This window comes from Kerstersia gyiorum (genome assembly GCF_048595715.1).
GTDB lineage: Bacteria > Pseudomonadota > Gammaproteobacteria > Burkholderiales > Burkholderiaceae_B > Kerstersia > Kerstersia gyiorum.
The window spans coordinates 3,658,787-3,884,372 of record NZ_CP169556.1 but is presented as its reverse complement, the minus strand read 5'-3'; the positions used below and the strand labels follow the sequence as shown (position 1 = coordinate 3,884,372).

207 protein-coding genes, 5 tRNA genes, 3 pseudogenes and 2 riboswitches (1 of these 217 only partly in view) are annotated in these 225,586 nt (G+C 62.1%); of the genes and pseudogenes, 132 read left to right on the top strand and 83 right to left on the bottom strand.

Going from position 1 to position 225,586, the window contains the following annotated elements; translation table 11 throughout:
• Window positions 1-556: 556 nt before the first annotated feature.
• The 4 genes and pseudogenes from rpmH (at window position 557) to yidC (ending at window position 3,237) form a co-directional block, all read left to right on the top strand.
• Complete coding sequence (gene rpmH / locus ACEW7X_RS17065) at window positions 557-691, top strand: 50S ribosomal protein L34 (RefSeq protein ID WP_068373545.1); 135 nt, start codon at window positions 557-559, stop codon at window positions 689-691.
• Between the two features lie 16 nt (window positions 692-707).
• On the top strand, window positions 708-1,145 hold the full coding sequence (gene rnpA / locus ACEW7X_RS17060) for a ribonuclease P protein component (RefSeq protein ID WP_083969718.1): 438 nt from the start codon (window positions 708-710) through the stop codon (window positions 1,143-1,145).
• A pseudogene (gene yidD / locus ACEW7X_RS17055) lies at window positions 1,127-1,366 on the top strand (membrane protein insertion efficiency factor YidD); the annotation flags it as partial. The gene rnpA and the pseudogene yidD, both read left to right, overlap by 19 nt.
• Window positions 1,367-1,551: 185 nt before the next feature.
• Window positions 1,552-3,237, top strand: a complete 1,686-nt coding sequence (gene yidC, locus ACEW7X_RS17050) for a membrane protein insertase YidC (RefSeq protein ID WP_068373540.1) — start codon at window positions 1,552-1,554, stop codon at window positions 3,235-3,237.
• 148 nt (window positions 3,238-3,385) lie between these two features.
• Here the strand turns inward: yidC and nfsB are convergent, their stop codons facing one another.
• Window positions 3,386-4,093: an oxygen-insensitive NAD(P)H nitroreductase gene (gene nfsB, locus ACEW7X_RS17045; protein ID WP_083969703.1), complete on the bottom strand. Its 708-nt coding sequence runs from the start codon at window positions 4,091-4,093 to the stop codon at window positions 3,386-3,388.
• A 186-nt stretch (window positions 4,094-4,279) separates the two neighbouring features.
• A riboswitch (TPP riboswitch) is annotated at window positions 4,280-4,380 on the top strand.
• A 52-nt stretch (window positions 4,381-4,432) separates the two neighbouring features.
• On the opposite strand from nfsB, the gene ACEW7X_RS17040 reads away from it, so the two are divergent.
• The 8 genes from ACEW7X_RS17040 (at window position 4,433) to ACEW7X_RS17005 (ending at window position 16,516) form a co-directional block, all read left to right on the top strand.
• A complete protein-coding gene (locus ACEW7X_RS17040) occupies window positions 4,433-5,218 on the top strand; it encodes a 3-oxoacyl-ACP reductase (protein WP_068373537.1) in 786 nt (261 codons plus the stop codon).
• A 14-nt stretch (window positions 5,219-5,232) separates the two neighbouring features.
• A complete protein-coding gene (locus ACEW7X_RS17035) occupies window positions 5,233-6,519 on the top strand; it encodes an LLM class flavin-dependent oxidoreductase (RefSeq protein ID WP_068373534.1) in 1,287 nt (428 codons plus the stop codon).
• 378 nt (window positions 6,520-6,897) lie between these two features.
• Window positions 6,898-7,413: a sigma-70 family RNA polymerase sigma factor gene (locus ACEW7X_RS17030; protein ID WP_068373745.1), complete on the top strand. Its 516-nt coding sequence runs from the start codon at window positions 6,898-6,900 to the stop codon at window positions 7,411-7,413.
• Between the two features lie 3 nt (window positions 7,414-7,416).
• The gene (locus ACEW7X_RS17025; RefSeq protein ID WP_068373531.1) at window positions 7,417-8,424 is read left to right on the top strand and encodes a FecR domain-containing protein; all 1,008 of its coding nucleotides are present in this window, start codon (window positions 7,417-7,419) and stop codon (window positions 8,422-8,424) included.
• A gap of 250 nt (window positions 8,425-8,674) precedes the next feature.
• The gene (locus tag ACEW7X_RS17020; RefSeq protein ID WP_420177458.1) at window positions 8,675-11,434 is read left to right on the top strand and encodes a TonB-dependent receptor domain-containing protein; all 2,760 of its coding nucleotides are present in this window, start codon (window positions 8,675-8,677) and stop codon (window positions 11,432-11,434) included.
• Between the two features lie 158 nt (window positions 11,435-11,592).
• A complete protein-coding gene (locus ACEW7X_RS17015; protein ID WP_420177457.1) occupies window positions 11,593-14,001 on the top strand; it encodes a PKD domain-containing protein in 2,409 nt (802 codons plus the stop codon).
• Between the two features lie 121 nt (window positions 14,002-14,122).
• Window positions 14,123-14,908, top strand: a complete 786-nt coding sequence (locus tag ACEW7X_RS17010; protein WP_134837881.1) for a hypothetical protein — start codon at window positions 14,123-14,125, stop codon at window positions 14,906-14,908.
• Between the two features lie 204 nt (window positions 14,909-15,112).
• On the top strand, window positions 15,113-16,516 hold the full coding sequence (locus tag ACEW7X_RS17005) for a surface lipoprotein assembly modifier (RefSeq protein ID WP_420177456.1): 1,404 nt from the start codon (window positions 15,113-15,115) through the stop codon (window positions 16,514-16,516).
• Between the two features lie 142 nt (window positions 16,517-16,658).
• On the opposite strand, the gene ACEW7X_RS17000 is transcribed toward ACEW7X_RS17005, so the two are convergent.
• The 4 genes from ACEW7X_RS17000 to ACEW7X_RS16985 all read right to left on the bottom strand — a co-directional run bounded on the left by ACEW7X_RS17000 (window position 16,659) and on the right by ACEW7X_RS16985 (window position 20,685).
• Entirely contained in the window at window positions 16,659-17,705 is a 1,047-nt protein-coding gene (locus ACEW7X_RS17000) for a Gfo/Idh/MocA family protein (RefSeq protein WP_420177455.1), read from the bottom strand.
• 61 nt (window positions 17,706-17,766) lie between these two features.
• Complete coding sequence (locus tag ACEW7X_RS16995; protein ID WP_068373512.1) at window positions 17,767-18,780, bottom strand: TRAP transporter substrate-binding protein; 1,014 nt, start codon at window positions 18,778-18,780, stop codon at window positions 17,767-17,769.
• Between the two features lie 94 nt (window positions 18,781-18,874).
• Window positions 18,875-20,155 (bottom strand): TRAP transporter large permease subunit, encoded by a 1,281-nt coding sequence (locus ACEW7X_RS16990; RefSeq protein ID WP_068373510.1) that lies wholly within the window; start codon window positions 20,153-20,155, stop codon window positions 18,875-18,877.
• Window positions 20,152-20,685, bottom strand: coding sequence for a TRAP transporter small permease (locus ACEW7X_RS16985; RefSeq protein ID WP_134837878.1), 534 nt, complete (start codon window positions 20,683-20,685; stop codon window positions 20,152-20,154). The genes ACEW7X_RS16990 and ACEW7X_RS16985 overlap by 4 nt, the downstream gene beginning before the upstream one ends.
• Before the next feature lie 252 nt (window positions 20,686-20,937).
• Window positions 20,938-21,046: riboswitch (TPP riboswitch) on the top strand.
• A gap of 135 nt (window positions 21,047-21,181) precedes the next feature.
• On the opposite strand from ACEW7X_RS16985, the gene ACEW7X_RS16980 reads away from it, so the two are divergent.
• The 4 genes from ACEW7X_RS16980 to tnpC all read left to right on the top strand — a co-directional run bounded on the left by ACEW7X_RS16980 (window position 21,182) and on the right by tnpC (window position 25,118).
• Entirely contained in the window at window positions 21,182-22,627 is a 1,446-nt protein-coding gene (locus ACEW7X_RS16980; RefSeq protein WP_127775479.1) for a sodium:solute symporter family protein, read from the top strand.
• A 150-nt stretch (window positions 22,628-22,777) separates the two neighbouring features.
• Entirely contained in the window at window positions 22,778-23,185 is a 408-nt protein-coding gene (tnpA, locus tag ACEW7X_RS16975; RefSeq protein WP_420177454.1) for an IS66-like element accessory protein TnpA, read from the top strand.
• Entirely contained in the window at window positions 23,182-23,511 is a 330-nt protein-coding gene (gene tnpB / locus ACEW7X_RS16970) for an IS66 family insertion sequence element accessory protein TnpB (RefSeq protein ID WP_253104750.1), read from the top strand. The genes tnpA and tnpB overlap by 4 nt, the downstream gene beginning before the upstream one ends.
• 65 nt (window positions 23,512-23,576) lie before the next feature.
• Window positions 23,577-25,118, top strand: coding sequence for an IS66 family transposase (tnpC, locus tag ACEW7X_RS16965; RefSeq protein ID WP_420177910.1), 1,542 nt, complete (start codon window positions 23,577-23,579; stop codon window positions 25,116-25,118).
• Between the two features lie 182 nt (window positions 25,119-25,300).
• Here the strand turns inward: tnpC and ACEW7X_RS16960 are convergent, their stop codons facing one another.
• The 9 genes from ACEW7X_RS16960 to ACEW7X_RS16920 form a co-directional block, all read right to left on the bottom strand.
• A complete protein-coding gene (locus tag ACEW7X_RS16960; protein WP_130486341.1) occupies window positions 25,301-27,061 on the bottom strand; it encodes a hypothetical protein in 1,761 nt (586 codons plus the stop codon).
• A gap of 124 nt (window positions 27,062-27,185) precedes the next feature.
• Window positions 27,186-31,394, bottom strand: a complete 4,209-nt coding sequence (locus tag ACEW7X_RS16955; protein WP_420177453.1) for a cellulose synthase subunit BcsC-related outer membrane protein — start codon at window positions 31,392-31,394, stop codon at window positions 27,186-27,188.
• Window positions 31,395-31,551: 157 nt separating this feature from the next.
• A complete protein-coding gene (gene bcsZ / locus ACEW7X_RS16950; RefSeq protein WP_130486343.1) occupies window positions 31,552-32,796 on the bottom strand; it encodes a cellulose synthase complex periplasmic endoglucanase BcsZ in 1,245 nt (414 codons plus the stop codon).
• A 2-nt stretch (window positions 32,797-32,798) separates the two neighbouring features.
• The gene (gene bcsB / locus ACEW7X_RS16945) at window positions 32,799-35,105 is read right to left on the bottom strand and encodes a cellulose biosynthesis cyclic di-GMP-binding regulatory protein BcsB (protein ID WP_420177452.1); all 2,307 of its coding nucleotides are present in this window, start codon (window positions 35,103-35,105) and stop codon (window positions 32,799-32,801) included.
• A gap of 49 nt (window positions 35,106-35,154) precedes the next feature.
• Window positions 35,155-37,395, bottom strand: a complete 2,241-nt coding sequence (bcsA, locus tag ACEW7X_RS16940; protein WP_130486345.1) for a UDP-forming cellulose synthase catalytic subunit — start codon at window positions 37,393-37,395, stop codon at window positions 35,155-35,157.
• Window positions 37,396-37,410: 15 nt separating this feature from the next.
• On the bottom strand, window positions 37,411-38,181 hold the full coding sequence (gene bcsQ, locus ACEW7X_RS16935; RefSeq protein WP_068373490.1) for a cellulose biosynthesis protein BcsQ: 771 nt from the start codon (window positions 38,179-38,181) through the stop codon (window positions 37,411-37,413).
• On the bottom strand, window positions 38,178-38,972 hold the full coding sequence (bcsP, locus tag ACEW7X_RS16930) for a cellulose biosynthesis protein BcsP (RefSeq protein ID WP_420177451.1): 795 nt from the start codon (window positions 38,970-38,972) through the stop codon (window positions 38,178-38,180). Before bcsP ends, bcsQ begins: the two co-directional genes overlap by 4 nt.
• A 35-nt stretch (window positions 38,973-39,007) precedes the next feature.
• A complete protein-coding gene (gene bcsD / locus ACEW7X_RS16925) occupies window positions 39,008-39,505 on the bottom strand; it encodes a cellulose biosynthesis protein BcsD (protein WP_068373483.1) in 498 nt (165 codons plus the stop codon).
• A gap of 562 nt (window positions 39,506-40,067) precedes the next feature.
• Entirely contained in the window at window positions 40,068-41,234 is a 1,167-nt protein-coding gene (locus tag ACEW7X_RS16920; RefSeq protein WP_068373481.1) for a nucleotide sugar dehydrogenase, read from the bottom strand.
• Between the two features lie 1,385 nt (window positions 41,235-42,619).
• Here ACEW7X_RS16920 and ACEW7X_RS16915 point away from each other — a divergent pair.
• From ACEW7X_RS16915 to ACEW7X_RS16890, 6 genes and pseudogenes are all read left to right on the top strand, one after another.
• On the top strand, window positions 42,620-42,826 hold the full coding sequence (locus ACEW7X_RS16915; RefSeq protein WP_068373478.1) for a cold-shock protein: 207 nt from the start codon (window positions 42,620-42,622) through the stop codon (window positions 42,824-42,826).
• Between the two features lie 658 nt (window positions 42,827-43,484).
• Window positions 43,485-45,404, top strand: coding sequence for a tRNA uridine-5-carboxymethylaminomethyl(34) synthesis enzyme MnmG (gene mnmG, locus ACEW7X_RS16910; RefSeq protein ID WP_068373475.1), 1,920 nt, complete (start codon window positions 43,485-43,487; stop codon window positions 45,402-45,404).
• Window positions 45,404-46,072 (top strand): annotated as a pseudogene (gene rsmG, locus ACEW7X_RS16905) (16S rRNA (guanine(527)-N(7))-methyltransferase RsmG); the annotation flags it as partial. The gene mnmG and the pseudogene rsmG, both read left to right, overlap by 1 nt.
• A 134-nt stretch (window positions 46,073-46,206) precedes the next feature.
• Window positions 46,207-47,004, top strand: coding sequence for a ParA family protein (locus ACEW7X_RS16900; RefSeq protein ID WP_130486348.1), 798 nt, complete (start codon window positions 46,207-46,209; stop codon window positions 47,002-47,004).
• A 13-nt stretch (window positions 47,005-47,017) separates the two neighbouring features.
• On the top strand, window positions 47,018-48,076 hold the full coding sequence (locus ACEW7X_RS16895) for a ParB/RepB/Spo0J family partition protein (RefSeq protein WP_083969699.1): 1,059 nt from the start codon (window positions 47,018-47,020) through the stop codon (window positions 48,074-48,076).
• A 4-nt stretch (window positions 48,077-48,080) separates the two neighbouring features.
• Window positions 48,081-49,058, top strand: coding sequence for an asparaginase (locus ACEW7X_RS16890; protein WP_167731927.1), 978 nt, complete (start codon window positions 48,081-48,083; stop codon window positions 49,056-49,058).
• Between the two features lie 93 nt (window positions 49,059-49,151).
• Here the strand turns inward: ACEW7X_RS16890 and ACEW7X_RS16885 are convergent, their stop codons facing one another.
• Entirely contained in the window at window positions 49,152-50,078 is a 927-nt protein-coding gene (locus tag ACEW7X_RS16885) for a LysR family transcriptional regulator (protein ID WP_068373466.1), read from the bottom strand.
• 281 nt (window positions 50,079-50,359) lie between these two features.
• On the opposite strand from ACEW7X_RS16885, the gene aroQ reads away from it, so the two are divergent.
• The 20 genes from aroQ (at window position 50,360) to ACEW7X_RS16785 (ending at window position 72,297) form a co-directional block, all read left to right on the top strand.
• A complete protein-coding gene (gene aroQ, locus ACEW7X_RS16880; protein WP_068373463.1) occupies window positions 50,360-50,812 on the top strand; it encodes a type II 3-dehydroquinate dehydratase in 453 nt (150 codons plus the stop codon).
• Window positions 50,813-50,861: 49 nt separating this feature from the next.
• Window positions 50,862-52,784 carry a bifunctional sugar phosphate isomerase/epimerase/4-hydroxyphenylpyruvate dioxygenase family protein gene (locus ACEW7X_RS16875; protein ID WP_068373459.1) on the top strand — a complete coding sequence of 641 codons (1,923 nt, stop codon included), beginning with the start codon at window positions 50,862-50,864 and terminating at the stop codon, window positions 52,782-52,784.
• Window positions 52,785-52,880: 96 nt separating this feature from the next.
• Window positions 52,881-53,657, top strand: a complete 777-nt coding sequence (locus ACEW7X_RS16870) for a transporter substrate-binding domain-containing protein (protein ID WP_068373456.1) — start codon at window positions 52,881-52,883, stop codon at window positions 53,655-53,657.
• A 193-nt stretch (window positions 53,658-53,850) separates the two neighbouring features.
• Window positions 53,851-53,936 (top strand) — tRNA-Tyr (locus ACEW7X_RS16865).
• Between the two features lie 117 nt (window positions 53,937-54,053).
• Window positions 54,054-54,127, top strand: a tRNA-Gly gene (locus ACEW7X_RS16860).
• A 41-nt stretch (window positions 54,128-54,168) separates the two neighbouring features.
• Window positions 54,169-54,243 (top strand) — tRNA-Thr (locus ACEW7X_RS16855).
• Window positions 54,244-54,299: 56 nt separating this feature from the next.
• Entirely contained in the window at window positions 54,300-55,490 is a 1,191-nt protein-coding gene (gene tuf, locus ACEW7X_RS16850; protein ID WP_068375540.1) for an elongation factor Tu, read from the top strand.
• A 110-nt stretch (window positions 55,491-55,600) separates the two neighbouring features.
• Window positions 55,601-55,676, top strand: a tRNA-Trp gene (locus tag ACEW7X_RS16845).
• A 46-nt stretch (window positions 55,677-55,722) separates the two neighbouring features.
• On the top strand, window positions 55,723-56,106 hold the full coding sequence (gene secE / locus ACEW7X_RS16840) for a preprotein translocase subunit SecE (RefSeq protein ID WP_068373390.1): 384 nt from the start codon (window positions 55,723-55,725) through the stop codon (window positions 56,104-56,106).
• A 9-nt stretch (window positions 56,107-56,115) separates the two neighbouring features.
• Entirely contained in the window at window positions 56,116-56,649 is a 534-nt protein-coding gene (gene nusG / locus ACEW7X_RS16835) for a transcription termination/antitermination protein NusG (protein ID WP_068373387.1), read from the top strand.
• Window positions 56,650-56,750: 101 nt separating this feature from the next.
• On the top strand, window positions 56,751-57,185 hold the full coding sequence (gene rplK, locus ACEW7X_RS16830; RefSeq protein WP_068373384.1) for a 50S ribosomal protein L11: 435 nt from the start codon (window positions 56,751-56,753) through the stop codon (window positions 57,183-57,185).
• A 1-nt stretch (window position 57,186) separates the two neighbouring features.
• The gene (gene rplA, locus ACEW7X_RS16825) at window positions 57,187-57,888 is read left to right on the top strand and encodes a 50S ribosomal protein L1 (RefSeq protein ID WP_127775462.1); all 702 of its coding nucleotides are present in this window, start codon (window positions 57,187-57,189) and stop codon (window positions 57,886-57,888) included.
• Between the two features lie 264 nt (window positions 57,889-58,152).
• Complete coding sequence (gene rplJ / locus ACEW7X_RS16820) at window positions 58,153-58,677, top strand: 50S ribosomal protein L10 (RefSeq protein WP_127775461.1); 525 nt, start codon at window positions 58,153-58,155, stop codon at window positions 58,675-58,677.
• Between the two features lie 91 nt (window positions 58,678-58,768).
• The gene (gene rplL / locus ACEW7X_RS16815; RefSeq protein WP_068373374.1) at window positions 58,769-59,149 is read left to right on the top strand and encodes a 50S ribosomal protein L7/L12; all 381 of its coding nucleotides are present in this window, start codon (window positions 58,769-58,771) and stop codon (window positions 59,147-59,149) included.
• 163 nt (window positions 59,150-59,312) lie between these two features.
• Window positions 59,313-63,428: a DNA-directed RNA polymerase subunit beta gene (gene rpoB, locus ACEW7X_RS16810; protein ID WP_068373371.1), complete on the top strand. Its 4,116-nt coding sequence runs from the start codon at window positions 59,313-59,315 to the stop codon at window positions 63,426-63,428.
• Window positions 63,428-67,678, top strand: coding sequence for a DNA-directed RNA polymerase subunit beta' (gene rpoC / locus ACEW7X_RS16805; RefSeq protein ID WP_068373368.1), 4,251 nt, complete (start codon window positions 63,428-63,430; stop codon window positions 67,676-67,678). The genes rpoB and rpoC overlap by 1 nt, the downstream gene beginning before the upstream one ends.
• Window positions 67,679-67,769: 91 nt before the next feature.
• Window positions 67,770-68,285 carry a GNAT family N-acetyltransferase gene (locus ACEW7X_RS16800; RefSeq protein WP_372726424.1) on the top strand — a complete coding sequence of 172 codons (516 nt, stop codon included), beginning with the start codon at window positions 67,770-67,772 and terminating at the stop codon, window positions 68,283-68,285.
• Between the two features lie 326 nt (window positions 68,286-68,611).
• Window positions 68,612-69,445, top strand: coding sequence for a dioxygenase (locus tag ACEW7X_RS16795; protein WP_420177450.1), 834 nt, complete (start codon window positions 68,612-68,614; stop codon window positions 69,443-69,445).
• A 98-nt stretch (window positions 69,446-69,543) separates the two neighbouring features.
• The gene (locus ACEW7X_RS16790; protein ID WP_068373449.1) at window positions 69,544-69,960 is read left to right on the top strand and encodes a DoxX family protein; all 417 of its coding nucleotides are present in this window, start codon (window positions 69,544-69,546) and stop codon (window positions 69,958-69,960) included.
• A gap of 933 nt (window positions 69,961-70,893) precedes the next feature.
• Window positions 70,894-72,297 (top strand): MFS transporter, encoded by a 1,404-nt coding sequence (locus ACEW7X_RS16785; protein WP_068373362.1) that lies wholly within the window; start codon window positions 70,894-70,896, stop codon window positions 72,295-72,297.
• A gap of 100 nt (window positions 72,298-72,397) precedes the next feature.
• Here the strand turns inward: ACEW7X_RS16785 and ACEW7X_RS16780 are convergent, their stop codons facing one another.
• Complete coding sequence (locus ACEW7X_RS16780; RefSeq protein ID WP_420177449.1) at window positions 72,398-73,183, bottom strand: IclR family transcriptional regulator; 786 nt, start codon at window positions 73,181-73,183, stop codon at window positions 72,398-72,400.
• Window positions 73,184-73,468: 285 nt separating this feature from the next.
• On the opposite strand from ACEW7X_RS16780, the gene ACEW7X_RS16775 reads away from it, so the two are divergent.
• The 4 genes from ACEW7X_RS16775 to ACEW7X_RS16760 all read left to right on the top strand — a co-directional run bounded on the left by ACEW7X_RS16775 (window position 73,469) and on the right by ACEW7X_RS16760 (window position 78,031).
• Window positions 73,469-74,473 (top strand): tripartite tricarboxylate transporter substrate binding protein, encoded by a 1,005-nt coding sequence (locus ACEW7X_RS16775; RefSeq protein ID WP_420177448.1) that lies wholly within the window; start codon window positions 73,469-73,471, stop codon window positions 74,471-74,473.
• Between the two features lie 140 nt (window positions 74,474-74,613).
• Complete coding sequence (locus ACEW7X_RS16770; RefSeq protein WP_134838948.1) at window positions 74,614-75,099, top strand: tripartite tricarboxylate transporter TctB family protein; 486 nt, start codon at window positions 74,614-74,616, stop codon at window positions 75,097-75,099.
• Between the two features lies 1 nt (window position 75,100).
• A complete protein-coding gene (locus ACEW7X_RS16765) occupies window positions 75,101-76,609 on the top strand; it encodes a tripartite tricarboxylate transporter permease (RefSeq protein ID WP_420177447.1) in 1,509 nt (502 codons plus the stop codon).
• Window positions 76,610-77,161: 552 nt separating this feature from the next.
• Window positions 77,162-78,031: a hypothetical protein gene (locus tag ACEW7X_RS16760; RefSeq protein ID WP_068373349.1), complete on the top strand. Its 870-nt coding sequence runs from the start codon at window positions 77,162-77,164 to the stop codon at window positions 78,029-78,031.
• A 30-nt stretch (window positions 78,032-78,061) separates the two neighbouring features.
• On the opposite strand, the gene queC is transcribed toward ACEW7X_RS16760, so the two are convergent.
• Entirely contained in the window at window positions 78,062-78,781 is a 720-nt protein-coding gene (gene queC / locus ACEW7X_RS16755; protein ID WP_068373346.1) for a 7-cyano-7-deazaguanine synthase QueC, read from the bottom strand.
• 303 nt (window positions 78,782-79,084) lie between these two features.
• Between queC and oppB the strand changes: the two genes are divergently transcribed.
• From oppB to ACEW7X_RS16685, 14 genes are all read left to right on the top strand, one after another.
• Window positions 79,085-80,011, top strand: a complete 927-nt coding sequence (oppB, locus tag ACEW7X_RS16750; protein WP_068373443.1) for an oligopeptide ABC transporter permease OppB — start codon at window positions 79,085-79,087, stop codon at window positions 80,009-80,011.
• 5 nt (window positions 80,012-80,016) lie between these two features.
• Entirely contained in the window at window positions 80,017-80,916 is a 900-nt protein-coding gene (locus ACEW7X_RS16745) for an ABC transporter permease subunit (protein WP_127775454.1), read from the top strand.
• 26 nt (window positions 80,917-80,942) lie between these two features.
• Window positions 80,943-82,628: an ABC transporter ATP-binding protein gene (locus ACEW7X_RS16740; protein WP_416054066.1), complete on the top strand. Its 1,686-nt coding sequence runs from the start codon at window positions 80,943-80,945 to the stop codon at window positions 82,626-82,628.
• Between the two features lie 2 nt (window positions 82,629-82,630).
• Window positions 82,631-82,897: a YkgJ family cysteine cluster protein gene (locus ACEW7X_RS16735; protein ID WP_068373343.1), complete on the top strand. Its 267-nt coding sequence runs from the start codon at window positions 82,631-82,633 to the stop codon at window positions 82,895-82,897.
• 250 nt (window positions 82,898-83,147) lie between these two features.
• Window positions 83,148-84,311, top strand: a complete 1,164-nt coding sequence (locus ACEW7X_RS16730; protein WP_068373338.1) for an ABC transporter substrate-binding protein — start codon at window positions 83,148-83,150, stop codon at window positions 84,309-84,311.
• A gap of 291 nt (window positions 84,312-84,602) precedes the next feature.
• Window positions 84,603-85,640 (top strand): branched-chain amino acid ABC transporter permease, encoded by a 1,038-nt coding sequence (locus ACEW7X_RS16725; protein ID WP_068373335.1) that lies wholly within the window; start codon window positions 84,603-84,605, stop codon window positions 85,638-85,640.
• Between the two features lie 4 nt (window positions 85,641-85,644).
• On the top strand, window positions 85,645-87,480 hold the full coding sequence (locus ACEW7X_RS16720) for an ABC transporter permease subunit (RefSeq protein WP_068373332.1): 1,836 nt from the start codon (window positions 85,645-85,647) through the stop codon (window positions 87,478-87,480).
• The gene (locus ACEW7X_RS16715; protein WP_068373328.1) at window positions 87,477-88,229 is read left to right on the top strand and encodes an ABC transporter ATP-binding protein; all 753 of its coding nucleotides are present in this window, start codon (window positions 87,477-87,479) and stop codon (window positions 88,227-88,229) included. The genes ACEW7X_RS16720 and ACEW7X_RS16715 overlap by 4 nt, the downstream gene beginning before the upstream one ends.
• Window positions 88,230-88,464: 235 nt before the next feature.
• Window positions 88,465-90,033, top strand: coding sequence for a peptide ABC transporter substrate-binding protein (locus tag ACEW7X_RS16710; protein ID WP_068373325.1), 1,569 nt, complete (start codon window positions 88,465-88,467; stop codon window positions 90,031-90,033).
• A gap of 148 nt (window positions 90,034-90,181) precedes the next feature.
• Complete coding sequence (locus tag ACEW7X_RS16705) at window positions 90,182-90,676, top strand: sigma-70 family RNA polymerase sigma factor (RefSeq protein ID WP_420177446.1); 495 nt, start codon at window positions 90,182-90,184, stop codon at window positions 90,674-90,676.
• A gap of 2 nt (window positions 90,677-90,678) precedes the next feature.
• The gene (locus ACEW7X_RS16700; RefSeq protein ID WP_068373319.1) at window positions 90,679-91,647 is read left to right on the top strand and encodes a FecR domain-containing protein; all 969 of its coding nucleotides are present in this window, start codon (window positions 90,679-90,681) and stop codon (window positions 91,645-91,647) included.
• A 311-nt stretch (window positions 91,648-91,958) separates the two neighbouring features.
• Complete coding sequence (locus tag ACEW7X_RS16695) at window positions 91,959-94,448, top strand: TonB-dependent receptor (protein ID WP_068373316.1); 2,490 nt, start codon at window positions 91,959-91,961, stop codon at window positions 94,446-94,448.
• 75 nt (window positions 94,449-94,523) lie between these two features.
• Window positions 94,524-96,308, top strand: coding sequence for a choice-of-anchor tandem repeat GloVer-containing protein (locus ACEW7X_RS16690; protein ID WP_420177445.1), 1,785 nt, complete (start codon window positions 94,524-94,526; stop codon window positions 96,306-96,308).
• 19 nt (window positions 96,309-96,327) lie between these two features.
• A complete protein-coding gene (locus ACEW7X_RS16685; protein WP_420177444.1) occupies window positions 96,328-98,409 on the top strand; it encodes a choice-of-anchor tandem repeat GloVer-containing protein in 2,082 nt (693 codons plus the stop codon).
• 124 nt (window positions 98,410-98,533) lie between these two features.
• Here ACEW7X_RS16685 and ACEW7X_RS16680 read toward each other — a convergent pair whose 3' ends face one another.
• Window positions 98,534-98,923 (bottom strand): hypothetical protein, encoded by a 390-nt coding sequence (locus tag ACEW7X_RS16680; RefSeq protein WP_130486363.1) that lies wholly within the window; start codon window positions 98,921-98,923, stop codon window positions 98,534-98,536.
• Between the two features lie 102 nt (window positions 98,924-99,025).
• Here ACEW7X_RS16680 and infA (ACEW7X_RS16675) point away from each other — a divergent pair, with 102 nt between their 5' ends.
• The 3 genes from infA (ACEW7X_RS16675) (at window position 99,026) to ACEW7X_RS16665 (ending at window position 101,449) form a co-directional block, all read left to right on the top strand.
• The gene (infA, locus tag ACEW7X_RS16675; RefSeq protein ID WP_068373303.1) at window positions 99,026-99,292 is read left to right on the top strand and encodes a translation initiation factor IF-1; all 267 of its coding nucleotides are present in this window, start codon (window positions 99,026-99,028) and stop codon (window positions 99,290-99,292) included.
• Between the two features lie 51 nt (window positions 99,293-99,343).
• A complete protein-coding gene (locus tag ACEW7X_RS16670; RefSeq protein ID WP_130486364.1) occupies window positions 99,344-99,850 on the top strand; it encodes a nucleoside 2-deoxyribosyltransferase in 507 nt (168 codons plus the stop codon).
• A 306-nt stretch (window positions 99,851-100,156) separates the two neighbouring features.
• On the top strand, window positions 100,157-101,449 hold the full coding sequence (locus ACEW7X_RS16665) for an O-acetylhomoserine aminocarboxypropyltransferase/cysteine synthase family protein (RefSeq protein ID WP_068373297.1): 1,293 nt from the start codon (window positions 100,157-100,159) through the stop codon (window positions 101,447-101,449).
• A 152-nt stretch (window positions 101,450-101,601) separates the two neighbouring features.
• Here the strand turns inward: ACEW7X_RS16665 and ACEW7X_RS16660 are convergent, their stop codons facing one another.
• Together ACEW7X_RS16660 and ACEW7X_RS16655 are read right to left on the bottom strand one after the other, a co-directional pair.
• Entirely contained in the window at window positions 101,602-102,057 is a 456-nt protein-coding gene (locus ACEW7X_RS16660) for a nuclear transport factor 2 family protein (protein WP_068373293.1), read from the bottom strand.
• Between the two features lie 105 nt (window positions 102,058-102,162).
• On the bottom strand, window positions 102,163-103,032 hold the full coding sequence (locus ACEW7X_RS16655; protein WP_068373288.1) for a methylenetetrahydrofolate reductase: 870 nt from the start codon (window positions 103,030-103,032) through the stop codon (window positions 102,163-102,165).
• Between the two features lie 388 nt (window positions 103,033-103,420).
• On the opposite strand from ACEW7X_RS16655, the gene ACEW7X_RS16650 reads away from it, so the two are divergent.
• From ACEW7X_RS16650 to aspT, 3 genes are all read left to right on the top strand, one after another.
• Complete coding sequence (locus ACEW7X_RS16650; protein WP_238591418.1) at window positions 103,421-104,788, top strand: metal-dependent hydrolase family protein; 1,368 nt, start codon at window positions 103,421-103,423, stop codon at window positions 104,786-104,788.
• A gap of 159 nt (window positions 104,789-104,947) precedes the next feature.
• On the top strand, window positions 104,948-106,348 hold the full coding sequence (locus ACEW7X_RS16645; protein WP_130486368.1) for a glutamate decarboxylase: 1,401 nt from the start codon (window positions 104,948-104,950) through the stop codon (window positions 106,346-106,348).
• Between the two features lie 100 nt (window positions 106,349-106,448).
• Window positions 106,449-108,149: an aspartate-alanine antiporter gene (aspT, locus tag ACEW7X_RS16640; RefSeq protein WP_068373430.1), complete on the top strand. Its 1,701-nt coding sequence runs from the start codon at window positions 106,449-106,451 to the stop codon at window positions 108,147-108,149.
• Between the two features lie 92 nt (window positions 108,150-108,241).
• Here the strand turns inward: aspT and ACEW7X_RS16635 are convergent, their stop codons facing one another.
• The 5 genes from ACEW7X_RS16635 to ACEW7X_RS16615 form a co-directional block, all read right to left on the bottom strand.
• Window positions 108,242-108,922 (bottom strand): MarC family NAAT transporter, encoded by a 681-nt coding sequence (locus ACEW7X_RS16635; protein WP_068373282.1) that lies wholly within the window; start codon window positions 108,920-108,922, stop codon window positions 108,242-108,244.
• A gap of 112 nt (window positions 108,923-109,034) precedes the next feature.
• Entirely contained in the window at window positions 109,035-110,651 is a 1,617-nt protein-coding gene (locus ACEW7X_RS16630) for a TolC family protein (RefSeq protein WP_134838946.1), read from the bottom strand.
• Window positions 110,641-112,557 (bottom strand): FUSC family protein, encoded by a 1,917-nt coding sequence (locus ACEW7X_RS16625; RefSeq protein WP_127775437.1) that lies wholly within the window; start codon window positions 112,555-112,557, stop codon window positions 110,641-110,643. The genes ACEW7X_RS16630 and ACEW7X_RS16625 overlap by 11 nt, the downstream gene beginning before the upstream one ends.
• Window positions 112,541-113,593 (bottom strand): multidrug transporter subunit MdtN, encoded by a 1,053-nt coding sequence (gene mdtN / locus ACEW7X_RS16620; RefSeq protein ID WP_068373274.1) that lies wholly within the window; start codon window positions 113,591-113,593, stop codon window positions 112,541-112,543. The genes ACEW7X_RS16625 and mdtN overlap by 17 nt, the downstream gene beginning before the upstream one ends.
• A 1-nt stretch (window position 113,594) precedes the next feature.
• Window positions 113,595-113,864 (bottom strand): hypothetical protein, encoded by a 270-nt coding sequence (locus ACEW7X_RS16615; RefSeq protein WP_068373271.1) that lies wholly within the window; start codon window positions 113,862-113,864, stop codon window positions 113,595-113,597.
• A 291-nt stretch (window positions 113,865-114,155) separates the two neighbouring features.
• Here ACEW7X_RS16615 and ACEW7X_RS16610 point away from each other — a divergent pair, with 291 nt between their 5' ends.
• Entirely contained in the window at window positions 114,156-115,034 is an 879-nt protein-coding gene (locus ACEW7X_RS16610; protein WP_257740173.1) for a LysR substrate-binding domain-containing protein, read from the top strand.
• A gap of 27 nt (window positions 115,035-115,061) precedes the next feature.
• Here the strand turns inward: ACEW7X_RS16610 and phnX are convergent, their stop codons facing one another.
• Together phnX and ACEW7X_RS16600 are read right to left on the bottom strand one after the other, a co-directional pair.
• Complete coding sequence (phnX, locus tag ACEW7X_RS16605; RefSeq protein ID WP_068373265.1) at window positions 115,062-115,895, bottom strand: phosphonoacetaldehyde hydrolase; 834 nt, start codon at window positions 115,893-115,895, stop codon at window positions 115,062-115,064.
• Window positions 115,856-116,047, bottom strand: coding sequence for a hypothetical protein (locus ACEW7X_RS16600; RefSeq protein ID WP_134838944.1), 192 nt, complete (start codon window positions 116,045-116,047; stop codon window positions 115,856-115,858). Before ACEW7X_RS16600 ends, phnX begins: the two co-directional genes overlap by 40 nt.
• A 173-nt stretch (window positions 116,048-116,220) precedes the next feature.
• Between ACEW7X_RS16600 and ACEW7X_RS16595 the strand changes: the two genes are divergently transcribed.
• The 15 genes from ACEW7X_RS16595 to ACEW7X_RS16525 all read left to right on the top strand — a co-directional run bounded on the left by ACEW7X_RS16595 (window position 116,221) and on the right by ACEW7X_RS16525 (window position 130,218).
• Window positions 116,221-116,511 carry a DUF333 domain-containing protein gene (locus ACEW7X_RS16595; protein ID WP_130486372.1) on the top strand — a complete coding sequence of 97 codons (291 nt, stop codon included), beginning with the start codon at window positions 116,221-116,223 and terminating at the stop codon, window positions 116,509-116,511.
• A gap of 286 nt (window positions 116,512-116,797) precedes the next feature.
• Window positions 116,798-117,400, top strand: coding sequence for a TetR/AcrR family transcriptional regulator (locus ACEW7X_RS16590; RefSeq protein WP_068373259.1), 603 nt, complete (start codon window positions 116,798-116,800; stop codon window positions 117,398-117,400).
• 12 nt (window positions 117,401-117,412) lie between these two features.
• Entirely contained in the window at window positions 117,413-118,654 is a 1,242-nt protein-coding gene (locus ACEW7X_RS16585; RefSeq protein ID WP_420177443.1) for a multidrug effflux MFS transporter, read from the top strand.
• Between the two features lie 95 nt (window positions 118,655-118,749).
• A complete protein-coding gene (locus tag ACEW7X_RS16580) occupies window positions 118,750-119,676 on the top strand; it encodes a LysR substrate-binding domain-containing protein (RefSeq protein WP_068373427.1) in 927 nt (308 codons plus the stop codon).
• Between the two features lie 188 nt (window positions 119,677-119,864).
• Complete coding sequence (locus ACEW7X_RS16575; protein ID WP_068373253.1) at window positions 119,865-121,346, top strand: 2-hydroxymuconic semialdehyde dehydrogenase; 1,482 nt, start codon at window positions 119,865-119,867, stop codon at window positions 121,344-121,346.
• 38 nt (window positions 121,347-121,384) lie between these two features.
• Window positions 121,385-122,188 carry a 2-keto-4-pentenoate hydratase gene (locus ACEW7X_RS16570; protein ID WP_068373249.1) on the top strand — a complete coding sequence of 268 codons (804 nt, stop codon included), beginning with the start codon at window positions 121,385-121,387 and terminating at the stop codon, window positions 122,186-122,188.
• A gap of 86 nt (window positions 122,189-122,274) precedes the next feature.
• Window positions 122,275-123,054, top strand: a complete 780-nt coding sequence (locus tag ACEW7X_RS16565; protein ID WP_127775429.1) for a 2-keto-4-pentenoate hydratase — start codon at window positions 122,275-122,277, stop codon at window positions 123,052-123,054.
• Window positions 123,047-123,481, top strand: a complete 435-nt coding sequence (locus tag ACEW7X_RS16560; protein WP_068373243.1) for a RidA family protein — start codon at window positions 123,047-123,049, stop codon at window positions 123,479-123,481. The genes ACEW7X_RS16565 and ACEW7X_RS16560 overlap by 8 nt, the downstream gene beginning before the upstream one ends.
• Window positions 123,482-123,485: 4 nt before the next feature.
• Complete coding sequence (locus ACEW7X_RS16555) at window positions 123,486-124,061, top strand: 3-hydroxyanthranilate 3,4-dioxygenase (RefSeq protein ID WP_068373239.1); 576 nt, start codon at window positions 123,486-123,488, stop codon at window positions 124,059-124,061.
• 6 nt (window positions 124,062-124,067) lie between these two features.
• Entirely contained in the window at window positions 124,068-125,060 is a 993-nt protein-coding gene (locus ACEW7X_RS16550) for an amidohydrolase family protein (RefSeq protein WP_068373236.1), read from the top strand.
• 527 nt (window positions 125,061-125,587) lie between these two features.
• Window positions 125,588-126,772 carry an ABC transporter substrate-binding protein gene (locus ACEW7X_RS16545; protein ID WP_415777461.1) on the top strand — a complete coding sequence of 395 codons (1,185 nt, stop codon included), beginning with the start codon at window positions 125,588-125,590 and terminating at the stop codon, window positions 126,770-126,772.
• An 18-nt stretch (window positions 126,773-126,790) separates the two neighbouring features.
• Entirely contained in the window at window positions 126,791-127,711 is a 921-nt protein-coding gene (locus ACEW7X_RS16540; RefSeq protein WP_068373233.1) for a branched-chain amino acid ABC transporter permease, read from the top strand.
• A 7-nt stretch (window positions 127,712-127,718) separates the two neighbouring features.
• Window positions 127,719-128,702 carry a branched-chain amino acid ABC transporter permease gene (locus ACEW7X_RS16535; RefSeq protein ID WP_127775427.1) on the top strand — a complete coding sequence of 328 codons (984 nt, stop codon included), beginning with the start codon at window positions 127,719-127,721 and terminating at the stop codon, window positions 128,700-128,702.
• Window positions 128,699-129,505 carry an ABC transporter ATP-binding protein gene (locus tag ACEW7X_RS16530; RefSeq protein ID WP_130486373.1) on the top strand — a complete coding sequence of 269 codons (807 nt, stop codon included), beginning with the start codon at window positions 128,699-128,701 and terminating at the stop codon, window positions 129,503-129,505. Before ACEW7X_RS16535 ends, ACEW7X_RS16530 begins: the two co-directional genes overlap by 4 nt.
• A complete protein-coding gene (locus tag ACEW7X_RS16525; protein ID WP_068373224.1) occupies window positions 129,502-130,218 on the top strand; it encodes an ABC transporter ATP-binding protein in 717 nt (238 codons plus the stop codon). The genes ACEW7X_RS16530 and ACEW7X_RS16525 overlap by 4 nt, the downstream gene beginning before the upstream one ends.
• 53 nt (window positions 130,219-130,271) lie before the next feature.
• On the opposite strand, the gene ACEW7X_RS16520 is transcribed toward ACEW7X_RS16525, so the two are convergent.
• From ACEW7X_RS16520 to ACEW7X_RS16490, 7 genes are all read right to left on the bottom strand, one after another.
• Window positions 130,272-130,976 carry an ABC transporter ATP-binding protein gene (locus tag ACEW7X_RS16520; protein ID WP_068373221.1) on the bottom strand — a complete coding sequence of 235 codons (705 nt, stop codon included), beginning with the start codon at window positions 130,974-130,976 and terminating at the stop codon, window positions 130,272-130,274.
• Window positions 130,969-131,793: an ABC transporter ATP-binding protein gene (locus ACEW7X_RS16515; RefSeq protein ID WP_127775424.1), complete on the bottom strand. Its 825-nt coding sequence runs from the start codon at window positions 131,791-131,793 to the stop codon at window positions 130,969-130,971. Before ACEW7X_RS16515 ends, ACEW7X_RS16520 begins: the two co-directional genes overlap by 8 nt.
• Window positions 131,790-132,782, bottom strand: a complete 993-nt coding sequence (locus ACEW7X_RS16510; protein WP_278859278.1) for a branched-chain amino acid ABC transporter permease — start codon at window positions 132,780-132,782, stop codon at window positions 131,790-131,792. Before ACEW7X_RS16510 ends, ACEW7X_RS16515 begins: the two co-directional genes overlap by 4 nt.
• Window positions 132,779-133,657, bottom strand: a complete 879-nt coding sequence (locus tag ACEW7X_RS16505; protein WP_238591417.1) for a branched-chain amino acid ABC transporter permease — start codon at window positions 133,655-133,657, stop codon at window positions 132,779-132,781. The genes ACEW7X_RS16510 and ACEW7X_RS16505 overlap by 4 nt, the downstream gene beginning before the upstream one ends.
• A gap of 91 nt (window positions 133,658-133,748) precedes the next feature.
• Window positions 133,749-134,903 (bottom strand): ABC transporter substrate-binding protein, encoded by a 1,155-nt coding sequence (locus ACEW7X_RS16500; RefSeq protein WP_165389928.1) that lies wholly within the window; start codon window positions 134,901-134,903, stop codon window positions 133,749-133,751.
• Window positions 134,904-134,949: 46 nt separating this feature from the next.
• A complete protein-coding gene (locus ACEW7X_RS16495) occupies window positions 134,950-135,357 on the bottom strand; it encodes an OsmC family protein (protein ID WP_068373207.1) in 408 nt (135 codons plus the stop codon).
• A 14-nt stretch (window positions 135,358-135,371) separates the two neighbouring features.
• The gene (locus tag ACEW7X_RS16490) at window positions 135,372-136,709 is read right to left on the bottom strand and encodes an LLM class flavin-dependent oxidoreductase (RefSeq protein ID WP_415359060.1); all 1,338 of its coding nucleotides are present in this window, start codon (window positions 136,707-136,709) and stop codon (window positions 135,372-135,374) included.
• Window positions 136,710-137,802: 1,093 nt separating this feature from the next.
• Between ACEW7X_RS16490 and mdlC the strand changes: the two genes are divergently transcribed.
• Window positions 137,803-139,437, top strand: a complete 1,635-nt coding sequence (gene mdlC, locus ACEW7X_RS16485; protein ID WP_127775420.1) for a benzoylformate decarboxylase — start codon at window positions 137,803-137,805, stop codon at window positions 139,435-139,437.
• A gap of 144 nt (window positions 139,438-139,581) precedes the next feature.
• The gene (locus ACEW7X_RS16480; protein ID WP_127775419.1) at window positions 139,582-140,526 is read left to right on the top strand and encodes an AEC family transporter; all 945 of its coding nucleotides are present in this window, start codon (window positions 139,582-139,584) and stop codon (window positions 140,524-140,526) included.
• Between the two features lie 214 nt (window positions 140,527-140,740).
• On the opposite strand, the gene ACEW7X_RS16475 is transcribed toward ACEW7X_RS16480, so the two are convergent.
• From ACEW7X_RS16475 to ACEW7X_RS16460, 4 genes are all read right to left on the bottom strand, one after another.
• A complete protein-coding gene (locus ACEW7X_RS16475) occupies window positions 140,741-141,112 on the bottom strand; it encodes a hypothetical protein (protein ID WP_068373200.1) in 372 nt (123 codons plus the stop codon).
• A gap of 115 nt (window positions 141,113-141,227) precedes the next feature.
• Window positions 141,228-141,303: transfer RNA gene (locus ACEW7X_RS16470), tRNA-Thr, on the bottom strand.
• A 58-nt stretch (window positions 141,304-141,361) separates the two neighbouring features.
• On the bottom strand, window positions 141,362-141,811 hold the full coding sequence (locus tag ACEW7X_RS16465; protein WP_127775716.1) for a ClpXP protease specificity-enhancing factor: 450 nt from the start codon (window positions 141,809-141,811) through the stop codon (window positions 141,362-141,364).
• An 11-nt stretch (window positions 141,812-141,822) separates the two neighbouring features.
• Window positions 141,823-142,434: a glutathione S-transferase N-terminal domain-containing protein gene (locus ACEW7X_RS16460; protein ID WP_068373197.1), complete on the bottom strand. Its 612-nt coding sequence runs from the start codon at window positions 142,432-142,434 to the stop codon at window positions 141,823-141,825.
• 221 nt (window positions 142,435-142,655) lie between these two features.
• Here ACEW7X_RS16460 and mscL point away from each other — a divergent pair, with 221 nt between their 5' ends.
• Complete coding sequence (mscL, locus tag ACEW7X_RS16455; RefSeq protein ID WP_068373194.1) at window positions 142,656-143,114, top strand: large conductance mechanosensitive channel protein MscL; 459 nt, start codon at window positions 142,656-142,658, stop codon at window positions 143,112-143,114.
• 372 nt (window positions 143,115-143,486) lie between these two features.
• Here the strand turns inward: mscL and ACEW7X_RS16450 are convergent, their stop codons facing one another.
• Window positions 143,487-144,263 carry a Nif3-like dinuclear metal center hexameric protein gene (locus ACEW7X_RS16450; RefSeq protein ID WP_130486396.1) on the bottom strand — a complete coding sequence of 259 codons (777 nt, stop codon included), beginning with the start codon at window positions 144,261-144,263 and terminating at the stop codon, window positions 143,487-143,489.
• A gap of 22 nt (window positions 144,264-144,285) precedes the next feature.
• Here ACEW7X_RS16450 and ACEW7X_RS16445 point away from each other — a divergent pair, with 22 nt between their 5' ends.
• Entirely contained in the window at window positions 144,286-145,428 is a 1,143-nt protein-coding gene (locus ACEW7X_RS16445; RefSeq protein WP_068373416.1) for a trypsin-like peptidase domain-containing protein, read from the top strand.
• A 53-nt stretch (window positions 145,429-145,481) separates the two neighbouring features.
• On the opposite strand, the gene ACEW7X_RS16440 is transcribed toward ACEW7X_RS16445, so the two are convergent.
• The 23 genes and pseudogenes from ACEW7X_RS16440 to ACEW7X_RS16330 form a co-directional block, all read right to left on the bottom strand.
• Window positions 145,482-145,898, bottom strand: coding sequence for a helix-turn-helix domain-containing protein (locus ACEW7X_RS16440; RefSeq protein ID WP_130486397.1), 417 nt, complete (start codon window positions 145,896-145,898; stop codon window positions 145,482-145,484).
• 517 nt (window positions 145,899-146,415) lie between these two features.
• Entirely contained in the window at window positions 146,416-147,111 is a 696-nt protein-coding gene (gene tatC / locus ACEW7X_RS16435; RefSeq protein ID WP_238591425.1) for a twin-arginine translocase subunit TatC, read from the bottom strand.
• Window positions 147,112-147,724: 613 nt separating this feature from the next.
• Window positions 147,725-147,971 (bottom strand): annotated as a pseudogene (gene tatB / locus ACEW7X_RS16430) (Sec-independent protein translocase protein TatB); the annotation flags it as partial.
• A 57-nt stretch (window positions 147,972-148,028) separates the two neighbouring features.
• Window positions 148,029-148,265: a Sec-independent protein translocase subunit TatA gene (tatA, locus tag ACEW7X_RS16425; protein ID WP_068373179.1), complete on the bottom strand. Its 237-nt coding sequence runs from the start codon at window positions 148,263-148,265 to the stop codon at window positions 148,029-148,031.
• 97 nt (window positions 148,266-148,362) lie between these two features.
• Window positions 148,363-148,704, bottom strand: coding sequence for a phosphoribosyl-ATP diphosphatase (locus ACEW7X_RS16420; protein WP_068373176.1), 342 nt, complete (start codon window positions 148,702-148,704; stop codon window positions 148,363-148,365).
• On the bottom strand, window positions 148,701-149,111 hold the full coding sequence (gene hisI, locus ACEW7X_RS16415; RefSeq protein WP_068373173.1) for a phosphoribosyl-AMP cyclohydrolase: 411 nt from the start codon (window positions 149,109-149,111) through the stop codon (window positions 148,701-148,703). Before hisI ends, ACEW7X_RS16420 begins: the two co-directional genes overlap by 4 nt.
• Window positions 149,108-149,926: an imidazole glycerol phosphate synthase subunit HisF gene (gene hisF / locus ACEW7X_RS16410; protein ID WP_068373170.1), complete on the bottom strand. Its 819-nt coding sequence runs from the start codon at window positions 149,924-149,926 to the stop codon at window positions 149,108-149,110. Before hisF ends, hisI begins: the two co-directional genes overlap by 4 nt.
• Entirely contained in the window at window positions 149,923-150,663 is a 741-nt protein-coding gene (gene hisA / locus ACEW7X_RS16405; RefSeq protein WP_068373167.1) for a 1-(5-phosphoribosyl)-5-[(5-phosphoribosylamino)methylideneamino]imidazole-4-carboxamide isomerase, read from the bottom strand. The genes hisF and hisA overlap by 4 nt, the downstream gene beginning before the upstream one ends.
• Window positions 150,664-150,720: 57 nt before the next feature.
• Window positions 150,721-151,386 carry an imidazole glycerol phosphate synthase subunit HisH gene (hisH, locus tag ACEW7X_RS16400; protein WP_420177442.1) on the bottom strand — a complete coding sequence of 222 codons (666 nt, stop codon included), beginning with the start codon at window positions 151,384-151,386 and terminating at the stop codon, window positions 150,721-150,723.
• A 61-nt stretch (window positions 151,387-151,447) separates the two neighbouring features.
• Window positions 151,448-152,035 (bottom strand): imidazoleglycerol-phosphate dehydratase HisB, encoded by a 588-nt coding sequence (hisB, locus tag ACEW7X_RS16395; RefSeq protein ID WP_068373162.1) that lies wholly within the window; start codon window positions 152,033-152,035, stop codon window positions 151,448-151,450.
• Between the two features lie 28 nt (window positions 152,036-152,063).
• Window positions 152,064-153,374: a histidinol dehydrogenase gene (gene hisD, locus ACEW7X_RS16390; RefSeq protein ID WP_420177441.1), complete on the bottom strand. Its 1,311-nt coding sequence runs from the start codon at window positions 153,372-153,374 to the stop codon at window positions 152,064-152,066.
• Window positions 153,375-153,463: 89 nt separating this feature from the next.
• Window positions 153,464-154,546 (bottom strand): fatty acid desaturase, encoded by a 1,083-nt coding sequence (locus ACEW7X_RS16385; protein WP_238591414.1) that lies wholly within the window; start codon window positions 154,544-154,546, stop codon window positions 153,464-153,466.
• A 273-nt stretch (window positions 154,547-154,819) separates the two neighbouring features.
• Window positions 154,820-155,503 (bottom strand): ATP phosphoribosyltransferase, encoded by a 684-nt coding sequence (hisG, locus tag ACEW7X_RS16380; protein ID WP_068373159.1) that lies wholly within the window; start codon window positions 155,501-155,503, stop codon window positions 154,820-154,822.
• Window positions 155,500-156,771, bottom strand: a complete 1,272-nt coding sequence (murA, locus tag ACEW7X_RS16375) for a UDP-N-acetylglucosamine 1-carboxyvinyltransferase (RefSeq protein ID WP_068373156.1) — start codon at window positions 156,769-156,771, stop codon at window positions 155,500-155,502. The genes hisG and murA overlap by 4 nt, the downstream gene beginning before the upstream one ends.
• Window position 156,772: 1 nt before the next feature.
• Entirely contained in the window at window positions 156,773-157,024 is a 252-nt protein-coding gene (locus tag ACEW7X_RS16370) for a BolA family protein (protein WP_068373153.1), read from the bottom strand.
• A gap of 1 nt (window position 157,025) precedes the next feature.
• Entirely contained in the window at window positions 157,026-157,817 is a 792-nt protein-coding gene (locus ACEW7X_RS16365; RefSeq protein ID WP_068373150.1) for an ABC transporter permease, read from the bottom strand.
• Window positions 157,814-158,611, bottom strand: coding sequence for an ABC transporter ATP-binding protein (locus tag ACEW7X_RS16360; protein WP_068373147.1), 798 nt, complete (start codon window positions 158,609-158,611; stop codon window positions 157,814-157,816). Before ACEW7X_RS16360 ends, ACEW7X_RS16365 begins: the two co-directional genes overlap by 4 nt.
• Before the next feature lie 8 nt (window positions 158,612-158,619).
• A complete protein-coding gene (locus tag ACEW7X_RS16355) occupies window positions 158,620-159,303 on the bottom strand; it encodes an MlaC/ttg2D family ABC transporter substrate-binding protein (RefSeq protein ID WP_127775714.1) in 684 nt (227 codons plus the stop codon).
• 29 nt (window positions 159,304-159,332) lie between these two features.
• Window positions 159,333-160,142, bottom strand: a complete 810-nt coding sequence (locus tag ACEW7X_RS16350; protein WP_068373144.1) for an MlaA family lipoprotein — start codon at window positions 160,140-160,142, stop codon at window positions 159,333-159,335.
• Window positions 160,139-160,609, bottom strand: a complete 471-nt coding sequence (gene mlaD / locus ACEW7X_RS16345; RefSeq protein ID WP_068373141.1) for an outer membrane lipid asymmetry maintenance protein MlaD — start codon at window positions 160,607-160,609, stop codon at window positions 160,139-160,141. The genes ACEW7X_RS16350 and mlaD overlap by 4 nt, the downstream gene beginning before the upstream one ends.
• 18 nt (window positions 160,610-160,627) lie before the next feature.
• Window positions 160,628-161,413, bottom strand: a complete 786-nt coding sequence (gene mlaE / locus ACEW7X_RS16340; RefSeq protein WP_068373138.1) for a lipid asymmetry maintenance ABC transporter permease subunit MlaE — start codon at window positions 161,411-161,413, stop codon at window positions 160,628-160,630.
• Complete coding sequence (locus ACEW7X_RS16335) at window positions 161,410-162,249, bottom strand: ABC transporter ATP-binding protein (protein WP_068373135.1); 840 nt, start codon at window positions 162,247-162,249, stop codon at window positions 161,410-161,412. Before ACEW7X_RS16335 ends, mlaE begins: the two co-directional genes overlap by 4 nt.
• Window positions 162,250-162,582: 333 nt before the next feature.
• Window positions 162,583-163,494, bottom strand: a complete 912-nt coding sequence (locus ACEW7X_RS16330; RefSeq protein WP_068373132.1) for a DnaJ C-terminal domain-containing protein — start codon at window positions 163,492-163,494, stop codon at window positions 162,583-162,585.
• 278 nt (window positions 163,495-163,772) lie between these two features.
• Here ACEW7X_RS16330 and ACEW7X_RS16325 point away from each other — a divergent pair, with 278 nt between their 5' ends.
• Complete coding sequence (locus ACEW7X_RS16325) at window positions 163,773-164,204, top strand: Hsp20/alpha crystallin family protein (RefSeq protein WP_068373129.1); 432 nt, start codon at window positions 163,773-163,775, stop codon at window positions 164,202-164,204.
• 25 nt (window positions 164,205-164,229) lie between these two features.
• Window positions 164,230-164,619 carry an Hsp20/alpha crystallin family protein gene (locus ACEW7X_RS16320; RefSeq protein ID WP_420177440.1) on the top strand — a complete coding sequence of 130 codons (390 nt, stop codon included), beginning with the start codon at window positions 164,230-164,232 and terminating at the stop codon, window positions 164,617-164,619.
• Window positions 164,620-164,704: 85 nt separating this feature from the next.
• Here the strand turns inward: ACEW7X_RS16320 and ACEW7X_RS16315 are convergent, their stop codons facing one another.
• The 10 genes from ACEW7X_RS16315 to ACEW7X_RS16270 all read right to left on the bottom strand — a co-directional run bounded on the left by ACEW7X_RS16315 (window position 164,705) and on the right by ACEW7X_RS16270 (window position 182,609).
• Entirely contained in the window at window positions 164,705-165,700 is a 996-nt protein-coding gene (locus ACEW7X_RS16315; RefSeq protein WP_420177439.1) for a linear amide C-N hydrolase, read from the bottom strand.
• A 312-nt stretch (window positions 165,701-166,012) separates the two neighbouring features.
• Window positions 166,013-166,651 carry an OmpW/AlkL family protein gene (locus ACEW7X_RS16310; protein ID WP_068373122.1) on the bottom strand — a complete coding sequence of 213 codons (639 nt, stop codon included), beginning with the start codon at window positions 166,649-166,651 and terminating at the stop codon, window positions 166,013-166,015.
• Window positions 166,652-166,855: 204 nt separating this feature from the next.
• Window positions 166,856-167,812: a hypothetical protein gene (locus tag ACEW7X_RS16305; RefSeq protein ID WP_420177438.1), complete on the bottom strand. Its 957-nt coding sequence runs from the start codon at window positions 167,810-167,812 to the stop codon at window positions 166,856-166,858.
• A 108-nt stretch (window positions 167,813-167,920) separates the two neighbouring features.
• Complete coding sequence (locus ACEW7X_RS16300; protein WP_420177437.1) at window positions 167,921-170,527, bottom strand: PKD domain-containing protein; 2,607 nt, start codon at window positions 170,525-170,527, stop codon at window positions 167,921-167,923.
• 66 nt (window positions 170,528-170,593) lie between these two features.
• On the bottom strand, window positions 170,594-173,302 hold the full coding sequence (locus tag ACEW7X_RS16295) for a TonB-dependent receptor (protein ID WP_165389931.1): 2,709 nt from the start codon (window positions 173,300-173,302) through the stop codon (window positions 170,594-170,596).
• 235 nt (window positions 173,303-173,537) lie between these two features.
• Window positions 173,538-174,443: a FecR domain-containing protein gene (locus tag ACEW7X_RS16290; RefSeq protein ID WP_420177436.1), complete on the bottom strand. Its 906-nt coding sequence runs from the start codon at window positions 174,441-174,443 to the stop codon at window positions 173,538-173,540.
• Between the two features lie 82 nt (window positions 174,444-174,525).
• Window positions 174,526-175,041, bottom strand: a complete 516-nt coding sequence (locus tag ACEW7X_RS16285; RefSeq protein ID WP_068373110.1) for a sigma-70 family RNA polymerase sigma factor — start codon at window positions 175,039-175,041, stop codon at window positions 174,526-174,528.
• A gap of 209 nt (window positions 175,042-175,250) precedes the next feature.
• Complete coding sequence (locus ACEW7X_RS16280) at window positions 175,251-176,720, bottom strand: glutamate synthase subunit beta (protein WP_130486406.1); 1,470 nt, start codon at window positions 176,718-176,720, stop codon at window positions 175,251-175,253.
• Window positions 176,721-176,743: 23 nt separating this feature from the next.
• Window positions 176,744-181,483: a glutamate synthase-related protein gene (locus ACEW7X_RS16275; protein ID WP_130486407.1), complete on the bottom strand. Its 4,740-nt coding sequence runs from the start codon at window positions 181,481-181,483 to the stop codon at window positions 176,744-176,746.
• 421 nt (window positions 181,484-181,904) lie between these two features.
• Window positions 181,905-182,609, bottom strand: coding sequence for a hypothetical protein (locus ACEW7X_RS16270; protein ID WP_068373101.1), 705 nt, complete (start codon window positions 182,607-182,609; stop codon window positions 181,905-181,907).
• 236 nt (window positions 182,610-182,845) lie between these two features.
• Here ACEW7X_RS16270 and rpoH point away from each other — a divergent pair, with 236 nt between their 5' ends.
• Entirely contained in the window at window positions 182,846-183,745 is a 900-nt protein-coding gene (gene rpoH, locus ACEW7X_RS16265) for an RNA polymerase sigma factor RpoH (protein ID WP_068373399.1), read from the top strand.
• A gap of 157 nt (window positions 183,746-183,902) precedes the next feature.
• On the opposite strand, the gene ACEW7X_RS16260 is transcribed toward rpoH, so the two are convergent.
• A complete protein-coding gene (locus tag ACEW7X_RS16260) occupies window positions 183,903-184,733 on the bottom strand; it encodes an NUDIX hydrolase (RefSeq protein ID WP_068373098.1) in 831 nt (276 codons plus the stop codon).
• 297 nt (window positions 184,734-185,030) lie between these two features.
• Between ACEW7X_RS16260 and ACEW7X_RS16255 the strand changes: the two genes are divergently transcribed.
• The 3 genes from ACEW7X_RS16255 to ACEW7X_RS16245 all read left to right on the top strand — a co-directional run bounded on the left by ACEW7X_RS16255 (window position 185,031) and on the right by ACEW7X_RS16245 (window position 187,988).
• On the top strand, window positions 185,031-185,630 hold the full coding sequence (locus tag ACEW7X_RS16255; protein ID WP_420177435.1) for a PhaM family polyhydroxyalkanoate granule multifunctional regulatory protein: 600 nt from the start codon (window positions 185,031-185,033) through the stop codon (window positions 185,628-185,630).
• A gap of 84 nt (window positions 185,631-185,714) precedes the next feature.
• Window positions 185,715-187,088 (top strand): bifunctional UDP-N-acetylglucosamine diphosphorylase/glucosamine-1-phosphate N-acetyltransferase GlmU, encoded by a 1,374-nt coding sequence (gene glmU / locus ACEW7X_RS16250; protein ID WP_068373092.1) that lies wholly within the window; start codon window positions 185,715-185,717, stop codon window positions 187,086-187,088.
• A 57-nt stretch (window positions 187,089-187,145) separates the two neighbouring features.
• Window positions 187,146-187,988, top strand: coding sequence for a polysaccharide deacetylase family protein (locus ACEW7X_RS16245; protein ID WP_134838922.1), 843 nt, complete (start codon window positions 187,146-187,148; stop codon window positions 187,986-187,988).
• Window positions 187,989-188,063: 75 nt separating this feature from the next.
• Here ACEW7X_RS16245 and ACEW7X_RS16240 read toward each other — a convergent pair whose 3' ends face one another.
• Window positions 188,064-188,873 (bottom strand): glycosyltransferase family 2 protein, encoded by an 810-nt coding sequence (locus ACEW7X_RS16240; RefSeq protein WP_238591413.1) that lies wholly within the window; start codon window positions 188,871-188,873, stop codon window positions 188,064-188,066.
• The gene (locus ACEW7X_RS16235) at window positions 188,870-189,943 is read right to left on the bottom strand and encodes a glycosyltransferase family 4 protein (protein WP_420177434.1); all 1,074 of its coding nucleotides are present in this window, start codon (window positions 189,941-189,943) and stop codon (window positions 188,870-188,872) included. Before ACEW7X_RS16235 ends, ACEW7X_RS16240 begins: the two co-directional genes overlap by 4 nt.
• 378 nt (window positions 189,944-190,321) lie before the next feature.
• On the opposite strand from ACEW7X_RS16235, the gene ACEW7X_RS16230 reads away from it, so the two are divergent.
• The 3 genes from ACEW7X_RS16230 to ACEW7X_RS16220 are packed head-to-tail and all read left to right on the top strand — an operon-like array spanning window position 190,322 to window position 193,566.
• On the top strand, window positions 190,322-191,428 hold the full coding sequence (locus ACEW7X_RS16230) for a glycosyltransferase family 4 protein (RefSeq protein WP_068373081.1): 1,107 nt from the start codon (window positions 190,322-190,324) through the stop codon (window positions 191,426-191,428).
• Window positions 191,415-192,263 carry a polysaccharide deacetylase family protein gene (locus tag ACEW7X_RS16225; protein WP_068373078.1) on the top strand — a complete coding sequence of 283 codons (849 nt, stop codon included), beginning with the start codon at window positions 191,415-191,417 and terminating at the stop codon, window positions 192,261-192,263. The genes ACEW7X_RS16230 and ACEW7X_RS16225 overlap by 14 nt, the downstream gene beginning before the upstream one ends.
• Window positions 192,264-192,318: 55 nt before the next feature.
• A complete protein-coding gene (locus tag ACEW7X_RS16220; RefSeq protein ID WP_083969681.1) occupies window positions 192,319-193,566 on the top strand; it encodes an O-antigen ligase family protein in 1,248 nt (415 codons plus the stop codon).
• Here ACEW7X_RS16220 and ACEW7X_RS16215 read toward each other — a convergent pair whose 3' ends face one another.
• Window positions 193,567-194,055, bottom strand: coding sequence for an Lrp/AsnC family transcriptional regulator (locus ACEW7X_RS16215; protein ID WP_068373075.1), 489 nt, complete (start codon window positions 194,053-194,055; stop codon window positions 193,567-193,569).
• A gap of 189 nt (window positions 194,056-194,244) precedes the next feature.
• Between ACEW7X_RS16215 and glmS the strand changes: the two genes are divergently transcribed.
• A complete protein-coding gene (gene glmS / locus ACEW7X_RS16210) occupies window positions 194,245-196,077 on the top strand; it encodes a glutamine--fructose-6-phosphate transaminase (isomerizing) (RefSeq protein ID WP_068373073.1) in 1,833 nt (610 codons plus the stop codon).
• A 149-nt stretch (window positions 196,078-196,226) separates the two neighbouring features.
• Here glmS and ACEW7X_RS16205 read toward each other — a convergent pair whose 3' ends face one another.
• The 4 genes from ACEW7X_RS16205 to ACEW7X_RS16190 all read right to left on the bottom strand — a co-directional run bounded on the left by ACEW7X_RS16205 (window position 196,227) and on the right by ACEW7X_RS16190 (window position 200,252).
• Window positions 196,227-197,981 carry a SulP family inorganic anion transporter gene (locus ACEW7X_RS16205; RefSeq protein ID WP_068373070.1) on the bottom strand — a complete coding sequence of 585 codons (1,755 nt, stop codon included), beginning with the start codon at window positions 197,979-197,981 and terminating at the stop codon, window positions 196,227-196,229.
• 114 nt (window positions 197,982-198,095) lie between these two features.
• Window positions 198,096-199,265 carry a YncE family protein gene (locus tag ACEW7X_RS16200; protein ID WP_068373068.1) on the bottom strand — a complete coding sequence of 390 codons (1,170 nt, stop codon included), beginning with the start codon at window positions 199,263-199,265 and terminating at the stop codon, window positions 198,096-198,098.
• 212 nt (window positions 199,266-199,477) lie between these two features.
• Entirely contained in the window at window positions 199,478-199,912 is a 435-nt protein-coding gene (locus ACEW7X_RS16195; protein ID WP_420177939.1) for a DNA-deoxyinosine glycosylase, read from the bottom strand.
• 70 nt (window positions 199,913-199,982) lie between these two features.
• Window positions 199,983-200,252 (bottom strand): acylphosphatase, encoded by a 270-nt coding sequence (locus tag ACEW7X_RS16190; RefSeq protein ID WP_083969680.1) that lies wholly within the window; start codon window positions 200,250-200,252, stop codon window positions 199,983-199,985.
• Between the two features lie 218 nt (window positions 200,253-200,470).
• Between ACEW7X_RS16190 and ACEW7X_RS16185 the strand changes: the two genes are divergently transcribed.
• Window positions 200,471-201,793, top strand: a complete 1,323-nt coding sequence (locus ACEW7X_RS16185; protein WP_134838916.1) for an MFS transporter — start codon at window positions 200,471-200,473, stop codon at window positions 201,791-201,793.
• A gap of 19 nt (window positions 201,794-201,812) precedes the next feature.
• Here ACEW7X_RS16185 and ACEW7X_RS16180 read toward each other — a convergent pair whose 3' ends face one another.
• On the bottom strand, window positions 201,813-202,157 hold the full coding sequence (locus ACEW7X_RS16180; protein WP_068373057.1) for a YegP family protein: 345 nt from the start codon (window positions 202,155-202,157) through the stop codon (window positions 201,813-201,815).
• A 312-nt stretch (window positions 202,158-202,469) separates the two neighbouring features.
• Here ACEW7X_RS16180 and ACEW7X_RS16175 point away from each other — a divergent pair, with 312 nt between their 5' ends.
• The 8 genes from ACEW7X_RS16175 to rpsJ all read left to right on the top strand — a co-directional run bounded on the left by ACEW7X_RS16175 (window position 202,470) and on the right by rpsJ (window position 209,241).
• The gene (locus ACEW7X_RS16175; RefSeq protein ID WP_253596651.1) at window positions 202,470-203,429 is read left to right on the top strand and encodes an AEC family transporter; all 960 of its coding nucleotides are present in this window, start codon (window positions 202,470-202,472) and stop codon (window positions 203,427-203,429) included.
• Between the two features lie 102 nt (window positions 203,430-203,531).
• Window positions 203,532-203,723: a hypothetical protein gene (locus ACEW7X_RS16170; protein WP_068373051.1), complete on the top strand. Its 192-nt coding sequence runs from the start codon at window positions 203,532-203,534 to the stop codon at window positions 203,721-203,723.
• A complete protein-coding gene (locus ACEW7X_RS16165) occupies window positions 203,720-204,130 on the top strand; it encodes a YchJ family protein (protein ID WP_068373048.1) in 411 nt (136 codons plus the stop codon). Before ACEW7X_RS16170 ends, ACEW7X_RS16165 begins: the two co-directional genes overlap by 4 nt.
• A 344-nt stretch (window positions 204,131-204,474) precedes the next feature.
• The gene (rpsL, locus tag ACEW7X_RS16160) at window positions 204,475-204,855 is read left to right on the top strand and encodes a 30S ribosomal protein S12 (RefSeq protein ID WP_068373045.1); all 381 of its coding nucleotides are present in this window, start codon (window positions 204,475-204,477) and stop codon (window positions 204,853-204,855) included.
• 146 nt (window positions 204,856-205,001) lie between these two features.
• Window positions 205,002-205,472, top strand: coding sequence for a 30S ribosomal protein S7 (rpsG, locus tag ACEW7X_RS16155; protein WP_068373042.1), 471 nt, complete (start codon window positions 205,002-205,004; stop codon window positions 205,470-205,472).
• A 27-nt stretch (window positions 205,473-205,499) separates the two neighbouring features.
• Entirely contained in the window at window positions 205,500-207,602 is a 2,103-nt protein-coding gene (gene fusA, locus ACEW7X_RS16150; RefSeq protein WP_068373039.1) for an elongation factor G, read from the top strand.
• A gap of 74 nt (window positions 207,603-207,676) precedes the next feature.
• Complete coding sequence (gene tuf / locus ACEW7X_RS16145; RefSeq protein WP_068375540.1) at window positions 207,677-208,867, top strand: elongation factor Tu; 1,191 nt, start codon at window positions 207,677-207,679, stop codon at window positions 208,865-208,867.
• A 65-nt stretch (window positions 208,868-208,932) separates the two neighbouring features.
• On the top strand, window positions 208,933-209,241 hold the full coding sequence (gene rpsJ, locus ACEW7X_RS16140) for a 30S ribosomal protein S10 (RefSeq protein ID WP_068375295.1): 309 nt from the start codon (window positions 208,933-208,935) through the stop codon (window positions 209,239-209,241).
• Between the two features lie 138 nt (window positions 209,242-209,379).
• On the opposite strand, the gene ACEW7X_RS16135 is transcribed toward rpsJ, so the two are convergent.
• Window positions 209,380-210,276 (bottom strand): glutamate racemase, encoded by an 897-nt coding sequence (locus ACEW7X_RS16135; RefSeq protein ID WP_420177433.1) that lies wholly within the window; start codon window positions 210,274-210,276, stop codon window positions 209,380-209,382.
• Between the two features lie 91 nt (window positions 210,277-210,367).
• Window positions 210,368-210,988: a trimeric intracellular cation channel family protein gene (locus tag ACEW7X_RS16130; protein ID WP_068375302.1), complete on the bottom strand. Its 621-nt coding sequence runs from the start codon at window positions 210,986-210,988 to the stop codon at window positions 210,368-210,370.
• 185 nt (window positions 210,989-211,173) lie between these two features.
• Between ACEW7X_RS16130 and ACEW7X_RS16125 the strand changes: the two genes are divergently transcribed.
• From ACEW7X_RS16125 to ACEW7X_RS15995, 27 genes are all read left to right on the top strand, one after another.
• Window positions 211,174-212,082, top strand: a complete 909-nt coding sequence (locus tag ACEW7X_RS16125; protein ID WP_068375305.1) for a LysR family transcriptional regulator — start codon at window positions 211,174-211,176, stop codon at window positions 212,080-212,082.
• Between the two features lie 277 nt (window positions 212,083-212,359).
• Window positions 212,360-213,049: a 50S ribosomal protein L3 gene (gene rplC / locus ACEW7X_RS16120; RefSeq protein WP_068375308.1), complete on the top strand. Its 690-nt coding sequence runs from the start codon at window positions 212,360-212,362 to the stop codon at window positions 213,047-213,049.
• 3 nt (window positions 213,050-213,052) lie between these two features.
• Window positions 213,053-213,673, top strand: a complete 621-nt coding sequence (gene rplD, locus ACEW7X_RS16115; protein ID WP_068375310.1) for a 50S ribosomal protein L4 — start codon at window positions 213,053-213,055, stop codon at window positions 213,671-213,673.
• The gene (gene rplW / locus ACEW7X_RS16110; protein ID WP_068375313.1) at window positions 213,670-213,966 is read left to right on the top strand and encodes a 50S ribosomal protein L23; all 297 of its coding nucleotides are present in this window, start codon (window positions 213,670-213,672) and stop codon (window positions 213,964-213,966) included. Before rplD ends, rplW begins: the two co-directional genes overlap by 4 nt.
• Complete coding sequence (rplB, locus tag ACEW7X_RS16105; protein ID WP_068375316.1) at window positions 213,967-214,794, top strand: 50S ribosomal protein L2; 828 nt, start codon at window positions 213,967-213,969, stop codon at window positions 214,792-214,794.
• Between the two features lie 12 nt (window positions 214,795-214,806).
• The gene (gene rpsS / locus ACEW7X_RS16100) at window positions 214,807-215,082 is read left to right on the top strand and encodes a 30S ribosomal protein S19 (RefSeq protein ID WP_068375319.1); all 276 of its coding nucleotides are present in this window, start codon (window positions 214,807-214,809) and stop codon (window positions 215,080-215,082) included.
• A gap of 3 nt (window positions 215,083-215,085) precedes the next feature.
• The gene (rplV, locus tag ACEW7X_RS16095; protein WP_068375321.1) at window positions 215,086-215,415 is read left to right on the top strand and encodes a 50S ribosomal protein L22; all 330 of its coding nucleotides are present in this window, start codon (window positions 215,086-215,088) and stop codon (window positions 215,413-215,415) included.
• 9 nt (window positions 215,416-215,424) lie between these two features.
• Window positions 215,425-216,213, top strand: a complete 789-nt coding sequence (rpsC, locus tag ACEW7X_RS16090) for a 30S ribosomal protein S3 (RefSeq protein ID WP_068375323.1) — start codon at window positions 215,425-215,427, stop codon at window positions 216,211-216,213.
• Window positions 216,214-216,215: 2 nt separating this feature from the next.
• Window positions 216,216-216,632: a 50S ribosomal protein L16 gene (gene rplP, locus ACEW7X_RS16085; RefSeq protein WP_068375326.1), complete on the top strand. Its 417-nt coding sequence runs from the start codon at window positions 216,216-216,218 to the stop codon at window positions 216,630-216,632.
• Between the two features lie 10 nt (window positions 216,633-216,642).
• A complete protein-coding gene (gene rpmC / locus ACEW7X_RS16080; protein ID WP_068375329.1) occupies window positions 216,643-216,834 on the top strand; it encodes a 50S ribosomal protein L29 in 192 nt (63 codons plus the stop codon).
• Window position 216,835: 1 nt separating this feature from the next.
• Window positions 216,836-217,117 carry a 30S ribosomal protein S17 gene (gene rpsQ / locus ACEW7X_RS16075; RefSeq protein ID WP_068375338.1) on the top strand — a complete coding sequence of 94 codons (282 nt, stop codon included), beginning with the start codon at window positions 216,836-216,838 and terminating at the stop codon, window positions 217,115-217,117.
• 367 nt (window positions 217,118-217,484) lie between these two features.
• A complete protein-coding gene (gene rplN, locus ACEW7X_RS16070; protein ID WP_068375341.1) occupies window positions 217,485-217,853 on the top strand; it encodes a 50S ribosomal protein L14 in 369 nt (122 codons plus the stop codon).
• A 10-nt stretch (window positions 217,854-217,863) separates the two neighbouring features.
• Entirely contained in the window at window positions 217,864-218,184 is a 321-nt protein-coding gene (gene rplX / locus ACEW7X_RS16065; protein WP_068375344.1) for a 50S ribosomal protein L24, read from the top strand.
• A gap of 9 nt (window positions 218,185-218,193) precedes the next feature.
• On the top strand, window positions 218,194-218,733 hold the full coding sequence (gene rplE / locus ACEW7X_RS16060; protein WP_068375347.1) for a 50S ribosomal protein L5: 540 nt from the start codon (window positions 218,194-218,196) through the stop codon (window positions 218,731-218,733).
• A 10-nt stretch (window positions 218,734-218,743) separates the two neighbouring features.
• Window positions 218,744-219,049, top strand: coding sequence for a 30S ribosomal protein S14 (gene rpsN / locus ACEW7X_RS16055; protein ID WP_068375350.1), 306 nt, complete (start codon window positions 218,744-218,746; stop codon window positions 219,047-219,049).
• 11 nt (window positions 219,050-219,060) lie between these two features.
• Window positions 219,061-219,456: a 30S ribosomal protein S8 gene (gene rpsH / locus ACEW7X_RS16050; protein WP_068375353.1), complete on the top strand. Its 396-nt coding sequence runs from the start codon at window positions 219,061-219,063 to the stop codon at window positions 219,454-219,456.
• A 12-nt stretch (window positions 219,457-219,468) separates the two neighbouring features.
• On the top strand, window positions 219,469-220,002 hold the full coding sequence (gene rplF, locus ACEW7X_RS16045) for a 50S ribosomal protein L6 (protein ID WP_068375356.1): 534 nt from the start codon (window positions 219,469-219,471) through the stop codon (window positions 220,000-220,002).
• A 21-nt stretch (window positions 220,003-220,023) separates the two neighbouring features.
• Window positions 220,024-220,380 (top strand): 50S ribosomal protein L18, encoded by a 357-nt coding sequence (rplR, locus tag ACEW7X_RS16040; RefSeq protein ID WP_068375359.1) that lies wholly within the window; start codon window positions 220,024-220,026, stop codon window positions 220,378-220,380.
• Window positions 220,381-220,395: 15 nt separating this feature from the next.
• Window positions 220,396-220,917 (top strand): 30S ribosomal protein S5, encoded by a 522-nt coding sequence (gene rpsE, locus ACEW7X_RS16035; protein ID WP_068375360.1) that lies wholly within the window; start codon window positions 220,396-220,398, stop codon window positions 220,915-220,917.
• Between the two features lie 3 nt (window positions 220,918-220,920).
• Window positions 220,921-221,106, top strand: coding sequence for a 50S ribosomal protein L30 (gene rpmD, locus ACEW7X_RS16030; RefSeq protein ID WP_068375364.1), 186 nt, complete (start codon window positions 220,921-220,923; stop codon window positions 221,104-221,106).
• 9 nt (window positions 221,107-221,115) lie between these two features.
• Window positions 221,116-221,556 carry a 50S ribosomal protein L15 gene (rplO, locus tag ACEW7X_RS16025; protein ID WP_068375367.1) on the top strand — a complete coding sequence of 147 codons (441 nt, stop codon included), beginning with the start codon at window positions 221,116-221,118 and terminating at the stop codon, window positions 221,554-221,556.
• Window positions 221,557-221,570: 14 nt separating this feature from the next.
• The gene (gene secY, locus ACEW7X_RS16020; protein ID WP_068375370.1) at window positions 221,571-222,902 is read left to right on the top strand and encodes a preprotein translocase subunit SecY; all 1,332 of its coding nucleotides are present in this window, start codon (window positions 221,571-221,573) and stop codon (window positions 222,900-222,902) included.
• Window positions 222,903-222,919: 17 nt separating this feature from the next.
• The gene (gene infA, locus ACEW7X_RS16015; protein WP_068375372.1) at window positions 222,920-223,138 is read left to right on the top strand and encodes a translation initiation factor IF-1; all 219 of its coding nucleotides are present in this window, start codon (window positions 222,920-222,922) and stop codon (window positions 223,136-223,138) included.
• 77 nt (window positions 223,139-223,215) lie between these two features.
• Entirely contained in the window at window positions 223,216-223,581 is a 366-nt protein-coding gene (gene rpsM / locus ACEW7X_RS16010) for a 30S ribosomal protein S13 (RefSeq protein WP_068375374.1), read from the top strand.
• Window positions 223,582-223,596: 15 nt separating this feature from the next.
• Window positions 223,597-223,995: a 30S ribosomal protein S11 gene (gene rpsK, locus ACEW7X_RS16005; protein ID WP_068375377.1), complete on the top strand. Its 399-nt coding sequence runs from the start codon at window positions 223,597-223,599 to the stop codon at window positions 223,993-223,995.
• An 11-nt stretch (window positions 223,996-224,006) separates the two neighbouring features.
• Window positions 224,007-224,630, top strand: a complete 624-nt coding sequence (gene rpsD, locus ACEW7X_RS16000; RefSeq protein WP_068375379.1) for a 30S ribosomal protein S4 — start codon at window positions 224,007-224,009, stop codon at window positions 224,628-224,630.
• Between the two features lie 305 nt (window positions 224,631-224,935).
• Window positions 224,936-225,586: the 5' portion of a DNA-directed RNA polymerase subunit alpha gene (locus ACEW7X_RS15995; protein ID WP_068375382.1), read on the top strand. Its footprint extends 342 nt past the window's final position; the window shows 651 of its 993 coding nt (coding positions 1-651); the start codon lies at window positions 224,936-224,938; its stop codon lies off the right edge, out of view.

Below are 225,586 nucleotides of genomic sequence, written 5' to 3'. Positions count from 1 at the left end.
TTCATTTGCGATCCAAACCTCGATTCTAGCGCGTCACGACGAAGTTATCCACAGGATGATGTGCATAGGGCAGTGGCTTTCCTTTGGATAAGGTTTGCCGCCAGTGTTTTTACCGTGCAATCCCGCCCCATGCCAGCCTTGGGCGCAAGATTCCGGCCCCTCTCGTAAATCATCGACCTGTCATTGATTTTCCCAATCCGCGGCCGCGCCGATGCGAAAAATTCAGCCCGGCGCCATGGCCAGCCAACGCCACCGCAGCGAAAAAATGCGCCAAGGCTCAATAAATGAGCAACTGCGTCCTGACGGCCTGTCCGCCTGGCCCGCCGCAACCCGTCCGCCGCCCGGGACTCAAGGCAAATCCCCTGACCCAACAGGTATCTGCGGCAGGGCAACGCATCACTCGAACAACAGCCCCCAGCCTAAAAGCCACCAACCCATTGACTCCCAACGCATTCTTTGCTGAAATAGTGGGCTTTTCCGAATTCCATTTTCCAGACTGCCGGTTTCCATGGGTGTTTTCCTTCAATCCGGCCGCTGCTCTTTTTAGGTTCCGACCATGAAACGCACCTTCCAGCCTTCCGTTACCCGCCGCAAGCGCACCCACGGCTTCCGTGTCCGCATGAAGACGCGTGCTGGCCGCGCTGTCATCAATGCACGCCGTGCGCGCGGCCGCAAGCGCCTCGCCGTCTAAGGTGACGCAAGCCGGCATGGCCGGCGCGCCTCGCGGCGCTGACTGCGCAGCGGCCCAGGCCGCGCCAGCCCGATTCGCAGCGGAGCTTTCCGCCAGCTTTCCCCCCTCAGCCAGACTGCACAGCCCTGAAGAGTTCGCTCCGGCGCTCAAGGGCAGACGGGTGGCGCGGGGGGCTTTGCTCGTCCTGACGTCGGTGGATTCATCGGCTGGCCAGGGCAGGCTCGGCCTGGTGGTACCCAAGCGCCATGCTGCCCGGGCAGTCACGCGCAATGCCATCAAGCGGGTCGTGCGCGAGGCGTTCCGACATCTGCGCCAGCAACTGCCGCCGCGGGATTTCGTGGTGCGCCTGCATAGCAAGGCGCCCGCCGTTTCGCTGAGCGAACTCAAGCGGCAGGTACGCGCAGAGGCTGACGCGCATTTCCAGCGAGCCGTCCCATGCTCAAGAAACTCCTGATTGCACCGATCAGGTTCTACCGTTTCTTCCTGAGCCCCTGGATCGGCCGGCAGTGCCGCTTCACCCCCAGTTGTTCGGCCTATGCCATCGAAGCCATCGAAACCCATGGCGCCCTCAAGGGCCTGTGGATGGCCATACGCCGCATCGGCCGCTGCAACCCATGGTCGCACGGCGGCCTGGACCCGGTTCCCCCGCGCCACGGACATGGGCACTGCTCCTGTCATGCGCCCGATCCGTCCCAGGATGCCGTCTCCCATTCATCCGGCGCAGTGCCGGATGCCGCCCCGGCACGCAATGAGCCGGCATCTTCCGCACAAAGTCCGCCATAAAGGCCTGCCCAGGCATCAAGCTACGTTAAACTGGCACGCTTTGCTGCGATTCGCACCCACCCTTTCTGCATGCGCCAATGGATATCCGACGTACCATCCTGTGGATGATTTTCCTGTTCTCGCTGCTGCTGTTATGGAATAACTGGCAGGTTCACAACGGCAAGCCTTCGCTGTTTTCGCCTTCTCAGAGCGAAACGGCGGCAGCGGCTCCTGACGCTTCGGCGCCTGCCACGCCTGCCGACGCCAGCGTCCCTGTCAGCGCACCGCCTGCCGCGCCGGCCACTGCCAGCCTGCCGGGCGCTGCTCCGGTTGCAGCAGCCACCGACAGCAAGCCTTTCACGATCGACAACGGCGTGCTGCGCCTGGACTTCGACCTGAATGGCGCGCAGATCGTGCGCGGCGCCCTGCTGAAGTTCCAGGACTCCGAAGACGAGACCCGTCCTGAAATGCTGCTGGACAACGTCCAGGGCAACTATTACGTGGTCCAGACCGGTGCAGTCGGCAGCGCCAATGGCACGCCGTTCCCCAACCACCTGACGCCGTTCTCGCTGGTCAGCCATACCCAGGCTGCCGACGGTTCGCAAATCGTGGTCTTCGAAGCCGAGTCCGGCGGTGCAGTGCTGCGCAAGACCTATACGCTGCAGCAAGGCCGCTACGACATCCACGTGCGCCATGAAGTGATCAACCGATCCGAGCAGGCGATCACGCCCTCGCTGTATCTGCAGATCACCCGCGACGGCAACAATCCGCCCAATACCTCGAGCTTCTACAGCACCTTTACCGGCCCGGCGGTCTACTCCGACGCCGAGAAGTTCCAGAAGGTGACCTTCTCCGACATCGAGAAGAGCAAGGCCAAGTACGAGCGCGAGACCAATAACGGCTGGATCGGCATGGTGCAGCACTACTTCGTCACGGCCTGGGTGCCGCCGCAAGGCACGCTGCGCAAGAACGAACTGGTGCAAATCCAGCCCAACCTGTACGCCGCCCGTACCATCGAATCGCTGGGCGCCGTGGCACCGGGCGCCTCCGCCAGCATGGATGCCCAGCTGTGGGTGGGCCCGCAGGACCAGAAAGCGCTGTCGGAAGTCGCGCCTGGCCTGGACCTCGTGGTGGACTACGGCTGGCTGACCATCATCGCCAAGCCGCTGTTCGTGCTGCTGACCTGGCTGCACAGTCTGCTGCACAACTGGGGCTGGTCCATCGTCGCGCTGACGGTGCTGATCAAGCTGCTGTTCTTCCCGCTGGCTTCGGCAAGCTACCGCTCCATGGCCCGCATGAAGAATGTGGCACCGCGCCTGCAGGCGCTCAAGCAGAAGTACGGCGACGACCGTGCCAAGCTGAACGCCGCCATGATGGAGCTGTACCGCACCGAGAAGATCAACCCGCTGGGCGGTTGCCTGCCCATGGTGGTGCAGATCCCCGTGTTCATCGCCCTCTACTGGGTACTGCTGGCCAGCGTGGAAATGCGTGATGCGCCGTGGATTCTGTGGGTGCACAACCTGGCCGCGCCGGACCCCTTCTTCATCCTGCCTGCCGTCATGATGCTCACCATGTTCGTGCAGATCAAGCTGAACCCCACGCCTCCGGACCCCATCCAGGCCAAGGTCATGATGATCATGCCGCTGGTGTTCGGCGGGATGATGTTCTTCTTCCCGGCAGGTCTGGTGCTGTACTGGTGCGTCAATAACGCCCTGTCCATTGCCCAGCAATGGGTCATCACCCGCAAGATCAACCAGGCAGCCTCCAAGGCAGCCAACAGCTGATCGAATTGAAAGGCGCCTTGCATGTCCAAGGCGTCCCTGTAGCAAAACGGGCTGGAGAATATCTCCAGCCCGTTTTTTCATTCCAGCAGCAGACCCACCAACAGCTCTGCCAGCCTGACCGATCTCGCACCAGGCATCCCAACAGCGGTCAGAGCAACGTGAACACCTGCTCTCGGGGCAAACGCGATTTCGGCAACTGCGCATTGAAATCCGCATCGCTGTGGTAACCCAGCGCGACCATGACAACGCTGCTGTAGCCCTGGGCGCGCAGGCCGAATTCCTCGTCTATGGTACGGAAATCGAATCCTTCGATCGGTGTGGCATCCACGCCCAGCGTGGCAGCGCCCAGCAGCAGGGCGCCGGTGGCCAGGTAGACTTGCTTTTCCATCCAGTGACGCTCGTCCTTCAAATCGTAGCGGTGCAGATTCACATAGGACAGGCGTGATTTACGCTGATTTTCACGCGCTTCGTCACTGGCAAAGCGGCCGTCTTCCTGCTCCTGCTTCAGGATGCCGGCAAGATGCTCTTCATCCATGCGCTCCCGGGCGCACAGAATAACGACATGGGAAGCATCGCGCACTTTGCCGGCGTTGTAGGCAAAGTTCCCTTCCAGCCGGGCCGCAATACGGTCCCGGGCTTCGTCACTGGCCGCCACCACGAAATGCCAGGGCTGGGAATTAACGGACGAAGCGTTGTAGCGCAGCAGCGTCAACAAGGCATCTACGGTTTCCGGAGACAGGCGCCGCGTGGCGTCGTAGGCCTTGGTGGCATACCGGGTGCGTACGGCATCGGCCAGGGCCTGGGCGGCTTCGGACAAGGGCACAGACGTGGAATCAGTATCAATAGAAGCAGACATCGGCAAACTCCTGGAAGGATCCGAAAGAGGGAATGGGAAATCAGCAACAACGCGCATCCATCGTAGCGGGCTGCCGGCGCCGGGGAAAGACCCGGCGGCGTTTTAACCGCTGCGGCACGGGTTATATGCCGGGCTTGCATGTGCGGCGAATTTCGCGCTGTCCCTGTTCCATGCTATGTTGATGGACTATGTGACACGGGGTGTCCCTGGCGATGACAGGGGCTGAGATGACACCCGTAGAACCTGATCCAGTTCACACTGGCGAAGGGATGTCCAGGCGCATCCGGCCCAGCGGGCCCCACGCCGTCGTCCTCTTCGCCCTTTCCGGAGGAGAGGGCCATGCCCCACCACAACAATACGGCTCCCAGCCTAGACCAGCAGATCGTCCTTGTCACGGGCGGCGCGCGCGGGCTGGGTGCAGCCATCAGCCAGGCCTTCCTGGCCGCAGGCGCCAAGGTTGTCATCAATTACCACAATAGCCGTGCGGCAGCCGAAACCCTGGCCGCCAGCGCTCCGCAGCAAGCCTTGGCGCTGCAGGCAGATGTACGCGATCCCGCAGCGGTGCGCCGACTGTTCGAGCAGGCCCAGGCGCATTTTGGCAGCAACATCACCACCGTCATCAATAACGCCTTGCCCAGCTTCAGCTTCAACGGCGACGCGCGGCCACACGCAGACCAACTTACCTGGGAACAGTTGCAGCAACAGGCCGAAGGCGCGTTGCGGGGCTCGCTGAACACTACCCAGGCCGCCTTGCCCGGCATGCGTGCGGCGCGTTTCGGCCGCATCGTGAATATCGGCACCAATCTCGTGCAGAATCCGGTGGTGCCTTACCACGACTACACCGCCGCCAAGGCGGCCTTGCTGGCCTTCACCCGCACGCTGTCGCAAGACCTGGGCCCGGACGGTATCACCGTCAATATGGTTTCCGGGGGCTTGCTGCGCACGACAGATGCCTCGTCCGCCACTCCTGAGGCCGTGTTCGACCTGATTGCCGCCAATACCCCGCTGCGCAGTGTCACTGAACCTGCCGAACTGGCGGATGCCGTGCTGTTCTTCGCATCACCCTGGGCCCGAGCCATCACCGGGCAGAACCTGGTGGTCGATGGCGGCCTGGTGAAGAACTGAGGCCGGCACGAATCATGATGCACCTGAACCTGTTCATTCTTGGCTGCGGCCACCACCGCGCAGCGTGGCGCCACCCGGCTTCGTCGGTCGAACGCATGGGCGATATCCGCTATTACGAAGAGTTGGCGCAACTGGCCGAGCGCGGCAAGCTGGATGCCGTATTCTTTGCGGATGGCCAGGCCGCCGGCAACGTGGCAGATGGCCCCTACTGGTTCCTCGAACCGCTGACCATGCTGTCTGCCATGAGCCGCGCCACGGAGCGCATCGGCCTCATCAGCACAGTTTCCAGCACCTTTTTCACGCCGTTCCATGCCGCCCGCATGGTAGCTTCGCTGGACCATATCTCCGGCGGCCGCATCGGTTGGAACGTGGTGACGTCCATGTTCGACACCGAAGCCCGCAATCACGGCTACGAAGCCATGCCGCCGCATGAATGGCGCTATGAACGCGCCGAGGAATTCGTCGATGCCGTGCTGGCCTTGTGGAATTCCTGGGATACCGACGCCCTGAAATTCGACCGCCAGGGCGATTTCGCCGATGCCGGCAAAGTCCGGCCCGTCAATCACCATGGCAAGCATTTCCTGGTCGACGGCCCGCTGACGGTGCCGCCAATGCCACAGCGCCATCCGGTCCTGTTCCAGGCTGGTGCCTCGGATCAGGGCAGGGACCTGGCGGCGCGCCGCGCCGAAGCCATCTACGCCGTCGCCTATGACCTGCCTGCGGCGCAATCGTACTACCGGGACATCAAGCGCCGCGTACGCGAGGCCGGGCGCACCGAAAACGTGCCCATCATGCCGGGCCTGGTCACCTATGTCGGCTCGACCGAAGCGGAGGCCCGTGCCAAACAGCGCGCGCTGGATGAACTGCTGCCCAGCGAAGCCTCCCTGCGCCAGCTCGAGACCTTCATCTACCAGGACTGCATGAACTGGGAACTGGACGCCCCCGTTCCTCCCCTGCCTCCGTTGGAGACCTTCCCCGGGCCCAAGGGGCGCTATGGCACCATCCTGCGCATCATCGAAAAAGAGCAGCCCACCCTGCGCCAATTGCTGGGCCGCCTGGCTGCCGGCGGCGGTCACTGCACCATGATCGGCACCCCTGAAAGCATCGCTGACGAAATGGAACACTGGTTCCGCAACGAAGGCGCCGATGGTTTCAACCTGATGCCGCCAGCGCTGCCCGCCAGCATCGAGGACTTCATCGAACATGTGGTCCCAGTGCTGCAAAAACGCGGCCTGTTCCGCACGGAATATGAAGGCAGCACCTTGCGCGATCACCTGGGGCTGGCCAAGCCGGCCTGCTGAGCCGGCGCTGCTCCCGAGCCTGGGCCAGCTGTCCGCAATCGAAAGCGGCAGCCCGTTGCAAGCACGGGCTGCCGCTTTTTTAGGCCTGTACCCAGAAAAGTCCCGTCGCCGCAGCCTGCCGCAAACTTGCCCACAGCTTATACACAGCCTGCCCACAGCCTTTTCACAGCCTTGCCAACAGGGAATACACAGGCAATTCCACAGGCTTATCAACAGGCCGCCGATCCTCGGCGGCAAGCCAGTGATCCCGCTGAGGGAAAGGCAAAGAAAGAAAATACCGTTGCAGTACCCGCACTACCGTATCAAATAATGTTGAGATCGTGTCTTATTTTCATGTATCTTAATATGCAGCGTTGGCTTCCCTTTGCGAATACTGCCATGACACCCATTGATTCGCTGCGCCAGCAGACCCTGTCAGATCTCTATCATGCGCATCACAGCTGGCTGGTATCGCTGCTGAGACGCAAACTGGGACGCGACGGTGATGCCGCGGCAGATCTGGCACAGGACACCTTCCTGCGCCTGATGCGCATCGACCTGGCCCCCGTGCTGGAGGCGCCGCGGTCGTACCTTACCGTCGTGGCCGACAACCTGGTCGTCAGCCGCCACCGGCGCGCACGGCTGGAACGCGCCTATCTGGAAGCCCTGGCTGCCCAACCCGATCAATATGCGCCGTCTGTCGAAGCCCGCTGCATCCTGCTCGAAACGCTGGAAGCGCTGTGCACCATGGTGGAAGCCTTCGAGCCGCGCACGCGGCGCATCTTCCTGCTGGCGCAACTCGAAGGCCTGAACTACCCGGAAATCGCCGAACGCATGGGCCTGCATCTCAGCACCGTCAAACGGGACATGAGCAAGGCTTACCTGCAGTGCTATCGCATTGCCTACGGCATTTGAACCATGCGCGCCTCACTCTACCTGCCCAGCGCTCCCTCGCAGCCTAACGAAGCCATCGTCGCAACCGCCATCGACTGGCTGATCCGGCTGCGCTGCGATGATTGCGCCAATGTCCGCGCCGCCTGTCAGCGCTGGCGCGCCCAGCACCCGGACCACGAACTTGCATGGCAGCGCATCTGTACGCTGGACGCCGATTTCAGCCGGCGCCGCCAGCAGATCGACGGGCAGGCCGCAAGCAGCGCGGTTGAACAGGTACTGCGCCGCGACAGGCGCAGGCAGGTACTGAAAAAAGGCGGCATAGGGCTATCTTGCCTGCTGTTGCTGGCTGCATGGCAGCGCCGGCCCCTGGAGAACCAGTGGCATATCCTGCAGGCCGACCTGCGCACGCCCACCGGCGGCCAGCGCCAGGTTACCCTGCCTGACGGCACCCAAATGCTGCTCAACACCGGGACTGCCGTCGATATCCGCTATGACGATACCGCTCGCACCCTGCTTCTGCACCAGGGGGAAATCCACATTGCCACGGCCCCGGATGCCCGCCAGCGGCCCTTTGCCGTCATCACCGCCGAAGGGCGGGTCATGCCGATCGGCACCCGTTTCACCGTGCGCAGCAACCCGGAAACCGACCGTACGGCCGTGCAGGTGCTGGCCGGCGCGGTAGAACTCTACCCGGCAGACGCGCCTGACCGCACCACGCGCCTGGAAGCCGGGCAGGGTGCCAGCTTCAACCGCCAGGGAGCGACCCACGCGGCGGCCCTGCCCAACACGGCCGCTGCGTGGGTCGATGGCATCCTGGCTGCCGAAGACATGCGGCTTGATGACTTTCTTGATGAGCTGGGCCGATATCGCAATGGCTGGCTGCGGTGCCATCCCGACGTGGCAGCCCTGCGCCTTACCGGCACGTTCCCGTTGCAGGACACCGATCGCATCCTGGCCAGCCTGCCGCGCTTCCTGCCGGTGCGCATCCAGCGCAAAAGCCGCTATTGGATCAGCGTGGTGCCACGCGCCTGATTTCGGCCTGCTTTGCCGGCCGGCGCAGGTCCGGCTGCGCTCACCATCCCGCCCTGGGCAGGCTACTGCTGCCGCAGGTTTTTAAATAATTATGTAACAAGCGCGAACCGATTTCATTCTCAAGCGTTAAGTCCTGTGAAAGCAGCAGATCCGAACATGGAATCCGCGCCGTCCTTTTGCTTGAGAACTGTTCATGTCCTTGTGCCGTCCCTTCCGCCCGTGCCGCATCCTGGCCGCCAGCCAGCCTCGCATGACACGGACTCTCCTATGCTGCGCCTTGCTGGGCCTGCTATCCCAGCCCTTGTGGTCGATTCATAATGCCCATGCCGCCCAGGCCGTGGCGCAGGCCGATCCAGCCCGCGTTGACTACGCCATTCCCGCTGGCCCCCTGAGCCAGGCGCTGATCCAATTCGGGCGCACCTCTGGCAGCCTGGTCACGGTAGACCCGGCACTGACCGCGGGGGAACACAGCCTGGGTGTTCATGGCAGCTATCGTCCTGCAGAGGCACTCACACTGCTGCTGGCCGGCACCCGCCTGGAAGCCATCGCCACCCCGGAAGGCGGCTGGCGCCTGCGTGCCCGCCCTGAAAACAATGGCCGTGGCGTGGCCGAACTCAGCAGCGTGGAAGTCATCGGCCAGGCACAGGACGCCAAGGACATGCCTTACCAGAGCGCCTTATCAGCCAGCGTCCTCACCCGCGACGACATCGAGCGCTTCCGTGGCACCTCCGTCGGTGACATCTTCCAGGGCGTGCCCGGCGTGCTGGTCGGCGAAAACCGCAACTCCGGCGGGCTGGACATCAACATTCGTGGCATGCAGGGGCAGGGACGGGTACCCATCCTCGTCGACGGCGCGCGCCAGGAAACCACCGTCAACCGCGGCTACTCCGGCGTCATTTCACGCAGCTACGTCGACCCAGACCTGATCGGCGGCATCACCATCGAAAAGGGCCCCGTCATGAGCGCCCAGGGCACAGGCGCCACCGGCGGCCTGGTTACCATGCGCACCCTGGATGCCGCCGACATCGTCAAGGATGGCGAAAGCTTCGGCATGCGGGTGCGGGGGCAGGCGATAGGGAATAACAGCGGTTCGCCCATCGAACCAGGCACGCCCGCTGGGCTGTTTACGGGGAATTTTCAGGGAGCGGCTCCGGTATACCGTCAGGATTGCCTGACTGAGGATATTTGCAGCGGCGAATACGCCATGCCTGATGATTGGGGGTATGCCGAGGGCATGGACCGCCCCGGTACCTTCAAACCCAAAAGCTGGTCTGGCAGCCTGGCCATCGCCAAGCGGCTGGATCATGTCGACCTGGTCGCGGCATATTCCCAACGCCACCAAGGCAATTACTATGCCGGCACCCATGGCCCCTCAGCCTGGATGGATCTATCCAACACGAAGAAAAAACCCTTCTATACCGAGGTCTACCCGGTCATTCAGGGCGCATCTCGCTTCCAAGCAGGCGAACGCATTTCTGGCACAAACTACGAAGCTAAATCCGGATTATTGAAAGCAAAAATCTATTTGCCTGCCGACCAGGAGTTGGAATTGAGCTGGTTGCGCTACAGCAGCAGCTATGCCGAGCTGATGCCAGGCACGATCTTCCGTACTGAAAACTTCGTCCCGATCACTCAGCCGGAAAACAGCGAGGTTGTCGCCAATACCTACACCAGCCGTTACCGCTGGGTACCGGCCGACAACCCCTGGCTGGATCTGCGCGCCAACCTCTGGCATACCCGCACAAAATCTACCAACAACAGCCCCAGCGCAACCCAGGTCAACGTCTACAACAACGAACGGGAAACCTATAAACGCACAGGGCTGGATCTCAGCAATACCACTACGCTGGATCTTGGCCGCCTTGGGGAAAGCCAGTTCCGCTATGGTGTGGCCGGGCAATGGGAAGACGTCTACACCATCCCCCTGACTGAAGATTTCCGTGACAAGGCAGGGCGCAATGGCGATCGCAAGGAGTACAGCGCATTCATCGCCTTGCAGTACAAACCCGTCAACAGCCTGACACTGGATGCCGGCTTGCGCTACAGCCGTTTCCATTCCCAGGATGACAAACCCATCACCATCTACAGCAACGATAGCCCTTATTGTGTGGATGCCGATGGCGACGGCAAATGCGACCCGCTGGAAAACAGCAACCGCTCCAGCGGCAGTACCCCCATCGTCAGCCTAACCTGGGAACCGGTCTCAGGACTGCAGTTCTATGGCCGTTATGCCGAAGCCATGCGCATGCCCAGCCTGTTCGAAAGCACCAGCGGGTTCTCTTTCGAATCGGTCCCGGATGTCCCGTTGAAACCGGAACGGGCCAGGAATCGGGAAATCGGCCTGAATTTCATGAGCAACGGCCTCTTGGGCAGCCATGACCAACTGCGCCTGAAAGCCGCGTATTTTCGTAATTTCACCAAAGACTACCTGACCCGTACCACCCCCAACGCCGGGGAATGGGGCGTAGGCGGAGAACAGATCACGGCAGACACGCTGGTCATGCGCAATATCGACAGCGCCCGCTTCCACGGCATGGAATTTGCCGGCAGCTATGACGCCGGCGTGTTCTTCACCGAGTTCGGCGTCACCAAATACAACGAGATCGAGATCTGCTACGCCGGCAGCTACCGTGTCAACGAATGCAACGATTACGGCATTGCCGCCAGCTACATCAACAACATGATTCCGCCGAAATGGCATGGCAGCCTCATGCTGGGCACACGGCTATTGCAGCGCAAGCTCACCCTGGGCCTGCGCGGCACCTTCATGGGGCAACGCACCAATGCGCCCGAATACAACAACGATACCAACCGTGCCTTCCTCAAAATCGTGCCCTGGCACAAATACAAAGTCTTCGATTTCTTCGCCAGCTACAAAGTCAACGACAGTGTCACCGTCGATTTCAACCTAGATAACTTCACCGACCGCTTTTACCTGGATGCCCTGGGGCTGGGCCTGGTTCCTGCTCCGGGGCGTACCGCCAAACTGGGCGTCACGCTGCAATTTTAAGAACCGTCATCGAGACCTGCACAGCCATTCATGCGCACTTTTCATATGAATATTTCTCAATTTCATTTTCATTACATAAATTAACCCGGGCGACCTGATTGAATCGCAACGGCACAGAACCCGGGCACACCAACGATCACGAAGGGAGAACTCAAACAATGACACCCACAGTATTTCGCAAACTGCTGTTGACCAGCCTGGCCAGCGCCACCACGCTGCTGGCCGCCTGCGGCGGCGGCGGGGGCAGCGATGGCGACGATACCGTCAACAAACCGACAGCAAAAATCTCAGCCAGCCAGACCCGCATTCCATTGGGTACGGCCGTCACCCTGGACGGTAGCGCCAGCAGCAGCCCCAATAGCGGCACGCTGAGCTATGCATGGGAACTGGGGCCTAAACCAGAATCCAGCCTGGCTGCCTTGACCAGCACAACAGCTTCCAGCACCGGGTTCACCCCGGACCGGGCCGGCGAATATACCGCCACGCTGGTGGTCAACGATGGCACCGCCAGCAGCAACAATGCCAGCGTTGTCATCACAGCCACCAATCCGGATCCGGTGGCAGTTATCAAGTCACCCGAACAAGCAGTGTTGCTCAACAGCACCGTTACGCTTGATGGCAGTGCCAGTCAGCCGCCCACCGATGCTGACCCCAGCAAACTCCGCTATGAATGGACGCTGGTCACCCAGCCCGGAGACGGAGCCGTCATCGAACTCCAGCACGCAGATCAACCCATTGCCAGCTTTGTTGCCAGCAAGATCGGCGAATATAAAGTCCGACTGGTTGTCACCCATGGCGACAAGCGCTCTGCACCGGTAGATGCTGTCATCAAAGCCAATGTCTCGAACAGCAGCCCCGTTGCTGTCATCAAGACAGATGGCGAACCGGCGTACCTTGGCAATGAGCTGGCACTGACCGGTACGGTAGGCAAAGCGGTAAAGCTGGATGGCAGCGACAGCTACGACCCTGATGGCGATACCTTGCACTACCGCTGGCGCTTCAATCCGGGATACGCGCCACGATTCAAACCCGCTATTTCCTCTAGCAGCATTAGCAATGCCAATCAGGCCATTGCCGAAATCATTCCCGATGCGGTCGGGCGCTATCGCATGCAACTCGTGGTTTATGACCAAAGCGTAGAAACGATCAAGGATATCGTACTCACGGTTAGCGCCGCTTCGGATACGCCTGATACCGCTCCTGTTGCCAGGATCAACTATGGCAATGATATGGAATGCGAACACAATGGCCCCTACCCCTACTATCAAGTTTGCAGCGTCTCATCGCTAGGAACAGGAGATGTCAAGGATGATACCAATCTCACTTACACCTGGAGTTGGTGGAACCTGGAGACACCCGGGCAGAAAACCACAACCACCTCTGCCTCTAACTACGTGGGTATCCCATCCACCACTGCCGGCAAATTCGGCGTCAGCCTGGTTGTCAAGAACAGTGCCGGCCTGAGCAGCGCGGAAGCCTATCAAGTCCTGCATATCAAGGCGGGCGCGAACGCTGTGCCGGAGGCTGTTGCCTCTACAGAATTCGCTCGAGTCATGGTGAACACGACCGCATCGCTGAGCGCCAAAGGTAGCACCGATGCCAACGGAGACCCCTTGCAATACAAATGGACATGGGCGGATCGGCCCGATGGCAGCCAGGCCACCCTTGTGGGAGATACCAGCGTAGAGGCCAGCTTCATTCCAGACCAGCCAGGCATGTATACGGCGCAATTACACGTCAGCGACGGCAAGGCCGACGCTGAACTCAGACGTGACTCCTTCGTCAGCGTTTTTGCAAAAACAAAAAACAACCCGCCAGTGGGGACACTGAATACCGCACCGGTAACAACAAACATCATCTCTTCTGTCACGGCTGCTCCGGACCAGGCGATCTGCCTTGAATGTACAACGATGTTCTTCGCGCGCCTCAGCGATCCGGACAACGACAGGCCCCTGTATTACTTGCTGACCCAGACACGCCACACGGGCGACCCTGAGTTGGCAATAGCAAGCATCAGCGGGCAGACAAACGGTACCATCGGAGAACTAGGTTTCATTAACAGGACATTCGCCAAGGTTCCTGGAAATTACGAGTTCCGTCTTCTGACCAGCGACGGCATTGATAGTCACGAGCATGTCTACAACTTCAATGTCGTGAAACAGAATGATTACCCCTCGTTGTTGTTCGTTCGTGCGACACCTGAAGGCGAGCCCACCCCTTATCAGCTATTTTTCCCATACCAACGAACCTCGCATACCAATGTTGAGACCGCCGGAGAGTACGGCTATGTCGAGCGCTATTACCTCAAGGCGTATGACCGCGACTACACGATCACTGATGTGAAGACTACAGGTAAGGATGGCCTGGTGGCTTCATTCCAGGGATTGGAGGAAGGCAAAGTCATACGCAAAGGTGAAAGCCTGGCTGTCACGCTTGTCCGGCCACTGATACCCGATGAATTGTCGCTTTCCCAGGCAGAGCGGGACGCACAGGTTAAGTCATACGGCTTTTCGTGGTCTTTCCGCTTCAAGGAAAGAAACGACTTCAGCGTTCTGGTCAATCACTGAGCGCTGAATCATGAATTCACGCCATCCGGCGTGATAACCGGCACGGAATAACAGCCTGTCCCTGGCTGCCATTCCGTGCCCCAGCAAACGATGTGAATGCACATCATTCTAGGAGCTTTTCATGTTTACATTGAAGCAAGTGTTTGTTGGTATTTCCCTGGCAACCGCTGTTGGTGCCGTCCATGCGCAAAGCATTGGCAGCGTTACCAGCAACGACGTCTTCCTGCGCGCCGGCGCAACCACCTCCACCGGCTTCCATGGCCCGGTCGGCGCGCCCGGCATCGGGCTGGGCGAAGGTGAAACGTGGGTGATCAGCCTGCAAAGCATCTCGCTGCCTTTCACCAAGCAAGATACGTTCAACGGCTTCACCCGCTACCAGTTGAAGGATTACGCTCACTCCAGCCCGGGGCCTACCCCTGACACGAAGGACTACAACTTCAACTGGGTACAAGTGCCGACGGCTTCCAACGGCGCGCTCAAGGTTTACTTCGGCCTGGTGACGAAGAAAGACACTACGAACGTGACCCAGGCCTTCGAAACCGGCGATCGTACCGGCTTCGCTGCACCGGCTGGCGGTACTTCCTATAACGCCGCCGGTTTGCTGGTCGCAGGCGCTGTTGACGGCAGCAGCCCGGTCAAACTGACCGGTACGCTCAACCTGAATGGAGCGCAGACCGTTTTGAGCGGTTCCCTGGCGGATGCTGCGGCGGCACATACGCTGGCGATCAACGCCAATAACGTCAATGCCACGGCGGGTACGTTTGATGGCCACTCGACCTATAAAGGCACGTCGTACAACAACAGCGTGAACGGTCACTTCTACGGTGCAGGCGCCAACAGCGCGCTGGCTGGCACGGTCAATGGCGGCAGCGACTTCCAGGCCGCCTTCGGCGGTATTGCGCAATAAACAGGCCTGCCATGATTAACCTTACGGTCAACACATCCAGGGACTTCGGACACGCCTGAGGCGTGTCCGTCCGGAACCTGTCCGCAAGGGCAGGTTCCGCGTTTATTGGCAGCACCGAACTGGAACGACCCCATGCGCTTTCTGTTATTTCACCCGCACAAGCCATTGCGATCCCACCTGGCCCTGCTTTTAATTGGATTTGCCTTGCCCGCTGCCAGTTGGGCGCAACAGGACACCAGTGACCGTCTTTGGCAAGGCACCGAACAACGCGCCCGGCAATTGCAGCAGGAGGCAGCGCCCTCCGATGCCGACGAAAGAAGAACCAACGCAGGGTTGACCGAGCTGAGCCAGAATCCGTATGACCGTCTGCAAACCCTGACGCTCGGTATTCTCGATGCAGTGAATCAGCAAGACTGGTTCGGCGCAGACAGACTGCTGCGTCAATATGCGCAAGTGCCACGCCATGATCCCGCACTGTTCGATTTCGTGAAGGCCAGCCGCCTGGCTGCCGACGAACGCTATACCGAAGCCATCGAAACCTATCAGGCAGTATTACGCACCAACCCCGGCTTCTTGCGCGGCCTGTTGGACCTTGGCCAGATCCTCTACCTGGACGGACGCCTGAAAGAGGCTGACACCACCTTCCGGCAATTGCGATCTCAATCTCTGCCCAATGAGATCCAGCAATTCATCAACGAATACATCGGCGCCATCGAGCGCCGCCAGCAATGGCAATTTTCGCTCTCTGCCGACTGGGTTCATGAAGACAATCTAAATCAAGCGTCTACATATGTAGACGCTTGCGCCCTGGTATTGGCCGGCTCCTGCTTCAGCAACAAACCCGGCGAAAAAATCAGCGACAGCGGCACCTATTTTGAAGCCAGCGCCAACAAACTGTGGGCGCTTTCCGGACACCATGGCCTGCTGTTCCGCAGCATCAACTATGGCAACCAGTATTATCACGAAGACGATTACAACAATCTGGTTTCCATTAATTCCCTAGGGTATCAATACAGTTCCGCACGCAATCAGTTTCAGCTCCTGCCTACCTTCGAATATGACAATGAAGGGGGACATCGCGCCTATCATTCGTTCGGTCTGCGCGCGAGCTTCAGCCGCCAGTTAACGCCACGCGCGCAACTGGAAGCCAGCCTGGAATACAAGGACCGGCACTTTTCGGATCGCTTCAATTTCCTGCAAGGCAATTATCGCAGTGCGTCATTATTTGGTACCTACATGCTTCAACCCAGCATGCAGCTCTACGGCATGCTGACATGGCGCGACAGCGATGCTGAATCGAAAACGCTGGCCTACCATGAAAACATTGCCCGCGTCGGTATCTATAAAGTCTTTGGTGACCAACTGACTGTCAACCTTGCCTATGGCCACCGCCGTAAACATGCCGAAGCCGCCAACTTTCTTTTTAATGGCCGCCGCCAGAAAGACCGCGAAAACACGATCTACCTAGGCATCACCGTGCCACGCCTGGCCTGGCAGGGGCTAACGCCCTCATTCAGCTATGAATACCGCAACAACCACAGCAATATTCCACATGCTTATTCATACGAGAAGAACCGCGTCACACTGGGCCTGAGAAAGATATTCTAAGACTGGATTTTTCTGCCGCATGCTCTCGCTGTGCGGCAGAAAACTCATAGACAGACCCTGTCATCCACAACCTTTCAACATACTTATACCCATACTTATCAACAGGCCGTAAGCATGCAGAACAGGCTTCCAGGCAGGTGGTTCAACCCAGCTTCACCACCTTCCCCGTCGCCGCTGCCTGGACTATCGCTTCGGTCACGCGCAGGTTCTGCACGCCGTCGCGCACCGTGACCAGCGGTTCGGCTTCGCCGCGCACCACGGCAGCAAAGTGGGCCAGCTGGAAGTCGATGGGGTCGCCACGGCGCACGTCTTCGCCGCCAACTTCAAACGGCTTCCACCACGAACGGTCAGCCTCGCGCGCGTAGGTTTTCATGCGCATGGTGGGGACGGCCAGCGAACCCATGGTGCCCGCCAGGGTGTAGCAGTCTTCGTCGCCATAGGTGGAGTAGGCCGGGTTTTCCTGGCTGGTCTGTTCCCAGCTGCTGGCGCTGGCGGCCGTGTCGGACAGCATGAACACACCCAGCACGCCATTGGCAAAACGCAGGTTGATGGCTGCCGTGTCTTCCACCGCGAAGCCGCGCACCGCGTTCGATGCGAAGGCCTGCACGGCAATGATTTCGCCGCACAGCATGCGCAGGTTGTGCACTTCGTGAATCATGTTCAGCAGCACCGGGCCCGCGCCCGGTTCCTTGCGCCAGGGCGCGCTGGCGTAATATTCGTCCGGCTTGAAGAATTGCGCGCTGCCCATGACGGAAACCAGGCGCCCCAGGCGCCCGGATTGCACGATTTCACGCGCCTGCGCCATGATGGGGCTGTGCGTGCGGTGGTGGCCAACCAGCACCTTGGCGCCTTCGGCTTCCACGCGCTGCATCAGGGCTTCGCCTTCTTCCACCGTGGCTGTCACCGGCTTTTCCAGCAAAATGGGCAGGCCCGCGTCCAGGCACTCATTGGCATGCGCCAGGTGCAACTGGTTGGGGGTGGCCAGGATGACGCCATCAGGACGCTCAACCGCCAGCATGGCGGCCAGGGAAGGGTAGCAGGGCACGCCGGCCTGGCGCGCCACTTCCTGCGCCGCAGGCGACGGATCCACAATCGCTGCCAATTCGCAGGTTTCATTACGACGAATACTGTCCATATGCGCCTGGCCGATATATCCGGCGCCGGCCACCGCTATGCGGGTCTTGCTCATCACTGACTGCTCCTGTTGCTAACCATATCCCGGCCGGCGCCTTGCCGGCCGGGCATCTTCTTTACTCGCCACGCAGGCCGGCGAGCTCCGCCTGTACTGCATCAACGGTTTCCTGGCCAACGATGGCGGCGTGCTTGGCAATCACCGGCTTCATCAGCTCACGCAAGTGCTGTTGCTGCTCATCCGACAGCTCCGTTACCTGCATCCCGCCCTGTTTCAATTTCTCCAGCGCAGCCCCTTCGCTTTCACGCTGGTACTGGCGCTGAAACACGGCCGTTTCCTTGGCCGCGTCACTCACAATCGTCTGCTCCGCCTCCGACAGTTTGTCCCAGGTGCGCTTGCTCATCACCAGGGATTGCGGGTTATAGACGTGCCGTGTCATCACCATGTGTTTCTGCACTTCATCCAGACGGTTGGCCGAAATGATGGTGACCGGATTTTCCTGGCCGTCGATGGCACGCTGTTCCAGCGCTGCATATACCTCGGGCCAGGCAAGCGGCGTCGGGTTGCCGCCCACCGCGCGCACCCAATCCAGGTTGATGGTGCTGGGAATCACGCGCAGTTTCAGGCCGTCGATATCCTCAACCGTCTGAATCGGGCGCCGGTTGTTGGTAATGTTCCGGAAACCCAGTTCCCAGTAAGCTAGGCCCACCATGCCCTTGTCTTCGAACTTCTTGTGGATGGCTTGCCCAACCGGGCCGTCCACCACCTTGTCGGCTTCTTCCGCGCTGGCAAACAGGAACGGGAAATCAAAAATTCCGGCTTCCTTCACCTGGTTGGAAAAAATCCCGGTATTGACCAGAACGAAGTCGATAGTACCGCCTTGCGTGGCAGAGATGGTTTGCGCATCGCCCCCCAGGACGCCGCCTGGAAACAGATTCACTTTCATTTTGCCGCCGGATTTCTCCGCCACCAGATCCGCAAACCGGTGCGCGCCAACGACGCCGGCATGCCCCTCCGGGCTGGCCGTCGCCAGCTTGAGCGTACGCGCCTGTATATCCTGCGCCAGCGCCGCACTGGATGCGGCCAGTCCTGCGGCCAGCAGGGCGGCTTTGATGAATTGCTTTGCAAACATGAAGTTCTCCTCGTTTTTTTTATTGGCCCGGCTGGGCGGGCCTGCTGCCGGTCACCCAGGTTTGGGTGGCCGGCGTCGTAAAAGCCTGCCGAACTCAGCCGTACAGCCAGGCTCCGGGTACTGTGATGATTCCTGGGAAAGCCACCAGCAGCATCAGCAGCGCAATCATGGCGAGCAGGAACGGCCCGATTCCGCGGATGACACTGTCTATGCCGACTTTGCCTACCCCTGCCACGGTGTTCAGCACCGTTCCCACAGGCGGGGTAATCAGGCTGATGGATGTATTCAGCACAAACATCACGCCGAAATACACCGGATCAATCCCCGCCGCCTTGACGACTGGCATCAGCACAGGCGTCAGCAACAGAATGCAGGGCGTCTGATCCAGCGCCGTGCCTATCACCAGTACCAGCAGCATGATCGCCAGCATCAGCAGTTTGGGGTGATCCAGCACCGGCTGCAGCAGCGTGACGATTTGCGCCGGCAACTGGGCAATCGTGATCAGCCAGGCGGACACCATGGCAGCCGCCACCAGGAACATAATGATGGAACTGGTGCGGGCCGCCCCGACAAACACATCGCAAAGCGCGCGCCAGGACAGTTCGCGGTACACCAGCATGGAAACCAGCAGGGCATAGACTGCCGCCGCCACGGCGGCCTCCGTGGGCGTAAAGACGCCAAAGCGCAAGCCCACCACAACCAATACCGGCAGGCCCAGCGCCCAGGCGGATTCGCGCAGTGCTTCGCGGACCTCTGCACGCGAGCGGCGCGCCCCAATTTCCACAGTTTCACGGCGGACCAGCCACCACCACGCCAGCCACAAGGCAATGCCCAGCAACAGCCCGGGCACAATGCCCGCCATGAACAGCCGGGCAATGGACACATTGCCGGCCACACCGAAAATGACGAGGGCGATGGAAGGCGGCAAGACAGGGGCAATAATGCCGGCGGAAGCAATCAGGCCAGCCGAACGCGCTTTATCGTGCCCGGCGGCGACCATCATCGGCAGCATCAAGGCAGTCAGGGCAGCCGCGTCCGCCACGGCGGAACCCGACAACGCGCCCATGATGCAGCCCGCCATGATGGTCACATAGCCCAGGCCGCCGCGAATATGCCCGACCAGCGCCATGGCCAGCGTCACAATCCGCCGCGACAGACCGCCGGCATTCATGATTTCCCCGGCCAGCATGAAGAACGGCACGGCCAGCAACGGAAAGCTATCCGCGCCATTGACCAGGTTCTGGGCCAGGATCTGCGCATCGAACAAGTCCAGATGCCACATCAGGGCCACGCCACTCAGCAGCAGCGAAAACGCGATGGGAATGCCCAGCGCCATGGCGCCAATCAGGGCACCAACAAAGACCAGAATGGTCATGAGCGGGCCTCCTTCACCAGGCGTTCACCCGCCTGCTCGGCCGCAAACCCCAGTTCTTCCTGTGTTGCCTTGCCCGTTACCAGACGCAAGAACTGCAGCAGCAGCGTCAAGCCCGCCAACAGGGCGAACAGGGCGCCAGCGCCATAGAACCAGGCCGTGGAAATTTCCATGGCCGCGCTATTGGTATCCCAATTGATGATCATCTGTTCCCAGCTGCCTTGCAGCAAAAGGCTGCAGACATACATCATCAGCAACTGCCCCAGCCCCAGGCAACAGCAGCGCAGACGGCGCGGCAACAGGCGCACGAACAAGTCCGTGCCCATATGCGTGCGCTGCTGCACCGCGACCGCCGCCCCCATGAACGTGATCCAGATAAACAGCCAGCGCGACATTTCTTCCGAAATGGCGATGCCTGAATTAAATGCGTACCGCAACACCACATTGCTGAACACCAGAACCACCATCACCGCCAAGGCAATTCCGATGAGCATGTCTATCAAACGGCAAAGCCGCTCCACCCATTGCATCATTTTTTTGTCTCCATTCTCATGCCTTGCCTGCCTCGGTTCCTATGCAGACCAGCCGGACGGGACAAGGGCAGGCTAAGTGTAGATTTGCAGGCAAACCACATCAGCCCCCTTTGCATGGATTCAAAAAACACGAATTGTTGATAATTCCTCCGAATCAGGCGCTTAATTCCCGCGCCTGGCATCCGGCCTAGGAACCCGACATAAAAATGCCTATCATTCATTGACAAATCCCCCCTGGCCCTCTACGCTTGCCAGCGTTCCTGGGGGGGCCCACTCAATGGGCTGAGATTCCGCTGTATCGCGGTGACCCTTAGAACCTGATCCGGATCATGCCGGCGAAGGGAAGGGAGTCTGCCCACGCGCGCGCCTGTCCGCTTCTTCAACCCATGGTTGCGCGCCGGGTTGCTGTGCCTTTCCGGTACACGCCTGTTCCCCTTTTTGCGCGCAGCCAGATTTTGCGGCCATCCTGAAGGATCGCCGCAGGAGATGCGCTGTCATGCTCACTGAAAACGCCACCCTGGCCTGGCTGCTGGGTTTTTCGGCGCTTTATGCCCTGGCTGGCGTGTTTTATGCCCGCCGCCAGCGCGATAACCTCGAAGACTTCATCGTTGCTCGCAACAGCCAGGGTTCCTTTGCCACCATCCTGACGCTGATGGCCTCCTCGCTGGGCGCCTGGATTCTGTTCTCGCCCCCGCAAGCTGCCACCTGGGGGGGCCTGGCCGCAGTGATCGGCTATGCCCTGGGCTCGATGTCCCCACGACTGATCATGATTCCGCTGGGCCAGCGCATGCGTGAACTCAGCCCGCGCGGCCACACGCTGACCGAGTTCCTGATCGTACGCTATGGCCGTCCGATGTACGTGCTGACGCTGTTGATCATGCTGTTCTATATGTTCATCTCGCTGACGGCGGAAATCACGGCCATCGCCAAGCTGGTCACGCTGCTCGCCCCCATCCCGCTGTGGGTCACTGCGGCCATCGTCATGGGCTTCACGCTGCTTTATACGGCCTATGGCGGCTTGCGCGCCTCCATCTTTACCGACAAGGTGCAGATCGTCATCATCGTGCCGCTGTTACTGGTCATGCTGTGGCTGGGCTGGAAGGCCACGGGCGGCATCAGCGCCACGGCCGAGATACTGCGCCAGCAGGCGCCGCAACTGCTGGATCTGACCAACGCCACCGGCCTCAAGGCAGGCGTCACGTTCTTCGTCGCCATCCTGCTGACCGGCATCTTCCACCAGGGCAACTGGCAGCGTGTTTATTCCGCCAAGGATATCCCGTCCATGCGGCGCGGTTTCCTGCTGGGCGGCGTGCTGGTGGTGCCCTTCATTTTCGTGATGGGCCTGTTCGGCCTGGCCTTCGTCGCCTACCACCCCCAGGGCGATAGTTCGATCGCGCTCTTCACCATCATCATGCCGGATGTGCCGCTCTGGTTCGCCATTGCGCTCATCCCGCTGGGGCTGGCGCTGGTCATGAGCAGCGCCGATACCGTGATCAGCGCGGTCTCCAGCATTATTGCCGTGGATGTCAAACGCCTGGCCCCCAATACCAGCACGACCACGCTGCTGCGCCTGGCCCGCTGGCTCATCATGCTGCTGGCCATTCCCGTGATGATTGTCTCGGCGCAAGGCTATAGCGTGCTGTACCTGTTCCTGCTGGCAGACCTGCTGTGCGCCGCCGCCGCATTCCCGGTGTTCTATGGCCTCTACAGCCGCCGCCACGACGGCCGCACGGCCACGCTGGGCACCCTTGCCGGCCTGGCGGCTGGCCTGACCTATTTCCCGTCACCCAGCGGCAACATGAACACGCTGCTGGAATCCTTCCTGCTGGCCGCATTGGTGCCGGTCGCCGTGGTCTGGCTGTTGCAATTCGTGCTGCCGAAGCGGCAAGAGTTCAAATTGGAGGACTTGCATCTGGCGGTGCAGCGGCTGGACCAGGATTGATGACTGCCAGACGGGCGGGCCCGCCACCAGCCCGGCCGGCTACCAAAAACTGTCCCTAACGCTGCACCTTCGTAACCGTCCGGCGAACCCACCTTGAATGGTTGCCAGAGATCGAAGAGCATACGTGTCCACTTAAACAGGTGGACACGTATGCTCTTAAAGTTAGAAGAAAGCCCAGGCCGTCGGCGTCGCCGTCGGTACACGGACGAATACAAGGCGGAATTGGTCGCGCAATGTCAGCAGCCACATGTCTCGGTAGCGGCGATAGCGCAGGCGCATGGCGTCAATGCCAATCTGCTGCGCAAGTGGATACGGGAGCCATATCTGGCAGTAGCATCAGCATCGAGACTGGACGTCACAATGATCCGCCCGGCGCCTGACTTCATCGAGTTGAAACCTGCCACGATGACGGATCCATCGCTCGCCCCTATGCATGCCTCCTCAGTCCGGGGGCAGATCACAGTAGAACTGCCGTCGAGCAAAGGCCCTGTTCGCCTTCACTGGCCCGCCGAGTACGCCGACCGCTTGGCAGTGTGTCTGAAGGTGTTGCTGACATGATTCGCATCGACCACATCTGGCTGGGCGTGGAGCCGGTGGACATGCGCAGCGGCATGGACAGGTTGCTGATGCAGGTGGTGGCGGTGTTCGGTCGAGCGCAGCCGCATCACGCGTACCTGTTCGCCAACCGTCGTGGTACACGCATGAAAGTGCTGATCCACGATGGCTTCGGTATCTGGATGGCGGTACGCCGCCTGCACCAGGGCCAGTTCGCATGGCCGACGCTGGGCAGTCACGTGAACCTGTCGGTGGAACAGGCATGCGCCCTGGTGGTGGGTCTGCCGTGGCAGCGCATGAATGCGGATGGCAGCCTGAGCGTGCTGTAGCCACAGCGCGCAATCGGGGGCATCGGCAATGGCGTGATGGCATGCTGCATGGCATCATTGGCGCCATGTCTCAATTGCCCGTTCCCGACCTGACCCAACTGGATAACGCTGCCTTGCAAGCGTTGGTGCAGCAGTTGACGGGCCAGGTCGAACGGCTGAACCAGGACAATCTCTACAAAGAAACGCGCATCGGGCAACTGACGCACGAGCTGGCGATCCTCAAGCGTTACCGCTACGGCAAGAAGAGTGAGCGCCTGGCGGGCGAACAAGGCAGTCTGCTGGATGATGCGGTGGATGCTGATCTGGCGGCGATAGAACAGGAGCTGTTGCAGCTGAGCAGCACGCGACCGTCGGCTCCAACAGCTACAGCACCCAAGCGCCAGGCGTTGCCGCCGGCGCTGCCGCGCACCGAGATCCGCCACGAGCCGGACAACACAACCTGCCAGTGCGGCTGCCAGTTGCAACGCATTGGCGAAGACGTGACCGAGAAGCTGGACTATGTACCGGGCACTTTTACGGTCGAGCGTCACATCCGTGGCAAGTGGGCCTGCCGCCAGTGCGAGACGATCACCCAGGCGCCGGTGCCCGCGCAGGTGATCGACAAAGGTCTGGCAACAACGGGCCTGTTGGCCCAGGTGCTGGTCGCCAAATACGCGGATCACCTGCCGCTGTACCGTCAGGAAACGATCTATGCACGGGCTGGCGTCAAACTGGCGCGCTCCACACTGGCAGAATGGGTGGGCGTCTGCGGGGTGCGGCTGCAACCGCTGGTTGATGCCCTGCGTGCCGAGGTGCTAGCGCAGCCCGTACTGCATGCCGACGAAACGCCGGTACAAGTGCTGCAGCCTGGCAGCAAGGCCACGCATCGCGGCTACCTCTGGGCCTATGCGCCAGGCGTGTTCCAGGACTTGCGAGCGGTGGTGTATGACTTTACCGAGGGCCGGTCCGGGTCTCATGCCCGTGCGTTCCTGGGCGACTGGCAAGGCAGCCTGATCTGTGATGACTACGCGGGCTACAAAGCCAGCTTCGGCCTAGGCGTGACGGAAGTGGGTTGCATGGCACATGCCCGGCGCAAGTTCCACGAACTGCACCAGGCGAATAAAAGCCAGATCGCCGAACAGGCGCTGGCCTCGATCCAGGCGCTGTATGCCATCGAGGCCCAGGCCAAAACCTTGACGCCGGAAGCACGGCAGCGATTACGGCAACAACAAGCGCGGCCCCTGGCTGATGCGCTGCACGCCTGGCTGCTGGCGCATCGGGAAAAGGTGCCGGGCAATAGCGGCATCAGCCGTGCCCTGGACTACAGCCTAAAACGCTGGGCAGCGCTGACGCGCTACCTGGATGATGGGCGCTTGCCCATCGACAACAACTGGATCGAGAACCAGATCCGGCCGGTGGCGCTTGGGCGCAAGAACTGGTTGTTCGCAGGATCGCTGCGGGCGGGACGGCGGGCGGCTGCCGTGATGAGCCTGATCCAGTCGGCCAAGCTCAATGGGCATGATCCGTATGCTTATCTGAAGGATGTGCTCACGCGCTTGCCGACGCAGCCCAACAGTCGGATCGAGGAGTTGCTGCCGCATCGGTGGCAACCTGACACGACAAGCTAAAAGATAACGGCCGCTAACGCGGCCGTTCGTCAATGTGCGTTGACCGGACGGTTACGCACCTTCGGCTTGCTGCCCCCAGGAGGGAGTTGTCTTGGGGAGGCCCGGCGACAAAAAACAGCCTGGAGGCGTGGCCTCCAGGCTGTTTTCACTTCATCAGCCGGCCGCATATGCTCAGCCGGCACTCAGTTCTTCTGCGCTGCCTTGAAGATGGTGAAGCCGTCGTTGGCTGCCACCAGCAAACGGATGTCCTTTGCCACCAGCTTGCCGCCGGAGGTAGTAACGGTATCGACGATCAATACGCCGTTCTGCGCCAGGTGACCCTTGTAAGAGCAGCTGCCTTCGGTCACGTCGGAATACTGCAGGCTATCCACGCCGAACATGTTCTTGGCTTCGCTGGAAGGCTGGTTGTTCAACAACGCCACCGCCTTGCAACCCTTGGTCGCATCACCGACGATACGATAGCGGCCAGTCCCGACCGGCTCGTCATCGTCATTGGTCGTCATGATTTCCTCTACTGTCAGCGACGTCAGCACCGGACGGCTGCCGAACGACAGCCAACCGCCTTCCCCTTCATAGCGGCCACCGTTTCGTACCGCCTGGAACAATTCCGTGCCGGTTTCCTGCGGCGGCTGCACATAGCTCATTTCCGTGGCGGTCGGCAGGCCGCGAATTGCCGTCGACGAGAAGTTATTGGACGGATCATCGTACAGGCCACGCAGCTTGACCGTATTGCCGACGTTCTCGTTACGCAGCGTGCCCGCAAAATGAATGCCGCTGTAGATCGTATCGTTGTAGCGGCGCCAGAACAGCGCGTCGTCGGCATAGAACTGGCCATTGCTGCCTTCCATGCCCAGGCGCGTGATGCTGTAGAGCACGTCGCCATCACCACTGCCCCGGTACATCAAATATTCATGATTGGGCAGCACCACCATGTTGACGGCCTGGCCGGTGAAGGGGTCCGTACCGCTCCATGAGCCTATCGGGTTGGTCGCGGCGCTCGCGGTATTGCTGGCAAAGGTATTGAACGTGCGGGGAATCGCTGCAGTATTGCCCGGCTTGAGGTAAGTACCGTCCAGAATATAGGTATTGATATTGCCCAGGCGCGTTGCCAGCCAGATGCCGGATTTCTGGTAACTGTCGTCGTAGCGCACGATGGCAGTGCCCGTCAGCGCATTGCCTGCCTGTTCGCAGGTATTGCTGGTGGTAGAACCGAAGTCGTTGTACAGCGTCATGCTGACGGAATAGAACGGGCTGGTGGCACCGGAATTGGCCGCGTCGCTACGAGGCGTCACCATGCCATAAAAACGGCAGTTGCCGCTGCGGCCGCTCAAGCGGCCTGCCCAGTCCACATACAGGGCCCAGCCGCCACCATCAGAAGTATCGCCGCGATATGCCCCCTGAATGCCGTTGGTGATCAACAGGTTCGAATCCTGGCTCGACAGCAGGTTGTCGTATTCCATGCCGAAGGTAATGAACGTCGACGCGGAATAGGGCGAGGTAAAGCGACCGTCCATGGTGCCGGAATCCGTGTTCCAGGCGGCAGTGGTGCGTCCAGCGACCGTTGCCGTCACCGACGCAATGGAGCGGAACGAACCTGTGCCGGTGGAAACGGCAGGGCGCATGTAATACGTGGCATTGGTGGCGGAGAAACGGCCACCGGACTGCGTCCAGTTGCCATACAGGCCGTCATAGCCGGTTTCATCGGTACCGCCACGGGCAAAGAAGAAATTCCCGTTGCTGCCCGTCACACCCGCACTGCCGGGGTCGACGATACCGAACATCGTTTGGCCATCACCGCTTTTGCCCGACCAGACGCCGGCAGGATACTGGCTCGTGGTTGAAATAGGCCCTTCGCCGATATCGCTGTCATCGCCATCGCCGCCACCACAAGCAGCCAGCGCGAAGGCGCAAAGGGATAGGGCGGCGCTTCGGCTTGCTGCCATACGGAAAATTTCCAGTCCGCTCACATTGACTCCAGATTTTGCTGTGTCCCACCGTCCGGTTGCATGAGCGACGGCGGGACTGAGTTTTCACAAGAAAATGCCTACTGCTTTCGGTGACGCGGCTTCAATCGCTATAGATTGACCGGATCTGTTCCACCGGCAACGCCAGCGGACGATTCTGCGGCTCGAAGGCATAGCGCAGATACAGGCCGCCGGTGAACTGGCGATAGTCCTTGGCGTTATCCAGCCCAAGATGGCCGCCGAAGAAAAGCTGTGGCGCCACCTGGTACTCCATCGCCCCGGAGAAGTTGTATCCCACGCCAGTCTTGGACTGTCCGGCATAGCGCGCCCGGGCCGCGTCGTCACTCAGGTCTGCCAGCGATGCCATGTTCTGCGCCGCCTCGTAGGCAGCCAGCTGCCGCGCGCTGCTGGTCGGGAAGTAGTTGGCCGGGTCTTCCTTGAAGTGCTGCAGGCCGATGCTGCCGGCCACCCGATAGCTGAGCCGCTCGGTACGCTGCGACCAGTCTATCGGCACGGACACGGATACGAAGTTCTGCGGGCTGAAGTACCCTCCATGGCCATAGGTGAAGAAGCGCCGGTTCTTGCCATAGCCCATGCCGGTGACGTTCACACCGGTGGTCAGGCGCGCATCCTCTTCGTCCATCAGGTGCACGTACATGCCGCCGCCGCCCTCGATGCGCGTGTTGCTCGCCACGTTGTGACCAGTCAGGTAATGATACGAACCATAGCCATAGAAACCATAGCCGGGCTCGGGTTCGTAGGTCAGATCCACCCGTCCGCCGGTTGCCACGACGCCCCCCCATTTGTCGCCAGTGCGCTCGTCCTTGGTACCGGCATAGGACAGCACACTATCCGTGACCGGACGGCGCGATGCCGTGGCCTTGTAGGCGAACTCGTCCCCCAGCGGCCCCTGGACCGACAGGCCTCCGACAATATTGTTCTCCTGGAAGCCCAGCGGCGTCGTGCCAATATCAGCCTTCAGGTAATCATTTTCATACTTCAGCGCCAGGCCGACCCCTTCCTGGCTCTGAGAACCAGGCGAAACCGGACGGCCGCCGGATTCCGCGATCAGATAGGACTCATAGGCCGCCTGCGGGCCCCCGCCAAAGCGGCTGCTGGCATCATAGGTCGCCAGGCTACGCGCCGTTTCCGGCGTGCCGGCGTCTATGCTGACCATCGTGGCGTTGACGGAAATCTTGCCGTCGCCCAAGGGCATGCTGGCTTCGATGGGAACGCTGTATTCGTCCATCTTGCCCAGGCCTTTTTCGCCATCGCGCTGGCGTGTCGATACTCCCATGGCAATGGTTGGCGTGCGCTCCTGCTTGAGTTCTTCGAACTCTTCGTTCAACGAGCGCGGCCGTCGTGCGGCAACCGGCGCTGCGCCGGGCGCTTCGTCGTATTGCCAGCCTGAATCCTGCCCCTGGCCGGCGGATGCGCCATAGGAACTATAAGCACCATAGGCGCCGGCCGGTGCCATCGCCGGGGCATTATTCATGGCCAGTGGCTGCGATGCCGGCACCTGGGATGGCGCCTGTGCCGCCCGTGCCGCTTGCGCCGGCAGGGCAACGGCGGCATTGGCGGGCAGGTTGCGGGTACCCGGGGCACTGGCCGCACGGCTTGCCGCAGGCGCAGCTGCCTGGGCCTGGCCGCCCGCACCATAATTCCAGCCCGGGTTACCTGCCACGGCAGCACCAGCCTGCACCGGTGGCGGAATATAGGCTGCGCCGGCAGCATAGGGCACGCCCTGGAAGGCAGGCGCGCCGCCAGTCCGCGCGCCCTGGTTATAGCCGGGAGCCGGCACGGCCATCGCCGTTGCCGCAGCGCCGCGGCGGAACGGATTGCCGCCGGTACCGCCCTGGGCATTCGCGAAGCGATTGCCCGCCGCTGACCCCGAATTGCCACGCCGCTGCGCGGCGACAGCCTGGTCGTAGTATTTGACTGCCTGGGAATTCTTGCCCCGGGAACGGTAATAGCGTGCGGCCGTAGACAGCACGTCATAATCATCAGGCGCCTGCTTGAGCGCGTTTTTCAGCGCGGATTCCGCATAACGGTAATCCTTGGCCTGCTCGGCCACCATGGTAACCGCCAGCAAGGTTGGCACGTCTGCCGCATTGATCTCCAACTCGTCCTTATAGATGGCCAATGCATCGTTGTAGTCGCCGTTGTCAGCGTACATGCGCGCCAACGCGCTGCGGGCATCCTTGCTGACGGGCTGTTCCTGCAACAGGGGCTGCAGCACGTCGTAAGCCCCTGCCAGGTCACCGGACAGTCGCAAGGCATCCGCCTGGCGCACCACATAGGCATCACGCAGGGATTTGAAGCTGGCCTGGTCGGCACGCGACAACGGCTGCGACGACAACTGCTGCAAAATGCCCGCCAATTCCGCATCCTGCCCAGTCTTCAACAACACCGCTGCGTATTGCAGCCACAAGCCGGGCGGCGGTGCGACCGACCCCACGATGGCCTGGCGCAGCAGTTCCGTCGCCACAGCCGGCTGACCGACATCGGCATAGGCGCTGGCAATCACCCCCAATAAATCCGTGTCACGCCCGGCCACGCCGCGCAGCTCCGAAAGCAGTTGTTCAGCCTGCTGTTGCTGGCCTTGCCCGGCCAGCGCCAGGGCACGCTTGCTTTGTTCATGAACCCAGGCCTGCTTGTGCAGGTTGGCCAGATCCGTATTGCGTTCGTTGCCCGGCACGCGCTCCAGCAGTTGCAATACCGTGCGCCAATCTTCCTGGGCAGCGGCAAACAAGGCGCAGGCATGCAAGGCATCCGCGGTCGGCGTTCCGCTGCTCAGCAAGGCCTGCATCAGGCCCTGGGCCTGCTCGGCCTGGCCGATGTCCATATAGAGCCGCGCCAGTTCAAGCCGTATCCACGGATTCGTCGGGTCATTCGCAATGGCGCGTTCCAGTGCAACCTTGGCGCTTTGCACATCGTTCTGCTGCAAGGCCAGACGTGCCTGCCGCATGGCTTCCTCGGCGCGCAGCGCCCCCAAGTTGCCCATGCCTTCCTGCTGTTCCGGTGTCAGCCGAGCCACCAACTGCATGGCTTCCTCGGATTTGCCGACCTGCGGCAACACGGTAATCAGGCCACGCAAGGCATCGGGCTGGTCCGGTGTCTGCTTGAGAACGTTGCGGTACAGTGTTTCGGCAGCGGGATAATCTCCCTGGATGTACAGCACATCTGCCAGATTATTCTGACCAGTGGGTTCCTGGCGGTCTATGCGCACGGCCTGGGTCAGCAGGCGCTGCGCCTCGGACAGGCGATTGTCGGCGCGTGCCTTGTCGGCCCCCCGCACCAGGGACCAATACGTTGCGCTATCCAGGGCCTCTTTCCAGCGCCCCGCGTTGCCACGCTTGGATGCCTGGGCAAGCAAGACCTGAGCTTCCTCGAAATTCTTCTGCTTGAGACGCACCAGCCCCAGCCCGCCCTGGGCATCGGCATCATTGGGGCGCGCGCCCAGCACGGACTTGAATTCGATTTCCGCATTGACCAGGTCATCCTGGTCCAGCAAGCGGAAACCGGCAGTCGTGCGGTCGCGGTAGGGATCGCGGTTGACGCGCTGCGCCGCCTGCTGCGACTGCTGGCGCTCACGGCCAGCCTCTGCCACCTTCTGGCGTATGCCCTGGTCATCCGGATAGGCGGACAGGTAGGCGTTGTACAGACGCACGTCGGCCGGACTGCCGCCCAACCATTCAAGCGCCTGACGCCAGGCCTGGCGGGCCTCATCGCGCACGGCGGGCTGACGCGTCAGTTCTGACAGGCGGCGTATGCCTTCGGCACGGGTAGAGTTGCGGTAGGTCAGATGACGCGCCAGCGCCAGGGCCTTGACCGGATCATTGGGGTTGGCCTGCGCCAGCCGCTCGAAGCCACGCCGGGCTTCTTCCCAGCCATCGGCGCTGCCGCCCAGTGCCTGGTAATACTCCATGGCCAGTTCGCCGCTGGGCGCCTGGCCGCCAAACACCTGACGGTATTCGTTGGCGGCTTCTTCCACGCGCCCCTGTTGCGCCAGGTTGCGCGCCGCTTCCAGCTGGCCACGGCTGCCAGCCAACTGAATGCTCTGTTCCAACTGACGCACCAGGGCGCTGCGCGGGTGGGCGCTGCGCAACTGGCGCAGATAATCTTCGGCCAGGGGCACATCATTGTCATCCAACGCGAGTTGAGCCATACCCGCCAGCGCATCCGGTTGTGTCGGGTCGATGCGCAACAGCTTTTCCCAGCTTTCCTTGGCTCGCACAGTATCGTGGCGGCCCTGCCAATAGCGGCTCTGCTCTATCAGCACCTGCACCGGATCCGTGGCCTGCTGCGCCATTCCGGGCACGGCATACCCAAGGACGGCTGCAACGCAGAGGCGACTGGCCAAGCCGGTGGCACGCCTGTTTTTCCTGGGTTTGTTCTTGACAGACATCGTCATACGCTCAAAGAAAGAGGGATTGATCTGACACTATAGACGCGGTGCTGGCGCTGGCTTATTTCCGGGCCAGGACCAAAGTGCCATCGGCCGAAAAATGATACCGCTGATCCACCCAGCCCAATGCGAACAATGCCAGCACCATATCGTAGTAGGGCGGGAAGTTCGCGGGAGTGCCGTCGGCCTGCGGAATCTGCTGCTGCACCCGTTGCCACTGGCGCTGGTAGGCCGGTTCATCCTTGAAGGCCCGCAGGTAGGGGAGCAAGGCGGCCGAGAAACCTACCGGGCCATCGCCTGACACCTCGCCAGTCAGCGCACGCACCTGTTCCGGCGGCCACTCCCGTGATGCCAGGACCCGCCGCATTCCCCCCAGCGCATCAAGCGCCTCCTGGAAGAACGGGTCCCGGGGCGAAGTCATGCCCGCCCACATGTAGCACCGTATGGCATCATAGCTGCCCAGGTCGCCTTTGTAGGGGTCCAGGATGAACATGCCGCCATCCGGCGCACTCGCCTGGTAAGCCACCCAATCAGCAATGAAACCCTGCCGGCAGCACTGCCGCAACAGGGTCATGGAATTGTTGGCGATACCACGCCACGGGCCGGTCGGGTCCGCCCCCGCCAGCCGCCGTAGTTGCGGCAACATCAGATAGCTGGGGTTGAGCCGCCATACCCCTTGTTCGGGATAAGCAAAACCCGTCGGGCCGGGCAACAGCATCTCGCCCAGACCGGGCAAGGTGGCAACTTCCTTTTTCCGCACATTCGCCAGCAACTGCTCGGCAGGCTTGCGCAGCGCCGGGCGCCGCCACAGGCGCGCAGCTTCCAGCAGCGCATAGGCAAACCAGAGATCGGCATCCGAGGCAGAGTTCGGGTCCAGGATGCCCCAGGTGCCATCTTCCCTGCGTCCCCACTGCCAGGCTGGCAGGCGTTCATCCACGCCGCCTTCGAAAAGATTGGCCACACTCCAGTTCCAGATGGCATCGAAACGCGCCTGGTCGCCCGCCACCAACGCAAAGAACATGCCGTATGACTGGCCTTCAGATGTCGAATGCATCTGCGGCACACTGAAATCCACCACTCGCCCATCCGCCTGAACGAAGGTTTCCGCAAAGTGCTGCCACAGCGGCCAGCCTGCGCCTGCCGCTGCCTGGGCGCGGGCTGCCGGCGGCATTGCCAGCCATGGCAAGGCCGCCAGGACAAGCCCCTGGCCCAGGAAATGGCGCCGGCCTGTCCCTGCCGTGGCAGGGCTTCCGTCCTGCCCGATCGCGCCCGCCAGGGCACGCCCAACACGATGGCCCGCGCTCATGGTCAATCTCCCTTCAGTCTGGCCTTGGCCTTCGCCCGCAAAACGGCATAGATCAGGAAGGCCAGCAGCAGGGCGCAGCCCAGTGCCAGCAGCAACATCAACAATGGCCGTGACGACAGATACCACTGGATGTGCAGCAGGAACGGCAGACTGCCCGTGTAGTAGCTGGGTTCGGCCAGCAGGCTGACCACGTCCTTGTCCTTCACGACAACCAGGCTACCCTGGATCTTCGGAATCAGGTCGGTATCCAGCAGGGCTTCCGCCGTCTGCTGCACGGTTCCATTGCGGCCGCTGGAAACCAGCACGACGCTGCGGCCTGCACTGAGCGGGGATTCAAAACCGGCAATGACGCCATCGGTGGAGTCACTGCGATAGGACAGATTGGCGTTCACATCGCGCCGCACCGCTTCCCCGTCACGGTTCCACCAGGCCAGGGCATCGTTGACGAAATCCGCGATGCCGAACCGGCTGGCCTTGCCGTCTTCGGCGGCTGGAATATGGGACGCCCATTCACTCAGCAGCGGCTGGTTCGCGCTATTGCCCAACACCAGCAAATCGCGATCCTGCAGGATGCCAAGGTTATTGCCCTGCGCCACCGTCACACCCACCACTGGATAGCCCGTGGATTCCCCCATGCGGCCCATCAGCGTCAGGTAAGCGGAGAAATCGGAAACCCCGGGCTTCTCCGGCATGACCACCACGGTTTCCGAAAGATCCGCCAGACGCGTGAACGGGAAACCGGTATTGCTGAAAGCCGCCAGGTCCGGCATGGCGATAAAGTGCGAGAAGCCGGAAATATCAATGGTCGAATCCGGCTCTACACTGCCCTTGACGTTATCCAGCACAACGTCGCGGCAGCTGCCCTCTTTCAACGGATCGTAGTAATAGTGGAACTGCAGCTGCGCGCGCGACGGCAGCTTGAACAACGGAATGTCGAACTGTTCCTGAACCGGCTGACCATCTGCCGGCAGGATGCGGTTCACCAACCGATCCAGCGAACTTTCCCCTACCTGGCCGGCTGCGGCCAGGGGATAGGACTTCAGGAACTGATCGCTGACATTGACGTTCAGGCTGGCCTTGTGCGACGACATGCGCGGGGTATAGCGGTACTTGAGATCTACCGGAATCCCTTTGTCGCGCCAGGCAAACAGATCCGGCGGCAAGCGGAAATCAACCCGGATGAGATCCGGCGAATAGCCGCTGACCTGCAGCTCGTCGAGTTCGGTCACCAGTTCACCGAACTTCACCGCACGGTCGGAGCGCAGCCAGTTGGGCGCGTCGTAGGGCAGGCGCGGCTTGACTTGGTCGATGGACGTAATGGTTGCCGTCTGTCCGGACAAGGACACGCCACCCAGCGTCAGCGCCTGGGCGGCCAGCTTGATTTCATTGCTGTCCCGGCCCATCACCAGCAGCAGCTTGCCCGTGCTGTCCCTGGGGTTGGTCACTACCGAGAGCGTAGGGCCGCTGATGTTGGACGGTACGGAAACGCCAGCCAGGCGCTCGCGGCCCGTCATGAAGACGACGGCATTGCCTTGCTCGGGCACGCTGCGTGCAACGTTGAAGCGCGCACCACGATAGGATGCCAGCGCGCCAAACCAGGACGCCGTCGCCCCCGCCGCTTCCAGCACGCCGTTATCAGGCATTTCCGGGAACACGAACGGCAGGTCCAGCATATTGATGTCGCGCCGGTCGAAGAACGGCAAGGGCAGCAGGCTCAGGTCATTCTTGAGCGCCACCGGGATGACATCCAGTGTCAGCACGCTGTTGTTACTGACATTGGCCCACAGGGTCGAATTCAGCGGGTCTTCGCATTCCAGCGTGTAGTGTCCGATCAACTGCACCGCCAGGCGGTTGTAGTCGGCGAAGTTCTGCACAGGAATCGGTATCTGGCGGTCCAGCGCCTGGCCCGCCGTATTCCTGGGCACGGGAATGGTATCGATGACGTCGTCATTGACGATGACCTTCAAGTGCGACAGGTCCGGCAGCAGTGCAGGGGAATACGTATACGACAGGTCGACCTTCGCGCCGACGATGACTTCATCGGAACGGACGGAAAACGGCACGCTGTTGATACCGTCCACGCCACGCAACTGCATGGGATACAGCAGGCCCAGGTCCTTCAGCGTCAGCTTGTAGGTCTTCGTGCGCGTGCTGGAAACCGCACGGGCAACCGGCGTGGCGGCATCCTCCGCAACGGTCGGCGGCACAAAGGGTCCCTGCTGAGCCTGAGCGGCCAGCGACGCTGTCGCCAGCGCCATGGTGGCCAACAGACGGCGGACATTGCTGCGTGAATCAAATTTCATAGACATGGGCGATGGGCCTGCGGCAGGTAAACATTCGGACGGGCGACGATGATGCTCAATCACCGGTTTCCAGCTTGGTGCGCTTGGTTTCGACCCGGTTTCCTTTCACCAGATCGACCAACATATTCTTGGAATGGATGAACAGCAGGGCAATGCCCCTCATGCTGACCCGCAACAACGAGGCCAGCGAAGATAAGGGTTTGTCGCGCTTGAGCTTGCCCCAGAACGTGGTCCAGATATCTGCACGCGCGAACGTCATACGGGCAAATTCCACCTCTTGCTGCGGCGTCAGGTCCACGAACTGCAAGCCAATATTGCGGCCGCGACTGAACACAACCTTGGCGGGCAGGGTGGCTTCTTCATCGTTGCGGTAAATAGACACCATCAGGCGTTCATGCAAGGGCACATCGACGTCATCCGGCAAGCGGATGCCCAGGCCGCCCTGGGAAAAATCGACCGTTTCGCAGGCAATCGTGCCGCCCGACGCAAGCTTGAGCATGGATTTGATCCGCATCGACACACGGTGGCTTTCCCGTACCTGCCTGGTCTCGCTGGCGGCCGCCACGCAGGCGGCCAGCAGCAGCGTGTTGTAGACGATCCAGAACAGGTTGATGGTCAATGTCGCCGTCACGCCGTGCTCGGCGAAGCTGGCGCCGGTGACCAGGTGATAAACGCCGAAGCCCACACCCAGCAGATTGAGCGCCAGCAACACCAGGTAGGGCTTGGCCATGGTCCAGTCGAAATAGGCCTTATCGATCACGCCGCCCTTGGCCGTCACGTTGAACTTGCCCAGTTTGGGATCGATAAAGAAGGCCACCAGCACTGGCCGCAGGATGTACCAGGCCAGGACGGACTCATAGACTTCATTCCAGAAGGAATGCCGGAACTTCCCCTGCACCTGAGAGTTGGTCACCGTAGCCAGCAAAATGTGCGGCACGGCATAGGCAGTAATCATCAGCGCCGAGGCATTGAAAACGTGAATGCCGAACAGCAGGTACGCCAGGGGCGCCGTCAGAAAGATCAGCCGCGGCAAACCATAGAAGAAATGCAGTGCTGCATTGGTATAGCAAAGCCGCTGGGCCAGCTTCAGCCCCTTGCCCAACAAGGGGCAATCCATGCGGAAGATCTGCGCCATGCCGCGCGCCCAGCGAATACGCTGACCAATGTGGCCGGACAGGCTTTCCGTCGCCAACCCGGCTGCCTGGGGAATTCCCAGGTAGGCGGTGTTGTAGCCCAGGCGCTGCATCTTCAGCGCCGTGTGTGCATCTTCCGTCACCGTTTCCACGGCAATGCCGCCGACTTCCAGCAACGGGGCACGTTTGATGACCGCGCACGAACCGCAGAAAAAGGTCGCATTCCAGAGGTCATTGCCATCCTGCAGCAATCCGTAGAACAGTTCGCCTTCGTTGGGCGTCACCCGGAACGTCTGCAAATTGCGCTCGAAGGGATCGGGCGAATAGAACACGTGGGGGGTCTGGATCATCGATAGCTTCGGGTCCTTGAGGAACCAGCCCATCGTGATCTGCAGGAAAGAGCGCGTCGGAATGTGATCGCAATCGAAAATTGCGATGTAGTCGCCCGTCGTATGTTCCAGCGCAGCGTTGATGTTGCCGGCCTTCGCGTGGAAATTATTGTTGCGCGTTACGTGCGTTACGCCAGCTTCGGCGCAGAACTCGCGGAATTCTTCCCGGCGCCCATCATCGAGCACATAGATTTTTATCTTGTCGCGCGGCCAGTCCAGGGCCATGGCGTTGAACACGGTCTGGCGCACGATGGCCAGGGGTTCGTTGTACGTCGGGATGAAAATATCCACCGTCGGCCATTGCGAAACATCGTCCGGCAGGGGCACTGGCTTGCGGTGCAGCGGCCAGGCCGACTGGAAGTAACCCAGCAACAGGGTCACCAGCGCATACAGCTCAGCGATCAGCAGCGTAAAGCCGAAGATGATATCGAGGATATGCTCGAACCCCAGCGTGGAAGTCAGCCGCCAATACATGTACCGCAGCGACGCGGCAATCGACAGCATGATCATCGCAAACAGCGCGATGCGGCCCGGTACCCGACGCAACAGCAGCGACAACGTGATGCTCGCCACTGCGAAAAACGCCTGCTGCCCCAGAGAGAGCGGCACGGTAATGACGAGATAGAACAGGAAGACCGACAGCGCCACAATCGCGTAGCGGACCGGTCGGCTGTTCCACAACGGCAGATCCGCCGCCCGTTCACCCCACGCCGACAGCCTGTCGGCTAGGCTCGGAGTGCTGGGTTTATCGTGAGAAGACGGAGTCGCGTTCATGCGTCAAACTTCCATTCATTCAGGCTGGATCGCAGCCAAGCGGCCGTTAAGCCATTGCGCGCATTCCAGGAAATCATTGGTCGCCTGGCTGTGAGGGGCATAGTCCAGGACACTGCGGCGACAGGCGATGGCCTCGCTCACCGCGGCATCCTTGTGCACGACCCCGATCACGGCACGGCCAAAATTCTGGCGCATCAGGCCAGTAACGTCCTGAGCCAGCTGATTGGCAGCGTCGAACTGGTTCACCAGGTAGCCAGCCGTATCAAAATCGGCCCGATGCTCGCAGTACTGCTCCAGCATATGCTCCATGCTCGGCAAGGTGGCATAACTGGCGGCATCGGCCAGCGTCACCACGACTGCCGCATGGCAGGCCTGCAGGGCATGGCGCATGTAGACGGACGCACCCGGCGGCGTATCCAGCAGCACGACCGCATCATCTTGCAGACCCATCTGGGCCAGCCGGGTACGCAGCCAATCGCCGCCATGCTGCATTTCCGCTTCCAGCAGTTCACGTGCACCATCTTCGATGTAGCCGAACGGCAGCAGGGCAACCCCCGCCTCGGTACTGAGACAGACATCGCGCCAGGGCCGATGCGACAACGCAGCGGTTGCCAGTCCATCGGGAACCGAAAGGTCTACGCCCAGGTGAAAACGTAGGGCGCTTTGCGGGTCCATGTCGACAAGCAACACCTGGTGTCCTGCCCGTTGCAGGGCAACGCCGAGGTTGACGGTGACGGTTGTCTTGCCTACCCCCCCTTTGGGAGATACAACAGAGACTATCTTCATAAGCGATTCAACCGTTGCGCCAGCGAAAACGACGCTTGCCCCTGGGGCTGCGCGTCATCGCTGTCATTCCGGGAAGCCTGCGGCTCCCGCTGAAAAACGTTACGCAGGCCATCCCCCTGTGATACGGGGCCTGCAGCATTCAGGAAAGCAGCGGGCAGGGCAGGTTCACTGCGGGTAGCCGCACCCATGCCATTGTCAACATCGCCAAGAATGCGTGAAAAAACATCCTGCAGCCCATTTCCCTGGGGCCTAGCCGGCGCACCAGCCTTGACCGGTGCAGTCACGGCCTCTTCCTGGCGCAACGCCAGCTTGGCGGCCAGGGAAAAACCGGCAGCACGCGCATCCGGTTCCACCTCCTGGGCAACCGGCTCGCTGGCTGCGGCCAACACCGAAGCAGGCTGTTGCCGCAATTCGGGTTCGGCAGCCCAGACAGCCTGGCGCAGCCCGGGCTGCGGTTCCGTTTCCGGAGCGGCCCAGGCGCCCAAGGATGAAGGCCTGGCGGCAACCGGAGACGTCATTTCAGCCAAGGGAGCTTCAGCCAGCCGGGCAGCGGCGCCATCCTCGCGCACGACGCGGGGCAACTGCGGCTCCTGCCGGCGGCCCAGTGGAATATTCAGCAAAGAGGCGTCCTCGGGCGACCCCGACTTAGCAATGTCCTCTTGCAGGGAAGACAGCAGCGGCCAACGAGCCAATGCCTCACCCGCGCGCTCGGCGCGGTTGATTTCCCTGTAGGCTTTGGCACTGCCGCCAATTTCCTCGAACAGTTTGCTTACGTCGTTGGTATCTTTCATAAGTCGACTTGCCTCTTTGCACTGCAACCGCTGCCTCAGCGAAACAAGCCCGGCGAACGGGCAGGCGCTTGTTGCGCCGCACGCTCCAGCCGGAATTCAACGCTGCCGGTCACATCTATGTCGGACGCCTGCTTGACCATCAGGCGCGGATCCAGCCGCAGGGAAAGGAACCATTGCTGATAAACGCCTTCCAGGAAGGCGGGGCTCCATGAAGCGCTTTTTTCTCCCAGGGCGGCAACCAGCGGCGAAAACCGATGCACGATGCGCAACGCACCGGCAGTTTCCTCGAGCGTAGTTTGCCCCCATTTGAGCTGGGACCAGAACAGATTCATCTGATTCTGCAACGCATCCAGCGTTGTCGCTTCCCCCAACGGTTGGGACTCGGCGAAGCTCTGGCCCACCCGCCGTGCAAACACCCTGGCGTCAGCGACACCAAGCTGTTCAGACAACGCATTGCCAAAAGCTTCCAGCAGCGGACGTACCGAGACCTCCGACTGCAATTCCCTGAAATACTGGACGAACTTAGCTTCCATCTCGCCTAACCTTCTTCTGTATCGTTGCATCTGGCCACATGGCACGTTGCGCCACGCGGTGTTGGAGCGTTTATGGCAGCAACGTTTTCTTCAGCAACGAATCCTGCGAAGAAAGGGAAGCCCCTGCGAGGCTGCCATGAAGCGGCCATCAAAGCAGCATGCTTTCCATGCTTGCGCTTGATCGCCCATCGTGTCTGATGCCAGCCCGTCAAAGTTCACCTGATTACCAGGACAACCTTCACGGAATTATCGACGTTATTTCCTTATTTCCATCATTCATGACGTTAAAACCATGCAAATCATTGCAAAATTACTATAAAAGTAACAATAAATCACATGTAAACGCCAGTCTGCACAAAAAAACGAAGATTTTCCTGGCGATCATGCCAATCTGCGCATAGTCACTAATTGTAAAAGACCGCTATGAATGACGATACGAAACGGCGATAGTTTTGGTTCAGAATCACAGGATTCTGCAAATTGACAACACTTTGAGGCGCTTCCGTTACATTCAAAGTGAAGAAAAGACGTGCCATACCGCACCGGAAATCTGGATATATCTCTAGTCCAATCCGAATACGTCGCGCGTATAGACCTTGCCGGCGACATCAGCCAGTTGCTCCGACCATCGATTGGCCACGATCACATCGCTGCGCGCCTTGAAGCGCGCAAGCATGGGTTCGTTTTCACATCCCATGTAGCTGTCCTGAACCAGTTTGGGTTCGTGAATCAGGACTGATACGCCGGCAGCCTGCAGGCCGCGGATAATATCCTGCACCGCCGACTCGCGGAAATTGTCCGCTCCTTCCTTCATGACCAGGCGGTGAACCCCTACGCACGTCGGCCGGCGCGCCAGGACCGTTTCCAGCACAAACTGCTTGCGCATGGTATTGGCGTCTACGATGGCCCGCATCAGGCAGTTGGGTACATCGGCATAATTAGCCAGCAACTGGCGGGTATCCTTGGGCAGGCAGTATCCACCATAGCCAAAGGACGGATTGTTGTAATACATCCCGATACGGGGATCCAGGCCTATCCCTTCAATGATCTGCCGTGTCTCCAGGCCCTTGATCTGGGCATAGGTATCGAGCTCGTTGAAAAATGCGATACGCATGGCCAGGTAGGTATTGGCGAACAACTTGATCGCCTCGGCCTCGGTGGAATCGGTATAGAGCTCCGGCACATCCTTGCGGCTCGCGCCTTCGCGTAACAAACGTCCGAACTGACGGGCAGCATCGGTACGCGCGCCCACGATAATGCGGGACGGATGCAGGTTGTCGTACAGCGCCCGTCCTTCGCGCAGGAATTCTGGCGAGAAAGTGATGCGCTCATACCCGAATTCCTGGCGCAGCCCTGCAGTAAAGCCCACGGGTACCGTCGACTTGATGATGATTTCAGCGGCCGTGTTGCACCCCAGCACTGTCCGAACCACCTGCTTGACGCTGCGGGTATCAAAACCATTGGTATGGGGATCGTAATCGGTGGGTGTCGCCACGATCACGTAGTCGGCGCTCCGGAATGCCTCGCTGGCATCGCTCGTCGCGCGCAGGGATAGCTTCCTGCTTGCCAGGAAGTCCCTGATATCCGGGTCTTCGATCGGGGAGCGGCCCTGGTTGATGGCCTGGACCTTGCCTGCATCGATATCGTAGGCCATCACTTCGTTGGCCTGCGCCAGCAACACTGCATTGGACAAGCCAACATAGCCAGTCCCGGCTACCGCGATTTTCATAAGCCTCGCCGCCTTTCATCAAGCACCCAACCGGCGGCCGGCCCATGCGGGGACCAACCACCGGTTGTCCTCCCGAAGTTATATCCGTGGCCGATGACGTCAGCATGACCGCGCCAGTGCCGGCGCAACAGACCTATGTGGGGACGGCTGCCACCAGAAAAATGCGGCCTGCTGCCCCAAATGGCTTGCCAGGGCGCTGGATGCTGAACAAGTCCGTGCACAAGCTGTGCATCGATTCTGGATAACTCGGCATCGATGCCTTATCCGAAAATCCATCCACTTTTCATGCCAGACCTATGCATGAAGTTGCGCACATCGATAACGGCATCCAAGTCATTGTTTTTACTGGAATAACACCCATCGATGCACATATCCCCAGGCCTTATCCATTATTACCATCTATATATATAAACATTTATAAACAACAACACCCTGTCTTTTCGGCCCCTGTGAGCCCCTTTACACAGCCAGGAAAAGCTCATAACAGTCATCGACACCACACAAGACATGTACATGCATGCGTTTCAGATCTGGAACACCAACGATGTTGACCCACCGATGGCAAAGCATTCGTTCCAATGAAGCCACTGATATTTTTTCAACCCGTTACGAATACCTTTATTCATGTCTTCAGCTTTTCATGAATCACTCCAACCTCAAAACAGGTATTTCAATGTCCGCTGTATTACCTGAGTGTTACTCGATTGATGACACACATAAAAAGCAAGACAGGTCATTCTCTATTCGATTTATTTGAGATAGATCAAACATGCATCACTCATCCTGGGGAAAAGCCTGTTGACAACCCGTTCATCGATTCTGGACAACTGACGAAAAACGCAAGGATGAAAATTCTATCCAGAATCGATGAACAGGCTGCCAAGTGACTTAGCAACAGCCAGAATGAAGCCTTAAGATGATGATTTAATTGATAAATATCATCTTCGTAGAGTTATCCACAGACACCCATCATTAACCATCAGTTATATATAAAGATATATACAAAACAAGAAAGAACAGGTGCCTCGGCAAAACTGTGCAAGTTAAGGATATGGTTGGTTCAGCACCCGCTGTATGAACAACAGCAGCTGAATACCGTAATAACTATTTCAAGTTAATTTCAATTCTTGACTGTTATCACGGTATTTCATATAGTGAAATAATAAATCGTCAATTTGTGACGCGTCACCGCAAAGATTAATGCTATATTCGGGAAAACGCGGAGTGGATTTTTATTTATATTCTCTGTATTCTGCGTTTGCTGATGTTGTCAGCCGTTTTAAACCCGTTCCCAATTCGATGCTTATTGGGTCTGACTTTATATGGGGCTTTCCTATATAAAAGCATTGGTTTGTTGTATATATTTTTTAATCAGGATACTTATCATGGCTCAAACGGGCAAAGTGAAGTGGTTTAACGCGGAAAAGGGATTTGGTTTCATTACGCCCGATGCTGGTGGTAGCGATGTATTCGCCCATTTTTCCGCCATTCAAGGCCGCGGCTATCGCAGCTTGAATGAAGGTCAAGCGGTTGAATTTGATGTCAAGGACGGCCCCAAGGGTCTTCAGGCAGAAAATATTCAGCCTCTCTGACGTGTCACTTTGAACCGTTTGCCTATTAGGGAGACTGGTTCACTATGCAAACCCATGTTCTCTTGGACATGGGTTTTTTATTTTGGCGCCCAAGGCTTGCCGGAGAATTACGTTCCTGATTCAGGCGCATGTCTTCCGGGTTAGTGTGTGAAACCTAAACCTGGCGATCGATATCGATACCAGGGGTTCTTCTGCTCAAGAACAGCAGGTATCGGTCAGTGCCCAGGAATGTGGTTACTTGCCATCTTTCACATCGGTTGTTCCACGTGAAACATCATCGATAGCTTGATGTGTGTGTATCTGCATTGCCAAGAAATTTTTCTTGCGTGAATGCTGCCATTTTCAATAGCTCGACTTGCTGTAGCAGCTTTTCTCGATTTCTCGCCAAAAGTTTTCACTTACCGATACAGAACCGTTGCAGTGGCTTTTGGGACCCACTTAGGGTTAGGGGGAGTCACGTACGCAACACTGTAGCCACGAAAAGCAATAATTATCTGTACTTGCTGAGTACAGCAGGAAAGGGCCGGCCGCTGTTGCTGCGTGTTGGCTATTTGCCGCATACCTAGGGGTGGGCCCGATATTTTTGTTTTTATGTTTCACGTGAAACACCCGTTACGAGCGACGCGTCTATAATTATTTTTTTAGGATGCTTGTCGCCATGTTCTACCCCACCGAATTTGACGTGATTGTCGTGGGCGGAGGCCATGCTGGCACTGAAGCGGCAATGGCTGCCGCTCGTGCTGGCTGTGCCACGCTGTTACTGACGCACAATATTGAGACTCTTGGACAGATGTCCTGCAATCCCTCTATCGGTGGTATAGGTAAAGGACACCTGGTCAAGGAAGTTGATGCCCTGGGTGGCATCATGGGGATCTGTGCCGACGAAGCAGGCATCCAGTTCCGCACATTGAACAGTTCCAAGGGGCCGGCTGTCCGCGCCACACGTGCGCAGATAGATCGGGTGCTATACCGGCGTGCCGTACGTTATCGCCTGGAAAATCAAGCCAACCTGTGGTTGTTCCAGCAAGCAGTGGACGATTTGATGGTGGAAGGTGACAAGGTTGTGGGAGCGGTTACCCAGCTTGGCATCAAGTTTCGTGCACGAAGTGTGGTGCTGACTACTGGCACTTTCCTGAACGGCCTGGTTCATGTTGGCCTGAGCAATTATTCCGCCGGCCGTGCAGGTGATCCTCCGGCTATTACCCTGGGGCAACGGCTGAAGGAACTGAAGTTGCCCCAAGGGCGCTTGAAGACTGGCACGCCGCCACGCATCGATGGTCGGAGTATTGATTTTTCACGTCTGGAAAGACAAGACGGTGATAGCAATCCCATACCGGTGTTTTCCTATCTCGGAAATGCTGGCTTGCATCCGCAGCAGTTGCCTTGCTGGATCACGCATACGAATAGCCGGACGCATGACATCATCCGTGGTGGTCTGGATCGTTCGCCGATGTACAGCGGCGTGATCGAAGGAATCGGGCCACGGTACTGCCCGTCGATAGAAGACAAAATCCATCGTTTCGCTGACAAGGATTCCCACCAGGTATTCCTGGAACCCGAGGGTCTGGACACAAACGAGTATTACCCTAACGGCGTATCTACCAGCCTGCCTTTCGATGTTCAGCTGGATTTGGTGCATAGCCTGCCTGGTCTGGAAAATGCGCATATCCTGCGTCCTGGCTACGCTATCGAATACGATTACTTCGATCCGCGTGGTTTGCATGCCAGTCTGGAAAGCAAACATATACAGGGGCTGTTTTTTGCCGGGCAGATCAACGGCACAACTGGCTACGAAGAAGCTGCGGCCCAGGGGCTGCTGGCCGGGATCAATGCGTCGCTGAAGGTGAAAGGGGAAGAGGCGTGGGTTCCTCGCCGTGATGAAGCCTATCTTGGCGTGTTGGTCGATGATCTCGTTACCCGCGGGGTGACGGAACCCTATCGCATGTTTACCTCGCGGGCCGAGTATCGCCTGAGCATGCGGGAAGATAATGCCGACATGCGCTTGACCGAAATCGGGCGACACCTGGGCGTGGTTGATGATGAACGCTGGCAGCGTTTTTCCGACAAGCGCGACGCTGTTTCACGTGAAACAATGCGGCTGCGCAAGACGGTCATTACTCCTCGCATCCTCACGCCAGAAATTGCCGAGCCTTTGCTGGGCAAGCCCATTGAAAAGGAATACACGCTGGCAGAATTGTTGCGTCGCCCTGATGTGGACTATCAACGTTTGATGGCTGTGACTGCTGCCGATGGCACTGCCTTTGCGCCGGCCGAACCCTTGACCGAAGACGAAGCCGAGCAAGTATCCATCCAGGTCAAGTACGAGGGCTATATCAATCGACAGCAGGATGAGATACGTCGTCTGTCTACCTATGAAAGCCAGCCTATCCCTGTTGAACTGGATTATGACGCTGTGTCGGGCCTGTCCTTTGAGGTCCGGCAACGCCTGCGCGAAGCTCGCCCGGCCACGCTGGGGCAGGCAGCCCGCATATCCAGTGTGACGCCTGCCGCCATTTCCTTGTTGATGGTGCATCTCAAGCGCATGCATTACCAGAAGAACAAAGCGGAGAAACAGTAATGGTGTCCATGAGTCTGTCTGCGGGAACGGCTGGGCAGGTGATTGCGGTTGGACGCGCACTGGGGCTGGATATCACCGGGCTCCAGGCAGAAACCCTGTGCCGCTATATCGAACTGATGGCGCGGTGGAACAAGACCTACAACCTGACGGCTATCCGCGATCCTCAGAAAATGCTGGTGCAGCATCTGTACGACAGCCTGAGTGTGGTTTCACCGTTGATCCGTCATGCTGGCAGTCAATCCCTGTCCATCATGGATGTCGGTTCCGGTGGCGGTTTGCCCGGCGTGGTGCTGGCCATCATGAGGCCGGACTGGAATGTCGTCTGTGTTGACGCCGTAGAGAAAAAAACAGCGTTCATCCGGCAGGTCTCTGGTACGCTGAAACTCGCGAACTTGTCATCCCGACATGCCCGCATCGAAAGCTTGCCGGCCCAGGCATGCGATATCGTTATCTCTCGGGCTTTTGCTTCGCTTGTGGATTTCACCAGCTGGTCCGGCCATCATGTACGTGATGGTGGCTACATGGTGGCGATGAAAGGCAAAATACCTGTCGAAGAAATCAGAGCCCTGGAGGACAAGGGCGATTGGCTGGTCAAAAGAACGGAAGCGCTGACGGTACCGGAACTGGAGGGTGAGCGTTGCCTGCTGTGGCTACAGGCCGCTCGCGGCATGTCCTCCATGGCCGATCAGGGCACAGCACAAGGAAGTCTCCAATCAGAGCCGCAGGCTCCCCATGATGGTGGTGCCAGCGCCCAGGCTGCGATGCCTGCGTTTGCCACTCGTTCCAGCAAGGAAATCGTTGAATGAAAACAGTGAAGAAAGTCCGGGCGGCGAAAATATTCTGCATCGCCAACCAGAAAGGCGGGGTAGGCAAGACTACCACTGCCATCAACCTTGCCGCAGGCCTGGCGCAGCACAAGAAGAAGGTACTGCTGGTTGACCTGGACCCGCAGGGAAATGCCACCATGGGTAGTGGCGTTGATAAGAATACGCTGAATGAAACGCTGTACCAGGTGCTGATCGGAACGGCTGATATCAAGGCAACCATTGTCTCGGCTGGCGACAGCGGCTATGACGTCCTGCCTTCCAACCGTGAACTGGCTGGCGCCGAGATGGACCTCATGGAAATGAGCGACCGCGAGCAGCGCCTCAAGCAGGCCCTTGCGCAGGTGTCTGGCGATTACGACTTCATTCTGATCGACTGCCCGCCGACCTTGTCCCTGCTGACGCTCAACGGGCTGGCCTGCGCCAATGGCGTGGTGATTCCGATGCAGTGTGAATACTTCGCGCTTGAAGGACTTTCCGATCTGGTGAATACCGTCAAGCGGGTGCATCACAACATCAACCCCGAGTTGCGCCTGATTGGTTTGCTGCGGGTCATGTTCGATCCACGTGTCACGCTGCAGCAGCAAGTTTCGGCGCAATTGGTATCGCACTTTGGCGATAAGGTATTCACTACCGTCATTCCGCGCAATGTGCGTCTGGCTGAAGCGCCCAGTTACGGCCTGCCTGGTGTGGTCTATGACCGCAACTCGCGTGGTGCCAAGGCCTATGTGGCCTTCGGTGCAGAAATGATCAAGCGTGTGAACGCGAAGAGCTAAACAGGAGTTGAGGATGGCCAGCAAAGCTGAGAAGAACGGTGCAGTGAAAACGGTGGCGAAAGCGCCCGCCAAGCGTGCCGCGGCTCGTCCGGCGGCTGCAGCCAAGGCTGCTGCGAAACCCGGGTCCAAGGCTGTTGCGGCAGCCAAGAAGAGCCGAGGGCTGGGGCGCGGCCTGGATGCGCTGCTGGGCGGCGATATACCTGCTCTGGCGGCCATCACCGAGGCGGCTGCACAACCGGCCGCCAAGGCCAGCACGGCGCCGTCTGTGCTGGCCCTGGCCCAGTTGGTGCCTGGCAAGTATCAGCCGCGCACGCGTATGGATGAAGGCGCCTTGAATGAGTTGGCGGCGTCTATTCGCGAGCAGGGCATCATGCAGCCGGTACTGGTGCGGCCCCTGACAGGTGAAAACGCAGGCAAGTATGAAATCATTGCCGGTGAACGCCGCTTCCGCGCTGCAGGCATTGCCGGGCTTGCGGAGGTACCGGTCTTGGTCCGGGAGGTGCCGGATGAGCATGCTGCCATCATGGCGCTGGTGGAAAACATCCAGCGCGAGGACCTGAACCCTTTGGAAGAGGCTCATGGCGTCCGACGTCTGCTCGACGAGTTCGGGCTGACGCATGAGCTGGCTGCCCAGGCAATCGGCCGTTCGCGTTCTGCCACCAGCAATCTGCTGCGTTTGCTGAACCTGGCCGGCCCGGTGCAAACCATGTTGCTGGCGGGCGATATCGACATGGGGCATGCGCGGGCCTTGTTGTCGCTGGATGCCGCGCGACAGATCCAGTTGGCGAATTTCATCGTGGCCAAGGGCCTGACCGTGCGCGAAGCGGAAAAGCTGGTTGCCCGCACGCTGCAGGAAGATGATGGCACCATTCCGGATGCCCGGCGTGCGCGCCAGTCTCCCAGCCGGGATGTGCTGCGCCTGGAAGAGGCACTGTCGGACCAACTTGGTACCAAGGTGACGCTCAAACTCGGCGCGCGCGAACGCGGCAAGATCGTCATTGATTTCCATGGCTGGGATCACCTGTCTTCCTTGCTGGAGAAGCAAGGCCTGGGCAGCGTGTTGGATGCCTGATTCCATGCGCAGGCTTCTGGTGTTGGCCACTGGCGGTACTATCGCGGGTCGCCAGACTGCCGGCGGAGGCTACCGGGCAGGGCAGATCGAGGGCCAGGAATTGCTGGCGCATTCCGGGCTGGATGGCAGCGGTTTGCATATCGACGTGGAAGATATCGCCAGCGTAGGCAGCCAGGATATGAACCAGGCAATATGGCTGCGCTTGGCCCGTCGTATCGAGGCTGCTGCCGTGTCAGGCGGTTTTGATGGGGTCGTGGTGACCCACGGTACCGATACGATGGAAGAAACTGCCTTCTTCCTGTCGCGCGTGTTGGCAGTCCCTTTTCCTGTGGTCCTGACTGGCGCCATGCGTCCGGCTGATGCGCCGGATGCCGATGGTCCGGTGAATCTGCGTCACGCCTTGTTGCTGGCTGCACAACCCGTGCCAGACAGCGCAGGCAATGTGCTGGTTGCGTTCAATGGCAATGTCCATGCGGCGCAGTGGCTCAGGAAAGTATCGGCAAGTGGCCTGGTGGCGTTCGCTTCACCTGGCGCATGTCCGTTGGGCACGTTTATCGGGGATCATATTCGCTGGACGCCTGGCGTGGCCGCGCCTGCAAGCCGCCGCTACAGTTTGCCTGCCAGCGCCGGGGCCTGGCCCAAGGTGGGCGTGATCTATGCCCATGCAGGCATGGAGCCGGAGCAGGTCCGTGCCTGCACGGAGCTGGGATGGGACGGATGGGTGCTGGCAGGGGTAGGCAACGGCAATGCGTCTGGTGCCTGCCTGGCTGTTCTGGCCGAAGCGGCAGAGCGGGGGGCTGTGGTGGTGCGTTCGCGCCGGTGCATCGATGGCTGGGTGACGCGTGCCGCTGAAGTGGATGATGATGCGCTGGGTTTTGTTGCCGCAGGCATTTACGATGTGCCGCAATCGCGCATCCTGTTGATGCTGGCGTTGGCGGAAACGCGCCAGCGCGAGCTCATCCAGCAGCATTTTCTCCAGTGAGCCGGCGCTGCATGCTAAAGGCATGAGCAGGCCGAGTCGCGCAGGGCATACGAGGCCATTACCCGGGGCCAGCGTTTATTGGCTTCGGGCGTATCAGGGAACGACGCGGGTATTCAGGGCATAGGGCCCGTCGCAAAGTTGTTCCTTGAGAAACTCGATGGCGACTTTTACCTTGGCGGAGTTGGCCGATCGGTTGCTGGTGGTGGCCCAGACATCCGCGAATTCCTGGTAGGCCGGCAGTATCTGGATAACGCTGCCGTCTTCGATGTAGCGCGCGATATCCCATACCGAGAGCATGAAAATGCCCAGCCCCCGGATGCCCCAGGTGCGCACGACGTCGCTGTGGTTGGAACCATAGCGGCCATTGACCTTGACGGTTTCCAGCCCCTTGGGGCCGTGCAGGCGCCAGACGCCGAATGCCTGTTCGCGGTCGCGGAACACCAGGCATTCATGCTGGGCAAGATCCGCGAGGCTCTGGGGCATGCCGCGCTTGGCAATGTAGGAAGGCGCGGCGCACAGGATGCGGCGGCTGGGGGTGATGCGATGCGCGATCAGGTGAGGCTGCTTGGGATCGCCGACACGGATATCGATGTCATAGCCTTCTTCCAGGATATCGACGTGGCGGTCCAGCAGTTCCAGCCAGATTTCCAGCTTGGGATAACGCTCTTCCAGCATGGCCAGAATGTGTGCGACATGATGGCGTCCCAGGCGCATGCTGGTGGCGATGCGCAGCAGGCCGGATGGCTCCAGCTTGCTGCTGGCAACCAGCTCCGTCATGGACGTCATGTTTTCTATGATGCGGCGCGCATAGTCGTAAACCATCTCGCCTTCTTCCGTGATATGGATGCGGCGGGTGGTACGATGGAACAGGCGGATTCCCAGCTGCTGTTCCAGTATGGCGATACGCTTGCTGACATAGGCGGGCGACTTCCCGATGTCCTTGGCGGCTGCGGCGAAGCTACCCAGGCGGGCCGCGATGGAAAAAACACGCAGATCCATAAGGGCTGGTTCATTATTCATGATTCGTGTCTTTTGAATTAATGAATTTGGTAATTATATTCGCTTGGGTAGCTATTACACTGGCCTGTTTCCTGATTTTGCATCTGGTTCTGCGCCAGCGCTGCCAGCGCTTATTGCCGCGCCTGGTCCAGACGCTATGCTTACGCGCCAGGCGCCGGCCAGGACCGGCATCCGTTGGCGATCCGGCTTTCCGATAATGGCATGTGCACTGGCGCCGGACTGCGCCCGGTCTCCGGGCCTGGGCTTTTCATTTTTCCTTCACTGAATTCTGGATTTCACTCATGGCAAGCATCCTTGTTATCAATGGCCCCAACCTGAACCTGTTGGGTACGCGTGAACCTGCCGTCTATGGCCATGAAACGCTCGCTGACGTCGAGCGCCTGTGCCGCGAGGAGGGCGCGAAGCTGGGGGTGGAGGTCGAGTGCCGCCAGAGCAACCATGAAGGCGTGCTGGTCGACTGGATTCAGGAAGCGGGCCGCGAGATTGCTGCCGGCCGTTGCATTGGGGTGGTGATGAACCCTGGTGCCTATACGCATACTTCCATTGCGCTGCACGATGCCATCAAGGGCGCTGCCGTGCGCCTGATCGAACTGCACATCTCCAATGTGCATGCACGGGAATCGTTCCGCCACCATTCCTATATTTCGCCCGCGGCGCGCGGCATCATCGTCGGCATGGGCGTTGATGGCTACGCATTGGCCATTCAGGCCCTGGTGCGTTTGCAGGACAAGTAATTCCCGTTCGGGCGAGTGTTGCCGGCTGTCGTTGTAGAGAAAACCCAATATGCGTAGATCGATTGCAACCGTCTCCCTGAGCGGAACCTTGCGGGAAAAGCTGGAAGCCATTTCCGCAGCCGGTTTCGATGGCATCGAATTGTTCGAGAACGATTTCATTCATTTCAATGGCTCGGCGCGCGATCTGCGCAACATGGCTGCTGACCTGGGCCTGACGATTGATCTCTACCAGCCATTCCGGGATTTCGAGGCCATGCCGGCTGAGTTGTTGCCGCGTGGGTTGGAGCGTGCCGAACGCAAGTTCGACATCATGCAGGAAATGGGATGCGGGCTGGTGCTGTGCTGCTCCAATACCTCACCCCATGCCATCGATGATCCAGCCCTGGCCGCAGACCAGCTGGCGCTTTTGGCGGACCGTGCTGCACGCCGCAATCTGCGCATCGGCTATGAAGCGCTTTCCTGGGGGCGCCACGTCAAACTGTACGGGCAGGCCTGGGATATTGTGCAGCGCGCCGCGCATCCGCATCTGGGACTGATACTGGACAGTTTCCATACGCTGTCGCTCAAGGACGATCCCAGTGGTATTGCGGCCATCCCCGGCGACAAGATCTTTTTCCTGCAGATGGCCGACGCTCCGCTACTGACGCTGGATGTCATAGACTGGGCCCGCCATCACCGTTGCTTCCCTGGGCAGGGCCAGCTGGATGTGGAAAACTTCTTCCTGCAGACCTTGCTGGCGGGCTACAGCGGGCCGTTGTCACTGGAAATTTTCAATGACATCTTCCGCGAGACGCCCAATCGCCGTACTGCGCTGGATGCCATGCGTTCGCTGTTGTATCTCGAAAGCTGGGGGCGCGAACGCCTGGCCCGGCCCGAGGCGGACGAAGACCCCGAGAAGTTGAAAGCAACGGCGGCGCGCATCGAGTTGTTCAATCCGCCGCCTGCGCCTGTATTTTCCGGCGTGAGTTTCGTCGAGTTTGCCGTGGATGAAGCGTCGGCGGCCGGGCTGGGGAAAATGTTCGAACGCATGGGCTTCCGGCGCGCCGGCAAGCACCGCTCCAAGCAGGCTATCCTGTATCGCCAGGGCGATGTGGCCTTGATCCTCAATTCCCAGCCCGGCTCTTTTGCTCGCGAGCGTTTTGGCAGTTTCGGCGCCTCGGTGTGTGCCCTGGGCCTGTATACGCAGGACCCGGTAGGCGCGCTCAGCCGTGGCCAGGCCCTGCAATCCGCGCGTTTTGAAAGTCCGGTGGGGGCGGGGGAAATGGTATTGCCGGCGATTGTTTCACCGGGCGGTATCGTCGTGTATTTCGTATCGTCCAGCCTGGCGCCCAATGGCCTGTTCGAGGCCGATTTCGTGCTGGAGCAGGCATCCCAGGCGGAAGCCGGCTCGGCCGCCGCTATTAACGGACTGGATTACCTGGCCCTGGGCATGAATGTCGGCCAGCGCGATACCTGGACCTTGTTTGCACGCTCGGTGCTGGGGTTGAACCAGGGAGACAACCTGCAGTTTGCCGACCCCTATGGCCTGGTGGACATTACCACTGCGGCCAATACGGATGGCAGTCTGAGGCTGGTGCTGAATGTTTCGCAAAGCCTGAGCACCGATACCGCCAGGGCCGCCCAGCAGCAGGGCGGGGTGGCGGTGCATCACCTGGCTTTTTCCAGCCACGACATCTTTGCGACGGTACGTGCCTGGAAGACGGCAGGGGTTGCCATTACGCCCGTGTCGCCGAACTATTACGACGACCTGGCCAGCCGGCTGGATCTGGCGCCGGACTTGCTGGCGCAACTGCGCGAGCACGGTGTGCTGTACGATCGGGATGCCGGCGGCGAGTACCTGCATTGCTACACCGATAACATTGCAGGGCATTTCTTCTGCGAGGCCGTACAGCGCCTGGGCAGTTATGCCGGCGTCGGGGCGCTCAACGCAGCGGCGCGGGTGGCGGCCAGGGCCCAAGCCGGCAACGACTGATAAAGAGCGGCGCTGGCCAGCGGCCCGATTCGGCGTTTGTCGCCGGGCCGGGCCGTTTATTTTTCCAACAACCACAATAAAACAGAGGGTAGCCTCATGAGACAAGTTTCCCGAGTTCTGGCCGGCCTTGCCGCCGGCCTGGCGCTTTGTACATCTGCGACTGCCGGCCCCCGGCTGGACGCCATCATGGAGAGCAAGGTGTTGCGTGTGGGTACGCCAGGCGATTACCGGCCCTTTGCGATGAAGACAGCCGATGGCGGCTACGAGGGCCATGATATCGACGTCATCGAGCAGATCGCCAAGGAACTGGGGCTGCGGGTGGAATACGTGCAGACTTCCTGGCCCCAGCTGATGCCTGACCTGCAGGCCAATCATTTCGATGTGGCGGTGGGCGGCATCACGCGCAATGCCGCACGTATCGGCAAGGTCGAGATGCTGCCGGGCTATGCGCCCTTCGGCAAGGTCGCGCTGGTACGCAGCAGTGAAGCCGGCCGCTACCAGTCGGTGGCTGACCTGAACCAGCCCGGCGTGAAGGTCATCAAGAATCCCGGCGGGACCAACGAGGCTTTCGTGCTGGCCAACCTGGGCAAGGCCCAGATCAGCACGCATGACAAAAATGCGGAAATTCCTGCGCTGATTGCTGAAGGCAAGGGCGACGTGATGATCACGGAAACCTATGAAGCGTTGCACTACAGCAAGGCGGACCCGCGCCTGAGCGCGCAATTCATCGACACGCCGCTGACGCCCAAGAACTACCTGGGCTTCATGCTTCCGGTGGATGACCCGGATTACATCCGCGTGATGGAATTTGCCTGGGATCTGGTCGACAAGCGCGGGGGCGTCGAAGAAGCCGGCCGGCACTGGCTGAAGTAAACCATCTGGAGGGCCGTGCGGCCGCCTCGGCTGGCGCCCTGTCCGGTTCGCCGTCGGGGCGCCAGCCCTGGACCCAGGCAGGGCTGGTGAGGACAATTTCGTTGTAGCCAGCGCACGATTTCAACTATTTTATTCTTTTTAGTTGATAGCGCTTGACACTAGTAAAGAAGAGGTCCATAATTTTGAATTCTACGGAGAGGTGCCCGAGTGGTTAAAGGGGGCAGACTGTAAATCTGTTGGCTAACGCCTACGTTGGTTCGAATCCAACCCTCTCCACCAAGTTTGCTGAAGCGCCCGCACAATCGTTCAAGGACGAAGCGGGCGTTGATGTAGCGGGTAAGGTGGTCGCGTAAGCCCTCGGCAAGTGAGGCTGATCAGCCTGGCTGATTCGTGATTGCGGGTGTAGCTCAATGGTAGAGCAGAAGCCTTCCAAGCTTACGACGAGGGTTCGATTCCCTTCACCCGCTCCAGTAGTTGATTGTTTCGCCGTCGCAAGTACGGTGGAATCAATGCCCATGTGGCTCAGTGGTAGAGCACTCCCTTGGTAAGGGAGAGGTCACGCGTTCGATCCGCGTCATGGGCACCACTCTCCTTTCGTTGTTAAACACTCATACGCTTCTTATTCCAGGGCAGGAGTCCGTCATGGCAAAAGGTAAGTTTGAACGCACCAAGCCGCACGTGAACGTCGGCACGATCGGTCACGTTGACCACGGCAAGACGACGCTGACGGCGGCAATCGCCACGGTGCTGTCCAAGCAATTTGGCGGCGAAGCCAAGGGCTACGACCAGATCGACAACGCGCCGGAAGAAAAGGCTCGTGGTATCACGATCAACACCTCGCACGTGGAATACGAGACGAAGTCGCGCCACTATGCGCACGTTGACTGCCCGGGCCACGCGGACTATGTGAAGAACATGATCACGGGTGCAGCGCAGATGGACGGCGCGATCCTGGTGGTGTCGTCGGCTGACGGTCCCATGCCGCAAACGCGCGAGCACATTCTGCTGAGCCGTCAGGTTGGCGTGCCGTACATCATCGTGTTCCTGAACAAGGCCGACATGGTTGATGACGCCGAGCTGCTGGAACTGGTCGAAATGGAAGTGCGCGAGCTGCTGTCCAAGTACGACTTCCCGGGCGACGATACCCCGATCATCAAGGGTTCGGCCAAGCTGGCGCTGGAAGGCGACCAATCGGAAATGGGCGAGCCGGCCATTCTGCGTCTGGCCGAAGCGCTGGATTCGTACATCCCGACGCCTGAGCGCGCCGTGGACGGCACGTTCCTGATGCCTGTGGAAGACGTGTTCTCGATCTCGGGCCGTGGCACGGTGGTGACGGGTCGCGTTGAGCGCGGCATCATCAAGGTCGGCGAAGAAATCGAAATCGTCGGTATCCGCGACACCGTGAAGACGACTTGCACGGGCGTGGAAATGTTCCGCAAGCTGCTGGACCAAGGTCAGGCTGGCGACAACGTCGGTATCCTGCTGCGCGGCACCAAGCGTGAAGAAGTCGAGCGCGGCCAAGTGCTGGCCAAGCCCGGTTCGATCAAGCCGCACACGGAATTCACCGCCGAGGTGTACATCCTGTCGAAGGAAGAAGGCGGCCGCCACACCCCGTTCTTCAACGGCTATCGTCCACAGTTCTACTTCCGTACCACGGACGTGACGGGCACGATCGACCTGCCGGCTGACAAGGAAATGGTTCTGCCGGGCGACAACGTCTCCATCGTTGTGAAGCTGCTGGCCCCCATCGCCATGGAAGAAGGTCTGCGTTTCGCCATCCGTGAAGGCGGTCGTACCGTCGGCGCCGGCGTCGTTGCCAGCATCATCAAGTAAGTTGTCTCGTAAATGCAGCTGGTGTTAAAATGCCAGCTGCATTTTTTGCTGTCTTGTAGTAATATATAAGGCTATCCATTTCCCGGGTGGTCTTGCTGCCAGGTAATCGTAGGGGCATAGCTCAATTGGCAGAGCGTCGGTCTCCAAAACCGAAGGTTGTGGGTTCGATTCCTACTGCCCCTGCCACACTCCCATGTGTGGTTTCCTCCTATCTGGCTCGCGGCGTCAGAAAATGTCCAATACCAATGTAGAAACCGTTAGCCGTACCGCTGATCGCGTCAAGCTCGTCTTGGCCGTTCTGGTCGTTGCTGCTGGCATTTACGGATTTTCGGCGCTGAGCGCGCAGCCTCTGGTGGCGCGGGTGTCCGTTTTCCTGGGTTCGCTGGTTCTGGCTGCTGTCATCGCCTGGTTCAGTGAGCCGGGCCGTCGTTTCGGTGCCTTCGCGCAAGCTTCCTACGAGGAAGTGCGTCGCCGCGTAACCTGGCCGACCCGCAAGGAAACGGTACAGATGACGGGCGTGGTGTTCGCGTTCGTGATTGTCATGTCCATCCTGCTGTGGTTTGTGGACAAGATTATTCAGTGGGGTCTGTATGACCTCCTCATGGGCTGGAACTAAGGACGCGTAATGAGCAAGCGTTGGTATGTCGTCCATGTGTATTCCGGCATGGAAAAAAGTGTTAATCGTGCGCTGGTGGAACGTATCCAGCGTGCGGATCTGGAAAACTCCTTTGGCCGCATCCTCGTTCCTTCCGAAGAAGTCGTGGAAGTGAAGGGCGGCCAGAAGTCCATCACCGAGCGCCGTATTTATCCGGGCTATGTGCTGGTCGAAATGGAGTTGACGGATGAAACCTGGCACCTGGTGAAGAGCACGCCTCGCGTGACTGGCTTCCTGGGTGGCACCGGTAACCGGCCCACGCCGATTTCCGAGCGCGAAGTCCAGGGCATCCTGTCGCAAATGGAAGAGGGTGGTGAAAAGCCCCGTCCCAAGATTCTGTTCGAAGTGGGCGAAATGGTGCGTGTCAAAGAAGGTCCGTTCGCGGATTTCAATGGCAGCGTCGAAGACGTCAACTACGAGAAAAGCAAGGTCCGTGTCACGGTCACGATTTTCGGTCGTGCCACACCGGTCGAGCTGGATTTCAGCCAGGTCGAAAAGACCTGAGCTTCTGACGGAAGCCGCCGGCCAGTCTGGCGGCATTTCCGATTTTCAACCTCGGGGAGTTTCCCGTCCTGGGAAACGTTTGTACCCGTCTGGAGTTAAAGATGGCGAAGAAAATCGTCGGCTTTATCAAGCTGCAGGTCCCGGCTGGTAAGGCTAATCCTTCCCCCCCCATCGGTCCGGCGCTGGGTCAGCGCGGTCTGAACATCATGGAATTCTGCAAGGCGTTCAACGCCAAGACGCAGAGCCTGGAGCCGGGTCTGCCCATCCCCGTGGTCATCACAGCCTACGCGGACAAGAGCTTCACCTTCATCATGAAGACCCCGCCCGCGACCATTCTGATCAAGAAGGCCGCTGGTGTGCAAAAGGGTTCGCCCAAGCCCCATACCGACAAGGTCGGCACGCTGACGCGCGCCCAGGCTGAAGAAATCGCCAAGACCAAGGCGCCTGACCTGACCGCTGCCGATCTGGACGCCGCCGTGCGCACGATCGCCGGTAGCGCTGCCAGCATGGGTATTACGGTTGAAGGAGTGATCTGATATGGCTAAGCTTTCCAAGCGCACCGCTGCTCTGCGTGCCAAGATCGACCGCACCAAGCTGTACCCCGTCGCTGACGCGCTGGCCCTGATCAAGGAAACCGCGACTGCCAAGTTCAACGAATCCGTTGACGTGGCCGTGCAGCTGGGTATCGACCCCCGCAAGTCGGACCAACTGGTCCGTGGCTCCGTGGTTCTGCCTGCCGGTACCGGCAAGAGCGTCCGCGTCGCTGTTTTCGCCCAAGGCGAAAAAGCGGAAGCCGCCAAGGCTGCTGGCGCCGACATCGTCGGCCTGGAAGACCTGGCCGAGCGCATCAAGGGCGGTCAGATCGACTTCGACGTGGTCATTGCTTCGCCCGACACGATGCGTGTCGTCGGTGCCCTGGGTCAAGTCCTGGGCCCCCGGGGCCTGATGCCGAACCCGAAGGTCGGCACCGTGACCCCGGACGTCGTCACCGCTGTCAAGAATGCCAAGGCTGGCCAAGTGCAATACCGTACCGACAAGGCCGGTATCATCCACGCCACCATCGGCCGTGCTTCGTTCGACGTGGCTCAGCTGCAGACCAACCTGGCTGCCCTGATCGACGCGCTGAACAAGGCTCGTCCCGCTGCCGCCAAGGGCGTTTACCTGCGCAAGGTTGCCGTGTCCTCCACCATGGGTGGCGGCGCGCGTGTTGAAGTCGCTTCGCTGACTTCGGCCGCCTGATAGCAGGTTTGTTGTAAAGACTTTGGGCTTCATCCGGGCCCCCTGGGCCTGGATGCTGCTGTCAAAGACCGCTGGAATGCCCGGCAGCCGCCATATCGCTTGCGATACGGACGTCAACCGGGGATTTAATGATGCAGGTAGCTGCGTCTCCAGCGTAGACGGCGTCCCACGGAAGATTTCTTGTAGTTCAAGAACTCGTCCAGGTTCGCCGCATTCGGTACGACATCGGGATTTTCCTGGTGTCCTTTGATGGAGTGTTCAACCGTGAGTCTCAATCGTCAAGAGAAAGCGGCAGTTATCGAAGAAGTTTCGGCCGAGCTGGTCGAAGCCAAGTCGATCGTTGTTGCTGAGTATCGTGGTCTGGACGTCGCCTCCGTCACCGTACTGCGCAAGAATGCGCGCCAATCGGGCGTCTATCTGCGTGTTCTGAAGAACACGCTGGTGCGTCGCGCTGTTGCCGGCACGGCTTTCGAGCCGCTGTCCGAGCAACTGACCGGTCCGCTGATGTACGCCATCAGCAATGATCCGGTTGCGGCCGCCAAGGTGCTGAGTGACTTCGCTAAGACCAACGACAAGCTGGTCATCAAGGGCGGTTCGCTGCCCAACAGCGTGCTCGACGTTGAAGGCGTGAAGGCCCTGGCCTCCCTGCCGTCGCGTGAAGAGCTGCTGGCGAAGCTGCTGGGCACCATGCAAGCCCCGATTACGCAATTTGCCCGTACGCTCAACGAAGTGCCGACCAAGTTCGTGCGTGGCCTCGCGGCCGTGCGCGACCAGAAGGCCGAAGCCTGATCAGGCTTCCCCTCTGGAAATGGTCGGTATCAATTGAACGACTGAGCGACAACCATACCCTGGCATTATCCAATTTTGGAGTTCTTTGAAAATGGCACTGAATAAAGCTGAAATCCTCGAAGCCATCGCTGGCCTCACCGTGCTCGAACTGTCCGAGCTGATCAAGGATCTGGAAGAAAAGTTTGGCGTGTCGGCTGCTGCCGCCGCTGTTGCTGTGGCCGCTCCGGCTGCTGGCGCTGCTGCTCCCGCAGCTGAAGAAAAGACCGAATTTGACGTCGTGCTGCTCGAAGCCGGCGCCAACAAGGTCAGCGTCATCAAGGCCGTGCGCGAACTGACGGGCCTGGGCCTGAAGGAAGCCAAGGACCTGGTCGACGGCGCTCCCAAGACCGTGAAGGAAGCGCTGGCCAAGGCTGACGCCGAAGCCGCCAAGAAGAAGCTGGAAGAAGCCGGCGCCAAGGTCGAACTGAAGTAAGACCTGCGTTTTGCTGCCCGGAGAGGTCTTGGTGCCTCCTCCGGGCTTTTGCGTTTCCAGGAAACCCATCTGGCCAGCTGGGTTTTGTCCCGCAGTCGGATTTCCTGGAGTCGTACCTGGGGCCGTGGTTTGACGGTCCATGCAACCTCGAGTCGGAGTGCTCATGCCTTACTCGTTTACCGAAAAAAAGCGCATCCGCAAAAATTTTGCCAAGCGGGAAGACGTTCAGAACGTGCCGTATCTGCTGGCAACGCAGCTGCAGTCCTTCCGGACTTTTCTGCAGTCGGAAGTGCCCTCATCCGAACGCAAGGATGAAGGCCTCCAAGCCGCTTTTTCTTCTATTTTCCCGATCGTCAGCCACAATCAGATGGCTCGTCTGGAATTCGTCAGCTACACGCTCGGCGAACCGGTCTTCGACGTCAAGGAATGCCAGCAACGTGGTCTGACCTATGCGTCGCCGCTACGCGCCAAAGTCCGCCTGGTGCTGCTCGACCGTGAAGTGAGCAAACCGACAGTCAAGGAAGTGAAGGAACAGGAAGTCTACATGGGCGAAATTCCGCTCATGACCGACACCGGTTCGTTCGTCATCAACGGTACCGAGCGCGTCATCGTGTCGCAGCTGCACCGTTCGCCTGGCGTGTTCTTTGAGCACGACCGCGGCAAGACTCACAGTTCCGGCAAGCTGCTGTTCTCTGCCCGCGTGATTCCTTACCGTGGCTCCTGGCTGGACTTCGAGTTCGACCCCAAGGATCTGCTGTTCTTCCGCGTTGACCGCCGCCGCAAGATGCCGGTGTCGATCCTGCTGAAGGCGATCGGCATGACGCCGGAATCCATCCTGGCCTACTTCTTCGATTTCGACCACTTCGACCTGAAGAGCGAAGGCGGCATGATGGAGTTCGTGCCGGAACGCTGGAAGGGTGAAGTGGCCCGTTTCGACATCACCGACCGCGAAGGCACGGTGCTGGTCGAGAAGGACAAGCGCATCAATGCCAAGCATCTGCGCGATATCGCCAAGGCGGGTATCGAGTGGATTTCCGTGCCCGAGGACTTCCTCGTGGGCCGTGTGCTGGCCAAGAACATCGTTGATCCGGATACCGGCGAAGTGCTGGCCAACGCCAACGACGAAATCACCGAGAGCCTGCTGGAAAACCTGCGCAGCGCCGGCGTGCCGTCCATCCAGACGCTGTACACCAACGACCTGGATCGCGGCCCCTACATCTCGATGACGCTGCGTACCGACGACACTGCGGACCAGAACGCCGCCCGCGTCGCGATCTACCGCATGATGCGTCCTGGCGAGCCGCCTACGGAAGAAGCCGTCGAGGCCCTGTTCAACCGTCTGTTCTACAGCGAAGAGTCGTATGACCTGTCGCGCGTGGGCCGGATGAAGGTCAACAGCCGCTTGAACCGCGAAAACGTGCTGGAAGGCCCGACCACGCTGACCAACGAAGATATCGTTGAAACCATCAAGCTGCTGGTCGAGCTGCGTAACGGCCGTGGCCAGATCGACGATATCGACCACTTGGGCAATCGTCGCGTGCGCTGTGTGGGTGAACTGGCCGAGAACCAGTTCCGCGCCGGCCTGGTGCGCGTCGAGCGCGCCGTCAAGGAACGTCTGGGCCAGGCCGAGACCGAAAACCTGATGCCGCACGACCTGATCAACTCCAAGCCGATTTCCGCGGCGATCAAGGAGTTCTTCGGTTCCAGCCAGCTGTCGCAGTTCATGGACCAGACCAACCCGCTGTCGGAAATCACGCACAAGCGTCGTGTTTCCGCTTTGGGCCCGGGCGGTCTGACGCGTGAGCGCGCCGGCTTCGAAGTGCGCGACGTGCACCCGACCCACTACGGCCGCGTGTGTCCCATCGAAACGCCTGAAGGTCCGAACATCGGCCTGATCAACTCGATGGCTCTGTACGCCCGCCTGAACGAATACGGCTTCCTGGAAACGCCTTATCGCAAGGTCGAGAACGGCCGCGTGACCGACACGATCGACTATCTGTCGGCCATCGAGGAAAACCGTTACGTCATCGCTCAGGCCAACGCGCGCCTGGACGAGGAAAACCGTTTCGTCGACGATCTGGTTGCCTGCCGCGAAGATGGCGAAACCATGATGACGTCCGGTGCCAACGTGCACTACATGGACGTTGCCCCGTCGCAGATCGTGTCCGTGGCTGCCTCGCTGATTCCGTTCCTGGAGCATGATGACGCCAACCGTGCACTGATGGGCGCCAACATGCAACGCCAGGCTGTGCCTTGCCTGCGTCCGGAGAAGCCTCTGGTCGGTACCGGCATCGAGCGCACCGTCGCCGTTGACTCGGGTACGACCGTGCAGGCCCGCCGTGGCGGTATCGTCGATTACGTCGATGCCGAGCGCGTGGTGATTCGCGTCAATGATGAAGAAAACATCGCTGGCGAAGTCGGCGTTGATATCTACAACCTGATCAAGTACACGCGTTCCAACCAGAACACCAACATCAACCAGCGCCCCATCGTGCGCCGTGGTGACCTGGTGGCTCGTGGCGACGTGCTGGCTGATGGCGCTTCGACCGATCTGGGCGAACTGGCGCTGGGCCAGAACATGCTGATCGCGTTCATGCCCTGGAACGGCTACAACTTCGAGGATTCGATCCTGATCTCCGAGAACGTTGTTGCCAATGATCGCTATACCTCGGTGCACATCGAGGAACTGACGGTCGTGGCGCGCGATACCAAGCTGGGTGCGGAAGAAATCACCCGCGATATCAGCAACCTGCCCGAAGTGCAGTTGAACCGCCTGGATGATTCCGGCATCGTGCACATCGGCGCGGAAGTCCGTGCCGATGACGTGCTGGTCGGCAAGGTGACGCCCAAGGGCGAAACCCAGCTGACGCCGGAAGAAAAGCTGCTGCGCGCGATTTTCGGCGAGAAGGCTTCCGACGTTAAGGACACCTCGCTGCGCGTGCCGTCCGGCATGGTCGGCACCGTCATCGACGTGCAGGTGTTCACGCGTGAAGGCATCGTGCGCGACAAGCGCGCCCAGTCCATCATCGACGACGAACTGCGCCGCTATCGCCAGGACCTGAACGACCAGCTGCGTATCGTCGAAAACGATACCTTCGACCGTATCGAGAAGCTGCTGGTCGGCAAGACCGTCAACGGCGGTCCGCGCAAGCTGGCCAAGGGTTCCGTGCTGAGCAAGGAATACCTGGCTGACCTGACCGATCGCTGGCAGTGGTTCGACATCCGCCTGGCCGACGAGCAACATGCGCTGGTGCTGGAGCAGGCCAAGGAATCGCTGGAGCAGAAACGCCACCAGTTCGACCTGGCCTTCGAAGAAAAGCGCAAGAAGCTGACGCAAGGCGACGAGCTGCCTCCGGGCGTGCTGAAGATGGTCAAGGTCTACCTGGCCGTCAAGCGCCGCCTGCAGCCTGGCGACAAGATGGCAGGCCGTCACGGTAACAAGGGTGTGGTGTCCCGCATCCTGCCGGTGGAAGACATGCCCCACATGGCTGACGGTACGCCGGCCGACATCGTTCTGAACCCGCTGGGCGTGCCTTCGCGGATGAACGTGGGTCAGGTGCTGGAAGTTCACCTGGGCTGGGCTGCCAAAGGCCTGGGCCATCGCGTGGCCGAGATGCTGGCCGACGAGCGCAAGATCGAAGTGGCCAAGCTGCGCGCCTTCTTCGACAAGGTGTACAACGGTTCCGGTACGCCGGCCGCGCTGGACACCCTGACGGATGATGAGATCATCACGATGGCGTACAACCTGAAGAACGGCGTGCCTCTGGCAACGCCAGTGTTCGACGGCGCCAGCGAGGAAGACATCGAACAGATGCTGCGTCTGGCCTATCCGGACGAGATCGCGCAGAAGCTGCGCCTGACCGACAGCCGCACGCAAGCGTGGCTGATCGACGGCCGCACCGGCGAACCGTTCGAGCGTCCCGTCACCGTTGGCTACATGCACTATCTGAAGCTGCACCACTTGGTCGATGACAAGATGCACGCGCGTTCGACCGGCCCGTACTCGCTGGTGACCCAGCAGCCGCTGGGTGGTAAGGCTCAGTTCGGTGGCCAGCGTTTCGGGGAGATGGAAGTGTGGGCGCTGGAAGCCTATGGCGCCTCCTACACCCTGCAGGAAATGCTGACGGTGAAGTCCGACGATATCAACGGCCGGACCAAGATCTACGAAAACATCGTCAAGGGCGATCACACCATCGACGCCGGCATGCCCGAGTCGTTCAACGTGCTGGTCAAGGAAATTCGTTCCCTGGCCATCGACATGGATTTGGAGCGTAACTAATGAAAGCGCTACTCGACCTTTTCAAACAGGTTTCGCAGGATGATCAGTTCGACGCGATCAAGGTCGGCCTGGCGTCGCCCGAAAAGATCCGTTCCTGGTCCTTCGGCGAGGTGCGCAAGCCCGAAACCATCAACTACCGCACGTTCAAGCCTGAACGCGATGGCCTGTTCTGCGCCAAGATCTTTGGCCCGGTCAAGGACTACGAGTGCTTGTGCGGCAAGTACAAGCGCCTGAAGCATCGTGGCGTGATCTGCGAGAAGTGCGGTGTTGAAGTCACCGTGGCCAAGGTGCGCCGTGAGCGCATGGGCCACATCGAGCTGGCCAGCCCGGTCGCGCACATCTGGTTCCTGAAGAGCCTGCCGTCCCGTCTGGGCATGGTGCTCGACATGACGCTGCGCGACATCGAGCGCGTGCTGTACTTCGAAGCCTGGTGCGTGATCGAACCCGGCATGACGCCGCTCAAGCGCGGCCAGATCATGTCGGACGACGATTACCTCGCCAAGACCGAGGAATACGGTGACGACTTCCGTGCCCTGATGGGCGCGGAAGCCGTGCGCGAACTGCTGCGCTCCATCGACATCGACCGCGAAGTGGAAACGCTGCGCGGCGAGTTGAAGGCCACTTCGTCCGACGCCAAGATCAAGAAGATTTCCAAGCGCCTGAAGGTGCTGGAAGGCTTCCAGAAGTCCGGCATCAAGCCTGACTGGATGATCATGGAAGTGCTGCCCGTGCTGCCGCCGGACCTGCGTCCGCTGGTGCCGCTGGATGGCGGCCGCTTCGCGACCTCCGATCTGAACGATCTGTACCGCCGCGTCATCAACCGCAACAACCGCCTGAAGCGCCTGCTGGAACTGAAGGCGCCGGAAATCATCCTGCGCAACGAAAAGCGCATGCTGCAGGAAGCGGTGGATTCGCTGCTGGATAACGGCCGTCGCGGCAAGGCCATGACGGGCGCCAACAAGCGCCAGCTGAAGTCGCTGGCCGACATGATCAAGGGCAAGGGCGGTCGTTTCCGTCAGAACCTGCTGGGCAAGCGTGTGGACTACTCGGGCCGTTCGGTCATCGTGGTGGGTCCGCAGCTGCGTCTGCACCAGTGCGGTCTGCCCAAGCTGATGGCGCTGGAACTGTTCAAGCCGTTCATCTTCAACCGCCTGGAAGCGATGGGTCTCACGACCACCATCAAGGCAGCCAAGAAGATGGTCGAAAGCCATGAGCCGGTGGTGTGGGATATCCTCGAAGAAGTCATCCGCGAACACCCGGTGATGCTCAACCGTGCGCCTACGCTGCACCGTCTGGGTATTCAGGCATTCGAACCGACGCTGATCGAAGGCAAGGCCATCCAGCTGCACCCGCTGGTTTGCGCGGCGTTCAACGCCGACTTCGACGGTGACCAGATGGCCGTGCACGTGCCGCTCTCGCTGGAAGCACAGCTGGAAGCACGCACCCTGATGCTGGCCTCGAACAACGTGCTGTTCCCCGCCAGCGGCGAGCCGTCCATCGTGCCGTCGCAGGATATCGTGCTGGGTCTGTATTACGCGACTCGCGAGCGTATCAACGGCAAGGGCGAAGGCATGTTCCTGACGGACATCGCTGAAGTCCAGCGTGCCTACGACAACGGTGAAGTCGAGCTGCACAGCCGCATCACCGTGCGCCTGAACGAGTATGTGAAGGACGAGAACGGCGAGTTCCAGCCGGTGCTGCGCCGCTTCCAGACGACCGTCGGCCGCGCGCTGCTGTCCGAGATCCTGCCCAAGGGCCTGCCTTTCGAGTCGCTCAACCGCGCCTTGAAGAAGAAGGAAATCTCGCGCCTGATCAACCAGTCGTTCCGCCGCTGCGGCCTGCGCGCCACGGTGATCTTCGCTGACAAGCTGATGCAGTCGGGTTTCCGCCTTTCGACGCGCGCCGGTATCTCCATCGCCATGGGCGACATGGTGATCCCGGACGTCAAGGTGAAGATCCTGGACGAAGCCAGCGCCGAAGTGAAGGAAATCGACAAGCAGTATTCCTCCGGTCTGGTGACGGCGCAGGAACGCTACAACAACGTCGTGGACATCTGGGGCAAGGCTGGCGATAAAGTCGGCAAGGCGATGATGGAGCAGCTGGCCACCGAGCCTGTGATCGACCGCCATGGCAAGGAAGTGCGCCAGGAATCGTTCAACTCCATCTACATGATGGCCGACTCCGGCGCCCGGGGTTCCGCTGCCCAGATCCGCCAGCTGGCAGGTATGCGCGGCCTGATGGCCAAGCCTGACGGCTCGATCATCGAAACGCCCATTACCGCCAACTTCCGTGAAGGCCTGAACGTACTCCAGTACTTCATCTCCACTCACGGTGCGCGTAAGGGTCTGGCTGATACGGCACTGAAGACGGCAAACTCGGGTTACCTGACGCGCCGTCTGGTGGACGTGACGCAGGATCTGGTGATTCGCGGTGACGATTGCGGTACCTCGCACGGTTACGTCATGCGCGCGCTGGTCGAAGGCGGTGAAGTCATCGAAGCCCTGCGCGACCGCGTGCTGGGCCGCGTGGCTGCCATTGACATCGTCAACCCGGACACCCAGGAAACCGTGATCCCGGCCGGCACCATGCTGGACGAAGATGCGGTCGAACTGATCGACGCCGTGGGTGTGGACGAGATCAAGGTCCGCACGCCGCTGACCTGCGAAACCCGTCACGGCCTGTGCGCCAAGTGCTATGGCCGCGACCTGGGCCGTGGCTCGCTGGTCAACGTCGGCGAAGCTGTCGGCGTCATCGCGGCACAGTCCATCGGTGAACCCGGCACGCAGCTGACGATGCGTACCTTCCACATCGGTGGCGCGGCATCGCGTGCGGCGCTGGCCAGCGGCGTGGAAACGAAGGTGAGCGGCAGGGTCGCATTCGCCAGTTCCATGCGCTATGTCACCAACGTCAAGGGCGAGCGCGTGGCGATCTCCCGTTCCGGTGAAATCGTCATCTCGGATGACAACGGCCGCGAACGCGAACGCCACAAGGTGCCGTATGGCGCCACCGTGCTGGTGGGTGACGGCGACGTCATCCAGGCCGGTACGCGCCTGGCGTCGTGGGATCCGCTGACCCGCCCCATCGTGTCGGAATATGTCGGCAAGGTGCGCTTCGAGAACATCGAAGAAGGCGTGACCGTTGCCAAGCAGGTCGACGAAGTGACCGGCCTGTCAACGCTGGTTGTCATTACGCCCAAAACGCGTGGCGGCAAGCAGGCGCTGCGTCCGCAGATCAAGCTGCTCAATGAGCAGAATGAGGAAGTCCGCATCCCCGGCACTGATCACCTGGTGAACATTTCGTTCCCGGTGGGCGCGCTGATCACGGTGCGCGACGGCCAGGACGTTTCCATCGGTGAAGTGCTGGCGCGTATTCCCCAGGAATCGCAGAAGACCCGCGATATTACCGGGGGTCTGCCGCGCGTGGCCGAGCTGTTCGAAGCCCGTTCGCCCAAGGACGCCGGTCTGCTGGCCGAAGTCACGGGTACGGTTTCGTTCGGCAAGGACACCAAGGGCAAGCAGCGCCTGGTCATCACCGACATGGAAGGCGTGGCGCACGAGTTCCTGATTCCGAAGGAAAAGCAGGTGCTGGTGCACGATGGCCAAGTCGTGAACAAGGGCGAAATGATCGTCGACGGTCCGGCCGACCCGCACGATATCCTGCGTCTGCAAGGGATCGAAGCGCTGGCGTCCTACATCGTCGACGAAGTCCAGGACGTGTACCGTCTGCAAGGCGTGAAGATCAACGACAAGCACATTGAAGTGATCGTGCGCCAAATGCTGCGCCGCGTGCATGTCGTCGACGCCGGTGATACCGACTTCATTCCTGGCGAACAGGTCGAGCGTTCGGAACTGCTCAACGCCAACGATCGCATGGATGCGGAAGGCCTGCGCCCCGCTACCTACGAAAACGTGCTGTTGGGGATTACCAAGGCGTCGCTGTCTACCGACTCGTTCATCTCCGCGGCTTCCTTCCAGGAAACCACCCGGGTGCTGACCGAAGCGGCCATCATGGGCAAGCGCGACGACCTGCGTGGCCTGAAGGAAAACGTCATTGTGGGTCGCCTGATCCCGGCCGGTACCGGTCTGGCTTACCACGGCGCTCGCAAGGAAAAGGAAAGCTTCGAGGCTGCAGAGCGCGAAGCCGCCCGTGCGCTGGCCAACCCGTTCGAGGACGATCCGCTGCCGCCCAGCGGCAACCCGTTCGAAAACGTGTCGCTGCACGCCAGCAATCCGGAAACGCCCGAGGAGTAATCCCCGCGAGATCCCGCCGCGCTCCTGGTGCGGCGGACTTGACTCCCCCATGTTGCCTCGGGCGGCATGGGGGTTTGTTTTTTTATGGAGTGTGATGATGTCGGTTCAGATCGAGACCATGAGTCTGGCAGACCTGGATGCCGTGCTGGCTTTGCAGGCGCAGGTCTATGACGCCGATCTGCTGGAAGATGCTGATTTCTATGCCAATCGCCTGGCACTGGCGCAGGCAAGTTGCTGGGTGGCGCGCGCCGATGATGCGCAAGTGTGCGGCTATCTGATTTCCTATCCTTGGGATGCAGGCCTGCCCCCGGCGCTCAATGCGCGGCTGGAGACGCTGCCCCAGCCGGCGGACACCTGGTTCCTGCATGATTGCGCGGTTGCGCCCCGCATGGCCGGACGCGGCGTGGCAAGCAGCATGCTGGCCTTTGGCCGGCAATGGGCGCGCATGGCCGGCATGCGCCGTGCTGCCCTGGTATCGCTGGCCCATGCCTGCCGCTACTGGTCGCGCCACGGATTCGAACCCGTGACTGTCACGCCGGGCAGCCCTGTTGCGGACAAGCTGGCTGGGTATGGTACGGGCGCCAGTTGGATGACGCTGGCGCTCTGATGGTTGCCTGGCGGCTGGCGCTTCCTGGGGGGCGTCAGCCGCGCAATGGTAGGCACAGGCACGCGGCTGACAGCTTGCCTCCTCAGGCATGGAAAGCGGGGATTGAACCGCGCAATTGTCTCGAAAATAGAGACATTGAATTGTTTTAATGCATATTTATTGCCAGTTCCTTCATATCTACAATTCACTTCATTGGTCCTGCACTGTATGAACCCTGTTTCGGCAGCGCCAGGACACCGGTGATTGCACCGGTGATTGCCACCCGCCCGGTACGTTGCGCCTTGTCATAGAAGGCCAGTGGCATCGGGCTGACAAAGGAGTGAATCATGTCTGCCAAACAAGCCGTGCTGTTCGTTTCCCACGGATCGCCGACGTTTGCCGTGGAACCCGGCCTGGCTGGCCCGCAACTGCAGGCGTTGGGGGCGAGTATGCCGCGTCCGGCCGCCATCGTGGTTATTTCCCCGCATTGGATGACCCGCGGGGGCGCTTTGATCAGTGCTGCGCGGCAACAGGAAACCATCCATGATTTCGGCGGATTTCCGGCTGAACTGTATACCCTGCAGTATCCCGCCCAGGGAGCGCCGGAATTGGCGGCGCGGGTGGCTGGCCTGCTGGGTGAGGCGGGCTTCGCTACCGGCCTGGACGAAGCACGCGGTCTTGATCACGGCGCCTGGGTGCCTTTGCGTTATCTGTACCCGAATGCCGATGTGCCCGTGTTCCAGATTGCCATGCCTTATCCGCTGGATACGCGTGCAGCGCTGGCCCTGGGCCGGGCCTTGCGGCCGCTGCGCGATGAAGGTGTGTTGATCCTGGCTTCCGGCAGCCTGACCCATAATTTATATGAGATCAGGCGCGAGGCCAGTGCATCCGGCACCGGTGATGCCGAGATGTATGCGCTGGCCTTCACCAGCTGGGTGCGTGCGGCGGTACAGGCGCGCAACTGGGACCGCCTGGCCGATTACCGGCGCCTGGCACCGGACGCCGTGCGCTCGCATCCGACCGAAGAGCACTTCCTGCCACTGCTGATTGCGGCCGGTGCGACGGATGATGACGAAGCGGCGCAGGTTTTCGATGGCGGTGTTACGTATGGCGTGCTGGCGATGGAATCCTATGCCTGGGGAGCGCCGTTGGTGAATGTCGCCGGTGCGGCAGGCAAGTAAGTCAGGTACGTCTGTCGTCGCAGGCGGCGGAAGAGCAACAAGAGGCGGGCGCCGGCAGGGTGCCGGGGCCCCCGGAAAATCACATCAAGGAAGAAATCATGAATGATCGTCAACAAACCGCCGTGGCACTGAATACGGCACCGTACGCCGCCCTGTTGCTGCGTTTGGCCCTGGGGGCCATGTATCTGGCCCATGGCCTGACCAAGCTGCTGGTTTTCACGCTGCCTGGGACGGCCGGATTTTTCGAATCGGTGGGGTTCCCCGGCTGGATGGCCTATCCGGTCACTGCGTTTGAATTGCTTGGCGGCGTTGCGCTCATCCTCGGCATCTTCCCGCGTTGGGTGGCCGCCCTGGCGGCTGTGCAACTGTTCGCGGCGGCCAGTGTGCATTTTGCCAATGGCTGGAGCTTCAGCAATCCCAATGGGGGCTGGGAATATCCGGTGTTCCTGGCTGTCGCGGCAGCGACGCTGGCGCTGCTGGGAGATGGTGCCTACGCGCTGAAACGCTCCCGCTGATCAGTACTGCGCGGGCGCAGCTTATGCCGATGGCCGGGCTTATCGCAGGATAAGCCCGGCCATTCCTAATGATGCGTCTATATGTCGGGGCCGCGGGATAAGAGCGGCGCTGAGACAGACTGAGCTGGCCCGCCTGGAATATGCCGTCCCGTTTCAACGGGCCGGCATTTTTTTAGCTTGCCGTGAAGTTATCCACAGATCAGGCAGATATTGCTGCGTTTCTGCACCCCGCCTGTTGATAACTTTTTTCTTCGTGTGCCGGTAGCACCTGGAAGCCATGAATATCGTGCAGGCAATGCGTCATTTTGCGTGCAAGACCGGACAACTGGCCTCATTGGCTGGCCGCTGCAAGTGGTAGCTTCCGGCGCCGGGGGCAACTGGTGGTGTCGGCCGGTATATCGAAAGAAAGCCATATTCCATGCGGGTTTTCAGGCCTTGGTGTAAGTCCCGATAGCAAATCTTGAGGGAGCAGGGCCAGCATGGAAGGGGCGGAACGGGCTTGCCGGTGCGATGCATTGGGGGCCGGTGCGGCGGTTCAGGGCCGGGTGCCGGAACCGGCTGTTTCCTGTCCGGCGGGATGGGAGCAGCGCGCGACCGATACCTGCTGTTGGCATGGAGCCAGGATACTGTACGGACTTCCAGCGTTGTCTGCGGACAAGGTTCTTCACACTTTTATCCACAGGCGGAAGTCGCGCTGATGAATTCCCGGCATAACTGATAGTGGAATTTGTTGGGAACGGATTCAGCCTCCTGCAAGCTTCGTAATTTAGAATCCAGTTCCAATTTCCAAAAATAAGGAAAAATCCGGAAATAGGAATCTTATTCCGGATTTTGTCAGGCGTGACATAGCCCCGGCCTGGCATAAAAATGGGTATAGACGCTGGCACTGACCAGCAGGTCCGGCCCTCGAGAGGGTGGAACACAGGAGCACATATGACAAAACGCGACACCGGGCATACCGAGCATGCTGTTCAGACCCGCCGTGCAACGGCCAGTGGCTGGCTGGGATCGGTACTCGAATACTACGATTTTTTCATCTATGCCACGGCAGCGGCATTGGTATTTCCGCAAATCTTCTTTCCTAGTACTGACCCCAAGGTCGCCATCGTTGCTTCGCTGGCGACTTATGGCGTGGGCTATGTCGCCCGTCCCATCGGCGCTTTCGTGCTGGGCCACTGGGGAGATACGCGGGGCCGCAAGAATGTGCTCTTGACGTGCATGTTCCTCATGGGCTTCTCGACCATCGCCGTAGGCTTGCTGCCGACGTATGACCAGGCTGGCCTGTTGGCGCCTACGCTGCTGGTGCTGCTGCGCCTGGTGCAGGGCTTTGCGGTGGCGGGCGAGATTTCCGGGGCCAGCTCCATGATTCTCGAGCACTCGCCCTTCGGCCGGCGCGGCTTTTTTGCCAGCTTCACGCTGCAGGGCGTGCAGGTTGGTCAGATCCTGGCGGCTGCCGTCTTCCTGCCGCTGGCGCACTATATGCCGGACGAGGCCTTTAACAGCTGGGGCTGGCGGATTCCGTTCCTGCTGAGCTTCGTCGTGATCATCCTGGGTTACGTGATACGCCGCAAGGTTGCCGAAACGCCGATCTTCCGTGCAGAAACCAAGGATGGCGCCCCGCCGCGTGCGCCTATCGTGGAGGCCTTCAAGCATTACTGGCGCGACATGGTGCGCGTGGCTTGCATGGCGCTCATGAACGTCATTCCGGTGATCGCCACGATTTTCGGCGCCGCCTACGCGGTGCAGCCGGCCTATGGCATCGGTTTCGCGAAGGACGTCTACCTGTGGATTCCCGTGCTCGGTAACTGTCTGGCTGTCCTGATCATTCCGTTCGTGGGCAACCTGTCCGACCGTATCGGCCGCCGTCCGCCTATCATCATCGGTGCCCTGGTGTCCGGCCTGCTGGCTTTCGCCTACCTGTATGCCATCAGCATCAAGAGCGTGCCGCTGGCCATTACTTTCTCGCTGTTGATGTGGGGCGTGGTCTATCAGGGTTACAACGCCATCTTCCCGAGCTTCTTTCCCGAGCTGTTCCCGGCCCGTACCCGTGTGTCGGCCATGGCGATTGCGCAGAACACCGGCACGACCATCTCGGCCCTGCTGCCTGCGCTGTTCACCATGGTGGCTCCGCCCGAGTCGCGCAGTATTCCGATGATCGTCGGTTCCATCACGTTTGCCGTGACGGTGATCGCAGCCATGGCAGCCTGGACGGCGCGTGAAACCTATCGCATCCGCAGTCAGGAACTGGGTGAGCCGGACGCCAAGCCGGTGCCCAAGGATGAATACGACCGCCTGCGTGCCCAGGCCATTGCCGAAGGGCGGGCTGCCAAGGGTTGAAGCATGTCGTTGCCTGCATGAATGAAGAGGCCAGCCGCGAGGCTGGCCTCTTTTTTGCGCGCCGGGTGCGTGGAAGGTACCCGGGCGCGTGCGGGCAAGGCTAGGCCGGTCCGCGGCCCATCAAGGGTGATTCGCGGCTGGCCCGGCTCAGGGCTGCGGCGGTAGCCAGGGCGGCGGGGATCAGCGCCTGCATCTCGTCGGTGGTGAAGCGGAAGGACGGGCCGGTAATGCACAGCGAACCCAGCGCATGGCCTCCGGCGGCGGCGAAGACCGGTACGGCCAGCGCGCTCATGCCGTTTTCGTTGGCATCGCATACGGTGGCGTAGCCCTGGGTACGCACGATGTCCAGGCGTGCCAGCACGTCCTGGATGGAGCGGGGCGCGCACGGCCCCTGGGCCGGTTCGGGGGCCAGGCCCTGCTCGGCGATCAGCCGTAGTGCCTGGTCTTCCGGCAGGGTAGCCAGCCATGCCAGGCCGGTTGCCGTGGCCGACAGGTTCACCACGCAGCCGGGCCCTGGCTCGTAGCGCAGGCCGGGGCCCGCGCCCTGGGCCTTGGCAATCCAGATCAGTTGTTCACCGTTAACCAGCGCCAGGCGGGCCAGTTCGCCACTTTGCTGCGCAATGCGGTCCAGCGGGGGTTGCACGGCATCGGTCAGGCCGGTGGCTGCCAGGTAATCCAGGGCGATGGAAATGATCTTCACGGTCAGGCAGAAGCGGCCATCATGCAGGTGGCTGACATAGCCCATCTGCTGCAGGTCGCCCAGCAGCCTGTGGATGGCTGTTTTGGGGATGGCAAGGGTTTCCGCGATTTCCGACATCGGCAGCCCATCGGGGGCGTGGGCCAGCAGTTCGACGACTCGCAGGGCTCGGTCGCGGGAGGGAAGCATGTGCAACGATCCTATCAAATAAGGCTTTCTCACAGCGGAGAAACGGCATCTTACGTATGCGGTCCGGCGTTTTGCAAGGCTGTGTGGCGGAAGTCTGATGGCGGCAGCGCCGCACGCGGCGCTATCCGCTCAAGCTGAAAATACGCTGAATTAGGGCAATCCCGGATGGTTGCTTGGGTGAATCTTGTTTCAAATAGAATCCAATTCCAAATATTAACAAGGTTCCGCTTCCATCGGTATCCAGGCGGCGAGCCATTACATGCAAAGGGGATGAGAGGAATGGCAATGTTCAAACGCTGTTTGGGCGCATTTGCGCTGGCAGGTATCCTGGGCGCGGCCGCTGCGCCGGCACAGGCCGATGATTATCCGCGCCGTGACATTACGGCCATCGTGCCATGGGGGGCCGGGGGCGCCACCGACGTGGCCATGCGCGCGCTGGCGCCGCTGGCCGAGGACGAACTGGGCAAGAAGCTGGTGATCCAGAACCGCACAGGCGGATCGGGCGCAGTGGGGGCGAACTTCGTGCTGCGCCAGCAGCCCGACGGCTATACCGTGCTGATGGCGGCCGAGCCCCAGGCGCTGTTCCGCGTCTTGAATCTGGCGCCATTCGACTTCCAGGAGTTCACGCCGATCAATATCGTGTCGATCAACGACTCCATCCTGCTGGTGGCCAATCCCAAGGTGCCTGCCAATACCACGCAGGAGCTGTTCGACTACGTCAAGGCCAACCCGAAGAAGCTCAAACAGTACATCGCGGGCCAGGGGACAGTGCCGTTTACGATCAACGCGATGATCAACGATGTCACGCCGTTTGAAACGACGCTGGTGCCGTTCGACGGGGACGGCCCTGCCATTGCGGCGCTGCAGGGGGGCCATGCCGACATCGGCTTCATTGCCTCGGGCGCAGTGCTGGAGCACGTCAAGGCCGGACGACTGAAAGCGCTGGGAGTGTTGCGCACCGAACCGTTCGGCGACATTCCTCCGATGACCGAAGCACCGGCGCTGGCTGGCCTGGAGCGGCACCTGCCCTGGGGGCCGTTCTACGGGGTATTCGTCCGCAAGGAAACGCCTGACGCGGTCAAGGCAAAGCTTTCCGATGCATTTGCCAAGGCTGCCGCGTCCCCGGATTACCTCAAGTTCAACGAGGACCGCGGCACGCGCGTCCTGAACCTGAGCGGCGCCGAGGCCCAGGATTTCCTCGACAAGTGGCAATCCACCACGGCCTGGTTGTATGACTCGGTCGGCGCTGCCAAAACCAGCCCCGGAGCCCTGGGCATTCCGAAACCCTGAGCCTGGCTTTGCGGCCGTGCTCGCCATGCCTGGCGGGCGCTGTCGCCTGTGTTCCGGCAACAGGCCAGCAGCCCATCCGGCAAGTGCATCGAACGCTTGCCGGATGTCTTGTCTGGCCGCCCGGAAAAGAGAGATATCTGATGAAGCAACAAGCACAACGCCAGGCGGGCGAACTGGTATTCGTCGTCCTGCTGCTGGGACTCGCAGTCTTCCTGTTGTGGCATGCCTACGAGATTTCCGGCTTTGAATCGCTGGCGTCCGCCGGTTCGTTCCCGATGGCTGCCGCTTTCCTGATGGTGGTCTGCGCGCTGCAATTCGTCTGGCGCGCCTTCAAGGCAAAGCCGGCGTTCAGCGGCTCCGTGGTCGCGGTCTTCCGCAGCAAGGTACTGCCGCCCGTCGTGCTGTGGGTCAGCCTGGCCATGCTGGTCTATATGGTGCTGATGGAGCGCATGGGCTTTCTGGCGTCGTCCTACCTGTTCCTGGTAAGCACCATGCTGCTGCTGGGCAGCCGACGGTTGTGGGTCACGCTGCTGGTTCCGGCGCTATTCCTGGGCGTGATCCATCTGGTATTCGAAACGCTGTTCTCCGTCATCCTGCCGGCCGGAACCTGGTGGCAAGGAGCCTGAAATGAATGATGCTCTGCAATATTTCCTGATTTCCTGGACGGACCCCAAGCTGCTGATGATGGCAGCCATAGGCACGTTCGCGGGCATCTACATTGGTGCGATTCCCGGGCTGTCGGTCACCATGGCCGTTTCCATCCTGATTTCCTTCACCTTCAAGTGGCCGGTGAATGAAGCCCTGGTCTTGATCGCCGGTATCTACCTGGGCGGTGTCTATGGCGGTTCGCGCGCGTCCATCCTGTTGAACATTCCTGGCGGTCCGGCACAGATCGCCACCTCGCTGGACGGTTACCCCATTGCCAAGCGTGGCGAGGCTGGGCTGGCCATCGGCCTGACGACGGTCGTGTCGGTGATCGGCGGTTTCATCGCCATCGCCGTGCTGGCCATTGCCGCGCCCGTCGTGTCGGAGTTCGCGCTGACCTTCGGGCCGCGTGAATACCTGCTGCTGGCTGCCTGGGGCCTGTTGCTGGTGGGCAGCCTGTCTGGCGGGTCGCTGTCCAAGGGCATGTTCGCCGGAGCGTTGGGCGTGCTGATCGGTTCGGTGGGGCTGGACCCCTTGACGGCACAACCGCGCTTTACTTTCGGCAGCCTGGAACTGACCGCCGGAATTTCCTACATCGCGGCGATGATCGGTTTCTTCGGGGTAGCGGAAATCCTGGCGCAGCTGCATGAATTGCATGTGAAGACGGTCAAGCAGAATGTCAGCAAGGTCATTCCGCCCTGGAAAATGATCCGCAAGTACCTGCCGCTGACGGTGCGCAGTTCTGCCGTGGGCATAGGCGTGGGCGTCCTGCCCGGCGCGGGCGGGGACATTGCGGCGCTGATGGCCTATGACCATGCCCGCCGGGTGGTGAAGAATCCGGAAGTGCCATTCGGCCAAGGTGCCTACGAAGGTATTGTCGCGCCGGAAACCGCCAACAATTCAGCCGTTCCTGCGGCCTATATTCCCATGCTGACGCTGGGCATTCCCGGCGATGCCGTGACGGCCATCATTATCGGGGCGCTCTACATCCATGGCCTCAAGCCCGGCCCCATGCTGATGATAGAAACGCCGCACCTGTTCTGGTTCACGGTGGGCAGCCTCGTGCTGGCCAACATCTTCCTGCTCATTTTCGGGCTGTCCGGCATCAAGCTGTTTGCCAAGGTGGTCGAAACGCCCAAGCGTATCCTGCTGCCTATCATCCTGGTGCTGTCCGTGGTGGGGGCTTACTCCATCAACAACAACCCGATGGATGTGTACTGGATGCTGGGCTTTGGCGTACTGGGCTATTTCCTGAAAATCTACGGCTTCCAGGTCGGGCCGGTGATCCTCGGCATGGTGCTGGGACCGCTGATGGACCGCTCATATCGCCAGGCCATGCTGTCGGCCGGTGAAAACCCGGGCGAGTTCCTGATGGGTTTCGTCACTTCGCCGCTATCGGCGGGCATTGCACTGGCGCTGCTGTTCACCATTGTGTCGCAAACACAGTGGTGGAAGAGCCGTCGCAGCGGACACCGTCCGCTGCCGGCCTGAGCCTTGCAGGCGCCTGGCCGCTTGCGGCCGGCGGCCGGCGGCCAGCCACTGCCAGGCATGGGCTGGCAGTGGCGTCTCCGCCACGGTCAGTTCCCAGGCTTGCTTGTGAAGATATCCACAAGCCTGCTACGATATCCGCATCTGCAGCAGCCGCCCATTGCCCATCCGCGCAATTCTGGCGGCTGTGTAGTTTCTGCCCTCCGGTTCACCGTCTTCCTCTTTCCGTTCTTCCGGTTCCCGTGTCTGCGCTTGCGGTTCGCCGCTCTTCGACTTCGTTCAAACATCGTTATGCCGGCCGTGGCAGGTTCACGCCGGGCGTTGTTGCGCAAACTCGCTGGTGGCCGGAAGACCCGCAGGAACTGGCGTTCCGCTCCACCTTTGCCCGTGCCAAGCCTGGCTGACGCGCCACGCGCGACCTGCCGTGGCGCCTTGCTGGCGTCATTCCCCTGATTCGCTGCCGCCGGCCTGGATGCCGGGCCTGGGCCGCTTATTCTCGCAAGCACATCTATGGGCTGCCATTTCGCACAGGCGCGATGCGGCAGCACGGGCACTATGCAACTCACCAAGAATTTCGTCAAAGCCAAGCAACCCTGCGCCGCCGGCTATCGCTGGTTCATCCGTGATCACAATGGGCAGGGGGAATACCAGCAATTGCTTGATGCGCTGGTGGCCGCGGGCCGCATCGAGGACGCCTGCTGGTTGCTGGATCAATTCGGTCCCATAGATGCCGTGCGCAGCGTCGACGCGGTGGAAGCCAATGCGATGATTTTCGCGGGCGACCTGATCGTGCGCCAGGGCATAGAAGTCGATGCGATCGTGCGTACCGGACGCAGTATCCGCACGCAGGGCAGCATCCGCGCGGATATCGTGCAGGCGGGGGGCGATGTCATGGCCGAGGGCGGTATCCGCTGCGCGGGCGATATGCGCGTGACGGGGGATGTGAAGGCCGGCTGGGGCCTGGAAGTGGGCGGCAAGCTGCAATGCGGCGGCCAGTTGCGTGCGCAGTGGGATTTCAATGTGACGGGCGAGGCCCAGGTGGGCGGCGATCTGCAGGTCGGGGCGGATCTTGAAGCCGGCGCCGGCCTGGTTTGCCAGCAGGGCGTCAAGGTGGGCGGCAGGATTGCGGTGGCGGGTTCCCTGAAGATCACGCGCGGTTTGATTGCCGGTGCAGGCATCGACGTGGCGGATTACCTGGATGCCGGCTGGGGCATCAAGGCTGGGGATGACATCCGCGCCGGTAGTGCCATCCGCGCCGGGGAAGGCATAGAAACCCCCGGGATACTGGAAGCCGGCGAAGGCCATGGCGTCTATGCGGGCCTCTGCGTGCGTTTCGACGCCTGGGATGTGTCGGCTCGCGTGCAGGCCATGCGCCGTCCGGCGGAACTGATCAGTGGCTACTGGGTGGAACTGGACGCTGCCTGAGCGGCGTCCAGCGACGTCTCGCGGTGGTTGTCAGGCGACCAGCCGGTTGGCCGCCCAGCGCACATAGCCGCGTGCCCGCAAGGTGCAGGCCGGGCAGCTGCCGCAGCCGTAGCCCCAGCTGTGCAGGGTGTCGCGGGTGCCCAGGTAGCAGGTATGGGATTCCTGGCGGATGGTTTCCACCAGCACGTCGCCGCCCAGGCGCCAGGCCAGATCCCAGATTTCCGTCTTGTCCAGCCACATCAGCGGGGTTTCGATGGTGAGCTGTCGGTCTATGCCCAGGCTGAGCGCCACTTGCAGGGCTTTCATGGTGTTGTCGCGGCAATCGGGATAGCCGGAATAGTCGGCTTCCGTCATGCCGCCTATGAGCACATTCAGGTTGCGCCGGTAGGCCAGGGCCGCCGCCAGCGTCAGGAACAGTAGATTGCGCCCGGGTACGAAGGTATTGGGCAGGCCATCAGCCTGCATGGTGATGGCGACGTCATCCGTCATGGCGGTCTGGCCCAGGTGCCGGAAAAAGTCTACCGGCAGCAGATGGTCTTCCGCCAGGCGCGGTGCCCAGTCCGGATTCATGTCGGCGACGAGCTTGCGCAGCCGGGTACGGCAGTCGAGTTCCACCCGGTGGCGCTGACCGTAGTCGAAGCCCAGGGTCTCGACATGCTGATAGCGGCTCAGCGCCCATGCCAGGCAAGTGGCCGAATCCTGTCCTCCCGAGAAGAGAACCAGTGCGCGTTTTTCCCGGAGAGGAATCATGTTTGTCATCCTAGGATTATCTTCACATTTTTTGGTTTATTTTAGCTGAAACTACTTATATGGGCGCATCCGGTTTGGCAGCCGCCGCCGGCCTGCCGCGCCGTGTACGGGCAACGCATGGCTGGCGCTGCGCCGGGTTTGCGCTTCGTGGTGTAATGGCCCTGTTTTCCAGGCAGAAGTGTCAACAGGGCCCCAGGCACGCTGGCGCGGAAAACCAACCAGGGGGCGTTGGCGCCCGCACTGGCGGCAGGCAGCCGCCAGTGGCAGGCGACGCCCTGGGCAGGTTCCCTCAAGGCGACGTACATGGTTCTTTATATTTTCAGGCGGTTGCTGCAGGCCGTGCCCACGCTGCTGCTCGTCATTACTCTCTCTTTCTTCCTGATGCGGCTGGCACCCGGCGGGCCGTTCGACAGCGACATCCAGGCGCCACCGGAAATCGAGGCGAACCTGAAGGCGGCCTATCACCTGGACCAGCCGCTGCTGACGCAGTACTTCCTTTATCTGGGCAACCTGGCGCAAGGCGATCTCGGGCCTTCGTTCAAGTATCGCGACCGCAGCGTCAATGACCTGATCGCGACCGGTTTTCCCGTGAGCGCGCGCCTGGGGCTGTGGGCCATGGCGCTGGCGCTGTTGGTGGGTGTGCCATTGGGCATCTGGGCCGCCATGCGTCATAACCGGGCGACCGACCATGCGGTCATGGGGGTAGCGCTGGCCGGCATTGCCGTCCCGAATTTTGTCGTCGCCCCGGTCCTGGCGCTGCTGTTCAGCGTGACCTTGGGCTGGTTGCCGGCCGGAGGCTGGGGCGACGGCCAGTGGCGCTACATCCTGCTGCCCGTCGTGGCGCTGGCGATTCCGCAAGTCGCGTATATCGCCAGGCTGATGCGCGGCAGCATGATAGAAACCATGAACAGCCCGCATATCCGCACGGCACGCGCCAAGGGCCTGTCGGCCATTGAGGTGGTGCTGCATCATGCCCTGCGCCCGGCGCTGGCGCCATTGCTGTCCTATCTCGGGCCGGCCATGGTGGGCATCGTGACGGGGTCGGTGGTGATCGAGCAGATTTTCGGGCTGCCCGGCATCGGCCGCTATTTTGTCCAGGCGGCGCTCAGCCGCGATTACACGCTGGTCATGGGCGTCGTGGTGTTCTACGGCGTGCTGATCGTGCTGTTCAACCTGCTGGTGGATTTGCTGTATGGCCTGCTCAATCCGCAGATACGCTATGAGGACTGATGCATATGATGGCAAATGATTCCACGCAGGAAACCGCCGCGCTGCCGCCAGCGCCGGTGGGCCGGAGCCTGGCGCATGACGCCTGGCGGCGCTTGCGCGCCAACCGTGCGGCCATGGTCAGCCTGGGCTTGCTGTGCCTGATCGCCGTGGTATGCGTGGTCGGCCCCTGGCTGACCGGCTGGCAACTGGATGAAGTCGATTGGGCCGCGTTCCGCGCGCCGCCTTCCTGGGATAGCGGGCACCTGGCGGGTACCGATGCCAATGGCCGGGATCTGCTCACGCGCACGTTCTATGGTGGCCAGGTGTCTTTGTCGGTGGCGCTGGTGGCCAGCATCGTGGCGTTGCTGGTCGGCGTATTGTACGGAGCGGTGGCCGGGTTTGCCGGCGGGCGTGTGGATACCTTGATGATGCGTTTTGTCGACATCCTGTATTCCTTGCCGTTCCTGTTCCTGGTCATCCTGATGATGGTGGTGTTCGGCCGCAATATCCTGCTGATCTATGTGGCCATCGGGGCGGTCGAGTGGCTGGATATGGCGCGTATCGTGCGCGGCCAGACCCTGTCGCTCAAGCGCCGCGAGTTTGTCGAAGCGGCCCAGGCGCTGGGGGTACGCAGCCGGGACATCATCCTGCGTCACATCATTCCTAATCTGCTGGGGCCGGTCATGATCTACCTGACGCTCACGGTGCCCAAGGTCATCCTGCTGGAAAGCTTTCTGTCGTTCCTGGGCCTGGGCGTGCAGGAACCGCTGACCAGCTGGGGAGCGCTCATCAGCGAGGGCAAGGACATGATGGCGCGCGCGCCCTGGATGCTGCTGGTGCCGTCCGCTTTCCTGACGACGACTCTGTTCTGCCTCAATTTTCTCGGGGACGGTCTGCGCGACGCGCTGGACCCCCGCAGCCGCTGATGGAGGCGCACGAAACCATGGAAGGCATGCTTGATCGGGAGGGCAAGCCCTGCGGTGGGGCAGCGCAGTCTTCGGCGGACGGGTTGGGCGACGTGCTGGTGCGGGTGCGTGGCCTGGGCGTGACCTTCAATACGGCGGACGGCCCGGTACAGGCGGTGCGTTCCGTTGGCTTCGACCTGCGTGCCGGACAGACGCTGGCGCTGGTGGGCGAATCCGGCTCGGGAAAATCAGTGACGGCCTATGCGCTCATGCGCCTGCTGCCCGACAGCGCTGCCCTGACCGGCCGCATCGAATACCAGGGCGAACTGCTGCTGAAATTGCCGGAAGCCCGTATGCGCCAGCTGCGTGGCAACGAAATCGCCATGGTGTTCCAGGAACCCATGACGGCACTCAACCCCATGATGCGCATCGGCTTGCAGATCCGTGAGTCGCTCTATCGGCATACCGCGCTGCGCGGCCAGGCGGCGCGGGCGCGGGTCATCGAATTATTGCAGCAGGTCGGCATTCCGGAACCGGAGCGGCGCTACCGCAGCTATCCGCATGAGTTGTCGGGCGGCCAGCGCCAGCGCGTGGTTATTGCCATGGCATTGGCCTGCGGCCCCAAGGTACTGGTTGCGGACGAGCCGACCACGGCGCTGGATGTCACGGTACAGGCGCAGATCCTGGCATTGCTGCGCGACTTGCAGCAAAGGCTGGGCCTGGCGGTGTTGCTGATTACCCATGACCTTGGCATGGTGCGCCATGTCGCGGATACGGTTTGCGTCATGCGTGGCGGCGAGATGGTCGAGCAGGGGCCCTGTGCACGGGTGTTCAGCCAGCCGCGCCAGGCGTACACGCGCATGTTGCTGGCGGCGGAACCGCATGGCACGAAGCCGCCGGTCGATCCCGATGCGCCGGTATTGCTGCAAGCGCGCGATATCGAAGTGGCATTTCCGCTGCGGCGTGGCCTGTTCCGCCGGCCGGAGCGCTTCGTTGCGGTGCATGGCGTCAGCCTGGATGTGCGCCGGGGGGAAACCGTGGGCATTGTCGGCGAATCGGGTTCGGGCAAGTCCACGCTGGGCCGGGCCTTGCTGAACCTGCTGCCGGCGCAGGGCACCCGGCGTTTCGATACTGCCGACCTGGCCCGCCTGAGCCCTGCCGCGATGCGGCCCTTGCGGCGGCGCATGCAGGTAGTGTTCCAGGACCCCTTTGGTTCACTGTCGCCGCGCATGACGGTGGGCGATATCATCGGTGAAGGACTGCGCGTGCACGAGCCGCAGCTGGGCCGGGCGGAACGCGAGCGCAGCATTGCCCAGGCCATGAGCGACGTGCGTCTGGACCCGGCGATGCGCAATCGCTATCCGCATGAGTTCTCGGGCGGGCAGCGCCAGCGCATTGCCATCGCCCGGGCCGTGATCCTGCGGCCGGAATTCCTGTTGCTCGATGAGCCCACCTCGGCGCTGGACCGTTCCGTCCAGGCCGAGGTGCTGGACCTGCTGCGCGACTTGCAGCAGCGCTACCGGATGTCCTACCTGTTCATCAGCCATGACCTTGCCGTGGTCCGCGCCATGGCCGACACCTTGCTGGTCATGCGTGCCGGCGCAGTGGTCGAGCAGGGGACGGCCAGCGAAATCTTTGCCGCGCCCCAGCATGCCTACACGAAGGCTCTGCTGGCTGCCGCGTTCTGGCGCGACGGCGCGCAGGAACACCGAGTTTCCGGACAGGAGCAATAACCATGGAATGTCGCCCGGATTGCGGCGCGTGTTGTACCGCGCCCTCCATCAGCAGCCCGATTCCCGGCATGCCGCAAGGCAAGCCCGCCGGCGTGCGTTGCGTACAGCTCGACGAACGCGAGCGCTGCCGGATTTTTGGACAGCCCGGCCGTCCGGCTGTCTGTGCCTCGCTGATGCCGAGCGCGCAAATGTGTGGCAATTCACGCGAAGCAGCCATGCAATGGCTGCTCTGGCTGGAATACCAGACCCAGCCGTCCTGTACGGCCTGAAGGATGGGCCATGCTGCGGATGCAGCATGATAAATAACTGAAAAACCAGCGGAATGCATATTCCTGCCAGCGTTGCCGTCCTCGCGCATCTTTATCCCATCTAGGTGTTTCCGATAGGAGGAATGGAGCGATTTTCCGTCAAATATCGCTTCCCAAACCCAGTGGGCCTGATTAACCTATTAACAACATCAAAAAAACAGCCGGTTGCCTTCGGAAACAGAGGTAAACAGCCGGTACAGGAGACAAAACCATGCGTAAGCCTTTCACTATGCATGCGGCGGCTGCCGCGATTTTCCTGAGCCTGCCTATGATCGCAGGCGCGCAAGTCAAAGTGGGCGTGACGGTTTCCAGCACCGGCCCGGCCGCGTCGCTGGGTATCCCCGAGCGCAATACCGTGGCTTTGCTGCCCAAGGAAGTGGCTGGCCAGACCATTGAATGGATCGTTCTGGACGATGCGACCGATACCACGCAGTCGGTGAAGAACTCCCGCAAGCTGGTGTCCGAAGACAAGGTGGACGTGCTGGTCGGTACGTCCGTCACTCCGGGTTCGCTGGCCATGGTGGATGTGGCGGCCGAATCCCAGGTGCCCATGATCAGCGTGGCGGCCAGCGCCAAGATCGTCGAGCCGCAGGATGACAAGCGCCGCTGGGTCTTCAAGACGCCGCAGAATGATGCGCTGATGGCCGAAGCCCTGGCCGATGCCATGGTCAAGGCCAACGTCAAGACGCTGGGCTTCATCGGTTTTGCCGACGCCTATGGCGACGGCTGGCTGGACGTGATGAAGCAGGCTGCCGAAGCCAAGGGCATCAAGTTGACGGCAGTTGAGAAATACGGCCGTACCGACACCAGTGTGACGGGCCAGGTACTCAAGCTGGTCGGCGCGCGTCCGGATGCCATCCTGATTGCTGGCGCCGGTACGCCGTCGGCCCTGCCGCAAAAGGAATTGCGTACCCGCAACTACGGCGGCCAGATCTACCAGACCCACGGCGCAGCCAACAATGACGTCCTGCGCGTCTGCGGCAAGGATTGCGATGGCATGTTGCTGCCCAGCGGCCCGCTGCTGGTGGCGGCCCAGTTGCCCGACAGCAATCCGGTCAAGCAGACCGCGCTGGCCTATACCCAGGCCTATGAGCAGGCGCATGGCGCCGGCACGACGAACACCTTCGGCGGCCATATGTGGGATGCCGGCCAGCTGATCGTCGCGGCCGTGCCCGAAGCACTCAAGAGCGGTGCCAAGCCTGGCACGGCGGAGTTCCGCGCCGCGTTGCGCGATGCGCTGGAAAACATCAAGAACCTGCCGGTGTCGCAAGGCGTGTTCAACATGTCGCCGACCGACCATGCAGGCTTCGACGAGCGCGCCCGCGTGATCGTCAAGGTCGAAGACGGCAAGTGGGTGTACCAGCCCGATCTGTAAGGCATCGTGCGTCCGGCGCCCGGCCTGGTACAACAGGCAGGGCGCCAGCGGTGCGCCGGCAAGGCCGTCGGGGGACAGCCTTGCCGGGTGGCGAAGCAAGGCGGCTCGCGGGTTGCCGGGCTTCACTGGCTGAACAGGTGTGGCGCCGGCGGTCCTGCCGACTCGCATCTGCCGCGCTGTTCACCGTCATCATGGCCGGAGCATCCGGCTGCGATGGAAACGGGGAGGGCGCGTCGTTTTCACGGTGGTCAGGACAAATTCCGGCCACCGGGCTTCACAAGGTGGTTCTAGATGGATTCCACAATTGCGCTGATCCTGTTGCAGGATGGCATTGTCAACGGCGCTATCTATGCCCTGCTGGGCATGGCGCTGGTTCTCGTGTTCGCGGTCACCCGCGTCATTTTCATACCTCAGGGCGAATTCGTGGCCTTTGGCGCGCTGACGCTGGCCATGCTGGGCGACGGCCGCGTGCCGGGTACCGCCTATCTGCTGCCCTTGCTGGGGGGCCTTGCGTTCATCCTCGAATTGCTGCGCAGTGCGCGTACGCGCAACTATGCCGGCCTGGGACGCTCGGCCATCACTTTCCTGGCGTTACCCTTGCTGCTGTTGTGGCTCACCCTCAGCTACGCCGGGCCGGACAATTCGTTGTGGCTGAACATGCTGCTGACGCTGGCGCTGGTCACGCCCATGGGGTCCATGGTCTATCGCATTGTCTACCAGCCGCTGGCCGAAGCCACGGTACTGGTGCTGCTGATCGTGTCCGTGGCCGTGCACTTTGCACTGACTGGCCTGGCGCTGGTGTTCTTCGGGGCCGAAGGCTGGCGCACGCCTGCCTTCGTCAACGGCATGGTGGACCTGGGCTTCACCACGGTGCCGGCGCAGAGCCTGTTCGTCGTCGGTACCTGCGCGGTGCTGATCTTGGCGCTGTGGCTTTTCTTCGGCAAGACCCTGTACGGCCGTGCCTTGCGTGCGACCGCAGTGAATCGGCGTGGCGCGCGCCTGGTCGGCATCAGCACGAGCATGTCCGGCAGCCTCACCTTCACGTTGGCCGTCGCCATCGGCGCGATGTCGGGCATGCTGATCGCGCCCATCACCACGGTGTACTACGACACGGGGTTCCTGATCGGCCTGAAGGGCTTCGTCGGCGCCATTATCGGCGGCCTGTCCAGTTATCCGGTGGCTGCCGCCGGTTCGTTGCTGGTCGGCGTGCTGGAAGCGTTCTCGTCATTCTGGGCCAGCGCCTACAAGGAGGTAATCGTATTCACGCTGATCATTCCGGTACTGGTCTGGCGCTCGCTTTCCAGCCACCACACGGATGATGAGGAGTAAGGCCATGAACCGCATTCTTCTTGCCATCTTCCTCGTGCTGCTGGCGGCGCTGCCCATGCTGGGCGCGACGCCTGAATTCTGGATTACCCAGCTCAACTACATCGGCCTGGCCAGCCTGGTCGTGCTCGGCCTGGTGCTGCTGACCGGCGTGGGCGGCCTGACTTCCTTCGGGCAGGCGGCCTTCGTTGGGCTGGGAGCCTATACCACCGCCTTGCTCACCGTGACCTATGGCTGGTCGCCCTGGCTGACGCTGCCCGTGGGCCTGCTGTTGACAGCGGCCGTCGCCTGGCTGCTGGGGGCGATCACCCTGCGCCTGTCGGGTCACTTCCTGCCGCTGGGCACGATTGCCTGGGGCCTGTCGCTGTACTTTCTGTTCGGCAACATCGACGCGCTGGGCAAGCACGACGGTATTGCCGGCATCGAGCCCATCAGCCTGTTCGGCGTATCGCTGGCCAATGGGCGCTACATGTACTACCTGATCTGGGTCGTCGTGCTGCTGGCGCTCTGGGCGACGCGCAACCTGCTGTCCTCGCGTCCGGGGCGCGCCATCCGGGCGCTGAAGAGCGGCGCCGGCATGGCGGAATCCATGGGCGTGAACACGGCCGGCTATAAAGTCGTGATCTTTGTCTGGGCGGCGCTGCTGGCCTGCATTTCCGGCTGGCTCTATGCACACATGCAGCGTGCCGTCAGCCCCAGCCCCTTTGGCCTGAACTACGGTATCGAATACCTGTTCATGGCAGTGATCGGCGGCGCCGGCTATGTCTGGGGCGCCATCTTGGGGGCGGCGGTCATCCTGCTGCTGCGCGACCAGTTGCAGAACTGGCTGCCGCGCCTGCTGGACACCAACGTCAACTTCGAGATGATCGTCTTTGGCGTGCTGATGATCCTGATGCTGCAATATGCCCGTGATGGCCTGTGGCCCATCCTGGCAGGATGGTGGGGCCAGATCACCGGCGCCAGCCGTTCGCAGCGCCAGCTGGCGCCGCCGCCGGCCGCGCCCGAATTGCCCCGGCGTGAGAAGCCCAAGGCCGGTGATGTGGTGCTGGAGGTTGATGCCATCCGCAAGCAGTTCGGCGGCCTCGTGGCGGTCAATGACATCAGCTTCACTGTGCGCGCCGGGGAAATCATGGGTCTGATCGGGCCGAACGGCGCCGGCAAGAGCACCACGTTCAACCTCATCAGCGGGGTCCTGCCCCTGACGCGCGGCGAAGTGCGCTTCCTGGGCGAACGCATAGACAGCAAGCCTGCGCGGACCATCGCCCGCATGGGCGTGGGCCGTACCTTCCAGCACGTGCAGCTGCTGCCGGGCATGACGGTGCTCGAGAACGTGGCGCTGGGCGCGCACCTGCGCTCGGATGTCAGCGTGATGGCGGGTGCCTTGCATACCGACCGCGATCGCGAAGCCCAATTGCTGCATGAAGCTGCCGAGCAACTCAAGCGTGTGGGCCTGGGCGACTACCTGTATGAACAGGCGGGCAATCTGGCGCTGGGTCAGCAGCGCATCCTGGAAATTGCGCGTGCGCTGGCCTGCGACCCGGTGCTGCTGTTGCTCGACGAACCCGCGGCTGGCCTGCGCTACAAGGAAAAGCAGGAGTTGGCGCAGGTGCTGGAAAACCTGCGCAGCCAGGGCATGAGCATCCTGTTGGTGGAACACGATATGGATTTTGTGATGCGCCTGACCGACCACCTGGTGGTGATGGATTTTGGCACCAAGCTGGCCGAGGGCCTGCCAGCGGAAGTGCAGCAGAACCCGGCCGTGCTGGAGGCCTATCTGGGCGGTATTGATGATGATTTGCCCGAGGATATCCAGGGCGCGCCGGCTGGCGGAGGTGTGCAATGAGTACTGCGCCCATTCTTGAAGTCAGTGATCTTTCGGCCCGCTATGGCAAGGTCGGTGCGCTTGCTGGCGCTACCCTGACGGTGCCCAGGGGCAGCATCGTGACCGTCATCGGCGCCAATGGCGCCGGCAAGTCGACCATGCTCAATGCCGTGATGGGCGCCTTGCCGCAGACCGGTCATGCGGCTGGCGTGGTGCGCTACGACGGCAAGGATGTTTCCGGTTGGCAGGTGGAGCGCCGTGTGGCGGTCGGCATGTCCCTGGTGCCGGAGCGGCGCGAGCTGTTCGGCAGCATGTCGGTGGAAGATAACCTGCTGCTGGGCGGGTTCCGGCGTTACCGTGCCCGCGAGGCCGGCTGGCGCGGCACGCTTGACGAGGTGTTCGACCTGTTTCCGCGTTTGCGCGAGCGCCGTGCGCAGCAGGCCGGCACCTTGTCGGGTGGGGAACGCCAGATGCTGGCCGTGGGCCGGGCGCTGATGGCGCGGCCCGCGCTGCTGATGCTCGACGAGCCCAGCCTGGGGCTGGCGCCGCGCATCGTGCGCGAGATTTTCCACATCATTGCCCGCTTGCGGGACACCGGCGTGGCCATCCTGCTGGTCGAACAGAATGCGCGGGCCGCCCTGCAGGTGGCTGACTACGGCTATGTGCTGGAAACCGGCGAGATCAGTCTGCATGGCCCGGCCCGCGAACTGGCCAGCGACCCCAGGGTGATCGAAAGCTACCTGGGCCTGGGGCGCGAGCGCAAGGAATAGCCGCACCCGAGCGCGGGATGAGCCGGTGCGCCTGGCGTCAGGCGCACCGGCTTTTTTCGTGCGGCAGGAATTCCAGTTATAAAGAGGACTGGTAAAGATAGTCGGAAATTGTATTGGCCGGCGCCCGGCATACATGCGTTAATCAGAACTTGCGTGGCCTATCGGTTGGGTCTTCGGCGTGTACGCATGGCTGGCCTGGGTCCGTGTTTAACACTATGCGATCACGAGGTGACTGATGAAACGTTTTTCCCTTGCCGCCATGTCGCTGGCTTTGGCCGCGCTGGCTGCGCCCCTGCAGGCGCAAACTCTGAAAGTCGGCATCATCGGCGACCCCGCGTCGCTCAGCCCCACGCGCATTACCGGCGGTGTCTGGGAAGAAGACGTGTTGCGCGACCTGTTCGCCGGCCTGGTGGAGGTGTCCGCGGACGGCAAGGTGGTGCCGGGCGTCGCGACCGCCTGGACCCTGTCCGACGATGGCAAGACCTATACCTTCGACCTGCGCGACTCCAAATGGTCGGACGGCACGCCGCTGACGGCGGATGACTTCGTCTATTCCTGGCGCTATGTGCTGGACCCGCAGAACGCGGTCAGTACTGCGCACCGGTTGTACCCCATCGCCAATGCCGAAGCGATCGCCAAGGGCGAGCAAAAGCCCGAGGCCCTGGGCGTGCGCGCTTTGGATGGCGGCAAGAAACTGGAAGTCACGCTCAAGGAGCCTTCCACCTATTTCCTCAGCACGCTGGTCCTGCCGGTGTTTTATCCGCTGCCGCGCCAGGCTATTGAAAAACATGGCAAGAACTGGAGCGAAGTCGATAACATCGTCGTCAATGGCCCCTTCGTGCCGACGCGCTGGATCACCGGCAGCGAACTCAATACCAAGAAAAACCCGAATTACTATGATGCCGCCGAGGTCAAGATTGATGGCGTGACTTTCTTCCCGATCGAAGATCGCGACAGCGGCATTACGCGGTTCCGCGCGGGCGATCTCGATGTGCTGCGCGATTATCCGGCGTCGCAGTATGAGTTCCTGAAGCAGGAAGTGCCGGCCGCCACGCATTTGTCGCCGCGCCTGGGCAGCTACTACCTGTCATTCAATCTGCGCGATGGCCATCCCACCAGCGATGCGCGCGTGCGCGAGGCGCTGAGCCTGGCCATCAACCGCGAGGTCATTGCGCAGCAGTTGCTGGAAAATGCCGTGCTGCCGCTGAATTCCTTCCTGCCTACCGGGCTGGACAACTACGAGCCGCAGTACGAAAGGGTGCTGGCGCAACCTTATCCTGACCGCCTCAAGCGGGCGGCCGAACTGCTGCGCCAGGCTGGCTACGGGCCGGACAAGCCTCTCAAGCTGGGGCTGAGCTTCAACAGTGGCAGCGAGCATCAGCGCATTGCCGTGGCGGTGGCCGCGCAATGGAAGCCGCTGGGTGTGCAGGCCGAGCTGAACAACGCCGAAGCCAATGTCCACTATGCCAACCTGCGTGCTGGCGATTACGACGTGGGCCGCGCTGCGTGGCTGTCCAGCTACGATGACCCGCAGAACTTCCTGCAACTGCTCTACACGCCAACCAACAACTATGGCGGTTTCAGCGACGAGGAGTTCAACAAGCTGTACGAACAGGCCAACCTGGAGCGCGACCCGGCGCGCCGCCGCGGCCTGCTGCAACAGGCCGAAGCGCGCCTGGCGAAAGCCTGGCCCGTGGCGCCGGTGTACGAGTATGCATCGCGCAACCTGGTCAATCCCAAGCTGAAGGGCTGGGAAGACAACGCGCTGGATATCCATCCCTCGCGTACCGTGTCGTTCCAATAAGGCGCTAGTCATGCAGGGGGCGGCCGGGGTGACCCGGTTGCTGCCTGCAAGCGACACAGGGCTTGCTGGCGGGTAACCTCATTTACTAAAATGAGGTTAATTTTCATTCTTGATACTTGCCCGAGGGCGGGTGTCCATCCGCCCAGCCATGTCTGCTCCTGCCCCCTCGCCTGCGCATGTCCTTTACAGCGACCACCATGGCTGGCTGCATGCCTGGTTGCGCAAGAAACTCGGCAGTTCCCCGGATGCCGCCGACCTGGCGCATGATACGTTCGTGCGTATCCTGGCGCGTGAGCAGATCGCCGGCATGCGCGAGCCGCGTGCCTTCCTGATGACGGTCGCGCAGGGGCTGCTGTCCAATCTGCGGCGGCGCCGCAGATTGGAGCAGGCCTATCTGGACGCCTTGGCGGCGTTACCGGTGCCCAGCCACCCCGACCCTGAATCCTGCGCCCTGGTGCTGGAAACCCTGCTGGAAATCGACCGTCTGCTGGACGGTCTGCCGCATCGTGCCCGGCAGGTATTCCTGATGGCGCAGGTCGATGGCATGACACAGGCGGCCATTGCCCAGGAATTGGGCGTGTCGCTGCCCACGGTGCGCCGCGATCTGGTGCGGGCCATCGCCCATTGCAGTTTCGCGGATTAGCCATGTCCGAGATTCCCATGACGGTGCGCAGGCAAGCAGCCCAATGGCTGGTCGACCTGCAGGACCCTGACGCCACGCCTGCCAGGCGCGAGGCCTGGCAGCGCTGGCTGAGTGCGCACCCCGATCACGCCCTGGCCTGGAGCAAGGTAGAGGCCCTGGCCTGTAAGACCAGCGCCCTGCCTGCCGGTCTCGGGCGCGCCACGCTGCTGCCGGCGCGTTCGACGCGGCGGCAATTGCTGACGATCGCTGCGTTTGGCGTGGCGGGGGCGGGTGCCTGGCAGCTCTCTGCCGGTAGCGGCGCTCCCGGGCGGCTGCAGACCGCCACCGGGGAGCGGCTTGAGCAATACCTGGCCGACGGCTCGCGCCTGATGCTCAATACACAGACGCAGGTGCGGGTCAGGTTCGATGGTGTGCAGCGCTTGTTGGCGCTGGATCACGGTGAGTTGCTGGTGGAAACCGCGCCGGACAGCGTTCGGCCCGCTCGGCCATTTCGTGTGCAGACCCGCGCCGGTGAGATGCAGGCGTTGGGCACACGCTTTACCGTCCGGCACGAGCAGGACACTTTGCTGCACGTTCTGGATGGTGCTGTTGACGTGCGGCGCCATGACGCCCCGGACATGCCGGTCCGGGTGCATGCGTCACACAGTCTGCGGTTTGCCGCGGATGTCTATGGCGAGATCCGGCCTGCGGCGGCAACCGATGCAGCCTGGTCCAACGGCATGTTGCTGGTTGCCGACATGCCGCTGCCGGACTTCATCGAAGAATTGGGGCGCTATCGCCCCGGCCAGCTGGATTGCGACCCTGAGCTGGCTCATTTGCGCGTTTCCGGCACATTCCCGCTGGACGACACGGACCGCGTGCTGGCCATGTTGCAGCAGGTGCTGCCGGTCCAGGTCCGGCGCTGGACCAGATACTGGGTCCGTGTGCAGCCGTTGCCGGCAGGCAAGGCAAAAACATACGGCCGTGCCTGAGGGGCGGTAACGCAGCACTCCCATTGCCGCAGCACACCCTCTTGACCGACCTTCCGCCATGTTGCCTGGCCTGCCATATGCGGTTCATATGCAGCCTATATGCAGCCTGCATGCGACCCCGATGCGATCCGTATGCGCGCGGCCCAGGCGTGGCCGCCTGACGGCATGCCATCCCTGGCGGGGGGGCGGTCCGTGGCCTGAACACGATTTTGTAACAGCAGCCGAAATCTGTTTTCTTTTTTCCCGGGTTGAGTGGCATGGAAGATGAGAACGCAAATTCTTAAATTTTCCATGAACGAGGGAAATCGACGATGGACTCAGGTTTTCAGGCCACACGGAAGGCCCGTGCGCGTGTCGTGCCGGGTGTCTGGCAGCCCACGCTGCTGACGACGCTGTTGCTGTTGATGCTGGCGCCGTTGGCGCCAGCGCCAGCTTCCGCCCAGGAAGCTGGTATCGCGGCGGAACGCCACTACGACATTCCTGCCGGGCAACTGGCTGACGTGCTGACCCGCCTGGGCAGCGAGGCACGCATTTTGCTGATGTATCCCGCCGCGCTGGTGAGTGGTGTGCATAGTCCGGGCGTGCAGGGCGCGCGGGATGGCGCTGCCGCCCTGAGCGACGCCTTGCGCGGGACTGGCCTGGAAGCCATCCCGACGGCCGATGGTTATACCTTGCGGCGCTTGCCACAGGGCGCGGTGACGACGCTGGGTGCGGTGGAGGTGACCGGTGCTGCCTATGACCCCAGGGACGAGATTTTCCATGCCCTGGGTTCGGTGGGCGTCGTGACCCGTGAAGCGCTGGACCGCGTGCCGGTGACCAGCGCCCGCGATATTTTCCAGGGCGAGCCGGGTGTCTATGTCATGGATGGCAACCAGGACCCCGGCATCAACAACATCAACATCCGTGGCATTCAGGGGCCGGGCCGCATCAATATGATGGTCGACGGCACGCGCCAGAATGCATCGAACTACGCTGGCTACGGCGGGCAGATGTCGCGCGTCTATATCGACCCGGAATTGCTGGGCGGCGTGGATATCGAGAAAGGCCCTACCGGCGGCATGCATGGTGCCGGAGTGACGGGCGGCGTGGTGAACCTGCGCACCCTGAATGCCGATGACCTGCTTGAGGGCGATGCCAGCCGGGGCGGGCGCCTGCGCGTCATTCATGGCGATAATGGCTACAACACCGCCGGCATGGTGGCTGGTGCCATCCGGCTCGATAGCGGTCTGGCGCTGACGGGTGGCGTATCGCGCCGCAAGAGCGACAACTACCATACCGGCACGCGTAGTGTGCCGGAAGATGGCTATCCGTATTGCAACTCGCGCGGGCAGGACATCGACGATTGCAGCAGCGAAGTCCCGCTGACCCATCAGGACATGGTGTCAGGCCTGTTCAAGGCGCAGTACAGGATCAATGCGGCACACAGCCTGGAGGCCGGTGCGACGTATTACCGCAACGAATTCGTCAGCTGGGCGCGCGGGGCTGCGGCGGATGAAGAACTTGGTTTTCCCGAGCAGCATGTCAGTGCCAATACGTTGTCGCTGCGCTATCAGTGGAATCCGGTGGACAACCCTTGGTGGGATGTCCGCGCCAACCTCTGGCGGGCGGCCAACCGGACGTCCTACGAGATGTTCGGCGAGCATTACGACATGCATACCGTGGGTACCGAGATCAGCAATACGGCGCGTCTTCCGCTGGGCGACAACCTGCTGACGCTGAACGTCGGCGGGGAGTTTTACCAGGACAAGGCCGATACACATTCCAGCGGCGCGACGACCGACCCGAGAACCGGTCTGGGGCGGGAAGGCCTGACGGCCAACGGCAAACGTAATATCGGTGGCTGGTTCGCGCAGGCGAGCCTGGCCTATCACGAGTGGCTGCAGCTCGACGCCGGCTTGCGTGCCGACTACTTCGGCCTGCGTTCCGAAGGCACTTATGCTTCGCGCTACGTGGGGCAGGGCGTGAACACCCTGTCACTGAACCGCAGTGGTGGCCGGGTAAATCCCAGCGCTGCACTGGGCATCACTCCGGTGGAGGGTGTGCAGTTCTTCGCGCGCTATGCGGAAGGCCAGCGGGCGCCGACCTTGTCGGAAACGGCAGGCGGGGGCGCGGTATGGGGCATCTATCACCTGCCCAATCCCTATCTGCGGCCCGAGGTGGCGCGTACGCACGAATTCGGCCTGAACCTGATCATGGACGACTGGTTGCCCAGCGAGGGCAAGCTGCGGCTGAAAGTGGCGCGCTTCGATTCGCGCTATGACGATTACATCCTGCGCAATGCCTTCCGCTATCGCGCTGATTACGCCTATTCGTACCAGTTCGCCAACATCGACCGGGCCACGCTGCGCGGTGTCGAATTGCAGGCCCAGCTGGACCTGGGCTATATGTTCGCCGAATTCAGTTTCAACCAGTTCGACCGCATGCTGTTCTGCGATGCCGGCGTTTGCAGCAGCGACCCGGGCCGCGACAATATCAACGTCACCACGCCGTTCATTCCGCCCAAGCGCAGTATTGCCGCCACCGTGGGCGTGCGGCTGCTGGAGCGCAAGCTGGTGCTGGGCGCACGCCTGCGTGCCGACACGCGCCGCGGCATGACCGATGCCAACCAGTACAACGACGGCGTGTACTGGAAACCCTATGAAATCGTCGACCTGTTCGGCAGCTACGACGCCACGCGCCACCTGAAGCTGGGCATCAGCGTAGAGAACATCGCCGACAAGTATTACATCGGCGCCATGAACTTCAATGGCCTGCCTTCGCCGGGACGCAGCATCAAGGGCTCTCTGACCTACAACTTCTGACCAAACGCCGCTGTGCCGGTTTCACCCTGCAGGGGTGGAGGCCGGCACTTCATGTGCAAACAAGGAAACCCCATCATGCATGACACGACGTCATCCTGCCGCCGGTCCGGACGCGTAGCCGGCCTGAGCCTGGCGCTGTTGCTGGGCGGCATGGGTGCTGCCAGCGCGGCGCCCACTGTCTACGAAGTCCGTCATCACTTCGACGCCGCCAACACATCTGCCAGCAGTGTACTGACGGGTTCACTGGCCCCGACGCTGGGGCGCGACGGCAAACTCTACGGGCTGAAAATCAAATTTTCAGGCACGGCGGAAGGCGGTGTTCGTCTTCTCGTCAGTTGCGCCCTGTACCGGCATGACCCTGCCAGTGGCGTCCAGGAAGAGCTGGGCAGTGTTCAGGCCAATGGCGGCAGTCTGCCGGTCAGCCGCGGTTCCGATCTTGGGTCGATGTGTTCGGCACCCGTGGAAGACGCCCGGGGCGACTGGTACTGGAACACGTTCTTCGGCGGCGCGGAACAGGCGGGCCAGCTGTTGCGCTACCGGCCCGGTCAGGGCATAGAAACCGTGTTTTCGTTCCCTGCTGCCGCCGACAGCCCGGTCGGCAGCTATCCCCAATCGGTACTGACACTGGCGCCGGACGGCACGTTCTATGGCACCACGGCGCGTGGCGGTGCTGCCGGCAACGGCACGATCTTCGCGTTCGTGCCGGAGCAGGGCGTGCAGCTGCTGCATACCCTGGAACGTGATCCCGTCCTGGATCTCGGCACCATCCGGCTGGGCGGGACGCTGGTGCTGTCGGAGGATGGCAAATCACTGTTCGGGGCGTTCAGCAATGAGGTCGGCAACCATGCCGTCGCCAACGCTGGCGACACGTTGTATGCAGTGGATCGCACGACTGGTGTCCTGACGCGCCTGGCGCGCACGGACAGCCGCAGCTACATCACCAACCTGTACCGCCAGGCTGGCAGCGATGATCTTGTTTTTACGCATTTGAATGCCCAGCACGCCGGGCAGGATGGCTTCGGCGCGACGTTCAACCGCTATCTCGCGGCGGAGCGGCGCATGACGCAGACGGATTATGTCCTGCCGGTCAATGACCCCGGCGGCGGCATCATGCCCATCGGTTTGACGCCGGGGGCCGATGGCAATCTCTATGGCGTATTTCCGAGTGGTGGCTCGAACCAGGCCAGCGCAACCAGCAGGACGGGCTCTATCTTCCGCCTGAAGGGCGATGGCACCTATGAAGTCATTCATATGCTGGCAGGCCTGTCCAATGGCAAGTTGCTGGAAGGGGCTGCGCCAGGGGGAGGCCTGACGCTGGCGCCGGATGGCCGTCTGTATGGAGTGACCGACACCGGTGGCGAATTCGACCAGGGAACGCTGTTCGCCGTCACACCTGGCGACGCCATTGCGCCGATGCTGACTTTCACGCTGGTCGCCTCGGGTGATAAAGACAGCACCGTGGTGAACTTTCCGGAGCCGCACACGATTGTGGCTGGCCAATGGGCCAAGTTCCGCTGGGCCACGGTTCAGGCGGATGACTGCGAAGGCGGCGGCGATTGGCCGGCGCCGGGTGCGATTCCGGCCAGCGGTGAGCTGGAAGTCATGCCCGCCACGCCGGGCGAATACCGCTATGTCGTGTCCTGCCGCAATACCGCCGAACCGACGCAGCGTTTCACAGCGGCCCAGTATCTGAATGTGGTACCGACGACCGGCGAACACATCGAAGCCGGCAACGGTGGCGGCGCGCTTGCCTGGCCCGTGCTGCTGCTGCTGCTGCTGCTGCTGGCATTGCTGGGTCTGACGGGCAATCGCAACCCGCTGGCCACGCGCCATACCGGTAGTCGCCGCAGGTCCGAGTAAATATAGACAGGGAATTGATATGACGAGATTACGCATTGCCTGCGCCGCGCTTGCCGCCTGCGCATGGATCGTGGGCGCATCGGTGGTGCAGGCGCAGCAGGTCAGCGTCACGCATCTCCATGCCTTCAAGCATGAAAGTGGCGCCTCACAGACGGTTGGCAGCGTGCATCTGGGCCGCGACGGCAAGCTGCATGGTCTGGCCGAAGGGCTGGTCTGGGAAATGGCCGTTGATGGCAGTGGCTACACGACATACGCGTTGCCTGACGGCATCATGACGCATCAGTATGGCTTGCCGAATATGGCGACCTCGACGGTCGCAGATCAGAATGGCAATATTTACGGCGCGACTTATATCGGTGGCGGTACCAGCATGGGGCTGATGTTCCGTTTCGATGAGAGTGGCACGGCCTCGGAAGTGCTGGTGCCGACCCAGGTGGACCGGCCGGCAAAAATCAGTCAGGCAACCGGCAATATGGCGGTGGATGCCGCCGGCAACGTGTATGTGCTGGATCGTGGGAGTTCCGTCGGTACCGGTTTGCGCGAAGGCGCAATCAAACGGCTGTCGGCTGATCAATCGGCGTTCACGGTTGTGCATCAGATGACCCCGGAGACTGGCAGCAATGCGGCGGTAGTCATCGTTGGTTCGGATGGTTGGCTTTATGGCGTGGCAGGCCAGGGGGGAGACAACAATGTGGGCACGATTTTCCGTCTGCGGCCCAATGGGGCGGACTTCCAGGTGCTGCATCATTTCACCGCCGAGCAGGGGCAGCCTGCCCAATACCGGTCTGTCATTCCTGACTATGGCAGCCCACGCAATGCGGCAGGCCTGGCGGAAAGCGGCGCCTGGCTGATCGGCAGCACGTCGATGCAGGGGCCGCATGACAATGGCGCGCTGTACCGCATCCGCAAGGACGGCACCGGTTTTCAGATCCTGCATGGCTTCGATGATGCGGCCAGCCAGGATGGCAAGATTGCAGCGGGCGGGCTGGTGACCGGGCCCGATGGCAATATCTATGGCACGACGGTTGCGGGCGGCGCCCATGGCGACGGGACGCTATTCCGTATCGTCACGACCCGGATGGATGAGCCAAACGGTGGCTTCGAGTCCCTGCATGCCTTCAAGGCGGATGTAGATGGCAAGACGCCGTTTAACCTGACGCTGGGCCACGACGGCAAGTTGTATGGCAATACGGCCGGGGAGTGGGGCGGGGTGTACCAGGGCTCCGTTTATGCTGTGGATACCGGTTACGTGCCGCCTGCCGACCCCCCGGTCATTACGCTGTTCCGCGCGGCGCCGGACCGCATCGACCTGGGCCAATACACCACCTTGGCCTGGGCGGCCAACAATGTTGCGGCCTGCACGGCGGGCGGTGCCTGGCAAGGCGAGCGGGGCAGCAACGGTACGGAGGTGATCACGCCGACCACGCCTGGATTCAATACTTTCACGCTCAGTTGCACAGGCCATGATGGCAGCACCGTGCAGGAAAGTGCGACGGTGGAGGTGGTGCCGCCTGCCGATGCCGTGATCCAGGCGTTTACGGCCACGCCAGTCGTGGCACCGTTGGGCAGCAGCATTACCCTGGACTGGAAAACCGTCGATGCCCTGGATTGCACGGCTTCAGGTGACTGGAGCGGCGACAAGCCCGGCAGTGGCAGTGAAACCGTGACACCGTCTGCCGGTGGTGAATTCTCCTTCCGCCTGGATTGCCGGGGTGCGGGGGCGGATGCCAACGCAAGTGTGCAGGTCCGCATCACGCTGCCTGCGGTGATCGAGCAGTTTGCCGTCGATGCTGCCAGCCTTGAGCCGGGCGCCACCACCATGCTGCGCTGGCGCGTCCGTGATGCTTCCCAATGCCAGGCCAGTGGTGCGTGGAGCGGTGAGCAGGCGGCGGCGGGCGAGTTGTCGATCCAGCCTGCCGAAGGCGAGCACAACTACACGCTGCGCTGCACGGGCGAAGGTGGCAATGCCCTGTCCACGGTGCGGGTTGTCGTGGCTGCCGCGGCGCCCGAGCCCGATGGCGGCAACGGCGGCGCCCTGGCCCTGGGGCTGTTGCCCCTGCTGGCCGCGCTGGGATGGCGCCGGCGTTACCAGCAGGCCTGATGGCGCGCCGTGCCGGGGGAAGCAGGTGCCGCGACAAACGCCGCAACGAGGGCTGCAACGAGGGCTGTAACGAGGGCGACAATAACAACAGCCTGCGGCCCGGCCAACGGGCAGCTGGCCGGGATCAGCAGGGGGCCACGCGTGCGGGCGTGTGGCCGGGCTGGCCGTGGATGGTCAGGGCCTGGCCCTTTTCACGTGATCGTGTTACCCTGAAAAGCATTCTTTTTGTCTGATCGAGCATCGCTCGCCCGGGCGCCGCCTGTATCCCCTGGCTCATCCAGGGGGAACTGATACAGTCTGCGAGCAGTCCCCGGGTATTTCTTGCGATGCGTTCGGCTTCTGTTCCGGTGGCGCTGACTGCGACCGTGCCGCCGCGACGACCAGACAGCGGCATGTTGCCGCACGCGTGGGTTTGCCAGCCGCGCCGGTCCGCCAGTTCCTGGTGTCGGCGTGTTTTCCACTTTCTTCTGCCTGTGACGGCCTGGAGCCGGGTGTAGGGTTTGTTGCCTTGCATTCCGTAGCCATTGGCCGAACACTGTATTTGCCGTTGATGCCGGGAAAGGCTGCGCTGATAGCGCGCCCGTCGCAGTCGTTTTATTTCTGAAGGAGTCCTGCCATGGCCAAGGAAGAGCTGATTGAATTGAATGGTGTCGTGGGCGAAGTCCTGCCGGACAGCCGCTACCGCGTGACACTGGACAATGGCGTCGAAGTTTCCGCCTATGCTTCCGGACGTATGCGCAAGCACCGTATCCGTATTCTTGCTGGTGATCGGGTGACGCTGGAAATGTCGCCGTATGACCTGACCAAGGGCCGTATCAATTTCCGCCACAAGGACGAGCGCAGCGCGCCGCCTCGGCCCGCCGGCAACTATCATCACCGTTGATGATGTCGTGCCGGGAGGCATTGGTGTCTCGCCCGGCAATGCAGGACCGTAGTGATGAAAATCTATCTCGCAGGTTTCGATGTGTTCCGTCCCGATGCCCTGGTGCACGGGGCGAGCCTCAAGGCCGCATGTGCCGACCTTGGGCTGGAAGGACTGTATCCGCTGGATAACCAGGCGCCCGGGGACCTGTCTGGCCTGGCGCTGGCGCAGTGGATTTGCGCGGCCAATCTCGCCCTGATCGACTCGGCCGACATGGTCATGGCCAATCTCAACCCTTTCCGTGGTCATGAGCCGGATTCCGGTACGGTGTTCGAGACAGGCTATGCCGTGGCGCAAGGCAAGCCGGTCTGGGGCTATACCCACGAGACCGGGCCTTTGCTGGCGCAGATTCCCGGGCAGCCCGACGAGGCTGGCCGGCCTATCGACGCACAAGGGTATGTCATCGAGGATTTCGGCCTGCCGCTGAACCTGATGCTGGCCTGCCGCATCCAGATCGTTCATGGCGATGCCAGGGAATGCCTGCAGCGTATTGCGCAGGCGGTAGGCAGCGCTGGCTGAGGTGAGTTTCCGCGCCTGCCGCATTGGCTGGCGCCGGATGCCAGGCTGGTACCAATGACGAGAATTGCCCGGATGGCGGCAATGATACGAAAGCGCCTGGATGGGCTGGGATAAGCGATATTCCCAGAAATTCTAGGATTGCCGGGCTTTAATGAAAAATTGTTATGTATATATATGGCACTTTCGGTTGCCATCTGGCCTGGCTTTGAGCAAGATGCGGGTTTGTACGGCAGCTGTCGCCTGAAACCCTGTCAGGGATGAGGCGGGGATGGCAGCCGTGTTCGCATAGACCGGAGACTATCCTTCATGAGCCAGCAGTCCGATAACTGGAAGTTTGAAACCATTGCCGTCCATGCCGGCTACACGCCGGAGCCGACCACGCATGCCGTGGCCGTCCCCATCTACCAGACGGTTGCCTATTCCTTCGACGATACCCAGCACGGTGCGGATCTCTTCGACCTGAAGGTCAAGGGCAATATCTACACCCGCATCATGAACCCCACCAATGATGTGCTGGAACAGCGCGTGGCTGCCCTGGAAGGCGGTATTGCTGCGCTGGCGCTGGCCTCGGGCCAGGCTGCGGTCACCTATGCGATCCAGACCATCGCCGAAGCTGGCGATAACATCATTTCGGCTTCCACGCTGTATGGCGGCACCTATAACCTGTTCGCGCATACCCTGCCGCAACTGGGCATCACGACCCGCTTCGCCAACGGCGCCGACCCCGCTTCCTTCGCCAGCCTGATCGACGAGCGCACCAAGGCCATCTTCGTCGAGTCCGTGGGCAACCCGCTGGGCAATATCACCGACATCGCCGCCATTGCGGAAGTGGCGCACAGCCACGGCCTGCCGCTGATCGTCGACAACACCGTGCCGTCGCCCTATCTGCTGCGCCCTATTGAACACGGCGCGGACATCGTGGTGCAGTCGCTCACCAAGTACCTGGGGGGCCACGGCACCTCGCTGGGCGGTGCGATCATCGACTCCGGCAAGTTCCCCTGGGCCGAGCACAAAGAACGCTTCCGCCGCCTCAACGAGCCCGATGTCAGCTATCACGGCGTGGTCTATACCGAAGCTCTGGGGGCGGCTGCCTACATTGGCCGCGCGCGCGTCGTGCCGCTGCGCAATACCGGCGCCGCGATTTCTCCCTTCAATGCCTTCCTGATTCTGCAGGGCATCGAAACCGTCGCACTGCGCGTGGACCGCATCGTTGATAACGCACTGGCCATTGCCCGCTTCCTGAAGCAGCATCCGAAGGTGGAATGGGTCAACTATGCCGGCCTGGAAGATCACCCGGATCACGCCCTGGCGCAGAAATACCTCAAGGGCCGCGTTCCCGGCCTGATGACTTTTGGTGTCCAGGGCGGCCGCGATGGCGGCGCCCGTTTCCAGGATGCGCTCAAGCTGTTCACGCGCCTGGTCAATATCGGCGATGCCAAGTCGCTGGCGACGCACCCGGCTTCCACTACGCACCGCCAACTGAACCCCGACGAGCTGGCCAAGGCTGGCGTACGCGAAGAAACCGTGCGCCTGTCCATTGGTATCGAGCATATCGACGATCTGCTTGCCGACCTCGAGCAAGCCCTGGCTGCGGTGTAAATCACAGCGGTGGCGCAAGTCTCCGGCCCGATGGGCCGTAGGACTGCGCCAAGACGCAAGATGCCCCTGGACCTGCGGCACTTTGCCGGCAGGTCCAGGGGCATCTTGCATGATGGGCCGTGGCGCCAGGGTGGCGCAACGGCCCTGGCTGCTCAGGGAATATCCAGAAACAGGTCGAAGCCGGCCTCGCGGCGCTGGATTTTCCAGGCGCCGTCCTCCAGGCGGAATTCATCATTGAAATGACCGACCAGTTCCCGTCCCCGTGCGGGGCGGCCGAAAGGCCCGGGGCTATCGGTCGAGAGGGCATTCCAGAGCTGGACCTGGGTGATGGCGCTGACGCGATCCGCCTGGACCGAAAGGAAACGGGTGCCGAGGATCAGGTGCATGCTGATGCGCTCTGCGGGCCGGGTCAGGTAGGAGTCCAGGATGGCCTGGCGGCCCTGCAGCGGCTCGCCGCCGGGACGTTGCAGGACGGCATCGGCGCTGAACTGCGCCGCCATCGCCTGGAAATCCCCCTGGTCTGCCAGCGCTGCCGTATGCAACAGCAGCTCGCGGCATGCCGTCTTGATCAGCAACTGATCCAGGGGCGGAAGTGATTGTTTTGTCATCTTTGTCTCCTTGGTGGTGGAACGCGCGGGCCTGGACAGGCAGCAGACCGGGACCGCGCCGCCGGATGGCCTGGCGACAGGCCGCAAGCCTGGTTGGCGCCTGTGTCAGGCCGCCTGCGCAAGAATCCAGCGCAATGTTTTTTCCATGTCGCCGAACGGGAAAAAATGCAGCCGTACGACGCCGTGTCGGGCTGGCTCCAGCCCAGTCTGCAAGTCTTGCAGCAGCATGCCCGGGCCGGCCGTATCGAAGAGACGGCCCAGCGAGACGCCGTACTTGCGCAGAATACCAGCAGAAGCCCCCACGCCACAGGCGGCAGCGTAACGCAGCAGCTTGTGCACGCCCACCGGCCCTGCCACGCCGATCCGCACCGGTACCTCTATGCCTTCTTGCCGCAGGCGCTCCAGCCAGTTCAGGATGGGCGCGGCCTCGAAGCCGAATTGCGTGATGATTTCGCAGTCATGGCCCTGTAGCGCCAGTGCGCGATGCTTTGCGTGCAGGGCGCGCCATAGGACGTCGGCGGGGATGGCGGGATGGCCGTCCGGGTAGCCGCTGATACTGACATGGCGGATATCGTATTCGGCCAGCAGGCCGCTTTGGATCAGTGCCAGGGCATCTTCATAGGGCCCCGCCGGGCGCGGCGGATCTCCGGCAATGACGAAGGCGTGCCGGGCCGGTGCCTGCTCGCGCAGCCGGGCCAGATAGGTGCGCAGCTCGGTATCCGAGCGAATCCGGCGCGCCGCCAGGTGCGGCACGGGAATCAGGCCCTGCGCATGCACCAGGGACGCGGCACGCAGCCTGTCGGCATCCTGTTCATTGGGCAGGAAGGTGATGTTGACCCTGGTGCCGGGCGTTGCCAGCGTCCGGATGTCTGCCAGGGAGCGGATTTCCCTGGCAGTCATTTCCAGGGAATAGTCCTGCAGAAGCGGTTGTGCCGGCTGCGCGGCAAGCGAGGAAGAACAGGTGTGCTGCGTCATGAAAGGGGCGCCGGAAGCGCTGAAACAATCTGTCAAGATACTTCGAGGTAATAAAGGATAAGCTGGAGATAGTGTCAGATTTTGAAATAAGACGTCACGGATGGTTTTGTTGCTTATCACCGGTGTTGCCGTTGGCGTCATGGATACCGGGTACCTCGCGCAGCGTTTGGTGCCTGCATGGTATCGCGCATGAGCGCGCCACGCCCGCCGGCTGACGCCGCCATCTGCAATGCAAGGCCTGAATAGACAAGGAGTTGGGCTGATGTATTTGTCGCATGCGTTCAATGGGCGTGGATTCTCCTCGAGGCTGGGGGGACGCCAGGCATCCCATTCCCGATCGTGTCGATGCGGGTGCGTCAGTGCCGTGGCGCACTGGGCCTACCGGCGCATGGCAGCCGACCTCACGCAGCGGGCGTCCTCGGGCGGCCCTGCCGCCAGCGCAGCGCCTTTTCTCAGCTTCCGTGCGGATAGCGCTTTCTCCGATAGCCCCAGGTTGAGCCAGCGGCCGATAGTGCTGACCAAGCTGCGCCTGTTCGACGGCATCAGCGCCACCTTGCAGGACGGCGTGAACATCCGCATTGCAGGGGACCGGGTTCAGGCCATTGTCCCGGCCGGCGAGACCCTGGGCGACGATGTCGAGATCATAGACTGCGGCGGGCGTGTCGTGATGCCCGGCTTGATCGACGCGCACTGGCATTCCACCCTGTGCGGAGTATCGCAGATGGAAGCCATGATGGCCGACGTGGCCTATCTGCATCTGGTCGCGGCGCGTGAAGCCCAGAATACGCTGATGCGCGGCTTCACGACGGTACGCGACGCCGGCGGGCCCAGCTTCGCGCTTAAGCGCGCCATCGACGAAGGCGTGGTGTTCGGGCCGCGCATTTTCCCGTCTGGCGCCATGATTTCCCAGACTTCCGGCCATGGCGACTTTCGCATGCGCTACGACATCACGGAAAATGCAGGGCTGCCCAGCCATGGCGAACGCGCCGGCATGTCCGTGCTGGCCGATGGCGCGGATGCCGTGCTGCGTCGTGCGCGCGAGCAGTTGATGCTGGGCGCGACGCAGCTCAAGATGATGGCGGGCGGCGGCGTGACCTCGGTGTACGACCCCCTGGAAAGCCTGCAGTTCACCGAAGCGGAATTGCGCGCCGGCGTGGCGGCCGCCCGGGATTGGGGCACCTATGTCATGGTGCACGTCTATACCGCAGCGGGTATAGAGCGCGCCATCCAGGCTGGGGTCCGTTCCATCGAGCACGGTCAGTTGACCGATGAAAAGACCGCCAGGCTGATGGCCGATAACGGCGTCTGGTGGAGCCTGCAGCCTTTCCTGGGCGACGAGGACGCCAATCCGCATGCGGACCCCCGCAGCCATGCCAAGCAGGTAATGGTGGCGCAGGGCACGGTACGCGCCTATGAATTCGCCCAGCACCTGAAGGTCAACACCGCGTGGGGCACCGACATCCTGTTCTCACCCTCGACCTTGCCTCGCCATGGCCACATGCTGGCCAAGATGACGCGCTTCTATGCGCCGCTCGAGGCCTTGCGCATCGCCACCGGGCAGAACGGCGAACTGATCGGCCTGTCCGGCGACCGCAATAGCTACCCGGGCAGAGTCGGTGTCCTGGCCCAGGACGCCATGGCGGATCTGCTGGTTGTCGATGGCGACCCTGCCACCAGCCTGGACTTCCTGACGCAGCCGGAACAATCGCTCAGGCTGATCATGAAGGACGGAAAAATTTACAAAAGTTCCCTGTAAGTCCGTTGTTTCACCTGGCCCGGAGGGAGGTTGCAGGGTGCGTAGCCCTGCGCTCGGGCTGTTTCAGTAGTCCGCTGACCGTTGTCGCAGTACCCGGCGCCAGATGCCGGGGGATGTTCGGCGATAAGTGTTTTCAATCTATTTTGCTGAGAGGTTGCTATGCCTTTGCATGACAAGAATGCGGTGCGCGAAACGCTGTTGGATGATGTGTATGCATCCACGGATCTTTCGGTGTCCATGCCGAAGTACAAGTTTCCCGCGAAGGAACATGCCCCCCGGCACGCCTATCAGGTGGTGCATGACGAGCTGATGATGGATGGCAACTCGCGCCAGAACCTGGCGACGTTCTGCCAGACCTGGGTAGACGAGGAAATCCACAAGCTGATGGACGAGTCGATCGACAAGAATATGATCGACAAGGATGAATACCCGCAAACGGCGGAGATCGAGGCACGTTGCGTGCACATGATCGCCGATCTATGGAATTCCCCCGATGCCGCCAATACCATGGGCTGCTCGACGACCGGTTCTTCCGAAGCGGCGATGCTGGGCGGCCTGGCGCTGAAATGGGCCTGGCGCAAGAAACGCCTGGCGGCTGGCAAATCGACGGACAAGCCGAACCTGATTTGCGGGCCGGTGCAGATTTGCTGGCACAAGTTCGCGCGCTACTTCGATGTCGAGCTGCGCGAGATCCCGATGGAAAACGGCCGCCTCATCATGTCGCCCGAGGAAGTCCTCAAGCGCGTCGATGAAAACACCATCGGCGTAGTGCCCACGCTGGGCGTAACCTTCACCTGCGACTACGAGCCGGTCAAGGCCGTGCATGACGCGCTCGACAAGCTGCAGAAGGATACCGGCCTGGATATCCCCATCCACGTCGACGGTGCCAGCGGCGGCTTCCTGGCACCGTTCTGCGCACCCGACCTGGAATGGGACTTCCGCCTGCCGCGCGTCGTTTCCATCAATACTTCCGGCCACAAGTTCGGTCTGGCACCGCTGGGCGTGGGCTGGGTCGTGTGGCGCGATGCCGCGCACCTGCCCGAGGAACTGATTTTCAACGTGAACTACCTGGGCGGCAACATGCCCACCTTTGCGCTGAACTTCTCACGTCCCGGCGGCCAGATCGTGGCGCAGTACTACAACTTCCTGCGCCTGGGCCGTGAAGGCTACACCAAGGTGCAGAGCGCCTGCTACGACACGGCGCAGTACCTGGCGGCCGAAATCGGCAAGATGGGCCCGTTCGAAATCATTTTCGACGGCAACCCGCAAAACGGTATTCCGGCCCTGTGCTGGAAATTGAAGGAAGGCCAGCAGAATCTCGGCTATAACCTTTATGATCTGGCCGACCGCCTGCGTTCCCGTGGTTGGCAGGTGCCGGCATATTCCATGCCTGCCAACCGTGAAGACCTCGTGGTGCAGCGTATCCTGGTCCGCCATGGCGTGAGCCGTGACTTGGCCGCGTTGCTGCTTGAGGATTTCCGCCGCTGCCTGGATTACTTCGCCAAGCATCCGGTCTCGGTACCGGGCGAGCAGGACGACTCCGGCGGCTTCCACCACTAAAGTCTGCCTCCGTCCTGCTTTTGATGTGCATCACCCTGGCCTGCATCCGCAGGCCAGGGTGATGCCGTTTTACTCGAAGGACACAAAAGGAATCATGAACATGATGCTGTGGACATGGATTGCGGATACTTTGCGGTCTTACCCGGAACTGGCCATCTTCCTGGCGCTGGCGCTGGGTTTCTGGATAGGCTCATGGAAACTGGGAGGATTCAGCCTGGGGGCGGTTACCGGGACCTTGCTGGCCGGGGTAGTGATCGGCCAGTTGGGGATAGATATATCGCCGCAGATCAAGTCCATTTTCTTCATCATGTTCCTGTTTGCCGTCGGCTTCGGGGTCGGCCCGCAGTTTGTGCGCGGGGTGGCCAGCGATGGTTTGCCGCAGGCGGTGTTTGCCGTGGTGATTTCCTGCCTGTGCCTGCTGTCGGTGTATGTGGCATCGCTGCTGGCGGGCTATGGCCCCGGCCTGGCCACAGGGCTGCTGGCCGGTTCGCAGACCATCTCCGCATCCATCGGGCTGGCAACGGATGCGCTCAACCGGATGGGGGAATCGGCGGCGGTGATACAGGCCGAACTGGACCAGATCCCGGTCGCCTATGCGGTGACCTACCTGTTCGGGACGGTCGGCACCGGCTGGATCATTGCGTTCCTGGGCCCCAAGCTGCTGGGCATCAATATCCAGGCCGAGTGCCAGCGCTATGAAAAAGAAATGGCCGTGGGCGAGCCCGACGAAGGGATAGAGTCGGCCTGGCACCAGTTCGCCATGCGCGCCTTCCGCCTGCACCAGGCCGGCATCATCGCCGGGAAGACCGTCGGTGTTGCACAGGGTGAATACGGTTCGGCCGAGCGGTTGGTGCTGGAGCGCCTGCAGCGCAATGGCAAAACCATAGATTTCGACGACAACACGATGCTGGAAGTGGGCGATGTCCTGGTGGTATCCGGCCCGCATGAGGCGTTGATCGCCTGGTCCAACCATGCGGAAGAAGTGGCGGATAAAGACCTGCTGAACATTCCCATGGAGCGTGTGGATGTCATCGTCACGCAAAAGAACGTCGACGGGCGCACGCTGATCGAGCTTTCCAAGGAACGCTTTGCACGTGGTGTCTACGTGCACCGTATCCGCCGGGGCTCCATGGGAGTGGATATTCCGGTGCAGGCCCAGACCAAGCTGCAACGTGGCGATATCGTCACCATCAGCGGCGGCAAGAAGCATGTGCAGGCCGTGGCTGTGGCAGTCGGTTATGCGGATCGTCCCACCAGCGTTACGGATATGGTGCTGCTGGGTTCCGGTATCGTGCTGGGCGGCCTGATCGGGGCGATCGTGATCCCGGTGGGCGGTGTGCCCATCACGCTGTCTACCTCCGGCGGTGCGCTGATCTCAGGCCTGATCTTCGGCTGGCTGCGCAGCTTTACTCCCAAGCTGGGCAGCGTGCCCAGCGCGACGGTCTGGTTCATGAATTCCGTCGGCCTGAACGTTTTCATTGCCGTGGTTGGTATCTCCGCAGGCCCGACTTTCATTGCCGGCCTGCAGCAGATCGGCGTGGAAATGTTCCTGTGGGGCCTCTTCGCCACCGGGGTGCCCATGATTCTGGCGCCCTTGATCGGCAAGTACATCTTCCGTTTCGATCCGGCCATCAATCTGGGTTGCTGCGGCGGTGCCCGAACCAGTACGGCGTCGGTGGCCATGGTGGCCGAAGTGGCCAAGAGCAATGTGCCGATGCTGGGCTATACCGTGCCCTATGCGGTCAGCAATACCCTGCTGACCTTGTGGGGCATGGTCATCGTCCTGCTGATCGGTATCTGAGGGTAGCGCGCTATTTCAGTCGCGCTACCCAGTCTGTGGCCGCCAGGGATGGCTGCCACAGACTGGACAAACGGGGCAGCCGGGCTGCGGGTTCAGCCTGCGGCATGTGCGGCAATGACTGCCAGCACACCGTCGATGACGAATTGCACGCCCATGCAGACCATCAGGAAGCCCATGATGCGAGAGATGGCATCCACGCCGCTGCCGCCGATCAGCGTAAAGAGCTTGCTGGAAAAACGCAGGCAAAGCCAGAACAGCAGGCCGATCAGCAGGGCCACGACGATAGGCGCCGTGTGAATGGCCCAGGCGGGGTATTCGGTGCTGCCATGGATGCGCGCCGCCAGGCTGATGACCACGGCGATGGCGCCGGGGCCGGCAGTGCCGGGCATGGCCAGCGGGACGAAGGCAATGCTGGGCTGGTTGGCCTGGCGCTGTTCTTCCCGCGTCTTGTCGGCTTCAGGGATATCCGTCACGGAACTGGACGGGAACAGCATCGTGAAGCCCAGGAAGGTGATGATGAGGCCGCCCGCGATGCGCATGCCCGGCACGGAAATGCCGAAGGAATGCATGATCAGCGAGCCCGCATAGTAGGAAACGCCCAGGATGGCGATGACGTAGATCGTGGCGCGCCGGATCTCACGCATGCGGTCCTGGTAGGACAGGCGTTTGCCCAGTGCCAGCAACAGGGACATCGACGTCAGTGGGTTGGCGATCGGCAGCAATAGCACGAGCCCGAGGCTGACGAGTTGAAAAAAATCGCGAATTTCGCTCATGGGGAGAGGCTCCTTGTTCCCGGGTGAAAAAGCGTCACCGGCCCCGCTTGGGGCCGGTGACTACGCCAGTGGCCAGTGTGCCGGCCCGCCATGGCGGGCGGCCCAGGCCAGGCTAGGGCGTTGTGCTGGTGTGGCTGGCGGCATTCGGCGCGGCTGCTGGCAGGCGAGCCTCGGGGACGGCGTAGGGCGGCTGCAGGCGAATTTCCGCGCTGTTGAGCTGTCCCAGCGCGAATGCCAGCGAGGCGGCGGCAATCTGCGCTGCGGCTTGCGCATCGGCACGCGCGCTGCGCGCGATCAGCAGCCCATTGGCGGCTTCAGTGGCCGCAGTGACGGTACCCATGCCGACCTTGTACGCTTCCAGCGTGGCGTGATAGGTGATGCCGGCGGTCTCTACCAGGGTCGCTGCGGCTTCATGGGACTGCAATGCCGTGTCCAGTGCATTGGCAGCCAGGGCGATTTCCTTCATGGAAGTATTGCGCAGCTTTTCCAGGGCGGCCTGGGCGGCCTGTACGCCATCATGGGCCTGGCGCAGGCGCGAGCTGCGCATGCCGCCGTCGTACAGTGGGATGGATACCCCCACCAGCACGCCGCGCGTGGGGCCCTGGCGGCTGAGTGCAGGCAGGTTGCCGATGTCCAGGTCGCCATGTCCGTTGGCATAGGCAGCCGCCAGGAATACCTTGGGCATGAATGCTGCTCGCGCGCCGTCGACGGCGCTTTCGGCCGCCTTCAGCGAGGCGATGCTGGCCATGATGTCCGGCCGGTTTGCCAGGGCGCGGCGCAGGACGGCGCCATCGGGCAGTTCCTGGGGGGCGGGCAGCGCAAGCCTGACGCTGTCACTGACTTGCAGCGGGGTATCGGGTTCGAGGTTCAGCACGCTCATCAGCGCTTGCCGGGCATTGCGCACGGCGCCGCCGGTGCTGACGACGGCCAGTCGTGCCTGGGCAACCTGCTGGCGCGCCTGGGCTTCTTCGACTGACGTGGCCAACCCCGCCTTGCGCTTGGCCTGTACGGCTTTTTCAACGGCCAGGCTGTTGTCCAGCGATTCGCGGGCGATGGCGTTGCGTTCCTGGGCGGTACCGTACTGGTAGTACGCGCTCATGGTTTCGAAAATGATGGCCTGGTGCACGCTGTTGAACAGGAAGTTGCTGCCGGTGGCCAGGTTGCGTGCCGCGTCACGCGCCGCACTGCGTTCACCGAAGTCGAAAAGCAGCCATTCCAGAGCAACCAGCGGTACGACGCCGTGGGCGCTGGTGTCCAGGTGGAAGGTCTGGTTGAGGATGTCCGGTAGGCGCTGGCGCGTCGATTGATAGCCGCCCACGACATAGGCGGTAATCATGGGCAGGAATGTGGCATCGGCCATGCCGATGGCATTGGCAGCCTGCCTCGCCTGGTTCCAGGCCAGGCGCGTGGCGGGGTTGTTGCGCTGGGCGAGATCGACTAATTCCGGCAGGTCGTAGATATGCGCGGGGTCGGGCAGGATGCGTGCCGGCAGTGTGCCGGCAGTGCTGTTGCCAGCCTGTTCTGCCGGCGTGTCCGGAACGGCAGGAAGTGGGCCTTGCTCGGCCAGTTCACGCCAGGCGGGATCGGGCTGCGGCATGGTCCAGGCCTGATCGGCGCTGGGTGGGGCATGGTCGGATGTATTGGCGCAGGCGCCCAGCAGCGCGGCGCTGGCCAGCAGGGCCAGCCGCAAGCGGCGGCGAGGGGATGCGGGCGCATGGTTAGCGGCCATTGATCAAGGTCTCCAATCTTTGCACGTTGCCATCCAGGGTGCGGGCGGCAGGTTGCGCGCCGGGTTGGTTCGGTGCCGGACCTGGACGCTGCGCTGCGATAACGGCAGCCTGTTGCGACAGCGCTTCCAGGCGCTGGGCCAGCGCGGGGTCGGCGCTGGGTTGCAGCAGCATGTCCAGGCAGGCGTCCCGCATGGCTTGCGAAGTTCTGGCCAGCCGGCGGACTTCCGCGCCGGACAGGCGCATCGTGCGCGGTTCGTAGCCGGCCAGTTCCAGCGAATAACGGGTGTCGGCCACTTTGCTGGCCATGCTGGCGGCTTCGGCCAGCATGGCACTGTGTTCCTGTTCCTGCGGTTGGCCCGGGCGTGGCATGCGCGCCATGCGTGCCAGCCCGCCCAACGCCCGGCTGGTGTTGTCCCAGACCCGTTGCGCGACGCTGACGGGCCAGAACTGAGTGAACATGAAATACACCACGAAGTTACCCAGCAGTACCCCGATGATGCGGTCCAGCGCGGCGCTCATGTCGGTGCTGGGGCCATAGCCGCTCAGTACCGTCAGCAGGAAGGCCAGCGCGATCTGCACGCCGGCGTAGGACACCCGGTCGCTGCCCACGGCCACCCAGGCGGCGATGAAAGTGCCGGCGAAGACCAGTAGCATCAATGCACCGATGGACGTCATGTGCGGGATCAGGAACAGGATGGAGGCGACCCCCAGCGCCGCCCCGATCAGACAGCCGGTGATACGCAGGATGAGCTTGTGCGTGGTTTCGGCCACAGACCCCAGCGCGATCACGTAGCAGGTGATCATCGCGGTATGGATGCCCTGCCAATCCAGTGCGGTATAGGTGAGGTAGCAGGTGATGGCTGCTGCTGTGGTCTTGATAGCGTAGCGTATGTGTTCCGGATTGCTGAAGGCATCCGGCCGCATGAACGACTCGGCAGGTGCGGTGGCCTGCGGGTGGTCGGGCGTACCCACCATGGCCAACAGCGCCTGCCAGCCTTGAACCAGGGGCGGCGGGGCGTCGGCAGGCAGTGTTTCCTCAGGCGCTGGCACGGCTGTGCCAGCGGCCAGGGCTCGCGCTGCGGCGCGTGCCTGCCGGGCCACGACGGCGCGTGCTTGCGGGTGGCCGTCAGGGTCTTGCGCCAGCATCAGGAAGGCCAGCCGGTAGCTGTCCTGCAGCGCCACGCCCAGGCGGCGAGCTTCATCGCGCCGTGCCAGGGCGAACAGCCGGGTGATGCCCCAGCGCTTCATGTGGTCTTCCTGGCCTTCCCATATCTGGTCGCGCAGGCGGGCGCGGTTTTCAGGGCTGGCCTGCTCCAGCCAGTCGGCAATGATTTCCAGCCGCTCGGCGACGGTCTGGCGCAGCAGGGGAACGGGCTTGCGGCCGATGGTAAAGGACACCAGCGCGATCCACAGCATGGGCATGACGCCCATGAGCCAGGCGAACAGGATGCCACGCGTGGCCAGTTCGCCGAAGGGCACGTCGCTGAGCAGCGTCAGCCCGAAGGCGAGGATCAGCGCAATGATGCCGCCCAGCGCACCCAGCTTGCTGGCCGAGGCGAAGAACAGGAAGACCAGCGACGTGACCGCAATGGCCAGAATGCGCAGGGGCGGTACCTGGATGGTCCAGCGCGTCAACAGGAATAGCAGAAGGATGACGCCCACGGTCAGGAAGCACATGGACAAGGCCAGCAGCAGGCTTTCCGCAGCATCCGGCTTCATGACGAAGAACACCAGATAGCAGCTGATGGCGGCTTCCGGGATGCCGTATACCATAGACATCATGCAGGTCAGCGCGCAGACCAGCGCCATGCGCCAGGTTTGCGCCAGGCGGCCGGGGAAGGGCGCCAGGTCGTCCTTTAGCTGCCGCCAGAAACGCTGTCGCGAGAGCTCAGCACTGTTTGCCATGGTTGACGATGACGGAAGCGGAAGCGCCGACGCGCATCAAGTCTTCAGGTGGGGAGTCCAGCAGGATACGTACCGGGAACCGCTGGCCCACGCGGACCCAGTTCAGGGCCTTGGGTACGTAGGGCAGGTTGCGCGGCAGATTGATGAGGTCTTCGGAGATCACGCCCCAGCCGATGGACTCCACCACGCCGTGCAAGGGCCGCGAGCGGTCTGCGGCGACATAGACCGTGGCGCAGTCGCCAGGCTTGATGGCGTCCAGTTCGGTTTCCAGAAATGTGGCCGATGCATACCAGTGGGTGGAATCTATCAGCGAGAAAGCGGATTGTGCCGGCAGCAGGTAATCGCCCTGGGCGATGCTCAGCCCGGCCACCCAGCCGTCATTGGGTGCATAGACTTCGGTGTCGCGCAGCTGGCGTTCGGCCATGGCCAGTGCCGCACGGCTCTGCACGATCAGCGCAGTGGCTGCATCGTTGTTGCCTACTAGCGCTTCGGCTGCCGCCTGTTGCGCCAGGGCTTCCCTCAGGCTGGTTTCCGCGTTGCGCTTGAGCGTGCTGGCATCATCGACCTGCTGCGCCGTGACGTAGCCCTGCGGCAGCAGGGATTGCAGGCGCTTGAGGGTCTGCGTGGTTTGCGCCAGGTTGATGCGGGCACGCTGTACCTGTTCCGCGGCGATGACGGCATTGGACTGCTCGGCCGAGGTGGCGCGGTTGCGGGTATCCATGCCGGCTTCGGCGACTTGCACCGCAGCGCGCGCCTGCTCGACTTGCAGGCGGTAGATCTCCGGGTCGAGCGCGAACAGCAGCTCGCCTTTTTCCACCTTGCCGTTTTCCTTGACGTTGAGTTGCACCACCCGGCCCGGGACCGACGGCGCGATACGCGCGATCTCGGCCGTGATCACCGCATCTTCGGACAGTGGTTGCGCGGCCAGGCGCTGGAAATAGGCCCAGCCGGTAACGCCTGCCAGTACCAGGAAAGCGATGGTAACGAGTACCGCGGGCAAGCGCCGCGTGGCGGGAGCAGGTTTGGCGTTCGACATGTCAGCGGGAGAAAACCAGGAGGGAGGAAATGAACATGACGGCCAGCGCAAAAGCCAGGTAGGTCAGGAAGCGCAATGGCAGGTGCTCGTCTATGCCCATGCGGATCAGGCCGAAACGCAGGACCACGGCGGACAGGCAGCCGAAGGTCGCGCAGGCGATCCAGGAGGGAAAGTAAGACTCGAAGAGGACGATGTAGGGAGCCTGCTGTCCGCCGCATCCAGTCAGCAGGAGGCAGGCCAGGACAGCCAGCCGGGAAAAGGAAACAGCCATGAGCGCCTTGCGTCAGGAGTCGGGTTCATACGGGAAGGACAGTGCCCGCGGGCGGTGCCGTCGTGCTGTGAAACTGGCCGCACAGCGTGAGTTGCGCCAGCATTCAGATTATCCTGAAATTTATACTACAGTTCTCCTATCAAGGGCTTGTTTGGCTAGGTAAGAGATTGACATTTCTCAGCACTGCGCAAGGTCTCGGGCCGCCTGGCCGGACGTTTCGGTGCTGCGTGTTCCAGGGGTGGGCGGCATGATGCCGGATGCCCGTTTTTTCGCCGACCGGTCCGTATCTCTATGTCCGTATCCTATTCCCAGCTCAAGGCCTTCCATGCGGTGGCGATCCATGGGGGATTCAGCCGCGCGGCCGAGAAGCTTTGCCTGTCCCAGCCCGCCATTTCTGACCAGGTGCGCAGGCTGGAGGCGCATTTTGAGGTTGCCCTGTTCCATCGCAACCGCCGCCAGGTGCAACTGACCGAGCCGGGGCGGGAGCTGCTGGCGATTACCCAGCGCATGTTCGCCGCCGAAGCCGAGGCCGATGAACTGCTGGCCAGCCATGGCGCACTGCAGCGCGGCAGCCTGGCGCTGAGCGTGGATTCGGCTGTGCATCTGCTGCCGGCGCTGGCGCATTTCAGCCGCACCTACCCGGGCGTCCGGCTCAAACTGGCGGCGGGCAACTCCAGGCAGTCGCTGGCGCGCCTGTTCGATTACCAGGCAGACCTGGCCGTGGTTGGTTTCTGCCCGGAGGACAGCCGGCTGGCCTGCATGCAATTGGCTGAGCATCCCATCGTGGCCTTTGCCGCCGCAGGGCACCGCTGGGCGGCGCGGCAGCAGCTGTCATTGGCGGAACTGGCCGGCCTGCCGCTGATTCTGCGCGAGCAGGGTTCGCATACCCGCCAGGTGCTGGAAGAAGAAATGGAGCGGGCGGGCTTGTCGATGACCCAGGCGATCGAGGTCGAAGGCCGTGAAGCTGTCAGTGAACTGGTGGCGGCCGGTGTCGGCGTGGGCATTGTTTCGGCGGCGGAACTCGGGGGCGATACGCGGCTGTGTGCCATTGCCATCCGCGATTGCAACCGACTCATGCCCGAGTACCTGGTGACGCTGCACGAGCACGAGAATCGCCGCATCATCCGCGCCTTCTTCGAGACGGTCAGGCAGGTCCGGACGTCGGCCTGAGCGCCGGGCCGGCGCGATGACATCGCGTCAGGCGCACGCCTGTGGCATTTCCCCGGCCTGCAGGCGGCGCTCGATGTCGGCGATGACGGCGGGCAGGTCGGCGATGGTGTCTATCTGGTAATGCGGACGGGCGCTGGCGAATTCCGCACCGATACGCGCGCGTGCCGCCTGGCGTTCGGCATCGGACAGGGCCAGGTATTGCTCGTGCGTGAGACCCAGGGCATTGCCGGACAGCAGCAGCGCCACACTCCACATGCCGGCCGCGCGGCCTTCGACGATGCCAGGCGCCGTATCGTCCACCTTGACGCAGGCGGCGACATCGCTGGCGCCCAACGCCACCGCATTGGCCAGCGCCTGCGACGGGTACGGCCGGCCGCGCGGCACTTCATCAGCGGCGACGACATGGTCGGCCACATATCCGCTGGTGCGGGCGCTGTCGACGACTCGGTCCATGACCACCCTCGGGTAGCCGGAGCCGGAGCCGATCGCAATGCCGCGTGCGCGCAGGCCGGCGATGACTTCCAGCGCGCCGGGGATGAGCGCGGAATATCTGCCGACTTTCTCGATCTGCAAGGGCATGAAGCGTTCGTAGATACGAGTGACATCGTCGTCGCCGGGCTCATGGCCATGGCGTTGCTCGAAACGTGCGGCAATGGCCGACTCATCGCAGAGCGCGCGGATATGGTCCCACTTGCCGCGCCCCATCGGTCCGCGGGCTTCTTCCAGTGTCAGTGGAACGCCGAATTCCTCGAAGGCCTCGACGAACACCTGGGTAGGGGCGAAGGAACCAAAGTCGACGGTCGTGCCCGCCCAGTCGAGGATCACGCATTCGACGGTGCGGGGGGATTGGTAGTGGGCCATGTCATTTCCAGGCTGAATTGAACAATGACGCTCATCTCAGCAGATCCTTCGAGGCCAGGGAAATCGTTTTTTCCGATATCAGACATAAGCCGGGCGGCCGGGCGGATGTCGAGGTGCGGGGGGTGATCATTGATATCAATGATATTTTGCATTCATGGCGCTGCTGGGAGATGCCTGGGAAACAGCGGCCTGACACGCGGGTGTCATCAAAAATTCACGCGATTGCCATGTCCGCAGTGCCCGGTTGGCGCCGGTCGCCTGGACTTCCACGATAATGCGCGGGTAGGGGGCGGCGTCATCGGGCCGTCGGTTCATGGAGAGGAATATGACGGGATATGCATTGACCGGCCGAGGCGCTTGCGCCGCTTTGTTTGCCGTGTTGCTGGCGGGCTGCGGCGGCACCGGCGTGTCTGGCAGCGGGGCCGCCGAGCCTGCGGCCGTCAGCATGCCCAATCCGGCGGCGGTGCACTGCGAGGAGCGCGGCGGCAAGGTGACGATAGAGTCCAGGCCCGAAGGGCAGGCTGGCGTCTGTCTGCTGCCGGATGGCAGCCGCGTGGATGAGTGGGAGTTGTATCGCCGCGATTTTCCGGAAGCCGCGGAAATCGACAAGCCCTGACAGCGGCGACAACGCCGGGCCTGAGCCGGCGGGAACCGCGCGGGCAGCCGCTGCTGCCTGGCCCGGGACGGTGGCAGAACGTGATGCGAAGCCTTGCGCGAGCAAGGCTTTTTTCATGCCTGCTGCCTGGGGCTGCCGGCAGTTCCGTTCAGCCGCCCGCGCCGTCCTCCAGAGAGCAGGCCTGTGTTGCGCATCCGCTTGTTGTCGGCCGTTTTTTATTGACGACCTACCTATCGGTAGGTAGTATTCGCGTCGCAGCATTTTGCTGTGCATCAGGAGCCCATCCATGTCCGAACGGACACCCGCAGCAGACCGGATTTGTCTGGCCGCCGTGGCGCATTTTGCCGAGCGAGGCTATGACGCGGCGTCTTTGAACGACATCGCTGAATCGGTGGCGATACGCAAGGCCTCGCTGTACTCGCATTTCTCCGGCAAGGACGAGTTGTACCTGGCCGCCTTCAACGATGCCATCCATGTGGAAAGCGGGTATGTCTCGCGCTGCCTGGCGGGCGAACGTGCCAGCGAACTGCCCGGCGCGCGTTACTGCGCCGGCCTGGCGCGGCGTTACGGGCAGTCGCCGCACTTGCGCTTCCTGCTGAAGGCAGCCTACCTGCCGCCACGGCATTTGCAACAGCTCATGGACGAAAACTATGAAGGCTACCTGGGCCTGCTGCTAGACGGCTTCAGGCAGCGCCTGCAGGCCTGGGCGGGAGGGCATCCGCTGGCGCCGGAGAGCGTGCGTCTTTATGGGCAGGCTTACCTGGGCATTGTCGACAGCCTGCACGTCAAGCTGGTCTATGCCGGTGGCAGCAAGTTCAATGCCCGCTGGCAGGCCATGAAACATATTCTCGAAAATGCGCTGCGGCAGGCTGTGCCGCAGCGGCAGTAGGCGGAGTTCATCATGCGTAGTTCCAAACATGCGCCGCAGGGCGCTTCGATAGGCATGGCGCTGGTCGTCCTGCTGGCCATGCTGACGGCACTCGACGCCATGGCGATCGACATGTATCTGCCGGGTATGCCGGCGATAGGCCTGGAGTTCGACATTTCTGCCGGTGAAGTCCAGCAGACGCTGGCCATTTTCCTGATCGGCCTGGCGTTCGGGCAGGGCCTGTATGGGCCATTGCTCGATAGCTATGGCCGCCGTGTGCCGCTGCTGGCCGGGGTGCTGTTGTTCGTGCTTGGTTCTATCGTTGCGGCGCTGGCGCCATCCATTGAATGGCTGATGGCGGCACGTTTCCTGCAGGCGCTGGGCGCGGCGGCAGGCCTGGTGGCGCCGCGCGCCATTGTGGCGGATCGTTGCAACGTCAACGAGTCGGCTCGCATTTTCTCGGTGCTGATGCAGGTCATGATGCTGGCGCCTATCCTGGCCCCGGTGCTGGGCGGCTATCTGTTGCAGCATGGCGGCTGGCGCAGCATTTTCTGGGCGCTGGCCGCGCTGGGCATGATCGGGGTGCTTTGGGGCCTGCGCAGCCTGCCGGAAACGCTGCCGGCGGCGTCCCGCGCGCCTTTGCGCCTCAGGGCCATTTTCAGTGCCTATGGCCGGCAATTGGTCGCGCCGGTATTCATGGCCTATGTGCTGGCGGGCGGCTTCGTGCTGGGGGCGCTGTTCACCTACATCAGCGGCGCGCCTTTCGTTTTCACGCAGCATTACGGGCTGGACCCGCAGCAGTTCAGCTATCTGTTCGCTTCGAACGCGGTGTGTCTGGTGTTGTTCGGCGCCGCCGCCAATGCCATGCTCAAGCGCGGTGCATCCGAGCAGCGCGGCATGTATATCGGCCTGGTGCTGCACACCCTGGCGGGCGCCGGCCTGTGGCTGGCAGCCGGCAGCCTGGCATTGCCGTTGTGGGGGTACGCTGCGTTGCTGGCGCTGGCGATAGGCTCTCTGGGCCTGGTATTCGGCAACCTGACCGCGCTCACCATGGCACATGCCGGCCCGCAGGCCGGACTGGCTTCGGCGCTGATGGGCATGCTGCAATACCTGCTGTCTGCCGTGGTTGGCTATGTCGTCAGTTTTGCCGGGACGCCGCTGCTGTCCCTGCCCGCCACCGTCGCCATCTGCGGCGGGCTGGCCATCCTGTGCTGCCTGGCGGCAGAGGGCATGCGCAGCCGCGCGCGTACGGCCGCGTCGGCGGGCGGCGCATAGGGAACATCCCGTAGAGCGCCGCATGGGCCGGGCCTGTGCGGCGCCCGATGCAGTATCGTGTACGCCCGCATGCAGGCGTACAGGAGGACGGCATCATGAAATTCTCGAAGGTGACCTTGGCCAGACGGCTCAAGTTCAATCAGCTGGCAATATTCGAGAAGGTGCTCGCCTGTGGCTCGCTGCTGGCGGCCGCGCGCGAGCTGCACATGACGCAGCCCGCCATCAGCAAGGCCATCCAGGAACTGGAAGAACATTTCGGCCAGCCGCTGCTGGTGCGTTCCAGCCGAGGGGTGACACCCACCAATTTCGGCCTGATGCTCAAGGGGCACGCGCAGTCCGTCATGGCGGATTTGCGTGTTCTGGCGGATGACCTCAACGCGTGGAACGAAGGGGTATCGGGCAAGGTCATGGTGGGGTGCCTGCTGGCGGCCTCGGCGCAGCTGCTGCCGGCGGCCATCGTGCGCTTGCGCGAGATGGCGCCCAATGTCGTGGTACAGGTCAAGGTCGGGGTCAACGAGAAAATGTTCCCCGAGCTGCTGCGCGGCGAACTGGATGTGGTGGTCGGCCTGATCCCCGCGCACGAGGGCAGCGGCGAATTCACCCATGTGCCGCTTTATACCGAGAAACTCTGTGCCGTGGTGGGCCGGCAGCACTGGCTGGCGACCAGCGTCGGCGTGAAGACGGAGCAACTGGCGGGGCTGGACTGGATTCTTCCGACGTCGGATTCCGAGGCCTTTCACGCCATCGACGTTTTTTTCGAGAAGCTGGGCATGCCCAGGCCCAAACAGATCGTGGAGTCGGTCTCCATCATGACCAACCTGGGCTTGCTGGTGGAGTCCGATATGGTGGCGTTGATGCCGTTCAAGGTGGCGCGCCGTTTCGTCAACCTGGGCCTCATCACCATCCTGCCGATAGGCGTGGATATGCCGTTTGGCGAGGTAGGCTACACCCTGGCCAAGGACCGTGGCGTGACGCCAGCGGCGCAGCGCCTGTTGATGATGCTGCACGACGTGACGGTCTAGGCGCGTCGGCCGGTGCTATTCCAGATGCTTATAGCGCGGGTCGAAAATTTCATTATTCAAGTCACAACCCCTTGGATAGAGTGCCATCAGGGTCAGGTAATCCTGGTGGCGGCTGCCGTGTTTCCGGCGCAGCGCCAGGCTTTGCCCAGGCATGTTCCGGTTATCGGGCGGTTTCCAAGGAGTTCGACTTGTCCAGGTTTCAGCTTCCTGCGTCGCTGCGGCAGACGCGCAATTATGTCGATGGCGAGTTCGTTGCCACGGCCAAGACTTTCCATAACATCTGTCCGGTGGACGGCGCCGTGCTGGCGGATGTCCATGAGGCGGACAAGGCGCTGGTGGACCGTGCCGTGGCTGCGGCGCGCCGCGCCGTGGAGGGCGAATGGGGCCAGGCGGATGCCGCCGAACGTGCCAGGTACCTGTATCGGGTGGCGGACATCATCGAACGGCGCTTCGAAGCGTTCCTGGCCGCCGAAGTCGCCGATACCGGCAGGCCGTTGAGCCAGGCGCGCCAGCTGGATATCTATCGCGGCATCCACAACTTCCGCACCTTTGCCGATTTGGCCAAGGTGGCCAATACCGATTTCTTCGAAACCCGGCTGGGCGACGGCACCAGACTGATCAACTACGTCACGCGCAAGCCGCTGGGCGTGGTAGCCAGCATTTCGCCGTGGAACCTGCCCATCCTGTCGCTGACCTGGAAGGCTGCGCCTGCGCTGATCTGTGGCAACGCGGTGGTCTGCAAGCCGTCCGAGGAAACGCCTTCGAGCGCCACGCTGGTCGCCGAGGCCTTCGACGAGGCCGGCGTGCCGGCGGGCGTGTTCAATGTCATTCACGGCTTCGGCCCAGGGTCGGCCGGTGAGTTCCTGAGTACGCATCCGGATATCGACGCCATTACCTTCACCGGGGAGTCCCGCACTGGCACGGCGATCATGAAAGCCGCGGCCGAGGGTGTCAAGGAAGTGTCTTTCGAACTGGGCGGCAAGAATGCGGCAGTGGTCTTTGCCGATGCGGATTTCGAAGCGGCGGTCGAGGGCATCGTGCGCTCCAGCTTCACCAATGCCGGCCAGGTGTGCCTGTGCTCCGAGCGGGTCTATGTCGAACGTTCCATCTTCGATCGTTTCGTGGCGGCGCTCAAAGCCAGGACCGAGGCGCTAAAGGTGAGCTGGCCCGATGACGAGGGCGTATTCATGGGTTCGCTGATCTCGCGCGAACATCGCGAGAAAGTGCTGTCCTACTTCGACCTGGCCGTGCAGGAAGGGGCGACGGTCGTGACTGGCGGCACGGTGCCGGTGTTCGGCGACGAGCGCGACAACGGCGCCTACGTGCTGCCCACCATCTGGACCGGCCTGCCGGACGATGCGCGCTGCATGCGCGAAGAAGTCTTCGGCCCGGTATGCCACATTGCCCCCTTCGACAGCGAAGAAGAAGTGCTGCGCCGGGTCAACGACAGCGCCTATGGGCTGGCCGCCAGCATCTGGACCACCAACCTGTCGCGCGCGCATCGCGTCAGCCCGAAGATCCATGTCGGCATCGTCTGGGTCAATACCTGGTTCTCGCGTGACCTGCGCACGCCCTTCGGCGGCGGCAAGCTGTCCGGCATCGGCCGCGAAGGGGGGCGTTATTCGCTCGATTTCTATTCGGAAACGACCAACGTTTGCGTCAAGGTATGAGCCCTGCGGGACAGACAAACGACAGCAATGGGGAAAGCATGAACGATTCACTGCAGGCCTTGGCAGACCGGCTCTGGGCCGCCCAGCAAAGCGGGCAGCCGACCACGCCGGTGCGCGATGAGATCGCGCGCCTGGCGGGGCATGACGGCGATGCGCTGGCGCTGGCCTATGCCGTGCAGGCGCTGCTGGCCGAGCGCCAGCAGCAGCGCGGGGCGCGTCGGATAGGCCGCAAGATAGGCCTGACCTCGCGCGCGGTGCAGCAGCAGCTGGGCGTGGCGGCGCCGGATTTCGGCGCGTTGTTTGCCGACATGGCATTTGGCGATGGCGAGGAAATTCCCTGGGCGCGCACCATGCAGCCCAAGGCCGAAGCGGAAATCGCGCTGGTGCTCGAACGCGACCTGCCGCACGAGCGCCATACCTTTGCCGATGTCATCTCGGCGACAGCCTATGCCTTGCCGGCCATAGAAGTTGTTGGCAGCCGCATTGCCAATTGGGATATCCGCCTGGTCGATACCGTGGCGGACAACGCGTCGTCGGGGTTGTTCGTGCTGGGTTCGCGTCCGGTGCGGCTGGCCGCGCTGGACCTGGTGCGCTGCGGCATGGTGATGGAATGCCGGGGCGATCAGGTGTCGGTCGGGGCCGGTGCGGCCTGCCTGGGCAACCCCCTGAATGCCGCCGTCTGGCTGGCTGACACGATGGTGCGGTTGGGTTCACCGCTGAGGGCGGGCGATGTCGTGCTGACCGGCGCGCTCGGCCCGATGGCCAGCGTGCGGCCAGGGGATGTGATCAGTGCCGCCATCGAAGGGCTGGGCAGTGTCGCGGCGGTGTTCGCCGCCAGTTGAACAAGGGGCGGCGCGCCAGGGCGCAGCTGCCGGAAATGGAACAAGGCCGGGCCATGAGCAGAGGGGCTGGCAGGGAGAAGTCAACGATGAGTGTGGATATCCAGTCCATTGCTGCGCAGCTTGACGGCGCGGCTTTGCACCGCCAGGCCGTGCCGCAATTCGCGCCGGGCAGTTTCACGCTGGCGCAGGCTTATGACATCCAGCGTGCTTCCGTGGCATGCCGGCAGGCCCGTGGCGATACGGTATGCGGTATCAAGCTGGGTTTCACCAGTCGGGCCAAGATGGTGCAAATGGGGGTCGATGACCTGATCTGGGGCTGGCTGACCCGTGAGATGCGCGAGGAAGAAGCCGCTACCGTTGATCTGGGCAAATACATCCATCCCCGGGTGGAACCCGAGGTCTGTTTCCTGACGCGTCGCGCCATCGACCGCCCGCTCAATGCGCTGGAGGCAGTGGACTACCTGGAAGCCGTGGCGCCGGCGCTGGAAATCATAGATTCGCGCTATCAGGATTTCCGTTTCAGCCTGGAGGACGTGGTGGCCGACAACTGCTCGTCGGCGGGCGTGGTGGTGGGAGGCTGGTCGCGTGATTTCGCCGCCTTGGGCAATGCCGGCGTGCTGGTGGCGCAGGACGGCCGCATCACGCTGACGGGTTCCACGGCGGCGATCCTGGGACATCCCCTGAGGGCGGTGGTTCAGGCGGCCCGCCTGGTGGCTGCGGCGGAACTGAGCCTACCCGCCGGGTCCCTGATCATGGCTGGCGCGGCAACTGCCGCTGCGGCCTTGGCGCCGGGCCAGCATGTGCAGGGGCAGATCAACGGCCTGGGCAAGGTCGAATTCTTTACTGGAGGGCATCAGCATGGCTGACCACAAGGCAGGCGTTATCCAGGGCAAGGCCGTGCCGCGCGGCCGCTTCCCGCATTACCGGCGTGCCGGTGATTTCATCTTCGTGTCTGGCACGAGTTCGCGCCGCCCGGACAATACCTTCGAAGGGGCGCAGGCCGACGCCATGGGCGTGACGACGCTGGATATCCGCGCGCAGTCGCGCGCGGTGATCCGCAATATCGCCGACATCCTGGCGCATGCCGGCGCAGGCCTGGAGGATATGGTCGAGGCGCAGGTATTCCTCGTCAGCATGAACGACTTTGGCGGCTTCAATGAAGTCTGGGCCGAATTCTTCGATGAGAATGGCCCCACACGCACCACGGTGGCGGTGCATCAGTTGCCGCACCCCCATCTGTTGATCGAGATCCGCGCGGTGGCCTACAAGCCCCTGCCAACCTCCCAGGAGTAGGACCATGATGAACTTCAAGTACGGCTATCCGTTGAATTTCCAGAAGTGGCTCGGTGAACACGAACACCTGCTCAAGCCGCCGGTCGGCAACCAGCAGATCTGGGCCGATGGCGACTTCATGGTGACGGTGGTGGGTGGGCCCAACCAGCGCTCCGATTTCCACGATGACCCGGTGGAGGAGTTCTTCTACCAGTTCAAGGGCAACGCCTATCTGCTGATCTGGGACCGTGGCCAGTATGAGCGCGTGCATCTCAAGGAAGGCGACATGTTCCTGCAGGCGCCTCACGTCAAGCACTCGCCCCAGCGCCCGGAGGCCGGCAGCCTTTGCCTGGTGATAGAGCGCCAGCGGCCCCTGGGCAGCAAGGACGCCTTGCAATGGTGCTGCGCGCGTTGCGGCAGCCTGGTCCGGCGCTACGAGATGCAGCTCGAAAGCATCGTGGCCGACCTGCCACCCGTTTATGAACAGTTCTATGCCACCGCCGACGCCGAGCGCACCTGCCAGTCCTGCGGCGAAGTGCATCCGGGACGGGATTTCGAGGCCTGGCACCGGACCCTGAATCAACACTTTCCCGAGCAGTGAGCTGCCATGATTGATATCCACTCGCACTTTTTCCCTTGCATCAGCGCAGCCACTGCGGAGGCAGCCAATCCCGGGCGTGCGCCCTGGCTGCGCATAGATGACGACGGCGAAATCGGCCAGATCATGGTGGGCGACAAGCCGTTCCGGCCGGTCTACCGTTCGCTCTGGGACCCGCAGTTCCGCCTGCAGGAAATGGATCAGCATGGTATCGACATCCAGGTGAACTGCGCCACGCCCATCATGTTCGGCTATGCCTGGGATGCGCAGCTGGCGGCAGACTGGGCGGCACGGATGAACGAGGAAGCGCTGGCCTTTGCCGCCGCCGACCCGCGCCGCTTGAAGGTGCTCTCGCAAGTGCCCCTGCAAGACGTGAAGCTGGCCTGCGCGGAAGCATCGCGGGCGCAGAAGGCAGGCTGTATCGGCGTGCAGATCGGCAACCACGCCGGCGACCGCGACCTGGATCATCCCGACATGGTCGATTTCCTGATCCATTGCGCCAATGAAGGCATACCGGTGTTTGTGCATCCCTGGGACATGATGGGCGGCAAGGAGCGCATGCGACAGTGGATGCTGCCTTGGCTGGTCGCCATGCCGGCGGAAACACAGCTTGGCATGCTGTCGCTGATACTGTCCGGAGCACTGGAACGCATTCCCGAATCCTTGAAAATCTGCTTTGCCCACGGCGGCGGCAGCTTTGCCTATACCCTGGGTCGGGTGGATAACGCCTGGCGCCACCGCGATATCGTGCGCCAGGACTGCCCACGGCCGCCATCAGAGTATGCCCGGCGGCTTTATGTGGATAGCGCCGTGTTCGACGAGGGGGCGCTCAAGCTGCTGGTTGACGTGATGGGCGTGGGTCATGTCATGCTGGGCTCGGACCAGCCCTTCCCGCTGGGCGAGCAGGAGGTCGGTGCCCTGGTGCGCGGCGCGGGCTTTTTGTCGGCGCCGCAGCGCGACCGCATCCTGGGCGCGAATGCCGTTGAATTTTTCGGGCTGTAATACCGGGCTGGGCTGGTGCCGGCTTTCCCGGTACTGTGGCGCGGCCCATTAACAACCATCAATTCAGTTTCCCAGATTTCCCCTTGCAATCGTCTTGGCGACGATCGCAAGGGGTTTTTTATTAGTCTTCCGGAATCAATCTAAGGGTAAATGCTGAGTCGTCAGGTAATGGATTTTGCAATGCAGCACAAATGCGCCATAACAGGGCGCGAAGATGTTCAATTGCCGAATTACAAGGCGTAAACAAACGAAATGCACCGTAGCAAAACAAGTGAATTATTGCGTTGCATCAATTTGGTGCGGTAGAAGAAAAGGTATTCCAGGCGCTTATAGCTGGCGGTCAAAAAATGATTATCCAGGGCTTGCGCGGTTGGCTACATTCAGCTTGCAGACCTTTGATTTTTCAGGAACGTGCAAGGTTTCCAGGCATGTGCAGCGGTTTTCTGAATGGCGCATCGCCGCTCAGGCGGTGTAACGGTATTTTCAATGGGTCTTTTCAATCTGAATGATGTGAACCGGGGGCAATCATGAAGCGGAATTTCTTTTCCAGTATTTCCTTGGGCCGTTTGCTGGCAACAGGCGCAATGGCAGGGTGCTGTGCCATTGCCAATGCCGCCGAGCCAGTCAAAGTCGGTATTGCGCTGGATATCTCCGGGCCTTTTGCCGCATTGGGCGCAGAGGCACGCGATGGCTTTGATCTGGCGATCGAACAATTGGACGGAAAACTCGGCGGTCAGCCGGCGGAATTCATCAAAACCGACTTTGCCGGCAGCCCGGAGCAGGCCACGCAATTGGTCAGGCGCTACTTGCAACGGGACAAGATCGACTTCTTCACCGGGCCGATCGCCTCGAACTCGGCATTGGCTGTCATGCCTTTGCTGGCCAAGGACAAGGTTCCGTTCATTTCCAGTAATCCCGGGCCCAGCCAGTTGGCTGGCAAGCAATGCAGTCCGTACTTCTTCGCGCAGTACCAGAACGATAATTTCGACGAGGCGGCAGGCAGCCTGGCCGACGCCAAGCAGTTCAAGAAAGTGGTGATCCTGGCGCCGAACTATCCGGCCGGCAAGGATCACATGGCAGGTTTCAAGCGCACCTACAGCGGCGAAGTCCTGGATGAAATCTATACCAAGGTCGGGCAGCTCGATTATTCGGCGGAAATCGCGCAGATCCGCAGCGCCAAGCCGGATGCGGTGTACTTCTTCCTGCCGGGCAGCATGGGGATCAACTTCATCAAGCAGTATGTGGCCGGCGGCCTGAAGGACGTGCCGCTGGTGGCGCCCAACACCGTTGACCTGGACATCATTCCTGCTGTGGGTGACGACGCGCTGGGCATCCTGAATACCTCGCAATGGGTGCACGATCTGCCGGTGCCGGCCAACCAGGCCTTTGTCGAAGCCTTCCGCCAGAAGTACAACGGCCGCTACCCCTCGGCCTATGCCGCCATGGCTTACGACAGCATCCTGGCCATGGATGCGGCCGTGCGCGAAACCGCAGGCAAGGTCGACGACCGCGAAGCGCTGGTCAAGGCGCTGGAACAGGCATCCTTCGATTCCATCAAGGGCCCCTTTAGCTACGGCGCCAACCATTTCCCAGTGCAGAATTTCTACCTGCGCGTGGTGGATAAGGATGCGGATGGCAAGTACGTGAACCGCCTGGTTGAAACCGTGCTGGAAAACCATCAGGACGCCTACGTCTCCGAGTGCAAGCTGTAAGCAGGACGGAGGCGGCACATGGATGGCATCTTCATCATCGAGCAGTTGCTCAACGGCCTGGGCTATGGGCTCATGCTTTTCCTGATTGCGGCAGGCCTGACGCTGATATTCGGCATCATGGACACCATGAACCTGGCGCACGGCTCCATGTTCATGGTGGGGGCCTACGTGGCAGCACGGGTCCATGCCGTCAGCGGCTCCTTCCTGACCGGCGTGGTGGCCGGCGTGGCGGCGACTGTTGTGCTGGCGGCGTTGCTGGAGCTGGCGATCATTCGGCGTCTGTACCGGCGTGATCACCTGGCGCAGGTGATCGCAACCTTCGGCATCATCCTGATCGCCGACGATGCCGTGAAGGCGATCTGGGGGGCGGCGCCCATCATGGCGTCCATGCCGGCCTCGCTGGCCGGCCCGGTGACGCTCATGCCCGGGCTGCCCTATCCGGCCTATCGCCTGCTGTTGCTGGTGGCAGGCCTGTTGGTGGCGCTGGGCCTGTACTTGCTGGTGAACCGGACCCGCATGGGCATGCTGGTGCGCGCTGGCGCTTCCAACCGCATCATGGCGGAATTCATGGGGGTGCGCGTCAGCCATGTGTTCTCTTTCGTGTTCGCGCTGGGCGCCGCGCTGGCGGCCCTGGCCGGTGCCTTGATGGGCCCGATCAGCGCGGTGCAGATCGGCATGGGGGAAAGCATCCTGATCCCGTCGCTGGTTGTGGTCGTCATCGGCGGCATCGGTTCGATACGCGGCGCCTTCATCGCGGCCCTGATCGTGGGTTTCATCGACACCGCCGGGCGCGCATTCCTGGCGCCCGCCTTCAAGCTGGTCATGCCGCCTGCCGTCGCGGCCGACCTGGGGGCGGCGCTGGCCGGTGTCGCGGTATACGTCTTTATGGCGGTCGTGCTTGCCATCAAGCCCGCCGGTCTTTTTTCTGCACGCGCGTGAGGGCGATATGACAACTTCTGCTTTCACCGGACAAGCCGTTGCCGCGCAGCCGCGCCAGTCAGCCGGGCCATGGACGCCATGGGTGCTCCTGCTGGCGCTGGCCGTCTTTCCCTGGGTCGCGCCGCTGTTGCAGCTGGAATATTACGTGGGTTTCGTCGAGCGCCTGCTCATCATGATGATTGCTGCGTCCAGCCTCAATTTCATCCTGGGCTATGGCGGCATGGTGGCGCTGGGCCATGCCGGTTTCATCGGCGTGGGAGCGTATGCCGTGGCAGTCATGGTCGAGGCCGGCCATGATTCCGCCTGGCTGATATGGGCCACGGCCATCATCGCGGCAGCGGTCTTTTCCGCGCTGATCGGGCTGGTGGCGCTGCGCACCCGGGGCGTCTACTTCATCATGATTACCCTGGCATTTGCCGAGATGCTGCACTACGTCGCGGTATCCGTGCGTACGTATGGCGGTGACGACGGCTATAGCATCTATTCGCCGCTCAGCCTCGGTGCCGTGTTCGATGGCATGGAGTATGGCCTGTACTGGGTTGTGCTGGCCTGCGCGGCATTGTTGTTCGCGTTGATGAGCCGGATATCCGGTTCGCGTTTCGGCCACGCGCTCAAGGGGGCTCGGGACAATGAAGTGCGCATGGCCGCCATGGGTTACCCGGTTTTTTTCATCCGCCTGGCTGCCTTTGTCGGGGCGGGCGCCGTGGCGGGGCTTGCTGGCGCCATGCTGGCCACCCATGACGGCTTCGTCAGCCCTTCGCTGATGGATTGGACCCAGTCCGCCATCCTGATCGTCATGGTTGTCATTGGTGGCGTCGGCAACCGCTGGGGCGGCGTCATCGGCGCCGGGCTGTGGCTGTCGCTGCAGGAGGGCCTGCGCATGTTCACCGAATACTGGCACTGGCCGCTGGGCATCCTGTTGCTGATCATCGTGTTCTACGCACCGGAAGGCATTGCCGCCCGGCTGCGCTGCAAAAGGAGCGCGGCATGAGCCTGTTCCATACTGAAGGCCTGGTCAAACGCTTCGGCGGTCTGTTGGCGACCGATCACGTCTCGCTGGAAATCGAGCGTGGTCAGATCCATGCGCTGATCGGGCCCAATGGCGCGGGTAAATCCACGCTGGTGAACCTGATTTCCGGCCTGCTGAGCGCCGACGAAGGCCGCATCGTGCTCGAAGGTGTGGACCTGACTGCGCTCAGGCCGTATCAGCGGGTGCGGGCGGGTTTGTCGCGCTGTTTCCAGATCACCAATATCTTCCGCAACGACACGGTGCGCGACAACCTGATGCTGGCGGCGCAGGCTTACGATGGCAGCAGCTTCCGCTTTCTGTCGCTGCGGCAGAACGAGGAAAAATTGTGGGCGCGCGCGGAAGAACTGGCTCGGCAGGTCGGGCTGGGGCATGAGCTGGACCGTGTAGCCGGTACTTTGTCGCATGGCGCGCAACGGCGTCTGGACGTGGCGCTGGCGCTGGCCTCGCGCCCCAAGCTGTTGTTGCTCGATGAACCCATGGCGGGCATGGGGGCGGAGGATTCCATGCAGATGGTGGAAATGATCCTGACGCTGCGCCAGGAGGCAGCCATTCTGCTGATCGAACACGACATGGATGCCGTCTTCAAGCTGGCCGACCGGATCACCGTGCTGGTCTATGGCAAGGTGCTGACCTCGGGCAACGCCGAGCAGATCCGCGCCGACGTACGCGTACAGGAAGTCTACCTGGGCGATGAGGAAACAACAGCCGAAGAGGCTGCCGCGAAGACAGCGGCAGCGGGCGCAACGCCGGAGGTAGTGTCATGAGCCGCGAACCCTTGTTGTCCTGCCGGGGTATCCATGCCGGCTATGGCGCCAGCCAGGTGCTGTTCGATGTCGGCCTGGACATCCATGAGAAGGAAGTCGTTACCTTGCTGGGCCGCAACGGCATGGGCAAGAGCACGACCATCAAAACCATTATCGGTGCGCTCAAGGCGCGTCAGGGCGAGTTGAGTTTCGGGGGCAGGCAGATCGGCCGCATGCGCCCGGACGCTATTGCCAGGCTGGGTGTGGCGGTGGTGCCGGAAGGCCGCATGTGCTTTCCCAACCTGACAGTGGAGGAGCATCTGCTGGCGTTTGCCGATAACCGTAGCGGTCAGCGCGACGGTTGGAACCTGGAGCGCATCTACGAGGTGTTCCCCAGGCTGAAGGAACGTTCGCGCAACCTGGGCGGACAACTGTCGGGCGGCGAGCAGCAGATGCTGGCCATCGGCCGCGCCTTGTCGACCAACCCGAGGTTGCTGATCCTGGATGAAGCCACCGAAGGGCTGGCGCCGGTCATCCGCGAGGATATCTGGCGCTGCCTGGCCATGCTGCGTGCGGCCGGGCAGACGATCCTGGTCGTGGACAAATACGTGCAGCGCCTGCTCAGCCTGGCCGACCGCCATATCATTCTCGAGCGTGGCCGCGTGGCCTGGCAGGGAACGTCGGCGGAATTGGATGCCGACCGCAGCTTGTGGAAAACGTACCTGGGGGTTTGACGGTGCCGGTATGCATGCCGCTTTGCGGATGCTGCTGTGCGAGCCTAGGGCCGCTAGATGCCCAGATAGGCCTGTTGTATCGCCGGGTCCCGGGCCAGTTCGTCGCTGTTGCCCTGCCTGACGATGCGGCCTTCGCTCAAGACGTAGGCGCGGCGGGAAATCCGCAAGGCCATGTAGGCGTTTTGCTCGGCCAGCAGTACGGCCACGCCCTGGTCGCGCAGCTGCGCGATGGCGTCGAAGATTTCCGCGACGATTTTAGGCGCCAGTCCCAGTGACGGCTCGTCGAGCAGCAGCAGGCGCGGGCGGCTCATCAAGGCACGGCCGATGGCCAGCATCTGCTGCTCGCCGCCCGAGAGCGTGCCCGCCTGTTGCGCCAGCCGCTGCGCGAGCTTGGGGAAGCGTTCCAGTACCTGGGCGAAATCCGTCCTGACTTGCCGCGTGTCGTGGCGGCTGTAGGCACCCATCATCAGGTTTTCCTTGACGCTGAGCGGCGCGAAAACCTGCCTGCCTTCCGGTGACAGGGCCAGGCCGCGCTGGACGCGCCGGGCGGCATCCAGACCGTCCAGGGGCTGGCCGTCCAGCATGATGGAACCCTGGCGATGCTGGCGCAGGCCGGCCAGCGTATTCATGATGGTCGACTTGCCTGCGCCGTTGGCGCCCAGCAGGCAGACGATTTCTCCAGGCTGCAGGTGCAGGTCTATGCCGTGCAGGATCTGTGCTGCGCCTATCCAGGTGGATACACCCTTGATATCAAGCATGGCTGCCTTCCCCCAGGTAGGCGTCGAGTACGGCCGGGTCATGGCGCACCTGTTCCGGGGAGCCTTCACTGATGAGCCTGCCGTTGTTGAGCACGGAAATATGGTCGGACAGGCGCATGACGACCCGCACATTGTGTTCCACGAGCACGATGGTGACGCCCTGGCGATTGAGCCCGCGGATGGCTTGCTCGGCGCGCTCGATGGCATCGGCGGGCAAGCCTGCCAGCGGTTCGTCGAGCAGCACCAGCGTGGGTTCCGACGCCATGGCGCGAGCGATTTCCATGAGCTTGCCTTCGCCGTAGCTGAGGGACTGCGCCGGCTGCCAGGCTTTCTCCGCCAGCCCCAGTTGCTCCAGCAGTGCCATGGCCCGGGCTTCGCCGGCGGCATTTTCCTCGCGCTGGCGTCTGGCGTGGCGCAAGGCGTCGAACAGCGTGCTGCGGGTACGGACGTGGCGGCCCACCATGACGTTTTCCAGCACGCTCATGTCCGGGAATATCTGCAGGTTCTGGAAAGTGCGGGCCATGCCCAGGCGAGTACGCGCATGGGGCGGCAGGGTTTCGATGGACTGGTCCAGGAAACGGATGCTGCCGCCCGTGACGGGATTGACGCCGGTGATGAGGTTGAAGAGCGTGGATTTGCCTGCGCCGTTCGGCCCGATCAGGGCATGGATATCGCCACGCCGGACTTGCAGGGACACGCCATCGACGGCGGCCAGGCCGCCGAAATGCTTGCTGACCTGCCGGACGTCCAGAAGGGGCGCGCCGGGGACGGCCTGGCCGGTGGCTTGGCGGGTGGCAGAGCTCGTGGTCGGGCTCATGGCTGGGCTCCGTTCCGGCCGGCAGGCGGGACGGCCCGCCGCCGCGCCAGCCAGCCTGTCAGGCCGCCTGCGATGCCGCCGGGCATAAAGCCCACTACCAGAATCATGGCGGCCCCCAGGATCAGCAGTTCAGTATCGTGGAAGCTGCGTACCAGTTCAGGCAGGGCAGTGAAAATCAGCGCGCCGAAGAATGCTCCCCAATATTGCCCGAACCCGCCAACTGCCACCATGACCAGCAGCAGAATGGAGGTGGAGAACGAGAAGGAGTCTGGCGAGATGAACAGGTTCTGGTGGGCATAGAGAGCGCCCGCCAGCCCAGCCAGCATATTGGCCAGCACGAAGATCGCCAATTTTTGCCGCAATACGGGAATGCCCATGCAGGCGGCGGCGATATCGCTGGAGCGGATGGCCCGCAGCGCGCGGCCGGTGCGTGAGCGTCGCAGGAAGGACAGGCTCAGCATGACCAGGCCCACGACCAGCCAGCACAGCAGGTAGAAGTTGTCCGGCAGGGAGAGATCCAGGCTGCCGAGCATATAGGGCGGGATGCCGATCAGCCCGTTGGGCCCGCCGGTCCAGGCCACCAGGCCGACCAGCAGGACGGAAACGATGGCATTGAAACCCAGTGTGGCCATGGCCAGGTAGTGGCCGGACAGGCGCAGCGTGGGCCAGCCTATCAAGACGGAAAACAGGCCGCAGGCCAGCATGGCGGCCAACGTGCCCAGCCAGGGTGAGACGGCCAGGTGCACCGCCAGCATGCCGCTGGCATAGGCGCCTATGCCCCAGAACGCCGCATGGGCCAGCGAGGTCAGGCCGGTATAGCCCACCAGCAGGTTCAGGCTGGCGATCAGCAGCAGGTTGATGAAGAATGTGCCGCCCAGGCTGAGCAGATAATCGTTGGGCGCGATCCAGGGCCAGGCCAGCAGCAGGGCCCAGAGCACCAGCAGCACGGCAGGGGTGCGGTCGCGGTGACCGAGAGGCGTGGCGTTCATAGCTTGGTGACCTCCGCCTTGCCCAGCAGGCCCTGTGGCCGCAGTACCAGGACCAGCAGCAGCACCAGGAAGGCGGCGGCATCTTTGAATTGTGAGGTGATGAAGCCGCTGACCAGCGCTTCCAGCAGGCCCAGCAGCAGGCCGCCCAGCGTGGCGCCGAACAGGCTGCCCAGGCCGCCTAGCATGGCTGCGCTGAAGCCTTTGAACCCCAGCATGGCGCCGCTGTCGTAGGACATCAGCGTGAGCGGCGTGATGATGGTGCCTGCCAGCCCGCCGACGGCGGCGGCGATGATGAAGGAGCCGAGTACGACACGGTGGTGGCGGATGCCGACCAGCGCGGCTGCGGCCGGATTGGCGGCGGCTGCGCGCATGGCGCAGCCCCAGCGGGTATGGTTGAAGAACAGCTGCGCCAGGATCATGAACACCAGGGTGATGCCCAGTATCCATAGCGTTTGCGTGGCAACGCTGGCGCCCCAGAGCGGCACGAAGGCTGTTTGCGACAGGCCGGGGTAGCCCACCGGGTTCTTGCCCAGGCTCAGCATCACCAGGCTCTTGGACAGCAGGGCGATACCGACGGTAACCAGGGTAATGGCGAACGGGGTCTGGTTCAGCAGCGGCCGGATCAGCAGCCGTTCGGTCAACCCGCCGATGACGGCCACGGCCAGCCCGGCGAGCAGGCAGGCCTGCCAGACGGGCATCTGGGCATCATTGAAGCAAAAGGCGGCGAGCAGGCCGCCCATCATGACCCATTCGCCCTGCGCGAAATTCAACGCGCCGGTGCTCTTGAAAATGATGTTGAAGCCGACGGCGATCAGGGCATAGATACTGCCTGTGCCCAGACCGGAAAGAATGATTTGCAGGGTGGAACTGTCCACGGTGGCAATCCTGACATGTGGGGCCATGCCCCGGCCTGCCGCGTGCAGCCGGCCGGGGCATGGCGGCAAGGCCGGTAGCGGCCCTGCGCGGTTACTGATAGTCGTGCAGGCGGAAGGCGCCGTCTTCCCAGTTGATCAGGACGATGTCACTCTTGGACAGCCCGGAATGGCGCTCCGGCGAAAAGTTGAAGCTGCCGCCCACGCCATGGAAATCCTGGATCTGTTCCAGGGCCTGCCGCGTCTTTTCCTTGTCGCCCTGGCTGGTTTGCAGCGCGTGGCGCGCCAGTTGGATGGCGTCATAGGTTTGCGCTACATACTGGTTGGGCTTGCGGCCGTACCTGGCTTCGAACTTGCGCGTCAATTCCTCGATGGCAGCCTTCTGGCTGTCGCTGTCCGGCAGGTCGGCCCCGACAGGGAATTTCACCGAAACCAGCAGGACGTTGCTGGCGCTATCGCCCGCCAGCTCCATGTATTTCTGCGACACGAAGCCGTAGCTGTGGATCAGCTCGCGGTCTGTCAGGCCCAACTGCGTCGCCTGCTTGTTGAAGATGACGCCGGCGGGTGTCACGGTCCAGCACAGGACGGCCTGCGCATCGCTGTTCTTGATGCGTGTCAGTTGCGGCGTCAGGTCGGTATCGCTGGGGGCGAAGGCTTCGAAGCTGACCGTCAGTCCCAGTTCGGGGGCCAGGCGCTTGAGTTCTTCGGCTGCGGCCTGGCCGAAACCGCTGGTGTCATGCAGCAGCGCGACGCGGGTAATGCCTTTCTTGTCGAAGTAGTCCTTCAGGCGTTCGAACACTTGGCGGTCGTCCACCGTGCTTTTGAATGCCCAGGGCCGTTGCGCCACCGGATCGACGATGGACAGCGCGCCTTCCGTGGAAATGAAAGGGGTTTTGGCCTGGGCGCTCAAGGGCACCATCGCCAGCGCGATGCCGCTCATGTTGCCGCCGCCGACGATGATGTCCACCTTGTCCTGGGATAGCAGGCGGCGGGTGGCTGTCAGGGCCTTGTTGGTCTGGCTCTCGGCGTCGTAGAAGACCCACTGCACCGGGTGGCCGTCTATGCCGCCTGCCGCATTGATTTCTTCGATGGCGATTTCCATCCCGGCCTTCATGTCTTCGCCCAGGAAGGCGGCGGGGCCGGTGGTCGAAAGGATCGTGCCGATGCGGTAGGTGTCGGCAGCCATGGCAGAAGCGCCGAAGGCGAGGGTGGTGGCCAGCAGGCCGCGCAGCAGGAATTTGTAGGACATGGCTAGGACCGAAGGAAAAGGCAGGGAACGGCGGGCAGGCGCCCGGTCAGGCAAGGACGCGCAAGGTAACGGGGGCGCCCCGGGAAAGCGAACCGTAGATCGGACACACATCGGTGAAGACCCGCACCAGTTCCTCCGCCTGGGCTTGTGTCAGGCCGGAGAAGCGGTACTTGAGCTCGATATAGCGGTAGTGGCCGGGGCGGGTTTCATCGGCTTCGCACTGGGCGTGGATCTCCAGCCCGTAATGCAGCCAGCCCCGGCGCCGTGCTTCGTCGTCGATGACGGCGTGGGAACAGGTCTGCAGTGCGCCCAGCAGTAATTCGGCGGCTTGCCAGGCCTGGCCCTGGCCGCCACGGCCGGGGGAGGCATCGACCACCAGGTGCTGGTCGCGGGCGTTGAGCAGGAAGCGGCCGGCCTGGGCCGAAAGTCGGCTGGTGCTGTCTATGGTTGCCATGGTGCTTCCTGTGTTCAGCGGCGTTCCGGGCGAGCCAGCCCGAGATGGTCACGCAGCGTCGTGCCCTTGTATTCCTTGCGGAACAGGCCCAGGTCCTGCAACTGCGGGATGACCAGGCGCACGAAGCTTTCCAGGCCGCCGGGAAGATAGGGCACCTGGATCATGAAGCCGTCGCAGGCGCGGGCCTCGTACCAGTGGCGCAGGTTCTCCGTCACTTTGTCGGCTGCGCCGACGAAATCGCGCAACGGGCCGATGCCATAGCGGTGGCCCAGTTCGCGCAGGCCGATGCCGCTGCGGCGCGTGAGCTCCGCCACTTCCTTGTAATGGCCCTGCACCCCGGGGACATCCAGTTCCGGCAGGACGGCGTCCTGTTCGAACTGGGACAGGTCTATGTCCAGGTGGTAGGAGAGCGTGGAGAGCCCGGCATCCGGGTCGGTCAGGTCCTTGAGCAGCCGTTCCTGTTCCAGGGCGATGGTTTCGGTCTCGCCGACGATGGGCACGATGCCCGGCAGGATCTTCAGCGTGTCCGGGTCGCGGCCATGGCTGCGTGCGCGTTCCTTCATTTCGGCATAGAACGCCTGGGCGGAATCCAGCGAGGAATGGGTGACGAAAATCACATCGGCCCAGCGTGCGGCGAAATCGCGGCCACGGCCGGAGGCGCCGGCCTGAATGAAGACCGGGCGGCCTTGCGGCGGACGGCTGACATTCAGCGGGCCCTGCACCGAAAACCACTTGCCCTGGTGGTCGATAGAACGAACCTTGGCGGGGTCGGCAAACAGCGGCCCTTGCTTGTCCAGCACCAGGGCGTCGTCCGCCCAGCTGTCCCACAGCTCACAGGCCACTTCCACGAATTCTTCCGCGCGGTCATAGCGCTCGTCGCGGCTGAGCTGGTCCTGGCGGCCGAAGTTGGCTGCCTCGGCCTGCTGGAACGACGTCACGATATTCCAGGCGGAGCGGCCGGCGCTCAGGTGGTCCAGCGTGGCCAGCGAACGCGCCACGGTATATGGATCGAAATAGGAGGTCGAAATCGTACTGGCCAGGCCCAGATGGCGCGTGTTGCCGGCAATGAGCGCCAGCACTGTCATCGGGTCCAGCCGCAACGCGCCCAGCGCGCCGAACTTGAGCTGGCTTTCCAGGCTGCCGCCGTGGCGCCGGGGAATTGCCAGGATATCCGCCAGGAACAGCATGTCGAAGCGGCCCTGCTCGAGCAGTTGGCCGAGCTGGGTGTAATAGCTTGCGGAGAGCAGATGGGTGTCGGCAGCAGGGTGGCGCCAGCCGCCATGAACGCCGGAAACCGGCCCGGCAAGTGCAAACGCTGCCAAATGCATGGCCGAATCGCGGGAGGTAGTCATGGGAAAGCCTGAAAGCGTAAAAGCGGCGTGCCGGGGCCATTTCACGACCGGAAAAGACAGGTCTGGCTCGGTGCGGTGAGCGTTGCGCAGGCGGGCACGGATGAACTGGAACCGATCATATCAACGGCCAGCTTTTGCAATCAGACGGAGTGGAAATAAGAAAATATAGAACTGTTATGTACTGACTTTTTGTTATATGAATCAGCTGCTTGGCCTGACAGGGGCGCATGCCGGACGATCCGGCAAGAGGCAACGATGCACGATTTTCAGGCCAGACAGGCCGTGCACAGGCCGGTGAGCTGTTGCAAGGTTGCGCGTACCCGCTGCATGGCTTCGGTCATGCGGCATGTTTTCATGCCATGGAATCAATTCCGATATCAATGATTGCCTGGCTGGCAAGATAATGATCCCAAACTGGCAATTTCCAATCTGCGTATCTGTCTTGTCGTCATTTTCTGGGAGATACATTCCTGGAAATTCCCTGCGTGGCGAGGAACGAAAATCTTCGGAAATAATTGCCGTTGAAATGGCAGCGGTATCTTTCGGGCTGTACTGATCTCAGTGAGTTGAAAAAGATAATGGGTTTCACTTGCCTGGTGAACCGGCTATTTTGTTCTGGATACGGGAATCAGTCATTGTCGGTATACCGGTGACGCGTCTGGCAGAAGGACTGACGGCAAAGCCTGTCATCTCGTCAGGCAGGGCTGAGGAAGGTGCCTTGAACTGCGTTTCGGCCGCATGGGCGCAGTGAGTTGGTGCGGTGAAGGCAGCTTGAGATTCACTGGTGAAACGGCAGCCGTGTCAGTGTCGTTTCATGAAGTTTCAGTAAGTTCCCGGATATTTTCCGGCCTTTTTGATTTGTGTCATGAATTGACGCTTGTTTATCTGGAAATCTCGGCGTTCAGGTCGTTGTGAATATTTCTGGAATACTGTTTTTATTAAAATTGCGACAGGTTGTGCGATATTTTCAATTCATGGCAATTACGCATTTCTGCTATTTGTTTTTGACTGTACATTAGGCATTGATCTGCCTGCCAGGAAAAAGGGCTGGCAGAAATTCCCACCCTTATTATCCGGAACAGTCGGAGTTAAAATGTCAGACAAAACGATCCGTGACGTGACTTTTCAACTGCTGCGAGACCTGGGCCTGACGACGATGTTCGGCAATCCCGGCTCCACCGAGGAAACCTTTCTTAAGGATTTCCCCGAAGACTTCCGCTACATCCAGACCCTGCATGAGTCTTCTGCGGTTGGCGCCGCGGACGGCTTTGCACAGGCGACGCGCCGCCCCGCGATCGTGAACGTGCATACATCGGCCGGATTGAGTAATGCGATGAGCAATATCCTGACGGCATCGCAGAACAAGACGCCGCTGATCATCACGGCCGGCAACCAGACGCGCGATATGCTGCTGATGGAGCCCTGGCTGACCAACGTGGAACCGTCGCTGCTGCCCAAGCCCTGGGTCAAGTGGAGCTACGAACCGGTGCGCGCCGAAGACGTACCGGCCGCGTTCATGCGCGCCTATGCGATGGCCATGCAGCCTCCGGCTGGCCCAGTGTTCCTGTCCATTCCGCTGGATGATTGGGACAAGCCTGCTGCCGGTCCGGCTGTCGTCCGGTCAGTCACGACCCGCATCGCGCCTGATCCCGACCGTATCGCGGAATTTGCACAGGCCCTGTCGCGTGCCAGTAATCCCGCCCTGATCTACGGTTCTGCCATTGCGCGTGGCGATGGCTGGCAACAGGCGATTGCGTTGGCGGAAAAGCTGCAGGCCCATGTGTATGCCGCACCAGCCTCTGAACGTCCGCCGTTCCCGGAAACCCATCCGCTTTATAGCGGCGGCCTGCCGTTCGCCATCGGGCCTTTGTCCAGGAAACTCAAGGGCCATGACCTAGCCATCGTCATCGGCGCGCCGGTATTCCGCTATTACCCCTATGTGGAAGGCGACTACCTGCCGGAAGGCCTGCGCCTGCTGCATATTACCGACGACCCGTCCGAATCCGGCCGCGCGCCGGTGGGCGACAGCCTGCTGGGCGATGCCGTGCTGTCCCTGGAAGCCCTGGAAAAGCTGGTCGCGGGCCGTTCCGCGCCTGCAACGCCGGTCACGCGCCAGCCGCACGGCCTGGCGCCGCATCCGGCGGCCAGCGTCGAAACTGCCGGCCAGGGGGAAACCTTGTCGGCGCTGACGCTGTTCCAGGCCCTGCGCGCCGCTACCCCTGCGGAAACCGTCCTGGTGGAGGAGTCCCCGTCCAACCTGGGTGAACTGCATACGGCCTGGCCGGTGGACCGCCCGGATTCGTTCTATACCTTTGCCAGCGGCAGCCTGGGCTGGAACCTGCCGGCCAGTGTCGGCCTGGCGCTGGCGGAGCGCGACAGCGGACGCAATCGCCCCGTGCTGGCCATTATTGGCGACGGCTCGTTCCAGTACTCCATCCAGGGGCTCTGGACGGCGGTCCAGCACGAGCTGCCCATCCTGTTCGTCGTGCCGCGTAATGGCCAGTACGGCATCCTCAAGTCGTTTGCCGAACTCGAGCAAACCCCGGGCGTGCCCGGCCTGGACTTGCCTGGCCTGGATTTCGTCGCGCTGGCCAACGGCTATGGCGCCCATGGCGTGCGGGCCACTACCACAGATGAAATCCGCGCCGTGTGCACCGAGGCATTCAGCCGCAAGGGCCCGACGGTGCTGGAAGTGCCGGTGCTGCCAACCATTCCGCCCCTGCTCTGATCCTGCTCGCAGCCTGAGGGCACAGGCCGGCAGCATAGGCTGCCGGCCGCGCCTGGCGGCACGCATCCGGCCTGCCTTCCCTGACGGGGGCAGGCCGGGCTTGCGCGTGCCTTCTTCCTCCCTCCCGAACGGAGATCCACCGTCATGTTGGAAACCATCGTCACCGCCTTGCTGCCCATCGTCGTCACCCTGATGCTGGGTTACTTCGCTGGCTGGGAACGCAGCTTTTCGCAGGACCAGGCGACCGTGCTCAACCGCATGGTCATGCTGTATGCCTTGCCCCTCATGCTGTTCGCCGGCATTCTCAGTACGCCGCTGGCTGCCATCACGCAGAATGTGCCGCTGTTCGTCTGGACAGCCGTCGGCATGGTCGGCGGCCTGGTCATCGTGTTTGCGCTATCGCTGCTTGTGTTCCGGTCCACGGCGCAGCTTGCAGCGCTGCGCGCCATCGCCATCGCCGGCCCGGCCGTGCCTTTCATCGGCACGCCGGTGCTGGGCGTGCTCTATCCCAACAACGCCGATATCGCCATCGCCACCGGCAGCCTGTTGATGAATCTGGTACAGGTACCGCTTGCACTGATCTTCCTGGTCGGCAACAAACAGGAAGCCGGCGCAGCCAAGAAAAGCGCCCTGGCCATTGCTGGCGACAGCCTGCTCAACGCCATCAGGCAACCGGTGGTCTGGGCGCCCGTGCTGGCCTTCATCCTGCTGCTGGCCGGCCTGGAACTGCCGCGTTCGCTGAAGGGCTCGTTTACTCTGCTGGGCCAGGCCACGGGCGGCGTCGCGCTGTTTGCCGTCGGTATCGTGCTGTTCTCGCAGAAGGTCAGCCTTTCCTTGCCGGTCATCATCAACGTCATCGGCAAGAACCTGATCCTGCCCGGCATCATCCTGGCCATCATGCTGGCGGTAGGCGTGCCGCCAGTCGAACGCGGCCTGGTCGCCGTCACGCTGGCCATTCCCACCGCCTCCATCGCCGTGATCTTCGCCGTGGAATACAAGTGCGGCACCCAGGAAATGGCCTCGACGCTGTTCTGGAGCACCATCCTGTCAATTCTGACGATGGGGCTTTTCATCTGGCTGACGGCCTGACACACAAGGGCCTGCCGCTGAAGGAGGCAGGAGGCTTTCGTCAGAAAATAACCCGCGTCAGCTTTCTGATGCGGGTTATTTTTGCGTGAATCTTTTGGGGCGAAAGGAATGAAACAGTGGTTTGAAAGCTACGTAATTTCTATGTTTGGTGGTTTTAATTTTAAAAAGTACCGTCACAGGTAGGTGGCTGGGGATTCTGCTGGGTGTCAGGACATCAGTTTTTCTCAGCATGTGATGCCGGCGACGTAATGCCCGGATCCGACGGGTTTACGCTAGGCGTCGCTAGCACGGTGCTGGCTGCGAGCGTTGCCTTGTCGCGCAATACTCGGGCTTTACCGATTCGAGTATGGATCACTTGCGAACGAGGCATAGGTGGCGTGCCGCCTGCCAGTGCCGTAGTCTGGTTGGTAAAGTCTTCGTCAATCGCGATCCAGGACTCGCAGATCCGCATTTCGTCGTCGTGCTGTTTGGCCAGCTTGTAGGTCGGTACACCGTCGACATTGGCCTGCAGGCCCGCCTGCATGCGTAGCTTGCCTAGGGTAATGGTATCTTGCGGCTGGGTTGATGGTTTTTCATCGGATACCATCAAAAATGCCAGTGGCAATGATGGTATGGCAAGACTCTGTTGGAGACAAAAAAACCCGCAGAGCCAGCGCTGGTGCGGGTTTGTATGCTGCTGTGGACTGCTGGGAATGCTGATATGGTGCCGGCGAAAGGAATCGAACCCTCGACCTTCTCATTACAAGTGAGCTGCTCTACCAACTGAGCTACGCCGGCACGGTGCGGGCACCATTGTAGCAGCCCGGCATGGAAATGCAGCCGGGCTGGGGCCTTCTTATTTGACGACTGACAGGTGGGAACGGCGCTTGCCGCCAGCGGGCGAGGGTTCGTCCGCCGGCTTTTCTGCGGCCGGGGCGGCATCGGCTGGGGCCTTGCTGCCTTCGGCCGCGGCGTCGCCGCGGCCGGTTTCGTATTCCTGTACTTCGAAGCCCATGCCGGCACCGGTTTCACGCGCGTAGATGGCGGTGACTACCGCCACCGGCACCCAGATGTCTTCCGTGACGCCATTGAAGCGCGCCTGGAAGGAAATCCAATCATTGTCGATGCGCAGGTTATGGGTGGCCAGCGTGCCGACGTTGAGGGTGATCTGGCCGTCGCGGATGTAGGCACGCGGGACTTGCGTGTTTTCATCGACCTGGACGACGATATGCGGCGTATAGCCGTTATCCGTGCACCACTCGTGCAGAGCGCGCAACAGATAGGGCTTGGTGGAGGTTTCCTGCATGGCTGTCGTCATTAGCGGCGCATGACCTTTTCGGAGGGGGTCAGCGCTTCGATGTAGGCCGGCCGGGAGAAAATGCGTTCAGCATACTTCTGGATCGGAGCGGCGGTCTTGGGCAGTTCGATGCCGTAGTGGTCCAGGCGCCAGAGCAGCGGTGCGATGGCGACGTCGAGCATGGAGAATTCCTCGCCCAGCATGAACTTGTTCTTCACCAGGACCGGCGCCAGCTGGGCCAGGCGGTCGCGGATGTCGTTGCGGGCGCGCTCCTGGCGTGCGGCATCGAAGCGCCCGGTGCGGTCTTCCAGCACGGAGACGCAGCTGAACAGTTCCTTCTCGAAGTTGTAGAGGAACAGGCGGGTGCGGGCGCGCATCAGCGGGTCCGCGGGCATCAGTTGCGGGTGGGGGAAGCGTTCGTCGATGTACTCGTTGATGATGTTCGATTCGTACAGCACGAGGTCGCGCTCGACCAGGATGGGCACCTGGCCGTAAGGGTTCATGACAGCGATGTCCTCAGGCTTGTTGAAGAGGTCAATGTCCTTGATTTCGAAGTCCATGCCCTTTTCGAACAGCACGAAGCGGCAACGTTGCGAGAACGGGCAAGTGGTCCCGGAATAGAGCACCATCATAACGGAGAGTCCATCCTTATACTTTTGAACTGCGGAAACAGGCATGCGCTTGGTCTGTGCTGACTCAGGCGCGCATAGGCTGCAGTTTGCATCCCGGAGATATGGCTGAACAAGCCAGGCGGCAAAAAAAATGTGATTTTGCCAGACACACTCTTCGGGACGATTCTACAGACGCTATCATAGCGCCTGTCCCGTCCCGGGCGATACTGCGAGGAATTTTTATGAGTCAAAAGACTGGTATTTTGCAAGAGTTTCGCGAATTTGCCCTGAAGGGCAGCGTCGTGGACCTGGCGGTCGGTGTGATTATCGGCGGCGCATTCGGCAAGATCGTCGATTCCTTGGTGAAAGACGTGATCATGCCGCTGGTGAATTTCATCCTGGGCGGTTCGGTGGATTTCACCAACAAGTTCCTGCTGCTGTCCGCCCCTGACGGTTACACCGGGCCGATGACCTACGCCGACCTGACGGCGGCCGGTGCTGTGGTGCTGGCGTGGGGGAACTTCCTCACGATCCTGATCAACTTCATCCTGCTGGCCTTCGTGATTTTCTGGATGGTCAAGGCCATCAACCGCGTGCGCCGCACCGCCGAAGCCAAGGAAGAGGCAGTGGCGGAAGAACCCGCACCTACGCCGGATGATGTTGTGCTGCTGCGCGAGATCCGCGACCTGCTGAAGAAGTAAGTTCGCCTGACGTTGTCGCTTCTGGTGGCGACATCCCTGAAACAGCGCCGCGTCTGAACAGCCCCTCGAAAGTTGGATTACATCCAACTTTCGAGGGGCTGTTCATGTTGCGGGTCCTGTCTATGCGTGCCTAGGGAGGGCGAGCTGGATGTGGCGGTTCAGCACAGATAATGCTTTGACCACGTGCCTAAGCGCAAGCCCCGGACTTCAGGCCGGGGTCGAGCGAGGCAATATCCATACGGCGCCGCAGGCGCCCCTATATCGTGGTGGAGAAGCTTCGGCCTTTAGGCCGAAGTTCTTCACAGGGTTTAGGCCATTCGGAGAGCAAGGGCCAGAGCGAGGCTAATGTCCTGGTCAAGAGTGAAATCGCATTCAGGCCGGGTTGGGTAAATCAATGAATTCCACCTGAATACCGAATTTTCCGGCGATGGCCTGTCCCAGTGCCTGGACGCCATAGCGTTCCGTGGCATGATGGCCGGCGCTGATGAAGGTTGCGCCATTTTCGGCGGCGATGTGGGCGCTGGGTTCCGATATTTCACCGGTAATGAAGGTGCGCGCGCCGGCTTCCAGCGCTGCTTCGAAGAAACCTTGTGCGCCGCCTGTGCACCAAGCAATCCGGCCGGGCGCCTGCTTGCGGTCGCCGGCGATCACCGGCGGGCGTTGCAGCCGCTCGGCGATGCGGGCTTCCAGCGCCGCGATGGTGTCGATGCCGGGTGCCTGGCCCAGCCAGATCAGGTTGTCAGGCCCACAGGTCTGGGGCGCGCCATCGGTGTGACGGTCAGGCTCCAGGCCAAGGATGTGAGCCAGTTGCGCGTTATTGCCCAGTACCGGGTGCGCGTCCAGCGGCAGGTGGTAGGCCAGCAGATTGAGGTCATATTCGATCGCCAGCGCAATGCGGCGTTTTTTCATGCCCCTGATGCGCGCATCCTCATTGCGCCAGAACCAGCCATGGTGCACCAGCACGCCATCGGCTCCACGTTCCACGGCTGCGCGCAGCAGGGCTTCGGAGGCGGTCACGCCGCTGACCAGGCGACGAATGACCGGGCGGCCTTCTACTTGCAGCCCATTGGGGCAATAATCCTTGAATCGTGCGCTTTCCAGTGTCTGGTCCAGCCACTGCAGCAAATCCTGTGTTTGAATCTGATTCATCGTTTGTGATTCCTAAATGTCCATGCGTCGTCTTTGGCTGATTTTCTCGCAAACTGTCGTTTTCTGCCTGGCAGTCCTGTTCGTCCTGTCCATTCTCAAGCCGGAGTGGCTGCGGCCAGGCGGCGAATCGGCCGCGTCGCAGGAAGGGCGGGGGGCGCCGGTCTCCTTCGCCCATGCCGTTGAGCGTGCAGCGCCTGCGGTCGTGAATATCTACACCACCCAGCGCGTGAACGTGCCCTTGATTCCGCTGCCTGACGACCCCGTGTTGCGCGAGCTGTTCGGCATGATGCCCGGACTCAGCGAAGAACAGGAGCGCAACAGCCTGGGGTCCGGCGTGATGGCCAGCAAGGACGGCTATGTACTGACCAATCATCACGTCGTGCGCGCTGCGGATTCGATAGAGGTTGCCTTGCACGATGGCCGCCGCTTCAAGGCCCGGCTGATAGGCGCAGACCCGGAAACCGACTTGGCCGTGCTCAAGATAGATGGCAAGAACCTGCCGTATTTCGAGTCCATTCAGCGGCAGCCGCTGGAGGTTGGGGAGATTGTGCTGGCTATCGGCAACCCGTTCGGCTTTGGGCAAACGACCACGATGGGGATTGTTTCCGCCGTGGGGCGTACCGGCCTGGGCATCAATACCTATGAGAATTTCATCCAGACGGATGCGGCCATCAACCCGGGCAATTCTGGTGGCGCATTGGTCGATTCCAATGGGGTGCTGGTGGGTATCAACACTGCCATTTATTCCAAAACGGGCGGTTCGCTGGGGATAGGTTTCACGATTCCCATCAGCAGCGCCTTGTCCATCATGCAGGAGATCATTCAGCATGGCATCGTGCGGCGCGGCTGGATGGGTCTGGAAACGCAAGACATGACCGCAGACCTGGCGCGGGCCTTCGGCATGGACAAGCAGGAAGGCGTCATCGTCGCAGCGGTCTTGCGCGACGGGCCGGCTCATCGTGCCGGCATGCAGGTGGGCGACATACTACTGAGCCTGGACGACAAGCCGGTGGTGCGGACCACGGAGGTGCTCAACCGGATCGCGCAATTGCCGCCGGGCACCAAAGTTGTCTGGGAACTGCTGCGCAACGGCAAACGCATCCGGCTCTCGGTAGAAATCGGCACCCGGCCCGTGGCGCCCGATGCCGTGGCGCCGGTGGAGTGAACCGGGGCGGCCCCAGGTCGCAGCCGCTAGGGGTTGCGCTTGTGTGCCCCTTATCATTCCTCTTGACCCTGACAGCCGTGCCTGGCCGCCCGTTGGATGCATTCCGGACCAGGCTCTTCCCGGCAGGCGTCTGCAGCCAGCTGGTGCAGACGTTGCCAGATGTACTGCTGGCGGGCTTGCGGCAAGGGATGCAGCAAAGTCATGATGCGCAAGACGTCGCCATGCAGGATGGGGTGGCCTGGTGCGGCAGGGTGGCAGGCCGTGGCGATATCTCCGTCCAGCAGCCAGGGCACGCTGGTATCCAGTGCCGCGGCGATTCTCTTCAGGGTCGCCAGTTTCGGCGCATAGCCGTCGAGATACAGCATGCGATGAATGGACGACTGGGAGACGCCGCATAGGCGTGCCAACTGGCTTTGGCTGCGTATGCCGCGCCTGCGCATCATGCTGGTCAGGCGTTGTGGAAAGCTCATGCGGCGGATTCGGCATTATCTGAGAATAGGATCTATTTAAATTAGCATACTGTTGAGTAGATAGGGGTGCTGGATTTGTCCCTGTGCCGATAGGCGCCGGTTGCGCTATGGCGGGAATCACCTGGGCAGCGGGGCATGCCATGGACGCTTGCCCGCATGGCGCAGGCGCACCAGCGTGTGGATAAGTCCAGGGATAAGCCTGTGTACAAGCTTGTGTCTATGTTGTGAAAAGGCTTTGGGTAAGCTGTGGAAATCCATTGGATAACCTTGCTCCGGCTCCCGGCTGCGAGGCTGCCAGGTCGGGCAATCGGTGCACGCCTGGCCGGAGGGTCTATGCGCCAGCCTGGCCACGGCGGGCAGGCAACCGGCGCGCCGTGGCGGCCAGTAGCGCCAGGGCGGCCAGCAGGCTGCTGCCCAGTGCGCCGCCATCGTTGGTGATGGTGTTGTAGAGTATGTTATTGCGGATAAATAGGCAGCGAAGAGCCGGTGCCGTTGGCCATGGCGCCAGGGAGCGGCGTCAGGGCATCAGTTCGCCGTTGTCTTCCTTGGTGGGCTTGGTAATGAAGCGCCCGAGCAACAGGCCGACTTCATAGAGCAGGCACAGTGGCACGGCCAGCATGAACTGGCTGACGACATCCGGCGGGGTGACGACCGCGGCGATGATGAAGGCGCCGACAATGACGTAGCCTCGCGCCTGCTTGAGCTTGTCGAGCGTGGTCAGGCCTGTGCGCAACAGCAGCACGACTGCGACCGGTACTTCGAAAGTAATGCCGAATGCCAGGAACATGGTCATGACGAAGCCGACATAGGCTTCGATATCAGGCGCAGGCGTGATGGACTGCGGAGCGAACGAGGCGATGAACTGGAATACCGTCTTGAAGACGACGAAATAGCAGAACGCCATGCCGGACAGGAAGAGCAGCGTGCTGGAGATGATCAGCGGCAGGGCCAGGCGTTTTTCATGGCGATACAGCCCGGGCGCGACAAAGGCCCAGGCCTGGTAGAGCACCACGGGCAGTGCGATGACCAGGGCCAGCAGCATGGTGACCTTGACCGGCACCATGAAGGGCGTGATGACGCCGGTGGCGATCATGCGCGTGCCCTGGGGCAGTGCGTCGAGCATGGGTTGCGCCAGGATGTCATAGATCGCGGACGCACCCGGCCAGATGAACAGGACCAGGAAGCAGGCCAGGACGGCAGCCCCTGCCTTCATCAGGCGTGAACGCAGTTCGACCAAATGCGATATGAAGCTATCTTGCTGCAATTGTTCTTCTGTCACGACGCGTTACCGGGGGGAGATGAGGGGGGCGTGGCAGAGGAAGAAGCCGGTTTGGCTTCGGACGACGGTGCGGCGGCATCCTGAGACGCTTGCGCTGCGTTTACCGGGGCCGCGGCGGGCGTCGCAGCAGGCAGGGAGGCAACCGCAGCGGCTGCAACGGCAGGGGAGGATGGTGCCACCGCTGGTGCTGGTGTGGCGGCTACCGTGTCCGCAATGACTGGCGCGGCAGCCGCAGGCGGCGCAACATCGGTTGCAGGTGCAGGTGCAGGTGCCTGGGCCTCCGCCTGGACGGGGGGGGACGTCGGAGCCTGGGCCGGCGTCGCTGCCGGGACAGCAGCCGGCACCGCGATGGAGGCGACCGGGTTGCCGGAAGCCGGGGCGGCTGCCTCAGCGCCAGGCGTGCCATTTTCCGCCGTGGCGGCCGGCGCGGCCGGACCTTGCAGTGCGGTGTCGGGCGAGGATGGGGAATCCTGCTTCGGCATGGCCGTGGCGTTGCTGGCCAGTTTCGACACTTCATCCTGGAACTGGTCCAGCGGCTGGCGGATGCTGCTTTCCGCCTCGCGCAGCGAGGTTTTCAGGCTGCTGGCGGCTTCATCCATATGAGCTTTGAATTTCTTCAGCTCATCGAGCTCCATTTCGCGCTGGATGTCCGATTTGACGTCGCTGACATAGCGCTGGGCGCGGCCGAGCAGATGGCCGACGGTACGGGCCACCCGGGGCAACCGTTCCGGGCCGATCACGACCAGCGCCACGGCACCGATGACCAGCAGTTCTGTGAAACTGATATCGAACATTGAACGTCAGGCGATAGAGGTTGTCAGGCGTTGCCAGGAATAGCGAGCAAACCGCGTTTATTTGTCGCCAGTCTTTTCGCGTGCCTGGACGTCGATGGTTTCACCCTGGCTGACACGCGGGGTCGGGGCGTCGATCTTCTCGTCGCTTTCCGAGGAGGCTTCCTTCATGCCGTCCTTGAAGCCCTTGACGGCGCCACCAAGATCCTGGCCGATGTTACGCAGCTTCTTGGTGCCGAACACCAAAGCGACGATCAGCAGGACGATCAACCAATGCCAGATACTGAAGCTACCCATGTGGATTCTCCGTGCGGGTCAGATGGATGGGCACGCTAGGCGTCGCCCATGTATTGCGAGTTCGAAGGCCACCATTCTACCCAACTGGATGACAGCATTATGACTCAAGGGGCCGGCTGGCCTTTTCTTCCAGGCCGGAGAGGCCTTCGCGGCGCGCCAGCTCCGCAAGTACGTCTTCCGGACGCTTGCCATAATATGTTAGCGCTACCAGGCTGTGATACCAAAGGTCTGCGGTTTCGTAGACCAGTTTTTCGGCGTCATTGTCCTTGGCGGCCATGACGACTTCCGTGGCTTCTTCGCCGATTTTCTTCAGGAAAGCATCCGGGCCCTTGTGGAGCAGCTTGGCAGTGTAGGAGCTGGCCGGGTCGCCACCGTGGGCGGGCAAGCGGCTTTCCAGGGTGTCTGCCAGGCGGCGCAGGATTTCGGATGCGTTGTTCATGAGTGGTAGATGTCGTCGGGGTTTTTCAGTACGGGGTCGGTCGTGACCCAGCGTGCCTGATCGTCCTGGCCTTCCAGGCGTTGGTAGAAGCAGCTTTCCCTGCCGGTGTGGCAGGCGATGCCACCATGCTGTTCCACCTGCAGCAGGATGACGTCGTTGTCGCAATCCAGCCGGATTTCCCGCACATGCTGGGTATGGCCGGAAGATTCTCCCTTGCGCCACAGCTTGTTGCGCGAACGAGACCAGTATACGGCGACCCCGGTCGCGACGGTTTCGCTCAGGGACGCCTGGTTCATCCAGGCGAACATCAGGATACGGCCAGTGGCGGCATCCTGGGCGATGGCAGGGATCAGGCCTTGCTCGTCGAAGGCCACCTGGGCCAGCCAGGCGGGTAATTGCGTGCTCATGGGCGTGCCTCCAGGCGGACAGGGATGCCGCGTTCGGCCAGGTAGGCCTTGGCTTCGCCGACGGTATGCTGGCCATAGTGGAAAATGCTGGCGGCAAGCACGGCGCTGGCGCCGCCTTCGGTGAGGCCATCGGCCAGATCCTGCAGGCCACCCACGCCGCCGGAGGCGATGACGGGGACCGGCACAGCATCGGAGACGGCGCGGGTCAGGGCCAGGTCGAAGCCGGAACGGGTGCCGTCGCGGTCCATGCTGGTCAGCAGGATTTCACCGGCGCCGTAGCTTGCCATCCGGCGCGCCCATTCGACGACATCCAGGCCGGTGGCCTTGCGGCCGCCATGGCTGTAAACCTCCCAGCGCGGCGTGCCATCCGCCGCATCCGGTGCGCGCCGGGCATCTATGGCCACGACGATGCATTGCGAGCCGTGGTAATCGGCGGCATCGCGTACCAGTTCGGGGTTGGTGATGGCGGCGCTGTTGATCGACACCTTGTCGGCGCCGGCATTGAGCAGGCGCTGGATATCGGCAACCACGCGCACGCCGCCGCCAACCGTCAGCGGGATAAAGACCTGCGATGCGACCTGCTCGATGATGGGCAGGATCAGGTCGCGGCCGTCGCTGGTGGCGGTGATGTCGAGGAAGGTCAGTTCGTCAGCGCCCTGGGCGTCATAGCGGCGGGCGATTTCGACGGGGTCGCCGGCATCGACCAGGTTGACGAAGTTGACCCCCTTGACCACGCGCCCGGCGGTGACATCCAGGCAGGGGATGATGCGGCGCGTCAGGCCGCTGGCGGCGCTGGAGGAGGTGTCCGCGCTCATGGCTGAAGTTCGTCGGCCAGGTCCTGGGCGGCGGCGAAGTCCAGGGTGCCTTCATAGATGCTGCGGCCCAGGATCACGCCGGAGACGCCTTCCTGCTCGACGGCGCACAGCGCTTCGATGTCGGTCAGGTCGGTGACGCCGCCGGAGGCGATGACGGGGATGCGCACGCTGTTGGCCAGGCGTACCGTGGCTTCGATGTTCACGCCGGAGAGCATGCCATCGCGGCCGATATCGGTGTAGATGATGGCTTCGCAGCCATAATCCTCGAACTTGCGTGCAAGATCGACGACGTTCTGGCCGGTAAGCTTGCTCCAGCCGTCGGTGGCGACCTTGCCATCCTTGGCGTCCAGGCCGACGATCACGCTGCCCGGGAAGGCGCTGCAGGCATCCTGCAGGAAGCCGGGGTTCTTGACGGCGGCCGTACCGATGATGACGTAGCGGATACCGAAGTCCAGGTAGCGCTCGATGGTGTCCAGGTCGCGGATGCCGCCACCGATTTGCACCGGAATCTCGTCGCCGACGGCCTTGACGATGGCGCGGATGGAGGCTTCGTTGCGCGGTTTGCCCGCGACTGCCCCGTTCAGGTCGACCAGATGCAGGCGGCGTGCGCCCTGATCCAGCCAGTGCTGTGCCTGGGCGGCGGGTTCCGTGGAGAAGACGGTGGCGTCATCGAGATCGCCTTGGCGCAAGCGGACGCATTGGCCGTCTTTGAGGTCGATGGCGGGGATCAGCAGCATGATGTCAGAAGTAATGTAGGGAAGTGGGCCGGGCGCGAGCGCTGCGCCCGTCTTGGTTCAAGGTTTCCAGTCTACAAAATTGCGGTAAAGACGCAAGCCCGGTGCCGCGCTTTTTTCTGGATGGAACTGCACTGCGAACAGATTCTCACGGGCGACGGCGCAGGTAAAGCGCAGGCCGTATTCGCTGCTGCCCGCGATCAGCGCGGCGTCAGCGGGTACTGCGTAATAACTATGGACGAAATAGAACGCGGTCTGGTCGGCAATGCCGGCCCAGAGCGGGTGCGGGCGCTCCTGGCGCACCGGGTTCCAGCCCATGTGCGGGACTTTCAGGGCATCGTGCGCCTGGGGTACGCGGGGCTGGCCGTCCAGCGGCGCGGCAAAGCCGGCGCCCTGGAAGCGGCGCACCTTGCCGGGCAGCAGGCCCAGGCCGGGCGTGTTGCCTTCTTCGCTGTGCTCGAACAGCATTTGCTCGCCCACGCAGACACCCAGCAGCGGCTTGTTGCGTGCCGCGCGCAGGACGGCATCCAGCAGGCCGGATTGTTCCAGTGTGCGCATACAGTCGGGCATGGCACCCTGGCCGGGAAAGACGATGCGGTCGGCGGCGTCGATGGCAGCGGCCTGGTTGCATATCTGGATATTCGCGTCCGGCGCGGCATGGCGCAAGGCACGGGCGACGGAATGGAAATTGCCCATGCCGTAATCAACGATGGCGATCGTATTCACGAGTCAGTTGGCCGGTTGAGAGTGGAATGTACTGACGCCGCCAAGCGCGGCGCCATATTTTTTACAGGACGCCCTTGGTCGAGGGAATCACGCCTGCGCTGCGTTCATCGGCTTCCAGGGCCATGCGCAGCGCGCGGCCACAGGCCTTGAAAACGGTTTCGCACTGGTGGTGGGCGTTTTCGCCGCGCAGATTGTCTATGTGCAGGGTAATGCCGGCATGGTTGACCAGGCCCTGGAAGAACTCGCGCGCAAGGTCGACGTCGAAATTGCCGATGCGGGCGCGGGTATAGGGCACATGGTAGAACAGCCCAGGGCGCCCGGAGAAGTCGACCACGACGCGCGACAGGGCTTCGTCCAGCGGGACATAGGCATGGCCGTAGCGGCGTATGCCTTTCTTGTCGCCGACGGCTTGTGCGAAGGCCTGGCCCAGCGTGATGCCGACGTCTTCCACGGTGTGGTGGTCGTCGATATGCAGGTCGCCGTCGGCCTTGATGTCAAGGTCGATCAGGCCATGGCGGACGATCTGGTCCAGCATGTGGTCGAAGAAAGGAACCCCGGTATCGAGATTGCCCTTGCCGGTGCCATCGAGGTTGACGGCCACGCGGATGCGGGTTTCGTTGGTGTTGCGGGTAATTTCGGCGGTACGCATGGCACTCGTGCTGGACAAAAGCAGGAAATCAGGAAGAACTGGAGCCGGGCTCCAGGCGGTAGCGGGCGCTGCCTGCATGGGCGGGCAGGCCTTCGCCGTCGGCCAGGCTGGCAGCCAGCGGCCCCAGGGTCTGGGCACCGGCATGGGAAACCTGGATGATGCTGGAGCGCTTCTGGAAGTCGTAGACACCCAGCGGCGACGAGAACCGGGCCGTGCGCGAGGTGGGCAGTACGTGGTTCGGGCCGGCGCAGTAGTCGCCCAGCGATTCGGAGCTGTAGCGGCCCAGGAACATGGCGCCGGCATGGCGGATGCGGTCAGCCCAGAATTCGGGATTTTCGGTAGAAATTTCCAGGTGCTCGGCGGCGATGTCATTGGCGATCGCACAGGCCTGTTCCAGGTCCTGCACGAGGATCAGCGCACCACGGCCGGAAAGACTCTTGCGGATGATCTCGGCGCGCGGCATGGTGGGCAGCAGGCGCTCGATGGCGGCGGCGACTTCATCCAGGTAGGCGGCGCTGGGGCACAGCAGGATGGCTTGCGCCAGTTCGTCATGCTCGGCTTGCGAGAACAGGTCCATGGCGATCCAGTCCGCAGGCGTGGTGCCGTCGCAGATGATCAGGATCTCGCTGGGGCCGGCGATCATGTCGATGCCCACGGTGCCGAAGACCCGGCGCTTGGCGGCGGCGACATAGGCGTTGCCTGGCCCGGTGATCTTGTCCACGGGTGCGATGGCGGCGGTACCGTAGGCCAGCGCGGCGACAGCTTGGGCGCCGCCGATGGCCCAGACGCGGTCGACATCGGCGATGGCTGCCGCAGCCAGGACCAGCGGGTTGCGCTGGCCGTCCGGCGTGGGCGTGACGATGACGAGGTCCGGCACGCCGGCAACCTTGGCCGGAATGGCGTTCATCAGAACCGATGACGGGTAGGCGGCCTTGCCGCCCGGTACGTACAGGCCGACGCGGTCCAGCGGCGTGATCTTCTGGCCCAGGCGGGTGCCATCGGTCTCGGTGTAGGACCAGCTCTCGCCGTGCTGCTTCTCGTGGTAGACCCGGATGCGCTCGGCGGCGGCTTCCAGCGCAGCGCGCTGGTCGGGCGGCAGGCTGTCGCGTGCGGCGATCAGGTCGGCACGCGGGATTTCCAGTTCGGCAACGCTGTCTGCGGCGACGCGATCGAAACGGCGGGTATATTCCAGCAGGGCGGCATCACCGCGCAGGCGCACGTCTTCCAGGATGTCCCGGGTCGTGTTTTCGATGGCAGCATCCTGGGAGGCTTCGAAAGCAAGCAGCGTGCGCAGGCGGCTCCGGAAGTCCGGAGAGCGGTAGTCTAGGCGATTGATCACGGTATCGGACACAGCAGTTGGTGAACATCAACCGCTAGAGTATAAGCCGCAGCGGCAGGCGCTGCGGCGCTTGGGAGCAAGTTGGGCGTTTATTTTGCGTCAAAGGCAGGTTGTGGCGCGCCCTTGAAGTCCAGCCAGCGTTTGTTGGCGTAGTCGTACAGCTTGCAGTGGCGTGCGCACTTGAAGTACCAGCGCCAGGAGAAGTACTGGATGACAATGCGGCCGGGCAGCATCTCTTCCAGGCGTTTCTGGGCTTCGGGCAGGCGGTACAGCGGGATGCTCATGTCCACGTGGTGCGCGGTATGGACCATGATGTTATGCAGCAGGCGCCGGCCGAAATACTTGAAGGTCAGGTGGACGGTGGTGGAAACGAAGGGCTGCGAGGCGGCCCATTCTTCCTTGTTTTCGTACCACTCGATTTCCGGATGGGTGTGCTGGATGTAAATCACCATGCCGATCATGCCGTTCCAGAAGATGAACGGGACGACAAAGCCGGCGAACAGCGTGAGCCACACGGATTGCTGGGTGGCGATGGCGGCCCAGACCAGCGCGCCGATCCATAGGGCGGCGGCCACGGTGACGAGAATGCCGTCCAGGATGAAGACGCGCCGGCGCGTCGGCATTTCCTTCCTGCTGGGGAAATACATGCGGCGCCACCAGGTTTCCACCAGGTAGTAGAGCCACGGGCACCAGCCGCTGCGGTACAGGCGTTCGAGGATGCGCTGGCCGCGGCTCATGGCCTTGTATTCCTCGACTGTCTTGGGGCACCAGACGAAGTCGAAACCCTTGAGGTTGGAATAGCCGTGGTGCACCACGTTATGGCCGACGTCCCACAGGCTGTAGGGGGTCAGCGACGGCAGGAACAGCAGGCGTCCCAGCCAGCGGTTCAGGCGACGGTGGTCAGTGAAGGATTGGTGGCAGGCGTCGTGTCCCAGGATGAACAGGCGGCCGATGATGAAACCGGTCACCATGCCCATCACGATCTTCATGATGGGGTTTTCGAACCACACCGTGGAGGCGATCGCCAGGCCGTAGATGAGGAATTCGAAAACAGTAAGAAGTAGCGCAAACGCGGTGGAGCGCTTGGCGAAGGGGGTCGTCCAGCTACGGATGATCTTGCGGTGCGGGAGCGGTTCGTCGGGTGCCAGGGGCGTCGTATTTGTTGCGGTCACAGGCTGCTTGCAGAAAAAAAAGAAACAGGCAGAAGACCTGGTATGCGCGATGGCGCCGCGCCGATACTGGGCGCGCCTGTCTCCTGGACGAATGCCGGCCATGTGACAGGAGAAGATAACAGTCGTAAATGACCGTTACATGTCAACCCGAGGCGGCCGGCAACGGGCCCCATTGTACGCTGTACGGTTGTTTCCTGTCGAAAAGCTGAAAGCTGGGATGGTATTCCACGCCTGCTCGTCCCGTTGGACGGGGGCGGTAGGCGTGGATGGGGTTCAGGCCGGCAGGCTGGCGTGCGCGAAGGCATCCAGCAGGGGTTGCAGCCGGGCGCCCCGGGTTTTGAGCGAGGCGCGGTTGACGATCAGGCGCGAGGATATCGGCATGACGTCTTCTACTGCAACCAGGTTGTTGGCACGCAGCGTGCCGCCGGTGGATACCAGGTCGACGATGGCGTCGGCCAGGCCGACCAGCGGCGCGAGTTCCATCGAGCCGTAGAGTTTGATGATGTCCACGTGCATGCCCTTGGCGGCAAAGTGCTCACGGGCGGCCTGGACATACTTGGTGGCCACGCGCAGGCGGGCGCCAGGGTGGATGGCCGCTGCGTAGTCGAAATCCTGGCGGACGGCCACGCAGAGCTTGCAGCGCGCGATGTTCAGGTCGATGGGCTGGTACAGGCCGCCGCCTTCATCATGGGCGCTGTGCTCGTACAGCACGTCCTTGCCGGCGATGCCGAAATCGGCCGCGCCATATTGGACATAGGTCGGGACATCGGACGCACGCACGATCAGCAGCCGCAGGGCGGGATCGCTGGTGGGCAGGATGAGCTTGCGGGATTTTTCGGGGTCTTCCGTGACTTCCACGCCGGCGGCCGCCAGCAGGGGCAGGGTTTCCTCGAAAATGCGTCCTTTGGACAGGGCCAGTGTCAGGGTCTCGGTGGACGGGTTGGCTGCCTGGGTCATGCTGCTTCCTTGCTGCTGAGGCGCTGGATATTGGCGCCCAGCATACTGAGTTTTCTTTCCATTTTCTCGTAGCCGCGATCCAGGTGGTAGATGCGGTCGATGATGGTTTCGCCTTCGGCGGCCAGGCCGGCGATGACCAGTCCGGCCGAGGCGCGCAGGTCGGTGGCCATGACATTGGCGCCTGAGAGGCGTTCGACGCCGTGCACCACGGCGGTATGGCCGTCGATGTCGATGTTGGCGCCCAGGCGGCACAACTCCTGCACGTGCATGTAGCGGTTTTCGAAGATGGTCTCAACGATGACGGCCGTGCCGTTGGCAACCGTATTGAGCGCCATGATCTGCGCCTGCATGTCGGTTGCGAAGCCGGGATATTCCAGGGTGCGCACGCTGACGGCAGTGGGGCGCCGCTCCATGCGGGCACGGATCCAGTCGGTGCCGGTTTCCAGCGCCAGGCCGGCTTCGGTCAGTTTGTCCAGTGTGGCGCCCATGGCGTCGGCGGCCGTGCCGCGCAGCATGACATCGCCACCGGTGGCGGCGACGGCGCACAGGAAGCTGCCGGCCTCGATGCGGTCCGGGGAAATGCTGTGTGTGGCGCCATGCAGTTTTTCCACGCCGTCGATGACGATGCGGTCGGTGCCGTGGCCGCTGATGCGGGCGCCCATTTTGATGAGCAGCTCGGCGAGATCCACGATTTCAGGTTCGCGTGCGGCATTTTCCAGAATGGTGCGGCCTTCGGCCAGCACGGCCGCCATCAGCAGGTTCTCGGTGCCAGTGACCGTCACCATGTCGGTGCGGACCGTAGTGCCCTTCAGGCGCGAGGCGCGGGCGACCACGAAACCTTTTTCGATGCTGATGTCTGCGCCCAGCGCGGCCAGCCCCTTGATGTGCTGGTCCACTGGCCGCTGGCCGATGGCGCAGCCGCCGGGCAGGCTGACACGGGCTTCGCCGAAGCGCGTCAGCAGCGGGCCCAGCACCAGGATGGAGGCGCGCATGGTCTTGACCAGTTCATAGGGCGCTTCCAGGCTGGTGATTTCACCGGCGTTCAGTGTGACGGTACTGGCGGCTGGATCGTGCGTGGTGCGCACGCCCAGGCGGTTGAGCAGCTTCAGCGTGGTGCTGATGTCATTGAGCGCCGGCACATTGTGCAGCGTGAGGGTATCTGCCGTCAGCAGACTGGCGCAGAGAATGGGCAGCGCGGCGTTCTTCGCGCCGGAAATCGTGATTTCGCCTTGCAGCCGGGTACCGCCTGTGATTCGGAGTTTGTCCATGTCAGTTCGCCTGGCGGGATGCGTATTCCTGGGGAGTCAGTGTGCTCATCGACAGTGCGTGGATTTCAGCATGCATGCGCGTGCCCAGCGCCGCGTAGACGAGCTGGTGGCGGGCGATCAGGCGCTTGCCTGCGAAGGCTTCGCTGACGATGACGGCGTCGAAGTGCGAGCCATCGCCGCTGACTTCGATGTGCGTACAGGACAGGCCGTCGGTGATGTATTGCCGGACCTGTTCCGGGGTGGGCAGGGACATATCAAGACCTCAATTTGTAGCCGCGGGCGAGCAGCCACTGCGCATAGAGCGCCAAAACGATGAAAACGCCGCCGACGACGGCCAGGCTGTGCCAGGGCGAGGCATCAGACAGCGAGAAAAAGCCGTAGCGGAAGCCGTCAATCGCATAGAACACCGGGTTCCAGTGCGATACCTGCTGCCAGAACGCCGGCAGGGAGTGTATGGAGTAGAACACGCCGGACAGGAAGGTGGCGGGCAGGATCAGGAAGTTCTGGAAGGCAGCCAGCTGGTCGAATTTCTCTGACCAGAGGCCGGCAATGATGCCCAGCACGCCCATGATGCCGCAGGCCAGGACGGCGAACACCAGCACCCAGAGCGGCTGCTGCACCTGCAGGCCGGCAATGGCTGCAGCGACCAGGCCGACGCACAGGCCCACCAGCAGGCCGCGCGCGATGGCGGCCAGGAGGTAGGCCCAGAAAATTTCCCGGTGCGAAATCGGCGGCAGCAGGATGAACACCAGGTTGCCGGTGATGCGGCTCTGGATCAGCGACGAAGACGGATTGGCGAAGGCATTCTGCAACATGCTCATCATCATCAGCCCCGGTACCAGGAAGGTGATGTAGGGGATTTCGCCGTAGACATGCACGCGGTTCTGCAGGACCTGGGCAAAGACGACCAGATACAGCAGTGCGGTCAGCACTGGTGCGGCGATGGTCTGGAACCCGACCTTGACGAAGCGCATGACTTCCTTGCGCAACAGGGTGGGGAACCCGGAGCCGGCGGGCTGCGGAATAACGGTTTTCGGGGTGGTCATATGGCGATGCGGGGAGCCAGCGGCTCTTCAAGCTGCATGATGCGCATGAAAGCGTCTTCAAGGTCGCCGCCGCCGGCGTTGGCCAGCAGCGCTTCCGTCGTATCCAGGGCCATCAGGCGGCCACGCCGCAGCATGGCGATGCGGCCGCACAGTTCCTGGGCTTCTTCCAGGTAGTGCGTGGTCAGCAGGATGGTATGGCCCTCGCGGTTCAGCCGCGAAATGAATTCCCACAGCGTGCGGCGCAGGTCCACGTCGACGCCGGCGGTGGGTTCATCGAGGATGATGACCGGCGGCCGGTGCACCAGTGCCTGGGCCACCAGCACGCGGCGTTTCATGCCGCCGGACAGCGCCCGCATGTTGCTGTCGGCCTTATCGGACAGGCCCAGGTTGAACAGGATCTCGTCGATCCAGTCGTCATTGTTGCGCAGGCCGAAATAGCCCGACTGGATGCGCAGGGTTTCACGCACCGTGAAAAAAGGGTCATAGACCAGTTCCTGCGGCACGACGCCCAGGGCGCGGCGTGCGTCCTGGTACTGGGTGCGCACGTCATAGCCGCAGATCGAGGCTTTGCCGCTGGTGGCGTAGCTCAAGCCGGCCAGAATGGAAATCAGTGTGGTCTTGCCTGCGCCGTTCGGTCCCAGCAGGCCGAAAAATTCCCCGGGTTCGATGCTCAGGCTGACATCGTTCAGCGCGGGGAAGCCCGGTCGGGCTTCGCGCTTGCTGAACCAATCGCGCCAGGAGGTTTCGCGCGGCGGGTAGATCTTTGAAACGTGGTCGATAAGAACGGCAGACATGGAAAGGATCAGGACTCCGATGAGGTATTGCGCTGCTGCAGGGCCTGGATCAGGCCGTCCATGCCGCTCTTGGCGATTTCCTGGGCGAACTGGTTGCGGTAGTTCTCGATCAGCCAGATGCCTTCGACGTTGAGGTCGTAGATGATCCAGCCGTCTGCGGCGCGATTCAGGCGGTAATCCACCTGCACTGGCTCGGCGCCGCGATGCGGGGTGATGCGCGAACGGACAACGACATCATTCTTGGTGGCGTCGCCGCGGAAGGGCATCATGGCAACCTTGGTGGTGTTGTCCACCTGGCTGAGCGCGCCGCTGTAGGTACGAATGAGCGTGCCGCGGAATGCGTCGGCCAGCGCTTCACGTTGCTGCGGCGTGGCTTCGCGCCAGTATTTGCCGGCGGCCAGGCGCGTGGTGCGCTGGAAGTCCACGTAGGGCAGTACGTACTGGTCGACGATGCGGTTCACGGCAGAGATATCGCCGCGCAGGGCGCCTTCGTCCTGCTTGAGGACGTCCAGCGCCTGCAGGGCGACTTGCTCGACGAACTCATTGGGTTCGGCCTGGCGGTTGATATCGGCCGCCGACGCGGTGGCGGCGGCGCCCAGCAGCAGCGCGCACGAGAGTGCGAAGCGCTGGATCAGGGCCGCCGCGCGGTGGCCCAGCGTAGCGGCGTGTTCCGTATGGCAGGTGGCGGTCATGGTCATGGCGGTTACCTATTGCAGCGGGTTCAAGGGGTGGTATCGACCAGGGCTTCTTCGCCCGGGTCGTCATAATCCGGCAGATCGTCTTCGTAGTCTGGCAGGTCTTCGTCATCGTCGGCGCCGAACGGGCGTTGCTTCTGCCGCAGCAGTGCATTGCGGTTCTGGAAGTAGGCGTCGCGGACGAAAGAGTACTGGTCGAGCGCGGTTGCCTGTACGGTGCGCGTGGCATCCAGCAGTGAAGCGCGGGTATCCAGGCCTTCCAGGCCCCAGGCGATGTTGCGCAGGCGGACGTTATCAACCGCCGTGGCGATGTCCAGCTTGGCCACGCCGCGCACAGCCATGCCGGTGCCGTCGCGCAGCGAGCTCGGGCCGAAGATGGGCAGCACGATGTACGGGCCATGGCCCAGGCCCCAGACACCCAGGGTGGTGCCGAAGTCATTGCGGATGCGGTATGCACCGTTGGCGGTGGCGACGTCGAAACAGCCGCCCACGCCCACGGTGGTGTTGAACATTACGCGGCCCAGCGTGTTGATGAAATCGTGGCCACGGCCTTGGGCCAGGCTGTTGATCGCAGACCAGACATCGCTGATGTTGTTGAAGATATTGCCGATGCAGCTGCGTACCGGACGCGGCGTGATCGTGGTGTACAGCGTCGCCAGCGGTTCCAGGACCACAGTGTCGACGGCGTCATTGAACTGGTAGACGCCGCGGTTGAAGCTTTCGAAGGGGTCGCGCGGATCGGGGTTGGTGACAGTGGCACAGCCGGTCAGCACCAGGCTGGAGGCAAGCAAGGTCGGGCGCAGCCATTGACGGCCAGGGCGTTGTTGCGTATTCATTTTTCGCTGCCTTGCTTGTCGGCGGTGTTGTACAGGAATTTGCTGATCAGGGTTTCCAGGACGACGGCGCTCTGGGTGAACATGATTTCACCGCCGTTGGGGATTTCTTCGGTGTCGCCACCGGCTTCCAGGCCGATGTACTGCTCGCCCAGCAGCCCGGACGTCAGGATCTTGGCGGAGGAATCCAGCGGGAAGCGGAATCCCTCCTGCATATCCATGGAAACGATGGCTTCGTAGGTCTTGGGATTCAGGTGGATGCTGTTCACCCGGCCCACCACCACGCCCGCGCTTTTGACGGGCGCACGGGGTTTGAGGCCGCCGATGTTGTCGAAATTGGCCGTGATTTCGTAGGTGGGCTTGAACGAGAACGTGCTCAGGTTGCCGGCACGCAGGGCGAGGAAGGCCAGCGCCAGGATGCCCAGCAGCACAAACAGGCCGACCCAGAAATCATTTTTTTCTTGCGACATGAGGGAATCCGTATCGTATCAATTGCCAAACATGAGTGCGGTCAGCAGGAAATCCAGGCCCAGCACGACCAGGGAGCTGACTACAACGGTGCGCGTGGTGGCCTGGGCCACGCCTTCGGGGGTGGCTTTTGCCTGCCAGCCCTGGTACAGCGCGATCAGTGTGGTGGCGATGCCGAACACCACGCTTTTGACGAAACCGTTGCCGATATCCTGCCAGATATCGACCCCGTTTTGCATCTGTGACCAATAGGTGCCGTTGTCCACACCTATCATGGGGACACCAACCAGCCAGCCGCCGAGGATGCCGACCGCCGAGAAAATCGTCGCCAGTACCGGCATGGAAATGAAGCCGCCCCAGAAACGCGGCACCAATACCCGGCGGATCGGGTTGACAGCCATGACTTCCATGGCGGCGAGCTGTTCGCCAGCCTTCATCAGGCCGATTTCCGCCGTCAGCGCCGTACCGGCGCGGCCAGCATAGAGCAGCGCGGTGACAACCGGGCCGAGTTCGCGCGTCAGGGACAGGGCAACCAGCAGGCCCAGCGCATCTTCCGCGCCATAGATACTCAGGGTGTAGAAACCCTGCAGGCCCAGTACGAAGCCGACAAACAGGCCGGAGACGGCGATGATCAGCAGGGAGTGGTTGCCGATGAAATGGACTTGCTGGCCAACCAGGCGCGGGCGCTGCACGGCAATGCCGCTTTGGCCCAGCACCTGGCCGAAAAAGCGGGTGAACAGGCCCAGACCGGTAATTTTCGCGCGTATCCAGGCGCCCAGGCCGGCGATGGTGTGATAGGGATTCATGCGCGTTTTCCTTGCTGCGCCAGCCAGGCCTCGAAAGCGGGCGTGCTGGGGTACTGGAAGGCCACCGGGCCATCCGGCGCGCCGGTCAGGAACTGGCACACATAGGGGTCGTCCGAGGCTGCCAGGGTTTCCGGCGTACCGGAAGCCTTGAGTTCGCCCTGGCCGACGAGGTAAACCTGGTCGGCAATGGCGAAGGACTCTTGCACATCGTGGGTGATCAGCACGGACGCGCAACGCAGCCGGTCGGCCAGGTCGCGGATCAGGCGTGCGGTGACGCCCAGGGAAATAGGGTCCAGCCCGGCGAAAGGTTCGTCGTAGAGAATCAGTTCAGGCTCGAGGACGATGGCCCGGGCCAGCGCCACCCGCCTGGCCATGCCGCCGGAAATGGCGTTGACCCGCAGATGGGCGGCGGTACGCAGGCCGACGGCGTCGAGCTTGTCGAGGACTTTCTCGGTGATCTCGGATTCCTTCAGGCTGGTGTGTTCGCGCAGCGGGAAGGCGACGTTTTCGAAGACGTTCAGGTCCGTGAACAGCGCGCCCTGCTGGAACAGCACGCCCATGCGCTTGCGCAGGGTTTCGCGTTCGCGGTCGCTGACTGCGCCCATGTCGCGGCCGAAGACCGTGACGGTGCCGCGCTGGGCCAGCAGCTGTCCGGTAGCGGCGCGTAGCAGGGTGGTTTTTCCCGAGCCCGAGCCGCCCATGATGGCGACGACTTGACCGGGCATCACCTGCATGGAAATACCGCGCAACACGGTGAAGTCGCCGTAGCCCAGCGCTGCATCATCGAAATGCAGGACAGGCGCGGCAGTCTTGGGCAAGGTGTCGGCGTGCGGCATGGGGGAAAGGGAAGAAGGGCAAAAGTCGCATTGTATCCCGGCTGTTGCCCGCGCGGCGGGCGCGGGGCGGGAAGGAATTGCAGGCTTGTTGCATTTGCCGCAAGCCCCGGCAGCCCAGGCATGGCGCTGCTTCTGCGGCGGCCTGCCACGTCAGGCGCAATGCTTGTGACGGCTTGAAACAAATGCCGTCCGCCCGGCGCGGACCGCCTGGCAACCCAGCAACTGTACTGCCGAGGATGGAAATGGCGCCGCCGGCGCGGTGGCTCCGGGCCGGCGGCGGGAAGGGGCCAGAAGGGCGTGACAGGGCCCCAGATAGGGGCGGTCGCCGCCGAATCAGGCCTCGCTGCGCGGGTCGAAAGCCAGCTCCTTGGCCATCTGTTCGTACAGGGCCTTGGCCGTGGGCGTATCCGCGGGCGGCAGCACGACCTGGATGTCCAGGGTCAGGTCGCCGGGAGGCTTGCCCGGAATGCCATGCGCCTTGACCGACAGCTGGCGGCCGTTCTGGGCGCCGGCAGGAATCCGTACCTTGATGGTGCGGTCGGGCAGGCGCACGGGCACGACGGCGCCCAGGGCTGCTTCCCAGGGGGTAACGGGCAGCGTCATGGTGATGTCCTTGCCTTCCACGCGATAGCGCGGATGGGGCTGGAACGATACTTCCAGCAGCAAGTCTCCCGGACCGGCAGGCCCGGGTTCACCTTGCCCGGCCAGGCGGATCACCTGGCCGGCCTGAACGCCTTTCGGAATCTTGACCTCGAAGGTGCGTTCGCCTTGACTGGAACGCAGCGACAACTGGCGGGTGGCGCCGGTGAAGGTGTCTTCTATGCCCAGCACGACGCGGGCACGCATGTCTTCGCCACGCCCGGAACGACGGGTTTGGCGAAAGCCCGACGCGCCCGCGCCGCCGCCCATGCGCCCGAACAGTTCCGAAAAGAAATCGGAAAAGCCGGAGGCATCGAAATCGCCCTGCTGGTTGAAATTGAAATGGCTGCCCTGGCCCCAGCCTGGCGGAGGACGGAACGAGCCGTCGGCCTGGCTGCGGCCAAGCTGGTCGTAAGCACTGCGTTTCTCGGGATCGGAGAGCACCGTATAGGCTTCATTGACCTCGCTCATGCGCTGCGCTGCGTCCGCTTCCTTGGAAACGTCCGGATGGTATTTGCGCGCCAGTTTGCGAAAGGCTTTCTTGATGTCTTCTGCGCTTGCGTCCCGGGATACGCCAAGGGTGGCGTAGTAGTCCCTGTATTCCATATTTCTTCCTCATGGAAAGGATGCATGATGTTATCCCTCTTATGGGGGCAAAGTCTTTGATATCAAGCCCTTGAAACTAAGAAAAGGCCACCCTATATAACGGTCATGAGGCACTGTGGTGCGGCTTGGGCGGCACCGCTGCTTGCTAATCGGTACCGTGCCGGCCAGCCTCGCCGCGCGGTGTGAATGCAGTCTGCCAGACGGCCCGCCGGTCGCTGGCAAGCGGCGCCATCCAGGCCGGCCAGGCCATGGCCCGCAGACCTGACAGGAGAATGACCATGTCTTACCGTTCGCTGTTTCCCCGCGATGTTTTCGCGGAACTGGATCGCCTGCAGCGCGCCATGCAGCAGGCCTTCGATGGTTCGCACAGTATCCGTGGCGGGGCCAAAGGTTATCCGGGCTTGAATATCGCCACCAGTCCGAAGGCCGTTGACATTCATGTGTTCGTCCCCGGCGTCGAGGCCAAGGACCTGGACGTGCAAATTGAAAAAGGGGTGCTGACGATCTCCGGTGAGCGCGCACCGCGCGAGGTGCCGGAACAGGCCACATTGCATGTGGATGAGCGTTTTGCCGGACGTTTCCGTCGTGTCGTCAGCCTGCCTGACGATGTCGAGGCGCAAGGCGTGCAGGCCAGCTATCGCGATGGCGTGCTGAGCTTGCATATCCCGCGCAAGGAAGCTGCGCAGCCGCGTCGTATCGCCATCCAGTGAGCCGGACAGAAAAAAGGAGAATGCCATGAGTGAAGCCAATGTGACCAAACCCGCTGCTGCCGAGCCGGTTGCCCGCAATGACAAGCACTATCTGGTGCCTGCCGTGGACGTAGTGGAGGATGCCGGTGGCATCACCCTGTACGCAGACCTGCCGGGCGTGACCAAGGAAGGCCTGAACCTGCATGTGGATGGCGATACGCTGACGATAGAGGGCAACATTGCGCTGGCGCTGGCCGAAGGGGCGGTGGCCACGCACGTGGAAGTGAACGCGCAGAACTACCGCCGCGCCTTTACCTTGTCGCGCGAGCTCGATGCCGACAAGGTGCAGGCCTCGTTCGAGGCCGGCGTGCTGCAGCTGCGCATCCCGAAGGCGGAGCATGCCCAGCCGCGCAAGGTGGAGATCCAGGTCGGCTGATCCGGGCCTGCCCACGTGAAAAGAGCCAGGGTGCGCCCTGGCTCTTTTTTTGCGTGGCGCCCAGGCCGGGGCCTGGTTGCGGGGCTTAGTGCGTGGCGGGAATGCCCAGGAAATGGAAGGGCGGCGCCGCCACGAAGTTTTCATTGACCTCGCCATGGAAAATATTGCGCTGGTTCAGGCCCAGTTCCAGCTTGCGCACGCCTGCGCCAGTGGGCGAGAAGTCCAGTTTGCTGACGTCCACCCAGAAGACGTTCGGCGTGGTGGCGGATTCGAAGTAATAGCGCAGCCGCTTGTGGTCGACCACAGTACGCCAGCGTGTCGAGGAAATATTGGGCTGGTCGGGCGTGCTCAGGCCGAAGGGCACGGACGCGTTGCGGATCACGCTCAGCACGCTGGCCAGCGCCATGTCCGGGTCGTCCTGTTTTTCTACTGCATTGATATAGAACTGCGCGCGGGCGAAGCGGTCTGCCGCACGGTTGGTGCCCGGCAACATGATGGTGCCGCCGATGGATTCCCAGTATTTGTTCAGCGCCAGTTGTTCGTCGTAGGTCGGCGAGTTGGTCATGACCTGGTAGTCGCGGTTGTGATGGATGACCTGCTTGCCGTCGATGTATTCGACGATGGCGCTGTCGCCGCTGCTGTCCGACAAGGACATGTGCAGGGTCGTGAGGCGTGCCTCGCCAGGGATATTGGAAGTTACCAGCGAGAATGGCTGCCGCGCCAGGGCGTCGATGGCTTCGGCCACGTTGCCGAACAGGTCCAGCACGTATTGCGCCCAGGCGGCGATCGTCAGCAGCGGGTGCGTGGGGTCGGGGCTGGGATACTGGGATTCAGCCAGCCACAGCAGGTTCACCGACAGGCCGGCCTCGTTCACGCCATCCGTCGTGGAAATGTCATAGCCGGTGGCGACGACACTGCCGTACTTTGCGGTCCAGCTCAGGCTGTCGGGGCCGCAATTGCCGCTGCGCTCGATGCCACGCGGCAGTACCCACAGGTTGGTATGCATGTCGGACTTCCAGTCCATGGAGCGGGCGGTGAAAACCTGGCCTTGATTACCGTGATAGACGATTCGTGTGCACATGGATGGAGTGGCTCGCAGGAGAGGAACACGCGGGTTCGGGTTGACAGTGCAAGCGCCGGAATGACGCCTGGGTATGCTGCTGTGTTTTACCAGAAATAGGTGGCAACGTGACGGTGCCGTGATTGTTCCCTGCTGGCGCGGCAGCGGCTGCTGGCGCCAGTGTAGCGGCCTGGCAGCGCGGCCGGCCGGCGGTGAGCGTGAAGGAATGACAAAGGTGCAATGACGAAGGCGCCGGACGTCCTGGCGGACGCCGGCGCCTGCTGGCTGGTGGAGCGGCCGCCAGGGGTTTGGCGGCAGCGGGCCGGAACTGCCTTAGAAGCGGTAGCCGACAGCGATGGTGCCGACCCACGGGTCGATCTTGGCCTTGCCGATCTTCTCGCCGTTGAGCTTCACATTCGAGCTGATGTCGATGTAGCGCACGTCGGCGTTGATGAACCAGTTCTTGTCGAGCGCCACGTCCACGCCGACCTGGGCTGCGACACCCCAGGAATCGCTCAGGCGCAGCTTGTTGCCGGCGATATCGCCGCGCGCCTTGGTGTCGAAGAAGGTGGTGTAGTTCAGGCCGACGCCGACATACGGCTGCACGGTGGAATCCGGCAGGAAGTGCCATTGCAGGCTCAGCGTGGGCGGCAGGTGCTTGGTCTTGCCGATGTAGCCGTTGACGGCGCCGTCAGCATTGATGTCGTGGCTGAAAGGGATGGCGCCCAGCAGTTCGACACCGATATTGCGGGTGGCCATGTAGGTGACGCTGAAGCTGGGGCGGGTGCTGTTGCCGACGTTCAGTTTGGCAGCGCCATCCAGAATGTCGCCGTTATTCGATTTGGGGTGCACATGGCTGACGCCGACTTTCAACAGCCAATCGCCTTCTTCGTAGGCGTGGGCCAGGGGCGATGCCAGCAGGCCGGCGCCCAGCAACAGGGCGGCCATAGGCTTGAGGGTGCGGATGCTCATCTGACTTCTCCAGAATTTGATCATTGCGATGTAAAAACCACACTCCCAGCATGCCTTTTTCCCGCAGCGCGGGATTTGATGTTTCGCAAGGAATCGGGGTTTTTCCGGAGAGGGGACGTTTTCCTGTGTGAATGTGTCCTCAGGTGTTGCTTCCGTACCTCATCGCCAGTGCGGTCGTGGGCGGCGGCACTGGCGTGCACGCGGTTATTGGCCGGCGCAGGCCGAGTCTGCGGCGGGCAGGCCGTTCTGGTAGCACTGCCGCAGCGGGCGTGAGGCAAGGCTGCCGGTGTCGCCGAACATCTCGTACCAGCCATGGACCTGCTGTTGCTTGTTCATGGGCGAACGCATGTGCAAGCGGTTGTTCATGTACAGCTCCAGCACTTCACCCTCCTGGGTGTAGCGGGTGATCGCAACACTGCTGCGCAACGGCGGCATCGCAGGTGTCAGCGACGGCGCGGTGTCGATCAGCGTAAAGGTGACCTGCACGTCGTCGGATTGCCCCATGGCGCCCCGGCCGTAAGTGATGCTGAAGGCGCCCTGGCCTTGCGGCCGGCCGGGCAGCGCCGTGGAAACCAGCTCGCCGGAGGGCTGACGTTCGAACAGTTGGGAGTAAGAGGCCTCGATGATGTTCAGGATGCGGCTGGGATTGCCCTGGGCGTCATAGCGGGCCGTGCCGCGCTGTTGCGTGTGCAGCAGGGTGACCAGGTTGCCCATGGTCAGGCGGCTTTCATCGGTCCAGATGTACTCGGTCAGGCCGGTCAGCAACGCCTGCTTGGGGCAGGGGCTGCCTACCAGGATCAGCTGGCCTGCCAGGGTTTCGGTCTCGGTACCGTGGTTACGCGTTTCTTCTTCCAGCGCGGCCACGGTTTGCGGGCCCAGCACCGCGCGCCTGGCGGCCTCGGGTTCGAACGCGCAGCCTGTTGCGTCCTTGGCCTTGAAAATGCTGTCAGGCCGCGAAAGCAGGATGGAAAGAATTTCGATGGCCAGGGGCAGGTTTGCCATGGCATCACTGGCCGGCATGCCCTGGAACGCTTCGGCAGGCGGGCTGAATTCGGCGTGCGCTGGCATAGGGATCATCCCCAGGGGCAGCAGCAGACCGGCGATCAGGCGAGCATAGGGTAAGAAGACAGTCGTGGAGAGCACAGAGTGACAGGCAGTCATGGCAGGTCCTGGCGGGCCATCGAGGCAGCAGAGGCGCTATGTTACTGCGCCTGTCTGCCGCGATGGTGGTCAGGGCCGGGGGATGCTAACCGGGGTTGGGTGAGGTGCTTAGTACGAGAATGTCCATTCCGGTTTTTCTTTGATGCGGAAGAACCAGGTGAAGGGGTTTGTGTTGATGAGGGCACCGTCAGTCTGACTATCCTGGCAGAATGTGGAATCATCGTTGAGCCTCAAGGTGACGGAGAAGGTAGCTGTTTCTCCCTTCTTGATGGTTTCGCCGTTGGTGATTCCATCGAAAGCAAGTGTGGCGTTGCCGGAAGCATCCTGGGCGGTCAAATCTGCAATCGTATAGTCTTGCTGGCCGGCACTTAACTGGTAGGTGCCAAGGACAAAGGGCTCCTGATTGTGATTTTCCCTGGCGCTGCAAAGGTAGGGATACCAATGTGAGGAGAACTTGAACATGGCGAAGTGTTCTTGGGTCGGGAAGAACATCTGGCTTGATGACAGGGAGGACAAGGTCCAGTCTTTGACTAGCTCAAGTTTGCCGGTCGTACTGTTCCAGCGGTGGACGAGGTGCAGGTCTTCCAGCAACAGGCTCGGATAGTCCTCGCGTGTGGCGGCGTTCACGCTGAAGTTGAAGGGCCCGGTGTTTTCCGCGCCGTCCGTTACCCAGAGCGTCAGATCATAGGTACCGGTCATGGCAGGAGCGAAACTGAGGTCTGCGCAAGAGGTCCATTCCCGTGCTGTGTTTTGCCGGGCGATGTATTCGGCTGCGGTTTCCGTTCCCCGCCAGGAACTCATGGACCAGTTGTCACCGATATAGCAAGTCTGGAACGATGTGATTGACGCGTTGTGCGTGCCGTAGCCGGCCGGCAGGCCTGTCAGGCTCCACAGATAGCCCAGCTTGTCGCCGTCGGGATCATAGGCATTGGCCACGAATGCGAATTCGTTCCAGAAGTCCTGTGTGGTGTTGTAGAGGCTGAATTGCTCCCGGTTCTTGTGGATCAGCAAAGGTTGCTCGCGGTCGTAGGCGCGGGTCTGGTAGGGGCGGGCTTCGGGGGCGAAGTTCTGGCTCTTGGCGTAGATTGAAAAAACTTTGGGCAGAATGCTGACGGCACCATGGCTGTCAGTGACCGCAAGCTGAAACATGTAGCGGCCGGGCTGATCCAGGAGAATGTTGGTGCGTTCCGTGTTCAGGCTGCTCAGCGAAGCCTGACTGTGATCAGGGCGATCCAGCAATTGCCACTCATATTTCGTGATGCGATTGTTGTCAGTATCGGAGCCGTGGCCTAGTAATTCGAGCTGGGTGCCGGTCATGAAGCTGGTGCTATCGCTGCGTGCCGGCCCGGCTTCGGCTGTCGGGGCATGGTTGGCGCCGTTGAGTACGCTGAAGGTTGCGATCGCCGGTTCGGACCAGGCGCCTGCCGAGTCTTTGACACGCAGCTGGAATTTGTACTTTTCCACGCCTTCGCCATCGAATTTCCGGGGGGTGAAATAGGAATAGCGCCCGGTCAGTTCGAGTTTTGCGGCGCCAGGTGCCGGCTCTTCGAGCAGGGTCCACTCGTACTCGAATTGCATGTTGCCGGTTTCGTCTATATCGTAAGACGACCTGCCGTAGAGCCCTGTACGCGCGCCTTTTTCAATTTCAAAAGTATTTTCGTTGTAATTGTGCAGGAAGACGGCGACAGGTGGCGTATTGGGAGCATTGCCGGGCAAGACGGACGTCAGTCGGTATTCGTCGTAGTGATATTGCACGCCGTCGAACAGACTGAGGCCGACGGTATAGGTATCGACGGCGTTGGGCGTGAAACTCATGCGGTCGGTATTGGCACCTTCCATGGCGGGCAGCGGTGCCAGGCCCTGTTTGGTAAGGCTCCAACGGTACTGCAGCGCGCCACCCCCCGTGCCGGCTGTGCTCTTGCTGGCGTCGAAAGAGATTTTTTGCCCTCTGACATAGGGTGCGCTGCTCAGCGGTTCGATGACGGCAGAGGGCAGGGCCAGGGGTTCCTGCACGCTGACAAACAGCGTGGCGGGTTTCAGGCTGCTTTTGCCTTCGTAGGAGACGTTCAGCTCGAACTCGTATTTGCCCGGCACATCCGCATCGAAGCGTGGCTGAGCGAGCATGGCTTCCTCCGCGTCCAGACCCGCTATTTTGCTGGCCGGGGGAGCAGCGACCAGCCGCCAGAAATATTTCAGCTTGGCGGGGTCGCCACCTGATGGCGGCAAGCTGGCGCGGCCATCGAGCTGTATCAGGCCGAGCCGCATATTGCGTTCACGTCTTTCAACCATCGCCACGGGATGGTCGCTGGTCACGGACAAGGACAATTGCTGGGAGGCCAGGGCATCGCCGTTGTCGACGGTGAGCCGGATCTGGTAATCGCCCGGCAAGGTAGGCGTGAGCTGGGTGCGTGCCGCCTGTGGATTGTCGATGGCGTCGTCTCCAGGTTGTTGCGCCAGCCGCCAGGAGTAGGCCAAAGTGCCGCTTGGTGTACTGCTGCCGCTTGCATCCAGCGTGATCTTGGTGCCCGCGGCAAGCGTGTCGCCATCAGCAAGCGGGGTGTTGCCCACTGCTGCGCGCAAGACGGCATTGGGACGGCTGGCAGTGTTGTTGCCATTGCTGCTGCCGTTGTCGGAGTCGCTGCCTCCGCCGCCGCAGGCGGCCAGAAGTGAGGCAGCGCCCAGGCTGGCCAGCCATTTTTGCCATTGATGTTTCATAGTGGGTCCTCATTGCAGTGCCCTCTCGCTGCATGGCGACGAGGTCAGGGAAAATTGAGAGTGGGTTCAGAACTGCAGCGTCATGCCGAGCCTGGCCGTACGTCCCGGGGCAGGTACTGCGCCCAGGCCGATGGCATCCAGGTAGTAGCGGTCGGTCAGGTTGTCGATGTTGAAATCGACGCTGATGGCATCGTTGATGCGGTACGAGGCGAACAGGTCGAAGATTTTGTATTTGTGCCACTCCACCGGCTTGGCAAAAATGGAGTTCACGTGCTGATCGTCATATTCAGGAACACGATTGCGTTCGCCCATGAACGTGCCACGCATGCCCAGTACCAGGCGGCGATCCAGCAGGCGCAGCCCGAGCCGGGCGCTGCCGTGCCAGTTCGGTGGAATCATGTTGTTGACGTAGCTCACGGCCAGTCCGAAGTCGGTGCAGCGTTGACGGCGGTAGCTGCCGCTGTGGCAGATCTCGATCAGGTTGTAGCGGGTGGCGCCGAATTCGGCGAAGAACATGCCGGCGTCATAGGAACCCGAAACTTCGAAACCATTGAAGCGAGCACTGTCGATATTGCGCATGCGCCATCCATCGCTTTCGTCGGCATTGCTGACCGTGCGAGTTAGATAGTCGGACATGTGGTTGCGGAAGTAGGAAAACTTCAGGCGCAGCGCATCGCTGTTGGTGAATACACCGTCCTGCAGCAGGCTGATGCCGACTTCCCGGTTGCGAGCGTGTTCCGGCTTCAGATAGCTGCCGACGACCGTATTGACGGAAAAACCGCTGCTGGATTCGAACAGGCTGGGCATGCGCAGCGCTTCGGCATAGCGTCCATACACTTGCCAGCCGGGTGCGAATTCCCAGGACAGGCTGGCCACGGGGGCAGAACCGCTGTGGCGTACCTTGCCTATCATGACTGTTTCGCAGGTGGTGCTGCTGCTGACACTGGCAGGGCCGCCATTGCCAGTGTCGGATTCGACGGTCTCGGTTTCGCAGATACTGCTGGTTTTGTGGTCCAGTGCGTGATAGCGGGTGTAGCGCAAGCCTGCATCCAAGGTCACGCTGGGCACGGGTTGATACTTGAGCGCGATGAATGTGCTGTACTCTTTCCGCTCTGCATCCCGTGCATTGTTGAATGCGTCCGGGTCGCCGCCAGTGGGCTTGACGTCTTCGCGCTGTACAGCGACGCCATAGCGCAGTTCTGCTTCGCCCCAGAAGTCGAACAGCATGGTGTTGCTCAGGTCCGCCCCTGTGCGGCGGTAGTTTTCCGCTGCTGCCGATGAGAATGCCGAAATCATGCCGGCGTCAGGTTTGATGGCACCGTAATTGCGGTTCAGCGTATCTGTGTCGGTATGCCAGAGATTGGCACTGACGTTCAGCAGTGAATTGTCTGCAGGGGACCACTTGTAGCGGCTGGTGTAGGTGTTGGCCGTGACCTCACTGTTGTTGGTCTGTGCGATATGGCCCAGCCATATCAGTTGCGAGGGCATCAGCTCGCCATATTCGCTTTTGTAGCGCAGCCAGCCCAGTTCCAGTTCTTGATCCGGCGCCAGGTGGGCCTTGGCCTTGAGCAGGGATGATTGGCTTTTGTAGTTGCTGTTGACGACCAGTTCGCCGGCACGAAAACGTGAGGCACCGGTCATGACGGGATAGACCGAGGTCCATAGATCGAACAGGCCCGGCGCGGTATTCGACATGTCCACGACTGGGGCCGGACCGTGTTTGCCAGCGTAATAATTGCCCTGGCGGCGGGTTGCATAGGCGGCGACGAGTTCGACTTTGCCCAGTTGCAATCCCATGGCCAGACTGCTCGCCCAGCTTTTGGGCTCCAGCGTGGCTGGCCGTTCCAGGGTGGTGTCGCCGGAGGGGCCGACCATGCTGGCAGGATCGTAGCCTGCCGAGCACTGTGCTTCGCTGCCTGGCTTGCAATTGATGCGGTATTCCCGTCCCGGGTAGTAACCTGATGTGGTGCCGGGTGCGACGGGAGAGCCGCTGTTGTTGCCGATGACGCTGCCGCGCATGCGCACGCCGAAGGTCTGGCCATCCTTCACGATGTCGCTGGCGCTGAGTGTCCGTGCAATGACCAGGCCGCCCACGGCGCCCGTACCTTGGGCGGTCATACTGGGGCCTTTTTCGATGGTGATGCCGCCGATCAGGTCTGGGTCGATATAACTGCGTGATGCTACGCCGGAGTAACCACGATATACGGTGGTTTCCTGCCTGGCACCATCAACAAGCACCGGTACTCGGCCTTGTCCCTGCATGCCGCGGATATTGACGTCCAACCCGCCAGAGTTACGGTTTTCACCGATCAGTACGCCAGGAATCCCCTGGAAAATATCGCCGACCGAAGTGCCCCGGAATTGTTCGATTTCGTCTCGGGTCAGAACATTGACAGATTGCGGCGCGAGGTAGGCGAGGTCTTTGGCGTTTTCCTGGCCATAGACCTGCACGGCATCCAAGGCAGTGACAGACGCGCTGGTATCCAGCCGGGGGCGCAGTTGCAGGTGATAGACATCCTTGCCCTGGCGCACTGCTTCCAGCGGTGTATCGCGTAGCAGGAACGCCAGGCCTTGTTCCACGGTATAGCTGCCACGCATGGCAGCTCCCTGCAGACCGGCCGTCTGTTCAGGATGGAAAGAAATATTGATGCCGGATTGGCCTGCAAAGGTGCTCAGGACTTCTCCCAGGCTGCCTGCGGGAATGTCGTAGATCCTGCCTGGCACATTGGCGCCGGGGCGCATGCTGTCTTGCGCTTGCGCTGGTTGGGCCAGCATGCCGTCGCCCAGACCCAGAAGCAGGGCAAGGCAGCACACCGAAACGGGGATGGACCGGGAGGATCCGCGCGCGGATGGCTGGCTGCCAGCCTTGAACGGCCGACGTGAGAAAGGATGCGCCATTGTTTCTGTCTCGGAAATGAAAGTGCGAATAGGTATCGCTATTCAGGCCGAAACAGCCGGTACAGAAGTGCCAGTTGGCTAGCAGGTTATTTGTATCTTTTTGTAAGTGACATCAGCGCAGATCGACCTGCACCCAGTATTGCGAGCGATATCTGATCTGGATGGGTAGGGTGCCCGCGATGATGTCGAGGATGTGGCGGGTGTCCGGTAACTGGAAGGCACCGGAGATGCGCAGCGCCCCGGCGGCGGGGGAATAGCGTACGACGCCTGGACGGTAGCGCGCCAAGTCTTCGAGAAATTCGCCCAGCGGCATATCGTTGGCGTAGAGCACGCCCTCGGTCCATCCACTGTCCTGCGGGGTGACTGCTTGCACCGGAGAGATCTGGTCGCGGCCGAAGCGAACCTTCTGCCCGGCTTCGATGATGCGGGCCGGTATATCGAGGAGATCTGCCGGCTTGACCGCGACACTGTGCTCCAGGACGGTCAGCAGGGTGTTGTCCTGAGCTCGCACCATGAAACGTGTTCCCAGCGCCTGCATGGTGCCCTGATATGTTTCCACGATGAATGGCCTGCTGTCTGAAGGGCGGGAGTTCGTCGTGACCATGATTTCGCCTGCCAGCAGGCGCAAGCGCCGCTCGGTCCGGTCAAACTGCACATTCAGGCTGGTGCCGGTATTGAGCAGTACCGTACTGCCGTCATCCAGGTGCACGATGCGTTGCTGGCCTGTTCCGGTTGAATAGTCGGCTTGCCAGCGTTGCCACAGGAAGGATTCCCGTGTCAGCCAGACGGCAGGTGCAGCGAGCGCAGCCATGCTGAGGATCTTGATGGTGGTACGGCGCTTGATGGCGTGGTCGCGGGTCAGTACCGGGACACTCAGCTCAGGCGACAACATCCCCAGCTTGTCGAACAGGAATTCTGCCTTGCGCCAGGCGTACTCATGGCTTGGGTCCGCCCGGCGCCAGCGTGCACAGGCTTCGATATCGTCAGGGGAAGCGGGTTGTGCCTTGAGTCTAGCCATCCACTGGGCGGCTTCACGAATAACCTGGGCATCAGGTCGGGTCGCGCCATCAGTGTTTATTGGGCGGGTTGCCATGCTTGTATCAGCCTTCTGCCAGGAGTTGGGCCAGACAGATTTCAAAGGCACGGACCATATGGCGCTTGACGGTGCGAGTGCTGATGCCCAGGCGTCTAGCGATTTCGTCATAACCCAGGCCTTCGAGCTGCGACAGCACGAAGGTCTGTCTTATGGCCGGGGATAGGTCATAAAGCAGCCGGTCTATTTCCTGCAGGGTTTCGATGGCTGCCAGGCGTTCCTGCTCTGAGGGCAGATATTCCGTGGGCAGGCTGGCGAGCGCCTCAAGGACGGCCTGCTCCAACGATTGGCGGCGCCAGTGGTCGATGACCAGGCCGCGTGCAATGGATGCCAGGTAGGCGCGTGGCTGGCGCAGGCATGCCAGCACCGGGGGCCGCAAGAGAATGCGGATAAACGTATCCTGCGCCAGATCAGCGGCATCTTCCTGCGACGCCAGGCGTCGTCGCAGCCAGGAACGCAGCCAGCCATGGTGTTCGATATACAGGGTATTCAGGTCGTTGGGTGGCGTCGGGGAGGCGGGCATGGCAGTTCCGGCGTGGGTGCCACGGGCCTGGGTGGCGCGGATACGACGATGGTCAGACTGGGAGTGCCCAGCGCTTCTGCTGTCCTGGCGGGGCGTCAGACAACAGTAGGCTGCTATTCTAGCGCCAACAAATGATAGGGAGAATAATAGTTATTCCTGTGTTGAAAAAAACAGCCGTTGCGGCCGACGCCGGCCGCAACGGCTGCTGATCAGCGCGGCAACTGGCTGCTACCCATCAGCCAGGCGTCCACCGAACGGGCGCACTGGCGGCCTTCGCGGATGGCCCAGACGATCAGGGATTGCCCGCGGCGGATGTCGCCGGCAGCGAAGACGCCTTCGACGCTGGTGTGGTAGTCCTCGGTATTGGCGCGTGCATTGCCACGGTTGTCGCTGTCGACGCCAAAGGCGTCCAGCACCGACGCCACTGGCGCGACGAAGCCCATGGCCAGGAGAACCAGGTCGGCCGGGAGCTCCATGCGCGAGTCCGGAATTTCACGCATGCGCTGCTGGCCGGTAATGGGATCGGGTGTCCATTCGGTACGGACGGCGATGAGCTTGCGAACATGGCCGTTTTCGTCGCCTTCGAACGATTGGCTCAGGATTGCCCAATCGCGTTCGCAACCTTCCTGGTGCGAGGTGGAGGTGCGCAGCTTGGCGGGCCAGTAGGGCCAGGTCAGGGCCTTGTTTTCGTGTTCGGGCGGTTGCGGCAGCAGTTCGATCTGCGTGACGCTGGCCGCGCCCTGGCGGATGCTTGTGCCGACGCAGTCCGAACCGGTATCGCCGCCGCCGATGACGATGACGTGTTTGTTGCTGGCGAGCACCTGGTCCAGCTGGCGGTCGCCAGCGACGGCCTTGTTCTGCTGGCGCAGGAAGTCCATCGCGAACATGACGCCGTCGAGTTCGCGTCCGGGAATGGGCAGGTCGCGCGGGGTTTCCGAGCCTCCCGCCATGATGACGGCATCATATTCCTCGCGCAGGGAGGCGGGTGTTCGTACCGTCAGGCCTTGCGCGGCGGGGGCGTCGGGCGAACCGACATAGGTGGAGGGGCGGAAGGAGACGCCCTCGGCCTCCATCTGTGCGATGCGACGGTCGATCAGGTGTTTTTCCAGCTTGAAGTCGGGGATGCCGTAGCGCATCAGCCCGCCGATGCGGTCGCTTTTTTCGAAGACGGTCACAGCATGGCCGGCGCGCGCCAGTTGCTGCGCGCACGCCAGGCCGGCCGGGCCGGAGCCGACCACGGCAATGTGCTTGCCGGTGCGCCGCTGCGGCGTTTGCGGGGCAATCCAGCCTTCTTCCCAGCCACGGTCGATGATGGCGTGCTCGATGGACTTGATGCCGACGGCGTCGTTATTGATATTCAACGTACAGGCGGCTTCGCAGGGAGCGGGGCAGATGCGGCCAGTCACTTCCGGGAAGTTGTTGGTCGAATGCAGCACGCTGAGCGCCTGGCGCCATTTGCCGTTGTAGACCAGGTCGTTCCAGTCGGGAATGATGTTGTTGACCGGGCAGCCGTTGTTGCAGAAGGGGACGCCGCAGTCCATGCAGCGTGCCGCCTGCTGGCGGGACTGTTCTTCATTGAGGAACAGGACGAATTCCTTCCAGTGGCGGATGCGCTTGGTTGCCGGCTGCATCGTCTCCTGGAGGCGGGGGTATTCAAGAAAACCAGTGGTCTTTCCCATGATGATTCCTTTGTCGCCGGGGCTCAGGCCAGCTGTGGCTCGGCCGGTTCTGCCTGGTACATCGTCTGCAGGGCGCGGCGGTATTCGATAGGCATGACTTTGACGAATTTGCCCAGTGCGTTGTCCCAGTCTGCCAGGATGTCGCGGCCGCGCTGGCTGCCGGTGTGCTGGACATGGGCGCTGATGAGCTGGCGCAGCAGTTTGTCGTCGGTCATGCGTTCGCCGTTGCGGGTGATGCAGACCCAGGTTTCGGGTCCGCCCATGGCTTCCTGCTCCAGGGTGGGCAGCACGGGTTCGAGTTCGACCATGGCGGTGTTGCAGTTCTGGCGCAGTTGCTGCTCGGGGTCCCAGACATAGGCTACGCCGCCGGACATGCCGGCCGCGAAGTTGCGACCGGTCTGCCCCAGGACGACCACGGTGCCGCCGGTCATGTATTCGCAGCCGTGGTTGCCCACGCCCTCGACGACAGTGACGGCGCCCGAGTTGCGTACCGCGAAGCGTTCGCCCGCGACGCCATTGAAGTAGGCTTCGCCTGCCAGCGCGCCATACAGGACGGTGTTGCCGGCGATGATGTGTTCGGTGCCCATGCCATTGAAGTCGTTGGGGCTGCGCACGATGATGCGGCCGCCGGATAGACCCTTGCCAACGTAGTCATTGGCTTCGCCAACCAGGTCCAGCGTGATGCCGTGTGCCAGGAAAGCAGCGAAGCTCTGGCCGGCGGTGCCATTGCACTGGATGCGGATGGTGTCGTCCGGCAGGCCGTCGTGACCGTAGCGGCGCGCGACCTCGCCCGACAGCATGGCGCCGATGGTGCGGTTGCGGTTGCGTACCGGCGTCATGAAGGACACGGGCGTGCCATGTTCCAGTGCGGCGCGGCTGCGTTCGATGAGCTGCAGGTCGAGCGCACCTTCCAGGCCGTGGTCCTGTTCTTCGACGTGACGGCGCGCGCCGGCCATCGCAGGCTGGTGGAAGATGCGGCCGAAATCCAGTCCATGGGCCTTCCAGTGATCCAGCGCGGCGCGCATATCGAGCAGGTCGGTGCGTCCTATCAAGTCCTCGAAACGGCGCACGCCCAGCTGGGCCATGAGTTCACGCACTTCTTCGGCGATGAAGAAGAAGTAGTTCACCACGTGTTCGGGGCGGCCCTGGAACTTGGCGCGCAGGACCGGGTCTTGGGTGGCAACGCCGACCGGGCAGGTATTCAGGTGGCATTTGCGCATCATGATGCAGCCCTCGACCACCAGCGGCGCGGTGGCGAAGCCGAATTCGTCCGCACCCAGCAGGGCGCCGATGACGACGTCGCGGCCGGTTTTCATCTGGCCGTCGGCCTGCACCCGGACGCGGCCGCGCAACTGGTTGAGCACCAGCGTCTGCTGCGCTTCGGACAGGCCCAGTTCCCAGGGCGAGCCGGCGTGCTTGATGGATGACAGGGGCGATGCGCCGGTGCCGCCATCGTGGCCGGCAATGACGATGTGGTCGGCCTTGGCCTTGGCCACGCCGGCGGCGATGGTGCCCACGCCGCTTTCGGCCACCAGTTTGACTGAAATCGACGCGCGCGGGTTGGCGTTCTTCAGGTCGTGGATGAGCTGGGCCAGGTCTTCGATGGAATAGATGTCGTGGTGCGGGGGCGGGGAAATCAGGCCCACGCCGGGCACCGAGAAACGCAGTTGCGCGATGTAGTCCGACACCTTGTCGCCCGGCAGCTGGCCGCCTTCGCCAGGCTTGGCGCCCTGGGCCATCTTGATCTGGATCTGGTCGGCGCTGACCAGGTATTCCGCAGACACGCCAAAGCGGCCGGAAGCGACCTGTTTGATGCGCGAGCGCAGCGAGTCGCCGGCCTGCAGCGGGACGTCCGCGGCGATGCGTTCGGCGCCCAGCACCGAGGCCAGCGTATCGCCTTCCCGGATGCCGCTGTCGCCGGTGCGCATTTCATTGCGGTAGCGCAGCGCATCTTCGCCGCCTTCGCCGGTATTGGATTTGCCGCCGATGCGGTTCATCGCCGCAGCCAGCACGGCATGGGCTTCGGTCGAGATGGAGCCCAGCGACATCGCGCCGGTCGCGAAGCGCTTGACGATTTCGCTGGCCGGTTCGACTTCTTCCAGCGCAATGGCGTGCGCAGGATCGACCTTGAACGAGAACAGGCCGCGCAGCGTCATCTGGCGCCGGGTCTGGTCGTTGATGATCTGCGCGTATTCCTTGTAGGTGCGGTAGTTGTTGGAGCGCGTGGAGTGCTGCAGGCGAGCGATGGCGTCCGGGGTCCACATATGCTCTTCGCCACGGATGCGGAAGGCATACTCGCCGCCGGCATCCAGGTTGTCTGCCAGGACGGGGTCGGCGCTGAAGGCCGCCTGATGCTGGCGCAGGGCTTCCTCGGCAATTTCAAAAATGCCCATGCCCTCGACCGCGCTGAACGTGCCGGTGAAGTACTTGTCGGTCACGGTGCTGCTCAGGCCGATGCACTCGAAAATCTGGGCGCCGCAGTAGGACATGTAGGTCGAGATGCCCATCTTCGACATGGTCTTGCTCAGCCCCTTGCCGACCGCCTTGATGTAGTTGGCAACGGCTTTTTCGGGCTGTTCGGCGGTGGCTGCCAGGGTTTGCAGCGTCAGGAACGGGTGCACGGCTTCGGCGCCATAGCCGCCCAGCAGTGCGAAATGGTGGTTTTCGCGGGCGCTGCCGGTTTCCACCACCAGGCCGGTGCGGGTGCGCAGGCCGGTGCGGATCAAGTGCTGGTGGATGGCGGAGGTGGCCAGCAGCGCAGGGATGGCAACATGCTGGGCGTCTACCTTGCGGTCGCTCAGGATGAGGATGTTGTAGCCGCTCTGGACGGCATCGACGGCGCGTGCGCATAGCGCAGCCACGCGTGCTTCGATGCCTTCGCGGCCCCAGGCTACCGGGTAGGTGATGTCGATCTCGAAACTGCGGAATTTATTGCGCGTCAGGTTGCCGATGTCGCGGATCACTCGCATGGCGTTGGCATCCAGCACGGGCTGGGAGATTTCCAGGCGCTGCGGCGGGTTGACGTTGTTGATGTCCAGCAGGTTGGGCTTGGGTCCGATGAAGGACACCAGTGACATGACCATCTGTTCGCGGATGGGGTCGATGGGCGGGTTGGTGACCTGCGCGAACAGCTGGCGGAAATAGTTGTAGAACGACTTGGGCCGTTGCGACAGCACTGCCAGCGGCGAGTCATTGCCCATGGAGCCGATGGCTTCCTCGCCCTTGGCGGCCATGGGGCCGACGATGAACTTGAGATCTTCCTGGGTCCAGCCGAAGGCCTGCTGGCGGTCCAGCAACGAGGTTTCCTCGCTGCCAGGGCGTTCCTGCGCCACCTGCGGGCGCGGCAGGGATTCGAGCTTGACGCGCAGGCGTTCGATCCACTGGCGGTAGGGATGTGAATTGGCGATTTGTGTCTTGATGTCGGCGTCGTCGATGATGCGGCCGCGTTCCAGGTCGATCAGGAACATTTTGCCCGGCTGCAGGCGCCACTTCTTGATGACACGGTTTTCCGGCACCGACAGCGTGCCCGCTTCGGAGGCCAGGATGACCAGATCGTCGTCGGTGATCAGGTAGCGCGCCGGGCGCAGGCCGTTGCGGTCCAGCATGGCGCCGATCTGGCGTCCATCGGTGAAGACCATGGCGGCCGGGCCATCCCAGGGTTCCATCAGCGCGGCGTGGTATTCGTAGAACGCGCGCAGGCTTTCATCCATGTGCGCATGCTGTTCCCAGGCTTCCGGGATCATGATCATCATGGCGTGGGCCAGCGAATAGCCGGACATGACCAGCAATTCCAGGCAGTTGTCGAAGGTGGCGGTATCGGACTGGCCTTCGTAGACGATGGGGTACAGCTTGCGCAGGTCGTCGCCCAGAACAGCGGACTGCATGGCGCCTTCGCGTGCACGCAGCCAGTTGAAGTTGCCTTTGACCGTGTTGATTTCGCCGTTGTGGGCGATCATGCGATACGGGTGGGCCAGCGGCCAGGCGGGGAAGGTGTTGGTCGAGAAGCGCTGGTGCACCAGCGCGAGCGCGGACACGGCACGCGTGTCGGCCAGGTCCAGGTAGTAGGAACCGACCTGGTCGGCCAGCAGCAGGCCCTTGTAGACGATGGTGCGCACTGAGGCCGACGGCACGAAATATTCCTTGCCATGGGCCAGATGCATGTTCTGGATGGCATGGCTGGCCGTCTTGCGGATGACGTACAGCTTGCGTTCCAGCGCGTCCGGCACCATCACGTCGTCACCCCGGCCCACAAACAGTTGGCGGATGACGGGCTCGTGGGCGCGGACGGTGGGGGATGCCAGCAGTTCGTGGTCGACTGGCACATCGCGCCAGCCAAGCACGACCTGGCCTTCGGCGCGCACGGAGCGTTCCAGCTCCTGTTCGCAGGCCAGGCGCGAGGCAGTTTCCTTGGGCAGGAAGACCATCACCACGCCATATTCGCCCGGCGGAGGCAGGATGATACCGTGGTGGGCCATGTCGGCCCGGTACAAGGCATCGGGAATCTGGATCAGAATGCCGGCACCGTCGCCCATCTGCTTGTCCGCGCCCGTTGCGCCCCGGTGATCCAGGTTTTCCAGGATTTTCAGGCCCTGCTGGATGACGGCGTGGCTTTTGCGGCCCTTGATGTGAGCAACGAAACCGACGCCACAGGCGTCATGTTCAAGATCGGGGCGGTAAAGGCCCTGGGGCGCCGGCAGGCCGATGCGGGTGGCATCGACTACGGACGCCGAGGGGCTACAGAACTCGCGAGGGCTGTGTGTCATGGCGGCATTCCATTAAAAGTGTCCGGGCTGCTTGAGATTTCCCCGGTATTTACAAAATACCTTGTGATGTCCGCCACATACAATAAAAATAATTGGGGACGGATTTGCATTTTAAATGCATTTTCCCTAGAGGATAAAATTAGGGACAAAGATATTTTATCGTGATGGCGCACGATTGCACCAAAGTGGTGCGTCTAAATAAGAGTGAGTATTGATGCCTGCGCAAATGCACTAATTTGATGCAGCCATGGCAGAAAATGGTGCATACCTGCACGCCTTGCTTTTTTTCGGGGCGTCGCAGCTTCGCAACGTGTCCCGGCGCTGTGCGGCGGGTATGGTGTGCGATTTTTTTGTTGCTGCGCGGTGGGGCGAGCCTGTGCCCAGGCCGTGGCGGCGGCTGTGCAGGCCGGGTAGGCCCGGTTCAGCGGCTGCTGGCTGCGGCGGTTTTGCGCGGCCGGCCGCGCTTGCCGGGCTGCACGCGGCGGCTGGCGGTGCCGGCCAGGCGTTCCAGGAATGCGGCATCGCCCAGTGCCCACTGGCCTTGCAGGGCCGTGGCGATGCGTTGTTCCTGCTCGCGGCTCAAGCCGTCATGCAACAGCTGGCGGTAGGCGGCCTGGCGGTCGAAAGGCGTGTTGCCGCAACGCCAGTAGTCGGGATGGTTGTGCAGCCAGGCAGGGGCGGGGATCAGTGAGCCGGTATGGGCGCGTGCCGAGGACCAGGGCCAGGCTTCTGCATCCGGGGCCAGCCTGGCGGCGACGGGCCGGCTTTCCATCCAGGCCAGGACGGGCAGGATCCATTGGCCGGGCTGCACCAGCGCGCAACGGTAGCGGCCGTTGAAGACGGCGCCCGCCATCTGGCGGCTGGCCAGCTTGCGTCCCAGGGCCTGCATCATGCGTGCCAGGCTGTCTGCCTGGGCGGGGGTGCATAGGCAGATCAGGCGGTCGGGCAACAGGCACCAGCCGTGCAGGGTGACCCGGTGCTGCTGCGATGCTTCGGCTACCCATTGCTGTACGGTATCGAACATTGCTGCATCCAGGCCGCCGCCGTTTTCCTGTAGCGGATTGGTCAGCTCGGCCTGGGCCAGCTGAGGCGTATCGGGAGCATACAGGCGGGGAAGTCGGGCCATGGAGGCGTGCGCTAGGACTGTTCTGGGCGGAGGGCGGCGTTGTCATGGAAATAACAGCGTGCGCCCGTATGATAAACCAAGGAAGCTGGAACTTTCGTGCGTCAGCCGCCTCTAACTGGCACTCACTAATGGAGAGTGCTAACATCAATACGCAAATTCTGAATCATGCTGTCGCAATCTGTGGCAAGACGGTGCCGCCGGTGCCGGTGGCCAGCAGCACGGTAGGAGCGACCCCAATGAACACGAGTCTGACCCAATCTTCCGCAAGTGCAGCGGCCGCGACGTCGCAGGCCCTGGCGTTAGCTGTGGCCAATCCTGGCGCGCTGGGCACGCTTGATGCCTATATCAGCGCGGTGAACCGACTGCCCGTCCTGTCCCCTGAACAGGAAACCGACCTGGCACGCCGCCTGCGCGATAATGGCGACCTGGACGCTGCGCGCGACCTGGTGCTGTCGCACCTGCGCCTGGTGGTTTCGGTGTCGCGCCAGTATATGGGCTATGGCTTGCCGCAGGCCGATCTGATCCAGGAAGGCAACGTGGGCCTGATGAAGGCCGTGAAGCGCTTCGATCCCGAGCGTGGCGTGCGTCTGGTGTCCTTCGCCGTGCACTGGATCAAGGCCGAGATTCACGAATTCATCATCCGCAACTGGCGCCTGGTGAAGGTCGCCACGACCAAGGCGCAGCGCAAGCTGTTTTTCAATCTGCGCAGCATGCGTCCGGACGGCCAGACCCTGTCGCCCGACCAGGTGTCGGAAATCGCCAGCACACTGAATGTCCGTGAACAGGATGTCAGCGAAATGGAAGTTCGCCTGGCTGGCCGTGACGTGGCGCTGGAAGCGCAGGACGACGACGAAGACACGTTCGCGCCGATTGCCTATCTGTCGGATGACGGTGACGCCGAACCTGGCCAGGTACTGGAGCGCCGTGCCCATGAAATGCTGCAGGGCGAAGGCCTGCGCCAGGCCCTGGACGGGCTGGATGAACGTTCGCGCCGGATTGTCGAGGCACGTTGGCTGCAGGACGATGGCGGTGCCACTCTGCACGAACTGGCGCAGGAATTCGGCGTGTCTGCCGAGCGCATCCGCCAGATTGAAGCCGCTGCGATGAAAAAGCTGCGCAAGGCGCTGTCGGCTTGAGCATCGGTGCCGTCGGCCCAGGTGCTGAGGGTTGCAGGATGGGTGAAAAACGATAGATGAATGACGCTGGTCTGGAGCCGGCGTCATTTTTTGCGTGCTCCTGATGGCGCGATGTCTGTCGCCGGCACAGTCCCGCTATTGCCGTGACTGAGCGGCGTCAGGCTTCCCGGGCCAGTTGCAGCATGTCGTCCACCAGCACGATGGCTGCTTCCTGGGTGAACATGCCGTCTTCCAGCATATCCATGATTTCCAGGGGCGGTAACGCGCGGATTTCCATGACCTCGCCATCCTGGTTGCGGGGTTGCACATGTTCTGCCAGCACACAGCGGCTGATCAGGATGTCCTCGACCTGGAAGCCTTCGGGCAGGTGGTGGTGGATTTGCACCACGGTGCGCAGTGGGGTGCGCGCCGCGAGGTCTTCGGGCGTGAGGCCGGCTTCCTCGGCGCTTTCGCGTACGAGCGCGAGGTCCAGGCTTTCGCCGCTGCTGGCCAGTCCGCCCACAAGGGTGTCCCACATGCCCGGATCGGTGTTCTTGGTCAGCGAGCGCCGCGCCAGCCACAGGCGTCCGTCCGGCGTCCAGCCATTGAGGTGCACCGCCAGGGTACGCAAGCCCAGGGGGCGCGTTGCGGTACGTTCGATGCGGCCCAGCGGGGGGGTCTCCGGCGCCAGGCTGTAGATATCGAGCGCTTCGTTGCGCCATCCGTGCAGGCAGCCGGCATCCCGCAGCGTCACGGCGACGGCATCGCATACCTCGGCCAGGGCAGCGCTGTGGGGCGCCAGTTCCCTGCCAATGTGCCAGGTGTCGCCTGCGGCGTGTGCCAGCCCCTTGGGCTGCAGTGCGGCCATGGCTGCCGGCACGATCCAGCCGCAGCGCTGGCCGGCGATATGCAATGGCATGGCACCTGCGGGCGGCGGCTGGGTGATGCCTGCGTGCAGGCGCTGCGCATAGTCTTGAAGACGGGCGAGGGAAGGCAGGGTAATGGGCATGGGCGCATTGTAATGCCGTGTAGCCGGGCCAAGGGAAACCGCCAGCTGGCTGCGAGGGGTATCGGGCGTTATATCAGGGGGGTATCGGGCGCTCTTGGACAGGCGCAGGGAGACGGGTCTTTTCCGCTTGCAACATGGTGCGACAAGACGCAATATGAGTCTGTCCTTAATGTTGCGTCAAAGGCGAACTGTTAATATCCCGCTCATAGTGAAACCTCGATAGGGAGCCGTGCTATGACCGCTGCAACGCCGTCCTCTTTTTTCCCGGGAATGGGTGATTTACCTGCGGACAATCCTATGCTATCGGGCATGGCATTGATGCGCCAGGTATGGGGTGGATTGTCGGGCGCAGGCCAATTGGCCCAGGGTTTGCCGTTGTCGCCGACACTGGATGCACAGGAACTGGCCCGCCGTATTGATGAATTGCGTACGGTGGAAAACTGGCTCAACCTGAACCTGTCGCTGTTGCGCAGCACGATTCAGGGAATGGAGGTCCAGCGCGCCACCATCAGCACCTTGCAGAGTTTCCTGGGCGGAGCGGTGCCGGGAGCGGATGCTTCGGCCCGGCCTGCCAGCCCTGATGTGCCGCCGAAACCGCAAGCAGGCCAGGCCGCGCAGGATAATGCCGAGGCAGCCAGCGAGGATCCGGCAGCCCAGGCTGCGCAAGCCTGGTGGTCACTGCTGCAACAGCAGTTCCAGGGATTCGCCGCTGCGGCATCGGCTGCGGCGGCGCCAGTACAGGCTGCGGCTGAAAGCGTGAAAGCGGCGGCGGCACCGGCTGCCTCTGCCACGCCGCCTGCGGCTGCACCGCAGAAACGGGCCGCACGGCCGGCCAGTAAACGCGCGGCGCCCGCCAAGCAGGCCAGCGCGCCTGCCCAGCGTTCCCGCAAGTCCTGAAACACACTCATCGGCATCGGGGGCTGCGCCAACTGGCCTGGCGTCGGCCCCGATGCTCCTTTTCATTTTTCGCACTCCATTTCCATGCTGAATATCGTCATTCTCGCTGCCGGTCTGGGCAAGCGCATGCAGTCGAATCTTCCCAAGGTGCTCCACACGCTGGCGGGCAAACCCATGCTGGATCACGTACTGCAAAGCGCGGCGGCCTTGGCGCCGGACCGTGTGGTGGTGGTGGTCGGCCATGGCGCCGATCAGGTGAAGGCCGCGTTCGAGCAACGCGCCGGTCTGCGTTTTGCCTTGCAGCAGCCCCAGCATGGCACGGGCCACGCCGTGCAGCAGGCTGTGCCGGAGTTGCTGGATGGGGCAGCTGATGACACGACGCTGGTTCTGTATGGCGACGTGCCGCTGGTCCAGCCCGAAACCCTGCAACGCCTATTGCAGGCACGTGGCAAAGGTGTGGCTGTGCTGACGGAATTTCTGGATGACCCCACTGGCTACGGCCGCATCGTGCGCAATGCCGAGGGCCAGGTCCAGCGTATCGTTGAGCACAAGGATGCCTCCGAGGAAGAACGCGCCATTCGTGAAGTCAACACCGGTATCTTGGCGGCGCCGACGGCGCAGCTCAAGGACTGGTTGGGTCGCCTGCGCAATGACAATGCCCAGGGCGAGTTCTACCTGACGGATATCATCGGTTTTGCCGTGGCTGATGGCGTGCCTGTCAGTGCTGCGCATCCGGCAGCGGGCTGGGAGACGCTGGGCGTCAACAGCCGCGTGCAGCAGGCCCAGCTTGAGCGGGTCTGGCAAGGTGAGCAGGCGCGCCGCCTGCTGGAAGCCGGCGTGACGCTGGCCGATCCGGCACGGCTGGATGTCCGTGGCAGCCTGCGTTGCGGCCGCGATGTGTTCATTGACGTCGGTTGCGTCTTCGAAGGCGAGGTCGAACTGGCCGATGGCGTGCATGTCGGCCCGCATTGCGTGCTGCGCAACGTTACCGTGGGCGCGGGTGCTGATGTGGATGCCTATACCTATATCGAAGATTCGCAGATCGGTGCTGCGGCCCATGTCGGCCCGTATGCGCGCCTGCGTCCTGGCACCCGGCTGGAGCAGGGCGCCAAGGTCGGCAATTTTGTCGAAATCAAGAAAAGTGTCGTCGGGCCGCGCAGCAAGGTCAACCACTTGTCGTACATCGGCGACGCCGAGATCGGTGCCGACGTGAATGTCGGGGCCGGCACGATTACCTGCAATTATGACGGGGCGAACAAGTTCAAGACCATCATCGAGGACGGGGCATTCATCGGTTCCGACACGCAGCTGGTTGCGCCGGTACGCGTGGGACGCGGTGCGACGCTGGGCGCAGGCACGACCCTGACGCGCGACGCCGAGCCGGACAGCCTGACCCTGTCGCGCGCACCGCAGAAGACGGTGACGGGCTGGCAGCGTCCGACCAAGCAGAACAAGTAGACAGTAAAGCCAGTAAAGCGCCGGCCATCTGATCGGGCGGCAAACGAGGGTAGTGGTGTGAGTTTTTCCCAAGCAGTTCCTGTGTTGATGTACCACCATGTGTCACCGGTGACCCAGGGTCTGTCCACCAGTCCGCGTTTGTTCGCCAGCCAGATGCGCTGGCTGCGCAAACACGGCTGGCAGACGCTGACAGCGGAGCAGTTGCGTGGTTTCCTGGAGGAAGGCCGGCCGGTGCCCAGGCGCTCCGTGGTCCTGACGTTCGACGATGGTTACCTGGACAACTGGCAGTATGCGCATCCGGTACTGAAGGAGTACGGCTTTAGCGCCATCATGTTTGTCGTGACGGACTGGATCGGGCAAGGGCCGGCTCGCCCCTGCGCGGACATTGAGGCGATCCGGCGTGACCGCCTGGCAAGTTTCGAGAGCTGGTCGCACGCAGAGTGCAAACGCCTGATCGCCGGCGGAGAAGCCGATCGCGTGATCGTGCGGCAAAGCGAAGTCGATGAGATGCGCCGTGCCGGAACTTTCGAATTCCATGCCCACACGCATACTCATACGCGCTGGGATAAGGTCTGTTGCAGCGTGGAAGAAAAACGCACTGGCCTGGCGCAGGACCTGCGCGCCCAGCGCGCGTATTTCGAGGCGCACATGGGCGGCGCGACGGAGCAGCTTTGCTGGCCGCAGGGCTATTTCGACGATGATTATCTGGACGTTGCGCGTCAGGCAGGGTTCTCGGTGTTCTACACCACCAAGAGCCATGGCTACAACACCGCAGGCAGCGGCACGGCGTCAATCTGGCGCGTTTCGGTACGCAACCGCGGCGGCCTGTTGTTCGGGCTGCGTTTGCGGCTGGCCATGCCGGATTTCCTGGGCCGGCTGTACAACCGCTGGAAGGCCTGAACGGTCAGTTGGCCTGGCGTTGCCGGCCGCAACCGATTGCCGCCAGGGGCGGCTCGATCCCCTTGGCTGGTGTCCTCAGTGTTTGCTGGCGTCGTCTGGTGTGTGGCTACGCTGTTGCAGCATCAACAGCTTGGAATAACGGAAAAAGCTGCCCGTGCCCCCGGCAACGGCAATGATCAGGCCGGCGCGGCCATCGAGAAACCCGCGCCGGATGATGTACGAGCGGACGAAAGTCCAGAAGCCGTGGCCCAGCGCACCCAGTGTTGTGGTGCGCTTGCCGCGAGCGTACATCATGCCAGCCGCATCGCTGGAATAGCGGTTGACCTTGTTGAGCAGGGCTTCCAGGCTGTCATACGGATAATGGATCAGGTGCTGGCGCAGCACGCCGGTGGATGTCGTGGTGCAGACCAGCTTTTCGTGTACCTTGGCATCGGTGAAGCGGGCGCTGCCGCGCCGGAACAGGCGCAGCACATGGTCGGGCCACCAGCCGCTGTGGCGGATCGCCTGGCCGCAGAAATAGGACAGGCGCGCGACCATATAGGCGTCTTGTGCCGGCTGTGACTGGATCAGCGCCTGGATTTCCTGCGCCATGTCGGGCGTGACGCGCTCGTCGGCGTCTATGGAAAAGACCCAGTCGCCTGTCGCCAGGTCCAGCGCCCGGTTCTTCTGCGGGCCGAAGCCTGGCCAATCACTGGTTTCATGCACCTGGGCGCCATGGCGGGCAGCGATCTCGCGGGTGTCGTCGGTACTGCCGGAATCCACCACGATGATTTCGTCGGCGAAGCTGACGGATGCCAGGCAGGCGCCGATATGCTGGCTTTCGTTCTTGGTGATGAGAATGACGGAAAGCCGGGCGCGGACAGGGGCGGAAGGGTTGGGCATCATGAGTGGCGGTCCAGAAGGGACTGATACAGGTCCAGGTAATTTTGCGCCATCGTCTCCACGCTGTGTTCAGTCGTGACGTAGGCATAGGCGCGGCGACACATTTCGGCGCGCTCTGCGGGGTGATCCAGCACAAAATCCATGGCATCGGCCAGGGCTTGCGGGTCGCGCGCGGGGCAGAGCATGCCGCGCCCGTCGGCCAGGCCTTCCGCTTGTCCACCAGCATCGGTGGATACCACCGGCACATGGCGCAGGAAGGCGTCCAGCACTGCTGTGCTCAGCCCTTCCTGCACCGACGTCAGGACGAACAGGTCCAGCGCTGGATAGATATCCTCGACGTTTTCGAGAAAGCCGATATGCCGGTAGTGGTCACCCAGCCCCAGCGAGATGACCAACTCATGGGTGGCGGCAGCCAGCGGCCCGCCCGTACCCATATGCAGGAACAGGAAATCCTGGCGTTTTTTCTTGAGTGCGGCGAGCGCGCGCACCAGGGTTTCCGGGTCTTTTTCCCAGGTCAGCGAGGCGGCCGTGCCGATGAGCCGCCGGCCCGGCGTGGCATAGTCGGCGCGAAAACGCGCCAGCCGGTCGGCAACGGCGGCATTTTCCGCAGGGGGCGGCACGACGGCGCTGTGGATGACAACGGGGCTGGCGCCCAGGCGCCGGGGCTCGAGCGCGGCGCTGCCGCTGACGGTTGCGATGGCGTCGGCACGCAGCCACTTGAAGCGGGTCATGGCCTCGCGGCGTTCCACTGGCATCGTGGTGCGGCGAGAAAACACCAGTGGGCGGCGATATATCCATTTGGTAAGGACCGCCCAGGTCAGTGAACCGGCAGTCTGGCAATGGATGATGTCATAGCGGCGGCCATGCCGGGCAAGGAAGGGGCCGATCGCGCTGCTGCGCTGCAGGCCGTGGCAGGTGAAGCCTGCACTGCGTGCTTGTTCCAGTAGGGGCGCGGCTTCGCGGGCCAGCAGCTCCACGTCGTGACCGGCGGCCCGGAAGGCCTGCATGCTCAGCAGCGTCTGGCGCTCGCCGCCGCGCCAGCTTTTTTCAGTGTTGATCTGCAGGATACGCATGTCGTTGGGGACGCGGATGTAAACCGCTGATTATATTGATTCGGGTAGATAGCGCCTGTGCCAGCAACCGTCTAGGTCTGTTGTTGAAATGCTGCTTCAGAAATTTCTTTTATTTTTTTGAGTGACATCACCAGGCCCGCGATATGATAACGCCCGCTGGATCGGGCAGCTTGGCATGAGCCGCCCCGGGCCGGATATAAGATCGGGTGGGGCGTGTCTGACTAGGCCGCGCCGGTGCAAGGCACAGGCCGTCATCTCGATCACAATCAAATTCAATGACCCGAGCCAGCGAAGGTGCTGGCGGCAGATGCTCGCGGGCAGCAACATCTTTGGGCCGTGAAAAAATACCGAATCCTTCATACCGATTCCGCCAGGCATATGGGCGGACAGGAAATCTATACATACCGTCATATGCTGGCGATGCGCGCGCGCGGGCATGAAATGTCCCTGTTGTGCCAGCCCGGCACACCGCTGGAGCAGTGGGCACGGAGCGCGGGCTTTTCCGTGCATACCTTGAAAATGGGCGGATTCTGGCGCTGGCTGCGCGGTATCCATGCCGTGCGCCGGCTGGCGCGGGCCGAGCGTTATGACATCGTGCACACTACCAGCCGCCGAGATACGCTGATCGCCGCTGCGGGTGCGCGGCTGGCGGGCGTGCCTCTGGTGGTGCGTACCCGCCACCTGATGAATCCCATTAATTCGCGGCTGAGCTACACCTGGCTGCCGCATCGCCTGCTGACGGTCAGCGAGTTTGTGCGCGATTACATGGTGCGCCGCGGCATTCCCCGCCACCGCATCGGCATTGCATCGCCCACGGTGACGTTCCCGGAGGAACGCTGGGAAGCGGATGCCGACCTGGCGCTGTGCCGCGCCCAGGCGCGCAGCAGCGCCCGCGAGGCGCTGGGCGTGGCGCCAGGGGATGTGGTAGTCGGCTGCGTGGCCATCCTGCGGCCGGCCAAGGGGCACCGCGACCTGCTGGCGGCCATGGCGCCATTGTTCGGGCGTTATGCACGGCTGAGGCTGGTCATCATCGGCGACGGTGAAGCCGTCGAGCGTGCCTTGCGGGTGCAGGCGGCCGAGCTGGGCGTTGCTGATCGCGTGCAGTTTCTCGGTTATCGTTCCGATGCCGCCGAACTGATGTTTGGCTTCGATATTTTCGCGCTGGCCACGCATATGGAAGCCAGCGGTACCGCATTGCTGGAAGCCGCGGCGGCGGGCTTGCCCATCGTGGCGACCGAAGTGGGGGGCGTGCCTGAAATGGCGGTGCGCGACCACAATGCTCTGCTATGCCGGCTGGGTGATCAGGCAGCGCTGACGTCCGCGCTGGAAACGCTGGTGGCCGACGGCGCTCGCCGTGAGGCCATGGGCCAGGCTGGCTGGAACTGGATACGCAGCGAAAAGCGTTTTGCCTTGCCGGGCCAGGCGGAATTGATCGAACAATATTATGCGAAATGGTTGAGCGAGCTGGGCTATGACATCTGCTAAGTTTGTACCTGTGCTGATGCACCATCACGTTTCCCCGTCGCCGGGGATGATTACGGTGGCGCCGGACGTGTTCGAGGACCAGCTTGCCTGGCTGGCGCGGGAAGGCTGGACCTCGCTGAGCGCCGCGCAGTTCAGCGGATTTCTGGCCGGACAGCCGGTGCCGGAACGCTCGGTACTGATCACCTTCGACGACGGCTACCTGGACAACTGGGTGTATGCACACCCCGTCCTGCAGCGCCATGGCATGCGCGCAGTGCTGTTCCAGGTGACGGGCTGGACCCACGACGGCCCGGTGCGTCCTTGCCTGGGCATGGCGGGAAGCTTGCCTGAAACGCCGGATCACCATACCTGCGAAGCCATGATCGAGGCCGGGCAGAGCGATGCCGTCATTGCGCGCTGGAGCGAATTGCAGGCCATGGTGGCGGCAGGGACGTTCGAGATCCACAGTCATACCCACACCCACACCCGCTGGGACAAAAAGGGCCTGACGCCCCAAGAACGGCGCCAGCGCCTGCACGAGGACTTGCTGTTGTCGCGTGCCGACATGGACCGCTACCTAGGTGGCGCGACCTCACACCTGTGCTGGCCGCAAGGCTATTTCGACGCAGATTATGTCGAAGTGGCCCGGGAATGCGGCTTTGATCACCTTTACACCACACATGCCTTCGGCCGTAATCTCCCGCACGGAGATCCGCTGCATATCTATCGTTTCGCCATCAGCAACCGGCCGTCCGGCTGGCTGCGCAAGCGCTTCCGATATCATAGTCATCCGCTGATTGCGCCGGTGTTCAACCGTTTCAAGGCCTGGAAAAAAGGCTTGCCGCCCGGCGCCTGATGCGGGAGCATATCGGGCCGGCGAGCAGCGATCTCGTTCTCATGGGTTTGATTTGATGATGCCTAATCGGGCTTTTTACACCGTTCTGTTTTCTTCCATTGTTGTATTCCTGACGGGGGCGATATCGCTGGTGGTGCCGTCAGGCTACTCGGTGTCCCTGCTGTTGAGCTTGGCGGGGCTGGGGGCCTTGTGCGTGCCTGGCTTCCTGCCCAAACTGGAACGCCGGGACAAATGGCTGATTGCCGTTTTCCTGTTCTATTTCGCGGTGTGGGTCTTCGAAATCTGGCGTGATGGCCAGCCCAGCTCGAGCCTGGACAAGCCCGTGCGCATTCTGTTGGCGATTCCCGCGCTGTTCTGGCTGCTGCGCTACCCGCCTAGCGGCAAGGCTTTCTGGGGTGGCGTGGCGGTAGGCGCGATCGTCGTTGGCCTGTGGGCTGGCTGGCAGAAGCTGGTGCTGGGCCTGGAGCGGGCCGAAGGTTTTACCAGCACCATCCAGTTCGGCAATATTTCCATGCTGCTGGGCATGCTTTCCCTGACTGGCCTGGCGGGTTGGAGCCAGTTGCAGCATCGGCGCTGGTGGTGGGGCGTGCTGCTGGCGCTGGGAGTCGCGTTCGGTTTCATGGGGTCGATTTTTTCCGGTTCGCGTGGCGGTTGGATAGGGGTGCCGTTCATCCTGCTGGTGCTGGTACGCGCCTATGGCAAAGGCCTGCGCCCCAGCCAGCTGTGGGGCCTGCTGGGTGGCGTGGTGGCCTTGGGATCCTGCCTGTATTTCATCCCGGCGACGGGGGTGAAGGAGCGCGTGAATTCAGCGTTCGAGGATGTGTATCTCTATGTCCAGGACAACAACCCGGATTCCTCGCTGGGCGGGCGTTTCGAGATGTGGAAGGCGGGTGTCTATGCGATACAGGAGCAGCCGCTGCTGGGCCGTGGCAGCAAGGGGTATATCGAATACCGCGACCAGCTGATCGCGCAGGGCAAGGTGGACCCCATCATCAGCGAATTCACCCACCTGCACAACGAATACATAGATATCACCGTCAAGCGTGGCGTGCTCGGGCTGATTTCCCTGCTGCTGCTTTATCTGGTGCCGTTGCGCATGTTCATGCGCATGCTCGGAGAGGGGGTGGTGCAGCGTCAGCCGTATGCAGCCGCCGGGGCGGTGCTGTGCGTGTCGTATATGGATTTCGGCCTGTCCCAGACCTTCCTCAGCCACAACAGCGGCGTGATGGTGCTGTTTTTCATGATGGTCATCATCTGGTCACTGGTGCGGGCGGCCGAACACGCGCCCGCCGGCCAGAAGTAATCACAGCGGGATGACGGGATCGAACTTCGCACGGTGAGTGCAGAAGAAGGTCCGGACGTTGCGGATGTTCTGCTGTTGCGAGAACAGGCGATGTGCCAGCGCATGGTAGGCCGGCATATCGCTCAGCAATAGCTGCAGGATGAAATCCGGCCCGGGAGCGACCCGGTAGCACTGCTGCACGGCAGGCTCGTGCTGGACCAGCGCCTCGAATTCCGTCATTTTTTCGCTGGTCTGGATATCCAGCGATATTTCCACGATCGCGATCAGGTCCTGGCCCAGCCGCGCCGGGTCCAGCAAGGCCATTTGGCGCGTGATGTAGCCGTCTTCCTGCAGGCGGCGCACCCGCCTCAGGCAGGTCGCCGGCGAGGCATGGACGCGCGTGGCCAGTTCCTGGTTGGTCTGGCTGCTGTCCAGTTGCAAGGCGTTGAGGATGCGGCGGTCCAGCTCATCCAGGTCTTTCACGACCTCAGTATCGACGGATTTGCTCATAAAATTCCTTTTTTGTTATTTTATGATCGTATATTTCATTACATATAAGTAAGGAAATTTAATTTCAAATTTAACAAAAAATAGGGATCAAATTTCTTCCAGTTTGTCGCAGAATGCTGTGGACAGAGATAGGGCAGGGCTGCGTGTCATGGTGACGCGGTGCCATCTGCTCAGCGGAGGAAGTTTCCTATGTGCGGTATTGTTGGCGCCGTTGCGCAACGTGACATCACCCCTGTGCTGATTGAAGGCCTGCGACGGCTGGAATATCGCGGCTATGATTCCTGCGGCATTGCCGTGCATCTCGATGGCCGCCTGCAGCGCTCGCGCACGACCAAGCGCGTGTCGGAACTGGCCGAGCAGGTCCGCCAGGACCACCTGCATGGCTTCACCGGTATTGCCCACACCCGTTGGGCCACCCACGGCGCGCCTCTGACGCAGAACGCCCATCCCCATTTTTCTTCCAAGGGCCAGGAAGAGCCGCGCATTGCGCTGGTGCACAACGGCATCATTGAAAACCATGACCAGCTGCGTGAAGAGTTGAGCGCTGCGGGCTATGTGTTCGAAAGTCAGACCGATACGGAAGTCATCGCGCACCTGGTCAACCACCTGTACCAGGGCGACCTGTTCGAAGCCGTTCAGCAAGCAGTGCGCCGCCTGAAAGGCGCCTATGCCATCGCCGTGTTCTCGCGCGACGAGCCGCACCGCATCGTGGGTGCCCGCCAGGGTTCGCCGCTGGTCGTCGGCCTGGGAGAAGGCGAGAACTTCCTGGCTTCGGACGCACTGGCGCTGGCCGGCACCACGAACCGCATCATCTACCTGGAAGATGGTGACGTGATCGACCTGCAACTGCAGGGCGTGTGGATCGTCGATGCGGAAGGCAAGCGTGTTGATCGCGAAGCGCAGATTGTCCATGTGCATACCGGCGAGGCCGAGCTTGGTCCGTATCGCCACTTCATGCAGAAGGAAATCTTCGAGCAGTCGCGTGCCGTCAGCGATACCCTGCAGGATATCGAAAGCATCACGCCGGAACAGTTCGGCGATGGTGCCTATCAGATCTTCAAGGAAATCGACTCAGTTCTGATTCTGGCCTGCGGCACCAGCTCCTACGCCGGCCTGACGGCCAAGTACTGGATCGAAGCCATGGCGGGTATTCCTGTCAGCGTTGAGATCGCCAGCGAATACCGTTACCGCGAAAGCGTGCCCAACCCGCGTACCCTGGTGGTGACGGTGTCGCAGTCCGGTGAGACGGCCGATACGCTGGCCGCGCTCAAGCATGCCCGTTCGCTGGGTATGAAGCACACGCTGACGATCTGCAACGTATCCACCAGCGCCATGGTGCGCGAGTGCGCTCTGTCGTTCATCACGCGTGCCGGCGTGGAAATTGGCGTGGCCTCCACCAAGGCGTTCACGACCCAGCTGACGGCTCTCTTCCTGCTGACCCTGACGCTGGCCCAGGTGCGCGGCCGCCTCTCCGCAGAGCAGGAAGCTGACTACATCCGCCAACTGCGCCACCTGCCGGCCGCCATCGGCGCCGTGCTGGCGCTGGAGCCGCAGATCATTGCCTGGTCGGAGCAATTCGCCAGCAAGGAAAATGCCCTGTTCCTGGGCCGGGGTTCGCACTACCCGATCGCGCTGGAAGGCGCGCTGAAGCTCAAGGAAATCAGCTATATCCACGCAGAGGCCTATCCCGCCGGCGAACTCAAGCACGGCCCGCTGGCCCTGGTGACCGATGCCATGCCGGTCGTGGTGGTGGCGCCCAATGACGAACTGCTGGAAAAGTTGAAGTCCAATATGCAGGAAGTGCGTGCACGCGGTGGTGAGCTGTATGTGTTTGCCGATGCCGATACCAACATCAGCAGCACGGAAGGCGTGCACGTGATCCGCATGCCGGAGCACTATGGCCGCCTGTCGCCCATCCTGCATACCATTCCCTTGCAGCTGCTGGCCTACCACGTCGCGTGCTCGCGCGGCACGGACGTGGACAAGCCGCGCAACCTGGCCAAGAGCGTGACGGTGGAATGAGACCAGGCCGTCATCGGCCTGAGTGACCCCTGGCAATGCGCCGGCCTCGCCGCTCGTGGCGAGGTTTGGCGGGACGAGTGGCGAAGACGCTGCGATTGCCGGGTCGGTGTTCTTCAAATACGGGATGCCTGGTGCATCCCGTATTGGTTTCAGAGACTGTCCGGTGCGGGCGATGCCTGCGCCCGGGCACTGAATTCTGCACGCAGGCTGTTTACCGCTTCCAGCGATGTGGCAAACAGGTGCCTGGCGCCGATTTTTTCCGCCAGCCCGCTGCGTTCCAGCAATTCGCGGAACTGGCCATGGGCGCCGGCGATGCAGAAGACAATGCCCTGGTCGGCCAGTTCCGCCTGCACTTCCTCCAGCATCAGCGCGCCGGTGATGTCCAGGGTCGCGATGGGCTGGGCATCCAGCACGACGGCGCTGATGGGCTGGGCGCTGTGGCTGATCAGCACGCGCAGGCGTTCACGGAAGTAGTCGCTGTTGAAGAACAGCAACGATGCATCGAAACGGTAGACCAGCACACCCATGGGAGAGCTGGCAGCCGGATAGTGCGCCACATTGAACAGGCGGCTGCCGTTGGGGACTTCGCCCAGGACCGCATCACGCGGGCGGGCGACCAGGCGCAGCTGCTTGACCAGGGACAGCAGCACAGCCAGGATGATGCCGGGCAGCACGCCCAGGGTCAGCACACCCAGCGTGGCCAGCAGTGAGACGCGCAGTTCGAAGGGGCTGACCTTGGCCAGGGCGCGTACAGCGGCGATGTCCACCATCTTCAGGGCGGCGATGATCAGCACCGCGCCCAGGGCTGCTGTGGGAATCCAGGCCAGGCCGCCGTCCAGCAACACGACGGCCAGGGCCGTGAAAATGGCCGTGGCAAGGTTCACCATGGACGTTTTGCCGCCGACCATGTCGTTGATTGCTGTGCGCGAGTCGGCGCCGCTGATCGCGAAGCCGCCGCTCAGGCCTGATGTGACGTTGGCTGTGCCGAGCGCGATCAAGTCCTGGTTGGGGTAGACGCGGTAGCGGTTCTTCGCGGCGAAGCTGCGCGCTGGCAGCATGGCTGAGCAAAAACTGACCAGGGCGATGGCGACGGCTTCGCCGAACATGGCCTGGGCGTCGCGCAGTCCGACGCTGGGCAGTGACAGCGTCGGCAGGCCGCCTTCCACGGCGCCGACGACTTGGATGCCGGCGCGATCCAGCCCGAACAGCCAGGTGGCGGCGCTGAGCAGCACGATAATCAGCAGGGGGCCAGGCAGGCGTGGCAGGCGCCAGGAAAAGGCGACGAGCAGCGCCAGCGCCAGCAGGCCCAGCGTGAGCGTGGGCCAGTGTGCATCCGCAAGGCGGCCGCTCAGTTCCAGGATCACCAGAAAGGGATCGCGGGCATCCAGCGATATACCGCTCAATTTGCCCAGTTGCCCGACGATGATGGAGAGCGCCACGCCATTCATGAAGCCAAGCAGGATGGGACGCGAAAGAAAATCGGCGATGAACCCCAGGCGCATGATGCCACCAAGGATGGACAGCAGGCCAACCATGATTGCCAGCAGCATAGACATGTCGTTGTAGTGCTGGGTGCCGGCTACTGCCAGCGGCGCCAGCGCGGCGGCGATCATGGCGCAGGTCGCCGAATCCGGCCCGACGATCAGTTGCCGCGACGAGCCCAGCAGCGCATAGGCAACCAGTGGCAGGATGGCGGCATACAGCCCGGCCAGTGGCGGCAGGCCCGCCAGGTTGGCATAGGCGATGGCCGTCGGAATCTGGATGGCCGCGACGGACAACCCGGCCATGGCGTCGGCCTTGAGCCATTCGCGTCGGTAGATGCGCAGGGTCGAGAACAGCGGCACGCTGGCCAGGCGTTGTTCCGTCAGCAACGGCGCGACGTTTTCCTTGGTGGGGTGTGTCATGGGCGGATTCCTGAGGGCAGCCGGGAACAGGTACCGCGGCAAGCGATGATTATCGGCGGAATCCGTGGGAAAAGGATGCCCCGGTGGCCAGGCGGCGCGCCGGGGCAGCGTGCTTTACTGCAACTGGATGCGTGCGAGATTCTCGGCGGCACCCTTGGGGGCGTCCTGGCCGTTCTTGACCGTCACGAACAGGCGCTTGCCCTGGCTGTCGAGCGCCAGGCTGTTGGGATGCGCAGGCAGGGCATAGCTGCTGACGACGGCGTTATCGGCGCGGCGTATCACGGTGACGGTGCCTGCGATGCGATTGGCGCTGTAGGCGTTCTGGCCGTCGATGACGATGCCCAGCGCACCCTTGCCGACGTCGGCGTCACCCACCACTTCAGCCGTGTCCGGGTTCACCACGGCCACGCGGCCGCCAGGATGGCGCGATTCGAAGCCGGGGGCATATTTTTTCTGCATCTCGGTGATACGTTCCTGGCCCTGGTCGGTGACGTACAGGCGGCGTGCCGCGGCGTCATAGGCCAGGTTGGTGGGCTGTTCGACGGTGGTTTGCTGAATGTTGGCGATTTCCAGCGCATTGGTGTCGATGGTGACGAGCTTGCCTTCGAAGTTCACCACGTACAGGCGCTCGCGGCTGCTATCGAGCGCCACGCCGGTGGAAACACGGCCCAGGCCGGGAACTGCCTTGATAAGCTTGAAGTCACGCGTGTCGACGACAAACAGCGTACTGTCTTCGGTGCCCAGCGCAGGCAGGTAGAGGCGGTGCTTGTCGGCGTCGACCAGCAGTTCGCGCAAGTGCAGCGGGGCGCGTTCGCCCTTGGGTGCGCGTTCGATCAGTTGCAGCGTGCCGCGCAGGGTGTTGTTGCGGATGTCGATGGCGTTGATGGAGCCATCCAGGGTGTTGCCGGTGTAAAGCGTGTCGTTGGCGTCGTCCAGCGCCAGGCCGAAAGCCCGGTCCTTGACCGGAATGGTGGCCACGACTTCCATGGTGTCCGGGTCTACGCGCAGGATCTGGCTGGCGGGCGCATCCGGGCCGAAGCCGCCGGCCGACGCGACGAAAACGGCGTTCTGGCGCGGGCTGTAGACCACTTCATAGAGTGCGGGCGCAACTGCCTTGCGTACGACCTGCTTCACCACGGCGGGGGCGGCAACGGCAGTGGCGGGGGTATCGGCGGTTGCCAGTGTGGGGGCCAGGGCGCCCAGGCTCAGGGCGGCGGCGGCCAGCAGGCTGGCAGTACGGGGGGCGAATGCAGGGGACGGCTTCTTGCTGTATTGGAATGTCATGGGGCTTTCCAAGGATGGAGGATGGATGAAACGATGAAAGTGCCTGCGGCGGCGGGCGCGGCGCGCCGGAATAGGGCGGGCGGCCCGGGGCCGGTGGGGCCGGCATAAGGCCTTGCGGTGCAAGCATACCCTTTTTAGAAATGGGAATCAGATCGTTTTAATGGTGTGCCCGGGTCGGGCCGGCGTGCAGCCGGTGTATGGCCGGTCTGCGATCAGGCCAGGGCAGCGCGCCAGGCGTCCAGTTTTGCTGCCAGTGTCATGCCGGCATGGGCCGGGCTGGTGGAAGGCAGGCGCAGCAGTTCGTATGGGTGCTCCGGGCCGAGGGCCGGGAGGGCGTGGCGGCGGAACAGCTCATGCGCTGCTGCGCCATTGCAGCAGATGCGGGTGATGTCCGGGTAGGTTGTCAGGACTGCAGGGAAGTCGTTGCATACCAGGCTGCGCCGGTCGATATCGGCGTCCAGACTGCCGGGGCGCACACAGCTTTGCAGGACATCCCAGAGTGCGATGCCATGCTGTTGCAGCATGGCGGTACGCTGGGCGTAAGGGGCATCTGGTGCAAAGCCTAGCAACTGCCCCATGATGGGCCAGAATGCGTTGCGCGGGTGCGCATAATAGGCCTGGGCCCGCAGCGACTGTTGCCCGGGCATGGAACCGAGGACGAGGATGCGTGCACCGGGGGCGGCGATGGGCGGGAAGCCTTCGGCGTAGGCGGAGGGCTCAGAGTTGCTGGAAGCCTTCATAGCGCTTTTCGCTGGGCAGGGTTTCGTGCTGCACGTCGGCGACGACGGCCGCTGGCGGCCCGCGTCGCATCCAGGCCAGCATGCGGTCGATCTGGTCGGCCTCTCCCTGCAGCAAGGCCTGTACGCTGCCGTCCGGCATGTTCTGCACCCAGCCGCGCAGCTTGAGGTGATGGGCTTCGCGGACGGTGGAGTGGCGGTAATAGACACCCTGGACTTTGCCGGTGATAGTGACGAGGACGGTTTCCATAGTGCGCAATGATGAAACAGGATAATTGGGAGGCATTGTAGTGGCAGGCAGCGCGGGGCTGGCGCACTGAGGCATGTGCGGGTAAGGTTCGCAGCGTATCCTGCGCCGCAGGGCATGTGTTGGCCGGCGGCGCCGGCGTTCTTGGGGCCTGGGCCGCGTGGCGGCGGCTCCCGGTTCCGTTATCCGGGCACGCCGTGCCTGCCAAAAGGTTGTGTGCCATGAATGGATTCGCAAGTGATGTCTTGCAACCCGGTGTCCGCCGGCGCGAGGTGCTGGGCTGGGCGCTCTATGACTTTGCCAATTCGGGCTATACAACCGTCGTACTGACGGCGGTTTATGCGGCGTACTTCGTCAGCGGCATTGCTGGAGGCGCCGCCTGGGCGACGCTGGCCTGGACGTCCGCGCTCAGCCTGTCGGCGGCCTGGGTCATGGTGACGGCCCCGCGCCTGGGGGCCAGGGCCGACCGGCACGGTACGAAAAAGCGCATGCTGGCCGTGAGTACACTGGCCTGCGTGGGGTTCACGGCGGCATTGGCCTGGACGCCGGGGGCAAGTGGCTGGCAGGGCGTGTTGCTGGCGATGCTGTTGGTGGCGGGTTCCAATATTGCCTATTGCTATGGGGAGTCGCTGGTGGCGGCGTTCCTGCCGGAGCTGGCCCGGCCCGAGGCCATGGGGCGAGTCAGTGGCTGGGGCTGGGCACTGGGCTATCTGGGCGGCATGCTGACGCTGGGCCTGTGCCTGGCCTATGTGTTGTGGGCGCAGTCACAGGATTTGCCGGCAGCGCATTTCGTGCCCGTGACCATGCTGATTACGGCGGCCATGTTCGGGGCGGCGTCGCTGGGGACATTCCTGCTGCTGCGCGAACGGCCCACGGGCCGGGCCGGGACGCTGGCGAGCGTCAGCCCGTCGGGGGCCGCACCCGGTTTTCTGGCAGGCGTGCGCCACAGCTGGCAGGCCGTGCGCGAGTACTGCGATTTCCGCTGGCTGCTGGCGGCCACCGTAGCCTACCAAGGAGGTGTTGCCGTTGCCATTACCCTGGCGGCGATCTATGCCGAGCAGGCCATCGGTTTTCAGCCGCAGGAAACCATGATCATGATTTTTGCCTTGAATCTGGCGGCCGCGCTGGGGGCGGTGGTCTTTGGTCACGCGCAGGATTGGATGGGGCACAAGCGGGCCCTGGCGGTGACGCTGTGCGGCTGGGTGCTGACCTGCGTGCTGGCTGCCGCTGCCACTGGCAAGCCGCTGTTCTGGGTGGCAGCCACGCTGGCCGGGCTGAGCATGGGCAGCAGCCAATCGGCCGGCAGAGCGATGGCTGCGCTGCTAGCGCCGCCGGCGCGCATGGCGGAGTTTTTTGGTCTGTGGACGCTGGCGGTACGGCTGGCAAGCATCATCGGCCCGATGATGTACGGGCTGATCGTCTGGGCCAGTGGCGGCAACCAGCGCCTGGCCATTCTGGCCACGGCATTGCTGTTCGTGGTCGGGCTGGCCTGCCTGAAGCCCCTGGATATGGATCGCGGCCGCCGTCAGGCAGCCGCGTCCTGAACCTGGTACTGCACTGGGTTCAGGTTTGCAGGGAATCCGTTTCGTCGCGGATGTCGGCGGTGGGGGCGTGTTTTTTCACGGATTCGATGCCGTTGTCGCGCGCCGCCGCACTGTTGTAGAGCTGGCTTTGGCCGATGACTTCGCCATTGGCCGCCGCCAGCGTGAAGTAGGGGGCGTCGTTTTTGGCCACAAGCCGGCGGTAGCGCCCATCATCGGGCGCATTTTTCTTCACGGACTCCATGCCGTTGTGGGCGGCGCGCTTGGTGGTGTAGCGCTCGCTGGTCAGGATGGTTTCGTGATTGCCCGCCTTGAGCACGAAAAGGAACTGGTCGCCGCTGCGTTTCAGGATGAAATAACCTGCCATGGGAAACTCCTGCATCAGTAGGGGAATCGGAACGTCAGGATGCTGCGCTGTTGCGTCATGATTATGACGCGCCGAATGGCGGCAACGCACCAGGCTTGTCAATTTTTTGCCGCCAGGCAGGCCAGGCTGATGCCAATAGGCATAGGGGCGGGGGTGTGGGGCGGATCGGGCCGCGGCGCGCCTGGAAGCGGGGATAGTGGCGTTGGACTGAGTAGAATACGGCAGATTCCGTGGCGGCCATGGTTACGCGTGGGCGCCAGGTTGCCTGGCATGGGGCCGGGCAGAATGGGCAGGCGGACTTCCATTTTCGATATGTTGCACATCCTCACCATTACCGGGCCGATCTATCTGCTGGTTGCCGTCGGCTATGCGGCAGTCAGGTTCGGTGTCATGCAGAAGTCCGACAGCCGCGTTCTGGGGCGTTTCGTCCTGATGTTCGGTATGCCGGCGCTCTTGTTCACCGCGCTTACGCAGCGCCACGCCAACGCAGGGATAGACTGGAACTATGTCCTGATCTACGCCGCAGGTGGCCTGCTGACCATGGCCTGTGTCGTCGGCTATGCCCGCAGGATCAAGGGCGCCAGCGTGGCGCAGGGCGGCGTGCTGGGCATGACTGTGGGCGCATCCAATTCGGCTTTTATCGGTTTTCCCGTGTTGTACCAGGTGCTGGGGCCGACGGCAGGCGTGGCGCTGGCCATGTGCTTTATCGTTGAAAACATCCTCATCATGCCGGGCGCGCTGGCCTATGCCGACAGTGGTGGCGAGGGCGGGGCAGGTGCGGCACTGCGACGGTCGCTGATGTCCTTGCTGACCAACCCCTTGCTCTGGGGGCTGGCGCTCGGCCTGCTGTGCAATCTTACTGGCTGGCGCCTGCCTGCCGTGCCTGAACGCATGGTGCAGATGCTGTCTCAGGTGGCCAGCCCGCTGGCCTTGTTCGCCGTGGGCGGCAGCCTGTTCGGCCTGAGGCTGGGCCACCATATCCGTGCGGTGGTTGCGGCGGCGGGGGCCAAGTTGCTGTTGCATCCGGCGCTGATGACACTGTTGGTGCTGCTATTCCCGGTGCTGAGCCGGGAACTGGCCGTGGCGGCCGTGATGTATGCAGCCATGCCGACGGCCGCCATCGTGGCGGTGCTGGCGCAGCGCTATCAGCAGGAGGAATTCGCAGCGGCGGCCGTGATGGTGGCTACGCTGGCCTCGTTCTTTACCATTACACTGCTGCTGATGATCGTCATGCCCCTGCTGCCGGCCCAGGCCGTACTGCCGTTGCCCTGAGGTGGCCCGCGACCTCGGGCCATATGCGATCCGGGCCGCGCTGGCACGCGGCTGGTAGCGTGTGCCACGCGGCCTATTTCTGGACCCGAACCCCTAGTTTTTATGTCAGACCGGACTTCTCTTCCTGATGCGGCCGTCGCGCCGCGCCGTTCCCGTACCGCCTTGCTGCGCAAGTGGCTGCTGATTGCGCTGGTCTTCGCGCTGGTGCTGGTGCCGCTGCTGGTGTGGGTCAGCCATTCCGGTGCGGCAGGGCAGCCCGAGGCGGCTCCCGGCAGCCAGGAGCAGGGACAATGAAGGGCCAGGGCAAGGACGCCGGTGCGGCAGTCTGTCCGTGTGGCAGTATGGCCGCATATCGCCAGTGCTGCGGCCGCTGGCATCATGGGGCGCAGCGGCTCGGGGCCGCGACGGCCGAGGAACTGATGCGTTCACGCTACAGTGCTTTCGTGCTGGATGAGCGCCAATATCTGCTGGATACCTGGCATCCGGATACCCGGCCTGCGCACCTGGAGCCTGAGCCGGCAGGCCTTAAATGGTTGGGCCTGCAGGTCAAACGCCATGAGCAGCAGGGCGAAACCCGCGCGGTTGTTGAGTTCGTGGCACGCAGCCGACTCCAGGGCCGCGCGCACCGTCTGCATGAAGTCAGCCGTTTCGAGCGTCTGGACGGGGTCTGGCTGTACGTGGACGGCGATTTTGTCGAATAAGCTTGCCGAGCAGATGGTTTGTATAGTATTTGACCATTTCCAAACCACTGGGCTAAACTGTAAGGCTTAGCGTACTGCGTCCTGCATGAATCTGTCACATTTGTGCGCCAGAATTGCACGGAAGCCTGTTGCGCTAGCAAGAACTGCTCTTTCCGGCCGGCCAGCCTGGTTTGCCGTTACGTGCGGTTTTTGTATGGACCGCCCGTGAACGGGATCAACCACTGGCACACGCATCATGCGCGCGCCGGAACGGATATCCCCAGATCGGGTACTGAATGCTCCGAGCATTGTGCCGTAGACCCTGCTCAATGCCGGTAGCGACGATTTAAGGGATATTCAAGCTAATGCCAACTATCAGCCAGCTCGTGCGCAAGCCGCGCGAAGTCAGCCGGGAGTCCAGCAAGAGCCCCGCGCTCGAGAACTGCCCCCAGCGTCGTGGCGTGTGCACCCGCGTGTACACCACCACCCCCAAGAAGCCTAACTCCGCTCTGCGTAAGGTCGCCAAGGTTCGCCTGACCAACGGCTTCGAAGTCATTTCGTACATCGGTGGCGAAGGCCACAACCTCCAGGAACACTCGGTCGTGCTCGTGCGCGGCGGTCGTGTGAAGGACTTGCCTGGTGTGCGTTACCACATCGTGCGCGGCGCGCTCGACCTGCAAGGCGTGAAGGATCGCAAGCAGGCACGCTCCAAGTACGGTGCCAAGCGTGCCAAGAAGGCGAAATAATTCGTCTGACTTTCACCCCTGGTGATAAAGCGTGCAACCGTTGCGCAGAATGAACTGCGTGGCGGCATTAAGGGGTCGTCCCGGATGGGCGGCCGTGGCCGTGCAAAGAATGCGCGGTTCAACTGAACAGACACAAGGAAGCAATAATGCCCCGTCGTCGCGAAGTACCTAAGCGCGAGATCCTGCCGGATCCCAAGTTCGGCAGCGTCGAACTCGCGAAATTCATGAACGTCGTCATGCTCTCGGGCAAGAAGGCGGTTGCCGAGCGTATCGTCTACGGCGCGCTCGAGCAAATCCAGGCCAAGACCGGCAAAGAGCCGATCGAGGTCTTCAATACTGCGATCAACAACGTCAAGCCCCTGGTTGAAGTGAAGAGCCGCCGTGTCGGTGGCGCCAACTACCAGGTGCCCGTGGAAGTCCGCCCTGTGCGCCGCCTGGCCCTGGCCATGCGCTGGATGCGTGAAGCCGCCAAGAAGCGTGGCGAGAAGTCCATGGACCTGCGTCTGGCCGGCGAACTGCTGGATGCCGCTGAAGGTCGTGGCGCTGCAATGAAGAAACGCGAAGATACCCACAAGATGGCCGAAGCCAACAAGGCATTCAGCCACTTCCGTTGGTAATCCAGCTGGTAAATTAAGGACACTCTCATGGCCCGCAAAACCCCGATCGCGCGTTACCGCAACATCGGTATCTCTGCCCACATCGACGCAGGGAAGACCACCACTAGCGAACGCATTCTGTTCTACACCGGCGTCAATCACAAGATTGGCGAAGTGCATGATGGCGCAGCCACCATGGACTGGATGGAGCAGGAGCAGGAGCGCGGCATCACCATTACGTCTGCCGCCACCACCGCTTTCTGGAAGGGCATGGCCGGCCAGTTCCCCGAGCACCGCATCAACGTCATCGACACACCGGGACACGTGGACTTCACCATTGAAGTCGAACGTTCCATGCGTGTGCTCGACGGCGCTTGCATGGTTTACTGCTCGGTGGGCGGCGTTCAGCCCCAGTCCGAAACCGTGTGGCGTCAGGCCAACAAGTACAAGGTGCCCCGTCTTGCGTTCGTGAACAAGATGGACCGTACCGGTGCGAACTTCTTCAAGGTCTACGATCAGCTGCGTAACCGCCTGAAAGCCAATCCCGTGCCCATCGTTCTGCCGATCGGTGCCGAGGATACGTTCAAGGGCGTGATCGACCTGATCAAGATGAAGGCGATCATCTGGGACGAAGCCAGCCATGGCGTGAAGTTCGAGTACCAGGACATCCCGGCTGAGCTGCAAGCTCAAGCCGAGGAATGGCGCGAAAAGATGGTCGAAGCTGCGGCCGAATCGTCCGAAGACCTGATGAACAAGTACCTCGAGGGCGAGCAATTGTCCGAAGAGGAAATCGTCAAGGCTTTGCGTGATCGCACCATTGCTTGCGAAATCCAGCCGATGCTGTGCGGCACCGCGTTCAAGAACAAGGGTGTGCAGCGCATGCTGGACGCCGTGATCGAGTTCCTGCCGTCGCCGGTCGACATCCCGCCCGTCCAGGGCGAGAATGACGAAGGCGAGCCGGTCAGCCGCAAGGCCGACGACAGCGAAAAGCTGGCCGTTCTGGCATTCAAGCTGATGACCGATCCGTTCGTGGGCCAGCTGACCTTCGTTCGCGTGTATTCCGGCGTGCTGCACTCCGGCGATACCGTGTTCAACTCGGTCAAGGGCAAGAAGGAACGTGTTGGCCGCATCCTGCAGATGCACGCCAACAACCGTGAAGAGCTCAAGGAAGTCGTGGCCGGCGATATCGCCGCCGTGGTTGGCCTGAAGGATGTGACGACCGGCGAAACGCTGTGCGACGTCGACGACCACATCGTTCTGGAGCGCATGGAGTTCCCCGAGCCCGTGATTTCGCAGGCTGTCGAACCCAAGACCAAGTCTGACCAGGAAAAGATGGGCCTGGCGCTGTCGCGCCTGGCCGCTGAAGATCCGTCGTTCCGCGTGCGTACCGACGAAGAATCCGGCCAGACCATCATTTCCGGTATGGGCGAGCTGCACCTGGAAATTCTCGTCGACCGCATGAAGCGTGAATTCGGCGTGGAAGCCAACGTCGGCAAGCCGCAAGTGGCCTACCGCGAAACCATCCGCAAGACCTGCGACGAAGTGGAAGGCAAGTTCGTCAAGCAGTCGGGCGGTCGTGGTCAGTACGGTCACGTTGTGCTCAAGCTGGAACCGCTGGAACCGGGTGGTGGCTACGAATTCGTGGACGCCATCAAGGGTGGTGTGGTGCCGCGCGAGTACATCCCGGCAGTCGACAAGGGTATTCAGGAAACGCTGCCCGCGGGCGTGTTGGCCGGTTACCCGGTGGTGGACGTCAAGGTAACGCTGTTCTTCGGTTCGTACCACGATGTGGACTCGAACGAAAACGCGTTCAAGATGGCCGGTTCGATGGCATTCAAGGAAGGTATGCGCAAGGCCAGCCCTGTGCTGCTCGAGCCGATGATGGCCGTCGAAGTCGAAACGCCGGAAGACTACGCCGGTACCGTGATGGGCGATCTGTCCTCGCGTCGCGGCATGGTGCAAGGCATGGACGACATGGTTGGCGGTGGCAAGGTCATCAAGGCCGAAGTCCCCCTGGCCGAAATGTTTGGCTACGCCACGAACCTGCGTTCGCTGACGCAAGGCCGTGCGACGTACACCATGGAGTTCAAGCATTACGCCGAAGCTCCGAAGAACGTGTCCGAAGAAATCATCGCCGCTCGTTCGAAGTAATCAAAAGACATCGGCCATCCCTGCCAGGGGATGGCCGTCAACAAGTTTTCCTTGCATTGATAAAGGGATGAATCATGGCAAAAGGTAAGTTTGAACGCACCAAGCCGCACGTGAACGTCGGCACGATCGGTCACGTTGACCACGGCAAGACGACGCTGACGGCGGCAATCGCCACGGTGCTGTCCAAGCAATTTGGCGGCGAAGCCAAGGGCTACGACCAGATCGACAACGCGCCGGAAGAAAAGGCTCGTGGTATCACGATCAACACCTCGCACGTGGAATACGAGACGAAGTCGCGCCACTATGCGCACGTTGACTGCCCGGGCCACGCGGACTATGTGAAGAACATGATCACGGGTGCAGCGCAGATGGACGGCGCGATCCTGGTGGTGTCGTCGGCTGACGGTCCCATGCCGCAAACGCGCGAGCACATTCTGCTGAGCCGTCAGGTTGGCGTGCCGTACATCATCGTGTTCCTGAACAAGGCCGACATGGTTGATGACGCCGAGCTGCTGGAACTGGTCGAAATGGAAGTGCGCGAGCTGCTGTCCAAGTACGACTTCCCGGGCGACGATACCCCGATCATCAAGGGTTCGGCCAAGCTGGCGCTGGAAGGCGACCAATCGGAAATGGGCGAGCCGGCCATTCTGCGTCTGGCCGAAGCGCTGGATTCGTACATCCCGACGCCTGAGCGCGCCGTGGACGGCACGTTCCTGATGCCTGTGGAAGACGTGTTCTCGATCTCGGGCCGTGGCACGGTGGTGACGGGTCGCGTTGAGCGCGGCATCATCAAGGTCGGCGAAGAAATCGAAATCGTCGGTATCCGCGACACCGTGAAGACGACTTGCACGGGCGTGGAAATGTTCCGCAAGCTGCTGGACCAAGGTCAGGCTGGCGACAACGTCGGTATCCTGCTGCGCGGCACCAAGCGTGAAGAAGTCGAGCGCGGCCAAGTGCTGGCCAAGCCCGGTTCGATCAAGCCGCACACGGAATTCACCGCCGAGGTGTACATCCTGTCGAAGGAAGAAGGCGGCCGCCACACCCCGTTCTTCAACGGCTATCGTCCCCAGTTCTACTTCCGTACCACGGACGTGACGGGCACGATCGACCTGCCGGCCGACAAGGAAATGGTTCTGCCGGGCGACAACGTCTCCATCGTTGTGAAGCTGCTGGCCCCCATCGCCATGGAAGAAGGCCTGCGTTTCGCCATCCGTGAAGGCGGTCGTACCGTCGGCGCCGGCGTCGTTGCCAGCATCATCAAGTAAGCATTGCTGCTTGTTGCGGGGGCCTGTTGGCTCCCGCGTCCAAACCGCGTTCTTTAGGAATTCCAATGAAAAACCAGAAAATCCGCATCCGTCTGAAAGCGTTCGACTACAAGCTCATCGACCAATCGGCCGCTGAAATCGTCGAAACCGCCAAGCGCACTGGTGCTGTGGTCCGTGGTCCGGTTCCCCTGCCCACCCGTATCCGTCGCTATGATGTGCTGCGTTCGCCGCACGTCAACAAGACGTCGCGTGATCAGTTCGAAATCCGCACGCACCAACGCCTGATGGATATCGTGGATCCCACCGACAAGACGGTTGATGCGCTGATGCGCCTGGACTTGCCGGCTGGTGTGGACGTCGATATCGCTGTCTAAGCCTTATCGCGCGCTTGCAGGGCGCAGGGGGTTCCCCGGAGCAGCCTGGCAGCCCTGATGCAGGCACGAAGACACTCTACGGAGTGTCTTTTTTTTCGCCCACGCAGGGCGTTGCGGGCAAAGCAGGGCTGTCGGGATTCAGACCGCAAACGGCTCGATATCGACGCCCAGCAGGCGCAGCATCTGCCTGAGTCCGTCGAGCGGATATGCGGGGGTTGCACTGGCCAGGCACAGCACCTTGCCGCTGCCGGTGGAGACATGGGGCTGCAGCAGGGGCAGCAATGCCTGTGCCGGGTCGAGGAACAGCATGTCCGGTGCGGCGGCTTCGAAATAGCGGCGCAGCCATGGCAGGTGGGTGGAAGACAGTGTGCAGGTATCGAGCAGGGGCAGATCCTGGCGCAGTTGCCGCATGAAGTCCGTGACGGCAAGCTGGGTTGCCTCGGGAGCCGACAGAAAGCGGCCGTCCTCGACATGGGCCACCAGGGATGAGGCATTGACCAGGGTCACCGGGCCGATGTTGTCTGCAGGCCGGCCTGCAGGTGCGGCCGATCCCGTGGTTGTGGCTGTGGCAGGCGGGCTGGCAGGCGCCGCGCTGGCCTGGAGGACGGACTGGGCCTCGCGGGAAATGTACGTACGAATTTCCGGGCTGCCGATCAGGGACTGCACGCCCAGTACGGCGATGTGGCCCGAGCGCGATTGCGCCAGGGCGTCGGCGATGGGCGGATAGATCCCGAGCACCGGCACCGGCATGGCGGCACGGATGGTGTCGAGCACCATCACTGATGGCGCGTTGGATGCCAGCACCACGGCCTGGGCGCCCAGGCCGGCCAGGCGCTCTATTGCTGCACCGACCGAGGCGGCCAGTTCGCCGGGCGTGCGGCTGCCGTAGGGGAAGCTGGCGCGATCGGCGAAATAGATAATGTCCTGTCTGGGGTAGTGGCGCCGTACCAGATCGACAATGGCATAGCTGCCAATACCGGCGTCAAAAATGCCGATGGGGCGGTGCAGCGCGCTGGCGGAAGGTGCGATGGACATGGCGGCTCCGGTAGGTAGATGGGCGGGCAGACCGGGCCGGCGTCATTGTGCTGGCGGCAGGCGTTGCGCAGCGATGGGCGCAACGCAGGCGTTATTGCTGGTCGCCCCGGTTGTAGATGAACTTGGGCATACTCCAGTCAAAGCGCAGGGCCAGCAGGCGCAGCGCCAGGCCGGCAATCATTGCGGTACCCATGACCAGGTTGTGGTTCAGTTCGAGCGCCAGGCCGCCAACGTAGAGGCAGCCGGTAAAGATGGAAACGGTGGCATACAGTTCGCTGCGGAACAGCAGCGGAATGTCATTGCACAGAATGTCCCGCAGGACGCCGCCCACGCAGCCGGTGATCATGCCGGAGGCAATCACGATGATGACGGGCAATTCCATCTCCATGGCGATATTGCAGCCGATCACGGTGAATACCACCAGGCCGATGGCATCCAGGAACAGGAAGAGCTTGTGCAGACGGTGCATGAAGCGTGCAACCGCAATGGTGAGCAGCGCCGCGCCGCCGGTGATCAGCAGGTAGTGGGGGTGCTTGACCCAGGTGAGCGGGTAGTGGCCCAGCACGACATCGCGTGCTGAACCGCCGCCCAGCGCGGTGATGCAACCCAGCAGGAAAACGCCCACCCAGTCCATGTTGCGGCGGCCGGCGGCCAGGGCGGCGGTAATGCCTTCGGCGACGATGGCGATCAGGTAGAGAATGTGCAGCAGCATGGCGGGCGGATCGTGGCAGGCGGCGGAATGCGCGTATTTTAGAGGGAGGGCTGCCTTGGCAGGTGAAAGGATTCCGCTATCATAGTCGCTGGATGCGTGTGTCGCCGGCAGCGGGGTGGTGCCAGCGCAGGAAAAAGGCAGCGGTGGCTGCGAACGGGGTTCCCGGCATCCCAGGAGCGTATGGCATGCGGCGTGATCTGAACGACCTGTATTACTACGTGGAGGTGGTCGAGCATGGCGGCTTTGCGCCGGCCGGCCGGGTGCTGGGTGTGCCCAAGTCCAAGCTCAGCCGGCATGTCGCGGTGCTGGAAGAGCGGCTGGGCGTACGCCTGATTCAACGCTCCACGCGGCGTTTCTCGGTGACGGATGTCGGGCAGGTGTACTACGCTCACTGCAAGGCCATGCTGGTAGAGGCTGACGCAGCCGATGAAGCCGTGGCGTTGGCACACTCCGAACCGCGCGGCATGATACGCATGACCTGCCCGGTGGCGCTGCTGGATGCCAGCGTCGGTCAGATGGTGGCGAATTTCATGGCCCGCCACGCGCTGGTGAACATTCATCTGGAAGAAACCAACCGGCGGGTCGATGTCGTCGGCGAAGGCATGGACATCGCCATCCGCGTGCGGCCGCCTCCCCTGGAAGACAGCGAGCTGGTGATGCGCATCCTGGGCCGCCGGCGCCAGTGCCTGGTGGCCAGCCCGGCCTTGCTGGCCCGTGAAGGCCGGCCGCGTAAGCCGGACGACCTGCGCAACATGCCCAGCATGGGGCATGGGCTGCAGCGTGGCGACTTTACCTGGCACCTGCTGGGGCCCGACAATGAAGAAGTTGTCGTGCGCCACCAGCCGCGTCTGGTCACTCGCGGACTGAACGTGCTGCGAGACGCGGCATTGCAGGGAGTCGGGGTGGTGCGCCTGCCGCACATGATGATCAGCAGCCAGTTGGCGCGCGGCGAATTGGTCAATGTGCTGCCGGGGTGGGAGCCGCCTTGCGAGATCATGCATGCGGTGTTTGCCTCGCGCCGGGGGCAATTGCCGGCCGTGCGGGCGCTGCTCGATTTTCTGGCGGAAAGCTTCGCCGCGCAAGGCCAGGAATAGGTTTCCTGGCGGTTTCCCTGAGGTGGGCAGCCAGGGCTTGACAAAGGTGTTGCGAGTACGCCAACGATTGCGCATTTTCTGCGCATCATGCTAGAATCGGAGACTTGCCCTAACTGGGGCATTATTCATGTGCGCGCAAACAGTCCGCATGCCGCGTTTTTTTTCGCGTCAGGCGGGGTGCCATGGAAACAGAGGTTTCCTGGTGCAGCTGTTGTGTGCATTAACGCAGCCCCGACCAATCGTAGTCGGGATTAGGGTTACAACCCCGGAGAAAACAATGTCGAATCCGACACCCACGCCTGCCGCGTTCCGGCTTGGGCTGGTGGGGCGCAAGGTCGGCATGACCCGCATTTTCACGGATGATGGCGTGTCCATCCCCGTGACCGTGCTGGACGTGTCGAACAATCGCGTCGCCCAGGTCAAGTCCGTCGAAACCGACGGCTATGCAGCTGTGCAACTGGCCTATGGCGAACGCCGCGCTTCCCGCGTGACCAAGCCTGAAACCGGCCACTTTGCCAAGGCAGGCATCGAAGCCGGCAGCTCCCTCAAGGAGTTCCGTCTTGACCCCGCCCGCGCCGCCGAGTTCGCTCCTGGCGCCGTCGTTGCCGTTGAAAGCGTGTTCGAAGCCGGCCAAAAGGTCGACGTCACCGGCACCAGCATCGGTAAGGGCTTTGCAGGTACCATCAAGCGCCACAACTTCGGCTCTCAGCGTGCTTCGCACGGTAACTCCCGCTCGCACCGCGTGCCTGGCTCTATCGGCCAGGCGCAGGATCCGGGCCGGATTTTCCCGGGCAAGAAGATGTCTGGCCATATGGGCGACGTGACCCGCACTGTTCAGAACCTGGACATCGTGCGCGTCGACGCCGAGCGCGGTCTGTTGCTCGTCAAGGGCGCCGTTCCCGGTCACGCTGGCGCTAACATCATTGTGCGTCCTGCCGTCAAGACGCCGCTGAAGAAGGGTGCCTAAGCCATGGAAATCAAGCTCCTGAACGAACAAGGCAAGTCCGAGTCGACCGTCAGCGTCCCGGACGCTGTGTTTGGCCGTGACTTCAACGAAGCCCTGGTGCACCAGATCGTCGTTGCCTTCCAGGCCAATGCCCGCAGCGGCAACCGTGCCCAGAAGGGTCGTGACGAAGTCAAGCACTCCACCAAGAAGCCGTGGCGCCAGAAAGGTACGGGCCGTGCCCGCGCCGGTATGACGTCCTCGCCGCTGTGGCGTGGGGGTGGTCGTGCATTCCCGAACTCGCCCGACGAAAACTTCAGCCAGAAGATCAACAAGAAGATGTATCGCGCGGGTATCCGTTCGATCCTCTCTCAGCTGGCTCGCGAAGGCCGTGTGGCCGTCGTCGAAGATTTCGCGCTGGAAACGCCCAAGACCAAGCAGGCTGTCGAACGCCTGAAGACCCTGGGTCTCGAGTCGGTGCTGATCGTCACGGATTCCGTTGATGAGAACACCTACCTGGCGACGCGCAATCTGCCGCACGTTGCTGTGATCGAGCCGCGCTACATTGACCCGCTGTCGCTGATTCACTACAAGAATCTGCTGATCACCAAGGCGGCGGTCGCGCAATTCGAGGAGATGCTGGGATGAGCACGGAACGTTTGCTGCAAGTCATTCTGGCGCCCATCGTGACCGAAAAGGCCACGTTCATCGCCGAAAAGAACGAACAAATCGCCTTCCGTGTGGTTGCTGACGCGACCAAGCCGGAAATCAAGGCTGCCGTCGAACTGCTCTTCAAGGTGCAGGTCGAGTCCGTGCAGGTCCTCAATCGCAAGGGCAAAGTCAAACGCTTCGGTCGTTTCAATGGCCGCCGCCGCAATGAGCGCAAGGCATACGTCTCGCTCAAGCCGGGTCAGCAGATCGACTTTGCGGAGGTGAACTAAATGGCCCTCGTTAAAGTCAAGCCGACTTCTGCCGGTCGTCGTGGCCTGATCAAGGTCGTCAACGACAAGCTGCACAAGGGTGCGCCCTACGCACCGCTGCTCGAAAAGAAGAGCCGCGGTTCGGGCCGCAACAACAATGGCCACATCACGATCCGTCATCGTGGCGGTGGTCACAAGCAGCACTATCGCGTTATCGACTTCCGTCGCAACAAGGATGGTATCCCGGCACGCGTCGAGCGTCTGGAATACGACCCCAACCGTACCGCGCACATCGCTCTGCTGGTGTACGCAGACGGCGAACGTCGTTACATCATTGCTCCCCGTGGCCTGGAAGTTGGCGCAACGGTGTTCTCTGGTGTTGATGCCCCGATCCGCGTTGGCAACACGCTGCCGATCCGCAACATTCCGGTGGGTTCGACCATTCATGGTATCGAGCTGCTGCCGGGCAAGGGTGCTCAGATGGCCCGTTCGGCTGGCGCATCCGCCGTTCTGCTGGCCCGCGAAGGCGTCTACGCCCAAGTGCGTCTGCGCTCCGGTGAAGTGCGTCGCGTGCACATCGAGTGCCGCGCCACCATCGGTGAAGTCGGTAACGAAGAACACAGCCTGCGCCAGATCGGCAAGGCCGGTGCCGTGCGTTGGCGCGGTATCCGTCCGACGGTCCGCGGTGTTGCCATGAACCCGATCGACCACCCGCACGGTGGTGGTGAAGGTCGTACTGGCGAAGCACGCGAGCCTGTCAGCCCCTGGGGTACTCCGGCGAAGGGTTTCAAGACCCGTCGCAACAAGCGGACGAACAACATGATCGTCCAACGGCGCAAGCGCAAGTAAGAGGCGAACATCATGTCCCGTTCCGTCAAGAAAGGCCCGTTTGTCGATTCGCACCTGGTTTCCAAGGTCGAAAAGGCAATCGCGGGCAACGACAAGAGGCCGATCAAAACCTGGTCGCGCCGTTCCACCGTCCTGCCGGAGTTCATCGGCTTGACGATTGCTGTGCACAACGGTCGTCAGCACGTTCCCGTTTATATCAACGAGAACATGGTTGGCCACAAGTTGGGCGAGTTCGCACTGACCCGTACGTTCAAGGGCCACGCTGCGGACAAGAAGGCCAAGAGGTAAGCGATGGAAACTACCGCCAATGTCCGTGGGGTTCGTATCTCCGCTCAGAAAGTCCGTCTGGTCGCTGACCAGATCCGTGGCAAGTCTGTGGCGCAGGCACTGACCATCCTCACGTTCTCGCCCAAGAAGGCCGCCGTCATCCTGAAGAAGGCTGTCGACTCGGCTATCGCCAACGCTGAACACAACGACGGCGCCGACATCGACGAACTGAAGGTCACCACGATCTACGTCGACAAGGGTCAGTCGCTGAAGCGTTTTTCCGCACGCGCTAAAGGCCGCGGTAACCGTATCGAGAAGCAGACCTGCCACATTGTGGTTAAGGTCGGCGCCTAAGGAGTCAAGATGGGTCAGAAAATTCACCCTACTGGGTTCCGCCTGGCAGTCTCGCGTGACTGGACTTCCCGCTGGTTCGCCGGTGATTCGTCGTATCGCACGATGCTGGCTGAAGATATCCGCGTCCGCGAGTATCTGAAGAAGAAGCTCAAGAGCGCGTCCGTTGGCCGCGTGGTCATCGAGCGTCCTGCCAAGAATGCCCGCATCACCGTTTACTCGGCTCGTCCGGGCGTGGTGATCGGCAAGCGCGGCGAGGATATCGAAAGCCTGAAGAGCGATCTGCAGCGTCTGATGGGCGTGCCCGTGCACGTCAACATCGAGGAAATCCGCAAGCCGGAAACCGATGCCCAGCTGATCGCCGATTCGATCGCCCAGCAGCTCGAAAAGCGCATCATGTTCCGTCGCGCCATGAAGCGCGCGATGCAAAATGCCATGCGCCTGGGTGCGCAAGGCATCAAGATCATGAGTTCGGGCCGTCTGAACGGCATCGAAATCGCTCGTACCGAGTGGTATCGCGAAGGCCGTGTGCCGCTGCACACGCTGCGCGCCAACATCGACTACGGCACGTCCGAAGCCCAAACCACCTATGGCATCATCGGTATCAAGGTCTGGGTTTACAAGGGCGACCGTCTGCCCAATGGCGAACTGCCGCCCGAAGTGGCTGTTGCGCCGCGTGATGAAGAGCGCCGCCCGCGTCGTCCTCGTGGCGACCGTCCGGACAACCGTCGTCCTGGTGGCGCCGGTCGTGGCCGCGGTCCGCGCAAGTCTGATGCTGCTTCGGCGGCTGAAGGAGAATAAGCATGCTGCAACCGGCACGCAGGAAATACCGCAAAGAGCAGAAGGGCCGTAATACCGGCCTGGCGACGCGCGGCACCGCCGTCTCGTTCGGCGAATTCGGTCTGAAGGCCACGGGCCGCGGTCGTCTGACCGCACGTCAGATCGAAGCTGCACGTCGTGCTATCAACCGTCACATCAAGCGTGGTGGTCGGATCTGGATCCGTATTTTCCCGGACAAACCGATCTCGCAAAAACCCGCTGAAGTGCGTATGGGTAATGGTAAGGGTAACCCGGAGTACTGGGTTGCTGAAATTCAGCCCGGCAAGGTGCTGTACGAGATGGAAGGGGTCAGCGAAGAGCTGGCGCGCGAGGCGTTCCGCCTGGCTGCTGCCAAGCTGCCGATCTCGACCGTGTTCGTGTCGCGTCATATCGGTGCTTGAGGAGATCGACATGAAAGCTAGCGAACTTCGAGCCAAAGACGCTGCCGAGCTCGGCAAGGAACTCGAAAGCCTGCTGAAGGCACAATTCAATCTGCGTCTGCAGAAGGCCACTCAGCAGCTTGCCAATCACAGCCAGATCCGCAAGGTTCGCCGCGACATCGCTCGCGTGCGTACTCTGCTGACGGAAAAGGCGGGAAACTGATATGAGCGAAACCCAAAACACCACTCCGGCCAAGCGTCAGCGTACGCTGATCGGCAAGGTCGTCAGCAACAAGATGGACAAGACCGTCGTGGTGCTGGTTGAGCGCCGTACCAAGCACCCGCTGTACGGCAAGATCGTTGTGCGTTCCAATAAGTACAAGGCGCACGACGAAGCCAACCAATACAACGAAGGTGACATCGTCGAAATCGCGGAAGGTCGTCCGCTGTCCCGTTCCAAGTCCTGGAGCGTGACGCGCCTGATCGAAGCGGTTCGCGTGATCTAAGCCATCGGTGCTATGTTCACTTCCGCTTCGAAAGGGGCGGAAGTGCATGAAGCAAGCCTTGCCAGCCAGGGCTTGCTTTTTTCATGGACGTCCGCCAGTGTTGCGTTTTCGGAAATATTGTGGACTTTGACTAGCCTCTGTGCTAAATTCGTGAGCTTACCTGGGCGTTTTGCTGAAGTATGGCTTTGGCCAGGTAGTTTTATCCGCAGGATTTTCATCCCAGGGTGACGGCGCAAGCGTCTTGGACGCACCGGCCGTAACCTGACGGGGCCAAAACTGGCGGGGGCATGTTGTGCCGGATCGGGATGCCACAAGGCATCCGGGGCGGGGCAATATGGATTCCGGTTAAGTTGGAACAAGGACAATCATGATTCAAATGCAGACCACGCTGGACGTGGCCGACAACACCGGTGCACGGTCAGTGATGTGCATCAAGGTGCTCGGCGGTTCCAAGCGCCGTTATGCCGCCATTGGCGACATCATCAAGGTGAGCGTCAAAGATGCGGCTCCCCGCGGCCGCGTCAAGAAGGGCGAGATCTACAACGCCGTCGTCGTGCGTACCGCCAAGGGCGTGCGCCGTAAAGATGGCTCGCTGATCCGTTTTGGCGGCAATGCCGCTGTTTTGCTCAATGCCAAGCTGGAGCCTATCGGCACCCGCATCTTCGGACCGGTGACGCGCGAACTGCGTTCCGACCGCTTCATGAAGATCGTGTCGCTGGCACCGGAAGTGCTGTAAGGAGCATACGATGAACAAGATTCGCAAAGGCGACGAAGTCGTCGTGCTGGCTGGCCGCAGCCGCAAGCAGCGCGGTGTCGTGCTGGCCCGTCTTGATGCCGACCACGTTCTGGTCGAAGGCGTCAACGTGGTGAAAAAGCACGTGCGCCCCAACCCCATGCAAGGCACCACGGGCGGCATCGTCGAAAAGACCCTGCCCATCCACATCTCGAATGTCGCGATCTTCAACCCTGCCACTGGCAAGGCTGACCGCGTCGGGATCAAGGAAGTCGATGGCCGCAAGGTGCGCGTATACCGCTCCAGCGGCGAAATCGTCGGCGCCAAGGCTTAAGGAACTGACATGGCTCGTTTTCAAGAACTGTATCGCGACAAGATCGCGCCCGAACTGAAGGAAAAGTTCGGCTACAAGAGCGTCATGGAAGTGCCGCGCATCACCAAGATCACCCTGAACATGGGTGTGTCCGAAGCGGTTGCCGACAAGAAGATCATTGAAAATGCCGCAGGTGATCTGACCAAGATCGCAGGCCAGAAGGTCGTCATCACGAAGACCCGCAAGGCTATCGCCGGCTTCAAGATCCGTGAAGACTATCCGATCGGCTGCATGGTGACCCTGCGTGGTCAACGCATGTACGAATTCCTGGACCGTCTGGTCACCGTGGCTCTGCCGCGCGTGCGTGACTTCCGTGGTATTTCCGGTCGTGCGTTCGATGGTCGTGGCAACTACAACGTCGGGGTCAAGGAACAGATCATTTTCCCCGAAATCGAGTACGACAAGATCGACGCGCTGCGTGGCCTGAACATCAGTATCACGACCACTGCCAAGACCGACGAGGAAGCAAAGGCGCTGTTGACGGCGTTCCGTTTCCCGTTCCGCAACTAAGGGGCGATACGTGGCTAAACTTTCCCTGATCAATCGCGATATCAAGCGTGCCAAGCTGGCCGCCAAGTTCGCCGCCAAGCGCGCTGCGCTGAAGGCGATCATCGACGATACCTCCAAGACCGACGAAGAGCGTTACGAAGCGCGCCTGAAGCTCCAAGAGCTGCCGCGCAACGCGAACCCGACTCGCCAGCGCAACCGTTGCGCCGTGACCGGTCGTCCCCGCGGTGTGTTCCGCAAATTTGGCCTGGCTCGTCACAAAGTGCGTGAATACGCAATGCGTGGTGAGATTCCTGGCGTCACCAAGGCCAGCTGGTAGGAGATTCAATTATGAGCATGAGCGATCCCATCGCCGATATGCTGACTCGCATCCGTAATGCGCAGCAAGTTGACAAGGCCTCGGTGAGCATGCCCTCCTCGAAGCTGAAAGTGGCAATTGCTGCTGTGCTGAAGGACGAAGGCTATATCGAGAGTTTCGAAGTCAAGGGTGGCTCGGCCAAGCCCGAGCTGGAAATTTCCCTGAAGTATTACGCTGGCCGTCCCGTGATCGAGCGCATCGAGCGCGTGTCGCGCCCCGGTCTGCGTATTTACAAGGGTCGCACCAGCATTCCTCAGGTCATGAACGGCCTGGGCGTCGCCATCGTCTCCACCTCGCGTGGCGTGATGACCGACCGCAAGGCTCGCGCCAATGGCGTGGGCGGCGAAGTGCTGTGCTACGTGGCCTAAGGAGAGATTCGAATGTCACGTATTGCAAAATACCCCGTTGAACTGCCGAAGGGTGTGGAAATTACCCTGAGCCAGGAACAGATCGTCGTCAAGGGCCCCCTGGGCAGCCTGACGCAAGCGCTGGACGGCAATGTGGTGGTCAAGCAGGAAGACGGCAATCTGTCGTTCGCCGCTGCTGACGAGAGCCGCCACGCCAATGCCATGTCCGGCACCCTGCGCGCCCTGGTCGCCAACATGGTGACTGGTGTGAGCAAGGGCTTCGAGCGCAAGCTGACGCTGATTGGCGTGGGCTTCCGTGCCCAGGCCCAAGCTGACGCGGTCAAGCTTCAACTCGGTTTCTCGCACGACATCGTGCACCCGCTGCCTGCTGGTATCAAGGCCGAAACCCCCACGCCGACCGAAATCGTGCTGAAGGGTGCCGACAAGCAGGTGCTGGGCCAGACCGCCGCTAAGATTCGCGCCTATCGCAAGCCGGAACCCTATAAGGGCAAGGGCGTGCGCTACGCTGACGAATACGTGGCGATCAAGGAAACCAAGAAGAAGTAATCGCGCAAGCAAGGAAATATCATGAACAAGAATCTTTCCCGTTTGCGTCGTGCGGTGCCTACCCGCCGGAAAATTGCCGAACTGGGCGCTCATCGCCTGACGGTTTTCCGTTCGAACCTGCACATTTACGCAAACATCATTTCGCCGGAAGGCAATCGCGTGCTGGTCAGCGCCTCCACCCAGGAAGCCGAAGTCCGCAAGCTGCTGGAAGGCAATGGCGGCAACGTCGCCGCTGCGACCCTGGTTGGCAAGCGCGTGGCCGAGAAGGCCAAGGCCGCTGGCATCGAAAGCGTTGCTTTCGACCGCTCGGGTTTCCGTTATCACGGTCGTGTGAAGGCCTTGGCCGAAGCCGCGCGTGAAGCCGGTCTCAAGTTCTAAGCGAGGGATTGTCAAATGGCTAAAGTACAAGGCAAGAACGCCGCTGAGAAGGAAATCGACGACGGCTTCCGCGAGAAGATGATCGCGGTCAACCGCGTCAGCAAGGTCGTCAAGGGTGGTCGCACCATGAGCTTCGCTGCGCTGACCGTGGTTGGCGATGGCGATGGCCGTATCGGCATGGGCAAGGGCAAGGCCCGCGAAGTGCCGGTGTCCGTCCAGAAGGCAATGGAACAGGCCCGTCGCGGTCTGTTCAAGGTGCCCCTGAAGAACGGCACGCTGCATCACACGGTGGTTGGCAAGCACGGCGCCTCGACGGTGCTGATCTCGCCGGCAGCCGAAGGTACCGGCGTTATCGCCGGCGGCCCGATGCGCGCCATCTTCGAAGTGATGGGCGTCCGTAACGTGGTTGCCAAGAGCCTGGGCTCGAGCAACCCCTACAACATGGTTCGCGCCACGCTGAATGGTCTGCGCGCGGCCCAGACGCCGGCGGAAGTTGCTGCCAAGCGCGGCAAGTCCGTCGAAGAAATCCTGGGGTAAGTCATGGCTCAGAAGCAAATCAAGGTTACGCTGGTGCGTTCGGTCATCGGCACCCACAAGTCGCACCGTGATACGGTTCGCGGCCTGGGGCTGCGCGGTTTGAACAGCAGCAAGGTGCTGGTCGATACGCCGGAAGTGCGTGGGATGATCCGCAAGGTCGATTATCTCGTTACCGTCTCGGACGTCTAAGGAAATACGATGTCGGAAATTCAACTCAATAACCTGGCCCCGGCTGAAGGCAGCAAGCACGCCCGCCGCCGCGTTGGTCGTGGTATCGGTTCCGGCCTGGGTAAGACCGCCGGCCGTGGCCACAAGGGTCAGAAATCCCGTACCGGTGGTTTCCACAAGGTCGGTTTTGAAGGCGGCCAAATGCCGCTGCAACGCCGCCTGCCCAAGCGTGGCTTCAAATCCTTGAATCGTCACCTGTATGCTGAAGTCCGCCTGTCCGAGCTGCAAGGCCTGCCCGTCGACGAAGTCGATGTGCAAGTGCTGAAGCAAGCCGGTGTGGTCGGTCAGGCCGTGCGTTTCGCGAAGGTCGTGAAGTCTGGCGAACTGACGCGCAAGCTGGTCCTGAAAGGCATCACGGCGACGGCCGGCGCTCGCGCCGCCATTGAGGCGGCCGGCGGCTCGCTGGCTTGATCACGAGGTGATGTGTGGCTAAAGCGCAGGCACTGGGCAAGACCGGACCCCGATACGGCGATCTGAAGCGTCGGTTGGTGTTCCTGTTGCTCGCGCTGGTTGTATACCGGCTCGGCACGCATATTCCCGTTCCTGGTATCAACCCCGATGCGCTGTCGGACTTGTTCCGTCAGCACTCGGGTGGGATCCTGGGCCTGTTCAACATGTTTTCTGGCGGGGCGCTTGAGCGTTTTTCCGTCTTCGCGCTGGGCATCATGCCCTATATCTCCGCGTCCATCATCATGCAGTTGATGTCCGTGGTGGTTCCGTCGCTGGAAGCGCTGAAGAAGGAAGGCGAAGCAGGGCGCCGCAAGATCACGCAGTACACGCGGTATTTCACCGTGGTGCTGGCGCTGGCGCAGGCCATCGGTATCTCGGTGGCCCTGGAATCGCAGCAAGGCCTGATCCTTGCAGGCACCAGTGCGATGCTGTTCCGTTTCACGACCGTCGTGACGCTGGTCACCGGCACCATGTTCATCATGTGGCTGGGTGAGCAGATCACCGAGCGTGGCCTGGGCAACGGCATTTCGATCCTGATCTTCGCCGGTATCGTGGCCGGGCTGCCTTCGGCAGTCGGTGGCTTGTTGGACCTGGTGCGTACCAGTGCTATGTCGGTGCCTGCCGCGTTGTTCATCGTTGCGCTGTCCATCGCCGTCACGGCGTTGGTGGTGTTCGTTGAGCGTGCGCAGCGCAGGATCACCGTCAACTATGCGAAACGCCAGGTGGGCAACAAACTTTATGGTGGCCAGAGCTCGCATCTGCCCCTGAAGCTGAATATGGCTGGTGTGATCCCTCCGATCTTCGCCTCGTCCATCATTCTGTTGCCCGCCACGGTGGCAAGCTGGTTTGCCACTGGCGAGAGCATGCGTTGGCTGAGTGACCTGGCTGCGGCTTTGCAACCGCGTCAGCCGCTGTATGTCACCCTGTACGCCACTGCCATCATCTTTTTCTGCTTCTTCTACACGGCCCTGGTGTTCAACAGCCGTGAAACTGCGGACAATCTCAAGAAGAGCGGTGCTTTTGTGCCGGGGATTCGTCCTGGTGAGCAAACTGCGCGATATATCGACAAGATCCTCATGCGCCTAACTCTGGCAGGCGCGTTGTATATCACGCTGGTGTGCTTGATTCCCGAGTTCTTGGTGATGCGTTGGAATGTCCCGTTCCTGTTTGGCGGAACTTCCCTGCTCATCATGGTGGTCGTGACCATGGATTTCATGGCCCAGGTCCAGGCTTACATGATGTCTCATCAATATGACTCTCTGCTCAAGAAGGCGAACTTCAAGGGCGGGAACCGACCCTTGCGCTAGTAGAGTGGTAGCAGAAAATGGCAAAGGACGATGTCATTCAGATGCAGGGCGAGGTCATAGAAAACCTCCCCAACGCAACTTTCCGCGTCAAGCTGGAAAACGGCCATGTAGTTCTTGGCCACATTTCCGGCAAGATGCGCATGCATTACATCCGGATCCTGCCGGGTGACAAGGTCACAGTGGAGCTCACGCCCTATGATCTTTCACGTGCCAGGATCGTATTCCGGTCCAAGTGATCCGGTCGGGGTACAGGGAAACAGGATTCAGATCGGCTTAGCCGGTCATTAGCAACGGATTTATTCAAGGAACAGTCATGGCCCGTATTGCTGGCATCAATATTCCGCCGCAACAACACGCCGAGATCGGCCTGACCGCCATCTACGGCATTGGTCGTACCCGCGCTCGCAAGATTTGCGAAGCTGCAGGCGTACCTGTCGAAAAGAAGGTTAAGGACCTCACCGACGCCGAGCTGGAGCGCATCCGCGAGCACGTTGGTGTCTTCACGGTCGAAGGTGACCTGCGTCGTGAAGTGCAGCTGTCCATCAAGCGCCTCATCGACCTGGGTACCTATCGTGGTATGCGTCACAAGCGTGGCCTGCCGGTGCGCGGTCAGCGCACTCGCACGAACGCTCGTACCCGCAAGGGTCCGCGTCGCGCCGCAGCGTCTCTGAAGAAATAATCAAGGATAGACATCATGGCCAAAGCTTCGAGCGGCGCCGCGCGCGTCCGTAAAAAGGTCAAGAAGAACGTATCGGACGGTATCGCCCACGTTCACGCTTCTTTCAACAACACGATCATCACGATCACCGACCGTCAGGGCAATGCCCTGGCCTGGGCCACTTCTGGTGGCGCCGGCTTCAAGGGTTCGCGTAAATCGACCCCGTTCGCGGCGCAGGTTGCTGCGGAGAGCGCCGGTCGCGTGGCGATCGAGTACGGCATCAAGACGCTGGAAGTCCGCATCAAGGGACCTGGTCCCGGCCGCGAATCTTCGGTGCGCGCGCTGAACGCGCTGGGCATCAAGATCTCCAGCATTGCTGACATCACGCCGGTGCCGCACAACGGCTGCCGTCCGCCTAAGCGCCGTCGTATTTAAGGGAAAACCAAATGGCACGTTACATTGGCCCCAAGTGCAAGCTCTCGCGTCGCGAGGGTACCGATCTGTTTCTGAAGAGCGCCCGCCGTTCGCTGGAATCCAAGTGCAAGCTGGATTCCAAGCCCGGTCAGCACGGCCGCACCTCCGGTGCCCGTACGTCGGACTACGGCCTGCAACTGCGTGAAAAGCAAAAGCTCAAGCGCATGTACGGCGTTCTGGAAAAACAGTTCCGCAAGTACTTCGAAGAAGCCGATCGCCGTCGTGGCAACACCGGTGAAATCCTGATCCAACTGCTGGAATCGCGTCTGGACAACGTCGTCTACCGCATGGGCTTCGGTTCCACGCGTGCTGAAGCCCGCCAGCTGGTGGCTCACCGCGCCATCGAACTGAACGGCCACACGGCTGACATCCCGTCCATGCTGATCAAGGCAGGTGACGTGATCGGCGTGCGCGAGAAGGCCAAGGGCCAGGCTCGCATCAAGGAAGCCCTGGAACTGGCTGCCAGCCAAGGCATCCCCCAGTGGGTGGAAGTTGACGCCACCAAGCTGGTCGGTACCTTCAAGTCCGCCCCGGATCGTGCTGACGTCGCTCGCGACATCAACGAATCCATGGTCGTGGAACTTTACTCGCGTTAATCGACGCGATTATCGGGTCTGGGCACTGCCATTCCGGTGGCGGTGCGCTATACTTCGATGCTTGTCTGGCAGCCGTGTGCTTTTGCATCCGGCTGCCTGTTGCATGTGCACCGCCAAGCTTGCCCTGGATAGTGTCCATGCAACAGGCAGCCCGCCGTGTCATCCGCCAGGATGGCTGTCGCCCCAGTGGTGGCGGCACCGGTAGCGCCTGGTTTGCAGTCCTCGAGATTCGCAGGTCTATTTCTTTCTTTTTTCCGTCAGCCTTATCGGTGTAACGAGCCGAGGGTATTGATCAAGGAACATTCATGTCCGTCCAAGGTTTTCTGAAGCCGCGTGCGATCGAAGTCGAAACGCTCAGCGCCACCCATGCCAAAATCATCATGGAGCCCTTCGAGCGCGGCTACGGCCACACGCTGGGCAATGCGCTGCGCCGCATCCTGCTGTCGTCCATGACCGGTTATGCGCCGACTGAAGTGCAGATCACCGGTGTGGTGCACGAGTACTCCACGTTGCCGGGCGTCCAGGAAGACGTGGTCGACCTGATCCTGAACCTGAAGGGCGTCGTGTTCAAGCTGCACAGCCGTGAAGAAGTCACCCTGACCCTGCGCAAGCAAGGCCCTGGCGACGTTTTTGCGCGTGACATCGAACTGCCGCATGATGTCGAAATCATCAATCCGGATCACGTGCTGGCCCACCTGAGCGACAACGCCAAGCTGGAAATGCAGATCAAGGTCGAGCAAGGCCGAGGCTATGTGCCCGGCAACGTGCGCGCCCTGGCTGACGACCGTTCGCAATCCATCGGCCGTATCGTGCTGGACGCTTCGTTCAGCCCGGTGCGCCGCGTGAGCTACGCTGTCGAAAACGCCCGCGTCGAGCAGCGTACCGACCTGGACAAGCTGGTGCTGGACATCGAAACCAACGGCGTGATCACGCCCGAGGAAGCGGTGCGCCAATCG

What these genes read in the sequence shown, in the direction of transcription:
- ACEW7X_RS16960 (WP_130486341.1), bottom strand. Translation starts at nt 27,061, where the DNA reads ATGGCAGCAAGCCGAAGCGCCGCCCTATCCCTTTGCGCCTTCGCGCTG.
- aroQ (WP_068373463.1), top strand. Translation starts at nt 50,360, where the DNA reads ATGGCAAGCATCCTTGTTATCAATGGCCCCAACCTGAACCTGTTGGGT.
- ACEW7X_RS16735 (WP_068373343.1), top strand. Translation starts at nt 82,631, where the DNA reads ATGGAATGTCGCCCGGATTGCGGCGCGTGTTGTACCGCGCCCTCCATC.
- mdtN (WP_068373274.1), bottom strand. Translation starts at nt 113,593, where the DNA reads ATGTCGAACGCCAAACCTGCTCCCGCCACGCGGCGCTTGCCCGCGGTA.
- bcsZ (WP_130486343.1), bottom strand. Translation starts at nt 32,796, where the DNA reads ATGAGCGCGGGCCATCGTGTTGGGCGTGCCCTGGCGGGCGCGATCGGG.
- rpsM (WP_068375374.1), top strand. Translation starts at nt 223,216, where the DNA reads ATGGCCCGTATTGCTGGCATCAATATTCCGCCGCAACAACACGCCGAG.
- ACEW7X_RS16635 (WP_068373282.1), bottom strand. Translation starts at nt 108,922, where the DNA reads ATGAGCGAAATTCGCGATTTTTTTCAACTCGTCAGCCTCGGGCTCGTG.
- ACEW7X_RS16205 (WP_068373070.1), bottom strand. Translation starts at nt 197,981, where the DNA reads ATGACACACCCCACCAAGGAAAACGTCGCGCCGTTGCTGACGGAACAA.
- ACEW7X_RS16995 (WP_068373512.1), bottom strand. Translation starts at nt 18,780, where the DNA reads ATGTTTGCAAAGCAATTCATCAAAGCCGCCCTGCTGGCCGCAGGACTG.
- ACEW7X_RS16710 (WP_068373325.1), top strand. Translation starts at nt 88,465, where the DNA reads ATGAAACGTTTTTCCCTTGCCGCCATGTCGCTGGCTTTGGCCGCGCTG.
- rpsH (WP_068375353.1), top strand. Translation starts at nt 219,061, where the DNA reads ATGAGCATGAGCGATCCCATCGCCGATATGCTGACTCGCATCCGTAAT.
- ACEW7X_RS16500 (WP_165389928.1), bottom strand. Translation starts at nt 134,903, where the DNA reads ATGTCCTACAAATTCCTGCTGCGCGGCCTGCTGGCCACCACCCTCGCC.
- rplE (WP_068375347.1), top strand. Translation starts at nt 218,194, where the DNA reads ATGGCTCGTTTTCAAGAACTGTATCGCGACAAGATCGCGCCCGAACTG.
- ACEW7X_RS16615 (WP_068373271.1), bottom strand. Translation starts at nt 113,864, where the DNA reads ATGGCTGTTTCCTTTTCCCGGCTGGCTGTCCTGGCCTGCCTCCTGCTG.
- ACEW7X_RS16240 (WP_238591413.1), bottom strand. Translation starts at nt 188,873, where the DNA reads ATGATGCCCAACCCTTCCGCCCCTGTCCGCGCCCGGCTTTCCGTCATT.
- tuf (WP_068375540.1), top strand. Translation starts at nt 207,677, where the DNA reads ATGGCAAAAGGTAAGTTTGAACGCACCAAGCCGCACGTGAACGTCGGC.
- rpsG (WP_068373042.1), top strand. Translation starts at nt 205,002, where the DNA reads ATGCCCCGTCGTCGCGAAGTACCTAAGCGCGAGATCCTGCCGGATCCC.
- glmS (WP_068373073.1), top strand. Translation starts at nt 194,245, where the DNA reads ATGTGCGGTATTGTTGGCGCCGTTGCGCAACGTGACATCACCCCTGTG.
- glmU (WP_068373092.1), top strand. Translation starts at nt 185,715, where the DNA reads ATGCTGAATATCGTCATTCTCGCTGCCGGTCTGGGCAAGCGCATGCAG.
- tnpA (WP_420177454.1), top strand. Translation starts at nt 22,778, where the DNA reads ATGCTCTTAAAGTTAGAAGAAAGCCCAGGCCGTCGGCGTCGCCGTCGG.
- mlaD (WP_068373141.1), bottom strand. Translation starts at nt 160,609, where the DNA reads ATGTCGCAAGAAAAAAATGATTTCTGGGTCGGCCTGTTTGTGCTGCTG.
- hisB (WP_068373162.1), bottom strand. Translation starts at nt 152,035, where the DNA reads ATGCGTACCGCCGAAATTACCCGCAACACCAACGAAACCCGCATCCGC.
- rpmC (WP_068375329.1), top strand. Translation starts at nt 216,643, where the DNA reads ATGAAAGCTAGCGAACTTCGAGCCAAAGACGCTGCCGAGCTCGGCAAG.
- ACEW7X_RS16685 (WP_420177444.1), top strand. Translation starts at nt 96,328, where the DNA reads ATGACGAGATTACGCATTGCCTGCGCCGCGCTTGCCGCCTGCGCATGG.
- ACEW7X_RS16165 (WP_068373048.1), top strand. Translation starts at nt 203,720, where the DNA reads ATGAAGGGCCAGGGCAAGGACGCCGGTGCGGCAGTCTGTCCGTGTGGC.
- ACEW7X_RS16535 (WP_127775427.1), top strand. Translation starts at nt 127,719, where the DNA reads ATGACAACTTCTGCTTTCACCGGACAAGCCGTTGCCGCGCAGCCGCGC.
- rpsK (WP_068375377.1), top strand. Translation starts at nt 223,597, where the DNA reads ATGGCCAAAGCTTCGAGCGGCGCCGCGCGCGTCCGTAAAAAGGTCAAG.
- ACEW7X_RS16690 (WP_420177445.1), top strand. Translation starts at nt 94,524, where the DNA reads ATGCATGACACGACGTCATCCTGCCGCCGGTCCGGACGCGTAGCCGGC.
- ACEW7X_RS16720 (WP_068373332.1), top strand. Translation starts at nt 85,645, where the DNA reads ATGAACCGCATTCTTCTTGCCATCTTCCTCGTGCTGCTGGCGGCGCTG.
- rplX (WP_068375344.1), top strand. Translation starts at nt 217,864, where the DNA reads ATGAACAAGATTCGCAAAGGCGACGAAGTCGTCGTGCTGGCTGGCCGC.
- rpsQ (WP_068375338.1), top strand. Translation starts at nt 216,836, where the DNA reads ATGAGCGAAACCCAAAACACCACTCCGGCCAAGCGTCAGCGTACGCTG.
- ACEW7X_RS16350 (WP_068373144.1), bottom strand. Translation starts at nt 160,142, where the DNA reads ATGAATACGCAACAACGCCCTGGCCGTCAATGGCTGCGCCCGACCTTG.
- ACEW7X_RS16650 (WP_238591418.1), top strand. Translation starts at nt 103,421, where the DNA reads ATGGCAGCCGACCTCACGCAGCGGGCGTCCTCGGGCGGCCCTGCCGCC.
- ACEW7X_RS16790 (WP_068373449.1), top strand. Translation starts at nt 69,544, where the DNA reads ATGAATGATCGTCAACAAACCGCCGTGGCACTGAATACGGCACCGTAC.
- ACEW7X_RS17010 (WP_134837881.1), top strand. Translation starts at nt 14,123, where the DNA reads ATGTTTACATTGAAGCAAGTGTTTGTTGGTATTTCCCTGGCAACCGCT.
- ACEW7X_RS16460 (WP_068373197.1), bottom strand. Translation starts at nt 142,434, where the DNA reads ATGATGGTGCTCTATTCCGGGACCACTTGCCCGTTCTCGCAACGTTGC.
- ACEW7X_RS16875 (WP_068373459.1), top strand. Translation starts at nt 50,862, where the DNA reads ATGCGTAGATCGATTGCAACCGTCTCCCTGAGCGGAACCTTGCGGGAA.
- rplR (WP_068375359.1), top strand. Translation starts at nt 220,024, where the DNA reads ATGAACAAGAATCTTTCCCGTTTGCGTCGTGCGGTGCCTACCCGCCGG.
- ACEW7X_RS16770 (WP_134838948.1), top strand. Translation starts at nt 74,614, where the DNA reads ATGAAGCAACAAGCACAACGCCAGGCGGGCGAACTGGTATTCGTCGTC.
- ACEW7X_RS16955 (WP_420177453.1), bottom strand. Translation starts at nt 31,394, where the DNA reads ATGGCGCAGCAGGCCACGGATCCGGTGCAGGTGCTGATAGAGCAGAGC.
- ACEW7X_RS16725 (WP_068373335.1), top strand. Translation starts at nt 84,603, where the DNA reads ATGGATTCCACAATTGCGCTGATCCTGTTGCAGGATGGCATTGTCAAC.
- ACEW7X_RS16890 (WP_167731927.1), top strand. Translation starts at nt 48,081, where the DNA reads ATGCGCAGGCTTCTGGTGTTGGCCACTGGCGGTACTATCGCGGGTCGC.
- rpsS (WP_068375319.1), top strand. Translation starts at nt 214,807, where the DNA reads ATGTCCCGTTCCGTCAAGAAAGGCCCGTTTGTCGATTCGCACCTGGTT.
- ACEW7X_RS16870 (WP_068373456.1), top strand. Translation starts at nt 52,881, where the DNA reads ATGAGACAAGTTTCCCGAGTTCTGGCCGGCCTTGCCGCCGGCCTGGCG.
- ACEW7X_RS16315 (WP_420177439.1), bottom strand. Translation starts at nt 165,700, where the DNA reads ATGTGCACACGAATCGTCTATCACGGTAATCAAGGCCAGGTTTTCACC.
- ACEW7X_RS16740 (WP_416054066.1), top strand. Translation starts at nt 80,943, where the DNA reads ATGCTTGATCGGGAGGGCAAGCCCTGCGGTGGGGCAGCGCAGTCTTCG.
- ACEW7X_RS16990 (WP_068373510.1), bottom strand. Translation starts at nt 20,155, where the DNA reads ATGACCATTCTGGTCTTTGTTGGTGCCCTGATTGGCGCCATGGCGCTG.
- ACEW7X_RS16125 (WP_068375305.1), top strand. Translation starts at nt 211,174, where the DNA reads ATGCGGCGTGATCTGAACGACCTGTATTACTACGTGGAGGTGGTCGAG.
- ACEW7X_RS17025 (WP_068373531.1), top strand. Translation starts at nt 7,417, where the DNA reads ATGCGCGCCTCACTCTACCTGCCCAGCGCTCCCTCGCAGCCTAACGAA.
- rpsJ (WP_068375295.1), top strand. Translation starts at nt 208,933, where the DNA reads ATGAAAAACCAGAAAATCCGCATCCGTCTGAAAGCGTTCGACTACAAG.
- ACEW7X_RS16235 (WP_420177434.1), bottom strand. Translation starts at nt 189,943, where the DNA reads ATGCGTATCCTGCAGATCAACACTGAAAAAAGCTGGCGCGGCGGCGAG.
- rplV (WP_068375321.1), top strand. Translation starts at nt 215,086, where the DNA reads ATGGAAACTACCGCCAATGTCCGTGGGGTTCGTATCTCCGCTCAGAAA.
- ACEW7X_RS16200 (WP_068373068.1), bottom strand. Translation starts at nt 199,265, where the DNA reads ATGACATTCCAATACAGCAAGAAGCCGTCCCCTGCATTCGCCCCCCGT.
- ACEW7X_RS16175 (WP_253596651.1), top strand. Translation starts at nt 202,470, where the DNA reads ATGTTGCACATCCTCACCATTACCGGGCCGATCTATCTGCTGGTTGCC.
- aspT (WP_068373430.1), top strand. Translation starts at nt 106,449, where the DNA reads ATGATGCTGTGGACATGGATTGCGGATACTTTGCGGTCTTACCCGGAA.
- ACEW7X_RS16515 (WP_127775424.1), bottom strand. Translation starts at nt 131,793, where the DNA reads ATGAGCCCGACCACGAGCTCTGCCACCCGCCAAGCCACCGGCCAGGCC.
- ACEW7X_RS16665 (WP_068373297.1), top strand. Translation starts at nt 100,157, where the DNA reads ATGAGCCAGCAGTCCGATAACTGGAAGTTTGAAACCATTGCCGTCCAT.
- rpmH (WP_068373545.1), top strand. Translation starts at nt 557, where the DNA reads ATGAAACGCACCTTCCAGCCTTCCGTTACCCGCCGCAAGCGCACCCAC.
- rplO (WP_068375367.1), top strand. Translation starts at nt 221,116, where the DNA reads ATGTCGGAAATTCAACTCAATAACCTGGCCCCGGCTGAAGGCAGCAAG.
- ACEW7X_RS16590 (WP_068373259.1), top strand. Translation starts at nt 116,798, where the DNA reads ATGTCCGAACGGACACCCGCAGCAGACCGGATTTGTCTGGCCGCCGTG.
- ACEW7X_RS16695 (WP_068373316.1), top strand. Translation starts at nt 91,959, where the DNA reads ATGGACTCAGGTTTTCAGGCCACACGGAAGGCCCGTGCGCGTGTCGTG.
- fusA (WP_068373039.1), top strand. Translation starts at nt 205,500, where the DNA reads ATGGCCCGCAAAACCCCGATCGCGCGTTACCGCAACATCGGTATCTCT.
- rplW (WP_068375313.1), top strand. Translation starts at nt 213,670, where the DNA reads ATGAGCACGGAACGTTTGCTGCAAGTCATTCTGGCGCCCATCGTGACC.
- ACEW7X_RS16215 (WP_068373075.1), bottom strand. Translation starts at nt 194,055, where the DNA reads ATGAGCAAATCCGTCGATACTGAGGTCGTGAAAGACCTGGATGAGCTG.
- ACEW7X_RS16370 (WP_068373153.1), bottom strand. Translation starts at nt 157,024, where the DNA reads ATGTCCCTGCCCACCCCGGAACAGGTCCGGCAATACATCACCGACGGC.
- ACEW7X_RS16300 (WP_420177437.1), bottom strand. Translation starts at nt 170,527, where the DNA reads ATGAAACATCAATGGCAAAAATGGCTGGCCAGCCTGGGCGCTGCCTCA.
- ACEW7X_RS16885 (WP_068373466.1), bottom strand. Translation starts at nt 50,078, where the DNA reads ATGAATAATGAACCAGCCCTTATGGATCTGCGTGTTTTTTCCATCGCG.
- ACEW7X_RS16220 (WP_083969681.1), top strand. Translation starts at nt 192,319, where the DNA reads ATGATGCCTAATCGGGCTTTTTACACCGTTCTGTTTTCTTCCATTGTT.
- rpoC (WP_068373368.1), top strand. Translation starts at nt 63,428, where the DNA reads ATGAAAGCGCTACTCGACCTTTTCAAACAGGTTTCGCAGGATGATCAG.
- infA (WP_068375372.1), top strand. Translation starts at nt 222,920, where the DNA reads ATGGCAAAGGACGATGTCATTCAGATGCAGGGCGAGGTCATAGAAAAC.
- rpsL (WP_068373045.1), top strand. Translation starts at nt 204,475, where the DNA reads ATGCCAACTATCAGCCAGCTCGTGCGCAAGCCGCGCGAAGTCAGCCGG.
- rplB (WP_068375316.1), top strand. Translation starts at nt 213,967, where the DNA reads ATGGCCCTCGTTAAAGTCAAGCCGACTTCTGCCGGTCGTCGTGGCCTG.
- ACEW7X_RS16980 (WP_127775479.1), top strand. Translation starts at nt 21,182, where the DNA reads ATGCTCACTGAAAACGCCACCCTGGCCTGGCTGCTGGGTTTTTCGGCG.
- rplK (WP_068373384.1), top strand. Translation starts at nt 56,751, where the DNA reads ATGGCGAAGAAAATCGTCGGCTTTATCAAGCTGCAGGTCCCGGCTGGT.
- tnpB (WP_253104750.1), top strand. Translation starts at nt 23,182, where the DNA reads ATGATTCGCATCGACCACATCTGGCTGGGCGTGGAGCCGGTGGACATG.
- yidC (WP_068373540.1), top strand. Translation starts at nt 1,552, where the DNA reads ATGGATATCCGACGTACCATCCTGTGGATGATTTTCCTGTTCTCGCTG.
- ACEW7X_RS16600 (WP_134838944.1), bottom strand. Translation starts at nt 116,047, where the DNA reads ATGCAAAATATCATTGATATCAATGATCACCCCCCGCACCTCGACATC.
- ACEW7X_RS16320 (WP_420177440.1), top strand. Translation starts at nt 164,230, where the DNA reads ATGAGTGAAGCCAATGTGACCAAACCCGCTGCTGCCGAGCCGGTTGCC.
- ACEW7X_RS16550 (WP_068373236.1), top strand. Translation starts at nt 124,068, where the DNA reads ATGATTGATATCCACTCGCACTTTTTCCCTTGCATCAGCGCAGCCACT.
- ACEW7X_RS16310 (WP_068373122.1), bottom strand. Translation starts at nt 166,651, where the DNA reads ATGAGCATCCGCACCCTCAAGCCTATGGCCGCCCTGTTGCTGGGCGCC.
- queC (WP_068373346.1), bottom strand. Translation starts at nt 78,781, where the DNA reads ATGATTCCTCTCCGGGAAAAACGCGCACTGGTTCTCTTCTCGGGAGGA.
- ACEW7X_RS16705 (WP_420177446.1), top strand. Translation starts at nt 90,182, where the DNA reads ATGTCTGCTCCTGCCCCCTCGCCTGCGCATGTCCTTTACAGCGACCAC.
- ACEW7X_RS16495 (WP_068373207.1), bottom strand. Translation starts at nt 135,357, where the DNA reads ATGGCAACCATAGACAGCACCAGCCGACTTTCGGCCCAGGCCGGCCGC.
- ACEW7X_RS16660 (WP_068373293.1), bottom strand. Translation starts at nt 102,057, where the DNA reads ATGACAAAACAATCACTTCCGCCCCTGGATCAGTTGCTGATCAAGACG.
- bcsD (WP_068373483.1), bottom strand. Translation starts at nt 39,505, where the DNA reads ATGGAAGCTAAGTTCGTCCAGTATTTCAGGGAATTGCAGTCGGAGGTC.
- tuf (WP_068375540.1), top strand. Translation starts at nt 54,300, where the DNA reads ATGGCAAAAGGTAAGTTTGAACGCACCAAGCCGCACGTGAACGTCGGC.
- ACEW7X_RS16225 (WP_068373078.1), top strand. Translation starts at nt 191,415, where the DNA reads ATGACATCTGCTAAGTTTGTACCTGTGCTGATGCACCATCACGTTTCC.
- rplN (WP_068375341.1), top strand. Translation starts at nt 217,485, where the DNA reads ATGATTCAAATGCAGACCACGCTGGACGTGGCCGACAACACCGGTGCA.
- ACEW7X_RS16195 (WP_420177939.1), bottom strand. Translation starts at nt 199,912, where the DNA reads ATGCCCGGGCAACAGTCGCTGCGGGCCCAGGCCTATTATGCGCACCCG.
- ACEW7X_RS17015 (WP_420177457.1), top strand. Translation starts at nt 11,593, where the DNA reads ATGACACCCACAGTATTTCGCAAACTGCTGTTGACCAGCCTGGCCAGC.
- ACEW7X_RS16465 (WP_127775716.1), bottom strand. Translation starts at nt 141,811, where the DNA reads ATGCAGGAAACCTCCACCAAGCCCTATCTGTTGCGCGCTCTGCACGAG.
- nfsB (WP_083969703.1), bottom strand. Translation starts at nt 4,093, where the DNA reads ATGTCTGCTTCTATTGATACTGATTCCACGTCTGTGCCCTTGTCCGAA.
- ACEW7X_RS16545 (WP_415777461.1), top strand. Translation starts at nt 125,588, where the DNA reads ATGAAGCGGAATTTCTTTTCCAGTATTTCCTTGGGCCGTTTGCTGGCA.
- ACEW7X_RS16530 (WP_130486373.1), top strand. Translation starts at nt 128,699, where the DNA reads ATGAGCCTGTTCCATACTGAAGGCCTGGTCAAACGCTTCGGCGGTCTG.
- ACEW7X_RS16365 (WP_068373150.1), bottom strand. Translation starts at nt 157,817, where the DNA reads ATGACCACCCCGAAAACCGTTATTCCGCAGCCCGCCGGCTCCGGGTTC.
- ACEW7X_RS17030 (WP_068373745.1), top strand. Translation starts at nt 6,898, where the DNA reads ATGACACCCATTGATTCGCTGCGCCAGCAGACCCTGTCAGATCTCTAT.
- infA (WP_068373303.1), top strand. Translation starts at nt 99,026, where the DNA reads ATGGCCAAGGAAGAGCTGATTGAATTGAATGGTGTCGTGGGCGAAGTC.
- ACEW7X_RS16655 (WP_068373288.1), bottom strand. Translation starts at nt 103,032, where the DNA reads ATGACGCAGCACACCTGTTCTTCCTCGCTTGCCGCGCAGCCGGCACAA.
- ACEW7X_RS16570 (WP_068373249.1), top strand. Translation starts at nt 121,385, where the DNA reads ATGAACGATTCACTGCAGGCCTTGGCAGACCGGCTCTGGGCCGCCCAG.
- bcsA (WP_130486345.1), bottom strand. Translation starts at nt 37,395, where the DNA reads ATGAACGCGACTCCGTCTTCTCACGATAAACCCAGCACTCCGAGCCTA.
- ACEW7X_RS16610 (WP_257740173.1), top strand. Translation starts at nt 114,156, where the DNA reads ATGTCCGTATCCTATTCCCAGCTCAAGGCCTTCCATGCGGTGGCGATC.
- mnmG (WP_068373475.1), top strand. Translation starts at nt 43,485, where the DNA reads ATGTTCTACCCCACCGAATTTGACGTGATTGTCGTGGGCGGAGGCCAT.
- mdlC (WP_127775420.1), top strand. Translation starts at nt 137,803, where the DNA reads ATGTCAGACAAAACGATCCGTGACGTGACTTTTCAACTGCTGCGAGAC.
- ACEW7X_RS16305 (WP_420177438.1), bottom strand. Translation starts at nt 167,812, where the DNA reads ATGACTGCCTGTCACTCTGTGCTCTCCACGACTGTCTTCTTACCCTAT.
- ACEW7X_RS16135 (WP_420177433.1), bottom strand. Translation starts at nt 210,276, where the DNA reads ATGTCCATCGCACCTTCCGCCAGCGCGCTGCACCGCCCCATCGGCATT.
- ACEW7X_RS16190 (WP_083969680.1), bottom strand. Translation starts at nt 200,252, where the DNA reads ATGGAAACCGTCCTCGTCACTATCACCGGCAAAGTCCAGGGTGTCTAT.
- ACEW7X_RS16700 (WP_068373319.1), top strand. Translation starts at nt 90,679, where the DNA reads ATGTCCGAGATTCCCATGACGGTGCGCAGGCAAGCAGCCCAATGGCTG.
- ACEW7X_RS16645 (WP_130486368.1), top strand. Translation starts at nt 104,948, where the DNA reads ATGCCTTTGCATGACAAGAATGCGGTGCGCGAAACGCTGTTGGATGAT.
- ACEW7X_RS16325 (WP_068373129.1), top strand. Translation starts at nt 163,773, where the DNA reads ATGTCTTACCGTTCGCTGTTTCCCCGCGATGTTTTCGCGGAACTGGAT.
- ACEW7X_RS16290 (WP_420177436.1), bottom strand. Translation starts at nt 174,443, where the DNA reads ATGGCTAGACTCAAGGCACAACCCGCTTCCCCTGACGATATCGAAGCC.
- ACEW7X_RS16895 (WP_083969699.1), top strand. Translation starts at nt 47,018, where the DNA reads ATGGCCAGCAAAGCTGAGAAGAACGGTGCAGTGAAAACGGTGGCGAAA.
- ACEW7X_RS16480 (WP_127775419.1), top strand. Translation starts at nt 139,582, where the DNA reads ATGTTGGAAACCATCGTCACCGCCTTGCTGCCCATCGTCGTCACCCTG.
- ACEW7X_RS16255 (WP_420177435.1), top strand. Translation starts at nt 185,031, where the DNA reads ATGCTATCGGGCATGGCATTGATGCGCCAGGTATGGGGTGGATTGTCG.
- nusG (WP_068373387.1), top strand. Translation starts at nt 56,116, where the DNA reads ATGAGCAAGCGTTGGTATGTCGTCCATGTGTATTCCGGCATGGAAAAA.
- rpsC (WP_068375323.1), top strand. Translation starts at nt 215,425, where the DNA reads ATGGGTCAGAAAATTCACCCTACTGGGTTCCGCCTGGCAGTCTCGCGT.
- ACEW7X_RS16445 (WP_068373416.1), top strand. Translation starts at nt 144,286, where the DNA reads ATGCGTCGTCTTTGGCTGATTTTCTCGCAAACTGTCGTTTTCTGCCTG.
- rpoB (WP_068373371.1), top strand. Translation starts at nt 59,313, where the DNA reads ATGCCTTACTCGTTTACCGAAAAAAAGCGCATCCGCAAAAATTTTGCC.
- rplD (WP_068375310.1), top strand. Translation starts at nt 213,053, where the DNA reads ATGGAAATCAAGCTCCTGAACGAACAAGGCAAGTCCGAGTCGACCGTC.
- ACEW7X_RS16630 (WP_134838946.1), bottom strand. Translation starts at nt 110,651, where the DNA reads ATGGCCGCTAACCATGCGCCCGCATCCCCTCGCCGCCGCTTGCGGCTG.
- ACEW7X_RS16715 (WP_068373328.1), top strand. Translation starts at nt 87,477, where the DNA reads ATGAGTACTGCGCCCATTCTTGAAGTCAGTGATCTTTCGGCCCGCTAT.
- ACEW7X_RS16745 (WP_127775454.1), top strand. Translation starts at nt 80,017, where the DNA reads ATGATGGCAAATGATTCCACGCAGGAAACCGCCGCGCTGCCGCCAGCG.
- ACEW7X_RS16185 (WP_134838916.1), top strand. Translation starts at nt 200,471, where the DNA reads ATGAATGGATTCGCAAGTGATGTCTTGCAACCCGGTGTCCGCCGGCGC.
- rplL (WP_068373374.1), top strand. Translation starts at nt 58,769, where the DNA reads ATGGCACTGAATAAAGCTGAAATCCTCGAAGCCATCGCTGGCCTCACC.
- bcsQ (WP_068373490.1), bottom strand. Translation starts at nt 38,181, where the DNA reads ATGAAGATAGTCTCTGTTGTATCTCCCAAAGGGGGGGTAGGCAAGACA.
- ACEW7X_RS16765 (WP_420177447.1), top strand. Translation starts at nt 75,101, where the DNA reads ATGAATGATGCTCTGCAATATTTCCTGATTTCCTGGACGGACCCCAAG.
- ACEW7X_RS16475 (WP_068373200.1), bottom strand. Translation starts at nt 141,112, where the DNA reads ATGGTATCCGATGAAAAACCATCAACCCAGCCGCAAGATACCATTACC.
- mscL (WP_068373194.1), top strand. Translation starts at nt 142,656, where the DNA reads ATGAGTCAAAAGACTGGTATTTTGCAAGAGTTTCGCGAATTTGCCCTG.
- ACEW7X_RS16180 (WP_068373057.1), bottom strand. Translation starts at nt 202,157, where the DNA reads ATGGCAGGTTATTTCATCCTGAAACGCAGCGGCGACCAGTTCCTTTTC.
- ACEW7X_RS16785 (WP_068373362.1), top strand. Translation starts at nt 70,894, where the DNA reads ATGACAAAACGCGACACCGGGCATACCGAGCATGCTGTTCAGACCCGC.
- rnpA (WP_083969718.1), top strand. Translation starts at nt 708, where the DNA reads ATGGCCGGCGCGCCTCGCGGCGCTGACTGCGCAGCGGCCCAGGCCGCG.
- ACEW7X_RS16900 (WP_130486348.1), top strand. Translation starts at nt 46,207, where the DNA reads ATGAAAACAGTGAAGAAAGTCCGGGCGGCGAAAATATTCTGCATCGCC.
- rplC (WP_068375308.1), top strand. Translation starts at nt 212,360, where the DNA reads ATGTCGAATCCGACACCCACGCCTGCCGCGTTCCGGCTTGGGCTGGTG.
- ACEW7X_RS16555 (WP_068373239.1), top strand. Translation starts at nt 123,486, where the DNA reads ATGATGAACTTCAAGTACGGCTATCCGTTGAATTTCCAGAAGTGGCTC.
- ACEW7X_RS16335 (WP_068373135.1), bottom strand. Translation starts at nt 162,249, where the DNA reads ATGCCGCACGCCGACACCTTGCCCAAGACTGCCGCGCCTGTCCTGCAT.
- oppB (WP_068373443.1), top strand. Translation starts at nt 79,085, where the DNA reads ATGGTTCTTTATATTTTCAGGCGGTTGCTGCAGGCCGTGCCCACGCTG.
- rpoH (WP_068373399.1), top strand. Translation starts at nt 182,846, where the DNA reads ATGAACACGAGTCTGACCCAATCTTCCGCAAGTGCAGCGGCCGCGACG.
- ACEW7X_RS16920 (WP_068373481.1), bottom strand. Translation starts at nt 41,234, where the DNA reads ATGAAAATCGCGGTAGCCGGGACTGGCTATGTTGGCTTGTCCAATGCA.
- ACEW7X_RS16760 (WP_068373349.1), top strand. Translation starts at nt 77,162, where the DNA reads ATGCAACTCACCAAGAATTTCGTCAAAGCCAAGCAACCCTGCGCCGCC.
- ACEW7X_RS16565 (WP_127775429.1), top strand. Translation starts at nt 122,275, where the DNA reads ATGAGTGTGGATATCCAGTCCATTGCTGCGCAGCTTGACGGCGCGGCT.
- ACEW7X_RS16985 (WP_134837878.1), bottom strand. Translation starts at nt 20,685, where the DNA reads ATGATGCAATGGGTGGAGCGGCTTTGCCGTTTGATAGACATGCTCATC.
- murA (WP_068373156.1), bottom strand. Translation starts at nt 156,771, where the DNA reads ATGGACAAACTCCGAATCACAGGCGGTACCCGGCTGCAAGGCGAAATC.
- hisI (WP_068373173.1), bottom strand. Translation starts at nt 149,111, where the DNA reads ATGAGCACGCAATTACCCGCCTGGCTGGCCCAGGTGGCCTTCGACGAG.
- ACEW7X_RS16730 (WP_068373338.1), top strand. Translation starts at nt 83,148, where the DNA reads ATGCGTAAGCCTTTCACTATGCATGCGGCGGCTGCCGCGATTTTCCTG.
- ACEW7X_RS16490 (WP_415359060.1), bottom strand. Translation starts at nt 136,709, where the DNA reads ATGACTACCTCCCGCGATTCGGCCATGCATTTGGCAGCGTTTGCACTT.
- hisG (WP_068373159.1), bottom strand. Translation starts at nt 155,503, where the DNA reads ATGACCCAGGCAGCCAACCCGTCCACCGAGACCCTGACACTGGCCCTG.
- ACEW7X_RS16520 (WP_068373221.1), bottom strand. Translation starts at nt 130,976, where the DNA reads ATGCTTGATATCAAGGGTGTATCCACCTGGATAGGCGCAGCACAGATC.
- ACEW7X_RS16130 (WP_068375302.1), bottom strand. Translation starts at nt 210,988, where the DNA reads ATGCTGCTGCACATTCTCTACCTGATCGCCATCGTCGCCGAAGGCATT.
- ACEW7X_RS16780 (WP_420177449.1), bottom strand. Translation starts at nt 73,183, where the DNA reads ATGCTTCCCTCCCGCGACCGAGCCCTGCGAGTCGTCGAACTGCTGGCC.
- ACEW7X_RS16355 (WP_127775714.1), bottom strand. Translation starts at nt 159,303, where the DNA reads ATGACCGCCACCTGCCATACGGAACACGCCGCTACGCTGGGCCACCGC.
- ACEW7X_RS16170 (WP_068373051.1), top strand. Translation starts at nt 203,532, where the DNA reads ATGTCAGACCGGACTTCTCTTCCTGATGCGGCCGTCGCGCCGCGCCGT.
- ACEW7X_RS16285 (WP_068373110.1), bottom strand. Translation starts at nt 175,041, where the DNA reads ATGCCCGCCTCCCCGACGCCACCCAACGACCTGAATACCCTGTATATC.
- hisA (WP_068373167.1), bottom strand. Translation starts at nt 150,663, where the DNA reads ATGCTGCTGATCCCCGCCATCGACCTCAAAGACGGCCAATGCGTCCGC.
- rpmD (WP_068375364.1), top strand. Translation starts at nt 220,921, where the DNA reads ATGGCTCAGAAGCAAATCAAGGTTACGCTGGTGCGTTCGGTCATCGGC.
- ACEW7X_RS16680 (WP_130486363.1), bottom strand. Translation starts at nt 98,923, where the DNA reads ATGCAAGGCAACAAACCCTACACCCGGCTCCAGGCCGTCACAGGCAGA.
- ACEW7X_RS16585 (WP_420177443.1), top strand. Translation starts at nt 117,413, where the DNA reads ATGCGTAGTTCCAAACATGCGCCGCAGGGCGCTTCGATAGGCATGGCG.
- ACEW7X_RS16775 (WP_420177448.1), top strand. Translation starts at nt 73,469, where the DNA reads ATGTTCAAACGCTGTTTGGGCGCATTTGCGCTGGCAGGTATCCTGGGC.
- ACEW7X_RS16510 (WP_278859278.1), bottom strand. Translation starts at nt 132,782, where the DNA reads ATGAACGCCACGCCTCTCGGTCACCGCGACCGCACCCCTGCCGTGCTG.
- ACEW7X_RS16440 (WP_130486397.1), bottom strand. Translation starts at nt 145,898, where the DNA reads ATGAGCTTTCCACAACGCCTGACCAGCATGATGCGCAGGCGCGGCATA.
- rplA (WP_127775462.1), top strand. Translation starts at nt 57,187, where the DNA reads ATGGCTAAGCTTTCCAAGCGCACCGCTGCTCTGCGTGCCAAGATCGAC.
- ACEW7X_RS16625 (WP_127775437.1), bottom strand. Translation starts at nt 112,557, where the DNA reads ATGGCAAACAGTGCTGAGCTCTCGCGACAGCGTTTCTGGCGGCAGCTA.
- tatC (WP_238591425.1), bottom strand. Translation starts at nt 147,111, where the DNA reads ATGAAGGCAGGGGCTGCCGTCCTGGCCTGCTTCCTGGTCCTGTTCATC.
- phnX (WP_068373265.1), bottom strand. Translation starts at nt 115,895, where the DNA reads ATGGCCCACTACCAATCCCCCCGCACCGTCGAATGCGTGATCCTCGAC.
- hisF (WP_068373170.1), bottom strand. Translation starts at nt 149,926, where the DNA reads ATGAGCGCGGACACCTCCTCCAGCGCCGCCAGCGGCCTGACGCGCCGC.
- ACEW7X_RS17000 (WP_420177455.1), bottom strand. Translation starts at nt 17,705, where the DNA reads ATGAGCAAGACCCGCATAGCGGTGGCCGGCGCCGGATATATCGGCCAG.
- ACEW7X_RS17035 (WP_068373534.1), top strand. Translation starts at nt 5,233, where the DNA reads ATGATGCACCTGAACCTGTTCATTCTTGGCTGCGGCCACCACCGCGCA.
- rpsE (WP_068375360.1), top strand. Translation starts at nt 220,396, where the DNA reads ATGGCTAAAGTACAAGGCAAGAACGCCGCTGAGAAGGAAATCGACGAC.
- ACEW7X_RS16540 (WP_068373233.1), top strand. Translation starts at nt 126,791, where the DNA reads ATGGATGGCATCTTCATCATCGAGCAGTTGCTCAACGGCCTGGGCTAT.
- ACEW7X_RS16915 (WP_068373478.1), top strand. Translation starts at nt 42,620, where the DNA reads ATGGCTCAAACGGGCAAAGTGAAGTGGTTTAACGCGGAAAAGGGATTT.
- bcsP (WP_420177451.1), bottom strand. Translation starts at nt 38,972, where the DNA reads ATGAAAGATACCAACGACGTAAGCAAACTGTTCGAGGAAATTGGCGGC.
- rpsD (WP_068375379.1), top strand. Translation starts at nt 224,007, where the DNA reads ATGGCACGTTACATTGGCCCCAAGTGCAAGCTCTCGCGTCGCGAGGGT.
- tatA (WP_068373179.1), bottom strand. Translation starts at nt 148,265, where the DNA reads ATGGGTAGCTTCAGTATCTGGCATTGGTTGATCGTCCTGCTGATCGTC.
- rplP (WP_068375326.1), top strand. Translation starts at nt 216,216, where the DNA reads ATGCTGCAACCGGCACGCAGGAAATACCGCAAAGAGCAGAAGGGCCGT.
- rplF (WP_068375356.1), top strand. Translation starts at nt 219,469, where the DNA reads ATGTCACGTATTGCAAAATACCCCGTTGAACTGCCGAAGGGTGTGGAA.
- ACEW7X_RS16270 (WP_068373101.1), bottom strand. Translation starts at nt 182,609, where the DNA reads ATGGCCCGACTTCCCCGCCTGTATGCTCCCGATACGCCTCAGCTGGCC.
- ACEW7X_RS16275 (WP_130486407.1), bottom strand. Translation starts at nt 181,483, where the DNA reads ATGACACACAGCCCTCGCGAGTTCTGTAGCCCCTCGGCGTCCGTAGTC.
- ACEW7X_RS17020 (WP_420177458.1), top strand. Translation starts at nt 8,675, where the DNA reads ATGACACGGACTCTCCTATGCTGCGCCTTGCTGGGCCTGCTATCCCAG.
- ACEW7X_RS16525 (WP_068373224.1), top strand. Translation starts at nt 129,502, where the DNA reads ATGAGCCGCGAACCCTTGTTGTCCTGCCGGGGTATCCATGCCGGCTAT.
- secE (WP_068373390.1), top strand. Translation starts at nt 55,723, where the DNA reads ATGTCCAATACCAATGTAGAAACCGTTAGCCGTACCGCTGATCGCGTC.
- ACEW7X_RS16280 (WP_130486406.1), bottom strand. Translation starts at nt 176,720, where the DNA reads ATGGGAAAGACCACTGGTTTTCTTGAATACCCCCGCCTCCAGGAGACG.
- ACEW7X_RS16580 (WP_068373427.1), top strand. Translation starts at nt 118,750, where the DNA reads ATGAAATTCTCGAAGGTGACCTTGGCCAGACGGCTCAAGTTCAATCAG.
- ACEW7X_RS16595 (WP_130486372.1), top strand. Translation starts at nt 116,221, where the DNA reads ATGACGGGATATGCATTGACCGGCCGAGGCGCTTGCGCCGCTTTGTTT.
- ACEW7X_RS16330 (WP_068373132.1), bottom strand. Translation starts at nt 163,494, where the DNA reads ATGGAATACAGGGACTACTACGCCACCCTTGGCGTATCCCGGGACGCA.
- bcsB (WP_420177452.1), bottom strand. Translation starts at nt 35,105, where the DNA reads ATGTCTATGAAATTTGATTCACGCAGCAATGTCCGCCGTCTGTTGGCC.
- mlaE (WP_068373138.1), bottom strand. Translation starts at nt 161,413, where the DNA reads ATGAATCCCTATCACACCATCGCCGGCCTGGGCGCCTGGATACGCGCG.
- ACEW7X_RS16360 (WP_068373147.1), bottom strand. Translation starts at nt 158,611, where the DNA reads ATGTCTGCCGTTCTTATCGACCACGTTTCAAAGATCTACCCGCCGCGC.
- ACEW7X_RS16560 (WP_068373243.1), top strand. Translation starts at nt 123,047, where the DNA reads ATGGCTGACCACAAGGCAGGCGTTATCCAGGGCAAGGCCGTGCCGCGC.
- ACEW7X_RS16420 (WP_068373176.1), bottom strand. Translation starts at nt 148,704, where the DNA reads ATGAACAACGCATCCGAAATCCTGCGCCGCCTGGCAGACACCCTGGAA.
- tnpC (WP_420177910.1), top strand. Translation starts at nt 23,577, where the DNA reads ATGTCTCAATTGCCCGTTCCCGACCTGACCCAACTGGATAACGCTGCC.
- ACEW7X_RS16260 (WP_068373098.1), bottom strand. Translation starts at nt 184,733, where the DNA reads ATGCCCATTACCCTGCCTTCCCTCGCCCGTCTTCAAGACTATGCGCAG.
- ACEW7X_RS16795 (WP_420177450.1), top strand. Translation starts at nt 68,612, where the DNA reads ATGTCTGCCAAACAAGCCGTGCTGTTCGTTTCCCACGGATCGCCGACG.
- ACEW7X_RS17040 (WP_068373537.1), top strand. Translation starts at nt 4,433, where the DNA reads ATGCCCCACCACAACAATACGGCTCCCAGCCTAGACCAGCAGATCGTC.
- ACEW7X_RS16230 (WP_068373081.1), top strand. Translation starts at nt 190,322, where the DNA reads ATGGGCGGACAGGAAATCTATACATACCGTCATATGCTGGCGATGCGC.
- ACEW7X_RS16450 (WP_130486396.1), bottom strand. Translation starts at nt 144,263, where the DNA reads ATGAATCAGATTCAAACACAGGATTTGCTGCAGTGGCTGGACCAGACA.
- ACEW7X_RS16295 (WP_165389931.1), bottom strand. Translation starts at nt 173,302, where the DNA reads ATGCTGGCCCAACCAGCGCAAGCGCAAGACAGCATGCGCCCCGGCGCC.